This window comes from Uliginosibacterium gangwonense DSM 18521 (assembly GCF_000373965.1).
Taxonomy (GTDB): domain Bacteria; phylum Pseudomonadota; class Gammaproteobacteria; order Burkholderiales; family Rhodocyclaceae; genus Uliginosibacterium; species Uliginosibacterium gangwonense.
The window spans coordinates 1-230,686 of the sequence record NZ_KB892835.1 but is presented as its reverse complement, the minus strand read 5'-3'; the positions used below and the strand labels follow the sequence as shown (position 1 = coordinate 230,686).

Below are 230,686 nucleotides of genomic sequence, written 5' to 3'. Positions count from 1 at the left end.
TTCAGAGAGGTAAATATTTACAAACCAGCAGCACTCATCACCTCTTTGTTTTTTTAATTGCCAACATATGTGAAAAGCACCGCTCATTCCCCAATGGACAGCTTCAGTCTATTCCATTCATGCCGAAAAGAGCTTGTAATGCCTACTCGGCACAGAACCGGCACGGGGAACAAGGCAATGACTTCCGCATTGAACGATAAACCGTCGGCAAACCCCGCTACACAGAGCGTCCCAATCACGGGGGAACTGAGTATCTACACGGCACTGGAGCTGAAAACCACGCTGCTGGATGCTTTGCATGCAAACCCAGCCTTGAAGCTGAACCTCGCCAACGTCACCGTGATGGATGGCGCAGGCCTTCAGGTGCTCGTCATGCTCAAGCGTGAGGCGCTACAACTGAACAAAGAGCTGACCCTGACCCAACATAGCGAAGCCGTGCTGAGGGTGCTGGATCTTTCGAACATGACCGGATACTTCGGCGATCCGCTGGTGCTCTGCGCCGAAGCATCCAACTAAAAGGGACGATCATGGACGAACAGATGCTACAGGCGCGGCAAGCGTTCATTGAAGAAGCGCGGGATCTCCTCCAGGCCATGGAAACCATCCTCCTGCAAGCCGAGGAAGGCCAGTGCGATACCGAGGCCATCAACGCCCTATTCCGCAGCGCCCACACCATCAAGGGTTCGGCAGGCTTGTTTGGGCTGGATGCCATTGTGGCTTTCACCCACACCCTTGAGAACGTGCTTGAAAACGTGCGTGCCGGCACACAAACGCTGGATGCCTCACTTGCCAGCCTGCTCCTCAATTGTGCGGACCACTTGGGAAACCTCGTTGAATTGGCCACACAGCTCCGAGGGGAAGACACCGACATCACGGTGGATGCTGCCACCGCAGAAACCGGCAAGGCCCTGCAGGCCGAATTATCCCGATACCTGAACACGCCCAGCCCATCCACCCCTCCCCCATCGAGCAGGGTTGCAGAAGCCGCGCCGCCGGTTGAGAAAATCGCCAAAGATACTGTCGAGGCAGACACCTGGCATATCTCTCTGCGCTTTGGCACAGAAGTATTCCGGCATGGCATGGACCCCCTGTGCTTTGTCTCCTACCTGTCTGAAGTGGGGGAACTCAAGCAAGTCAGTACGCTGATTGATGCCATGCCCAGCGCTGCAGAGATGGACCCTGAATCCTGCTACCTGGGGTTCGAGATTGATCTGCACAGCACTGCCACCAAAGAAACCATTGAGTCGGTATTCGACTTTGTGCGTGAAGACTGTGCCATCCGGATCATCCCCCCTTATTCCGAACTACAGACCTATGTCCGTCTGATTGAAGAATTATCTGAAGATGCGCTCCAGATTGGGGAGATTCTCGTCCGTGGCGGCGCACTGACCCCAAACGAACTCGCCAATGCCCTCGCCGCCCAGGCACAGCAGGGGGAAGCGCGCCAATTGATTGGTGAATTGCTGGTCAATGAGGGGATCGCCGCCAAAGAAGTGGTTCAGGCCGCGCTGGAAAAACAGAAGGTCAACACCACCAAGAAGATTTCCGAAACAAAATTCCTCAAGGTGGCGGCCGATCGCCTGGACAGCCTGATCAATCTCGTCGGCGAATTGGTCATCGCGGGTGCTACTACCGCAGCCCTGGCCTCCAAGGACGGCAATGCGGCCTTGCAGGAGTCGACCAATGTTCTGTCGCGTCTAGTAGAGGAAATCCGCGACTCGGCCCTACGCATGCGCATGGTGCCCATTGGCGAGACGTTTTCCCGCTTCCCGCGCGTGGTACGCGATGTTTCACGCGAGCTGGGCAAAGACATCGAACTGAAGATTTCCGGCGGTGAAACCGAACTAGACAAATCCATGGTGGAACACATTGGTGACCCACTGATGCATCTGGTACGCAACGCCATCGATCACGGCATCGAACCTTCTGCCAAGCGCATCGCGGCAGGCAAACCCGCAACAGGCACGCTGCATCTGAATGCCTTCCATGATTCCGGCAGCGTGGTGCTGGAGGTACGCGACGATGGCGGCGGCCTGGATCGCAACCGCATCCGCACCAAGGCCATCGAACGCGGGCTGATCACCGACGATGTGGTATTGGCAGACAGAGATCTGCTGCGCCTGATCTTTGAACCCGGCTTCTCAACCGCCGCTGAAGTCACCAATCTCTCTGGTCGTGGCGTAGGCATGGATGTGGTCAAGCGCAACATTGAGGCCATGCGCGGCACCATCGAGCTGGAGAGCGCAGAAAACGTAGGCACCACCATCCGCCTGCGCCTGCCGCTCACCCTGGCCATCATTGATGGATTTGTCATTTCCGTAGGCAAGGCCTATTTCATCACCCCGCTGGAAATGGTCATGGAATGCCTGGAACTCAAGGGCGTGGCCAGCGACTCGCACTACCTGAATCTGCGCGGCGAGGTGCTGCCCTTTGTACGCCTGCGCGAGCTGTTTGAACTGGAAGGCGAACCCTCACGGCACGAGAACGTAGTGGTCGTGCGTTGTGGCGGGCAAAAAGCCGGTATCGTGGTTGATGTACTGCACGGCGAAGCACAAACCGTTATCAAGCCCCTGCCAAGCCTGTTCAGAAAACTGCGCGGCATTGGCGGCTCAACCATTCTGGGCAGTGGAGAAGTCGCCTTGATCCTGGATGTCATGGCCCTGATCGAGTTGGCCGTAACAACCGACACCCGAACACGACTCACCTGCAACGAATAGTCACACTGCATCGTTTAAGAAATCCGCCACGCGGATATCCATGTTACGTGAAGGAGGAAGGCACCATGTCTGTGTTTAAACGCCTGTACCTGTTAGTGGCGGTATCTGTACTCGGCCTGGTATTCATTGCCGGGTTTGGCTGGTCTCAGATGGAAAAGGTATATCAGACCACAAACTATGCCAATATCAACACCGTACCAAGTCTAATTGACTTGGGAGACGTCTTCACGCCTTTCAGCCTCTACCGCGTAGCGATCTGGCAACACATGGCAAGCAGCGACGAAAAGACCAAGACTGAACTGGACAGCAAGATGGCTGCACTGCGCACCAAAGTGGAGGAAGCCCTGAAACGCTACGAAGCCAACGATCTCTCCAATGACAAAGACCGGGAATTACTCAATAACGACAGAACCGGTCTGGCAGAATACTGGGCCATTGCAGACAAGGTTTTGTCTCTCTCCCGGCAAAACAAAAACAATGAAGCCCGTGACTACCTGTATGCCAATCAGGCCACCGTCGCGAAAATTACCAACGCATTTGAAGAGCACCAGAAATTCAACGTCGACCTTGCGAAATCGACCGCAGCCGAAGCAGCTCAGTCCAAGAGTACCGCCACGACGATACAGTTGGTCGTATCCTTGCTCGTTGCCATTGCCGTATTCGCCCTAGGGCTTTTCATTATCAAGGGGCTGCGCAAGGTGCTGGGCGGAGAACCCGCCTATGCAGCGGAGTGCGTGCAGCGTGTTGCCGCCGGTGAGCTGGCGACTGCGGTGCAGCTTGGCAAAGGCGACACCACGTCTCTGCTCGCCATGCTTGAAGCCATGCGCAACACCATCCGCAACCTGATCGGCGAACTCAATCACATGAGCACCGAACATGACAAGGGTGACATTGATGTCGTCATCCCAGCCAATAACTTCATGGGCGACTACAAGTTGATGGCCGAGGGCGTCAACAGCATGGTGCTGGGTCACATTTCAGTCAAAAAGAAAGCCATGGCCTGTATCGCAGAATTCGGGCGTGGCAACTTTGATGCGCCGCTTGAAAAGTTCCCTGGTAAGAAAGCCTTTATCAACGATACCACTGAACAAGTCCGCAGCAATCTCAAGGCGTTGATTGCAGACACCTCTGACCTGGTTGCCGGCGCCGTGCAACTCCAGTTGGACAAGCGTGCAGATGCCAGCAAACACCAAGGAGACTTCCGCAAGATCGTGGAAGGGATCAACGCTACGCTGGATGCAATTGTCGTTCCGGTCAACGCCCTGATCAGCGATGCCACCATGCTGAGCGAGGCAGCCATCGCAGGTAAATTCTCTACGCGTGCAGACGTAAATCGCCACAAAGCAGCCTTCAAGCAAGTGATTCAAGGCTTCAATGGCACGCTGGACACCGTGGTCGACAAGATGACCTGGTATCAATCAATCGTCGATTCCGTGCCCTTCCCGATCCATGTCATGGACATGGACATGAAATGGACCTTCCTGAACAAGGCGTTTGAAAAACTGATGGTCGGCCAAGGCTATATCAAGGATCGTGACTCCGCCTATGGCATGCCTTGCAGCACCGCCAACGCCAACATCTGCAATACCAAGGGCTGCGGCGTGCAGCAGTTGAAGGTCGGCGTGAAACAAAGCCACTTTGACTGGTGCGGCATGCGCTGCAAGCAGGATACCGCGCATGTCCATAACGCCAAGGGCGAACAGGTGGGCTATGTTGAAACCGTGACCGACCTGACGGCCCTGCTGCAAACGGGTGACTACACCAAGGTCGAAGTGGTGCGCCTGTCGAAGAACCTTGAAAAACTCGCTGGCGGTAATTTGAATCTGGATCTGACGGTAGCCGAAGGCGATCAGCATACCAAGGACGCGAAGGCCAGCTTTGCACAGATTAATACAGCGCTTGCAAAAGCGAAAGACGCTGTAGAGTCGCTGGTGGTAGACACCAAGACGCTCAGCCAATCTGCCGTCAAGGGTGAGTTGAAGAGCCGTGCCGATGTCGCCAGGCATCAAGGCGAATTCCGTGCCGTGGTACAAGGCGTAAATGACACACTTGATGCGGTGATCTCACCACTTGACATGGCTGCGGATTATATCAATCGCATTTCTCGTGGAGACATCCCGGCCAAGATCACCGATGCCTATAATGGCGACTTCAATGTATTGAAGAACAACCTCAATACATGTATCGACAACATCAATGCCCTGGTCACCGATACGGCCATGCTAGCCAAGGCAGCCGTTGATCTGAAGCTGGATACGCGGGCCGATGCCAGCAAGCACCAAGGCGATTTCCGGCGCATTGTGGAGGGCGTCAACAACACACTGGATGCCGTCATCGGGCCGCTGAACATCCTGATTACAGATGTGCAGACGTTGGCCAGTGCCGTGTTGCACGGACAATTGGCTGACCGTGGCGACACCAACAAGCATCGTGGTCAATTCAAGCAAGTTGTGGAAGGCTTGAATTCAGTGATGGATGCCATCAGCACCCCTGTTGCCGAGCTGCGCGCGGTAATGGGTGAAGTGGAGGCCGGCAACCTGACTATCTCCATGACAAAGCCTTATCAAGGCACCTTTGATGAACTGAAGTCGGCCGTCAATGGCACCATTGCCAAGCTGGCGGAAACCATCTCTCAAGTGACCGAAGCGGCCACGAACCTGGGCAACGCTTCCGAACAGGTTTCGTCCACGGCTCAATCGCTCTCACAAGCAACCTCGGAACAGGCTGCAAGCGTGGAGGAAACCTCGGCATCAATCGAACAGATGAGTTCTTCAATCACGCAGAATACCGAGAACTCCAAGGTGACCGATGGCATTGCCACGCAGGCGGCGAAGAACGCCGAACAGGGCGGCAAGGCGGTTTCCGATACGGCGCATGCCATGAAGTCGATTGCCGAAAAAATTGGCATCATCGATGACATTGCCTACCAGACGAATCTGCTGGCCCTGAATGCGGCCATCGAAGCCGCCCGTGCAGGCGAACATGGCAAGGGCTTTGCGGTAGTGGCGGCAGAAGTACGCAAGCTGGCTGAACGCTCGCAAGTAGCCGCGCGCGAAATCGGCGAAACAGCGTCTTCCAGCGTTCAGTTGGCCGAGCGCGCAGGCAAGCTGTTGGATGACATCGTACCCGCCATCCGCAAGACGGCTGATCTGGTACAGGAAATTACCGCAGCTTCGCAAGAGCAAACCACGGGTGCAACACAGATCAACCAGACCATGGATCAGCTCAACCGCACTACTCAGCAAAACGCGTCCAGCGCGGAGGAGCTTTCCGCTACCTCGGAAGAGATGAGCGCACAGGCCGAGCAGCTACAGGAGTTGATGGGGTTCTTCAAGGTCGAAACGGGTCATGCAAGTGATCGCAGCACGCGTGTTGCCAAGGCAGGCAAAGGGCAGAAGATGCGTGATATCCACACGGACAGCAAGAGCCATGCCGTCGGCTTTGAGAAATTCTAAGGAGGTTTGCCATGGTGCAGATTGCAGAAGCCAGCGCTCCCGCCAGTGGCAAACCACAGACTGCCCTGGTGCTGGCAGAGCTGGGGCAGACGCTTAACACCCAGTATCTGATTTTTACCCTGGGCGGCGAGAGTTTTGCTATTGGCATATTATCCATCAAGGAGATCATCGAATTCGGACAATTGACCGAGGTACCCATGATGCCCACCGTGGTGCGGGGCGTGATCAACCTACGCGGTGCCGTCGTGCCGGTCATTGATCTGGCCGTGCGTTTTGGCCGCCCCCCCACCAAGGTGGCCCGACGAACATGCATCGTCATCATCGAACTGATCAATGATGATGTTCGCATGGATGTCGGGATCGTGGTCGATTCCGTCAATGAGGTCATTGATATCCTCAAGAACGACATTGAAGCGCCACCCAGCTTTGGCGCCCGCATACGTACCGATTTCATCGCGGGCATGGGCAAGGTCAATGGCAACTTCGTGATCATCCTTGATGTCATCAAGGTGCTCTCTTTTGAGGAAATCGAATCGATGAGCAATTTTGGAGAAAACCCGAGCCCGATTCCCCGTGAGGCTGAACACTAAGGGTCTATGGCGAGCAGAATGAACAAGGGAGATGTTATGTCAGAAAAGGCTTGCAGACGCAGTGCACAATTGGCTGGCTATGCAATTGGCGTGGTGTCGGCAATCGGTGTTGTCTGGACCGGCGGTATGACGACCGGCGCCTGGGCGTGGGCGCTTATCCAGGCAGCATCGATAGGAGCCTTCACCTGGTGGATCAGCCGTCTCTTGCTGCGGGCTTCCCCCCACGCCCTAACCGCTTCACAGCAAACAACGGAAGCAGGCAGCGCGCCGACGACCGAAGAACTGCGTTCATTGCAGCAACTGACTGAAGTCGTGGCACCTCTGTGGGGCAAGCATCTGGATACTGCCAGAAGCCAGCTCGACCATTCCGGCAACGCACTGGCCGAGCGTTTTTCAACCATCAATGCGCGCCTGAACCTGGCCAACCAGGCTGCGCAGCAAGCGGGGGCAGGCATGTCCGGCCAGGGGCCGATCGCCACACTGGTGGAAAGCGCGCAAACCCGCCTGGAAGAAGTATCAACACTTTTATCTGATGCGCTCCAAAGTAAGCGCGAATTGTTAAGCCAGATGAGTGAGCTGGTGCACCACGCAGAAGACCTTAAGCATATGGCACAAAGCGTCTCCCGGATTGCCAAGCAGACCAATCTGCTGGCGCTGAATGCGGCCATTGAAGCGGCCCGTGCGGGTGAATTCGGGCGTGGCTTTGCAGTGGTGGCAGATGAGGTGCGCAAACTCTCGGTACAGTCCGATGATGCAGGCAGAAAAATGACGAGCATCGTGGCAGGCATCTCCACCGCCATTCTGCGCGCCAGCGAATTGGCGGAACAAACCAGAGACCAGGAGCAGGAAAACCTGCAAACCAGCAAACAGACGATTGCATGTGTGACAGGCGATTTCAAGCAGGCAGCCCAGGGGCTTGCAGGTGCCAGCAGCGACCTTTTTGCCGAAAGCAAGAAAGTGCAGACGGATGTTGACGAAGTGCTGGTAGAGATGCAATTCCATGACCGCGTCAGCCAAATCCTCGCGCATATCCAGTCAGACATCATGCGTTACAGCAAAATGCTAGGTGATTACAAAGAGGGGCGAATCTCCGCCCACGATATTGATGTCGACATGTGGTTGCAAGAGATGGAAAAAGGCTACACGACACTTGAACAGCACACAGTCCATTCTGGAAAACAAACCAGTGGCCAAGAAGAAGAAATTACTTTTTTCTGAGCACACCGGCAAAGGTATTGGATAAACGGGAATTCCTCACATGAGCAAAACTATCTTGATCGTCGATGATTCAGCCTCTCTCCGCCAAGTCGTGCGGATCGCACTCACCAATGCGGGCTATGCAGTCATCGAAGCAGAAGATGGCAAAGATGCCCTAGGCAAACTGGATGGCACCAAGATTCATCTGATCATCAGCGACGTCAACATGCCAATCATGGATGGCATTGAGTTTCTGAAAAATGTCAAAACTCATGCCAACTACAAATTCACGCCGGTCATCATGCTCACCACGGAAGGAGGGGAAGCCAAGAAACTTCAAGGGCAGCAAGCCGGTGCAAGGGCATGGGTGGTAAAACCTTTCAAACCGGAACAACTACTCAATGCGGTATCAAAACTGGTGATGGCTTAGACCTGTTGATGATCGCTGGCGCGTGGATCGCAGAGTCAGCATACATACCCGATACATAATTATATTGCACATTGCATAACCCTTCTTTGCTGCCAAGCAGCAGCATGGCACACAGATCACAGGCCGATTTTACAGTCATGGTCACATGCAATCTCACTGCAAGATTGCAGACTGGCTCCTGGAGGCGCCAATAAAAATGGCTGGTTCGAAAACCATGGAAACGACCGGTGGACAAATCAGCGATAAGGATTTCGCGCTATTCCAGCGTCTGATTTTCTCATTGACCGGCATTCACCTCGCATCAGCCAAAAAGCCCATGTTGTGTGGGCGCCTGGGTAAACGCCTGCGCGCCTTGGGGCTGAGTAGCTATCAAGACTATTACGAACTGATTTCCTCCGCCAAGGCAAGCGAGGAACGGGAAACTTGCATCAATCTCATTACAACCAATGAGACCTATTTCTTCAGGGAACCCCGGCATTTTGATTTTCTGCGCCAACATGTTCTGCCACAGTTTCGTACCAGCCCATTAAGGGTATGGAGTGCGGCCTGCTCGTCTGGCGAAGAAGTCTACACCCTCGCACTTGTACTGGCTGAAACCTTGGGGTTGGGCAAGAATTGGGAGGTTTTCGGCTCGGACATCAGCACACACGTACTGCAAAAGGCCGCGCAAGCCATCTATCCAATGGATCGCGGAGAAAAGATTCCCAAACACATTATGCATAAGTATTGCCTGAAAGGGAAAGGAGAGAACGCCGGCCTGTTCGCCATTGACCAGGCACTGCGCAAACACGTCCGCTTTGGGCAGATCAACCTGAACACCCCGCTTCCGGATATTGGCGATTTTGACGTGGTCTTTCTACGCAACGTCATGATTTATTTTCCGGTTGAAACCAAAGCCGCCGTGGTAGAGCGACTGGCGGAGCGGATCAAACCCGGCGGTTGGCTTTTCATCGGCCACTCCGAAACACTCAACGGCGTCACCGAAGTAGTCCGGCAGATTTCGCCAACGATCTACAGGAAAACGAGGGAATAGGCACCATGCCCACAAAAACCCTCGATACACCATTGGCATCGAATCAAGATGTCTGCGATGAAAACCAGATCATCGATGTTTTCCTTCAGCCCGGCGACCTCTATTTCGGCGATGCGGATACGCGCATTCGCACCATACTGGGGTCATGCATCGCCATCACGCTTTGGCACCCAGAAAAGAAAATTGGCGGGATGTGCCACTTTCTGTTGCCCACCCGAGGGCATTCACATCATCACCGGGACCTGGACGGGCGCTATTGTGACGAAGCCATTGCCTTATTTGCCAAAGCCATGGCGCGCCACCGTACTCCTCCGAATGAGTATGAAGCCAAGGTTTTCGGCGGTGGCAACATGTTCCCGGCCCATATACACCGAGGAGCCAGCAATATTGGCGCCCGTAACGCCGAGAGTGCCTTGCGCCATCTTGATACGCTGGGCATCAGGATATCCAAACACCACCTGTGTGGCGCAGGCCACAGACAGGTGATTTTTGAAGTCTGGACGGGTGACGTCTGGTTGCGCCATATGACAATATAGTACAGCCCCTTAACGCACAAAATATCACGATCATGCCAAACAAGATTTCTGTACTGATCATCGACGATTCAGCGGTGGTACGCCAGGTTACGGCAGCCATCCTGTCCAATGCGCCAGACATCCAAGTCTTGCCGCCCGCAGGAGACCCGCTGATCGCCCTGGAGCGCATGAATCAACACTGGCCGGATGTCATTGTTCTGGACGTGGAAATGCCACGTATGGACGGGATCACCTTTCTGCGCAAGATCATGGCAGAACATCCCACACCCGTGGTGATGTGCTCCTCGCTGACCGAAAAAGGCGCCCAGACCACCATGGATGCGCTCGAGGCTGGAGCTGTCGCAATTCTCACCAAACCCAAATTGGGAATCAAGGGTTTTCTTGAAGGGGCTGCGGATGATCTGATCACTGCAGTACGCGAAGCGGCTGCATCCAATGTGCGGCGCCTTAAAACCAACGCAGCCCTGATCGCCCAGCCCACGCGCCCCGTCGCCCCTGTACAAAGCTCGCACGCCATGGCACGCACAACCGAATCGGTTGTGGCCATTGGCACCTCAACCGGTGGCACACAAGCGCTGGAAATCCTGCTCCGAACCATGCCACGCGTGGCGCCGGGGATGGTAATCGTTCAACATATGCCAGAGAAATTCACCGCAGCCTTCTCAAAACGCCTCAACGATCTATGTGAAATCGAGGTCATCGAAGGCAAGGCCGGGGATCGTGTCATCCCTGGCCGCGCCATTATAGCCCCCGGAGGCAAGCACATGGCTTTGACGCGTAGCGGGGCACAATATCGTGTCGAGATTCTGGATGGCCCCCCGGTCAGCAGACATCGTCCATCGGTCGATGTGCTTTTCCGCTCCGTTGCTAAATATGCTGGCCGCAATGCACTAGGGGTCATTATGACGGGCATGGGTGACGATGGCGCCCACGGGATGGTGGAAATGCATAACGAGGGCGCATTCACCATCGCACAAGATGAGGAAACATGCGTGGTATATGGCATGCCCAAAGTTGCAGTCAGGCTCGGCGCGGTTGACCTGTCGCTCCCGCTGCAACGTATCGGAGCCGAAATCCTGGCGCGAACCTGAACAGCAATATCCTTATGCCTGTGGAGGCAGGATTGCGCGCATCCTCCCCACAACATAGCGTTCAAATATTACCGCCAGCACCTGTTGATAGGCCGCAAGATCAAATGCCATGGCATCTGCCCGCACTTGTTCCACGACGCCTCCGCATTCTGGAATCGCGGCCAACTTTCCCTCTTTGAACAACCCGGCTATCTTCTGGATGAACTGGAGCGCCAACGGGCTAACATCGTGTTCCAGCACTATGTCATTCAACTCACACAGCACATAGATCACTGCGCCCTCACGTAGCCATTTTTCATCAATCCCAAGGTTTGGTGCAACACGCACATCCAGAAAATCAAAACCATTGAAATCATCGGGGGCGACGTGCGCCGTAACCACATGGCCGAAGCCCCCCTCCTTCAGCAGGTGGTAATACAGCAAGAGCACCGATGCCATAGCGCGATTGCCGACCGAACTATTGGCAAGGTGGATCAGCATAGCCATTCCCCTGCAATACGCATCGCTCAGCACGCCGCCATGAAACAGTCACGCCCCCGATCACCGCCCGCGCACCTTTTACATGCCCAGGTCCCGGAGCAGGTCCTCATGCTCACTCGTGGGCGTTGGGACCGGCTCAGGCTCTTCGGTCGGCACGGCATTGGCTTGGGCAATCAAGGCATCAGGGTCAGGGGCTTCCTGAGGTTCAAAGTCATAGAGCTTAATGAACTCGGTACGGTCAATCGCCAGCTCCAGATAAAAAATGTTGTTGCGTGCGGTGTAAAAGGTCACCCGGCGCGACTCAGGTGCATCCATGTTGGTATCTACGCTGAGCATGACCTGCTTGTTGAGCACCAGCATCTTGGGCTGATTCTGCGTGATATGGGTTTGCAACTCGCGGGCGACCTTGCCGATAAATTCGCCCACGATCTGGTTCATCAATTCCCCCATCACGTTCCCAACATCGTCCGAGGTATGGGAATTGGCAAGGCTCTCGCGGGACATACCCATGCTCAACATGTAACTCTCATAGAGTTCCATGGCCGCCGGGGCCGAAAAATTGATCACAACCAAGCCCGAGAAGCCGCCGTCGAACAGGACAAAACAACCGATATCTGGCTTCAGGCAGGTTTTGGTAATGCGCTGAACCATGCCGGAGTAGCGAATCTGGCTTTGGCTGGCAACTGACAGTACCTTGCAGACCGAATTGCACAGGCTGGTCAAAATGTCTTCAGTACCGTATGTAACGGAGTAGTCCTTGACGCTCATGATTTTATAATCGTCCTAATTGGTAGATTCACTGCTTGTTAAGCATAGCCCCTAATCCGGGGATGGGCGTACAAAAGGACGCCACCAGCGGGGTAACGCTGATCCATAATCGAATCAACGGCAATCCTCGGATTTGCTGAAGACGTACAGGTGCGAAAAACCGATATTTCCCACCACATTGCCACCGTTGGCAGCACCTCTACCCCTGTGTGCATACCAACCACTTACCCTCCCGCTCAAGTTCTTGTCAGCTTCCGGGGGTAAAATCCCGGTTATTGATGACACAGCGCGTTTTTGAGGAGAAGTTTTTTGGCTGACTACGCAATCGGCGATCTGCAAGGCTGCCTGGACCCATTTCTGGCCTTGCTCAAACAGATCCATTTCCAGCCCGGCAAAGACCGGGTGTGGTTGGTTGGCGACCTCATCAATCGTGGCCCACAATCCCTGGAAACGCTTCGCTACGTGAAATCGCTGGGCGAATCCGCCCATGCAGTGCTGGGGAACCACGATCTGTTTTTTCTGGCCGTTGCGGCGGGCGCCTCGACCCGGCTATCGGCAGGCGACACGATATCTCCCATCCTCGAAGCCCCGGATGCAGAGGAACTCATCGACTGGCTTCGCCACCGCCCCCTGATGTACGTCAACCACCACTTTGCGATGGTGCACGCTGGCCTGCTGCCTGCCTGGACGGTGGAGACAGCACACAAACTCGCCCGGGAAGTGGAACATGAACTCCAGTCGCCAGACTGGAAAGTATTTCTGCGCCATCTGTTCGGCAACAAGCCAGATAACTGGCACGATGGCCTCTGTGGCTGGGATCGTTATCGGGTGGTGATCAACGCCATGACTCGGATGCGCTTTATCACCGAAGATGGCCGTATCGACCTCAAATCCAAAGGCCCGCTGGAAAATGCCCCCGTCGGCCTGAAAGCCTGGTTTGCCGCCAAGAACCCCGCCTGGGCCAGCCACACCATCATCTGTGGGCATTGGTCGGCACTGGGCTTCCGCGACATGGGCCAGGTCATCTCGCTGGATTCCGGCTGCGTGTGGGGACAATGCCTGACAGCCGTCCGCCTGCAAGACCGCCAGGTTTATCGCACCGCCTGCCCGCAAATCGCCTCACTGGGCGAAGACTGACCGCGCAGGCTTATTTCAGATTTTTGGCGCTACGGTTAACCAACTTGTCGGCAACGAAGTTCACTGACACCCCTGCCTGCTCGTCACCCCAGGTGCAGGTCTTCACCAGCAGTTGCTCTGAGCATGCGGCGGGCTTGCCAAGCACCGCCTTGACTTCGTCATAGCTCATACCGAGCTTGAGCTTCTCATAATTTTCCATGCTCAGTTGGCTGCAAGCGCCAAGCCCCAGCAGAGTCAGCCCGAGCAGCGCGTGGAAGAGAGGACGTATCATGCTTGTTCACCTTGAGAGCAGCCATTTGTCATCAGCGGCAAAAGGGACGGCCATTACGCACAGCCGTAAAAACCCGCCCCTGTTGCCACTGTACAATCAATACCCCAGTGCCTTGCCCAGCACTTCTGACAAATCGCTGGAAAGCCCCGCCTGATGATAGACCCGCTCCAACTGCTCTCGGGCATGGGCCTGACGTGTGGCATCAAATTTCTTCCACCGATCAAAACAACGGGCAATGCGTGAAGCCACCTGCGGGTTGAGCGGGTCAAGTTGCAGCATGACGTTGGCGGCCAGCCTGTAGCCACTGCCATCCGCCGCATGGAAGTGCTTCGGATTGGCTCCGCAGAACGCTCGCACCAAGGAGTACACCTTGTTCGGATTGCGAATATCAAAGGCTTCGTGCCCCATCAGCGCGCTGACATCTGCCGTGGTATGTGGCAGGCGGGAGGTGGCCTGCACCTGCAGCCACTTATCCACCACCAGTGCCTCATGCTTCCACTTGGCATAGAAGCTATCCAGAATCACGTGGCGCGCAGGTACATCCAGATTGGCAATGGCAGAGAGTGCTGCCATGGTGTCGGTCATATTGCCAGCCTGCTCAAAATGGCTGGAAACCATTTCCTCGGCATCCTTGGCGTCCAACTCGGCCAAGTAACCCAAACACGCATTGCGCAGTGCCCGCTTGCCTGCCTGCTCGCCTTCTGGTGAATAGGCTTCGGCACAGGCTAGATTATGGTACGCCTCTTCCAAAGGCTGGCGCAGGGCACGAGCCAGATGCTGGCGAAGCGCGAGGCGGGCGGCATGAATGGCATCGGGGTCGATCACCTCCATCTGCTCACCCAGGTAGGTTTCCGAAGGCAATTGCAGCGCTTCTGCCACCAGTGCGGGGTCGCCCCCCGGCACAAAGGCCGAAGCCAGCAGATGACGGATGGCTTCCACATACCCGGCAGGTATCCATTCATCATTGGATGCTTTTTGGATGATTTCCACTCCACGCAGCAAAATCGAGCAGGCCAGACGTTGCCCCGCCTCCCAGCGGTTGACGGCATCTGCGTCAAACGCCATCAGGTGGGTGAGTTCCTGCTCACTGTAGGGGTAGTCCAGCACCACGGGTGCGGAAAAGCCTCGCAAGAGCGAGGGCACAGGCTGGCTTGCAATATCTTCAAACACAAATTCCTGACGCGCTTCACGCAATTGCAGTGTACGTTGCGTGCCCTGTGCAGCAGATTCACCGACCAGACGCAATGGCAGTTCCTGCCCCTGCTCATTGAGCAGCGAAACCACCAGGGGCAAGTGGTAAGGGCCACGCGCTTGGGGAAGGCCATCGTTTGCCATGCGATCTTCATACGCGGTGGCAGGGAACACCTGCTCCACACCAAGGGTATAACGTTTGCTGGCAGAATCGTAGCGGCTGGAGACAACGAGCTTCGGTGTACCCGCTTGGTTATACCAGCGCTTGAACTGGGTGAGATCCATGCCGGAGGCATCCTGCATGGCAGCCACGAAGTCCTCACAGGTCACCGCCTGCCCATCGTGGCGCTGGAAGTACAGATCCATACCACGGCGGAAAGCCTGAGCACCGATCAGGGTATGGATCATGCGGATGATTTCCGCGCCCTTCTCATACACCGTCGCGGTGTAGAAGTTGTTGATTTCGGCATAGCTAGCCGGGCGGATCGGGTGCGCCATGGGGCCAGCGTCCTCCGGGAACTGCGCTGCGCGAAGCCCGCGCACCTCCTGGATGCGGGTCACGCCTGCCGAGTGCACATCCATGCCGAACTGCTGATCACGGAAGACCGTCAGCCCTTCCTTGAGTGAGAGCTGGAACCAGTCACGGCAAGTCACACGGTTCCCGGTCCAGTTGTGGAAGTATTCGTGGGCGACCACGCGGTCGATGTTCTGGTAATCGGTATCTGTGGCGGTATCCGGGCGGGCCAACACGTACTTGGTGTTGAAAATGTTCAAACCCTTGTTTTCCATGGCGCCCATGTTGAAGTCGCCTACGGCCACGATCATGTAATGATCCAGATCCATTTCCAGACCGAAGACATCTTCGTCCCACTTCATGGATTTTTTGATCGCGGCCATCGCATGGGCACACTGATCCAGCTTGCCCGGCTCCACATACACGGCACAACGTACACGGCGCCCGGAACGCGTGATGTAGTGGTCCTCCAACATATCGAGCTTGGCCGCTACGCAGGCAAACAGGTAAGCAGGCTTGGCGAAGGGGTCTTCCCAGGTTGCCCAGTGGCGCCCGCCTTCTTCCTCACCCTGCGCAATCGGATTGCCATTGGCCAGCAGCACCGGAAATTGCGTCTTGTCTGCCCGCACGGTGCAGACGAACTTGGCCATCACATCGGGGCGATCCGGGTAGAAGGTGATGCGGCGGAAACCTTCCGCCTCGCACTGCGTAAAGTAACCATCGGCGGAACGGTACAGACCGGAGAGCTGGGTGTTCTTGTCCGGCTCGATGTGCACACAAGTTTCCAGCACGAAGGATTGCGGCACCGCAGCAATAGTCAGCCGCTCATCCGCATATGTATACGCATCGCTGGCCAGCACCGCGCCATCAATGGCGATACGCTCCAGCGTAAGCTCCTCCCCATTGAGGACCAGCGGAGCGGCGGCCGAACTGCCCGCTGCAGGGTTGCGTCGAACTTCCAGGCGGGCCGTGACTTGGGCAAAGCCCGCGTGGATGGAAATATCCAGGGCTACCTTGTCGATCAGGTAAGCGGGGGCCGTATAGTCTTTAAGGTAGATTGTTGAATGCTTTGCGTAAGTCATGGCAGATGCAGGCTGTGATTTGGATGAATCGTAATGCAAAATCGATGCCATCGCACTATCTTGACCGCGAACATTGCCGAAAACACCACCCAGGGCGATCGCAACTTGTTTGACTTGCATCAAAACCAAGGACACGCTTGCATGTCTAGACTCAGTTACCGAGTCAGCACACCATCTTCCATAACGATTTAAAAATAGCGTGGTATAACCCGTGAGAAAACTCAGCATTCGCCTCAAGCACCTCGCCCAGGAACATCAGGCGGTGATGCACTTTATTTCCGCTATGCGGCAAGTGAACCCGGAATCGGAAAGCGACCTGCCGGAAATCGCCAAACGCGTGCGCCATGTGTTTGCCACCGACCTTGATCCGCACTTCATCGAGGAGGAGCGCTATGCCCTGCCGCTGTTGCGGGAAGCCGGGCACGACGCGCTGGCCGATGAAGTGTTCTCGCAGCACGAAATCATGCGCGGCATGGACAAGGCACTGGACACGCCGACCACGGCCTTGCTGGTCGACTTTGTGCACATGCTTGAAAAGCACATCGAGCTTGAGGAAAACGAAGTGTGGGATGTGTTGGATGCGTTGCTGGAGCAGCAGAATAACGAAGCCGCCACACAAGACTGATCGACCGATCACGCTTCTTTGAGCGCGCAAAAAAGGCCATCCCGAGGGATGGCCTTTTGACTGTCTGAAACCTGGATTACTTCAGGCTCAGCAGCGTGGTGGTGTGGTGGGCGATCATCCACTCTTCGTTGGTGGGGATCACGGCCAGCGCAACCTTGCTGTCTGCGGTGTGAACACAGTGGGCCTTGCCGCGCACCTTGTTCAGTTCCGGGTCCAGCTTGGCGCCCATCCAGGCGAGGTAGTCGACCACAGCGTTACGCACGAACTGGGAGTTTTCACCGATGCCGCCAGTGAACACAACTGCATCCAGGCCGCCAGCAGCCATCGCCAGCGAACCGATTTCACGTGCAGCACGGTAGCAGAACAGCTTGAGGGCTTCCTTGGCTTCCGGTGCATCGGAGGATTCCAGAGTGCGCATGTCCTGGCTGATGCCAGACACGCCCAGCAGGCCAGATTCCTTGTACAGGAAGCGGGACACATCAGCTGCCGAATAGCCGTGACGTTCCATCAGGTACAGAACGATAGCCGGGTCGATGGTGCCGCAACGGGTGCCCATCATCATGCCTTCTGCAGCGGTGAAGCCCATGGTGGTGGCCACGCACTTCAGGTCGCGCAGAGCAGACATGGATGCACCGTTACCCATGTGGGCAACGACCACAGCGCCGTGGGCCTTTTCCTTACCCAGCACACCTTCCAACTGACGGGAGATGTAGTCGTAGGAAGAGCCGTGGAAACCCCAACGGATCACGCCTTCCTTGGTGAACTTGCGGGGAATCGGGTAGGTGACGGCTTCCCACGGTTGGGTGCGGTGGAAAGCGGTGTCGAAACAGGCCACTTGCGGCAGGCTGGGGTATTTCTTGGCCAGCGCGCGGATCGGGCGCAGGTTGTGCGGCTGGTGCAGCGGGCCCAACGGAATGAAGGTTTCCAGTTTGGCCAGCACTTCGGGGGTAATCGCCACCGGTGCCACATAGTCTTCACCGCCGTGCAGCACACGGTGGCCGACAGCGGCCAATTGGATGTTCTGGGCTTCAATCCAGTTGAGCAGTGCGTCCAGCGCCAGTTGCTGTTGTTCTTCCAGCGGGGTGCCTTCGGGCGACTTGATGATGGTATCGAGCAACACCTTGCCATCCACATCTTTGGCCACGAATTGGGTGTTGGCACCAATGCCGTCAATCTGACCACGGTAGATCGAAGGAGCGTCCTGCGTCAGGGGCAGTGCGAAAACGGCGAACTTAAGGCTGGAAGAGCCTGCATTAATGATCAAGAGGGACTTCATTTTTTCTCCAACTTATTGAGCCGCAGTCTGGCGGTGAGCGACAAGGCGCTTGATGATCACACGCACTGCACAACGGGTCAGCACAATGGGCCAACAGGCCCCGGAAACAACCCCGGACCACAAGAGTCCGACCAGGTATTGGTATTCGGTTCGTCTGGCATACGCCTTCCCATGCTGCACCAGACAATTGGCTCAATGCCCATCGGGCAGATGCCACACATTGCTTGTGTGCAGGGGTAAAACAGGCGGCGCGAGAAAATACGGCAGAATTCGTCGCAACTTGCTCAGGGCATCTGCCAAGCCGGGCGCATTGTGACCGATCCCGCTACGTTCTGCCAGCCTTGTTTGCGCAGTGCACGATGGCGCTGGCGTGGCAAAACTTTGGGCACAACCCGTAGTGGGCGGCACTGCAATATCCATGACCTTGCTTCTGATTAGAGCGTGATCGATATTAGCTATCATGGAAAACCCTTCCAGTGACACATATCAAACAAAATCCAGTTGTTGTGGCATCGCAACAAAAATGACCCTGTTTTTATGGTGTTAAGATCCTCCCTTGTGCGTTTTGTCTGGCCCGCGTAATGGCAGACCTACCCCGAAAGTTTTAATCATGCAAATTGCGATTCTTGCTGCTGGTCAGGGCAAGCGAATGAACTCCCAACTGCCCAAAGTGCTGCAACCCATTGCCGGGCAGCCTTTGCTGGCCCATGTGCTGAATGCCTCCCGGGCCCTGTCCCCCCGCAAGCTTTGCGTGGTGTATGGGCATGGCGGCGATCAGGTGCGTGCAACGCTCGCCGCCCCCGACATCCTGTGGGCCGAGCAGGCCCAACAACTGGGCACAGGCCACGCCACACAACAAGCCATGTCAGTGTTCGATGACACGGGCAGCGTGCTGATCCTGTTTGGCGATGTACCCCTGATCCAGACTTCCACGCTCCAGGCCTTGCTCGATACTGCCGGAGACAGCCATGTGGGCCTGCTCACGGTGGACTTGGCCAATCCCAAGGGCTATGGCCGCATCGTGCGCGACACGCAGGGCAGTGTGATCCGGATTGTAGAAGACAAGGACGCCAGCGCTGCCGAACGGGCCATAAGGGAAATCAACACCGGCATTTTGTGCGCGCCAGCCCGCCTACTGCGGAGTTGGCTGTCCCGCCTATCCAACAACAACGCCCAGGGCGAATACTATCTGCCCGATATTATTGCCATGGCTGTGGCCGACGGCATTGAAGTGCGGGCCCAGCAACCCGCGCAGGAATGGGAAACCCTGGGGGTCAACAACAAGGTTCAACTGGCCGAGCTGGAGCGCATCTACCAACGCAACCGGGCCAACACCCTGATGGAAGCTGGCGTCACCATCCTGGACCCGGCCCGCATCGACATCCGGGGTGAGCTGATCTGTGGGCGCGACGTGGAAATCGACGTGGGCTGTGTATTTGAAGGCCGTGTCGAACTGGCCGATGGCGTCAAGCTTGGCGCCTATTCGGTGCTCAAGAATGTCAAGGTCGGCCCCCTCACCCGGATCGCCCCATTCTGCCATTTCGAAGGCGCAGAGATCGGCCCTGAAGGCGTACTCGGCCCCTTCGCACGCCTGCGCCCGGGTACGGTATTGGCTCAAGACGTACACGTCGGGAATTTCGTCGAGATCAAAAACAGCCAGATCGCAGCCCATACCAAGGCCAACCATCTGTCCTACCTGGGGGATGCCACCGTGGGCAGCCGGGTCAATGTCGGTGCCGGGGTGATCACCTGCAATTACGATGGCGCCAACAAGCACCGCACCATCATTGAAGACAATGTGTTCATCGGTTCGGACAGCCAACTGGTCGCCCCCGTCAAGATCGGGCGTGGCGCAACGATTGGCGCAGGCACCACCTTGACGCGTGATGCCCCCGAAGATGCACTGACCTTGGGCCGCGCCCGGCAGATCAGCCTGTCTGGCTGGGTGCGCCCGACCAAGCCCAAAAAAGGCGACTGACCCTGGAGGCGTGCGCCTGTGGCGATGTCAGGCCAGGACCGACTTTCTTGGCCTGACAATCCATCACAGCACTTTCAAAAGGGAAGTGCTATCTTGCCATCATACAGATCGCAGACAGGCTCTCACCGTCAGGCTTCACGTAGTCGGCTCCCATCAGGATTTGGAGACACGTTTTCGCTTCCTGCCCCTCACCTGCCATGCTCAAGCCCTCCTCGCCCCTCTCTTCGCGGCTGCCAAACCACATTCTGCCCCGTGGCTTACGAGGCGCCGTTGTTTACGCGGTGGCCTTCGGCCTGCTGATCCCCGCCCTGATCACCTTTGCGCTGGAGCAGAATCTAAGCGCCCAAACCGCCAGACGTGAGTTGGAGCAAGACCTGCAACGCACCACCCAAACATTGGCCCTGGTGATGCAGTCGCAGCTATGGGAGTTGGCGCACGAAAACGCCCGAAGCATTGCGGATGCCATCTCCAACAACCCACGCTTTGATTCGGTCATCGTCTATGACTCACATTCCTCCATACCATTTGTAGAGATTCACCGCCCCAGCACGGGACAGAGCCAGAAACTCACAGCCGAATCCCCCATCCTGCGCGATGGCGAGGTGATTGGTCGCGTTTCCGTCACCATGAATCTATCCCCCTATCTGGCAGCCAGCCAGAAAGCACAGGAATGGATGATGGTGCGCAGCGCCTTGATGCTCGCGGTCGCCCTGGTCTTGATCTTCCTGGTCTTGCGCAGACGCCTGCTCACCCCCATCGCCACCCTGACCGAAGGTGCCAATCACATCGCCCAGGAGGATTTCAGCCATGCCATCCTGCCCGATCATCATGATGAGTTGGGGCAGGTTGCCACCGCCATGGAACACATGCGCCTGACCCTGCTAAAGACTTTTGCCGAATTACGCAACAAGAATGAGGAACTCACCGAACACGCCTCTTTGCTGGAAAGGCGCGTGGCAGAACGTACCGAAGCACTCACCCACGCCAACGCAGAACTGGTTGAGGCGATGGATACGCTCAAGACGACCCAATCGGGCCTGATCGAATCCGAAAAACTCGCCTCACTGGGGCGCCTGGTGGCAGGCGTGGCCCACGAGCTGAATACTCCGCTTGGCAACGCCATGACCGTTGTCTCCACGCTGGATGAGCATTTCTGCAACCTTGCCCAGACGCTGGAAAACAATTCCCTGCGCCGCTCCGATCTGCTCTCGGTCATTGAGGCGACCCGTGAAGGACAAGCCTTGCTGCAGCGAAACATCCAGCGCGCCGCCGACCTCATCCGTGATTTCAAACAGCTGGCCATCGACCAGACCACCGATATGCGGCGCCGTTTTGATCTGGCCAAGGTCATCCATGAAGTTCTGGTCACCATCCACCCTAGCTTCAAAGGCACCCCATTCAAGGTCAATACCGAACTGGCCATGGATGTGGTAATGGATAGTTTCCCCGGCCCACTTGGTCAAGTGCTGACCAATCTGGTGCTCAATTCGTTGATTCATGGCTTTGAGGGACGCGACAGTGGTTACGTCAACATCGAAAGCCGGAAACTTGAAAACAACCATGTCATGATCATCTGTGCCGACAACGGTCTGGGGATGAGTCCCGAAGTCAAAAACCGGATCTTTGAACCTTTTTTCACCACCAAGCTCGGCCAGGGCGGCTCAGGGCTGGGGCTGCACATTGTCCACAACATCGTGGCCGGGCTGCTGGGCGGCAAGATTGAGGTTTTCAGCGCGCCTGGGGAAGGCACACGCTTTGAAATCACCCTGCCCTGTACGGCGCCCAAAATGGTCAAAGATCAGAGCGCAGCAAAGCCCTGAACGCCCACAACCAACTGCCCACCCTAAACCACAGGCGCATAAAAAAATCCCCTGGCAACTCCATGCCAGGGGATTTTTTAGAACTTTGCTGCATCCTTCTTACGCAGACATGCTCAGGTTCCCGCTATGCGGAATGCTGCTTATTTCTTGGCTTTTTCCACGCGGGCCAGGGCCTCTTCCAGCTTCGCCAGAGGCAGATAGCCGCCACCTGCACGGTTACCATCGGCAAGATAGATGGTCGGTGTGCCGTGGATATTGTAGCGGGAGGCCAAGTCCATGTTTTTGGCAATCGGGTCTTCACACTTGGCTGATGCAGGCGGTTCCTTGCCGTCGACCATCCAGTCGTTCCAGGCCTTGGCCTTGTCTGCCGAACACCAGATGTTACGAGCCTTGGTCTCGGAATCCGGTGCCAGGATGGCAATCATGAAAGTATAGATGGTGGCGTCCTTCAGGTCCTTCATGTCTTTTGCCAGCTTCTTGCAATAGCCGCAGTTGGCATCTTCAAAAGTCACCAGGGTCCGCTTGCCGTTGCCACGCACCTGCTTGATGGCTTGGTTCAGGGGCAATTCCGAGATGTTGATCTTGGAGCGGTCGTTCTCACGCCGGGCGGTTACGTCCTCTTTCTTGGCAATGTCAATCAGGTTGCCACTGAAGAAGAACTTGCCCGAAGCATCGACATACAAAATCTGCCCATTTTTGAGCAGCACTTCGTAGAAGTTGCCATAAGGAAGCTTGTTCAGCTCCTGGATTGCCCCGGGCATGGACATGATCGAATCCACACCTTTGCGGACTTCGGCTTCCCCTGCCTGGGCAGTCAGAGCACACAGCGACAAACACAGGGCAAGGCCCGCAGTAATCAAACGATTCAAGGCAAATCTCCAGTCAGGGCGGGCAGCGCCGCCAGTTTAGAATAATCCCGCAGCATAGCGTGTTGCCATACTGCGCAGCAAAGACATATTACCGAGCATATTCATGCCCATGTTGCGCAAAGCGGCAAGCGGCGCCAAACGGGGCCTGAACAACTCATGCAAAGCGTGAGTCAGCCCCTGTACAAGCAGGGTTTCCTCAGCCCTGGCCCGCGCATGGCGTTGCAGGATGACCAGCTCACCAATGTCGCACATCGTCGGCAGGTTCAACAACAATTCGCTGAGCGCCTGCGCATCCTGGAACCCCAGGTTGATACCATGCCCCGACAAAGGATGCACCCCATGGGCCGCATCCCCGATCAAAGCGACACGCGGCGCCACCACCTGCGGCACTTTCAGGAGCCGCAAGGGGAAGCCCTGCGCGGGGGTGATGACTTCCAAGTCCCCCAACACACGTTCCCCGGCTTGCGCCACCTGCTCGGCCAAGGCTTCAGCCGGTAGCGCCAGAAGCGACTGGGCATGCGGCTCTGGCGTTGACCACACAATCGAGATTTGGTTCTCCGGTAACGGCAGATAAGCCAGGATGCCATCTTCACGGAACCATTGATAGGCGGTACCACGGTGCGGCTTTGCAGCCTTGAAGTTGGCGACCACGCCCAACTCGCCATAGGGGCGGAAATCCGCCGCCAAGCCTGCCACAGCACGTAACCAGGATTGTGCCCCGTCAGCCCCAACCACCAACGCTGCACGAATGCTGCGCCCGTCTTCCAGCGTTACTGTCGCGGCATCGGCCTCGCATTTGAAGGAGACGGGGGTTGCGGGGCAAAAGAGCTGGATATTCGGCTGGCGCCTGGCGGTCTCCCATAGTTCATGCGCCATCTGGCAGCTCTCCACGATGCTGGCCAGCGAATCCAGGCCGCATTCGTAGGCAGAGAACTGTAGCCGCCCGCCCGCGTCCCCGCGCACATCCATGCGGGACACAGCCTGGATGCGTTGTGCGTCCAGGTGCGGCCAAGCCCCACAGCGCTCCAGAAACGTCACATTGGCCGGGCTGATGGCATAGATACGCGCATCCCACCCCGCCACCGGGGCAGGTGCCTGTCGCTCCACTAGCCCCACCCGGTAATGGCTGCCGCGCAAGGCACAGGCCAGACTTGCACCCGCAAGCCCGGCGCCCACAATCAAGATATCCAGATCAATATTTTGCGTCATGATGAGCATTCTGCCGGGGCGCTGCACCGGCAAGAGACAAAGCGCATTGCGCCACAGGCTCGACTATCGCATCACCACGGCAGGATGACCAGTGCCATCGCTCGGTTCAGGCGCCCATCATTGTTTGAGGGCCACCACAGCCTGCGCAATATCTTCCGCCACCGCAGCCAGATTCTGGTTGTGGGCCGCCACCAGCGCAGCCAATGAAACATTTGCAGGCACGGACTGATAGTTCTTGCGTCCAGACGCCAGGGGCTTGCCCTGACGGTCACGCACACTCCAACTGATTTCATCCATCGCCCCGACACCGGGTTGCGAATCAAAGCGGGCGACATCCAGATGGACGCTCAAGGCGGCGTCCGCCACCAGATTCTGCGGCCATGCTGCCACCTGCTCGGCCCCCAGCAGATGTGAAAGATTCAAGGCCACAGCATGGCCAATCTCTTCCCGCAAAGGGGCTACCCATTGCTCCAGCTCGGCAATCTTCACCTCGCCCACACCCAGCACCAGTTGCCTGCGATCCACACGCGGCGGAATGCCCACCTGGGCCACCACCACGCTGATCTCACTGTGCGCGTCGGCACGTGCAGGCGTCACCCCGTCAAGCGAGTAGAAACGGACCGGCGTCGAACTACACCCGGCCAAGCCGAAACAAACCGCCGCCAATAGTGCCCACCATGCTTTTGATCCGCTCACGCTCACTTCTCCTCGGTTTTGCCACGCAGCAGCGCTTCGGGATGGCGTTGCAGATAATCGGTCAGTTCCCGTACCGACTGCGCCGCGCGGGACACCTCTCGCAAGCTGCCCTGCAATTCCTGCTGCATGGGAGACTGGTTGGCCATGGTCTGCTCGGTGGTGTTCAGCGTCTGGCGCGCGCTGGCAAGGGTGGCCTTGATCTCGGGCGCCACCTCACCATCGAGCTTGGCAATCAGGGCGTCCGCATCCTTGAGCGCCTTGTCCAGCGATTGCAGGGATTGGTGCAGATCGGCACTGATCTGCTCGAAGGGTATCCGATCCAGCTTGCCTGCAATGCTGGCGAGCGTGGCCTGCAATTCATGCAGATCGCCATTGGTGGTAGGCAACACAGGGGGGACACGTGCCCAATCCACCGCCTGCCGAGCGGCCTTGGGGAAGAAATCCAGCGCCACGTAAAGCTGACCGGTCAACAGGTTGCCGGTACGCAACTGGGCGCGCAGCCCCGCAGCGATGAAATCATCCAGCAGTTTGCGGCGCCCGGCAGGGGTATCCCCCACCTTCTGCTCGATGTTCAGCGAGCGCATCCGATCCGGATAGATGCGGATGCGCACCGGTACCGTCAGACTGCGCTTGTCGCGTTCATAACTCATCCCCAGGCTGACCACTTCGCCGATCGCTATCCCCCGGAAATCCACCTCGGCACCGGGCTTGAGCCCACGCACAGTTTCGTTGAAGACCATGTCATATTCATCAAACACACTGTCGTCTGGCCGAAAGGCGTCTTCCCTGGATTCTGCCAACACAAAGCTGGTTTCTGCCGCCGCAGGCTCCTTGCCAATCGTGTCGTCCTGGGTAGAAAAGGCGATCCCCCCCAACACCACCGAAGCCAAGGATTGTGTGCGCAACCTCACCCCTGTTGCGTCCATCGACACGTCCAAGCCACTGGCATGCCAGAAATGAGTCTCCCTGGTCACGTATTTATCATACGGCGCATGGATAAAAACTTTGGCGGTAATCCCGGAGCCATCCCGATCCAGTTCATACGCCACCAGTTCCCCGACTTCGATGCGACGAAAGTACACTGGCGTGCCATAACTCAGGGAACCTAGATCACTGGCCTTGAGCCGGAACAGGCGCCCGGCCTGATGGGCGGTGACCATCGGGGGGGCTTCCAGGCCGACAAAATCTTGCCGATGCTGCGCACTGTCCCCGACATCCATGCCGATATAGGCCCCGGAGAGCACCGTATCCAGCCCACTGATCCCGCCGTTGGCAATGCGCGGGCGCACCACCCAGAAGCGGGTGTCTTCGAGCATGAGGTCCGCCACGCTGGGCGACATCTCGGCCTTGACGATGACGTGGCTGCGATCCGCTGCCAGGGTCACGCTTTTGACCATCCCGATATCCAGTTCCTTGTATTTGAGCTTGGTCTTGCCTGCCTCCAACCCCGCCGCCGATTCAAAACTGATGGTGATGGTGGGCCCTTGGTCACGAATTGCCTTGATCGCTAGCCAGCCGCCCACCAGCAAGGCAATCAGCGGCACCAGCCAGACGACGGGCAGGCGCTGCAAAAGGCTGGGGCGCTGCGAAATCGCGTGGGGGAAATCCTGCACGGGGGGTTCAGTCTGATCAACCATTGCTGCCTTCCGTCTTTTTTATGGGCTCACGCCAAATCAGATGCGGATCAAATGCTGACGCGGCCAACATGGTCAACACCACCACGGCACCAAATGCAATCGCCGCTGGCCCTGCCCGCACGGAGGCCAGGGGGCCAAAATCGACCAACGCGCTCAATAGGGCAATCACGAAGAGGTCTAGCATCGACCACTTGCCTACAAACTCCACCAGCGCAAAGAGCCTGCTCTGCTGTATGCGGGGAATCTGCCAACGCCATTTTACACAGGCTAACAACAAACCCAGGCAGAGGATTTTGAGCAAGGGGACTACAACGCTGGCCACAAACACGATCACGGCCAGATCGGGCGAACCGTTCTGCCAAAGGTAGACCACGCCACTGATGATGGTGTCCTCCTGCACATCGAATGCCGAGGTCGTCTCCATCATGGTGAGCAGATTGGCCGGGAAATACAGCAGCAGACTTGCCAGCAACAAGGCCAGACAGCGGCTCAAGCTCTGCGGCCTGCCTGCATGGAGCATCGTATTGCAACGCGGGCAGGCACAGTGTTCCCCATGGGCCGTACAGATCAGGCCGCATGTGCTGCAAACCAGGAGGGGCTGATCCGGCTGTGCTGCACTCTGGGAGGAGGACAACTGATCGCGCATCCGCCCGAAGCGCAGGATGTCATGCATCTGCCAGATACGGCGATGCTCAAACTCGACGCTCAAACCTGTTAGCAACAGCATCAGGGCGGCACAGAGCCCGGTGCCCACATCCGCATGCACCTCACCCACCTTGCCGAGCTTGACCAGGGACACCACCACGCCAAGCATGAAAACCTCGACCATGGCCCAGGATTGCAAAAACTGCATCCCCCGCATCACCCTGGCAAACCCGGGTGGCACGCGCCCCATACGCATGGGCAGCAATATATAGAGCATAGAGGCGATCACGGCCGCAGGCGCCACCAAGGCCGCCCAGCCCGTCAGCAAGGCCAGGGCAGACATGTTCTGGCGGTACAGAGCCATCATCGCCCCCGGCAAGGCCGTGCGGGCCTGCATCCCCTGCAGATCCAGATGCATCAAGGGGAAGGTGCACACGCACAGAAAAAGGATGGCCGCCGCCAAGGCCAAGGCCAAGGCCCGATCAAGCGAATGCACATGCGCCCCATGCAGACGCGAGCCACAGCGCGTGCAGCGGGCAAATTGCCCGTGGGGCAGCGCGGCCACAGGCCGATGAATCAGGTTGCAATGATCACAGGCAACCAGAGGCATGAGGGGCGCAGTCATGCCCGACTCAAGCCTCGTTCCCCACAGGCGGGCGGTCACAGCCTTGCATTTGTATCATTCAAGTCTCTCCAAAGTGGTTATTCCAGTCACGGTGCTTGGTATGCGCCCGCTAGAATACTTGTTCTAGCATATCAAATCCTGCCCGCGCAAAGACCCACTCACGCACCCAGACAGCCGCAGGCTTAAGCTTGATTACTATGCGCGCGCCCTGCTCACCCCCGGCACAGATATGCCGTTATATACCGAATAGGCAGATCGGCATTGGCTTGGCGCCGTGCTGGCACCTATGCAAACAACGTGCCGAAGAAAACCCATCGAACATCACACCTTAAGGCCAAGTGGTCATGCCACCGGCAAACCACCGTCAACTCCATGACGTATGATGGCGTTAACACAGCATGAGTCGCCGCACCATAGAAACTATGCCGGGTGTTGGCAGACTCCTAGAACCTGTTCTGTAATCAATGGCAGGTCAAAACAAACATAGCTTGAATCAGGGATCTCTGGCAAAGGGCCATAAGGATTCAGGTGGGGAACATCATGAAAAAGCTTGTATGGGCTGCTGCACTGCTTGCCAGTGGCTGCGTCGTGGAAACCACCCGCACGGTGTATTACGACGACCCGCAGAATTCCGATTATCAGTACTCGACTTCAAGCGGCTACCAATACGTGGAGCCTGCCCCAGCGGTCAGCGTATACGTCGACCCACCCCTCTACCAACCCGATCCCATCGCAGTGGCCTGGGCGCCACCACCATTGCTGGTGGAGGCTCCGCCCCCCTGCCCCTATGACGACGGGGTCTGGATCGGTGGCTATTGGGTCTGGGAGGGCGACTGGGTCTGGGCACATGGCCGCTGGTCTCGTCCGCCCCGGCGCGGCTACGTCTGGCATCAGCCTTATTACGAACACCGTCGTGACACGGTGATCTTCATTGATGGGCACTGGTCTGACCCGCATACCCGGTTCCGCCCGCCGCCTGAAGACATGCGCATCCCGGTGGCTCCGCCCGCTAGAGGAGTACGGCCCGGCCCACGCCCCATCGGCCCCTCAGGCGTCTTCATCCCGCCGCCTCCCGGCTCGCGTGAGGGCCTGATCATTCCTGCGCCGATTGGCACTCCACCGGCCACCATCATCAGCGCGCCGCCCGTGCTGCGCCAAGGCATGCGCGTCCACAACGATGATCGTGATCCCAACAATTACCGCATCACGGCCCCTGCGGATGTCACCTCGGCCCGCCGCCCTTACAACGGCAGCGCACCCGCCCAGGCTGACCGTGCCGCCAGCCAGCCCCCTGTGATCCGCAACCTTGCGCCAGAGGTTCGGTCCGGCCGCCCCATGTCCAGTTATGACGCGAACCGCCCGCCTATAAATCTGCCGCCGGCGCAGCCGGTCCGCACCGAGCAGCCGCCCGCATCCCCCCGCACGCCGCGCCAGGATCGTCAGGATCTCCAGCCCGGCTGGCAACAAGGAGGGAACCGGCAACAGCAGGATAACCACCAGACTGTGCCACAACCCATCCAGCAAGGCTCACCCGAACAAGACCGGCGGGTCACCCCCATACCGATGCTGCACAACGAGCCCAGCCCGATACGCCCGCAGCCGTTGCAACCCGACTCTCGCCGTACTGACACGCCGATGCCTATGCTGCACAACGAGCCCACTCCGGTACGCCAGCCAGACATACGTCCAATCAATACGCCACCTCAAACCACCCAGCCTGCACAGCCGCCGCGTACCATCAACATACCAACCCCTGTACCACGGCCAGAGATGGAGCGTCGCCAGGAGGCCCCCAGCCCGCCACGCCCGGTGCAGATTGAAGCACCGCGTCGGCCTGACCCGGTGCCACAACCCATCGTCGCACCACGCCCACAACCTGCGGCAGCCCCGGATAAGAAACCCGACCCAAACACTGCGCCTCAAACTCAAAACCAGCGTGATGACGATAAGCGCCGAAACAACCTGCGCCAGCAACCCTAAGCGATACGCAGCAGGCGTGCTGAACAGCCTGCTGCTCGCCTGCGGGCTTGCCATGCCTTCTGCGCAGGCGGTGCAGATTGTCGTGGATACAGGCCATACTCCGCTGACTCAGGGCGCAATCAGCGCTCATGGGCAGCCCGAGTATGGGTACAACCTCAAGTTGAGCAATGCAGTGGCGCAAACGCTGCAGCAGCATGGCTTTGAGGTGGCACAGGTCGCGGCGGATGGCGAGGAAATCGCCTTGCAGGAGCGAGCAGTGCGTTTCCCCAAGGCACAGCTTTTCGTCTCCCTGCATCACGACTCTATCCACCAGGAATGGATTGACGCGGGCAGGCGCGGGGAATTCTCGGGGTTTTCCGTGTTCGTCTCAAGCAAGAATCCCGACTACACCCAAAGTCTGGTCTGCGCCAAGGCAATCGGCGCTGGCCTGCTTGAAGCGGGGGAACATCCCTCGCTTTATCACGCAGATATTCGCCCCCTGCTTGATGAGCGTCTGGGCGTGCATCAGTTTGACGATCTGGTCGTCCTGAAAACCGCCCCGATCCCGGCCGTACTGGTGGAAGCGGGCGTTATTGCGAATCCGGACGAAGCCGTTCGGCTGGCCGACCCCGCAATTGTCGATAAACTGGCAAAAGCCATCGCCCAAGGCATCCGCAACTGCCAGCAGCCGTGAAGAGAGCAGCATGAAAAACAAAAAGCCCAACCAGACTGGTTGGGCTTTTTGTTTGAAACCGTGGTGGTGATGGGCAGAATTGAACTGCCGACCTATGGGTTATGAATCCATCGCTCTAACCAACTGAGCTACATCACCACAAGAGGGCAGGATTCTAACCACAGCTTCTGCCAAGGTCAATCACCTTGTACAAGTTTATTGGATACCCATTTTCAAAACACCGTTAATTCAATTACTTGGATCACTCAAGCCATGAGATGGGAATTGACTTTAGCGCCCGCATGGCTGACCATTCGACCCTTCCCCTTTGTACATTCCACGTTTGCCGCTCAATGCGTGAAAAGTGGAGCGATTTGTTGACCACGGCCAAGCTCTTCTTGGCCTGAGAGTAGAAACCGATTCCATGAAAAAGCTGTACATCCGTACCTTCGGCTGCCAGATGAATGAGTATGACTCGGACAAGATGGCCGACGTTTTGGGTATGACCGAAGAGCTGACGAAGACGGACAACCCCGAAGAAGCCGATGTGATCCTCTTCAACACCTGCTCGGTGCGTGAAAAAGCGCAGGAGAAGGTGTTCCACGATCTGGGCCGAGTCAAGCATCTGAAGCAGGCCAACCCGAACCTGATCATTGGTGTGGGCGGGTGTGTGGCCTCTCAGGAAGGGGAGGCCATCATTGCACGCGCACCGTATGTGGACGTGGTGTTTGGGCCGCAGACCTTGCACCGCCTGCCCGAACTCATCGCGCAACGACGCGACACGGGCAAATCCCAGGTCGACATCAGCTTCCCGGAAAATGAGAAGTTTGACGCTCTGCCGCCTGCCCGGGTCGAAGGGGCTTCGGCCTTTGTGTCGATCATGGAAGGCTGCTCCAAGTTCTGCACCTATTGCATCGTGCCCTATACACGGGGCGACGAAATCTACCGCCCGTTGGGTGACGTGCTGGCTGAAGTGGCGGGGCTGGCAGCACAGGGCGTAAAGGAAGTGACCTTGCTGGGCCAGAATGTGAATGCCTGGCGTGGCCCCATCGAACCCGGTTCGAGCGACATGGCTGACTTTGCCTTCCTGCTCGAATGTGTGCATGAGGTGCCAGGGATTGAGCGCATCCGCTACACCACCTCGCATCCGCGCGAGATGACTCCGCGCGTGTTCGAGGCCTATGCCAAGCTGCCCAAGCTGGTCTCCCACCTGCACCTGCCGGTGCAATCCGGCTCAGATCGCGTGCTCGCCGCCATGAAGCGCGGCTACACGGTGCTGGAATACAAGTCGGTGGTGCGCAAGCTGCGTGCAGCGCGGCCCGATCTGTCACTCTCCACCGATTTCATCGTTGGCTTCCCCGGCGAGACGGAAGCAGATTTTGAAGCCACCATGAAGCTCATCGAAGACCTGGGGTTTGATGCTTCCTTCAGCTTCGTCTACAGCCAGCGCCCCGGCACGCCTGCTGCGGAAATGGCCGATGACACGACGCAGGAAATCAAGCTGGCGCGGCTGGCGCGCCTGCAAAAGCGTATCGACGAGATGGCCTCAGCCGTCAGCCAGAGCATGGTCGGTAGCGTGCAGCGCGTGCTGGTGGAAGGGCCTTCGAAGAAAGACCCCTGGGAGCTGGCCGCCCGCACAGACAACAACCGGATTGTCAATTTCAAGGGCAATCCACGTCAGATCGGGCATTTCATCAACGTCAGAATTACCTCGGCGCTCCCTCACTCGCTACGCGGAGAAGTGGAAATTGCAGAATAACAAGCGTTGGAGTCTTGCCCTCCTGATGGTTGTATGTGGCTGGATCACAGCCTGCACCAATCAGCCATCAAAGAGCACTGAGCCCGCCGCAACGGGCTCTGCTCCAGCCACCAAGGCTGCCCCGGCGGCAAATGCCTCGGCGCCTGCGGCTGCAAACGCCAACAATCTGAAACCCTATGCCGAAGTCCTCAAGGATTTCAAACACGTTCCCGGCTATCTGAGCATCTACCAGAAGGAGGAACGTTTCCTTCTGGAACTCAAGCCGGAAGATTTCGACAAGCCCTTCCTCTTTACCAATACTTTTACCCACGGTATCGGGGAACGCGGCCTATGGGGCGGCACCACGCTGGAGTCAGGCATCGGTGTATTTGTCCAGCATGCTGAGCGCATCCAGTGGGTTGAACGTAACACCGGCTACGTGGCCCCGCACAACAAGCCCTTGCAATATGCGCTCCAGACCGGATTTTCTGACAGCCTGCGGGGCTCCGCCCCGATCCTGAGTCAACCTGACCCCAAAACCAAGGCTATTCTGGTCGACCTGAATGCGCTGGTGCTGACGGACTTTTCCGGCACGGCCAATGAGTTGCAGAAGACCTACCATCAGCCCTACCAGTTTGATCGCGCCAATTCACTGATAGAACGCGTCCAGAGCAATACTGCGCAGACCCACTTCAGCCTGCGCTCGCACTATGCCGCCAGTGCGCTGGCCGTTGCCAACCCGGGGCAACCCGTCCAGCCCAGCGTACCGGCTACCCTGCCCGACCCGCGCAGCATGCTCTTGGGCTTTTCCCTGGATTTCATGGCGCTGCCCAAAGAAGCTGACACACGGGCAGCCGACCCCAGGGTGGGTTATTTCCTCACCCGCCAGCAGAATTTTGATGATGACTTCAGCACCCACAACCAGCAGTACCTGATCCACCGCTGGCGGCTGGAGAAGCAAGACCCCGAAGCGGCCTTGTCTGCGCCCAAGAAGCCGATCACCTTCTGGCTGGATCGCAACATCCCAGAGCGTTACCGGGACACCGTGAAACGTGGCATCCTGGCCTGGAACGAAGCTTTCGAACGCGTCGGCTTCAAGGATGCCATCGTGGTCAAGCAGGATTCGGACGAGCCTAAAAAGCTCCATCTGCCCCACCGCGCCGTTGTGCAATGGTTCCTGGGGACGGATAACGCCCTGGCACGCGGCCAAACTGAAGTCGACCCACGCACAGGCGAAATCCTCGTCGCCAACATCATCATCTCGGATTTCTGGACACGCCTGCCCCGCGCCAACTTTGTGCGCGAAATTCCCCAGCGCGCCGCGCAGGGGCACGAAAGTGACGATGACTGCGATTTCGCCACCGATGCGGTGGTGGAGATGCAGCAGGCGCTGGATCTGCTCATTGCCCGTGGCGACATCAATCCTGACAGCCCGGAGGCAGAAGCTTTCGTGCAGGAAACGCTGTATTCGGTGGTGATGCACGAGGTGGGCCACACTCTGGGGCTGCGCCACAACTTCCACGCATCCAGCACCTATACGCTTGCCCAGTTGCGTGACCCGGAATTCGTGGCCAAGCATGGTATCTCCGCTTCCATCATGGACTACATGTCGGATAACGTACCTCCGCCTGGCGCCCCGGTCACGGCCTACAACCAGAAGGTGCTTGGCCCGTATGACTACTGGGCCATCGAGTACGGCTATACGCCTCTGCCCAAAGACAAAGAGGCCGAGGGACTGCGCAACATTGCTGAGCGCGCGTCCAGCAATGCCTTCCTCGCCTATGCCACCGACGAGGACGCGGGCGTCACCAACGGGCTGTTCACCGGCATTGACCCGGCGGTTGCCCGCTTCGACCTGGGCAATGACCCGGTCGCATGGTTCCGCCTGCGCCTGCAACTGAGCCAGGAATTGTGGAATTCTCTGGCCCAACGCCCACTTACCGGCAAGCCCTTTGAGGCGGCAGACATGCGCGCCAGCGTGGAGCACAGTCTGCGCCTGCTGGGAATTGCGGCCAACAATGCCACGCGCAACATCGGCGGGGTCAGCGTGATCCGCCACACCTCGGCCCTGCAGAGCGAAGCTTTCATCCCCACCCCTGCAGCCACCCAGCGCGCCACGCTGGCAGCACTGTCGCAAGGCCTGTTCCAGCCCGAGAGCTTCCAGCTTGACCCGGCTCTGCTGCGGCGTCTGGCCCCCAGCCCACTCGAGAACAGCAGCCTGGAGCCCCAGCTCCCCCTCATGGCGCTGGTGCTGCAAATGCAGGCGGGCGTGCTGGACCAGATCTTCTCCGACCGGGTGAGCAACCGGCTCCTGGAAATGGAACTCACCACCCCGGTCAATGCGCGCTTCAACTTGGCCGAACTCTACGCTGGCCTGCGCCAGAACATCTGGCAGGAATTGGGGAATAAATGGGGGAATAGCAAGGAGGGTCATGGCAAGGTAGAAATCCCCTTGCTGCGGCGCAATCTGCAACGCGCCTACCTGACCCGGCTGTGTGCCCAGATTCTGCGGGCCAATGGTTCCACGCCATCGGATGCGCGTGCCCTGGCCCGAAATGAAGCACAAACCTTGTCCACCGCCATCGGGCAGGCACTACGCAAGGGCGGCAGCACGGAAACCCAGGCACACTTGCGCGAAAGCCTTGCCACCCTGGACGAAGCACTGCGGGCGCCAGTGCTGCGCCAAACCCCATGAACGCAGGCGTTTGGCGCGGACTTCGGCCCGAAAATTGCTCGGTATCAAGCATCTGGCGGCATAGAAGCATCGTTCCCAGTTGCTCAGCGCCTGCAGGCAGAGGACAATCCCACCTTTGCCGAAACGCAGTACGGTCTCACGGCGCCTTATTTTGAAACCTTTCAACATCTGTTTGCATCTTTCAAATCACACCATGAATAAACTGACTGCACTTCTGGCAACTCTGCTGGCCGCAAGCCTTTTGCTTTCCGGCTGCAACAAGAAGGACGACACCACCCAAGCGGCGGCATCGGCCCCTGCTGCCTCGGCGAGCACCAAGATCGTGATCGGCCTGGACGACAACTTCCCGCCCATGGGCTTTCATGACGACAAGAACCAACTGGTTGGCTTCGATATCGACATGGCCAAGGAAGCGGCCAAACGCGTAGGTGCCGAAGTTGAATTCAAGCCCATCGACTGGAACGCCAAGGAAGCCGAACTCAACGGTAAGCGGGTGGATGCGCTGTGGAACGGGCTGACGATCACCGAGGATCGCAAGAAGAACATCGCCTTCACCTCGCCCTATCTGGAAAACCGCCAGATCATCATCGTTACCAGCAAATCCGCCATCAAGACCAAGGCTGATCTGGCTGGCAAGGTGGTGGGCGTGCAGGACGGCAGCAGCGCCGTCGACGCGGTCGGCAAAGATGAGGCTGCGGCCAAGTCGATCAAGGAACTCAAAAAGTTTGGCGACAACGTGACTGCGCTGATGGATTTGTCGGTAGGCCGCCTGGATGCCATCGTGGTCGACGAAGTCGTCGGCCGCTACTACACCACCAAGAAGCCCGGTGAATACGTGGTGCTGGAAGAGAACTTCGGCACCGAGGAATATGGTGTCGGCACCCGCAAGGACGACACCGAACTGCTGGGCAAGATTGAAAAAGCCCTGGTAGACATGAAGAAGGACGGCACGGCTGCCAAGATCTCCACCCAGTGGTTTGGCTCCAACATCGTCAAGTAACACGCGCTATGCAGCAAAACAAGCCACGCTCCTGACCGGGCGTGGCTTGGTTGTTTATCAAACCTCTGAATCAGCTCGCGGCCAGCTTGGCCGGTGCCACACAACGAATTCGACCGCATGGACTATCTACTCAGCACGCTTGGCCCGCTTTTGCAGGGCACGGCGGTCACCCTGCAAGTGTTTCTGGTCACCATTGTTCTGTCCGTCCCGCTGGGACTATGTCTGGCCTTGCTGCGCATTTCGCGCTATCGCATCGTTGGCCGTCTGGTCAATGCCTACATTTGGCTGATGCGTGGCACGCCGCTGATGCTGCAGATGCTCTTCATCTATTTCGCGCTGCCTTTCGTGCCAGTGATCGGCGTGCGCCTGCCGGATTTCCCCGCTGCCATTGTCGCGTTCGCGCTGAACTATGCGGCCTACTTTGCCGAGATTTTCCGCGCTGGCATCCAGTCCATCGACCGGGGCCAGTATGAAGGCGCCAAGGTACTGGGCTTTACCTACGGCCAGACCATGCGCCGCATCGTGCTGCCACAGGTGATCAAGCGCATCCTGCCACCGGTGAGCAACGAGACGATCACACTCGTCAAGGACACCTCGCTGATCTATGTGCTGGCCATGAATGACCTGCTGCGCGCCGCGCGTGGCATGGTGCAGCGCGATTTCACCACCACCCCGTTTATTGTTGCCGCTGCGTTCTACCTGCTGATGACGCTGGTGCTGACCTGGGGCTTCCAGCGCCTGGAAAAACGCTATGCTGTCTATGATGAATAAGCCATGCCAGCCTCTACGTTTCCAGCCAGTCCCTTCATCGCAGCCGGACCGCACGACATTGATATGAGTTCGACCATGATTCACGCCGACAACCTCCACAAACGCTTTGGTTCGGTGGAGGTGCTCAAGGGCGTTTCGCTGAGCATGCAAAAAGGCGAGGTGATCGCCATGATCGGCCCTTCCGGTTCGGGCAAGAGCACTTTTTTGCGCTGCCTGAACCACTTGGAGCTGATCAACAGAGGGCAGATTGCCATCGAAGGTGAAGTCATGGCCCGCACCGATGAGCAGGGTCATTGCCACTATATGCCAGACGCCGATGTTCGCCGTATTTGCCGCAAGATGGGCATGGTATTCCAGCAGTTCAACCTGTTCCCGCACCTGACCGTATTGCAGAACATCATCGAAGCGCCGATGACGGTCAAAGGCATCAAGCGTGACGAGATCATCCCCAAGGCCGAAGAGCTGCTCCACAAGGTGGGGCTCGCCGCCAAGCGCGACAGCTACCCCGCACGCCTCTCGGGCGGGCAGAAGCAGCGTGTGGCCATTGCCCGGGCCCTGGCCATGGAGCCGGATATCATGCTCTTCGACGAGCCGACCTCGGCCCTAGACCCTGAGCTGACCGGCGAAGTGTTACGCACCATGCGCCAGTTGGCCGAAGAGCACATGACCATGCTGGTGGTGACCCACGAAATGGCCTTTGCCCGCGAAGTAGCCAGCCGCGTGATCTTCATGGATCATGGCCTGATCCTGGAAGAACGCCCGGCTGAGGAACTCTTTGCCGATCCACAGCACCCGCGTACCCGGGAATTCCTCCGGAACATGCTATAGGACTTCAATCCCCACTATGCCCACAGACGCCCCGGCTGCACCGAGCAAACTCCGCTCGATCGATCTCACCCTGACTCCGCCGGACAACGCCCGGCTCGCCAACCTGTGTGGCGTGCTGGACGAAAATCTGCGCCAGATCGAGGCCGGATTTGACATCATTATCTCGCGGCGTGGCGAACACTTCAAACTGCGTGGGGATGCCGTGCAGGTACAGCGCGCCGCTCAGGCGCTGCGCAAGTTCTACGAGCAGGCCACCTCCGCACTGGATGTGGCACAGATCCAGCTGGGACTGATTGAGCAGAACAACGCCAATCAGGCGCTCAATCTGGCCACCGGGCTCCTCACCCGCAAGGGCGATCTGCATGGGCGCACGCCACGGCAGGTGGAATACATCCGCAACATCCAAGAACACGACATCACCTTCGGGATTGGCCCGGCAGGCACAGGGAAAACCTACCTCGCCGTGGCCTGTGCCGTGGATGCCTTTGAGCGCCAGCAGGTCGAGCGCATCATCCTCACCCGCCCTGCGGTGGAGGCCGGGGAGCGCCTGGGCTTTTTGCCCGGCGATCTGGCACAAAAGGTAGACCCCTACCTGCGCCCCCTGTATGACGCGCTCTACGACCTGATGGGTTTTGACCGCGTGGCCAAGCTCTTCGAGCGCCAGTGCATTGAGATCGCGCCCTTGGCCTTCATGCGGGGGCGTACCCTGAATCATTCCTTCATCATATTGGATGAAGCGCAGAACACAACGCCCGAGCAGATGAAGATGTTCCTCACCCGGATCGGCATCGGCGCCCGCGCCGTGGTGACCGGGGACGTGACTCAGGTTGACCTGCCACGCGGCCACCGCAGCGGCTTGGTCGACGCGGCAAAGATTCTCTCCGGTGTGCGTGGCATTGCCTTTACCCAGTTCCTCAAGGAAGATGTGGTACGCCACCCGCTGGTCGCCCGCATCGTTGACGCGTATGAGCACGCCCAGCAGCCTCGGGAGAATCCGCAATGAAGGCCATGATCCTTGCCGCCGGGCGCGGCGAACGCATGCGCCCGCTTACCGACCACACCCCCAAGCCCCTGCTGCGGGTGGGCAACAAGTCACTGATCGGCTGGCATATCGAGCGCTTGGCACGGGCTGGCATTACCGAGCTGGTCATCAACCACGCTCACCTGGGGCATCGCATTGAAACCGCCTTGGGCGATGGCTGCCGTTATGGCGTCCACATCCAGTATTCCGAAGAAGTGCTGGCCCTGGAAACTGCCGGGGGCGTTGCCAACGCCCTGCCGCTGCTGGGCGATGGCCCCTTCCTGGTTGTCAGTGGGGACGCGTACTGCGACATTGATTACGCCCCTTTCATTGCCCGCGCACTCACGCGTGTCACCCACGGCAAGCATGCACACCTCGTGCTGGTGCCCAATCCACCACACCACCCGGAAGGTGACTTCGTGCTCGACATGGGCGGACAGCTGACCGACGAGGAAGGCTCGCGTCTGACCTTCTCGGGCATCGGCATCTATCGCCCTGAATTTTTTGCCAAGGTGCAGCCAGGCGAAAAAGCCAAGCTCGTTTCTTTGCTCAGGGAAGCCATTCGTGCCGGACACGTCAGCGGTGAGCGCTTCACGGGCCGCTGGGAAGACGTGGGCACCCCGGAACGCCTCGCTTTGCTGGACAACGAACTCAGCCTTGCGTTACAACCTACTCCAGAACCTCCAACAACCCCTGCCGCAGAAGAATCATGAATAATCCGACCCGCCCGACTGCAATCACGCTTCTCGCCCCCCATTCAGCACGCCGTACCCGCCTTGCTGAGCGAGTCGGTTGTTGTGGCGGAGGGGTCGTGATCGTTCCGACTGCGCCAGAGCGCATGCGTAACCGTGACAACGATCACCCCTATCGTTTCGACAGTTATTTCCACTACCTGACCGGCTTTACCGAACCCGGCGCCGTGCTGGTGATGCTGGTGGGTGAGAGCACGCGCAGCATCCTGTTCTGCCTGCCCAAGAATCTGGAACGTGAGACTTGGGACGGTTTCCGTCACGGCCCCGAGGCTGCCTGCACCCTGGTGGGTGTGGATGAGGCCTATTCGATTGATGAATTTGATCAGCGCCTGCCGGAGCTACTCGGCAACCAGAACGCGCTTTGGTATGCCCTGGCCGAAGACAAGGAGTTTGACGACCGTATCTTCGCCGGTCTGAACACGGTACGGGCCAATGCCCGCAGCGGGGTGCGCGCCCCTGCGGACATCCGCAACGTGCACACCTTGCTGGATGAAATGCGGCTTTTCAAAGACGCGCATGAACTCGACATCATGCGCCGCTCGGCTGCCATCAACACCGGCGCTCATCGCCGCGCTATGCGCGCTACCCGCCCCGGCATGTTCGAGTATGAGATCGAAGCCGAACTGCTGCACGAATTCCGCCGTCATGGCAGCCAATCGGTGGCCTACAACTCCATCGTTGCCAGTGGCCCCAATGCCTGCGTACTGCATTACAACGCCAATTCGCGCCAGATGCAGGAGGGGGAACTCCTGCTGATCGACGCAGGCTGCGAACTCGATGGCTATGCTTCTGACATCACCCGCACCTTCCCCATCGGTGGACGTTTCAGCGGTGGCGCCAAAGCAGTCTATGAACTGGTGCTGGCCTCGCAAGACGCAGCCATCGCCGCCTGCCAGCCCAACGCTTCGTTCAGCGCGCCGCACGATGCTGCGGTCAAGGTGCTTGTACAAGGCATGCTGGACCTAGGCCTGCTGCAAGGCAGCCTGGATAGTGTGCTGGAGAGCGGCAGCTTCCGCCGCTTCTACATGCATCGAACCAGCCACTGGCTGGGCCTGGATGTGCATGACGCGGGCGAGTACAAGGTCAACAACCTGTGGCGCCCGCTGCGCCCAGGCATGGTACTGACCATTGAGCCGGGCTGCTACATCCGCGCCGCAGACGATGTGCCAGAGGCCTTCTGGAATGTAGGGGTGCGCATTGAAGACAATATCCTGATCACCAACGATGGGCATGAGAACCTGACTGCCGCCGTACCCAGCAAGGTAGCCGAAATCGAAGCGTTGATGGCCGAGGCCCGGGAACATGGCTGACATCGGCATCGTCGGGGCCGGGCCGCTGGGCCTTGCCACCGCATTGCTGCTTCATCGCCAGGGGCAGGCGGTGCGCATCTTTGATGCCCGCGCCGCAGACGCCCCCCTGACAGAATCGCGTGTACTGGCCTTGTCAGAAGGCAGCCGCCAGATCCTGCGTAGCATTGATGCCTGGCCGGAACGGCTGTGCACTCCGATCCGCCACATCCATGTCTCGCAACAAGGAGCGCCGGGCCGCACTTTGATGGATGCCGCCGAGCATGGCTTGGCTGCGCTAGGCTACGTGCTGCCCGCCCGTGATCTCATTGTCATGCTGCGGCGCAAGGTCGAAGCCGAAGGCATTCCTCTGCACTTTGCCTCGCCCGTCGAGACACTGCTGCCGGATGCACATGGCATTGTGCTGCGCATTGCAGGCGAAGACCGCCCACAGGAACATTACTGCAGCCTGGCACTGTGCTGCGAGGGCAGCGTGCGCAATGCCAAAGACATGCTCACGCATGATTACCGGCAACGCGCCCTGCTCTGCCGCGCCAGCATCGCAGCCCCCCACAACAATCTGGCCTACGAGCGCTTCACCCCCGCTGGCCCGGTCGCCCTGCTGCCCCTGGGGCAGGACTACGCCGTGGTCTGGACCCGTGCGCTGGACGAAGCCGATGCGCTGCTTGATGCCCCCGATGCAGATTGGCTCGCGGCTTTGCAGACCCATTTTGGCACGCGTGTACGTTTTACCGGCATCAGCGAGCGGGCCAGCTATCCCCTGGCGCTCAAGATGCGCGTCAACACAGTGGGGGAGCGCACCGTCTGGCTTGGCAACGCCGCGCAAACCCTGCACCCGGTGGCAGGCCAAGGGCTCAATCTGGCTTTGCGCGATGCCTGGGAACTCGCCGATGCCCTGCGGGAGGCTAGCGATCCTGGCGCGGCCTCCGTGCTGCGTGCCTATGGCCGTGGCCGCCAACTGGATCGCTTTGCAGCAGCGGGGTTTTCCGATGCGCTGATCCGCACCTTTGGCAGTTCGCTCCCCGGCCTGCCGTTTGTGCGCGGGCTGGGCTTGGCTGCGCTGGATGCGCTGCCCCCCTTGCGGCGTTTTCTCGCCCGCCGCATGATTTACGGCGCCCGCGCCCTGCCCTGATACTGCCATGAACCTGCACCTGCTCCGCATCTATGCCGCTGTCGTTGAACAGAAAAGCTTTTCCCGCGCTGCCGAAGTGCTGGGGGTAAGCCAGCCTGCGGTCTCCAAGGCGGTGCGGGAACTGGAATCCCAGCTTGACGTGATACTGCTGGAGCGCGGCGGGCGCAGCTTTCGCCCATCGGAAGCCGGGCAGATGCTCTACAAATACGCGCGCGGCATTTTCGCCATGGAGCGTGCCGCCGTTGAAGCCGTGCAGGCCTATTCCGAACTGGAACGCGGTGGATTAACCATCGGAGCGAGCAGTACCATTGCAGCCTATTGGCTCCCAAAATATATCGCAGATTTCTCGCAGCGCTACCCAGGCATTGCAGTACGCCTGCTCTCGGGCAACACGCAAAGAGTGGCGCAATGGCTGCTCGATTGCGATGTGGATGTAGCGCTGGTGGAAGGCCCGGTGGAGGACGAACGCCTGGAAGTGCGCCCCTGGCGGCGCGAGGCCCTGGTGGTGATTGCCGCCAAGGATTCCCATCTTGCCGGGCGCAAGCAGATTCGCGCGGTCGATCTGGCCGATGAACTGTGGTTGCTGCGCGAACCCGGCTCAGGCAGCCGCGACGTGGTGGAAAGCGAACTGAGCCGCCTAGGCATCGCCCCCAAGCGCACCCTGGAAGCGGGCAGCAACGAGATCATTGTGCAGATGGCGGTGGCCAACTTGGGCATTGCCATCGTCCCGCAGGTCGCAGCAGCCGATTCCCTTGCCTTGGGGCGGATTACCGCGCTGGAGCTGGAACAGGGCGCGCTCTCACGCGAACTGTACCGCCTGCGCCTGCCACGTCGCCCACAGAGCCAGAGCGCGCTGGCCTTTGAAGCGATGATCGGTTAATACCAACATTCATCCAGGCTCTGCGCCACGCTACAATCAGGGCATGACGCTGATCCATTCCCTGTACCGCCTGAGTCTGGCGGGCTTTGCCGCCATCTCGCTCTCTGCCCAGGCCGCCTTGCCTGATGCACTCAACCAACCCTTGCGTGACGCAGGCATATCCCCCGACGGGGTGGCCCTGTGGGTAGCGCCCGCCAGCGGCGGCGAGCCACTGATACAGCACAATGCCCAGCAGTTGATGAATCCGGCTTCGGTCATGAAGCTCATCACCAGCTATGCCGCACTGGATATGCTGGGCAGCGCCTACACCTGGAAAACGCGCGCCTGGCTGGGCGGCGAGCTGAACAATGGGCGCCTGACCGGGAACGTGCTGATCGCAGCCAGTGGCGACCCTGATATGTCCTGGGACCGCCTCGGCCAATGGCTGCGGGACTGGCGCGCCCGGGGGCTGCGTGACATCCAGGGTGACATTGTCATTGACCGCAGCCTGCTGCTGCCCTCCACACCCGCTTCGCAATTTGACGATGCGCCGCACCGTGCCTACAACGCCTTGCCCGACGCCTTCCTGACGAACTTTGGCGCCTTATCGGTACGCCTGAGTCCTGGGCTGGCCAATGGTGGCGTGGATGTCGTCAGCCTCAATCCGGCAGCCCCCCTGCGCATCCAGAACCGCATCCGGGCCAGCAACGGCCCCTGCGTAGACTGGCGCAGTGGGCTGCGCGGCAGCTTCCGGGCCGAGGGCAAAGGCTTCATGTTGAGTCTGGAGGGCAAGCTGCCTGCCAGCTGCGGGGAAAAGATCTTCAATCTGGCCGTGGGTGACAGCCTGCGCTGGACAGGCGCGGTCATCCGGGCCCAATGGCAAGAGCTGGGGGGCACCTGGAGTGGGGAGGTGCGTAGCGAAGCATTGCCCGCCGAGCTGCCCGAGCCCTTCTCGGTCTGGCAGTCACCCACGCTGCCTGAGGTCCTGCGCGACATGGACAAGTGGTCCAACAACGTCATGGCCCGCATGGTCTTTCTCTCCCTGGGCAACGATGACAGTGGCACCCCCCTAACGGCCGAGCGCAGTCTGGCCCGGCTGCTGCCCTGGATGACACAGCAGGGCCTGGACGCCACACAATGGGTCTTTGAAAATGGTTCAGGCCTCTCGCGTAGCGAACGTACTACCACGGCACAGCTTGGCGCCTTGTTGCAGGCTGCATGGCACAGCCCGCGCATGCCGGAGTTTGTTGCCGCGCAACCCGTGGTGGGGGCAGACGGCACCATGCGCTCTCGCCTGCCCAACACCCCGCTGGCCGGGCGTGGCTACGTGAAGACCGGCACACTGGATGGCGTCAAAAGTGCAGCCGGTTATCTGCTGGATGCCCAAGGCCAGTGGAAAGCATTCGCCCTGATCATCAACCACCCCAAGGCAGGGAACGGCGAACCGGCGGTGGAAGCCTTGCTGCAATGGCTCTACGCGGGCAGGTGATGGCACCTGCCTGATCCTCAAAAGCCTGCCCTGATGGTCCTTTGAGCCGATAAAGCCCTATTGGTCATTGCATGATAGGGCACAATGCTTTCTGTCCATGGCTACTGCCATGTGCTGCGAGGGATTCTCCATCATGAAGATCATGCATGCCATCCAATCGGGATCGCTCAAGGTTCGCCTCCTGCTGGTTCCCTTGGTATCCCTGCTGGGTTTTGCCCTGCTTGGCGGCATCGCCTTATGGATGCTGGAGAGCAACATCCGCCAGGACAAGGAAGCGCAGCTCATCACCGTGGTCGAGCTTGCCCACGGTGTTGTGGCAGGCTTCCAGCAGCGCGAGCAAGCTGGCACGCTCAGTCACGAAGCCGCGCAGGAAGCCGCCCGCCAAGCCATCAAAACCTTGCGCTACGCCGGCAATGAGTACATTTGGATCAACGACCTTGGGCGCCCTTACCCGAAGATGATCATGCACCCTACCGTACCGGCCCTGGACGGCAAAGTGCTCGACAGTCCGAACTTCAATCGTGCCACCGGCCAATACGATATCGCGCACAAAGAATCCATAAGCTATGAGGAGCACAACCTCTTTGCGAGTTTTGTTGACCTCGTGAGCGCCAGCGGCCAGGGCTTTGTCAGCTATGAATGGCCCAAGCCGCTCAAAGAGGGGGGCGTGAGCAAGACGCTCTATCCCAAGCTGTCGTTCGTCAAAAAATTCGAGCCCTGGGGCTGGGTCATCGGCTCTGGCGTCTATATTGATGACCTGCAAAGTACCTACCTCAAACTGGCAAGCATCATCCTCGTCACGGCTGCACTGGGGGTCGTACTCATCATGCTGTCGGCCACCTACATCCATCGCTGGGTGTTGCGTGCCCTGGGGGGTGAGATATCGACAGCGACCGAAGCCGTCCAACGGATTGCCAATGGCGATCTGGTCACCACATTCCACTACCTTGCGGGCCAGGAGAAAAGCTTGCTGGGCAATCTGGACGTCATGCGTCACCAGCTTGAACAACTGCTGGGCATTATTGTCGGTCATGCCAAACGACTGGCAATCGACATGAAGATTCTCAGTGCAGAGGCTTCCAACATGGGGGTTCAACTCTCGCTCCAGAAAACCTCCTCAGATGAAGTACTGACTTCTGTGCACACCATGCGCGACATCGTGCAGCAGATGGCCGAATTGGCCCGCCAGACAGAAGAAGGCGCCCATACCATTGAGCAAAGCTCCATCAGCGGCGCCGACATGATGGCCCACACCACCGAAAACATCCTGCTCATCTCACAGAACATCCACGATTCGGCAGGTGAGGTGCAAGACCTCGCCCATCAGGCGGAGAGCATCAATTCCATCGTGTCAGCCATCCGGGAGATTGCCGATCAGACCAACCTGCTGGCATTGAATGCCGCCATTGAGGCTGCCCGCGCGGGAGAGCAGGGGCGCGGTTTTGCCGTGGTCGCTGACGAAGTACGCAAGCTGGCGGTGCGCACCTCCTCGGCCACCGAAGAGATCACCCGCATGATCGACACCACCCGCAACAGTATCAACAAAGTGGTTACCACCATGAATGGTGCCAAGCCCATTGTCGAGCGTGGTGTTCAGAGTGTGGAGCAGATGGCAGCGCTGCTTCTGGAGTTCCGCGAGACCTCCGAGAAGGTCGTCTCGCAGATGAGTCGCCTCGCCAAAGTGGCTGTTGAACAGGCCAGCGCAGCCGATACCGTGGTGGAGACTGTCAACCAGACGCTTTCGATCACCAAACAGGCCGTGCAGATGGTCGACACCACCACCCAGATGGCAACCCGGGCGGACAAGACTTCAGCCGAGCTGGCACATATCTCGGAACGCTTCCAGACTCGTCACCCTTCCGATGAAGGAGAGATTTCCTCCCCCACGCTGGGAGCGAGTACCAATCTGGAATGGTCGCCACGTTTTGCAGTCGGCGTGGAATCCATCGACGCCCAACACCAGAAGCTGATCGCCATTTTCAATCAACTCCATGCTGCGCTGTACCACGTCAACGACAAAGCGGACATTGCAAAGGTGCTTGAGGAATTGCTTGCCTATACGCAATACCACTTCAAGCACGAGGGCGAGTTGATGGAGCGTGCCCATTACCCGGAACAACGCGACCATCTGGCCAAACACGCCGCCCTCATCGACAAGGCCGTGGAATACAAACGCCGCTTTGATGCAGGCGAGCAGATTGGCGCGGAGATGATGCAGTTCTTCCGCGAGTGGCTGGTCAATCACATCCTCAAGACGGACAAGACCTTGGGTAGCTATCTGTCCCAGCGTAGTGCCCCGGCACGGCATTCAAACCCGGTGCACTAGCCTCCCCCGTTAGAGCTTGGTGAATTTGTGCTCCACGGCAAATTTGACCAAGGCAGCAGAACCATCCAGCTCCAGCTTGCGTTTGATGTTCAGGCGATGCGTCTCGACAGTGCGCACTGACAGATCTAGGCGCTGGGCGATTTCCTTGCTAGAGAGTCCCTCGGCCAGCAAGGCCAGCACCTCCCGCTCGCGCTGAGTCACCTGCGGCTCGGCAGCACTGGCGATCGCCAGGGCGTCAGCCACCCCGGCAGAGTAGTAACGCTTGCCCGCCATCACCGCATGTACCGCAGCCACAATCTCCTGCGCCGGGCTGTCTTTGAGCACGTAACCCCGCGCACCATGGCGAAAGGCTTCCAGCACATATTGAGGCTGGTCATGCATGGTTAGCATGATGACCCTGACCTGCGGAAACCGTTCGTGGAACACCTTTGCCAACTCGATGCCATTCGTGCCGCGCATAGCAATGTCCATCAGCGCCACGTCGGGCACACAGTGCGGCACTGCCTCCAGCGCAGACGGCCCGTCTCCGGCCTCACCCACCACCTTGAAGCCCGGTACGGTCTCTAGGCGCACGCGCAAGCCGTCACGCACCAAGGGATGATCGTCAATCAGCATCAGGCGAACTTTGTCACTCATCTTTGCATCCCACTTCAGGCCCACAGCTTTTGAAACACGTATCCTGCCATGATACGCCACCTGAACAGGTTCTCAGGCTTTGAGCGCATTGGCGGGAAGCACGATTTCGATGCTCGTCCCCCCTGTGCCAGAGCGGATGGTGAGCAGCCCGCCCAGCGTTTCGATGCGCTCACGCATGCTTGACAGGCCCAGGCCACTGCGGGGTTGCTCCAGGATATCCGTTGGGTCGAAGCCCATGCCATTATCGGTAATGCTCAGGCGCAGGGCCTGCTGGCGATTCATGAGGGTGACGGTGACTTCGGTTGCCCCGGAGTGACGCTCGATATTGTTCAAAGCCTCCTGTACCACACGGAAGAGTGCGGTGGCAACCGCTTCGGGCATGCTGGGGTTGTCTTCCGCCTTCAGGCGCACCTGGAGGTGGCTGCGCAGTTCGAATTCTTCCAGCATCTGGGACAGGGCGGCGACCAGCCCCAGGTCATCCAGTGCCGTCGGACGCAGGCCGTGGGAGATGCGCCGGACTTCGCGCAACACCTCGTTGATGCGCTCCAGCCCCTGCTCCATGGTTTTGTCGATAGTCTGCCCTGCCTCACTACCCAACATGGCAACACGCGCCTGGGCAGACTCGAAGATAAATTTGACGGCGACCAGCAACTGGCTGACCCCATCATGCAATTCACTGGCGACCCGTGCCCGTTCGCGTTCCTGTGAGAGCACCACCTGATGCGCGAGGGCGCGCATCTTGGCGTCCGCCACCCGCTGCTCCGAGAAGTTGAGCGCCAAGCCGCACACCGCCACGATCAGCGCAGCGACCCCTGCAATCACCACAATGATGCCCATGGTGGTGCTGATTGCGCGTGAAGCCTCACGGTCAATGCGCCCCTTGGCTTCATCGAGTTCATCCAGATACAGCCCGGTGCCGATCACCCAGTTCCATTTGGGTTCGATGCCCACATACCCGAGCTTGCGGACGACCTTGCCCGTGGAGGGCCGCACCCATTTGAATTCAACGTAGTCGCCTCCCCTGCGGGCGGCATCAATGAGCTTCTGGATGACCAGTTCGCCATCCGGGTCACGCAGGTTCCACAGATTCTGCCCTACCAGTTCGGGCTGGCGCGGGTGCATCAGGCTGCGCCCCGAGAGGTCATAGACGAAGAAGTAGTTGTCTTCGCCAAAATCCATCCGTCGCAAAATGGAGAGCGCCTCGCTACGCGCGGCCTCGTCATCGCCCCGGCTATGCAGGTGCTCCACGGCCCCCAGCGCAAGATTGACGTAGTGCTGCAACTGCTCACGCTGGGATGCCACCAGCACCGGCTGCACAGCCGCCATCTCCGCTTCGGCCAAAGCCTGGGCCTCCAGCTGCACCACCGCCGCAATGGCTGCCACGGCGAGCAACAGCGGAAACACGGCAAGCAGAAACACCTTCATGCGCAGTTGCATGAACCCTCCACCCGCATATAAGAAACGCACCAGCGTACATGCTAACCGATTCCGAGAGCACCACGTAATTCTACGTAACAAATGTGCGTAGTCATCCTGATGCCTAACGCGCATGTCAGACCCATACTGACATTGGCCCGTTTTCCGGGCCCAACCAAGTTCACACACTACACACCTTGCGTCATGGCCTGCCTGGGCCAAGACGACATTAGGGGGAGACTTCATGAACAAAACTCTACCTCGCCTGGCCTGGGGGCTGGTGGCGCTGCTTGGCGCCTGCTCGCTGGCTTATGTGGCGCTCTCGCGCGGCGAAACCATCAATGCAATGTGGGTTGTGATTGCCGCAGTCTGCATCTATCTGGCGGGTTATCGCTACTATGCCTTGTACATCGCCGACAAGGTATTAGGAATTGATGCCAATCGCATGACGCCTTCGGTCAAGCACAACGATGGCCTGGACTACGTCCCTACCAACAAGTATGTGCTCTATGGTCACCACTTTGCGGCCATCGCCGGCGCAGGGCCGCTGGTCGGGCCCGTGCTGGCTGCGCAGATGGGCTATCTGCCCGGCCTGTTGTGGATCGTTGCCGGGGTGGTGCTGGCCGGTGCGGTGCAGGATTTCATCGTGCTCTTCATCTCCACGCGGCGTGATGGGCGCTCGCTGGGCGAGATGATCAAGTCCGAACTGGGCACACTCCCTGGCGTAATCGCGCTGGTGGGCACCTTCCTCATCATGATCATCCTGCTGGCCGTGTTGGCGCTGATCGTGGTCAAGGCCCTGGCTGATTCACCCTGGGGGACCTTCACCGTCTTCGCTACCATGCCGATTGCCATCTTCATGGGCCTGTACATGCGCTATATCCGCCCTGGGCGCATTGGGGAAATCTCCATCATCAGCTTTGCATTGCTGATCGGCGCCATCTTGTTGGGCGGGCAGATTGCCGCCAGCCCCACCTGGGCACCGATGTTTACCTTCACCGGCACGCAACTGACCTGGATGCTCATGGGCTACGGTTTTGTGGCTTCCGTGCTGCCGGTGTGGCTGCTGCTGGCCCCGCGTGACTATCTGTCGACCTTCCTGAAGATCGGCACCATCACCGCCTTGGCCCTGGGCATCCTCATCCTGGCCCCGACGATGCAGATGCCGCACGTCACCAAGTTCATTGATGGCTCCGGCCCGGTCTGGTCGGGGAACCTGTTCCCCTTCCTCTTCATCACCATTGCCTGCGGCTCGGTTTCCGGCTTCCATGCCCTGATTTCCTCGGGGACCACGCCCAAGCTGCTCGACAATGAGAAGAATGCCGCCTTCATCGGTTACGGTGGCATGCTGATGGAATCCTTCGTCGCCGTGATGGCCCTGGTGGCCGCCTCGGTGATCGACCCAGGCATCTACTTCGGCATGAACAGCCCGCTTGCCTTGCTGGGCAAGGATGCCGTCTCGGCTGCCGATGCCATCACCAAGATGGGCTTTGTGGTCACACCAGATGCGTTGACGCAGATCGCACAGGATGTGGGCGAGAAGACCATCATCGCCCGTGCGGGGGGGGCTCCGACGCTCGCTGTAGGGATGGCACATATCCTCGCCAACGCCTTGGGTTCCAAGGGCATGATGGCCTTCTGGTATCACTTCGCCATCCTGTTCGAAGCCCTCTTCATCCTCACCGCCGTGGATGCTGGCACACGGGTCTGCCGCTTCATGCTGCAAGACATGATCGGGGTGATCGTCCCCGGCTTCAAGCGCACAGAAAAGCTGGTGCCCAACCTCGTTGCCACCGCACTATGCGTGGCATGCTGGGGTTACTTCCTGTATCAGGGCGTAGTCGATCCGCTCGGTGGCATCAACACCTTGTGGCCGCTGTTCGGTGTCTCCAACCAGATGCTGGCAGCAGTCGCCCTGATCCTGTGTACCGTGGTGCTGTTCAAGATGAAGCGCGAGCGTTACGCTTGGGTCACCATCCTGCCCACCACTTGGCTGTTGATCTGCACGCTGACGGCTGGCTGGCAGAAGATCTTCCACACCAACCCGAAGATCGGCTTCCTGGCCAACGCGGCCCGCTTCAGCAATGCCGCCGAGCGGGGCGAAATCCTCGCTCCGGCCAAGAGCGCAGCGCAGATGCAACAGGTGATCCTCAACAACTACATCGATGCGGCCTTGTCTGCCATCTTTGTACTGGTGGTGCTGTCGGTACTCGTGTTTGGCATCCGCGCCTGCGCCAAGGCATATGCCGCCAACCATCCGACTACGCTGGAATCGCAACGCGAACAAATGCCTGAAGGTATCAGGGTGTAATGTTCAACAACCTTGCCAAAATGGGGCAGTACCTCGGGCAAGCCGCCAAAATGATGGTCGGCGTGCCCGATTACGATGCCTACGTACAGCACACGCGCCTGAAGCACCCGGACAGGACACCCATGACCTACGAGGAATTCTTCCGAGAACGTCAGGACGCACGCTACGCCTCAAGCGTTGGCAAATGTTGCTGAAGTCATAGAGGAAACAACCCGGTTCATACCGGGTTGTTTTTTTGATACAAAGACAGCACTGACAACTTATCCACGCTCAAGCGCCCATGTTCCAGCAAACCCCTGTCACGCTCCTCACCGGTTTTCTGGGTGCGGGCAAAACCACCCTGCTCAATGGCCTTCTGGCAGCAAGGCCCAACGAGCGCATCGCCATTGTTGAAAACGAGTTTGGCGCAGTGGGCATTGACGCCAGCCTGATCGCCCCGAGTGCCGCCAGCATCGTGGAACTCTCGAATGGCTGCATCTGTTGCAGCGTACGTGGCGAGCTGAGCGCTGCCCTGCTTGATCTGCTGGCACGCCGCGAGCGGGGGGAAATCGCCTTCGACCGCCTGGTCATCGAAACAACCGGGCTAGCCGATCCGGCCCCAGTGGTACAGACCTTTTTCTGGGAGGATGCCTTGCGTGAGGCTTTCCGCCTGGATGCGGTCATCACCCTGGTCGACATCTGCCACGCGGCCAGCCAGTTGGATCGTGAAGCCGTCGCCGCCTCACAGGTTGCCTTTGCAGACTGGCTGGTTCTGAGCAAGGCCGATCTGGCCGACCCCGGTGATCTACCCGAACGCCTGCGGGCCATCAATGCCCGTGCAGAAATGCTGGACTCACGCGATTTGGCCCAACACTGGCCGCGCCTGCTGGACACAGGCGGTTTCAGCCTGAATGAACGGGGTCTGCCCCACTCGATCTGGGCGCAGAAAACACCGGCGGCCGCCCCACTGGGCGGCAAAGCCAAACAATCTTGGGACGATGCAATTGAGTCCGTCGTGCTGGAATGCCCAGGTGCCGTGGATCTGGCTGCCATCTCGGCTTTTGTTGATCAACTGCTCGAACGTCACGCCAACGATCTATTGCGCTACAAGGGCATCCTGGCAATTGCCGGAGAAGAACGCCGCCTGATTTTCCAGGGTGTGCATCGCATTGCCGGGTTCGACTACGGTCGCCCCTGGACTGAAGATGAAGCCCGTGAAAGCCGGATCGTGCTGATCGGGCGCCTGCTCCCCACAGCGCAGATCATCCAGGACTTCCACGCCACACGCGCCCCCGGAGACTGAACAACACGCTCCGCTTGTCCAACAGGAATGGCGCTTTAGGGCGCCCACCCTTCAATTTGCTCGACGCTGTGAGTATCATCGTCCTTCATGGCTGTGCCCTGCGGGGCATGAGAGGCGGTATATCGTAGCCGTTCAGGTTACGAACGCCCTCAGAGCCATCATCCGGGAGGAAAGGTGACTGTCAAAGAAATCATTCTGGGGCTAATTGTAGTTCTGCTGGCCTACCTGTGCTGGCTGTGTCTGCAGTTCCTGGCAACACTGCGCAAGAAGAAAAAAACCTCGCTCAGTGAAATGCCGCGCTTGTCACCCAACACCCAGGCACCAGGCGACACGATCCAGTCGCGCATCGTTGGCGGAGAAGGCGATAGCTCCTCAAGCGACACCTTCCATAGCGACGGCTCGGCACAAGGAGAGTTCAAACCTATGCGGCTGGATGAATCGGATCGCCGTTTCCGCCCGCCCCCCGAACCTGATGCAAGCGGCTTCGGCTTCGACGCCCTGCTTGAAATGCGCCAGACGCGCCATATCGTGGATGATCTGCAACGCCAGTTGGCCGAGCTACGGACCGAACTCGATACCATGCGGCGGGATCTGGCAAATGTACGCTCATCCTCACGGGTATCGTCTTTCTACAGCGAGGCGGTCGAGCTTGCCCAACGCGGTTATGATGTGCAGGCAATCGCCGAGCGCTGTGGCATCTCGATTGCCGAAGCAGAGATGGTTCATTCTTTGAGTGCAACACCCAACCAGACACAAGGATAAGCGATGGCCGGAGAGGACAGGAACAGCAATCGCGCCGAATCACGTCGCCAACTGGTGATACGCGCTGCCGTAGTCGTGGGGTTGATCGTGGTGCTGGTGGCTGGGCTATTGATCTACGAAGAGCGCAAAGACACCCCTGCCGCCCCCATTGCACACGTCAGCTCGCCTATCGGCAACTCGATTATCACCGCCGCAGTCTCCACCCCGGCCCTGCCTGAAGAAATCAGCCGGGCCGTGCGCGAAGCACCGGATGCCACCCAGGCCACCGTGGCCAACATGTCGGCCCCCGTTGCCACTGCCACGGAAGAAACCAAGCCACAGCCGCATGAAGACGTACAGTCCGAGCCCGTCAAGCGCCCCGCCCCGGTCGCGGTAGTCACTCCGCCGCCCCCCCAGCCCGCCACAGCTCCAAAAGGTAATGACCGGCTGGTGGTCGACACCACCAAGCAGGCGCAGCCTCCAACCAAACCCGCCGCTCCCAACAAGAATCCGCCACCGGCGGCCGCACCACAACCCGTTGTAGTCGCTCCCCCGGTAGCCCCTGCCATCCCGCATGCCACGGGCTTCATGGTGCAGCTTGGCGTTTTCAACAATCAAAGCAATGCGGAAGAATTACGGACCAAACTCGCCCTGGCGGGGATTCCCACCCAGGTTGAGACGCGCGTGCAGCTCGGCCCCTTCAAAACCAGGGAGGAGGCCCTCAAAGCCCAGCAAACGCTACGCACCCTGGGAGTTGCCCAAGGCTTGCTGGTGCCCCCCCGCAATGCTGAACATGTGGGCAAATAACCTCTGGCACGCAGCCAGCCTTGGCACGAAGGGGCAAGCTCGCAGTAAGATCATGAATAGATTCTTGGAAACTGTTCAGAATCTGTAGCAAGAGACCGTCAGCGCAGGGTGAAGAGCAGCACATGAGCCCTGATCACGGCCTCGCAGTAAGATGATGAGCAGCTTCCTACAACAATACGCCTACCGCTGCAGAGCGGCACTGCATTCAGGAGGAAACCATGAAAGTCGATAGTCCGCATTTTGGCAGTCTGGAAGTAGCCAGCAACAAGATCATTGAGTTTCCCGCAGGCTTGCCGGGCTTTGAAGAATGCAAGCATTTCACCCTGGTGGAAGTCGACTCCAGCCAGCAGGTATTGGCGATTTTGCAAAGTGTGGATAAACCCGAAGTGGCCTTTTCAGTCACCACCCCGGACCTGCTTGGCCTGCACTATGAATTCACCCTAACCGAAGATGAGGCGAAAATCCTCAAGGCCACCCGTGCCGAAGACATTGCGGTGATGCTGATCCTGCGGGAAGACGATTCGCCCCATCGGCGAGAGGTCGACGCCCCGGTCAAGGCCAATCTGATGGCCCCATTGGTCATCAACGCACAAAGCTGGATCGGTTTGCAAAAGGTCATCGCCAAGCTTGGCTGCGAGGTTACCCTGCGCGCAGCCGACTAGCCCGGCCACACCCTGTTTTTGCCAGCGCCTGCGCATGCAGGCGCTTTTGTTTTGTATCGACGGAGAATGACAATGTCCTCAAAAACACCGGTTTCAACCCCCAAGGCGCCTGCTGCGATTGGCACCTACTCGCAGGCAGTACGCACCGGCGATACGGTGTACGTCTCCGGCCAGATCGGGCTGGACCCGGCCAGCGGGCAGTTGCAGGGCGGCTTTGAAGCGCAAGCGGTACAGGTATTCAAAAACCTTGCGGCCATTGCCGAAGCAGCCGGTGGCTCGCTGGCTGATGCCGTCAAGCTGACGATCTATCTGACCGATCTGGCCAACTTCCCCAAGGTCAATGAGATCATGGCCCAATACTGCCCGGAACCCTTCCCGGCCCGTGCAGCGGTGGGGGTTTCCGCACTCCCGAAGGGCGCCGTGGTGGAGGCCGATGCCATCCTCTACCTGGGCAAGTAAATCGCCACACTTTGCATAAACGGGGCAAATGCGGTCCAATGCTGGCATGCTTGGATCTGCCATGCAGCCTATGACTACGCCTGAAGCCCCGCCAAAGAAAAAGCCTTCTGCGCTGACCGGACGCCTGCACAAACTCGGCCTCTATTGTGATGCCGATATATTGTTGCATCTGCCACTGCGCTACGAGGACGAAACCCAGCTCACCCCGATCCGTGAAGCGGCCCCCGGCACGCCGGTACAGGTCGAGGGCGAGGTGGAACATGCCGAAATCGTACTGCGCCCGCGCCGCCAGTTGGTGGTAAAGCTGCGTGATGACTCCGGCATGCTCATCCTGCGCTTCCTGAATTTCTATCCTTCCATTCAGAAGGCACTGGAAAGCGGCAAGCGCGTGCGCGCCTTTGGTGAAGTGCGCAGCGGCTTCTGGGGGGAGGAGATGATCCACCCCCGCATCCAGGGCGTGACGGACAGTGCAGAGTTGCCCCAGGCACTTACGCCGGTCTACCCCACCACAGCCGGGCTGGTGCAATCCGCCCTGCGCAAACTGGTGGTGCGCGCGCTGGAGCGTGCCAACCTGAACGACCTGCTTCCCAAGGAATTGCGTGCCAGCCTGAAACTACCGGGTTGGGAACGCAGCCTGCGGTTTCTGCATCAACCCCCGCCCAATGCCAGCCTCATGGCGCTGGAAGATCGCAGCCACCCGGCATGGCGGCGGATCAAGTTTGAAGAATTGCTCGCCCAGCAGATTTCGTTGCGCAAGGCTTACATGGAGCGCCGCGCGCATGCCGCCTCGCCCCTGCTCGCCCAAGGCACGCTGTGCGGCCGCCTGCTTGAAGTGCTCCCCTTTGCCCTGACTGGCGCCCAGGCCCGCGCCGTGGATGAGATCGCCCGGGATCTGGCCCAGAACTACCCGATGCAGCGCCTGCTGCAAGGCGATGTAGGCAGCGGCAAAACCATCGTGGCGGCCTTGGCAATGTTGCAGGCGGCTGAAAACGGCATGCAGGCGGCATTGATGGCACCCACCGAGATCCTCGCCGAACAGCACTACCGCAAGCTCGATAGCTGGCTGCGCCCGCTAGGGCTAGAGGTGGTGTGGCTTTCCGGCTCGCAGAAAAAACGCGAGCGCAAGGTGATGCTGGAGAAACTCGATGCAGGAGACGCCCTGCTGATTGTTGGCACCCACGCACTGATTGAGGATTCCGTTGCACTCGACAAGCTGGGGCTGGCCGTCGTCGATGAGCAGCACCGCTTTGGTGTGCGGCAACGTCTGGCGCTCCGTGAAAAGGTCAACGGACGCCTGCCGCATATGCTGATGATGAGCGCCACCCCCATCCCACGCACCCTGGCGATGAGCTATATGGCCGACCTGGATGTGAGCGTACTCGACGAACTCCCCCCCGGGCGCACCCCCATCGTCACCAAACTGGTGGCCGATACCCGCCGTGATCAGGTGATCGAACGCATCCGTGATGCCTGCCGTGAAGGGCGTCAAGCCTATTGGGTTTGCCCGCTCATTGAGGAAAGCGAGGCGCTGCAATTGCAGACCGCCGTCGATACCTATGAGGTGCTCGCCACTGAGTTGGCGGAACTCAAAGTCGGGCTGGTGCATGGTCGCCTCAAACCCACTGAGAAGGCTGAGGTGATGGATGCCTTCATCCGCAATGAAACCCAGGTATTGGTGGCCACCACGGTGATCGAAGTGGGCGTGGATGTGCCCAACGCCAGCCTGATGGTGATTGAACATGCCGAGCGATTCGGGCTGGCGCAATTGCACCAGTTGCGCGGACGCGTAGGCAGGGGGGCTGCTGCCTCAAGCTGCGTACTGATCTACGCTTCGCCTTTGTCGGAAAACGGGCGCGCACGCCTGAAAGCCATCTACGAAACCAACGACGGCTTCGAAATCGCCCGCCGCGATCTGCATCTGCGCGGCCCCGGCGAATTCATCGGCGCCCGGCAAAGTGGCGTACCCCTGCTGCGTTATGCCGATCTGGAAATGGATATTGATCTGGTTGAATCAGCCCGTCAGGCAGCGGACGAAATGCTCGCCCGCTTCCCGGATGCAGCAGAAGCTTTGCACACCCGCTGGTATGGCGGGCGTTCGCAATTGCTGCGGGCATAAATCCCTTCGACCAGAATACGCAGGGGCAGACCCAAATTATTCCACTTGGAAGTGCCCGACCGCAGCCTGCAGTTCATCCGAGAGCTTGGCCAGCACCTGCGCCGTGGCGGAATTGGCGTTGGCCACGGCAATCGCCTCCTCGGTCATCTGCGCAACATGCTCTACGCTCTTGGCAATATCCTGCGCCGCCGTAGTCTGCTCATGAATAGCGGACGAGATATCCGTCACCATGGTCATGACCTGATCGGTGCCCTTGACGATCTCGCGGATAGATTCGCCCGCCGTCTCAGCCATCTTGGAGCCTTCCTGCACCTTGGTCACGCCTTCATCCATCTCATGGATGGCTGTGCTGGTCTCACGCAACACTTCATCAATCACCTTGGCAATCTGCTGCGTAGACTGCCCGGTACGTTCGGCCAGCTTACGTACTTCGTCAGCCACCACGGCAAACCCGCGCCCCTGTTCACCTGCGCGGGCAGCTTCAATGGCCGCATTCAACGCGAGCAGATTGGTCTGGTCGGCAATATCGCGGATCACATCCACAATCTGGCTGATCTGCTTGGATTTGGCCCCCATCCCCTGCAAGGTTTGGGAGGCCCGGTTCACCGTATCGGCCACACTGTGGATCTGTTCGGTGGTCTTCATGATGATGTCACCACCATCGCGTGCGCGCTGCCCGGACTGGGCCGTGGTCGAGTTCGCGTCACTGGCGTTGCCAGACAGCACATGGATCGACACCGTCAGTTCCTCAATCGCAGCGGCGGCCGAGTTCATGGCATCCCCCTGAGTGGAGGCCTGGGTATTCATTTCTTTGGCACCATGGGAAAGCTGGCCCGATTGCGTCCCCAACTGTTCGGAAACCCGACGCATGGTCTGGATGGATTCGCGCAGATTGGCCTGCATCGCATCCAGCGCGGAAAGCAGACGGTTGACCTCATCGCGCCCCTTGACCACGATCTTCTCGGTCAGATTCCCCTTGGCGACCTCACCCGCAATCCGCACCGCCCCTTGTAGGAGCAGCAACACCGGCCCCATGATCAGGCGGGCAGCAAAAATAGCCACCACTATGCTCAAGGCCACCATACCAAGGCTGACGATGAGTGAGCGGCGAAAATCCGTCTGCGCACTGGCAAAACTCTTCTGCGCCAACACGTCTTCCACCCCAAAGAGATCGCGGACGGCATTACGCGAATCGCGGAAGGCTTCCGTGGTCAGCTTGTTGCCCGCCACCTCCTTGGCCTTGTCAAAATCCCCTGCACGCAAGGCTCCCAGCCACGCATCACGCTGCTGAATGAATTTGCCCTGATTGGCCTCGTATTTCTCCACCAAGGCGCGTTCTTCTGGCGTGCTGGCCTTGCTCTTCACCTCGCCCCAGGCGGTATCGATATTGCCAACCAAGGTCGGGATCTGGCTCAATTCGCTCTTGGCTGCATCGGGCGTAGCCGCCAGGGTTGCCCGCAGCATCCGCACCCGGATCACATTGGCATCATCCAGCATGCTGCCAAGCTTCGCCAAAGTCTGGGTCTGCTGCTGATACATGGCCTGCATGTGCTCCTGCGCACGCGAGGAACTCCAATACCCCACCCCGGTCTGAAATAGTATCAACGCAATGAAGATACTGATCATGAGCTGGAACTTTTGCCGGATACTCATTTTGTTATCTCCCACGTCTTTATTTACTTAAAAATAGCCCCAAAGATATAGAAATGGGCTCTTTGCGTAAAAAAATCTGCAACGCCCAAGCCGCCCCTGCTTTAGAGCCTAACACCACATTGTGCAGCCCCCATGTCTCTCCCCCCGCGTGCCTCCGCTCTTTTGGGCAGAAAAGTGGCGGTCTGGCTGTACGCGCAACGGTTGAGGATTCGCGCTATCATCGCCACCGGATGCTTGGCCGATAGACCGGAGAAACTCGCTGTGCCCCCAAAACTCACGCAAAAACTTGATGCCTACGAAAAACTGATGCGTCTGGATAAACCCATCGGCATCCTCCTTCTGCTCTGGCCCACCTTATGGGCCTTGTGGATCGCAGGCTGGGGGCATCCCAACATGTGGGTAGCGTGGGTCTTCTTCCTGGGTACAGTATTGATGCGTTCAGCTGGATGCGTGATCAACGATTGGGCTGACCGCAATTTTGATGGAGAAGTTGAGCGCACCCGAGGACGCCCGCTGGTCACCGGCATCGTCACCCCACGAGAAGCACTATATCTGGCAGCAGGCTTGGCTTTTTGCGCCTTTCTACTTGTGCTCACACTCAACCGGATGGCAATCCTTTTAAGCATCCCCGCGCTGGCACTTGCCATCAGCTACCCATTCACCAAACGTTTCCTGGCGATTCCGCAAGCATATCTTGGCATTGCATTCGGCTTTGGCATCCCCATGGCATTTGCCGCACTGCTCGATGCTGTTCCTCCGATTGCCTGGATCATGCTGCTGGCAAATGTGTTCTGGGCCATCGCCTATGACACGGAGTATGCCATGGTAGATCGCAATGACGATTTGCGCATCGGCATCAAGACCTCTGCCATCACTTTCGGGCGCTTCGACGTAGCCGCCATCATGCTCTGCTATGCCGCGTTTCTCGCCCTGATGATGGTAGTGGGCATGAGCGTGGGGCGAGGGCTTTGCTACTACAGCGGGCTTGTGACTGCTGCGGGCATGGCCTGCTACCACTGGACGCTGATCCGCGAGCGTGGGCGCGAGAAGTGCTTCAAGGCATTCATGCACAACAATTGGCTCGGAGGCGTCATCTTCCTGGGGCTGATGCTGGACTATGTGGTGCAGACATACACCAAGGCAGGCAGCGCCATCTTGCACTAACGGCAAAGCAGAACGGCCCCATACAATATTGAACGTAGCGCGAGCCTTGCCTGCGTTGCGCCTTCGGAACGGGATGGTATGAAATACAAGGATTTGCGCGACTTTATCAGGCAACTGGAAGCACGTGGCGAACTCAAACGCATCACGCTCGCGGTCGACACTCATCTGGAGATGACCGAGATTGCCGACCGCGTCTTGCGGCAAGGCGGCCCGGCCCTGCTGTTTGAAAAACCGCATACCCGTGGTGTGCCACACAACATGCCGGTGCTGGCCAACCTATTTGGCACGCCGCAACGTGTGGCTTATGGCATGGGGGAGGAAGGCGATTGGCGCACGGTGTTGCGCGAAGTGGGCAAGCTGCTCGCCTATCTCAAAGAGCCTGAACCGCCCAAGGGGCTGAAGGATGCCTGGGACAAGCTCCCCATCCTCAAGCAGGTGATGAACATGTCACCCAAGGTTCTGGGTTCCGCCCCGTGCCAGGAAGTGGTGTGGGAAGGCCAGGATGTGGATCTCACCCGCCTACCCATTCAGCATTGCTGGCCGGGGGATGTGGCGCCATTGGTCACCTGGGGACTCGTCGTCACCCGTGGCCCTCACAAAAGCCGCCAGAACCTGGGCATCTACCGCCAGCAGGTGCTGGGGCCGAACAAGCTCATCATGCGCTGGCTGGCGCATCGCGGTGGTGCGCTGGATTTCCGCGAATTCCAGGCTGCCAATCCTGGCCAGCCTTTCCCGATCGCCGTAGTGCTAGGCTGTGACCCGGCCACGATTCTGGGCGCAGTCACCCCGGTACCGGATAGCCTATCGGAATATCAGTTTGCAGGACTGCTGCGGGGCGCCAAAACCGAACTGGTCAAATGCCTGGGGTCTGATCTGCAAGTGCCAGCCAGCGCCGAAATCGTGCTCGAAGGCGTGATCCACCCCAACGAAACCGCCACCGAAGGCCCTTACGGCGACCACACCGGCTATTACAACGAAACGGCGGAATTCCCGGTATTCACCGTCGAGCGCATCACCATGCGCCGCGAGCCAATCTACCACAGCACTTACACCGGCAAGCCGCCCGACGAACCTGCCATGCTCGGGCTGGCGCTTAACGAAGTCTTCGTGCCACTGCTGCAAAAGCAATTCACCGAAATCACCGATTTCTATCTGCCCCCGGAAGGCTGCAGCTACCGGCTCGCCGTGGTAAGCATCAAAAAGGCCTACCCAGGGCACGCCAAACGCGTGATGTTCGGCATCTGGAGTTTTCTGCGCCAGTTCATGTATACCAAGATCATCATCGTGGTGGATGATGACGTAGACATCCGCGACTGGAAAGAAGTGATCTGGGCCCTGACCACCCGGTTCGACGCCACCCGCGACACCACGATGGTCGACAACACCCCTATTGATTACCTTGACTTCGCCTCGCCCGTTGCCGGGCTGGGCAGCAAAATGGGGCTGGATGCCACCAACAAATGGCCCGGCGAAACCCAGCGCGAATGGGGCCGCCCGATTGTGATGGATCAGGCGGTCAAGCAGCGGGTAGATGCCATGTGGGATGAGCTGGGACTGTAATTAGCAGAAGTGCAGTCGGCACGAAACCCAAGGATTCTTTGCTCCGCGTATAACTTCAGCACTCCGTAGCTAGAATCCTTCCAGCACAACTTTTCCGTAACTGTGCCCACCTTCAATGATTTCATGCGCCGTCAGCATGTTTTTGGCATTGATGGTGCCAAGATGGCAACGTAAGGTGCTTTGCAACACATTCTGATCAAACAGACCCGCTATCCGCTTGAGGATACGCTGGTGCCTGTTGTATTCCGCCTCAGGCCCAAGTTTGGTGACCATGCCCATGTCCTGATAATGAACAGTGTGATTCTTGGGCATGAATAGACGCAGATCCATCGGGCCTGACGCATCAATCAAGCCGAAATGGCCGCGCGGTTTCAACACTTCGATTAGCTGCGCAAGGTTGCGATCGGTATGACTCAGGCTCGCCACATAATCAGCCTCCTTGATACCGAGTGCAGCCAACTGCGGCAACAAGGACTCTCTGTGATTTATGACATGATGCGCCCCCATCCGCCTGACCCAATCTGCAGTGTCTGGGCGCGAAGCAGTACCGATCACGGTCAGGTCGGTCAGCGCACGGACGAGTTGGATCAGCACGGAACCCACTCCACCTGCGGCCCCCGCAACAAGCAGCACCGCAGAGCCTGCGACACCCTTAGTGGCAAGCTCAAGACGCTCAAACAGCAACTCCCAGGCTGTGATGGCCGTCAGCGGGATTGCCGCCGCCTCGGCAAAACCGAGCCGATCAGGCATGTGCGCCGCCAGACGCGCATCAACCACACTTAATTCACTGCTGCAGCCTTGGCGCAGAAACGAGCCTGAATACCAGACCCGGTCCCCGGGTTTGAATCCCTCAACCCCTGTGCCAATCTCATGCACGATACCTGCCGCATCCATCCCCAGCACGTATGGCGCCCCGGTCTGTGGCCGCGAAGAGGCACGAATCCAGCAGTCCACAGGATTGACAGACACGGCCCGGACTTCCACAAGCAGGTCGTTCTGCAGTGGCTCAGGCGCTGGAAGTTCCAGATCCATCAGTGCTTCTGGATGACCGAGGGGTAATGACTGGAAGAACCCTACTGCTTTCATCGAACGCTCCATTATGACAATAGAAAACACATGTACATTCTGGAACGATTTGCTTATTGATAAAACGTGTATAAAATTGATAGATATTCAAGATATTTTTGAAAATGCTACACCTTGAGGATCTCAACGTCTTCATCCATACTGCCAAGGCAGGCAGCCTATCTGCGGCCGCCAAGATCCTGGGGTACTCCCCTGCCTCTGCCAGCGCAGCTTTGGTTCGGCTTGAGAAAACACTTGGTCAATGCCTGCTGTTGCGGACAACCCGGAACATGCGCCTCTCTCCCGCTGGTGAGCGCTATCTGCCGCACGCCCTTGAAGCACTTCGTGTCCTAGAAGCAGGCAGAGCCAGCCTGTCTGGTGAAAGCAGCACTTTGCGTGGCCAACTGCGCATCGGCGCACCATCAGACCTCGGGCGTAACACGCTACGCGAATGGCTGGATGAATTCACGACCGAGCATCCCGCATTGGAACTGCGGCTACAGGTTGGTGATCGGCTGAGCAATCTGTTCCGCGAACCGGTAGATGTGGCCCTGCGTTACGGTAAGGTGCGTGATGAGTCGCTGGTAGCCTCACCACTTCTGCCCGCCAATCGTCGCGTGCCTGTAGCCTCCCCCGCTTATCTGGGGCGCATGGGCAAGCCCGTGCGTCCCCATGATTTGGCTCAACACACCTGTGTGCTCTACACGGTGGAAGAGCGCGCAGACGACCGTTGGAAGTTCCTGCGGGGAGACGAAGCGCAAACCGTGCTTGTTCAGGGGCGCCGCATTGCGGATGATGGCGAAGTAGTGCGCCGTTGGGCGCTGGATGGACACGGCATAGCCTGCCTGTCGCAGATCGATGTCATACGAGACATTCTGGCTGGACGCCTTGTATGGCTGCTGCCAGACTGGCAAGGCGAGCGCACGCCCTTGCATTTTGTATGCCCCCACCGCAGCATACTCTCGCCATCTGTCATATCGCTCAAACAATGGCTCAGCGAACGATTGACGGCACTATCAAGCGAAACTGGCTCCGCTAGCACTTGAAGTGGGCAACAGTCTGCGTCAACGTATTGGCTAGTTCGTCCAGTTTTTCTGCGGCTTGGCGCCCTTCTTCAACAGCGGCAAGATTGTTTTTGCTGGTCACAGCCACACGCTCCACACTCTGGCTGATGTCGTTGGACATGCTACTTTGGTTGCGCGCCACTTCATTGAGTTCGCTCAGATTGAGCAGGGCCTGATGGGCGCTTTCATCCAGCGTTTTAAGTGGTTGGCATAATCCTTCCACGCCCGTAACCCCCACTTCAACCATGATTTTGGCCTCCCCCATCTCACGGGCCGCAACCCGTGCCTGCTGCTGGATCTGTTCAATCATCTTCTGGATCTGCGCGGTGGCCAGGGCAGTTTTTTCAGCCAGCTTGCGCACCTCGTCCGCCACCACGGCAAAGCCTCTGCCTTGCTCTCCGGCCCGGGCTGCCTCAATGGCGGCATTGAGTGCAAGCAGATTGGTCTGGTCTGCAATCTCGTGAATGACATTGGCAAACCCTGTGATTTCTTCTGCACTGGCCACCAAGGCGTTCATGGAGGCAACCGTGGCATCAACGGTGCCAACGATATTGCGCACACCCTTGGCAGACTCTACCACCATGTCATTACCATGAGTGGCGGTCTCGGACGTTTCGCGCACCATGCGCACCACGGCTTCGGTACGCTCGGCGGCACTGAATACGCTACTGACAAGACCATCAACCATCGATGAAATATGATCCAGTGTTTCGGTCTGCTGGATGACCCCGCCCGACATGCCGCCCACCACAGCACTCATGGAATGCGCCGCAGTGCCTACATTGTTAGATGAGGCCAAAACCTCGCCCACCAGACCTTTCAAGCCCATCTGCATACGCATCAAGGCACTCAGCAACTGGCCGATCTCGTCTTTGGAGCGCGGCGTAATCGTCTCGCTCAAATCCCCATCGGCCACACGCTCTGCAATACGCACGGCTTCGGCCACAGGACGGACAATGCTGCGTGTGGTGATGATCCCCACCACCAGGGCAAGTCCAAGAGATGCTAAAAGCATCACCACACTTCCCAGGATGGCTCGGCTCCAACTTGTGCGGGCATGCTGGTAACTGGCACGTGCGGCCTCGGTTTGCGCCACGACCGCCTGGGCGACAGCCTGTGAAACGTCCTTGAAGCGGTCATCCGCTGTCTGCATGCCGGAGCGCCCCATGGCCGGGTCTACCGTCGCCATATCCAAGGCGGTATTGGTCGCCTTCTGATACTGGGCGATCCCCTGGCCCACCTTGATCAGCATGGGCTTGTCTTCAGCGGCAATACCCGTTGCGTTGGCCAGCCCATCCACCTGTTTGCCAAGTTTATCGAGCGAAGCGTTGATGTGCGCCATCTGTACAGAAACCTTTTCGGCGCTTGCACCATCCATTTGCGTAAACAGCCTATAGGATTCGGCGTGCACGGAAAGCAAGCCTGTTTCCACATTCTTGACCTGCAGAACATGGTCGAAGCGCTGCTCAAACAGCTGGCGCAAAGCCTCCCCTACGGTACTCAGCCCTGAGTAGGCAACACCGCCCATCACCAGCATCAGCAATACGCATATCAACGGCGCGGCCAGCACCCGGTGAATAATCCGCATACGTCCCCCACTGAATTGCCGCAACAAGCCTGTGATCAGCCCTTAGCGCTTGTAGATGCCGGCACAGACCACCACATCGCCAGCCTTTTCACAGTAGGCCTGCTTGGGGAGCACCTTCTTGGTGATGGGATCGGTAAATTTGTAGTCCTGCCAGAACTTGCCTTTGCTGTTGGCAAGATCAATCCGTTCCTTGTAGAACGCTTTGCCATCCGGGTCTTTGAAATCGATGAGTTCCTTGCCCACCATTTTGGGATTCTGGCCGTGAGCCAGAATTTTCGCCGTCATATCCACCACAACGGGGTAAAGATCCCGGTTGATCCACTTGGCATCCTTGGCGGTAATCTCGCCCAGCGTGGCCTCCCGGTTGGTCTTGAGTGCGGCCACCGCCTTTTTGACCATAGCTTCGGCATCCTTGGCCGTAGCGAATTCATCCGCTGCAAAAACGGCTGTTGCGTTGAGCAGCAGGCAGGCGAAGAGCACGGTAAATGTTTTCATTTTTCCTCCGAACACGATTGGCCTTGTGGAAACCATCCATGGCAATACAGTGATCTTCGGAAGCGGTGGCACCATCCTGAACTGCCCAAGCGGGCAAGCGCAGCTTGACCGCCACGCTTGCACCGCCTGTTGCGTTCAGCGTTTCTGCACCTGCCCACGCAATGCTTCAAGCGCTTTGGGCAGACTGTCCTTGCCCATGGCATCGACAATCCAGCCCAGACCAACGGGCACGGGGCCGGGGTCTGAATAGACGTGATATTTGACCACCGTCTTGGCAGGGTCGGCTTCCCAGGGGGTGAGCAACCAGTACCCCGTGGTGTCGGCAATCGTCTCTTCCGGCGTGAGTTCCGGGCGGGGGAGCATCTTCCAGGCCAGCTTGCAGGATTGGGCGCTAAGCCGGGGCTCCATCTGCAAACGGTATTTCTTGATCTTGCCCAGCGGCAACTTGAGCGTCATATCAACCTGAGTGTCTCCACTCGCTGTTTTGACAAGCTCGGCCTTGTCGGTATTGGGCATAAACTTTGGATAGGCGGGGTAATTCTGAATCGTGGCACAGACCTTCTGCATGGGGGCGGCCATGAGGGTGGCCGCCAGATAGGTCTTGCCCGCCACACCGGGACGGCTCAGGTCGATGATGGAGATCTTGTCTTCCGACAGGCTCTTGGCATCAATATCCTGCACGGCGGAGGTCGTCTGGCATAAGCCGAAGCCTGCCAGCGCGATGGATACAAAGGCTGCTCGATTCATTGGCACTCTTCCTGTCAAATCAATGAGTAGCCTGAATATCTGACTCATCCGATGCTTGCACAGCCTGCCTGATGCGTTCCACATCCACATTCTTCAGGTACTTGGGGATGTTCTTCCAGATGGCATGATAGCCATAGCCACCATGTTCCAGCTCATCAAGCGCCTGTTCGCGGCTCCAACCCTGATAGACGATGCGGTACATTGCAGTGACCAGCCCGGTACGGTCGGCCCCATGCAGGCAGTGCAACAACACCGGGCCCTCGGCTTCGGCTTGATGGATGGCACGCAGTGCCGCTATCACGTCCTTGTCATCGATGTCCCAGGTATAGATGGGGATGCGCACCATGCGGATGCCACTCTTGTCGAGCACCTCGTTATCCGTATGGAATGCACGCAGACTCACTACAGTGCGAATACCCAGCTTGTGCAGGGTGGCGAGGCTTTCAGTGCTGAGTTTGGCGCTGCGATAAAAGCTCGGGGTGACCTGATACAGATTTTGCGTCGTCGCAATCGGCGTCGCCCACTCCGGCTTGCGTACAGGCTCTGCCGCCTGCACGCACAGGGAAGCGGCGGCCAACAGGCAAATGGCGAAGATACGGCCCGCGCGGCCCACAAACAAACTCAGGGATGAAACCATAGCTGCTCACGTTTCCTTTTATATGACAAAACCAATAACACGGCAGCGCAGAGCAGGAAGGTCCAATAATCCGTAGGCGCTCCAAGCAGCCAGTGTTTATGCCAGGGTACATTGGCAGGCACAAAGCGATCCACCCCATAGGCGGGGTTGCACACGAACCATAGGTAATCTTCCACAATCCAGAAAATCTGGATGCAGGCAATCACCCGGCATTCGGCACGCCACGACCACTGCCCATAGGCAGCCAAGGGGAAATGGAAGATCAGCGCCATAAAGGAGAATACCCAGGCGTGATACCCCGTCATGGCACGCCCGCCCCAGAAGATATCCAGCAGCCAGTGCTTTTCAATCCGCCACGTCGGCAAATTCCCCGCCCAACCAACGCCTCCCTCGATCTGGATTTCCACCTGAGCAAAGAAATAGCTCAGCAACACGACCCAGGCCAGCATCAATACGAGACGACCAAAACGAAAACCGGAATCCACTTCAGCTCCTTGCCAGAATGATCATGCCAATACCCGGGCCAGCACTTGGGCAGCCGCATCAGGACGCCCCAAGGCGCGGGCCTTGGCACGCATTTCAGCCAGCCGTGCCGGGTTGCCAAGCAGATAGAGGACACGGTATTCCAGGGTCACCGGGTCGCAAGCCTTCAGCGCCGCCCCCTGCTCAAGCAGGAAGTCTGCGTTGCGCTCTTCCTGCCCAGGAATGGGGGAATTGACAATCATCGGCAACCCCACGGCCAGACACTCCGATGCGGTCAGCCCGCCCGGCTTGGTAATCACCAGATCGGCACAGGCCATCAGGTGTTCGACCTTGTTGGTAAAACCTTGGGGGAAGAGACGGCCAGGATAGCGTGCGGTGAGCCCCTGTAAGGCTTCCAGCGCGGCCTTGTTCTTGCCGGCCAGTGCAATGAGCTGATAATCCCCTGCTACGCTCAACAGGCGTTCTGCCACGGCATCCAAGCTCCCCAAACCGGCGCCACCGCCCATCAGCAATACCGTGGGGCGCGCCGGGTCCAGCCCGTATTCGGCAGCACAGGCCTTGCGATCAAGCGCCTGGCCAAAGGCGGGCATGATTGGAATGCCGGTGACATGAATGTTTTCCGCCGGAATCCCTTGGGCGCGCATGCGGAAGGCCACTTCTTCATTGGCAGCAAAATACCCTGCTATATGATCCTGCACCCACATGCGATGTAGATCGAAGTCTGTTACCTGCACCCACACGGGGCAATCGATTTTGCCCTTGCGAATCATGCGCGAGAGCATTTCAGCAGGTAGAAAGTGGGTGCAGATAATGGCATCAGGCTCAAACGCCTTAATTTCCTTGCGCAGCTCCCGTGTGCTTAGGCGTTCGATCGCACGGCGCAGCTTCTGCATGGGGCTGTCAGGCATCGCGTCATTGGTGACCTGATAGAGATAACCCCATACGGCAGGCAACTTGTTAACCAGCGTGATGTAGTAATCCGCATAGAGCTTGCGAAAACCGCCAGAGACGTAATCCATTGCATCCAGATGGGTGACCACCAAGTCTTCACCATGCATGGCGGCGTGCGCACGGATCGCCTCAGCCGCCCGCATATGCCCTGCCCCGGCAGAGACGCTCAGCAACAGGATTCTTTTCTTTGTCATTAGCTACCCCAGAGAATGGTTTTTAGAGCCAGTCCCGGGATATTAGCCGACAATGCTCTGTCTGCCACCTGCCAAGTGTCAGTCAAGCATCACCCAGGCACCGTTGGCCGTGGCCGATTCCATCATGGCGGCCACAAATCGCACCCCGGCCAACCCATCTGTTGCATTCGGGAAGAACAAGGCCAAGGGGTCGGGCTTCACCTGGGCACGCCGGGCCGCAATCGCCTCGGCCGCATCGGAGTAAAGATTGGCAAAAGCTTCGGGGAAGCCCTCGGGATGCCCCTTCACGATGCGAGAGGATCGCGCCGCCAAGGGTAAAGTGCCCGGCCCATTGGGGGTGCGGATCTGCGCGGGGCCAGTCTGCGGCTTGAAATGGAGCACCTGGGGGTGCTCCTGTTCCCATTCTAGGCTGCCCAATGAGCCACTCACGCGGATGCGCAGGCAATTCTCTACCCCGGCAGCGGCCTGAGTCACCCAAAAATTGCCACGCGCCCCATTGCTCAAGCGCAGTAAGGCGCCTGCATAATCATGCACCATGCGCCCAGGCACAATGGCCCCGACCTCGGCAGCAAGCTCTGCAACTTCCAGCCCGGTCATGAAGCGCAACAGGTTATGGGCATGGGAGCCAATATCCCCCAGCACCAGCGATGGCCCGCCCTTGAGCGGGTCGTGCCGCCATGCACCGGGTTTGACGGGTACGCCTTCGGCATTACCGCCCTGCACATATTCCACCTGCACTAACCGGATCGTCCCCAGTTCGCCTGCCGCAATCATGGCCTTGGCCTGGCGCACCATGGGATAGCCGGTGTAGTTGTGGGTGAGGCAGAACACCTGCCCGGTGGCCTTCACCGTGGCCAGCAGATGCTCGGCTTCATCCAGGGTGTTGGTCATGGGCTTGTCGCAGATCACATCAAACCCGCGTTCAAGAGCCGCGCTGGCAAGCGCAAAATGGCTGTCGTTGGGCGTCATGATCGCAACGACATCCGCCCCCTGCGGGTGCAAATGCTCGCCATCCAGCAGGGCTTCACCAGAGCCATACACGCGGTCGGCCGCCAGACCAAGCTCCAGCCCTGCCGCAAGCGCCCTTTCCGGGTTGGAGGACAAAGCAGCGGCAACCAACTCATAGCGGTTATCCAGTTGCGCCGCCATCCTGTGCATGGCACCGATGAAGGAACCCGGCCCACCTCCGATAACCGCCAGCCGCAACCTGCGCCCAAGCAGGGCAATCACAGGGTTCATGCTCATATGCCAGCCCTCCAGAAAGAAAATTGCCCCACCCAGAATCTGTTCAGCATCTTACCGTGCGGACACGCATTGGCAAGCAAGGAACCCCCTGCCGGGTTTCAATACACGGCAAGATTACCGTCTGACTTACGCCCACCGCCGGGTAAGCTCGCTTGAGCAGGGTGAGGCACACCGTCTTCATCCATGTGTACCTCTTTCAGATCCCAAGCGACTACACCCTTTTTGTCGAGCCGTACCCGCAGTATCCAACCCACCTTGGCGGCGGGGAGTTCAAACCCGTCAAAAACGAAGTTGCCCAGGCTATAGATAATGGGCTTGCCGTGATAGATTTCAGTGCCTTGCGTGACGTGCGGATGCCCGCCTACCACCATGTCAGCCCCCTTGTCGATCATCAGGCGGGCAAGCTGGCGCTGGCGTGGGCTAGGCTCCGGCTCGCGCTCCCAGCCCCAATGCATAAAGGGGATCACCAGATCAGCGCCAGCTGCACGCGCAGCCTGGATATCCGCCACCACCTGGCTGTCTTCGCTCCAGGCCACGCCGGGCCAGTTGGCACCGGCTTCGAAACTGCGCGGTTTGAATTCGTTGTAACCAAGTACGGCGATTTTCAAACCATTCTTCCTGATCCACAAAGGCGCATGCGCCTCCTTCAGATTCAGCCCGCCGCCAAAACGGGCGATCCCATTAGCATCAAGCAGTTGCAGGGTTTCCACAAAGGCCGCATGGCCAAAATCGCCAGAATGGTTGTTGGCAACCGACACCGCATCAAAGCGCCCCTTCACAATCGAGAGTACCCTGGGTACGGCGCGGAAGGTGTAAATCTTATTGGCATTGGCCTCGCCCCTGGTCGCCACCGGGGTCTCCAGATTGGCAATGCGGAAATCAGCATCTGCAAGGATGGGGGCCACATCACTCAAGGGGTCCCCCCCTGCCGCCACAACCCTGCCAGGGCCGTCGTCAAGCATCAGATCCCCTGCGAAGATCAGGCGCACACTTTGCGCACCCGCCCACTGGCAACACAGCAGCGCAGCGATTGTGACTGCACCGCGCCAAAACGCCATTTTCATGATTTCACCATCTCGCACCAATACTGCAATTCACTGTCGCGCACCGGCTCATATACACTTTGCATCCCGGTGAATCCATATTGCCCTTTGCCCGAGGTGGCCGATGGATAGGGGTAGCTTGCCTGATGGATAAGCGCCGGACCGGTGGAAAGATCGACATAGGTGTAAATCTTGGCCGCCGCCAATTCCTTGGGCTGGCTTTCAAAAACCACCCGGAACAGGAAGTAGGAACCCACGGCCACGGGTGCCACTTCGTAGGGAGAGATGCCCGGCTTGGCGAATACGGTTTGCGTCTCGCCACCATAGGTGTAGTGGCAGGCAAGCTGTTCGCCCGCCTGGGCAAGCCCGGCGTGGATCAGCAGCAGGGCAAATAACCCATATTTCATAGGAAGCGATCCAACAGTTTGCGGGAGTGGCGATCAAGCGCCAACACATCACGTACCATGAACTGGATGCCATGCGCATCAGCAATCAACAAGATGCCACCGGGCAGGCGCCGAATATCTTCTTCACCCTTGAGGACAAAACGAGTGCTACCACGATTGGTGTGCACGTGCCAGGTACTGGGGGTAGCGAAGGTGGAAACACTTTCCAGGCGCTCGATCTCCGGCATGAATTCACGCGCCCCGAGTGCTTCTTCCAGCAGGCGGCGCAGCTCGGGCAGCAAGGTATCCAGATGCTCGATCCATATGAGTTCGTGCCCGTCCTGACTCAGGATGGACACCCCTTCAAGCGGCGCGGTGATCGGATGGGCACGCACCGGCAACACGTTTTCATGCTCCACGCCATCCGCATCAACCAGCATCAGGCGCCCAAAGCTGTTGCGATGCAGATTAAAAGACAAAGCCTCGCTCATCACTCCTGCCCCTCCTGTTGTCCGTTTTCGGCGTTGCGCAACTGCGCCTGATACAAGCGCCAATATGCACCCTCGCGGACCATGAGTTCGTCATGGTTGCCCACTTCGACAATCTGGCCCTTGTCCATCACCACCAAACGATCCGCCTTGCGCAAGGTTGACAGGCGGTGGGCGATGGCGATGGTAGTGCGGCCTTTCACAAGATTATCCAGCGCCCGCTGGATTTCCTTCTCGGTTTCGGTATCCACGGCGGAAGTCGCCTCATCCATGATCAGGATGCGCGGATCAATCAGCAAGGCCCGCGCAATCGAGATGCGCTGGCGCTCGCCACCGGAGAGGCCCTGCCCGCGCTCACCCACAATCGAGTCGTAGCCCTGCGGCAGGCGCAGGATGAATTCGTGCGCATGGGCAGCACGGGCGGCAGCCACGATCTCTTCACGGCTGGCATCCGGACGACCATAGGCGATGTTCTCGGCAATCGTGCCGAAGAACAGGAAGGGTTCCTGCAGCACCAGGCCGATGTTGCGGCGAAAATCGGCCACCGCCACCGAACGGATGTCCACGCCGTCAACCATGATGGCGCCTTCGGACACATCGTAGAAGCGGCAGATCAGATTGACGAGCGTACTCTTGCCTGAGCCGCTGTGGCCCACCAAACCGATCATCTCGCCCGGGCGAATATCCAGCGACAGCCCACGGATCACCGAACGGTTGCCATAGCGGAAACCGATGTCGCGCAACTGGATGCTGCCTTGCACAGTCGGCAGGGGCTGCGGATTGGTGGGTTCCGGCACGCTAGAGACGTGATCCAGAATGTCAAAGATGCGCTTGGCGCCGGCGGCGGCCTTCTGCGTCACCGAAACAATACGGCTCATCGAATCCAGCCGGGCGTAGAAGCGGCCGATATAGGCCAGGAAGGCCGTGAGCACCCCCACAGTAATGTCGCTGCGCGACACCTGCCACACGCCAAAGGCCCACACCACCAGCAGGCCGATTTCGGTCAGCAGGGTGACGGTGGGCGAGAACAGCGACCACGTGCGGTTGAGCTTGTCGTTGACCGCCAGATTGTGGCGGTTGGCCTCGCGGAAGCGCTGGGCCTCGCGCTTTTCCTGGGCAAAGGCCTTGACCACGCGGATGCCGGGGATGGTATCAGCCAGCACATTGGTGACTTCGCCCCACACCCGGTCGATCTTCTCGAAGCCGGTGCGCAGGCGGTCCCGCACGATGTGGATCATCCAGGCGATCACCGGCAGGGGCAGCAGCGTCACCAACGCCAGCCAGTGGTTGATGGAGAAGAGGATCACCGCCGTCATGGTGATCATGAGCACATCGGTGATGAAGTCCAGCGCATGCAGCGAGAGGAAGACGCTGATGCGGTCAGACTCCGAGCCGATTCGCGCCATCAGGTCGCCGGTACGCTTGCCGCCGAAGTATTCAAGCGAGAGCTGCAACAAATGTTCATAGGTCGTTGTGCGCAAGTCGGCACTGATCCGCTCAGACACCAGCGCCAGGATATAGGTCTTGGCCCAGCCCAGGCTCCATGACACCAGGGCTGCAGCAAACAGGGCACCCAGATAGGTCGCCACGGTCGTGGGCTCGATGTGCTTGCCGTTCTGGAAAGGGATCAGCACATTGTCCATCAGGGGCATGTAGAGGTAGGGCGACACCAGTGTGGCGGCAGTCGCTCCCATCATCAGCAGAAAACCGATCAAGAGGCGCCCCTGATAAGGTCTGGCAAAGCGCCAGAGGCGGAACAGCGTCCAGGTAGAAGGCGGGGTGTAGAGTTCGCGGTTGCAGATCGGGCACTCGTCCTCTCCCGGTGGCAGCGGGGCCTTGCAGGTGGCGCAGATGGCTTCAGTCTCACGCACGGGCGTCTGCCCATTTTTCAGAATATCGATCTGCTGCTCGAATTCGCTGATCAGGCGTAGTGCAGCCAGATTCTGCCCCAAGGTATAGCGCCAACAGGCAAGGCAGGATTGGGCATCCATCAGCTCAAGGGTGGCCACTCCGGCGTGGTCGAAATGCTCCAGGCTCAGCCCGGCATGCAGGGACCAAGACTGCCAGTCGGAGGCCCCGGCAGCACGGCTCAAGATGCGCTGGGTGGTCAACACCAAACCACTCGGGGCAAAATGCAGTTGGGCGTCGAGGTCAACTTCAACCCCTGCCAACACGTTTTCCTCTGCATGCAGCACCGCAGGCATTTCCAGGCCCAGACCTGCTGGCAGCAGGCTGACAGGCGAGGTTGGAAGCGGCTCTATCGTAGAAACATTCTTGCTCATTTATTGGATACCCAGACCCTGATGAAAGCCCCGCAAGCAGGACTCTGTATCAATCTTGCCCCGGAAAAGGGCTATTTACGGTATTCTCGGGCGGGCATTTTTGTGATGAATCCCGCACAACTTGTCAGGCAGTATACAGGATGGGATTTCAGAACCTGTTTATCATCTGTAGCAAGAGGATGATGAAGGGTCGGCTTCCAAGAGGCGGACTCTCCCACTGGGTGGACAGACCCAAGCAGTTGAAGATTGAAACATGGACAACAAACGAGACATCGAGTTTCGCCGGATCACCTACCTGCGTGGGCCCAATATCTGGACCTACCGCCCAGTCATTGAAGTCTGGGTGGACATCGGGGAGTTGGAAGAATACCCCTCCAACAAGCTACCCGGCCTGTACGAGCGGCTGACCACCTGGCTGCCCGGCCTGATCGAGCATCATTGCGGGGTTGGCGAACGGGGCGGCTTCATCCAGCGCCTGCAGGAAGGGACCTGGGCGGGTCACATCCTGGAACACATCGTCATCGAATTGCAGAACCTTGCAGGCATGCAGACTGGCTTTGGCCAGACGCGGCAGGCCCCGGGCGAACATTCTCTGTACAAGGTTGCCGTGCGTGCCCGCAACGAGCAGGTTTGCCGCGCCGCCTTTGAGTATGGTCGGCAACTGCTGATGGCCGCCATCAATGACACCAGTTTCGACGTTGCCAACGCCATCTACGTGCTGCGCGAGATGGTCGACGACCATCACCTCGGCCCCAGCACAGCGTGCATTGTGGATGCCGCCACCGCCCGCCGCATCCCCTCGATCCGCCTGACCAGCGGTAACCTCGTGCAGCTGGGTTACGGCAACACCCTGCGCCGGATCTGGACAGCCGAAACCGACCGCACCAGTGCGATTGCCGAAGGGATTGCCAGCGACAAGGACCTGACCAAGCAGCTCCTGGCAAGCTGCGGCATCCCGATCCCCGAAGGCCAGATCGTCACCACGCCTGATGAGGCTTGGGAAGCCGCGCAGGACATCGGCCTGCCCGTCGTGCTCAAACCCACCGACGCCAACCATGGCCGTGGCGTATCGCTGGACCTGAACACCCAGGCCGACATTGAAGCCGCGTTCCACATTGCCGCCGCAGAAGGCAGCGACGTGATGGTTGAACGCTTCATCCGTGGTACTGAACACCGCCTGCTGGTGGTGGGCTACAAGATGGTGGCCGCAGCCAAGGGCGAAGAAGCCTGGGTCAGCGGTAACGGCACAGCCACCGTGCGCGAACTCATTGATCAGCAGATCAACACAGACCCCCGCCGTGGTCTGACCGAGGATTTCCCGCTGAATAGAATCCTGATCGACGAAGATCAGGCCGTGGTGCTGGAACTCACCCGCCAGGGCATGCGCCCGGAGACGGTTCTGGCCGACGGACAACGTGCCCTGATCCAGCGCAATGGCAACGTGGCCATCGACGTTACGGACGAAGTCCACCCCGAGGTGGCAGAAGCCGTCAGCCTCGCCGCCCGTGTGATCGGCCTGGATATCGCAGGGATCGATCTGGTGGCCGAAGACATCTCCCGCCCGCTGGAAGAACAGCGTGGCGCGATTGTCGAAGTCAACGCCGGCCCGGGGCTGCTGATGCACCTGAAGCCTGCGGGCGGCAAACCCCGCCCCGTGGGTCAGGCCATCGTCAATCACTTATTCCCCGAAGGCGAATCCGGGCGCATCCCCATCGTGGGGGTGGCGGGTAGCCTGGGGACAACCGTGGCGGCCCGCCTGATCGCCCGCCTGATGAATCTCTCTGGCCTGCATGTGGGGCTGGCCTGCCGTGATGGCATGTTCCTGGACCGCCGCCGGGTGGAAAAGAACGATTGTGCCAACTGGACGGCGCAGCAACGCCTGCTCATGAACCGCAGCATTGGCGCCGCCGTGTTTGAGAATCGTGGCACCCAGATTCTGAGCGATGGGTTGGCCTATGACCGTTGCCAGATTGGTGTGGTCGCCGACATGGCGGATGCCGAAAGCCTGCATCCCTACTACATCCAGACCCCGGAGCAGTGCTACAACGTGCTGCGTACCCAGGTTGATGTGGTACTCGATAGCGGCGCAGCCGTATTGAATGCAGATGAACCACAAATTGCCAAGATGGCCGATTTGTGCGACGGTGAAACCGTGCTCTTCAGCCACCTGGGCGAAGGTGAGGCACTGGTTGAGCATTGCCGCCAAGGTGGTCGTGCCGTGCTGCTGCGCAATGACACAGTAGTGCTGACACAAGGTGGGCAGGAGGATGAGCTGATCGCACTGGCCAAATTGGCCCAGGTCAAGAAGGGGGCGCCTGAGCATTTTGCAACCAGCGTGCTGATTGCCGTGGCCGCAGCCTGGGCGCTGGGCATTGATGTGGACCTGATCCGCGCGGGTTTGGAAACCTTTGAACTGAGCCAGGCGGTATCCTCGCCCGATGCCCGGCTCTACAAGCAAACTGTACGCTGATGGCCCCCCTCGCACTTGTGCATTTACAGGAATCTGTTTGATGGAAGTCTCTCGCATCCGCGTCCTGCGTGGCCCGAACCTCTGGAGCCGCCATACCGCCATAGAGGCCATAGTTGCCTGCACTGAAGCAGAGCGTTCGATCCAATCCTTGCCAGGGTTTGAATCCCGCCTGCGCGCCTTGTTCCCCGAAATCGGGCTGATCCAGGCCGCCAGCCATGCCGAGCAGATCTCGCTGGCACATGCCCTGGAATACGCCACCCTGGGCCTGCAGGCCCAGGCAGGCTGCCCGGTGACCTTCAGCCGCACTTCGGCCACGTTTGAAGAAGGCACCTATCAGGTAGTGGTGGAATACAGCGAAGAGGAAGTTGGCCGTCTGGCGCTGACGCTGGCCCAGGAACTGCTCGCGGCAGCGCTGGAAGACAAGCCTTTTGATCTGGCCGCCGCGCAGGCCCGTCTGCGCGAATTGGACGAAGACGTGCGCCTGGGGCCCTCCACCGGCTCCATTGTGCAGGCCGCCGTGGTGCGTGGCCTGCCGTTCCGGCGCTTGACCACCGGCAGTCTGGTACAGCTGGGCTGGGGCAGCAAGCAGCGCCGCATCCAGGCCGCAGAAATGGATACCACCAGTGCGATTGCCGAATCCATCGCACAGGACAAGGAACTGACCAAGATTCTGCTCGAAGCCGCCGGAGTGCCAGTCCCGAAGGGACGCCCGGCTGACAGCGTAGAAGATGCCTGGCAGGCCGCTTGCGAAATTGGTCTGCCCGTTGTGGTCAAGCCGCAAGATGGCAACCAGGGCAAGGGGGTAACGGTCAACATCGAAACCCGTGAGCAACTGGAGGCAGGCTACAAGGCTGCCGAAGAGATCAGCTCCAACATCCTGGTCGAGCGTTATCTGCCCGGCCACGATTTCCGCCTGCTGGTGGTGGGTAACAAGGTCGTGGCAGCCGCCCGCCGTGACCCGCCCCTGGTGATTGGCGATGGGGTGCACACCGTGCGGCAACTGGTCGATCAGGTCAACAGCGATCCGCGCCGGGGCGTGGGCCATGCCACGTCGCTGACCAAGATCCGTTTTGACGATATCGCACTCGCCCGCCTGCACGCACAGGGCATGAATGCCGATAGCATTCCCCCGAAAGGCCAGCGCGTGGTGTTGCGCAACAACGCCAACCTGTCGACCGGCGGCACCGCCACGGACGTGACCGATGACGTGCACCCGGACGTTGCCATGCGGGCGGTGGCTGCCGCGCAAATGATCGGCTTGGATATCGCCGGGGTCGACGTGGTGTGTGACAGCGTGCTGCGTCCGCTGGAAGAACAGAACGGCGGCATCGTTGAAGTCAATGCCGCGCCGGGGCTGCGTATGCATTTGTCACCCTCCTTTGGCAAGGGTCGCAATGTGGGCGAAGCCATCATTTCCAGCATGTACCCCAATGCAGATGACGGACGCATTCCCGTGGTTGCCGTGACCGGTACCAATGGCAAGACGACCACGGTGCGCCTGATTGCCCACCTGATCGTCACTAGCGGTCTGCGCGTAGGCATGACCAATACCGATGGCGTCTACATCAACGGTAAGCGTACCGACTCGGGCGATTGCAGCGGCCCACGCAGTGCCCGCAATGTATTGATGCACCCGGAAGTAGACGCGGCGGTGTTTGAAACCGCCCGTGGGGGCCTGCTCCGTGAAGGCTTGGCCTTTGACCGCTGCAAGGTGGCCGTGGTCACCAATATCGGGATGGGCGACCACCTCGGCCTGAACTACATCACCACGCTGGAAGATCTGGCTGTGCTCAAGCGGGTGATCGTGCAGAACGTTACAGCGAGCGGGATGGCTGTTTTGAACGCGGCTGACCCCATCGTGGCCGGAATGGCTGAAAACTGCCCTGGCGAGATCACTTTCTTCACTGCAGACCGCCACCACCCGGTGATGGCGACCCATCGTGCCCAAGGCCAACGCGTGGTCTATGTCGAGAACGGGGAAATCGTCTGCGTGCAAGGCAATACGCGGTTCACGCTGCCGCTGGCCCAAGTGCCCTTGACCCGTAGTGGAACCATCAGCTTCCAGGTCGATAACGCCATGGCGTCGGTAGCCGCCGCCTGGGCGCTGGGTTTTGATCGGGACACGATCCTCAAGGGCCTTTCCAGTTTCCGCAACGATTCGGACAACGCCCCTGGGCGCTTCAACGTGATGGACTATCGTGGAGCCACCCTGATTGCTGACTACGGCCACAACCCGGATGCCATGCAGGCCCTGGTCCAGGCGGTGGAAGCCATGCCGGCCAAGCGTCGCTCGGTCGTCATCAGTGGCGCAGGCGACCGGCGCGATGAGGACATTCGTCAGCAGACGGAAATTCTGGGTAAAGCCTTTGACGAAGTCATTCTCTACCAGGATGCGTGTCAACGTGGCCGGGCCGATGGTGAAGTCATCGCCTTGCTGCGCGAAGGGCTGCAAAACGCTTCGCGTACACACCAGATTGAGGAAATTCGGGGCGAATTCGTCGCCATCGATACCGCACTGGGGCGCCTGCAGGCAGGGGACCTGTGCCTGATTCTGGTCGATCAGGTGGAAGAGGCGCTGGGCCACATTGCCCAACGTATTCAGGAAGGCTGAGCACCCCCTGTCGCACTGATTCCATAGGGCCTCGCATGGCAACATGCGAGGCCCTATGCTTGATGGGGTTTTGCGCGTTGCAAATCTGGCCCTTATGGGCACTGAAGCCATCAAACATCCCGTCCGTTATACACATTCGGGCGGCGATCCCTCATGCACTGCACCTGCATCCGACAATGCAGAGTACGCAGACACGTCTGTCTTGTCGCTTTTTCAATATAGCCAACCACGCAAATGGGTGAGGGGATCAACCCCACCACGACGACACCTGGGGAGCACATTCATGGCTCGTAAGATTCTTGCCGTTGACGATTCGCCCTCCATTCGCCAAATGGTTGCTTTCACGCTCAAAAGCGAAGGCCACACCGTTGTGGAGGCTGCCGATGGTGCAGAAGGTGTAGCCAAGGCGCGTGCCGAGAAATTCGACCTGATCCTCACTGATCAGAACATGCCCAAGATGGATGGCTTCACGCTCATCAAAACCCTGAGAGCACTGCCTGAATACCACAGCACCCCGATCCTGGTTCTCACTACCGAGAGCAGCGAAGCCATGAAAACACAGGGGCGCGCCGTAGGCGCAACAGGCTGGATGGTAAAACCCTTCAATCCCACCAAATTGCTAGAAGTCATTGGCAAGGTATTCCGGGAATGAAGGACATTGACCTCAGTCAGTTCCATCAAGCCTTTTTCGACGAGACTCAGGAGCACCTGGAAGAGATGGAACACATCCTGCTGTCGGCCGACCTAACGGCCCCCAGCAGCGATGACCTGAACGCCATCTTCCGTGCCGCACACTCCATCAAGGGAGGCGCGGGCACTTTTGGTTTCTCCGACATGGCCGATCTGACCCACGTACTGGAATCCCTGCTGGATCAGGTACGCAACCATGAGATCGCGCTCAACAACGAAATTGTCGAAGCCTGCCTGCACGCGGGAGACGTGATCGGCAAACAATTGCAAGGGCATCGTGATGGTGTGGAGGTTCCGACCGAAGATGCGCAAGCCATCAAGCTCACGCTTAGCGCCCTGCTCCAGAGCCGTGGCACATTCAGCGTCGAACCCAACCCTGTGCCGGATGACGCCTGCATTCAGGCTGACGGCACACGCAGTTGGCTGCTCCGCTGCGACTTCAAAGGTCTTTCCACGGAAGTGCAGGAGGCCCTGCGCAGCGAGTTGGAATATCTCGGAAGCATCAAAGATCTGGAGCCCGCAGGGGACGCACCCGCTACCGAACACTGCTTTGAGTTGCACGGCCATGCCACACGCCAAGAAATCGAGGGAATCTTCGCTTTCATCATGCAGCCGGAGCGTTATGACATTCGCGCAATCCAGCCCTCCGCTGAGCAATCGCTGTCCCCTGCCCCCGCAATCAGCTCACTACAAACAGCCAGTGCGCCTGAAGACGAAGGCTTTGGCTTCTTCACCGATCCAGCGCCTCCGGCCCCCAACAGTAGCGGTGACGAACAGGGCTATGGCTTTTTCACCTCACCGACCGCGCACACACCAACAGGCCTGGGAACCGATCCGGCCCCCTCACCCGCAACGCTCACACCTGCGGCCAAAGAGCCCCCCACCCGGCGCACTGCCGACAAGGACAATGAATCCTCCATCCGGGTGAATATTGAGAAGGTTGACCAGCTCATCAATCTGGTGGGCGAACTGGTGATCACGCAGGCCATGCTAGCCCAAACCGTGTCGGAACTGGACCCGGTGCAGAACGAAAAACTGTTCAACGGTATGGTTCAACTGGAGCGGGACAGCCGCAATCTGCAAGAGGCGGTGATGTCCATCCGGATGCTGCCGATCAGCTTCGTGTTCAGCCGTTTCCCCCGTATGGTACGTGACCTGGCCAACAAATTTGGCAAGCAGGTGGAGCTACGGCTCGTTGGCGAACATACGGAGCTGGACAAGGGCGTCATCGAAAAACTGGCCGACCCGCTGACCCATTTGGTACGCAACAGTCTGGATCACGGCATCGAAACACCCGAAGTACGCACCGCTGCAGGCAAGAATGCCAAAGGCACATTGACGTTGGAAGCCTCGCAACAGGGCGGCAACATCATCGTGGAAGTCATCGACGATGGTGCGGGGCTGGATCGCGCACGCATCATCGCCAAGGCACGTGAGCGAGGAATTGCCATTGCGGACGATGCGGCCGATCACGATGTCTGGCAACTCATCTTTGCCCCCGGTTTCTCGACAGCCGCCATCGTCACGGATATCTCTGGCCGTGGTGTAGGCATGGACGTGGTCAAGCGCAATATCGAAAGCATGGGCGGGCGCGTGGAGTTGAATTCAGCCCCCGGATTCGGAACCCGCATCACGATTCGCCTGCCACTCACACTCGCCATCCTGGATGGCATGTACATTGGTGTGGGCACACAGGTCTTCATCCTGCCGCTGAACCTGATCGTCGAATCGCTCCAGCCACAGGCCAGCGAGATTTCCACGATCTCCGGCAAGGGCCGCGTTATTCATGTGCGTGGCGAATACCTACCCCTGCTCGCACTCTATGAGATTTTCAAGATCCAGCCGCAAACAACGGACCCGACTCAGGGCATTGTCATCATTCTGGAACTGGAAGACGGGCGTGCGGCACTGTTTGTCGACCAGTTACTCGGCCAGCATCAGGTTGTGATCAAGAGCCTGGAAACCAACTACAGAAAGGTGCCCGGCGCGTCAGGCGCAACCATCATGGGGGATGGCCGGGTCGCCTTCATTTTGGACATCCCCAGTCTGATTCAACTGGGGCGCAGGTAACTGTGCAAGGAGCATTCCATGAACGACACTGCCGAAACCCGCAGCATCGCCGAAGCCAACGCAATCGTGGCGGGTGCAGCCCAGTACCTGACCTTTACGCTGGGGGCTGAAGAATATGCCGTTGATATATTAAAAGTACAGGAAATCCGTGGATACGATGCAGTTACCGCTATCGCAAACGCCCCGGAATTCATCAAAGGAGTGATCAATCTGCGCGGGGTCATCGTGCCAATTGTCGACATGCGCATCAAATTCAGCGTTGGGCAAGCCAGCTACGATCAATTCACCGTTGTCATTATCCTCAATGTGCTGGGGCGTGTCGTCGGCATCGTTGTAGACGGCGTCTCGGATGTGATCGCCCTGCCGCCGGAACAGATTCGTGACGCGCCGGAATTTGGTGCCGCACTCGACACGCGTTACATCATCGGGTTGGGCACCGTGGATCAACGCATGATTATTTTGATGGATATCGAAAAACTCATTAGTAGCCGCGATATGGAACTGATGGAAGAAACAACTGCTTGAGTCGGCGATTCTGCGCAAGCAATCAAACAGGAGGTACACCATGCATGCATCCAACATGAGACTTGCCGTCCGGCTTGGCCTGGGGTTTGGCTCAATTGTCATTCTCTTGCTGATTATTTCCAGCATCGGTATTTTGCGTCTGTCTTCGTTGCGTGGCGAAATCGATGGTCTGATCAACGACAAATTCCCGAAAGTGCTTTATGCGGGAGAGATCATTGACGGCAACAACAGGGTCGCCATTCTGGCACGTGACATCGCCTTGACACGCGATACCAATGCCATCAAGAAATCTTCGGACGAAATTACAGACGTCCGTACTCAAACCGCAAAATCGCTTGAGAAACTTGACACCATGGTCAAGTCCAACGAGGGGCGAATGCTGTTGTCCAAGCTCATGGACAATCGCAAAATCTATACCACCACAATGGATGATTTTTTGAAAATTGCCATTTCAGGTGATCGTGACAAGGCAGTCGAATTCCTGAACAGTAAAGTGGTTCCCGTGCGTGTCACCTACTTTGACTCCATCCAAAAACTCATTGATCATCAAACGGAACTCATGAAACAAACAGGGGCGGATACAGCCGTGGAAGTCAGCTCGACAACCACCCTGATTGTCACCGTCACGATTATCGCGGCATTGGCTGCCACCTTGCTGGCAGCGCTGATCATTCGCAACATCAGCAAGCAGCTGGGCGGGGAACCCACCTATGCCGCTAACGTCGTCAAGCGGATTGCTGAGGGAGATCTGTCGGAAAATATCCAGATCAAGCATAACGACAACACCAGCCTGCTCGCGTCAATGAAGAACATGCAAATCGCACTCAAGCATACGGTTGAAGAAATCCAGAACACCGTTAATGCTGCATTGGCCGGAGATTTCAGCAAAAAAATCCCCTTGACGGGTAAAACCGGATTCAATCAGGAGATCGGCTCGGGGCTGAACCAACTCTCCGATGTCACCGAAACCGGTCTGAAAGATGTGCTCCGCGTGGCCAACGCACTGGCCAAAGGAGACCTGACCCAATCCATTGAGCATGAATACCCTGGCACATTTGGTGAAGTGCGCAACGGCATCAACGCAACAGTAGCCAACCTCAAAGAGCTGGTGCAGCAGATCAAGGTGTCGGTCGACACCATCAACACGGCGGCCCAGGAAATCGCTGCAGGTAATGCGGATTTGTCACAGCGTACAGAGGAGCAGGCATCCAATCTTGAGGAAACCGCTTCAAGCATTGAAGAACTGACCGCCACCGTCAAACAGAATGCCGAAAATGCCAATCAGGCCAATCAACTGGCATTGGGCGCCTCCGAAATCGCTGGCAAGGGCGGCGATGTGGTGGGCAATGTCGTGCTCACCATGACGGGTATCAACGACGCTTCGCGCAAGATCGTGGAGATCATCTCGGTAATCGACGGCATCGCCTTCCAGACGAATATCCTGGCCCTGAACGCAGCCGTGGAAGCCGCACGTGCAGGCGAACAGGGGCGTGGCTTTGCCGTGGTGGCCGGAGAGGTCCGCAACCTGGCACAGCGCTCGGCAGCCGCCGCCAAAGAGATCAAATCGCTGATCAATGATTCGGTTGAAAAGGTCAGCAACGGCACCCGGCTGGTGGAAGAAGCCGGGCATACGATGGAAGATATCGTCGGCTCGGTTAAACGCGTCACCGGCATCATCAGTGAAATCTCGTCGGCCTCACTGGAACAAAGCGCGGGGATCGAGCAGGTCAACCAGGCCATCGCCCAGATGGATCAGGTCACCCAACAAAACGCCGCGCTGGTGGAGGAAGCCGCTGCGGCGGCAGATTCCCTCTCGGGGCAGGCCCGCAATCTGGCCGAAGCTGTTGCGGTATTCAAGATGGAACAAGGTGGCTTCCAAGGCTCAAGTGTCATTACACGCAGCGCAGCACACCCCGTTGCACGCAGCAAACCCGCTGCCCACAAAGCCACACCCAAACTACCCGCCAGGGTAAAACCCGCTGCGGATGAAGACGAATGGAATGAGTTCTAAAAACTTGTTCTGGACGGGGCGAATAGCCAAAGCCCCGTCCGCCACCGCGTGATGCAATCTGCATCCACGCGTGATGAAACAGCACGGAAGTCATCTCACCCATGCACACAAAAAAAGCGACAACGGGGGCCCAGTGGTGAGCAAACTGGATGAGGATGGCTATACCCCCCACATCTCTCCAACGATCTACTATGATCGTACACACGATATTGAGGCAGCCAAGATTCTGCCCGGTGAATACTATGTCACCCAGCGTGACATGGTCATCGTGACGGTACTGGGCTCCTGTGTATCTGCGTGCATCCGGGATCGCAAAGCCGGGGTGGGCGGCATGAACCACTTTATGCTGCCGGGTGATGAGGCGGCAGAAGGCGTGTCGCAATCCGCCCGGTATGGCGCATTCGCCATGGAACTCCTCATCAACAAGCTCATCGGCCTGGGCGCGGAACGCCCCAATCTGGAAGCCAAGGTCTTCGGTGGCGGCTTGGTGCTGCGCGGTTTCACCACCACCACGGTAGGTGAGCGCAATGCCGAATTCGTAATGCGTTACCTCAATACAGAGGGCATCCGGGTACTCGCCAGTGATCTGCTGGACATTTACCCACGCAAGGTATATTACTTCCCCAAAACAGGGCGTGTGCTACTTAAAAAATTGCGCTCTGTGCACAACAATACGATTGTCGATCGAGAACGAGAATATGAACATCGCCTACGCGTTACACGCATTGAAGGCGATGTGGAGCTGTTTTGATGAACCCGAAAATCCGCGTCCTGGTCATTGATGACTCTGCATTGATTCGGCATCTGCTCACGGAGATCATCAATCGTCAGCCCGATCTGGAAGTAGTGGGGGCAGCCCCCGATCCGCTGGTTGCGCGCGAGATGATCCGCAGCCTGAATCCAGACGTACTCACGCTGGATGTGGAAATGCCCAAGATGGATGGGTTGGATTTTCTCGGTCGCCTGATGCGGCTGCGCCCCATGCCCGTGGTGATGATCTCCACCATGACCGAGCGTGGCTCCGACACCACCTTGCGTGCGCTCGAACTGGGCGCGGTAGACTTCATCAGCAAGCCGCGCACCAACGTTGGCACCGGATTAGAAGAGTATGCACTCCTCATAGCCGAGAAAATCCGTACCGCCGCCGCTGCCAAGATCCGGCGTAACCTACCCTCGCCGACCGAGCGCTATACCGCCGATGCGATCCTGCCTGCAACGCCCCGCCCCATCGGCAATGGAGATCCGCTGATCTTCATCGGTGCTTCAACCGGTGGCACCGAAGCCATCAAGGCGGTTCTGCTGAATCTGCCCACCAGCCTGCCCGGCATACTTGTCACCCAGCACATGCCGGAAGGTTTCACCAAATCCTATGCCCAGCGCCTGGATTCGCTGTGCAAGATCTCGGTCAAGGAAGCAGAGGAAGGTGACCGCATCCAGCGTGGCCACGCATATATTGCGCCGGGCCATTCCCACATGATGGTCAAGCGGGTGGGCAACCACTATGTGGTGAGCCTGAATCAAGGCCTACCTGTCAATCGCCACCGTCCTTCCGTTGACGTGCTGTTCCGCTCCGCCGCCAATGTGGTGGGCAAAAGTGCCATCGGCATCATCCTCACCGGCATGGGGCGCGACGGAGCAACCGGTATGCGTGAGATGCACGAAGCCGGAGCTTTCACCATCTCCCAGAACAAGGATACCTGCATCGTGTATGGCATGCCCAAGGAGGCCGTGCTGGCCGGCGGCGTAGATGAAGAACTGCCACTGGAGCAGATTGGCCGCCGCCTGCTCTCACTTGCCTGAGCCATGCTCGACAAAACGCAAAAACCCGACTTTATTTTGCAAAAATCAACGATTTTTGCGCATATCAGTGCATATTTTGTGCGCAACATGGCAAACTTGCGCTCTTTTTAATCGGACGTTCTGGCATTTCCATGCAGATCGGACAAGAATATGACTCAATCCACACGTGACGGCTTTACCAGCAGCTTTGGCGTGCTGCTGGCAACCCTGGGCTCCGCCGTCGGCCTGGGCAATATCTGGAAGTTCCCGTCGCTGACCGGCAGCAACGGCGGCGCAGGTTTCCTGCTGGTCTACCTGCTGGCCACCCTATTGGTCGGGCTTCCTCTGATGATGGTGGAAACCATGCTGGGGCGGGCGGCACGCGCCAACGCTGTGACGGTATTTGACCGCGTCACCCAGCAAAAAGGCTGGAAGATCATCGGCTGGATGGGCTTTTGCGCCGCCTTGCTGATTACCGCCTTCTATTCGGAAGTAGCAGGCTGGGTATATGCCTATATTTTCAAGGCGGCCACCGGCTCAATTGCCACGACCGACCCCAAGGTCGCGCAGGAGGTGTTCGGCAAGCTGGTTTCCGACCCCATCTCCTCACTCGTATGGCAATGGGTGGTGTTGGGGCTGACCGGCTCCATCATCATGATGGGGGTCTCGAAGGGGATTGAAGCCGTGGCCCGCAAGCTCATGCCCCTGCTCTTCATCCTGCTGGTGATCCTGTGCATCCGCAGCCTCACCCTGCCGGGTGCCATGGCCGGGCTGGAATTCCTCTTCAAGCCGGATCTGTCCAAGATCACCCCCGCCGTCATCCTCACCGCCCTAGGGCTCGCCTTCTTCAAGCTCTCACTCGGGATGGGCACAATGATGACTTATGGCAGCTATTTCCGCGAAGATCAGAACATTCCCGCCACCACCACACGAGTGATGTTTGCCGACCTCTCGGTCTCGCTGCTCGCGGGGATGGCGATCTTCCCGGCCGTGTTCGCCTTCGGTTTTGCCCCGGCGGCAGGCCCCTCGCTGGTGTTCATGACCATTCCGGCGGTGTTTACCAGCATGCCCGGCGGCGTCATCTTCATGACCACCTTCTTCGTACTCACCGCAGTCGCCAGCGTCGGCGCCATCCTGTCCCTGCTGGAAGTGCCGGTCGCCATTCTCTCTGAACGCTACAGCATGGGGCGCAAGAAGGCCGCCGCCCTCACCGTGCTGGCAATCCTGCTGATGGGGATTCCCGCCGCGCTGTCGCAAAGCACGATGGCCGACGTCAAACTGTTTGGCATGAATGCCTTTGACCTGTTTGACTTCCTCAGCTCCAACATCCTGCTGCCGGTGGGCGGCATCCTGATCTGCCTGTTCGTAGGCTGGGTCTATGGCCTGCCCCAATTGCAAAAGCAGTTGAGCAATGATGGCGCGCTCAAGAACACAGCGCTGATCAAAATTGTGTTCTTCCTGGTGCGTTTCATTGCCCCGCTGTCGATTGCAATCATCTTGCTGCACGGCTTGAAAGTCATTTAAACCGCATCGCAGGGAAGTCTTAGTACCTGCTCAGAATCTGTAGCGCATAAGCCGCGATCACGGCCTTGCAGCAAGATTATGAGCAGGTTCTCACAAATGCTTCCCCGCTTCCCGTCGGGTCAATGCAGGTACAGCATCTCCATGTGCCTGCAACCATCGCCTTACCCAATCCGCATCAGTACGCGCATATTGGCGCAGCGCCCAGCCCATGGCCTTGCGGATGAAGAAATCCGGATGCGCGAGATTGGCTTCCAGTATCCTCGTCAGGCGTTCCAGGTCCGTCTGCTCTGCGTAATTGAGTTGGTAGAGGACCGCCACGCGCCGCAGCCACAGATTCTCGTGCTCGGCATACCCATCCAGTGTTTGCCGCACGGATTCTGAATCCTGCGCCAGCTTGCCGTACACGTGTGCAGCCAGCAGATCCACCGTATCCCACCAGGATTTTTTGCAGATCAATGCTGCCAACCTAGCCTCATACTGAGGTTCAAAACGCTTGGCGTGTTTGACGAGCATGTCCACGGCAGCGTACTGGCACTCCCGCTGCGCACATTTCCACAGAGATTCGGCAACCCCCAGCAGTTCCCCGGCCGCAGGCTCACGCCCGATTTCAGCCAGCCACGGGCGCATCAGCTCACGCCTTTGAGGCGTAGGGATACCGAAAAAAGGGAACAGTCCCTTCATGTATGCAGCCATGCCGATGGCACGTTCCGGGTCCGCAGCATCTGCAAAAAGCAGCTGCAAGGCGTGCGCCGTGGCGACTTGGGTTCGGGTGGGCATAGGCATATCCGTTGCACAGGGCAGTACGCAGCATTTTATTACAGCCCTCATTCCTATAGAATGGGGGCTGCCGGGAAACCGGCACAAGGAGTACGTCTTCAGGGCGGGGTGAAACTCCCCACCGGCGGTAAGGCAGCAACAGGCTGCCAAGCCCGCGAGCGCCTGCCATGTGTGGCAGGGTCAGCAGATTTGGTGAGAATCCAGAGCCGACGGTTAAAGTCCGGATGAGAGAAGATGTGCCAGCCAGCATGAACCTGCACGGGCGTGAGCCTGTCCGCAGGTATTTGTGCTCGGCTGTCCGCAGCCCTGAAACGTTTTTCGCCCACTTTTTTATGCGAGAGCGTTTCAACCATGAATCAAGCAGTCAACACCCTTCCAGCCATCACCGACCTCCCCTTCGCCCAACGCATCCAGCGTGCGTTAAGCGATATGCGGGCAGGCCGCCCGGTCATCCTGTGCGACGACTTTGACCGCGAAAACGAGGCGGACCTGATCCTTGCCGCTGAGAAAATCGATGTCGCCGCCATGGCGATGCTGATCCGTGATTGCAGTGGCATAGTCTGCCTGTGCCTCACGGATGAGCACCTGCATGCGTTGCAACTGGCGCCCATGGTGGCACAGAACGAGAGCCGCTTCGGCACAGCCTTCACCGTGAGCATCGAAGCCCGCGATGGCATCACCACCGGAGTCAGCGCCGCAGACCGCGTCACCACGATCCGTGCTGCATTGAGTGGAGACCCCGCCCAGATCGTCAGCCCCGGTCATGTATTCCCCTTGCGTGCGCGCCCCGGTGGCGTGCTCAGCCGCCGGGGGCATACCGAGGGGTCGGTGGATCTGGCAAGGCTGGCAGGCCTGCAACCGGCTGCCGTGCTGTGTGAATTGATGAACCCGGATGGCACCATGGCCCGTGGGGAGGACATCCGGCGCTACGCCCAGATGCACGATCTGGTCTGCCTAAGCATTGCTGAACTGGCGGAATATCGCCGCAGCCTGTAATCACAAGGGGGCCACGGCCCCCTTCTTTCACACGATCAATCAGCTTGCCACTTGCGGCAGCATCGACAGCGCCATGGCGAGTTCCTTTTCGTCATAATCCTGATCGACGAGCTTGCCATCAAAGTACGCCTGATATGCAGCCATATCCAGATGACCATGACCGGAGAGGCAGAACAGCAAAGTCTCGGCGCGCCCTTCACGCTTGCAGCGCAACGCTTCTTCCACCACACCCTTGATCGCATGGGTGGCTTCCGGTGCGGGAACGATGCCTTCGGTGCGGGCAAACAGCACACCCGCCTCAAAACACGGGCCTTGGTGATAGGCTTGCGCTTCAATCAGGCCCAGATTGGCGATATGGCTGAGCATCGGCGCCATGCCATGGTAGCGCAGGCCACCGGCATGAAAACCTGGCGGCGTAAAGGTGGAACCCAGGGTATGCATCTTCACCATCGGCGTAAGATGCGAGGTGTCGCCAAAATCGTAAGCGAACTTGCCACGCGTCAGGCTCGGGCAGGCAGCGGGTTCCACGGCCACAAAGCGGCGCTTGTTATGCTCTCCGCGTAGTTGCTGGCCAAGAAAGGGGAAGGCAATCCCCGCGAAGTTGGAGCCGCCACCCGTGCAACCGATGATGACATCCGGGTCATCGCCTGCCATCTCCATCTGTAGGATAGCTTCCTGGCCGACAATGGTCTGATGCAGCAATACGTGGTTGAGCACCGAACCCAAGGCGTATTTTGTATCGGGATTCTTGGCTGCCACTTCCACCGCTTCAGAAATCGCAATGCCCAGCGAACCCATGTGATCGGGATGCGCGGCCAGAATGGCCCGGCCTGCATCAGTCGTAGGCGATGGCGAGGGAATGCAGCGCGCCCCCCAGGTTTCCATCATGGCGCGGCGGTAGGGTTTTTGGTCGTAGGAGACACGTACCTGATACACCGTCACGTCCAGCCCGAACAGCCCACCGGCAAACGCCAGCGACGAGCCCCACTGCCCTGCCCCGGTTTCGGTGGCGAGTTTCTTCACCCCTTCCTGGGCGTTGTACCAGGCTTGCGGAATCGCGGAATTGGGTTTGTGGCTCCCTGCGGGCGACACGCCTTCATACTTGAAATAGATTTTGGCGGGGGTGTCGAGGGCTTTTTCGAGGCGGCGGGCACGGTAGAGGGGACTAGGGCGCCAGAGCTTGAAGACTTCCTGCACAGGTTCGGGGATGTCGATCCAACGTTCGGTGGAGACTTCCTGCGCAATGATGGCCTGCGGGAACAGTGGGGCCAGATCATCCGGGCCAATCGGCTGGCCGGTGGCCGGGTGCAGCGGGGGCGCCTGCGGAGTGGGCAGGTCTGCCGCGATGTTGTACCACTTGCCCGGCATCTGGGCTTCTTCAAGGAAGTAACGGTTACGATCTGGCATCTATTGTCTCCTAGGTAAGATTTTTTTATACATTAACACGGCTCATCGCTCTGGCGGCAGCCCCGGCTTCAACCCTCGCTCTGATGACCAGAAATCTCGGCCCCTGCATCTTTGGCAAGGCGGTTCAGCCAGAAGAGCGACGAGAGAGAAACCAAAGACACGAACAGGAAGGCTGGCGGGAAGTCCCCCGCCACGATCTGGGCATGGCCCTGAAACCAGTTGCTGCCCTGCAAAGCCAGCGCACCCACGGTAATCCCCATCCCGGCGGCCAGTTGCTGGACTACGCTGGCCATGCTGGTAGCTTGGCTCATCACGGGTTTGTCGATGTCGGCATATGACAGAGCATTCAGACTGGTAAATTGCAGCGAACGGAAACAGCCCCCCAGCAGCAAGATGCTGATGATGACCATGGCCGGGGTGGTGCGGGTGAACAGCCCGATCACCGCCAACGATGCCGTGACCAGCACCGTATTGGTCACCAGCACAGAACGGAAACCATAGCGCTGCAGGATTTTTGCGGCGATGGTTTTCATGAAGATGGCACCAATCGCCGAGGCACAGGTGAGCATGCCAGACTCGAAGGAGTTGAGGCCAAACCCCAGTTGCAGCATCAGGGGCAGCAGGAAAGGGATTGCCCCGATGCCAATGCGAAAGAAGAACCCGCCGGTCACCCCTGCGTTGAAGGAGGGAATCCGGAACAAATCGAGATTGAGCAGTGGGTGCTCGGTGCGTCGGGCCTGGAAGACATAGCCTGCAAGCAGGATGGCACCAATGACCACGCACAGCACCGATATTGGGGTCGGCAACAGATGCCGCCCAAAAGTTGCCAACCCCATCATGAGCAGTGAAAGGCTCACTGCCGACAGCATAAAGCCGGGGATATCCAGCGGAGGCGTCTGCGCCTCCTTCAGGTTTTCGATGTGGATGCCTGCCATCACGATGCCGATGATGCTGATCGGGATGTTGATGAAAAAGATCCAGCGCCAATGGAAATAGGTACTGATGAAGCCCCCAAGGGGCGGGCCGATCACCGGGCCGACCAGCGCGGGAATCGTCAGGTAGCTCAACGCCCGTACCAACTCTTCTTTGGTAGCGGAACGCAGCACCACCAGGCGCCCCACCGGCACCATCATCGCCCCGCCCATGCCCTGAACAAAGCGGGCTGCCACAAAACCGAGCAGGGAATTTGAAAATGCGCACAGCATGGAGCCGCCCATGAACACCCAGATGGCGGTACGGAACACCGTGCGGGCACCAAACCGATCCGCCATCCAGCCACTGATCGGTATGAAGATAGCCAGACTGAGCAAGTAGGACGTCAGCGCCAGTTTCAGCGCAATCGGATTCTCACCCAAGTCCCGCGCAATGGTGGGCAAGGAGGTGGCGATCACAGTGGAATCCATGTTCTCCATGAAGAGCGCACAGGCCACGATCATGGGGATCAGTACAAGTTTAGGAATGCGAAACACGCGGGGGAACCTCAAACAGGAACGGAGCCCCTGGCAACTCAGCCTGTCACACTACACAACAGGCTTGGCGCAAGGGAAATGCACAGACGTGCATGGGGCCTGCTGCACTTGAACACGCCCCACGACAGAAGCGATAGATTATCCGCCAATCAGGCCGTTCTTCCCAGCCCCGCCTTGGGCAAGCGCTGCGCCTGGAATTGATCCCACGCAAGCCAGACTGCCACAGCCCCCAAAACGGCGCCCGCCAAAATATCGGCACTCAGATGCTGGCGTAGCGCGATGGCAGACCAGCAGATCCACACAGCCCAAACCAGATAAACCATCCTCGCATAACGCCCGACGGCAGACCACAGCGCGCCCACACACAACACACTGATGGCCGCATGCAAGGACGGCAGACAGTTATAGGGGGTGTCCGTCGATTGCAAGACGTGACACGCCCACGCACTCAGGTTCTCCATCCCGCAGGGCTGGGCCACACCAATGCGGGTTGGATACAGCCAGAAAAAAATCGCCGCAAAAGCGGAAGTTGCCGGAATCAGCCAGGTCAGGCAACGGGCCACCGCCGCTGGTACGCGCAGAAAGGTCCAGCCGATCAACACAAAAAACGACATATATCCCCATATGGCGTGAGGGCTAAAACCAATCCACTCATCCAGCATAACAGGGGGCACGGCATGGATCGGATTCCCGGCAAAATAGCCCGTGCCGCCGTACAGGATGGTATTTCCCAGCAAAGCCAGCCACCAGCGCAGCACGCGCTCCCTTGCACTCACAACACTTTCTCCTGCAGATAGGGCACAGCCAGCTTGTGCAGCAATCCCGCCAAGCTGCGCAAGGCAGCACGCTGGGGCCTGGAAAGACGGGCAACATGGATGGCCGCAAATTCCACCGCGCTACATGCCCCACGCTGGCGTTTGAAATGCCCGGCACCACCGCTACAATGCAAAATCCCCCGGCCCTCCTCCACTTCTAGAAATGCCTTCAGCATCAGGCGCCGATAGAGCCCCTCCGCCGTGCTTGCGGTCAGGTCGTAACCCAATACCGGTGTGGCATACACCCCTTCACGTTCGATCACCCCCACCACGCCACATAAAGGCTTGCCCGGCTCGCGTAGCCCGTACAGGCGCAACCATCCGGATTGTACCCCTAGGCGAAAGAAAGCGTCCTGGTAATCCGGGTTATGAACCGGATAGCGGCCACGATACAATGCATTATAAAGGCTACAGGCACGGGAGAAATCTGCATCGCAAAACTGCGCCCCAGGCACCCACTCGGTAGTGGCCGCCTTGCGGTGCTCAAGTGCCAGATCCTTTTTAACGTCCGAATGGTGGCGCCAACCGCCCGTCTGGATTTCATGCTGCAACCAGACCTGCCGCGTAGGCAGAAAGACAAAATCGGCTTGCGCCAGCTCCGCCATCAGGCGTGCATGCAGTGGCGCCACCAGCGAACGCACCACAACGGGCACGTCAGGATATGTCTTTTCCAGTTCAGCACACGCATGCAAAATGGATGCGCAGTCAAACGCCTGCGAATACAGATTGGTTGCCAGCAACCAGTTGTTCAGAAACAAACCACCCTTCAAGCCCCCCATGCACAAAAGCCGCTCGGCAAATTGTGACGCCCCTTGGTACAAGGGCTTGAGCCAAGGGGACATACCCACCAGATCAGTCTCGGCACGTGCATAGGGGCCGTAACTGTTGCGCAAACTTGCTACCCAGCTGGTCATAGCCTGCCCATCCAGATTGAGTGTCACAGGCATATTCTGCCCTCCTGCCAATACCAGATGGGTATCCACGCTCAAGTTGCTCGCCAAGCGCCGGGGCAGCAGGGCCGTATGCAAAAAAGCCTGCCAGGGATCACATACCTCAGGCATCAAGAACATCAACCACTCCGTTCCATTCGATATCGCGCGTACAGGCAGCCAGCGGGTTGCACATCAAACGGCAGGCCCGGCCCAGCACCTCGACAGTGGAAACAACAGGTGCCCAACGCGGAACACCCGCTGCCCGCATGGCATCCTGGGCGCGCGCCAGATCCTCACGGACCTCATCTCGCCAAAGCTGGTGGCCGTGATACATCAAGAACGGCAGGCCGAGCACACTGGGTTGATGTGCCAGATGATCGGCGCAAGCGGATTCGCCCAGCAGGGCAGCGGCAAAAGCTTGCGGCTGCAGGGCTGCAAGATGAACCCCACTGGTGCCACGCGGATTGCATTCGAGTACCACCGGCCCACTATCGCCCTGAATCACATCAAAACTGATCTGCCCACTCAATTCCAGTGCGGAGATGATCTTTTCACACAGCACAAACAGTTTATCGTCATAAAACGGCTCAAAATAGATGCTCGCCCCCTGCCCGGCCCGATACCGGGGTAGGTAGGCGCGATGCAAGAGCAATCGCCCCTGCTTGGCAACATTATACAAACAGACCTCCTGCCCCTTGATGCGGGTTTGCGCGAGCCACGGACGCGAAAAATCCAGATTGAGTACCGTTGGCGGCAAAGGCTCGACATGCACAGACGTGCCAAAGCGCGAGTACACAGGTTTGAACACAAAATCCTGCGGGGCATGTTCATGCACAAAGGCACGCGCTTCGTCCTGCGAGCGCAGAACAAAATTCTGGGGTGCCCCGTAACCCATTCTTTGCGCAAAGTGAGCAAATTGCGCCTTGTTGTGGAGTGCATCCAGCACCTCAAAAGGTGGCGCAAACAACAAGGGCTGCAAGGCGGGCACCTGGGCCAGCCAGAACACCTCTTCCGAGGTGGGGATGATGCATTCAATGCCGTGTGCGGCCACCAGCTCGGCCATGGCCTGTGAAAAGGCCTCGAATTGACCGACAGGGGGTGGTGTTTGGCAAAAGCCCTGGATATGCGGCGAAAAACGGCCAATCGGCCAGCGCAGACTGTCCGTCAGCCAGATGCGCTGGCCCGCACCCGCCAGCACGCGGGCAAGATCGGCGCTGATCGGCGCACGTGCGCCGGTGATCAAGATGTTCAAGTAATGCTCCGTATGATGCGCCGACGTTTTGCACTGGGGTCAAACACCGGCAATTGTGGCGTCCAATCCCATTTGAGTAATGCAGTATTCACCCCCAGTTGTTCAAGCTCCCGCCCAAGGGCAGAAAACACCGCCGGAACCTGTGCCGATTCCAGCGGACATGCCAATCGCAAGGCACCTGGGGCTGTTTGCGTCAGGCGATAATCCAATTCAAGCGGCAAGACCCGCAGCAAAGCACGTGAAATGGCATCGGCAAACACCGCCATCTGCCCGCCCGCTTGCGCAGGAAGTTGCAATTGATCGTCACAGCGCCCCTCAATGTGCGCCAAGGTAAGCGTTGGATTGCCGCAGGGGCAAGGCTCCTTGCGCACCGCCAGCACATCATTGAGGCGATAACGGATGATGGGCTGGGTGGTACGCGTAAAATCGGTGATGATCGGCACCATGCGGGTCTTGTCCGCATCCAGCCATTCCGGCTCGATATGCAGATATTCTTCGTTCAGATGCAGATTGCCATGAGAACATGAACATCCCAGAAACCCCTCTGTTGCCTGATACACTTCTGAAGGTGGCACCCACAAGGATTCGATCAGCTGACGGTCCCCCGGTTCCAGCACCTCTGCCACCGATATAACACGCTTGGGCGCAATGGTCAGGCGCCCTTCCCGCTGGGCAAGCGCAAACGCACGCAAAACCTGGGCGGGCGCGACGATAATGCTGGGTTGGTATTGCGTCAGCGCTTCGAGTTGTGGCTCAAAAGCAGCGGTCAGATCGAAAAAGCGAAACCCGATCCATGGGGTCTGCACGCTTTTGTAGAGATTGCTATTGGCCCGCAAAAAGAAGGCAATCCGTTCGCGGCGGAAAAATCCATCGGGCAGCAGCTTTGCCAGTATCAGCCCCGCCCATTTGGCGCGCTCGGCAGGGCTTGCCACAAACACGCCACGCATGCCACTGGTGCCAGAAGACAGGCCAACGGTATATTTCCCGAGCGTCGGTGAAAAATCCCGCTCATGCTCGGCACGCAGGGCCGCAGCCTTGACGGCGGCCAGTTGCAATCCGGCGGTATTCATTGTATCGAAATGCGCCAGACACGCTGCCTTGTCCACCATAGGCCACTGCGCCAAAGGCAGCCCGGCATACGCTGCGTAATAAGGACTATGCGCGGAAAGCCAATTGAGATGGCGTGACAAGGCCTGTGCCTGATGCGCTTCCAGTGCAGCCCGATCCTTGAACCGCAGACGCCGGGCTGAGTAATAGTGATGCAACAAAGAGAGAACGCTGAACATCAAGTAATATCCTATTCCAGATCACCGGAAGCAGTTGCACATGGCATTACATCTCATGGCTCAGGTGAATCTTGATGCCATTGCCATCCAGCGCATGGAGCTTTGCCAGTGTCTTGTAGTATTCCTTGCGGCTATGCTGGATCAGGAAAGACAACTCTGCCGGGCCACGCAATTCACGGTAGGCTTCCGGCGCCCAGGCAGCGTCCGCAGCGAGCAGTTGCCAGCCTGATTCCGTTTGCACAAAAGCCCCCATGTGCCCTTCTGCGTGGCCGGGCAAAGCAACAGCCCAGAGTTCGCCACCCGCATCAATCGGCCACCCTTGCTTGAACGGATGCAAGGCGGCAGGCAGGTCTCGCGCCGGCGTGCTTTCAAACGCCTGGATGCGCTCTTCAAAATCCTTTGGCAATAGTGCAGGAATAAAGGCTCTACGCAGAGCGGCCAAGCCTTGCAGCTTGCGGATGGCGTCTAGCGCAAATCGGGATGCCATCATGGGCACCCCTGGATAATCACGCAGACCGGATACGTGATCAGCATGAAAATGAGAAATGAGGATAGCGCGGATATCACGCGGCCACACGCCAAAGCGGGCGAGCTGCGTTTCCAGGCAATCCGCATCATGCTGGTAATGAACGGGCGTCACCCAGCGGTACGGAGTATAGATGCCGCGTGCCTCTTCGCTGAAATGCTCGGAATAACCCGTGTCCCAAAGATAGGGGCCGGATTGCGTCATCAGCAGATAGGCACGCGAAGGAAAGGGACGCGGGCGCAAGCCTGCCCCCTTGACTGCCATGCAGGCGGGATGCGTACAATAACCAACCTTGAAGGCGTGAATTTCAGCCATGATGCTCCTGCAACCAGCGTGCGGTATGCGCAATGCCCTGCTCAAGCGACACAACCGGCACATACCCCAGCATGGATTTGGCCTCGGTGATATCCAACGTCATATCAAACGCCAGCGCACCCAGGCTATAACGCGTCAGGCGAGGTTCCACACCGGTCACACGGGCGGCCTGCTCCATTCCCCAGGCCACCGTTGCCAACAATGGATAGGGCAAACCATTGACATACAACGGCCGCTGAAGTTCCCGCACCAGCAATAGCTCCAGTGCATCCACCACGCGGATGGGCTCGCCATTGGTGATATTGAAGACTGATCCAGAGGGATAATCCGCCACCGTAGCCCGCCACATGGCGTGTACCACATTGGCCGCATAAGTCAGATCAAGCATGGTGCGCCCGGCACGCGGGAGGGTCAATTTACCTGTTGCCGGGTCAATCACCTTGAGCAGACGGGGGAAGAGCACCCGGTCATGCGGACCAAATATCGCACGGGGCCGCAGAATACACAGATGCGTGTCAGGAGCCCTGGCCGCGTAAGATTGCAGGCGCTGTTCTGCCAGGGCTTTGGTCGCCGCATAATGATTGACATGACGATCAGGCTTGAAATCTTCGCGGATATTCAGGCGATGATTGAAATCAAAGTACAAGGCGGGGGTCGATATGTGCACAAAGCGCCCAACCCCCTCTGCCGCACAGGCCTGAAACAAGGTTTCGCTGGCTTGCACATTGGCTTCGTAGAAGGCTTGGTATGCCCCCCAAGGAGAAGACAGTGCCGCGCAGTGCCAGACGGCATCCATGCCGCGCACCAGTGCACGCGCTTCTTCAAGCGTTACAGCAGCAAGATCCGCTTGGCATACCTTGATGCCGCGTTGGGCGATTGCATCCAGTACCGCACGATCACGCCCCAGTGCAATCGCCTCAATACCCCGCTGCAGCAAGGCTTCCACGGCGTTGCGCCCCAGGCCACTGGTCGCCCCCGTTACCAGAATTTTCATCATAGCGTCAGCACCGCAGCGCCAGCGGTAAAGCCCGCTGCGGTCCCCAGCAACAAGGCGGATTTTCCCGGCTTGGCCAACCCCTGATCATAGGCGTAGTGCAATGCCGTGGGAATAGATGCTGCCACCTGATTGCCATGGGTTGGATAGATGTTGACGACCCGTTCCTTGGACAAATCCAAGCGCTTGATCAGATGCGCCATGCCCAGATGGCTGGCTTGGTGTGGCACCACCACGTCAAGCTGTTGACGAGAGATGCCCGCTTCATACAGCACATCATCCAGCAACCTCGGCATGGTCTGGCTGGCCAACCTGAAAACGGCCTTGCCATCCATACGGAAGAGGAAATCCTTGGGCTCAACACCCACGCGTGGATTGCGGCGGGTGNCCCCGGCGCGGATTTCGCAGTAAGTGCGCCCTTCCGGATAGGTCTGGAGGCGAAAGGCGCGGATACCCTGTTCAGCGCCGCGTTCCAGAATCACGGCAGCGGCCCCGTCACCAAAAATGAATGAGGCCTCCGGGTCGTCCCAATCAACGCCACGGCTGGCCAAGTCTGAGGCCACCAGGGCGATGCGGTGATACATGCCGCTGGCCAGCATGGAGGCCGCGACCTGCAGCCCAGCGAGGAATCCCAGGCAACTGGCATTCAAGTCAAATGCAGCCAGCCCTTTCACACCGAGATGGTGGGCCACCATGTTGGCCATATTGGGCAAAGCCTGCTCCACCACGCCAGCCACCGAAATCAGCAGATCCAGATCCCCTACTTTCAGCCCCGCCCGGCTCAATGCACGGCGCACGGCCTGTGCCGCAAACTCACTTTGCAATTCCCCCGCCTGCGCAAAATGTCGGGAAACGATCCCGCTTTTTTTCTGTACTGCACCAGATGACAGTTTCAAACGGACATCCAGCTCGGCAGAGCTCACCACCTGCTCAGGCAACGCCATGCCGGTCGAAATAATACGCAAAGGAAGCATTCAACAGTTCTCCGCACCTTGCCGCCCCATTGCCCCTTGATTTTCCAGTAGCGCGCAGTGGCAGGCTTTACGGCACACAATCAGTGCCTGACGTCGCCAAGCATGCCTGCAAATCGCACAGAAATAAACTTTTTCTCACAAAGATACATATAGTAAGATCGAAAGTATCAAAATCTGATACTTCACTTCGGTATGAGCGAGATTGATCAGCTACTCACCACCCTCAGGCGCCATCTCAAGGCCCAGGGTTTGACTTACCGTGATCTGGCGGCCAGACTAGGCGTATCCGAGCAATGCGTGAAGCGGATGTTTGCCACCCAGCGCTTTACGCTGGATCGCCTCATGGAAATCAGCCGCATTCTAGGCTTCACCCTGGCGGAACTTACCCTGGAAGCCAGTGCCAGAGAAGCGCTGCTCCACACGCTCAGTGCAGAGCAGGAACGGCAGTTGATCGCCAACGACAAACTCCTGCTGGTGGCCGTCTGCATGTTGAATCAATGGGAGGTGGCAGACATCGTCAAAACCTATCAGATCAGCGAGTCGGAATGCATCGAAAACCTGCTCAAGCTTGACCGCCTGCGGCTCTTGAACCTGCTGCCGGGCAACCGCGTGCGCCTGAATGTGGCGCGTGACTTCGACTGGCTGCCGGGCGGGCCGATCCGCAGATTTTTCCAGAACGAGGGCTTGCCGGATTTTGTGGCAGACGATTTTTCACGGCCCACCGAGATGATGACTTTTACATATGCCATGCTGACAGACGCCGCCGTCGAAAAAATGCAGATCGAGATGCGGCGCCTGCGCCAGAAACTTGCAGAATTGCACGAAGAAAGCCAACAATCCCCCCGCTCCAAGCGCCACGGCACCGGCCTGCTGGTGGCGATGCGGGAGTGGGAGCTTGGCATTTTCTCCGCGCTACGCAGACAAGTCGAGGCCTGAGCGGCTATGCCAAACAAATTCACCACGATAACCATGCAGCGTGATGTGATGCGCTACGATGTGCTGATCGTCGGCGCGGGCCCGGCGGGGCTGGCGGCGGCCATCCGCCTGAAGCAGCAGGCGGTGCGGCAAGGGCGCGAAATCAGCGTCTGCGTACTGGAGAAAGCCGCCCGCATCGGGGGGCACATCCTGTCTGGCGCCATACTCGACCCCACTCCTCTAGATGAATTGCTACCTACTTGGCGCACACAAGGCGCCCCTATCCACACGCCCATCCGTGAAGAACATCTGGCTTTCTTGAGCAAGCGCTCATCCTGGCGCCTGCCTGGCGCACTCATCCCGCCGCTGACGCATCACCACAATTCATTTGTCATCAGCCTGGGGGATTTGTGCGTCTGGCTGGCACAACAAGCCGAAGCACTGGGGGTAGAGATCTACCCCGGCTTTGCCGCCACCGAACTGCTCCATGGCGGCGCGGGAGAAATTGTCGGGGTACTGACTGGCGATATGGGCCGCGACAGCCAAGGCCAACCCGGCCCACAATTTGCGCCGGGAATGGAATTGCGCGCGGCCTACACGCTGATCGCCGAAGGCGCACGGGGCTCCCTCACCCAGCAACTGGAAAAACACTTTGGTCTGCGCCAGCAGGCCTCGCCGCAGAAATACGCACTTGGCATCAAGGAAATCTGGCGCATCCCCTCAGACAAACATGTGGCGGGGCGTGTCCAGCACACTCTGGGCTGGCCCCTGGATGCACATACGGAAGGCGGCGGCTTTCTTTATCACTACGACAAAGACCTACTCGCGGTGGGTTTCGTCGTACATCTCGACTATGCCAACCCGCACCTGTCGCCTTTTGAAGAGTTTCAGCGCTTCAAGACCCACCCAGCCATCCGCCCTTTGCTGGAAGGCAGCCAGCGCCTGAGCTATGGCGCACGCAGCATCAGCGCAGGAGGGTTGCAATCCCTGCCGGAACTCGTCTTTCCAGGCGGGGCACTCTTGGGATGCAGTGCAGGTATGCTCAATGTGCCACGCATCCAGGGTATTCACAACGCGATGCGCTCAGGCATGCTGGCGGCAGAGAGCCTCTGCACCGCACTGGCACAAGGACGACAGCATGACAAGCCTGAGGAATACGCGCGTGCACTGCAGGCGTCGAATGTGTGGCGGGAACTGGATTCTGTGCGCAACGTCAAACCCTGGCTCGCTCGTCTGGGTCTCGTAGGTGGCTCGCTCATAGCGGGGTTGGAGATGTGGCTGGCCGCCCTGCACCTGCGTGCACCATGGACGCTCGGCCATCGCCAAGCCGATCACGCATGCCTGCAACCCGCCGATACAGCGCCCAAAATCGATTACCCCAAGCCAGATGGGCGCATCAGTTTTGATCGCCCCAGTTCAATCGCGTTGAGCAACATCACCCATGATGCGCACCAGCCATGCCACCTGCATCTGCACGATACGTCCATACCGATCAAGATCAACCTACCCCGCTATGCTCTACCTGAGCAGCGTTACTGCCCTGCTGGCGTCTACGAGATCGTCAGCGGAGAGGCGGGCGCCACGTTGCGGATCAACGCGCAAAACTGCCTGCATTGCAAGGCCTGCTCAATCAAAGACCCCAGCCAGAATATCGAATGGCAGCCCCCCGAAGGGGGGAGTGGCCCCAACCACAATGGCATGTAAATGAAAAGGCTCGCCACATCGCTGTGGTGAGCCTTTTGAGGCGGCGCAACAACACGCCACGCAAGATATCCGCGTTATTCAGTGCGGATACCCTGCGTGAGCGCGGAAATTACTTCTGGTACGAACACTTGTTTGGGTTGCCCTTCGGGTCGGAGCCAAACGCTGCAACCGTGCAGGCCACGCTCTTGCCCACACCCACGTACTTGCTGACCCAGTTGCCCTTACGCCCGAAAGCCACCCAGCCGCTGCCAGAGGGCACTACGCAGGTCTCACCCACGGAAGCACACTTGGAAAACCCGGTGGGATAATCCCCCGTGCCTGCCAGTGTCGGTGCAGTGGTGCTGGCCGAAGTGCCACCCGATGAGCTGGAACTGCTGCTGGAGGAGGACGAAGAACTGCTGGACGAAGACGAGCTGGAGGATGAGCTGCTGCTCGACGACCCGCTCGATGAGCTGGAAGCAGATGAACTGGAGGAGGACGAGCTGGACGAACTGCCGCAGCTGCTGGCCGTTTCAGCCAGGTTTGAACTCACCCCTGCCGTGGCCTGAACAATGCATTTGACCTGCGCCACAGCATCCGGCGTATAGGTATAGCCCAATGCAATCGGGAAGGTCTTGGTCGTCGTCCAGCTTGTGGCGTTGACAACCCCTGAACCGCTGCTCGACCACTGGGTACCTGTTTGATAGTTGTTACGCAGGTCCCAATAACCAATGGTCTTGCTATCGCGTGATGTCACCGGGTTGGCGGTATCTTCAAAATAGTTCGACTCAATCAGGGAATAACCCCCCATGCGCACATTGATGCCCGACACCGTAATCTTGTTGTAATAGTTGTTATAGATATGGGTGTAGCCAAAGCGTTGCAGCGGCGTGCGGGAGCTGACGTTGTAATACCAGTTGTGGTGGAAGGTGATATAGCGGTTGGTGCTATCCGTATCACTGGAGCCGTCCAGGCCCACCTTGTGGTGATCGTGGAAATAGTTGTAGGAGACGGTGATTTTGCTCGCCCCCTTCTTGATGTCGAGCAGGCCGTCGAACATGGTGTCGCCCGTGCCTGAGCAAGTCGTGTTCGAGGAAAACAGTTCGTTGTGGTCGATCCACACATTGGCGGAGTTTCCTTCAACGCCGATGGCATCACCGTTATTGTCGCCGCCTTGCAAGAGGCCGATCTTCATATTGCGGATGATGATGTTGTTGGCATTCACCAGGCGAATCCCGAAGTTTGCCGCTGAGCCATTCGCCCCAAGAATCGTGATGTTGCTCTTGTTCTTGATGCTGACTTCCTGCACCGCCTTGCTGTGTTGGGCGCAAACGTTGGTGATGGTGGAGTAATCAAAAGTACCAGTGTACTTGATCACCAACCCACCCGTGCCGCTATAGGCATTGATGGCAGACTGGATTTCGGACAGGGAACTGGCAGTAACCGGGGTCGCGCTACCGCCGCCTGTGGCGGCTGCGCCATAACCAACAGGGGCCGCCACGGCAGAGGTGGCATACATGGACATCGCAGCAAGGGCTGCAACAGTTGCGATTCTGAGCGTTTTTATCTGCATGATCTGGGGTTCTCTTGGTAAGTTACCGGTCGCATTGCTGCTTTTAATAATCCCCTTGAGGGGACAATAAAACAACAGGCGGAACATTAGGGGGAGCAAAAAAGCAAAACAAGTGCAGAACGATGAACGGTGCCAAAAACGTTAATTCCGTCACAGATTAACGAGTCTCTACAGTCAGATTGATTGACCAAAAAAATGGGCATTATTCCGCGCCCATAAATATGACAAAAAAGCAAAAACCCTGCGAAAAGACGAAAATTCTGTTGATTTAAATAGATTTTATCAAGATCACAGGTGCAGCCAACCCAGAATGAGTCACACGAGTACGTCACCGTTTTTTTGCAAAAAACACGAAAAAATCAGCCGACGGTCGGTTAGCTCAAAACAAGAGGTGTTACCGGTATCTTTCGCCATGTTAAAATCCTCGCTCAACAGGAATTTGAGGGGCGAAAAGCAGACAACCGCAGCAGACAACAGCGATTGGGAAGGCAAAAGATGTTAGCGTGTAGATTCGCTGAGGTCGTTGGTCTTGGAATCGATTTCACAACCGGCTTCCGAGCAAACCACACCATACACGAACACCCATTGTGCATAGCTCTTCTGGCCCTTGAAATGAAATACCTCGTCGGGAAAGTTGGCAACGCGGATGGGATGTTCGGTCGAGCGGCTGTGTACGCCCAGAATCCCCCGCCCGTCGGAGGCGCGGATCAGCACCCAATCCAGCTTGCCGGTCAGCGGGTCGGGATAAAGTTGGCGAATGTGGCGCTTGACGCCTGGGAAGCGGGGATCACGCAATAGGTCTTCCAGACGCGGGGGTGGGGTTGCCACAGCGCCAGAGGGTGTCGCTTCAAAATAGCTGCGAATGGCCTGCTTGTATTGCAGGCCGACAAACAATAATTGGTCTTCGGCCTGCCGTCGCTGGTAGATGGCGCCGAATTGCACGGAAGCGGTAGCCAGGAGACTGATGAGCGCAATCACGATCATCAGCCCCACATAGGTGAAGCCCACCGTGCGTGCAGGAGACTTGGGGGCTGGGCTTACCATCGGCGATACGGAATGCCGTTCAGCCCCACCAAAGGAGAACGACTATAGACATCGTAGACATCAGCGCCTTCATGCGGATCAGCCGCTTCGCTGGCATAGCTGCGGATATTCCAGGTCTGCTCGTCAGGCAGATCCGGGTCGTCGGCGAACGGATCACGTGGGATGCGGCGCAGAAAATAAACCTTCTGCCCCTTGGCATTACGTTGGTCGGTTATGCCTAGCACAAGATCGCTCAGGTTTTTTGGGTAACCCGAGGAATCCAATGCCCGCTGGATCACGCCCTGATCGGCCGCGAGCTTGTAGGCGTCCAGCGCAGAGCGGATTTCGCGCAGGGCCAGCCGGAGCTGTTGCTCCTTGGAGCGCTGGATCGAAACCTGGGCAATCGGCGCCACGATGGTGGCAAGCAAGGCCAGTATCGCCAACGTGACAAGCATCTCGATGAGCGTAAAGCCAAAGCGATGCGAACGTTTCAATGGAACATGCATGAACGGACTTTACAATGGATCGGCGCACAGATTAAATCCTGTTCGCCACTTTACTGCAAGGATTTATGCTGCCTTTTCAGGCTCCGATTATCGGGGCAGGATCAAAACACGTTTGAAAAAGTGCACGTACTGCACTAACGGCTGCTCATCTATGCGAACATTAGCGCTGCGTTTGCTGTGAGTATCCCACCCACAACCCAATCAGGATGCAAAAATGACTCAACACGTCGTGCGCAGACAAAACAAGACACCAAAAAGCGCAGGCTTTACCCTGCTGGAACTGCTGGTGGTGATGGCGATCATCGGGCTGCTCGCAGCCTATGTCGGCCCGAAATACTTTGCCCAACTGGGGAAATCCGAGCAAAAGGTTGCCAAAGCCCAGATTGAGTCCTTTGCCAAGGCACTGGATACCTTCCGTCTGGACGCCGGGCGCTACCCCACCACAGCCGAGGGTCTCAAGGCCTTGATGACCAAACCCGTGGATGCCCGAAACTGGAACGGCCCCTACCTGGCCAAGGAAATTCCGCTCGACCCCTGGGGCAAGGCCTATGTCTATAAGGCGCCGGGGACGCGCGGACGTGACTATGACATCATCTCCTATGGCAGTGATGGTCAGCCCGGCGGCACAGATACAGCCGCCGACATCATGAATTGAACCTTGGCATGCCATACAGGTAGCATGCGATGAAGTTCGAGATTCGCGCCCTAAGCCCCGACAACGCCGTGCAGACTTTGACCGTCGAAGCCGCAGATATGCCTGCTGCACGCAAGGCAGCCGAAGCCCAGCGCCTCAAGGTGGTCAGCATCAAGGCTCGCTCCGGGGGGCGCCTGCGGGCAAAACGCGGTGCGTTTTCACTGGTGATGTTCAGCCAGGAAATCGTGGCGCTGCTCGAAGCGGGCCTGTCCCTGGTCGAAGCCCTGGAGGGCTTGATCGAGAAGGAAAGCTCGCCGGTGGCGCGTTCGATCATGCAGGCGCTCATTTCCCGCGTGCGGGAAGGCTCGCGTCTGTCAGACGCCATCGCCATGCAGGAAGAATACTTCCCCCCACTGTTCGTGGGCATCGTCCGCGCCGCCGAACGTACCAGTGACTTGCCACAGGCATTGCGCCGCTACATTGACTACCAGACACGCCTGGATCAGGTGCGCAGCAAGATCATCAGTGCCACCATCTACCCTGGCGTGCTGCTGACGGTTGGCGGGCTGGTCTGCCTGTTCCTGATGACCTTTGTGGTGCCGCGTTTTTCAGCGGTCTATAAGGATAGCGGTCGTGACATGCCCTGGATGTCCAAGATTCTGATGTCCTGGGGGCAGCTCTTGGGGCAGCATACCGCGCTGGTGGCCGTTGTCGCCGTCTGCCTGCTGGCGCTAGTCGTGTGGTATATCCGCCGCAACAACCGTGAAGGCCGCTGGGCCATGCTGGCAAAAAAACTCCCCGGCATCGGTGAACGCGCCAAGATCATGGAACTCTCGCGCCTGTACCTCACGCTTGGCATGCTGCTTGAAGGCGGCATCCCGATTGTCATGTCTCTTGACATGCTATCCACATCGGTCTCCCCTGCCACCCGGCTACAACTGGCCGCAGCTCGCAGCGAGATCTCCAATGGCGAGATGGTGTCCTTTGCCTTTGAAAAACACGATCTGGCCACCCCCATTGCGCTACGCATGTTGCGGGTGGGTGAGCGCTCCGGCCAGCTTGGCACCATGTTGATGCGCTCGGCACAATTCTACGAAGGGGAAAGCGCACGTTGGATCGAGCGCTTCAGCAAAGTGTTTGAACCGGTGTTGATGGCCATGATCGGGGTGGTCATCGGCACCGTCATCGTGCTGCTTTACATGCCGATTTTTGATCTGGCGGGGTCCTTACAATGAAGAAGGAAGTATCGGGCCTGATTGAGCAGGAAACCATCATGATGGCCAGTCACTCTGCGCGCAAGTTTGGGCGTTCGGTGATGACTGAGCTTGAGGCCATGACCAAGCTGGATCAGCGTGAGGTTTTGCGGACGGTTGCCAAACGCTTCTCTTCCACGGTGATTGAAACAACCGAGATGCTGGACATGAAGCCAGCATTCGAAATTCTGCCGCTTGCCCGCGCCCAGCAGCGTGGCTGCGTCGTTCTACACGCCTTGAAGGATGGATCGAGCCGATTGGTGGCGGCAATCTCCGACCCTTTTGATACCGACCTTCAGGTCTGGCTGGATAACCTTGCAGGAACGGCACTGCAATACCGGCTGGCCCTGCAATCCGATATTCAGGCCTACCTGTCGCGCCAGGAAGAAACCATCCGCGCCATCGACAGCATGATCAGCACCGGCACGTCGAACAACCCGGAAGGCAAGACGCTGGAAAGCCTGAGCTACGCTTCAGTCAGCGATGCAGTCAGCCCGGCGGTGAAGTTGGTGAATTCCACCCTGTATGACGCGCTCAAACAAGGGGTGAGTGATATCCACCTGGAAAGCACGCCGACCGGTATGGTCTCCAAATACCGCATTGACGGCGTGCTCAACCTGGTCACGAATTTTACCGGTGTTGCCCTGGCTGAGCAGGTCATCTCCCGCATCAAGGTGCTGGCTGAGCTGGATATTGCCGAGCGCCGCGTGCCACAGGATGGCAGCTTCCGCGTGGAAGCCATGGGGCGGGAGATCGATTTGCGGGTATCCATCATGCCCAGCATCCATGGCGAGGATTCGGTGATCCGGATTCTCGACAAACAGGCCATGGTCGAAGCGCATGGCGGGCTGACACTGGACGCGGCCGGATTTGATCCGCATACCCTTTCGGTATTGCGCCGACTGGTGCAGGAACCGTATGGCATGGTCCTGGTCACCGGCCCCACCGGCTCGGGCAAGACCACCACACTGTATGCCGCGCTCACTGAAATCAACCAGGGGCGTGACAAGATCATCACCATCGAAGACCCGGTGGAATACCAGTTGCCCGGCATTTTGCAGATTCCGGTCAATGACAAAAAGGGGCTGACCTTCGCCCGGGGCCTGCGCTCGATTCTGCGTCATGACCCAGACAAGATCATGGTCGGCGAAATCCGCGACAAGGAAACTGCTGAAATCGCCGTGCAATCTGCGCTCACAGGGCACCTTGTGCTGACCACGGTGCACGCCAACAACGTGTATGACGTGTTTGGACGCTTCCATCATATCGGGGTGGATTTGTATTCCTTTGTCTCGGCCCTAAACGGGGTGATCGCCCAGCGCCTGGTGCGCCTGAATTGCACGCACTGCGCCGCACCTTATCAGCCCAGCGAGGCGGAACTGACCAATGCGGGTTTAAGCGCGGAAGCCGTCAAGGATTATCGCTTCATGAAGGGGCGCGGTTGTGGGGACTGCCGGGGTACGGGCTTCCGGGGGCGCCGTGCAGTAGCCGAGGTGCTGACCATGAACCCGGAAATTGCCGAATTGATCGTGGAGCGCCGCTCGGTGCGCCAGATCATGGAAGCGGCACGACGCAACGGTACGCGTAGCCTGTATGAAGACGCGCTGACCCTGGTGACCCGTGGCGAGACAACACTGGAGGAGGTACGGCGTGTCACGCTTGCGGCCTAAACACTTCTCCCTAGGGATCGGGGCAGACGACATCGCAATAGCCGACGTGGCCGAATCACGTCTGCTCACCACCCTGCCCATGCTGGATTACCTGACCGGTGCGAACTCCCCGGCCACCGCAGACTGGACGGCATTGATCGAAGCCGTGCTGGCCCAGACCGGCGAGGCGAAGGGGGGCGAACTCACCTGGACGGTGTCGGACGCCTGGGTGCGCTATTTCATGCTGTCGGTCCCCAGCGGCGTGAGCAGTCTGGCAGAACTCCAGGCGCTGGCCGCCGGGCGCTTTGAGAACCTATTTGGCGCGCCGCCCACTGGCTGGCAACTCGTGGCAGACTGGCAGGCCAGCGGCAACATCATGGTCTGCGCCCTGCCAGAACGCCTGATCGAAGTTGCTCACACCCTGGAGCAGACTGGCACGTGGCGAATCCGCTCAATCCAACCCTATGCAATGCGCCTGTTCAACCAATTCCAGGCGCAAATTCCGGCAGACTGCTGGCTGTGTGGATTTGCCCCGCATGGGGTGGTGGCAATCCTGCTTGAAGCGGGCGTGGTACGGCATGTACGGCGCTTCCTGTTTACCGAGGGTCTGGACGCTGAAACGGTACAAACCCGCTTGATCGGGGAAATGTTCCGGCTTGGCGTCACAGAGCCCCGCTGCATGTGCACGGTTGGCATGCTGCCGGAAATGCCCACCAATGGGCGAGTGGGCAAACTCAAACTGGTGATCCCCCAGCTCCCCAAGGCACTGCTCTTCCAGCCTGCCGAAACCGAGGCCGCCGCACTGGCCCAGCTAGGAGGGCTGGCATGAAGCCGCCGCGCATAGAATTTGCCCCCCACCGTAGCAAACAGGGGAATTTCATTTTCTGGCTCGTCCTGCTATTGGCGAGTGCCGGAGCGGTGCTAGGCGTGGTGATGGGTAACGTCTACGCCCACACCGCCAAAACCAATGAAGCTCAGGCCCAGGAACTGCTCGCCGAGCAGGACAGCCTGGATAACGCCGTCCGCCAACAGGAACAGATTCCTGCGGAAACCGTCGAATCCGTCAACGCGGCGGTACGCATGCTCAACTACCCCAGCATCGAACTGCTGGCCCAATTGGAGCGCCACGCCACCCCCAACGTGCAACTCATCTCGGTCGAACTCGGCCCGGTGCGCACCAACCTGCGTCTGGTCGTGCAGGCGGGTGCAGCAACCCAGGTGCTGGATTACATGGATGCACTCAAGCACGAACCCGGCTTTCATGACATTGCCCTGACGCGTCAGGAAGTGATGGAAGGCGCCAATCAGGGATCATGGCGCTTTACCCTGGAGGTGGCCCAGGCCGAAGCGGTTGCCCGCGCCACGGCCCCCACTCAGCGGAGGCGCGAAGAATGAAACCCATGCCCCGCCCCGATATGGGTCAGCTGCGTCTAAAGCTGGAGATCGCCTACTGGCGCCACGGCTGGCCCATGGTGGCCAGCGCCATTGCCGTTGTGCTGTGCCTTGCGGTCTGGCTGTTCTGGGCACCGGCCCAGATCAGCAGCGTTACCCGCAGCCAGGAACATCTGCAGGAGGCCTACAAGGTGGCTTCCAGCCAGAAAGGGAAAACCCGCCAGGAGCCCCCGCTGCAAGTCTTCAAGCGCCAGCTCCTGCGGCAAGAGGAAACAACAGCGCAACTGCGCCTGATCTTCCAGTTGGCCAGCAATGCCGGGCTGAGTGTCTCCCAGGTCGACATGCGGCGGCAGGTGGATTCTGCGGGTGTCTATTCCCAATTCCAGGTGGTATTGCCCGTCCGTGGCAGCTACCCGAACATCAAACGCTTCTGCTCCGACCTCATGCAAGGCATGCCCGCCTTGTCGATTGATCAACTCGTTATCCGGCGTGACCAGACGAGTGCCTCACAACTTGATGCCCAGCTTTCGCTGTCCATCTGGCAACGAGCGGCGGAGGGCAAGGCACCATGAGCAGCAAACAGCGCCTTCTGGTTCTTCTACCCATTATGCTGGTGGCCGCCTGGCTTGCCCTGTTTGGCGACAAGACGCCTTCGTCGGGGTCTGACGAAGGTGTTGTGACCCCCGTTCGCCACACACAGGCCGCAGAAAGCGAGCCCCAGCAAGCAGCAAGCACCACGAATGAAGTGGTCATCACCGGGCAGCTCGACAGCTCGCAAGTCATGCGCATGCGTGACCGCGCCTATCTGGCTGGCCTGGAAAACGCCGCCCAGGCAGACCTTTTCCCTGGCAGCGGAGCAGGGGAAGGGCAAGCCGCTCAGAGCGAAATCCCCCTGCCGACCCCGGAAGAAAGCGCGCCTGCCGTGGCCGCTTTTACCCTGATCGGCAGAATATATGACAATGGCCATTGGCAGTACTTCCTTGAGCACGATGGCAAAACCTATGTCGCACAAGTTGGCAGCGTAATGGATGGATTCAAGCTGCAAGCGGTGACCTCGACCGAAATCCGGCTGATACAGCTCTCGGACAAGACCAATATTGTCATCCCCTGGGATGGCGACAAGAAAGACTCTGCACATGACTAAGCGCCCGCATACGCATTCGATTGGACTCTGCCTGCTTGCCGCTTTCATGCTATGCGCATGCAGCATCACCCGCCCTCGCAACGACAAGGAAGCGCCAGCGGCTCAGACAACACCCGCGCAGACGGCTGAATCCTCAGCGATGGAATATCCCAACCTGGGTAACGAACCGAATACCACGGTAACGGGGCGCGACCGCTATGCCAAATACCTGAAAGAGCGTGCCGAAGCGGCCCTGGCGCAACGCCAGTATGACGAAGCGGGGCGTCTGTTCAAGCAGTTGGGGCGCATTCCCGGTTACGAGGCGCAGGGGCAGGAAGGCGTGCGCCGCCTGCCCGCCAACACCACCAGCACCACCAGCACCATTTGCCAACCGCCTGACCCGAAGAAACAGGTTGCAGTGTGCCAACCATATTCCAACAGCAGCGCCCAAGCAGGCAACCCTGGTGACATGGCACTCGGCAAGACCATTCTTGAAGACCTCACCCCGGCCCCGGTGGTAAACGATACAACCACCGCCCCCAGCGTGGCAGATTCCGCACCGGTTGCCGCCGCCCCTGCCAAGACCAAGTCTGCCACGCCTGCTCATGGCAAACAGAAAGGGGCCCCTGCCGCAGCCCAAACAGCGTCCGCCGAAGCGCCTCCCGAGGCGCCAGCTTCCAGCATCAAGGAAGACCCGCTGCAAAAACGCGTCACCCTGGAATTCAGGGACGCCTCCGTGCGTTCGCTCTTTGACGCCATCACCCGGGCTTCCGGCCTGAATGTGATCTTTGACCGCGACGTTTCCCCCGACATCAAAACCACGGTCTATCTGCGCAACACCACCATCAAGGCCGCTATCGACAAGATCGTACTGACCAGTGCCCTGGCTTGGCGCAAGCTGGATGAGAATACGCTCCTGGTCTATGCGGATGACACCAACAAGCAGCACGATTACCAGGCTCTGGTTATCAGAGGCTTCCAGCTTTTCAATGCCGATGCGAAATTCGTTGCCAGCAGCCTGAAAACGGTACTCAAGTTTAAAGATGTAGTCGTTGACGAAAAGCTCAACATGGTCGTGGTCCGTGATACCCCTGAAGCACTCGCCCTGGCCGAGAAGCTGATCGCGCTACACGACGTGCCGGAGCCCGAAGTGATGCTGGAAGTGGCCGTATTGCAGGTCGACAAGGGCAAGTTGAAGAGCCTTGGCGTGGATTGGCCCGGCGCCATGAGCCTGACCCCGCTGGCCCGCTCCCGCCCGACCGACACCGCGACCTCCAGTGATGGCAGCACTACAACTGGCAGGCTCACCCTACGTGATCTGTGGAACCTCACACCCGGCAGCCTGGGGATGGGATTGAGCAACGCAACGGTCAATTTCAGCGCCTCCAACAGCAATACCCAGATTCTGGCCAACCCCAGTATCCGTGTGCGCAACCGTGAGAAAGCCAAGATCCTGATCGGTGAGCGGGTTCCCAACATCAGCTCCAGCGTCACCTCCACCGGGGTCACCAGTGAGAGCATCACCTACGTGGACGTGGGGTTGAAGCTCGATGTCGAACCCCAGATCTATCCGGGCAACGAAATTGGCCTCAAGCTCGCGCTCGAAGTCAGCAGCATCAACAGCACGGTCAAGACCACCTCGGGCATCGTGGCCTACCGCATCGGCACACGTACTGCCGCCACAGTGCTGCGCTTGAACGATGGGGAAAACCAGATTCTGGGTGGGCTGATCCAGGATACCGACAAGAAGAGCACATCCAAGGTGCCCCTGCTTGGCGACATCCCCATTCTGGGCAGCCTGTTCAGCTCCGACAGCACGGAAAAGGACAAAACGGAAATCGTGCTTTCGATCACGCCACGGCTGGTACGTGGAAATCATCGCCTGTCACCAGAGGTTTCCGGCTTTGATGCGGGTACAATCAGCAGCGTGCGCGGGCGTCGCAATGATGCAGATGCCAGCAATGGCAACGCTTCGATGCCCGAAAGCAGCCCGGTACAGGCGCCTGTCAATCAGACCAACACTTCACAGCCTTTGCAAAACAACAATGCAGATGTGCCACGCTAGCCAACTTTCCAGTCACACACCTCAGGGTCAAGGCCGCAGGCATCGCGGCTTTACCCTGATTGAGATGCTGGTGGCGATGGCGATCCTGGCTATGCTGATGTCTTTGGTTGTTCCCAAATATTTTGAGAGCTTGGATCGGTCTAAAGACGCGGTGTTGATGGAAAACCTCAAGAACACGCGTGATGTGATCGACAAATTCTACGGTGACAATGGCCGCTACCCCGAATCCCTAGGGGAGCTGGTCGACAAGCGTTACCTGCGCAGCCTCCCTTATGACCCCGTCACCCAGAGCACCCGCACCTGGGTCATCACCCCGCCCGATCCCCCTGCCAAGGGGCAGGTCTACGATCTGCACAGTGGCGCACGGGGCAGTGCCAAAAGTGGTCGCCCATACGGCTCGCTGTAGGCGCTGCCGAATCGCCCCCGCATACACCCGTTCGCCGCACTGACCGCCTCCCGAAAGAGGGTGGCACTTATCACAAAGAACCCGACACTGGCGTGTGACCAACCCTAGCGCTTGAGTTTTCGCCACAAGGTGGTGCGGCTGATATTCAGGCTGCGTGCCGCTTCGGCAAGATTCCCCCCGCATGCCTGCAAAGTTGCTTCCAGATGGCAGCGTTCAGCTTGTTCGCGGGTTTGGCTGAGGCTTTGCACAGCACTTGAGGCTGGTTTTGCCGTACTGGAAGATAATTCTGGCAGGATCATCTCCAGCGTTTCCGGCAGCAGCCCTTCCTCCTGATCCTGCGACACCGCCAGCAGGCGCTCCAGCATGTTCTCCAGCTCCCGCACATTGCCAGGAAACGCGTAACCGGAAAGTGCCCGCAGGAATGCTTCCACCATTTCCCGGCCCGGCATCTTCAAGCGTTTGGATTGACACAACCCCTGCAACACGGCATAGGCCAGTCGCGAAATGTCCTCACGGCGCTCACGCAAGGCAGGGGTATTCAGACGCAGGCCGTTGAGGCGGAAGTACAGGTCTTCACGAAAACGCCCTGCGGCCACTTCCTGGGACAGATCGCGGTGCGTCGCAGCAATGATGCGGATATCAATGGGAATAGCCTCGCGCCCGCCAATACGTACCACCTCACGCTCCTGCAACACACGCAACAGGCGCACTTGCAACACCGCTGGCATATCGCCGACTTCATCCAAGAACACCGTGCCATGATGGGCCGTTTCCAATAACCCGGCACGTCCGCCTTTGGCCGCGCCGGTAAAGGCCCCCTCCTCGTAGCCGAATAACTCTGCTTCAAGCAGACTTTCCGGCATGGCGGCACAATTGATCGCCACAAAGGCCTCTGCATAGCGTGGGCTGGCGTTATGGATGCCCTGGGCCAGCAATTCCTTGCCGGTGCCGGATTCCCCCTGGATCAGTACCGTCAGATCGATTGCCGCAAAGCGTTGCGCCAAAGCACGCAGCACACAGATGGGGGGCGATTCACCGGACAAATCCGATAGCATATGCCGCGCCCGCAGGCTACCACTGCGTGAGGCCATGCGGAGCGTGCGCCCGGCACGCTCCACAGTAGAAGCCTCCTGCAAGGTCAGCACGGCAGCTACGTTCTCACCCTCCAGAGCCAAAGGCTGCCACTGCGCCAGCAGGCGCCGATCCCCGATGCTGACAACCTCCCTGGCATACGCCTTTGGCATATGCACGCCCGGCAGGGCACCATGCAAGGCGGCCCCTAGCAATTGCGGCTCCATCTGCCCCAGCAAATCGCAGGCGGCGCGGTTGACCTGGGTGATTGTGCCATCGGCATCCACCGTCAGCACCCCTTCAGCCAGACTCGCCAGGATGGCTGCCAGTTGAGCCCGCCGCGCGGCCTCCCCCACCCGCAGGCGGGCCACTTCGATGGCCTCTTCCAGCGCCTGACGGGCTGACTCCTGCGAATAGATCAGGATTGCGGGCATCCCCAACGCTTCGGCAGCCTCCACCACCAGGCTCGGGCCAATCACCACCATGGCGCCCGCCTCGCGCAGGGCCAGCACCTGCTGGCGCACTTCCCGCTCATCCCGGTAGCGCCGCAACAACAACTCAAGCTTGAGCAGACGGCTGAAATCTGCCAACTCAGTGCTGACCGCCTCGTAACTCACCATGCCGACGCGCCCACCGAACTCGGCTGCGCGCAGCAGGGCGCTCATCATGTCCTGCCCGGTCACGCCGACAAGTACTACGGGATAATCCAGGGCCCGTCGCAAGGCGGCACCGTTCGATCCCGCCCCGATGAACACATCCACCGCACCCCGATCAATCAAGGCTTGCGCCTGGGCCTGCGCATCGCTAAAGCGCCGGTTTTCCACCACCAGTTCAATGCGGTCTACAAAGTCCACCGCCACGGATTCGATAAGTTGTGCCAGGCGCGAAAAACCTAGCACACAGAGACGATACGGACGTGGAGGGGCCATGATGGGCTCCGTGCAATTGAAGTTTCAATATTGAAACATTAGTTTCTTTCTTGAAACTTGCAATTGCAACACTCACCTTCCTCCTTCAATAAAAACAATCACTTAAATCAAATCATGGTATTGGCATGGGGATTGCACCCTGGCAGACACCCACAGCAGAGGAAGCCAACATGTCCGCACCCAGCCCCGGCCAAAAATTCCGCGCCGCACTCGTCAACGAAAAACCCCTGCAGATTCCTGGCGCCATCAATGCCAACCATGCCCTGCTCGCGCAGCAGGCAGGTTATCGGGCCATCTATCTTTCTGGCGGCGGCGTGGCCGCTGGCTCGCTTGGCCTACCCGATCTGGGCATCAGCAATCTGGAAGACGTGCTCATCGATGTCCGCCGCATCACCGACGTCTGCGGCCTGCCACTACTCGTCGACGCTGATACGGGGTTCGGCGCCTCCGCCTTCAATGTGGCCCGCACCACCCGCAGCCTGATCAAGGCCGGGGCAGCCGCCATGCATATCGAAGACCAGGTCGGCGCCAAGCGTTGCGGGCATCGCCCGAACAAGGAAATCGTCAGCAAGCAGGAGATGGTTGATCGCATCAAAGCTGCCGTAGATGCGCGCAGCGATGAGAGCTTTTTCATCATGGCCCGTACCGACGCGCTGGCAGTCGAGGGCATGGAAGCTGCCATCGATCGTGCCATGGCTTGTGTGGAGGCGGGTGCCGATGGCATTTTCCCAGAGGCGATGACCGAGCTGGGGCAGTACCGCCGCTTCGTGGCTGCCGTCAAGGTGCCGGTGCTGGCCAACATCACCGAATTTGGCGCCACCCCGCTCTTTACCCGCGAAGAGTTGGGCGAAGCCGGTGTCGCCATTGCGCTCTACCCGCTATCGGCCTTCCGCGCCATGAACAAGGCTGCGCAAAACGTCTACACCGCATTACGCCGCGATGGCACGCAACAATATGTCATCGACACCATGCAGACCCGCAAGGAACTGTATGACGCCATTGGCTACTGGGATTACGAAGCCTATCTGGATACCCTTTTTGCCAAGCACAAAGTCAGCGCTGTGTAATCCATACCATTCAATCTGCAACATAGAGCAGGCCCACCTGCCCACACCAACAGGAGACCCAACATGGCCGAAGCTGCCGAAGTTGTCACCACCATCAAACCGAAAAAATCCGTTGCGCTGTCTGGCGTGCCCGCAGGCAACACCGCGCTGTGCACAGTCGGGCGCAGTGGCAACGACCTGCACTACCGTGGTTATGACATTCTTGATATCGCCGAAGCCACCGAGTTTGAAGAAATCGCCTTCCTCCTCATTCACGGCAAGCTGCCCACGGTGGCTGAGCTTGCCACCTACAAGCACAAGCTGCAGATGCTGCGCGGCCTGCCCAACTCGGTGCGTAGCGTGCTGGAGAACCTGCCCGCCTCCACCCACCCGATGGATGTGATGCGCACAGGGGTATCGATGCTGGGCTGCCTGCTGCCGGAAAAGGAAGATCACCACGCCTCCGGCGCCCGTGATCTGGCCGACCGCCTGATTGCCTCCATGGGCTCGATGCTGATCTACTGGTATCACTTCAGCCACAATGGCAAACGCATCGAAACCGAAACGGATGACGCCTCGATTGGGGGGCACTTCCTGCATCTGCTGCACGGCCACAAGCCCTCCAGCCTGTGGGTACGCGCCATGCATACCTCGCTGAACCTGTATGCCGAACACGAATTCAACGCATCCACCTTTGCGGCAAGGGTGATTGCAGGCACGGGCTCGGACATCTATTCGGCCATCACCGGTGCAATTGGCGCTCTGCGCGGCCCCAAGCATGGGGGCGCCAATGAGGTCGCCTTTGAAACGCAAAAACGTTATGACTCCCCCGATGAAGCCGAAGCCGACATCCGCCGCCGCGTCGCCAACAAGGAAGTGGTGATCGGCTTTGGGCACCCGGTCTACACCATTGCAGACCCGCGCAACAAGGTCATCAAGGAAGTGGCCCGGCGGCTCTCCATTGACGCACGGGACACCAAGATGTTCGCCATTGCCGACCGCCTGGAAGCGGTGATGATGGATGCCAAGAACATGTTCCCGAATCTGGACTGGTTCAGCGCGGTGAGCTATCACATGATGGGGGTGCCCACCAACATGTTCACCCCGCTCTTCGTGATTGCGCGCACCACGGGTTGGGCCGCACACATCATCGAGCAGCGTATCGACAACAAGATCATCCGCCCAAGCGCTAACTATGTAGGGCCGGAAGACCTGCGCTTCGTCCCCATCGAGGAAAGACGCTGAGCCTTACCCATATCAAATAACAACAACTTGTCTGCCAGGAAATCAACATGAGTGCCCACATCTCCAATACCCGCCCGGAACCTGATCAGGTCCTCGTCGATATCGTCGACTATGTGCTGAACTACCGCATCGACAGCAAACTGGCCTATCAAACCGCCCGCAACTGCCTCATCGACACCCTGGGCTGTGGCCTGGAAGCGCTGGAATACCCTGCCTGCACCAAGCTGCTTGGCCCGATTGTGCCCGGCACCGTCGTCCCCAACGGAGCCAAGGTACCCGGCACCCAGTTCCAGCTTGACCCGGTGCAGGCCGCTTTCAACATCGGGGCGATGATCCGCTGGCTGGATTTCAATGACACCTGGCTGGCCGCAGAATGGGGGCACCCTTCTGACAACCTAGGTGGCATACTCGCCACCGCCGACTGGGTCTCACGCAATGCCGTGGCGGCAGGCAAGAAACCGCTGACGATGCGCGACGTGCTTACCGGCATGATCAAGGCCCATGAAATCCAGGGCTGTATCGCGCTGGAAAACAGCTTCAACAAGGTGGGGCTGGATCACGTGCTGCTGGTCAAGGTCGCCTCAACGGCTGTCGTCGCCCAGATGCTCGGGCTGAGCCGTGATGAAATCATCAACGCCGTCTCACTGGCCTGGGTGGATGGGCAAAGCCTGCGCACCTATCGCCACGCACCCAATACCGGCTCGCGCAAAAGCTGGGCAGCCGGGGACGCCACCAGCCGCGCAGTACGTCTGGCCCTGATGGCCAAGACCGGGGAGATGGGTTATCCCTCCGTTCTCACTGCCAAGACCTGGGGCTTCTACGACGTGTCCTTCCGGGGCCAGCCTTTCCGCTTCCAGCGCCCATACGGCTCGTATGTGATGGAAAACGTGCTTTTCAAGATCAGCTTCCCCGCGGAATTCCACAGCCAGACCGCCGTGGAATGCGCGATGACGCTCCATCAGCAGCTCAAGGCAAGCGGCAAGAATGTCGATGACATTGCCAAAATCACCATCCGCACCCATGAAGCCTGCATCCGCATCATCGACAAGCAAGGCCCGCTCAACAATCCGGCTGACCGTGACCACTGCATACAATACATGATCGCCATCCCGATCATCTTTGGCCGCCTGACGGCTGCAGATTATGAAGACAACATCGCCAACGATCCCCGCATTGATGCCCTGCGTGCCAAGACCCACTGCGTGGAAGACCCGCAATTTACCGCCGATTACCACGACCCGGACAAGCGCAGCATTGCCAATGCACTGACCGTGGAATTTACCGATGGCAGCAAGCTTGACGAGGTGGTCTGCGAATACCCCATCGGCCACAAGCGCCGCCGTGGCGATGGCATCCCCTTGCTGGAAGCGAAGTTCCGCACCAACCTCGCCCGCCGCTTCCCCAAGAAGCAGCAGGACGCCATTCTCGCCGCCTCGCTTGATCAGGCCACACTCGAAGCGATGCCGGTCAATGAGTACGTTGATCTTTATGTCATATAGTCACTCATGATGGGACGCCAGCCCCACAGGCTGGCGCCGAACACAATTGAGACGGGTCGCAGAACCTGCCACACCAACGAGGAGAGACACCATGGAACCAGCGACCACGCTGCGCGAGTTTCACCAATGGTCCATCACTGACCGCGACGGCTTCTGGCGGGAACAGGCCAAGCTGATCTATTGGCATAAACCCTTCAAGCAGGTACTCGATTACAGCCACCCTCCGTTTACGCGCTGGTTTGTGGGGGGTGAGACCAACCTGTGCTACAACGCCATTGACCGCCACCTGGACACCCAGGCGGATAAGCCTGCACTGATCTTCGTGTCCACTGAGACAGGAGTCGAGCGCACCTACAGCTTTCGCCAGTTGCATCAGGAAGTCATGCGCATGGCGGCCATCTTCCAGCAGCTTGGCGTGGGGCGTGGTGACCGGGTGCTGCTCTATATGCCGATGATCCCCGAGGCCGTTTTTGCGATGTATGCCTGTGCGCGCATCGGCGCCATCCACTCGGTGGTGTTTGGCGGCTTTGCCTCCCACAGTCTTGCCAGCCGCATCGATGATGCGGGGCCCAAACTCATCGTCTCCGCCGATGGCGGCATGCGTGGCGGCAGGGTGATTCCCTACAAACCCGCGCTGGATGAAGCCATTGAACTCTCCTCCCATAAACCCACCCACTGCCTGCTGATTGACCGGGGGCTCGCGCCCATGGCCCGCACGCAGGGCCGCGATGTGGATTACGAGCCGCTACGCCAGAAGCATTTCGGTGCATCCGTGCCCGTCACCTGGCTGGAATCCAACGAAGTCAGCTACACCCTGTACACCTCCGGCACCACCGGCAAGCCGAAGGGCGTGCAGCGTGATGTGGGCGGATATGCGGTGGCGCTGGCTGCTTCCATGAAGCACATCTATTGTGGCAACGCAGGGGAAACCTATTTTTCCAGCAGCGATATCGGCTGGGTGGTCGGCCATTCCTACATCATATACGGCCCCTTGCTGGCAGGCATGGCCACGATCCTCTTCGAGGGCACCCCGATCTGCCCGGACGCGGGCATCCTGTGGCGGCTGGTGGAAAAGTATCGCGTCACGGTGATGTTCTCTGCACCCACAGCCATCCGCGTGCTCAAGAAACAGGATGCGGGCTGGCTCAAGAAATATGACACCTCCTCGCTCCGGGCGCTTTTCCTCGCGGGTGAGCCGCTGGATGAACCCACGGCGCGCTGGATCACCGAAGGACTGGGGCGGCCGGTGATCGACAATTACTGGCAGACCGAGACCGGCTGGCCGATTCTGACAGTCGCCCACGGCGTCGAGAAGACGCCACCCCGCCTGGGCAGCCCCGGCATGCCCATGTATGGTTATGACGTTCGCCTGCTCGACCTGGAAACAGGCGAAGAAGTCGGCCCCAACCAGAAAGGGGTGGTTGCCATCGTCCCGCCCCTGCCGCCGGGCTGCCTGCAGACTGTATGGCGGGATGACAAACGCTTTGTGAGCACCTACTTCTCAACCCTGCCCGGCAAGCAGGTCTATTCCACCTTTGACTGGGGCATTCGGGATAGCGACGGCTACACTTTCATCCTGGGCCGTACCGACGATGTGATCAATGTGGCCGGACATCGCCTGGGGACGCGGGAAATCGAGGAATCCATCACCAGCCATCCGGCCGTAGCTGATTGTGCCGTCGTGGGCGTGTCCGACCCGATCAAGGGCCAGGTGGCCATGGCATTTGCCGTGTTGCGTGACACCAAGCGGGGACAAAGCGCGGAAGATCGGGCCTTGCTGGAAAAGGAAATCATGACGCTGGTCGACAAGCAGCTTGGCGCTGTTGCCCGCCCAACCCGTGTCCACATCATCGATGGTCTGCCCAAAACCCGCTCGGGCAAGGTGCTGCGCCGCTCCATCCAGGCCATTTGTGAAGGCCGCGATCCAGGCGACCTGACCACCATCGAAGACCCCGGCGTACTCGAACAGATCCGCAAGGCAACCGCCATCAGCATTGCTGCCTGAGCGGATATGCCGCCCTCTGTGCATGTTGGGCCGCCTGACTGCCCAACATGCCAGGAGCAAGTCTGTGAGATCAACGGCTCCCGATCCTCGTCACCGTCACCGTCAGCGGCCAAACAGGGTTCCACGTTGAAAACCTTATCTGCCCGCAAATGCTTGGGGATCGCAACTACGGACGGTTGCGATACAGAACATCATCTCAGAAGCATCCCGCACAGGAGGGTATGTTTGCGTACCTGGCTATTTCCAGTTGTTAAGCTGCTCTAGGTTTTAGAGTCTTACTTCAGGAGTAAAAAAAATGAAAGCAAAGAGCGCAACAGTGGCCAAATCAAAGGCCCACAGCTCCGCCAAACCCGAAGGCGGAGTCGGCACCACGCAGGCGGAATCCCTCCCCAGCCCTTGCCAGCTTGAACAATTGATTGCGGAAGAAGCGTATTACCTTGCTGAACAGCGTGGTTTTGCGCCAGACAATGATCTGGCCGACTGGCTGCAGGCCGAGGCCAATGTAAAGGGCAGATTGGGCCTGATACATTGATGGATACCATGCCCAGACCACCTTACTGTTAGCCTGGGCATGGTTTGACCGCGTTTATTTGTTTTGCATTACAGCCACCAGATGCCCAGCAGGATGGTCAGCACTGTCAGCGGTGCGCCGACCTTGAAATAGACCCAGAAACTGATGCGGACGCCTGCCCCCTGGGCGCGTTGTGCCACAATCAGGTTGGCTACCGACCCCACCAGGGTAAAGTTGCCTGCAAGCGTAGAGGCCATGGCTACCACCAACCATGCGCGCTGGGGATCAGCCAGATTGGCCAGGAAAGGTTTGAGCACAAGCACGGCAGGCACATTGCTGACCAGATTCGAGAGAACCGCCGTCACCCCTGCCAGCACCCCCACCCGATCCAGATGCTGGTTGGCCACGGCTGCAATCATGCCGGGGGTGAGCGCCACCCGCTCAAACGCGGCAACCACCACAAAAAGCCCTGCAAACATCACCAGCAGGGGCCAGTCGATCTCCTGATAGACCTTGTGCGCCTTGATACGGCGGCTGAACAGCATCAGGGCGCCCCCGAGGATGGCAACCTTTGCGACAGGGTGGCCGGTCAGGAAGAGTGCCACCATGCCAGCAGTCACCAGCAGAGATTTGCTGGCCACGGCAAAGTTATAGCGCACGGCCTGATGCGCCCTCGGCGCAAAGGCTTCCCGGCTCAGGAATTCCTGACGATAGATCAGCGCGATCATGACGACCGTCAGCACCAAGCCAACCAGTGCAACCGGGGCCAGTTCCGCGACAAAATGCCCATAGGGAATACGCGACAGGCTGCCGATGATCATGTTCTGCGGGTTGCCAGTAATGGTGGCGGTGCTGCCCACGTTGGAGGCCATGGCGACAGCAAGCAGGTAAGGGATGGGGTTGCGCTTGAGCCGCAAAACCACGTCCAGCACCAAAGGCGTCATCACCAGGCAGATGGTGTCATTGACCAGGAAAGCCGAGAATATGCCAGAGACCAGCACGATGGCAGATAGCAATACAATGGGATAACGTGCGCGTGTCACCACCCATTCATTGACCAGCAGAAAGAACCCCGATAGGCGCAGGTTGGCAACAATGATCATCATGCCCAGAAGCAGCGCAAGGGTATCGAAATCAATGGCCGCATAGGCGTCTTCCAGCGACAGTACCCCCAGCCAGACCATCAGGCTTGCCCCCAACAGCGCCGCCCCGGCACGATCTAGGTGATAGCCGGGCAGCTTGCCTACGGCAATAAAGAGATAAGTCGCAATAAAAATGACATACGCACTGACGGTGACTGCATCGTGACTGAGCAGCTCGGCTGGCAGGAGGGACATCAATGACTCCGTTGCTCTACAAATTAGGGGCACAAGCGTGCTTGCCCGGATATTACACGCTGCGCCCCAGCCAAGTCTGCGCACAGTGGCAATGGAACCAATTTCGCGCTGGCTTGCCGAATGGCGGCGCATGGCATGCGGAAGCGCCTTGCTTGTTGCAGCTTGCAGCCGCCATGCAAACGCGTGTAGAAAGACACATTGCGTCTTGCGGGCCTCGCCCCGACGCCCGGAAAAGGATCAAGAATGTTGAGCCGTATCGCTCCCCAAGCCAGATGGAGCATACTCTGTGTGCTTTTTGCGTTACCAGGATGCGTCACCCTGGGGCCGGACTACAAGCGCCCGGTCTTGCCGGAATCGGATGTCCCCACCCAGTGGACATCCCCCGCCGACACGGCCAAGAACACTACAGCCCAGAAGGCGCAGTGGTGGTCCGAACTCTCGGACCCTGCGCTGAACCGCTTGGTGGCCGAAGCCTTTAACAATAGCCCCACCCTTGAGGCAGCGGTCGCCAAACTGAACCAGTCACGCTCGCTGCACGCCCAGGCCAAGGCGGATGGCGGCCCTACGGTAAAAGGCACTGGCGGTGCGGAGCGGCAGGTGGATGACTCCTCCGGCACGCCGTATAACGATTCATGGCTGTCGATGAACTCCTCGTGGGAGCTGGACCTGTTTGGCTCCGTCCGGCGCGGCAAGGAAGGCGCATTGGCGCGTGAAGAAGTGCAGCAGGCCTCCCTGGCCGATGCGCGGGTGAGCCTTGCTGCCGACGTGGCAGATGCCTACCTGAACCACCGCGCCTGCCAATCCCATCTGAGCCTGAGCGAGCAGGACGTGGCCTCACGCGAGGCAACCGAGAAGCTGACCGCCGCCAGTGTGGACTCCGGCTTTACCGCCCCCTACCTGGGTATCCGCAGCAAGGCGTCCGTTGCAGACGCCAAAACCAGCCTTGCCTCGACCCGGGCACAATGCCAGCAACTGGAAAACCTGCTCACCCGCCTGACCGGAATCACCCACCCCACCCTGATGACAGTTCTGGCAGAAAAGCCCACCGGGCTGGATCGCCTGCCCGAGCCAAAACACTTCACCGTGGCGATTCCCAGCCAAGCCCTGTTGCAGCGCCCGGATATCCGGGCGGCGGAGCGACGGCTTGCCGCCGCATCGGCAGACATCGGCGTGGCCGAGGCAGACCGCTACCCACGCATCTCGCTCAGTGGTGCGCTGGGCTATTCCGCCACGGGCACCAGCAGCGGGGGCATCTTGTCGTTTGGCACCTGGTCCTTCGGCCCTTCGGTGAGCCTGCCCATTTTTGATGGTGGCCGCCGCAAGGCCGAAGTTGAAATCGCCAAGGCCCGGTATGAGGAATCGCTGGCCAGCTTCAAGTCCAAGACCCGTAGCGCCATCCAGGAGGTTGAAGATGCGCTCACCAGCTACGCAGCCACCCACGAGCGGGCGCAAAACGCCCTCACTGCTGCTGACCAGTACAAGCAGTTTTTTGCTACCGTAGAGAATCGTTACCGTGAAGGTGCGAGCAACCTACTGGAACTGGAAGACGCCCGACGCTCGATGTTGGACGCCCAACAGACACTGCTCAGCGTCCAGAAGGAACGATTGCAGGCATGGATCGCCCTGAACCGCGCAACCGGTGGCGGGGCGCAATATGCCCCGGATACAGCGGCCAAACCCCAACTGTCCGCAACCACCACATCACCCCAGTAATCCGACACCCGCCATGCCAAGCATTCAAACCTTGCCACACCCCCAAAAAGGCATCGCCAAGCAGTTCGCCCTTGCCCTGTCTTGTATCGCCATACTCTGTATGGCGAACACCACGCCCGCGCAAACCCTGGCTGCAGCCACGCCGGCCACAGTCGGGGCCAAAGATGGCGTAGCACCTACCGTTTTGCGCAGCGTGTCGCTCATCACCCCGAAAATCGAAGCCTGGCCCGACCAGATCGACGCACATGGCAATATCATGCCCTGGCAGGAGGCACGGGTAGACTCCGAGATCGCCGGGCAGCGCCTGATCAGTGTATTGGCGAATGCGGGGGATATCGTCAAAAAAGGGCAAGCCCTTGCCAAACTTGACCCGGCGAGCGTAGAAGCCGAGCTGGATGCCGTCAACGCCCAACTGATGGAGGCACAGGCTGCCTACGCGCAAGCCCAGGCCACCCTAGAACGGGCCAAGCGCCTAGCGCCCTCCGGCGGGGTCAGCCAGCAGGAATTGACCCAATACGAAACTCAGAAGCAGACTGCCCAGGCGCGCCTGAACGCCATCCAGGCCCGCGTCAAGACGCAACAGCTCAAGCTGGATTCGCTGACGCTGCTCGCCCCGGACGATGGCGTGATTTCCTCCTGCACGGCGGTGGAAGGGACGATCGTTCAGGTGGGCACCGAATTATTCCGCCTGATCCGCAAGGGGCGGCTGGAATGGCGGGCAGAAATCAAGGGCGAGACGCTCATCAAGCTCTCCGCCGGGCAGGAGGTCACAGTGCAAAGCCCGCAAGGGCTGGAATTCACGGGCCGCGTGCGCCAGCTCTCCCCGACGATTGATCTGAAGACCCAGACGGGGCTGGCCTACATTGATCTGCCCACCGATACCAACTTTAAGGCCGGGCTGCACCTGTCGGGCACCCTGACCATCCAACGTAACGCCCTGGTACTACCAGCCGCCGCCGTGCAACACCGGGGTGACCGGGATCAGGTGTTCATTGTTGGCAGCAACAACAAGGTCAAAGCCATCCCGGTACGCATTGGCCGCGTGCAGGATGAACAGAAGGAGATCACGGCCGGACTCAACGTGTATACCAAAGTGATCGGCAGTGATGTAGATAGCCTCAAGCCTGGAGAAATCGTCACAGTACAGGAGGCGGTGGACAAATCGTCTGCTGCACAGAACACCACGCCAGCGGAGAAAAAACCACTCTGAGCTGTCCGTAAAAAAGCCGACCTGAGGGTCGGCTTTTTCATGTTGATCGGCAATCGAACGCTCAAAGTTTAGTCACCACATACCACACCACGGCTACCGCAACCGCCAGCACGGCAAGCCCGAGGAAGACAGAGCCGCCCTTGGCCTCTTCGGCCACCTGCCCGGCAGGGATAGCCTTGCTCCCGGTCAGCATGGGGGTGACCAGATCGTCCCGCTTCACAAAGCGATAAAACAGAATGGCGGCAAGGTGCAGGCCGATGAGCGTGAAAATGATCGCGGCGTTGGCTTCGTGCAGCTTGCCCAGCAGGCTTGCAGTGGATTCGCTGACGTACTTGAACAGCGGCCCTTCAAGCAGCACTTCATCGGTGATGAACAGGCCACTGACAGCCTGAAAGATCAGCGCAGCAAGGATCGCCAACACCGACAGGGCGCCCAGCGGGTTATGCCCCAGGGAAGGCTGGGGATTGGTTCTGGCTGTTTTCAAATAGGCCAGGATTGCAGCGGGCCCACGCACAAAGCTCGTAAAACGCGCGTGCGTGCCGCCGACAAATCCCCAGATCAGGCGGAAAATGAGCAGCGCCAGCACGGCAAAACCAAAACGTTTGTGCCACTCCATACCGTTGTCGATCTGCTCGGCAAGCTCCACGCAGATGATCGCCCCGCTCACACTGATCAAGAGCAGCCAGTGGAACAGGCGCAGGGGGATGTCCCATAAACGGATCTTGCGGCTTGGGGTATTGCTCATGAGGTGCTCTCCTTGTTGGGGTTATCTGCCTATGATTGCAGAAAGTCCCCCGAACAAGAATAGTCCTCAGAAATGAGCCGGATCAATGACCCTTCAGCGCATAGATGCCGGGAGCGTTGCGCCAGTAGCCCTTGTAATCCATACCGCAGCCGAAGAGGAAACGGTCGGCCACATCCAGGCCGGTGAAATCGGCACGCATGCCGGGGTAGGCCTTGCGGTCATGGAGCTTATGGACGAGTACGGCGGAGAGGACTTCGTCGGCACCTTCCTTCTTGAGGTGTTCCAGAATGGCTTGCAGCGTCCAGCCTTCGTCCAGAATATCGTCGAGTACCAGCACCGTCCGGCCACGCAGATCCTGGGTGGGGCGCACGCGCCAGTCCAGCAGGGCACCATTGAGCTTGTGACCATAGCGAGAGGCATGCAGATAGGCCACTTCCAGCGGGAAAGGGAGCTTGGGCAGCAGGCGCCCAGCCAGCACAAGGCCACCATTCATCACAGCGAACACCAAGGGGTCCTTGTCCTTGAGGCACTCCGTGATCTGTCCGGCCAGGACTTCAAGTGCACGCTCTACCTGACTGTCGTCGACCAGACAATCGGCCTCGTCCATGGCACGTTGGACTTCCTGAATGATTTCGTGCTTGCTGCTCATGGCAGTAGTGCTCCCAATTTGGAAAGCAAGCGATTCTAGCGCGGCTCACAACTAAGAAAATGATTTTGCGCAGGAAAATTCAACGAAACCCAAGTTTTCCCGATCCACACACTTCTTTCTGCCACTGCACTGGGCATAGAGCCTGCTCTTTGACTATAAACAGCAGTAGCCCTCCAAGCGGCCAGTCACTTGGAAGCATAAGTATGATAAAAAAGGAGGTTTTGGTCCTCAATAACACACCGTTCGCACCATCTTGCAAACCGTGCGGTAGGCGATTGGATATAATCCCGCAGTTCACACATTTCTTTACTATTTTTTGTCTCACACCATGACTCAACTGGAATCCTCTGCTGCACCTCTTGACCCCGCACTGGAACGCGAAGTGGCAGAAATGATCGTTTCTGCGCTCAATCTGGAAGTCAGCCCGGAAGCCATCGCGTCTGAAGCCCCCCTGTTCGGCGACGAAGGGCTGGGCCTGGACTCCATCGACATCCTTGAGGTGGCGCTGGTGATCTCCAAACGCTACGGCTTCCAACTCAAGGCAGACAGCGAAGACAACTTCCACATCTTCTCGTCCTTGCGCAGCCTGGCCCAGCACATCGCGACACATCGCACCAAGTAAAAATGCTGAAATCCCCCTGGCGTTTCGTGCTGCTGGCCATTGCGGGGGCCGCTTACCTCTGGCTGGGGCACCTGGGTTCCATCTCCAGGCACCCGCCTGCCATCAGCCTGCTCACCGGCATGGTGCCCTTGCTGGCCCTAGCAGGCATGCTGGCGTGGTCGTCCCACCCCCGCGTGCTGTGGCTGGGGTTGCTGGGTGCAGGGTGTCTGGCACTGTGGCTCAATCTTGAGTTGCTGCGCCAAAACACCGCCTGGGTCTTCTTCATCCAGCATGCAGGCATGCATGCCCTGCTCGGGGCAACGTTTGGTCGCACCCTGTTCTCTGGTTATGAGAACGCGCTGTGCGCACGCATTGCAGGTATTGCCCACAACGGGTTATCGCCGAAACTGGCCCGCTATGGCTGGCAGGTCACGCTAGTCTGGACGATCTATTTCTGGGCTATGACCACGGCATCCGTCTTGCTGTTTGCCTTTGGCACAATGACGCAATGGTCCGTGTTGGGTAATCTGCTGACCGCCCCGCTGTTGGGGCTGATGTTTGCCGGGGAGTACATGATCCGGCGCAGAGTTCTGCCCGAGGAAGAACACATCGGCATCATCGGCACGATCAAGGCCTATCAACGCTATGCGCGCAGCAAGTCGGATGAGCCCCGCTGAAGGCCTGCACCTTTATTCTGAATACACCGTCACCGTTTTTTCATGAATGCACTTCCCCTGCTCCCTGACGCCTCCTCCGACATCATTGTCGCAGTCCACAAAGGGCGCCTGATCACACGGGCTGAATTTCTTGGCGAAGCCCTGGCGTTGGCAGCACAGCTACCGGCACACACACCGGTACTCAACCTGTGCGCCGACCGCTATCACTTCGCCATCGGCCTGTTTGCCTGCATCGCCCGTGGCACGCTGAGCCTGCTGCCCAATGCGTTGACCCGCGAGATCATCGCCGGACTGCACCGTCAGCACCCCGCGCTCCATTGCTTGAGCGACCAGGGGGACAACCCCTTCGATCTGCCCATGATCATCGTACAGGCTCAAGGGGCACAGGTCCCCCCCTGCCTTGAAGCACCGTTGATTCCTGCCGAGCAACTGGTCGCCCAGGTGTTCACCTCGGGCTCCACCGGCACCCCGCAAGCGCATGCCAAGCGCTGGGGTTCGCTCACGATCAACTGCATCGCCGAAGCCCAGCGCCTGTGGGAAGGGGCCGGTGGCCCTTGCACGGTGGTGGGCACGGTGCCCTTCCAGCATATGTACGGCCTGGAATCCACGGTGCTGATGCCCTTGCTCGGTGGCGGGGTCTTGTGCGCCCAGCGTCCGTTCTACCCAGGGGACATTGCGGAAACCCTGGCCGAACTCCTTGAGCCACGCATGCTGGTCACCACGCCTGTGCACCTGCGCACCCTGCTGGACGCTGAGTTGCCCGTGCCACCCCTGGCGCTTGTACTCTCTGCCACCGCGCCCCTGGCCGATGCACTGGCCGAGCGCGCCGAACGCGAACTGGGCGCTCCGCTACATGAAATCTATGGTGCCACCGAGACCGGCCAACTGGCCTCACGACGCACCTGCAGCCGCGAGCCCTGGCGCACCCTGGGTACCATCCGCCTGCGTCAGGCCGATGGCGTCACGCTGGCCAGCGGGGGGCATATCGAGGTGGAATCCCCCCTGAACGACATCGTCGAGCTGGTCGACGCGCACAATTTCCGCCTGGTCGGACGCAACAGCGACATGATCAACATCGGCGGCAAGCGCAGCTCACTGGCCTTCCTCAACCATATCCTCACCTCGCTGCCCGGTGTGCGTGATGGGGTGTTCTGCCTGCCCGACCCGGATAGCGAAAAGGCCCGCCTCGCGGCTTTTGTGGTGGCCCCACAACTGGCAACAGAAGACATCCTGCAGGCCCTGCGCTCACACATCGACGCGGTGTTCCTGCCTCGCCCCATCATCTTTGTCGACAGCCTGCCACGCAACAGTACCGGCAAGATCACTCAGGACGCCTTGCAGACCCTGATCACTACCCACCTGCGTAACGCCCAACACTAAGATGCCCAGCCTCACCCTTGTTATCGCTGCTGACCACCCCGCCTTTGCCGGGCATTTTCCGGAGCAACCTATCGTCCCTGGTGTGGTCTTGCTGGATCAGGCCGTCTTGTTGGTCGAAGCGGCAGAGCATGTGCAGGTGGCAGGCGTGGCGATGGCCAAATTCCTCAGCCCGGCAGGCCCGGGCGAAGCCTTGTGGCTGGACTATGAACGCGCCGATCGTGCGGTGCGCTTTGAGGTCCGCGCCGCAGACCGCAAGGTCGCCAGCGGACGCCTGGATCTGGCATGACGCAGCCGCCCATCCGCTCCAAAGCCTCAACCCCAACTGAGCCGCCAGACTGGATGCGCCAGAAGGAACGTGGCAACCTGTTCTGGCTGAAGGTGATGCGCGCCCTGTCGCTCGCGCTGGGGCGCAGGCTGACCCGCCCGATCCTGTATGGCATCGCGCTGTATTTCCTGCTCACCGCTCATGCGGCACGGCGCGCCTCGCGCGACTACCTGAGCCACATCCAGGGCCGCCCGGCGAGCTGGTGGCAGATGTATGCCCATGTACTGGCATTTGCCAGCACCATTCACGACCGGATATTTCTGCTCAACGATTGTTTTGATGCCTTTGACTTTCAGGTCTCCGGGGTCGAGGAACTTCACGCCCTCCATCGCGCCCAGGGTGGAGTGTTTCTTTTTGGCGGGCATATCGGCAGCTTCGAGGCATTGCGTACCACCTCGCGCCATACGCCCGATGTGCCCCAACACATCTATCTGGCGATGTATGAGGAAAACGCCCGCCGGATCAGCGGCATTCTGGGCGCCATCAACCCGGCCAATGCGCCGGAGATCATCCCGTTGGGCAAGCTCGACTCCATGCTCAAGATCCGCGAACATCTGGAGCAGGGCGCCTTTGTTGGCATCCTGGCCGACCGCAGCCTCGCCTTCGACCAATGCGTGAGCGTGCCCTTCCTGGGGCGCACGGCACAGCTCCCCACAGGCCCCTTCCGCATGGCGGCCATGTTGCGGCGGCCGGTTGTGTGCATGGCGGGCTTGTATCGCGGGGGAAATCGCTATGATGTCCACTTCAAGCAGATTGCCGACTTCTCCCACGTTGACGCAGCCGGGCGCAATGCGGCCATTGCCGAAGCGATGGCGAACTATGCCCGCACGCTAGAGTCTTATTGCAGGGCTGCGCCCCTGAACTGGTTCAATTTCTACGATTTCTGGAACACGCCCACCCATGCGCAAAATTGACTGCTGCAAACTTGCCCTCTCCCTCCTGCTGTGCACGGCGCTGCCTGCCATGGCCGCCGAACTCCAGCTGGGAGAGCTGATGCAGATGCTGGCCCAGGCCAAATCGGCCAAGGCCACTTTCATCGAGAAGAAATACATCGGCATTGTGGACAAGCCCGTCGAGTCCTCTGGCGAACTCTCCTTCACGGCCCCCGACAAACTTGAAAAGCGCACGCTCAAACCCAAGGCAGAGTCCCTGGTGCTGGATGGAGACGCGCTGACCGTAGACATCCCCGGCAAACGCCGGACAACCATCAAGTTGCAGGACTACCCGGAAGTGGCCGCCTTCGTGGAAAGCATCCGGGGCACCCTAGCTGGCGACCGTAGCGCGCTGGAACGCGTCTACAAGCTCGAACTGAGCGGCCACCCCGAAAAATGGCTGCTCGTGCTCACCCCTACCCAGGCCAAGATGAGCAAGATCGTCACCCGCATCCGCATGCAAGGCTCACACTCCGAGATCAAATCCATCGATTTCGATCAGGCGGATGGAGACCGTTCCGAAATGCTCGTTACCAGTATCCAAGCCCAATGAAGCATCAACGCCTCGTCGCCGTCGCACTCTGGCTCGCCGGGCTGGCCGTCTGCGCCCTGCTGGTGGCCCGCACCCATTTCGTGGCCGACATGTCGGCCTTCCTGCCCAAGGCACCCAACGCCCGCCAGCAGATGCTGGTCGAGCAGTTGCGCGATGGCATCATCGCTCGCCTGATCATGGTCGGGATCGAAGCCGACAGCCCTGCCGAGCGTGCGCGCCTGTCTGAAGCGCTGGCCGCAGACTTGCGCAAGAACCCGACCTTTGTCGGCGTGCAGAACGGTTCGGCGGAAACCCTGGCGCATGATCAGGCGTATTTCTTCGACAACCGTTACCTGCTCAGCCCCAGCATCAATGCAGACCGCTTCTCAGCCAACGGCCTGCACGAGGCCATCCAGACTTCGATTGATGGGCTGTCCGGCAGTGCCGGGATGATGCTCAAGCACCTCCTGCCGCGTGACCCGACGGGCGAAACCCTGCAACTGATCGAGCAATTCAGTGGCTCCGAGCAGCCCAACAGCGTGGAGGGCGTATGGGCCTCGCGCGATGGTAAGCGGGCGCTGCTACTGGCCCAGACCAGCGGTGCGGGCTCCGACATCGACGCCCAGGCCCAGGCCCAGGCCGCTATCAAGAAAGCATTTGCCGAAATTCCCGGTCGCAAGGCAGACGCCCGCCTGCTGCTCAGTGGAGCAAGCGTTTTCTCGGTGTCTTCACGGCAGACGATTGAGAGCGAAGTCACCCGCCTTGCCACAGCCAGCACCTTGCTGGTCATCTGCCTGCTGCTGGCGATCTATCGTTCCCCCACCCTTTTGTTGCTGGGGCTGCTGCCGGTATTCTCTGGCGCCCTGGCGGGCATTGCGGCAGTAGGCTTGGGCTTTGGCCAGATCCACGGCCTGACCCTGGGCTTTGGCACCACCTTGATCGGAGAAGCGGTCGACTACTCCATCTATCTCTTCATCCAGCGTGCCGACACAGGTGATGCACGGGGTTTCTGGCGCACCATCCGGCTGGGAGTGCTGACTTCTATCGCGGGCTTCGTGGCACTGCTGTTCTCTGGCTTCCCCGGCTTGTCGCAGCTAGGGCTGTACTCGATCAGCGGTCTGGTCGCGGCCGCCCTGGTCACCCGTTTTGTGCTTCCCCAGCTTATCCCGGCCAAGGCCAAACTGCGCGACCTGAGCCGTTTCGGTCTCCTGCTCAATGGCGCTATCGCCCGTCTGCAAAGTGTACGCAGTGGGATCGTGATCCTGCTGCTTGCTGCCCTGGGCCTGCTGATCTGGCGAGGGGACGCCGTCTGGAACCGCGAACTGGGTGCCCTCAGCCCCGTATCCGCTGCCGAGCAAAAACTCGATACCGAGTTACGTGGTGACATGGGTGCGCCCGAGATGCGCTACATGCTCGTCCTCACCGCACCAGATGTGGAACATGCCTTGCAGGCCGCAGAGAACCTCTCAACCCCTTTGCGCGAACTGACCCAACAAGGGGTAATCGCCGGTTTCACCTCACCCGCAAACGTATTGCCCAGCCACGCCAGCCAACAACAGCGCCGCGCGGCCCTGCCGGAAGAATCTGCCTTGCGCACCAATCTGGGCCAAGCACTTCAGGATATGCCGATCAAGGCAGAGCGCCTGGAAGGCTTTGTGGCCGATATCGGCAAGGCACGCACAGCCCCCCAACTGACCCGCGCCAGCCTGAACGGCACCTCGTCGGCCCTGTTGGTGGATTCACTTGTGGTGCAACGCGCCCGCGATGTACTCGTGATGCTACCGCTACGTGCGCCTGCCAATGGCGAAATCAATGCGGCGAAAGTCGATCAGGCCCTGGGCGAAGCAGGCTTGCCCGTGACGACCTTCATCGATCTGAAAGCCGAATCCTTCGGCCTCTACGCCACTTACCTGCATGAGGCGGCGGTACTCGCAGGCCTGGGCTGCCTAGCCATTGTAGTGCTCCTACTCGTTTTCCTGCGCTCGTTGCCACGCACGCTGCGCATCTGTGCACCGCTGGCCTGCTCGGTACTGTGTGTGACGGCAGGGCTGGTCGCCACCGGGACTTCGCTCACGATCCTGCATCTGGTGGGCCTGTTGCTGGTAGTGGCCGTCGGCTCGAACTACGCCTTGTTCTTCGACCAAAGTACCTTGCAGGAAGACGAAGCCGCCCGCCGCCAGACCATCGTCTCCCTGTGTGTGGCCAACCTCACCACGGTGAGCAGTTTTGGCGTGCTGGCCGCCTCCAAGGTGCCGGTGCTCTCCGCCCTGGGGCTGACTGTAGGACCGGGGGCCTTCCTGGCGCTGCTGTTCTCCGCCGCACTGGCCCCCAAGGCAATCAAATCCTTACAAGGGAACAGAGCATGAAGCGCATTCAAGGCGATTTGCTGATTCTGGCAATGGCGGGAGAGAATCACACCTATGTCGAACTCATCCCTGATGGTGATGTGCAGCCCTGAGGACATGTCATCAACATGACCACGTCAGCCCGCCCATCCGTGATGCGCTGTCTGGAAGACCGCTGGAGCGATCACGAGCGTGCGCCCATGCTGCTAGTGTTTCTGCAAGGCGCCTACACCACGCCGGAGGATTTTCTGAGTCACGGCTTTGTGGCTCAACTCCGGCAAAGACGGATTGCAGCGGATGTCATCTTGGCTGACGTCAATCCGCTCTTCGTTTCCGAGCACATTATAGTGGAGCGTCTGCATCAGGACGTGATCGCACCCGCCATACAAAACGGGTATGACAGCATATGGCTGATGGGGGTGTCACTTGGTGCATTTTGTGCGCTGGCCTATGCCGCGCGCCATGCATACAGGCTCCAGGGACTCTGCTTGCTCTCGCCCTACCCCGGCACGCAGGATGTGCTTCGCCCGATTCGGGACGCGGGCGGGCTGAAGCCTTGGGCACAAACACCCGTGCAGCCGACAGAAGACGAAGAACATGCGGTATGGCGATGGCTGGCCGACTATGATAAAAAAATACAACAACCCCAACTATGGATGGGCACCGGCGACAAAGACCGCTTCCTGGCCGGGCAGAAAATGATGGCTGGGCAACTGCCCTCCTCGCAAGTCCACTACATTCCTGGCGACCACGGCTGGGCGGAGTGGGAGTCGCTATGGCAAATGTTCCTGAATCAAGGCCTGCTGAATGCCTCGCTTGAGGCAGCCGTACAACCAGGCCAAGGGGTCATCGCTTGAAGCAGGAACGCTGGCGCCCCCCTGCCCTGCTCTGGGCCTCGCTGGTCTGCCACCTTGGGGCGACAACGCTCTGGGCACTGATGCCACACCACTGGCCGCTAGCGCTGGGGATTCTGGTCATCAACCACCTAGCATTGGCCGTCACCGGGCTTTTGCCACGCAGCAAGGGGCTGGGGCCTAACCTGACCCGCCTGCCTGAATCCGCCGCTCGCCAAGGGTGGGTTGCCCTGACCATTGATGACGGCCCCGACCCGGAAGTCACGCCCAAGGTGCTGGAAATCCTCGCGGCATATCAAGCCAAGGCCACCTTTTTCTGCATCGGCAAAAAAGTAGAAGCCTTCCCGGAATTGGCTCAAGCCATCGTGGCCGCCGGGCATGCCATCGAAAACCACGGCCAGTGCCACCACACTTTCAATTCCCTGCAAGGCATGAGCGGCTGGACGCGCGAGATCGCCGACGCGCAGGCCAGCATCCACAAGGCCACAGGCCAGACCCCGCGCTTTTATCGGCCCACCGCCGGGCTGCGCAATCCATTCCTTGACCCGGTGTTGCACCGTCTGGATATGCATCTAGCAAGCTGGACCCGGCGTGGCTATGACACGCGTGTGCAGGATTCGGAACAGGTCTTCACCCGTTTGAGCCGTGGCTTGCGTGGCGGTGACATCCTGCTGCTGCATGACGGCAATGCCGCACGCACGACACACGCCACCCCTGTCATCATCGCCGTGTTGCCACGTCTGCTGGATACAATAGCCACCCTTGGGCTCCGCCCTGTTACTTTGCGTGCTGTCTTTGATGATCCCCGAACTCCACACACAGATTCTTGAGCGCGCCACAGCGCCCTATTTTGATACCGGGCGCTTCAACTACCACTGGGGCCGTGGCAAGCTGGGGCGAGACCCCATCTTCCCTGGCTTGATTGACCATGGCATATTCCCCAGCAATGCCAGGGTGCTGGATCTTGGCTGCGGGCGGGGGCTACTGGCCTCCTGGCTACTCGCGGCGGAGCAGATCGCCAATGAAGGCCGATGGCCCGCTGGCACCCCGCAGCCTCCACGCAATCTGCATTTTCATGGCGTAGAGCTGATGGGGTGCGAGGCGGACTGTGGCAATCATGCGCTCTCCGTCTTCGGGTCACGGGTGCGTCTGGCACAGGGAGACGTGCGTCATGTAGACATCGCGGAGGTGGATGTCGTCGCCATCCTGGATGTACTCCACTACATCAATTATGACGATCAGGAACGCGTGTTTGACCGCATCCACGCAGCACTCCCCCCAGGTGGCTTGTTCCTGACCCGCATTGGCGATGCAGCGGCGGGCCTGCCCTTTCGCTTTTCACAAGTCGTCGACAAAGCGATGTCTTTCGCACAGGGCCATCGCCTGCCGCGCATGTGGTGCCGCCCTCTGCACGATTGGGTTGAGGCGCTGGAGCGGCGTGGCTTCGTCGTCAAGACCCAGCCGATGAGCCAGGGCACACCCTTTGCAAACGTCATGATCGAAGCCAGAATCCAGAATGCTTAAGGCCCTTTCCACGCGCCTGCGCCAATTGTCCCGGGTAGAACGCCTGCAAGCGCTCATCGGGCTTGCCCTGGTGCTGGATACAGCCATTCTTACGGCATACAGCAACCTCAACATCGGTGTCGCCCTGCCCAGCTTCATGGGGCTCGGTCTGCTGGGGCTATTGTGGGCCAAACCATGCATCCAGCATTGGCGGGCCACTCGCCCCTGGTTTGCGCATTGTTGGCGGCTCGGCCAGATCGCCTGTGCACTCTGGCTGGCAAGCTTTGTCATGTTCGTGACCATGCTGCTCAATACCACATTGACGCCTCTGCAACAGGCACCCGATTACATCCTCGTGCTGGGGGCAGGGTTGCATGGCGACAAACCTTCGCTGATGCTCTACAACAGGCTGGATACTGCATTTGAACTGGCCCAACGCTATCCCAAGGCTCGCCTGATCGTCTCCGGGGGCCAGGGTAATCGTGAGATCACCAGCGAGGCGCTGGCCATGCGCAATGATCTGCTCGTGCGTGGCATGGCCGACACCCGTATCCTGCAAGAGAACCAATCGCACGACACCGTGGAGAATATCGCCTTCACCCGTGCGCTATTGGAACAACGCGGCGAATCAGTCACCACGCAGCAGATCGCCATCGTCACCAACGATTTCCACGCGCTACGCGCCTTGCGTCTGGCCCAGCACGCGGGTTACACGCACTGTCTGGTGGTACCGGCACCTACGCCCTATTCCATCATGCTGAATGTCTGGTTACGCGAATACCTGTCCTGGGCCAAGGCCAGTCTGGTAGGTGATATCTAGCCTGTTTGGCCCTGAAGCCGACCGTCTTTTTGATCTATCCTGCGGCACAGGGCACATCTCGCGTTATCATAGCCAGCCCTTTTCAACGGCCATGCAGCACTCTGGCCGAGTTTGCATCATGTCTTTGTACTCCCGCTTCTTCAAGGAAAGTCAGGCACTGACCCGGCTCTCCCTCCCAATCATTCTCTCCCAGGTAGCCTATGTGCTGCTTGGCTTTCTTGACACCATCATGTCCGGCCAAGCCGGGTCGGCAGATCAGGCAGCGGTCGCACTCGGGGTCGCCTTCTGGGTGCCGCTGTTCTTCACGCTGACCAGTGTATTGCAGGCCGTCAGCCCTCTGGTCGCTCACCATTTTGGCGCGGGCAACATGGCAGGCATCGTCCATGACACCCGTGAAGGCATGTGGCTGTCGGTCTTTGCGGGCGCGCTGTCGATTGTGCTCCTGCCCGCCGCCCGCCCCCTGATGGCCGCACTTGAGATTGACGCGGCCTTGATCGACAAGACGCATGTCTTTCTGCTCGGGATTGCCGTGGGCCTGCCTGCCGCCATGCTCTTCCGCGTACTGAGCTATTATTCAGCCAGCATCAACCAAACTCAGCCCATGATGATCCTGGCCTTCCTCGGCCTGGGCGTTAACGCACTCTTCAACTGGTTGCTGATCTGGGGACACTGGGGTCTGCCCGCACTAGGCGGCGCAGGCTGCGGCTGGGCCACCGCTATCGGGATGTGGGTGGCCTTGATTGCACTGGCAGCCTGGACGGCGTGGTCACCCGCCTACCGCACCTGCTACCTGTGGCATGGCTGGTCCTGGCCGCATTGGGAAACGATCAGGAAGCTCCTCAAGATCGGCATTCCGATGGGCATTGCGGCACTAGCCGAAGTAGGTGCCTTCTCCAGCGTGGCGCTGCTGGTCGGGCGTTTTGGCGCCGAGCAGATTGCCGCGCATCAGGTGGCTCTGAACTTCTCATCGGTGATTTTCATGATTCCCGTCGGACTCTCCACCGCCTTGAGCATTCGCGTCGGGCAAACGCTGGGCGCAGGGGACGCACGCGGGGCACGCTTCATCGCCTGGAGCGGCATTGCGCTGGGGCTGCTGATCGCGGTATGCGCCATCCCGCTGATCCTGTTCGGGCGTGAGGCCATTGTGAGCTTCTACAGCCCGGATCGGAATGTGCAGATCATTGCCGCCAATCTGATGCTCTTTACGGCAATCTGGCAGTTGGCGGACGCTGCCCAGGTCACGGCGATTGGGGCGCTGCGAGGCTACAAGGTGACCCTGCCGCCCATGTTGATGATGCTGGTTGCATTCTGGCTGATCGGCCTGCCTGTTGGCGCATGGTTGGGCTACAAGGGAATGGGCGGCCTCCCGCCACAGGGAATCTATGGCTTCTGGATCGGGCTGGTCACGGGGCTGATCCTGGTGTCCTGCGGGCTCACATTCACCTTGCGGAAGGTGTCCTGGGCCTGTCTTCACACGCCCAGGGTAGCAACTGGCGAAGGGCTTGCCTGAGAACCAGTTCAGAATCTGTAGCGAGAGGGCGTCAGCAGGATGAAGAGCAGCGCAGAAACCGGAGTTTATGCGTATAAATGAGGATTTCGAGCAGCGCATGAGCCCCGATCACGGCCTCGCCGTAAGATTATGAACAGGTTCTGATAGGCATCCGCAATGTTTTCCATAGCTTTAATGTCGTCCATCGATATATAGCCCGTTGGTAGAATGAAAACGTCAACCAACCCTTTTGGAGCTTTTCATGGAAATCGTCTGCCCCCACTGCCACGCCACCAATCGCGTCGCGGATGATCGTCTGGCAGATGCGCCGGTCTGCGGTGTCTGCAAGCAAGAGATCTTGCCCGCCACACCCATCGAACTCACAGACGAGAATTTTGCCAACTTCGTTGAGAAGACCGGTCTGCCCGTCGTCATCGATTTCTGGGCCAGCTGGTGCGGCCCCTGCCGGATGATGGCGCCCATGTATGCAGAAGCCGCCAAACAATTGCAGGGCCGGGCGATTCTGGCCAAGGTGGATACCGATGCCAACCCGCAGGTTGCCAACCGCTTTGGCATCCGCAGCATTCCCACCCTGGTGGTTCTGGAAAAAGGGCGGGAACTGAGCCGAGAAGCCGGTGCCCGTCCGGCCACCGAAATCGTGCGCTGGGTCGAAGACCAGACAACTTAAGGCGAATGGCACAAGGCCCACACAACGCACCGCAACGTGACACAAAAAACAACGTGTTACAAATGCATAATCGCTTGTCGAAAGCCTTGTGCCAGACTACAGCTACAGTATAAGCACCCCAAAACCTGACAGAGAGGATAAAGATCATGAAAACAGCGCTGATCACCGGCTTTATCCTCGTCGCGCAAGTGTTATATGTCACCTTCGGCATGCTGATCCTTACCCCGTCGCATGCCACCACCGTAGCGATTGGTGATGCACAAACCCGTGCAGCGCTTGCACTGAGCAAATGCGCCAACTCTACGCACAAGCGCGACACCGGCCTGAGCGACCCGTTCTCGATCAACTGAGAATCGGTTCTGAGACTTTCCGCCCGTGGGTGGTGTAACAACCCCCCCCAGGCTCTACAATGCGCCCCTGTACCATGTATAACCGGGGTTTGCCTGTGTCTGATCGCCTTGCCGTTTTGCCTCAATACCTGCTGCCCAAACAAGCGCTGACCGCCTTGGCCGGGCGCTTTGCCTCTGCCCGCAAAGGCAAGCTCACCACACGGGTCATCCGCTGGTTTGTGCGCCGCTATGGCGTGGACATGAACGAAGCGGCGGAGCCAAACATTGCCGCCTACGCCAGCTTCAATGACTTCTTCACCCGGGCGCTCAAACCCGGCGCCCGCCCGCTCGCCGCGAGCCGCCTGATCTGCCCTGTTGATGGCGCAATCAGCCAGTTTGGCCGCATTGAAGATGACCAGATCTTCCAGGCCAAGGGGCACCGCTATTCCACCACCGCATTGGTGGGCGGAGACGCAGAGCTGGCAGCCGAATTCAAGGATGGGAATTTCGCCACCCTCTACCTCAGCCCGCGCGACTACCACCGCATCCACATGCCCTGTGCCGGACGACTGCGCCGCATGATTCACGTGCCCGGCCCGCTGTTCTCGGTGAATCCGACCACGGCACGCGGCGTACCAGGACTCTTCGCCCGCAACGAACGCGTGGTATGCGTTTTCGATTCGGATGAAGGCCCGTTTGTACTGACCCTGGTGGGGGCCACCATCGTCGGCAGCATGGCCACCGTCTGGCACGGGCAGGTCAATCCGCCGCGCCGCCAGGAAATACGCGAATGGCATTACAAGGATGGCGAAGTCGTGCTCAAGCAAGGCGAAGAAATGGGCCGCTTCCTGCTCGGCTCCACTGTCGTCATGCTCTTCCCCCAAGGCAAGCGCCAGTTCAACCCAAGTTGGGCGCCTGCAAAACCCATCCGCATGGGGGAAGCGATGGTGGATTAACGAATACAGTCGCCGCAAACACTATTTGGATGGCATGAGTCTTTTGCGCGCCTCTTCCATGCCACCGTAATTGAGCACATGCTGGTAGCCCATCCCCTTGAGCGTCTCAAGGGCGATTGAGGCGCGGTGGCCGGAGCGGCAGTAGAGGATCACCTCATCGTCCTTGGCTACACCTGCACCATCAATGCCCTGGGCGATCACCTGATAGTCGATGTTCCGGGCACCATCCAGGTGCCCGGCAGCAAACTCCTCGGCGGTGCGCACGTCAATCAGCACCGTCTTGGCCGATGCACCGAGTGCACTCACGGCCAGCACGGCTGCCACAGCCAGCTTGTGCCACATCTTCATCTGCCGCCACCTTTCCATATGATTCATATCAATTTTCAAATCCTGCGCTTTCCATCATAATTGGCTTTTGCCAATAATCAAACCCATGGCCCGCCCGCCCAAACAGCGTTGTGTTGCTTGCACGCCCGTCTCGGACTTCTTCAAGCCGCGAGGCGTGCCCTTGCACGCCCTGGACGAGGTGGCACTGGAACTCGACGAGCTGGAGGCCCTGCGGCTGGCAGACCTGAACGGTCTGTATCAGGCCGAAGTCGCCGTACAGATGGGGGTTTCGCGCCAGACGGTTGGCAACATTCTCACCCGTGCCCACAGCAAGATTGCTGATGCCCTACTCAACGGCAAGGCGCTGCGGATTGCCCGGTCACCCAATGAAAACCCGCTCCCCACAAAGGATTCCGAATGAAACTCTGTATTCCCGTCGCCACTGCAGATGGCCTGAACGCTGCCCTTGAACCTGACTTTGGCGCAGCCCGCCACCTGCTGGTCCTCGATAGCGAAGGCCAAGGCTTCCACGCGCTGGACCGTGCCAACCCCGAATCCATCAGCCCGGAAGTTGTGGCAGGCATTGAAGGCATTTTCTGTGGCGAAATCCACCCACGCCTGCTGTTTGAACTGCAACAGAACGGCATCAAGGTATTCGCCTGTGAAGCAGGTTCTGCCGCCGATGCGCTGGCCCAGTTCCGCGCAGGGGAGCTGGAAGCAGCACCGCTGTTCTCCCTGCCGCCGGAAATGAGCGGGAGTTGTGGTTGCGGCCATAGCCACGGTGAGCACCAACACGCCCATGGCGAACACACAGGTGGGTGCTGTGGCGGTGGTAGCCACGGTGAAGATCACGAGTGCTGTGGCGGAAAAGGCCACGGCGGCGAAGGCTGCGGCTGTGGTGGCGAATACCAGCACGAACACAAACATGGCGGGTGTGGCGGAGAGGGTGGCGGCTGCGGTTGCCAGCACTAGGCAAGACGTCCCGATCAAGACCAGCTTGATCGGGACGACTACAGCTAGTCTTCCTCTTTCGTGTCTTTATCGGGTGCTTTGACTTGAACTGCTCGGGCCTCTGTAAGGCCAAGGCGAGCGAGGAAGCGACGTGCATCCTCGCGCCAGAGTTCAGGGGCGTGATAGACGAAGTGGCCGTCCGTATCTTTCAGTTGAGGGTACAGATGTAACTCGGCAATCCCGCCTGCTTCCGTGAAGGCTTTGTGGGCGGCGCGAATGGTTTCAGCGGTGTAGCGGCTATCATGCTCGGCGAATATCCACAGTGCGGGGATACGACTGGTCTTGCCGAGATAGCCGAAAATATTGACCATGCCTTCGTTATAGTGGTCGGCATGCTGCCCCTCCGGGACATCCGTACGCCCGCCGGAAAAATTGATGACTGCCTTGAGCCAATCGGGCGACGGATTATCGAGCCCGAGGCAGGATACGGCAAAGCCACCCGCAGATTGCCCGGCCATGATGACTCGGCTGGTATCCAGCGTAGGTATTGTATGCAGGAACTCAAGTGCAGCCAGCCCTTCCGCGAGTTGATCACGACCTTTCTGCAGCAACCCGGTTGGAGCGCCGATATAGACGCCGTTCACACCACTATAACGCTGGTATACGCCATCGGATCGCCCTACGCCTGGGCGGGCGGGCATAGCCACCGCGATGCCCATGGCGATGAATTCATTGACAATAGGCATGTCCCGATAACGTTGGTGGGCGGTGATATAAGAGCTGTTTGGGAGAATATCGCCGTGGTTGTATAGCAGCACAGGGAATGGCCCTTTGCCAGGCGGAGTGAAGACGCTCAATTCGATTTTATGACGACCGAATACGCCAACGCTAGCACTCGGGATCATGTAGACCTGTTCATCGTAGACCAGGGTCGCAGGCTGTTTGCCAAGTGCAGCCGGAGCTGCAGCGCCACTAATCCACGCCAGAAGCATTTCTACAAAAGCTTTGTCCTGCCCACGCAGTCCAGCGCGCGAGCTGGTGTTGCAAGTCGGCTTCGCATCGCTCTGACTGTCGCTTATAGACAGGTATTGCCAATGTGCAGCGGCGGCAACTTCCCGTGCTTCGGGCGTAGGGATCTCGTTACAATTATGGCTAATGGGCTGCACGATCAACCCGCGCGTATTAATCTTGTCGAGGCTGTCATCGCGGAGGCGTGTCAACACCCCACTCGTCAGCACATAGCCATCCACCCCGCCCGTCCGCGATTCAGCCAAGTTTAGCGCCGAGGTGGCTCCTGAAAAATAGCCGTGCACCACCAGCGGCACCCCGGGATAGCGGTTGTGGGCAGCTTTGATCAGGGTTTCCAGATCCGCACGGTGCTCCAAACCATGCCGCCAGTTAAAGTCCATCCCCCCAGGCTGGTCACTTGGCGTTCCGGGCGTAAGCACCACAATACCTTGTGCCGCCAAACTGGCGCGGTTACGTGTAATCAGCGTAGTGGGCTGCCCGTAGCTTGGAGTGTTCTTGCCGCTTTTGACAACATCTTTTCCGCTGCCAGTGTCCAGCGATAGCAGTAAGCCATGCACCGGAACATCAGGAACGGACTCTACCAGCACAGGCAAACGAGCATCCCCTCGTTGTGTCTCCAGTTGCCATAGATCCGTATTAGCCCACGCAGACAGGCTTACCAGGAATCCCAAGCCACACAACCACTTCCCCGCCACCCCCATAACACGCCTCTCCCTTTGTCATTGCATGAATGATGCACTACATTGGCAACTCTATCACCTATTCAGATGTCTTATTAACAGGGTAACTGCGATTACCAGTACTGATGCGAAAAAAAGGGGCCTGAACGGCCCCTTTTATATATGCACTAATTTTTACGCCAATATTTCCAATTGTACTTGAGTGAGCAACGCCTTGATGGTAGCTTCCGCCGGCGGCGTAGCCCCGGCAGCCAGGCAAGCCCCCGCTCCAGAGGCAATGGCAGCGCGCAGATGTTCGCCCCACCCGGCTTCCGGATGATGCATCAAATTACAGAGCATGCCTGCCAGACTGCAGTCCCCTGCCCCCACCGTATCCACAACCTGAATGACAGGCGGTTTGGCGCGCCAGACGTGTCCCTCTGCATACAGGCTCGCCCCCTCCGCCCCCCGCGTGTAGAGGAAGGCTGCAGCGGGATTCATGGCACGTAGCGTGGCAAACGCGGCGTCTTCATCCTGCGTGCGGAACAGCCCGCATAAATCTTCTTCCGACACCTTGATAAGATCGGCAATCGCCGCCATGCGTGCCAGGACAGGATCATACCGCTCGTCCATCGCCGCGCGGAAATTCGGGTCGTAACTGATCCGCACACCCTTGGCCTTGAGGTGCTCAGCCAGACTCACCAAACGCTCGGCCAGCGGCTGGCGGGCAAGGCTGATACCGCCAAAGTGCGCCCACTTGGCTTCATGCGCCCAACCTTGTGGCAAGACATTGGCATCAAAGTGCAGATCGGCGCTGTCGTCCCCCACAAAGAAGTATTTAGGCGGGTGGGTTTCATGCACAATCGCCAGCAGCGGGGATTTTGGCAAGCGCTGCATGAAGCGCATGTCCAGCTTGGCCGCTTCGCTGGCCTGCCAGAGTTCGGCGCCAAAGCAGTCCTGGCTCACTGCCCCGCCAAACGCGCTGGGCACCCCAAAACAGGCCATCACCCGGGCCACATTCCACGGCGCACCACCGGGGATGCTCGCCCAGCGGTCTGCCCCCAGGCGGATCATGTCAGTCAGCGCTTCGCCAAACGATACAAATTGCGGAAAAGAACTCATGCCTTGCTCTCCAGTTGGCCCATTGCACGCAACACGTCAAAACAGGCGCCGATGTCGTGATAATCCACCTTGCCAGCAGGGCTCTTGTCGCGCGTGTGATTAAGGTTTGCGCTATCCAGAATGCGGAACCACGCGCCCTGTTCGTGATCCACGAAATGCTGCCAGCAATAGCCCCAGATGCGTTCGTACCACGCCCAGTATTCCGCCTTGCCCGTGCGTGTGGCCAACAGCGCAGCCGCAGCGAAGCACTCAGCCTGCACCCAGTGGTATTTGTCTGCGTCACACACAGCATCATCCGGGCCAAATCCGTAATGCAGCCCGCCATGCGAACCATCCCATGCGCGTACTACAGCAGCATTGAAGAGTTCCTCAGCACGCGGCAGATGCCAATCGGCAGGGTGCAGCGCATCCAGTTGCAAGAGCAGCTTGGCCCATTCGGTAAAGTGGCCGGGCTGGTAGCCCCAGGGGCGGAAGATATTGGTCTTGTCATGGCGGTTGTAATCCCAGTCAATCGACCAATCCTGATGGTAGTGTTCCCAGATAAAGCCGCCCGCCAAGCCAGCCTGCCGCCTTGTGATTGAATTGGCCAGGGCCTCGGCACGCTCGATATAGCGCGCATCCCCTGTGGCGGTGTAGGCGTACAGCATAGCCTCACAGGAGTGCATATTGGCATTCTGGCCGCGATAGCTGGAAACCTTCCAGTCTGCACTGGCTTCGTCGGCGTAGAGCTGGAATGCGGATTCCCAAAAATGCTGCTCGGCCGTTGCAAAGGCTTCCGCCAGCCACACTTTGGCTTCGACCACCCCACATTTGAAAGCGTGGGCATAAGCCAGCATGACAAAAGCCATGCCATAACAGTGGCGGGTATTGTCCAGCACCGTGGCGCGGCCCTCGTGCCAATCAATCATCCAGGCGTAGCCGCCGCTCGCGGGGTCCAGAAACGCTGTACGCAAAAACTGCACACCATGGCGCAGCCCTTCCAGATAGCGTGCTTCCCCGGTCAATTGATAAAGCCAGGAATGCGTGACGACAAAGCGTGTGGCGCTGACCAGATGGCGGGTGCGTGCGTCATACACTGTGCCGTCATCAAGGTAGAAGTGGTACATGCCCCCGCTGGGGTCGATGGCACGACCATTGTAGAAATCCATAACCCAGCGGATGTGCTGGCGCAGGAAGGCGGGGGATTGAAAATCGGGGCGCGGCGGAATCGGCATGGCATTCTGCTCCAGAAGAAAGGAATGAGAGTCCATCAACCACTAGCTGATCAGGCAAAACTATACACGCGTACAAAAAATGTACAAGATCTGCTTTGGTGGGGCTTTCCCTAGCGCGTCTGGCTCCGTATACTCCATACTGTTCAATGGCTTTTATAATTTTCAAGAAAATCAACACGTGTCCTCAGATACCCCTGCCCCCTCTCCAAATACGGCTGTCACCATGCAGGACGTGGCTGACGCGGCCGGATTGTCACGTACCACCGTCTCGAAATACTTCAACGGCAGCACGAGCCTGAAGGCATCCACCCGTACCTTGATCGAGAGGACCTGCGCGGATCTGCACTATGTGCCCGATCTGCACGCCGTCAGTCTGGTCAAGGGGCGCTCCCAACTCATTGGCGTGGTGCTGCCGGTGATTGCGGATGCTTTTTATGGCGAGGTGCTGCGCCACATGGACGAGATGGCCCGCGCCGCAGGCCAGCAACTGGTGGTGCTATGCTCACACAATGATGCTGCAATCGAAGAGGCCGCCTTGCGCACCCTGCGTGCAATGAAGGTGCGTGGCGCCGTAGTTACCGCAGTGGCCTCGGACCGCAACCGGGCACTGTATGCCAGCCTGGAAGCGGAAATGCGCATCGTGTTTTTGGATAGCTATGTGCAAGCGGACTGCAATTTCGTGATGAACGACAATGTGCAGAGCATGACGCTTCTGGTCGACTACCTACTCGAACGCGGGCACGCCCCCGCCTACCTCAGCGCCCCAGCAGTTGCACGCCCCTCGCATGACGAACGACTATTAGGCTACACTCAGGCAATGCAGCGCGCCGGGCAACGCCCGCGCATCATTCCTGCCAACACCGGCACACTCAGTTGGGATTTCGAAGCCTATGCGCTGCAAACCGTCAGCCAATGGCTGGCGAGCGGAGAATGGCTGCATGACAAGATCGGCGCCCTGGTCTGCGCCACCGACCGGCTGGCACTGGGCGCCATGGCCGCATTTCGCCGCATCGGCAAAACCCCTGGCCAGGACATCCTGTTTGCCGGGCACGACGACGTACCGATGTGCGAATACATCCACCCCGCGCTCACCACCGCACGGCAAGACCTCGCCGCGATCGGCCAAGCCGCAATCGAATGCCTCCTGCAGCCTGACAAGCAAAAAACCCGTTACCAGCGCCGCTTTCCCGCCAGCCTGGTGATCAGGGACTCGGCCTGAAGTTGACTGAACCATGAATCCACCATCAAAACTAGATGAAGTCCTCCGCCATCTGAACGACAAAGGCATCACACTGCCTCCAGGCAAGATTCACATCACCGGGTATGGCGACGAAGCAGAACTCTCGAACGCTTTGCTCGCCCTGATTCGAAACGGCAAAAAACGGGCCGGAACAAGTCTTGTCTGGCAACATGAGTACGACAACGAAGCCTGGGCCGAGGTCGGGGATATCGAAATCGTGCTTGACCACTCGGGCAATCCATCGATTGTCACCCGAATCGCACACTGCGAGATTCTTCCGTTCAAGAGCGTGAATGCCGAATACGCTGCAATGGAAGGTGAAGGCGATGGATCACTCAATTACTGGCGACAGGCGCACTGGGATTACTTTTCCAGGGTTTGCACTGAAATTGGAAAGTCCCCCAGCGAAGACATGCTCGTCGTATGCAGCGTTTTTGAAGTCATTCACATTTTCCCCCGAACAGACTAACGCTTGCCCCAGGACGGGAACGTAAAAGCCTCCGATTTAGGGTTTGTAACGCGTTTTGAGGTCAATACAGATTTCATGAGCTGTTATGCGCTCCAACAGGTGGGTGGCGCACATCACACAGAATGGTGAATTCCAGCGGAGGATCTGGAATGGCTCAACGACAATATTGTGGGGCAGATCGAAGTCATCCACGAATTCCGGGCCTGAATTCCTGGCCTGATATCTGCACTCGGTTCGCCCGCACATCGCGGGCACGGGAATTCATACCTCAATGATATGGCTTTCCTTGGTTTCCTCCATCACCACATAGCTACGGGACTCGATTGCCCTGGGCAGCTTGAGGAGGATGCGGCCAAGCAGGTCGCGGTAATCGCGCATGTCGGGAATGCGGGCTTTGATGAGGTAGTCGAATTCCCCTGCCACGAGGTGGCACTCCAGCACCTCGGGCACCAGCGCCAATTCCCGTTTGACGGCGTCGAAAATCTCCGAGGATTTCTGCGACAGGCGCAATTCCACAAACACCAGCACACGCAGGCCGAGCAACTCGGGGTCCAGATGGGCGTGGTAGCCGGTGATCACCCGTTCGCGCTCCAGGCGCTTGACGCGCTCGCTCACCGGGGTGGCCGATAGCCCCACCCGAGCGGCCAGTTCACTTATGGTAATCCGTGCATCACGCTGAAGGATGGCGAGGATTTTGCGGTCCGTTTTGTCCAGTTCAAGCATTTCACTACCCTGGGGAGGATTTGCGCCCGATTATAGTGACATCCACTTCAAACTCAACAAATTGAAGTTACTTTCGCCATAAATCACTTCATATACTGGATTTACCTGCCGACCTCCCCAAAACCCCCGTCGGTTCCGTGTTCCCCTATTTTTGATTTGGAGCGTGCCATGTTTGTAGGAGTTCCCAAGGAGATCAAGAACCACGAATACCGGGTCGGCCTGACCCCGGCTTCGGTCCGTGAGTTGGTCAGTCAAGGCCATACCGTGCTGGTCGAGCATGGTGCCGGTAGCGGTATTGGCGCCTCAGACGAGGAGTACCGTGCCGCCGGGGCGACTGTGCTGCCCACAGCCAAGGAGGTGTTTGCGCAGTCCGAGATGATCGTCAAGGTCAAGGAGCCGCAAGCAGCCGAGCGTGCCATGCTGCGCCCGGGCCAGTTACTGTTCACCTATCTGCATCTGGCCCCTGATCCTGAGCAGGCGAAGGAGCTGCTCGCCAGCGGCGCCACCTGTATCGCGTATGAAACGGTAACGGCTGCCGATGGCTCGCTACCCCTACTGGCCCCGATGTCTGAAGTGGCAGGCCGAATGAGTATCCAGGCGGGGGCGCATTGCCTGGAAAAAGCAGCGGGTGGCCGTGGCGTACTGCTCAGCGGTGTGCCGGGCGTGGAGCCGGGCAAGGTCGTCATACTCGGCGGGGGGATTGTCGGCAGCAATGCCGCCCTGGTTGCTGCAGGCATGGGCGCAGATGTCACGGTACTGGACCGCAGCCCGGCTGTGCTACGCCGCTTGGCCGCTCAATTTGGCACCCGCGTGAAAACCGTGCATGCCAACAAGGATTCGGTTGAAGCGGCGGTATGTCAGGCGGATTTGGTGATCGGCGCCGTGCTGATCCCCGGTGCCGCCGCCCCCAAGCTGGTGACCCGCGCCATGCTGCCCAAGATGAAACCGGGCTCGGTCATCGTCGACGTGGCAATCGACCAGGGTGGGTGCTGCGAAACTTCCGAGGCCACCACCCACGATGCCCCAACCTATGTGATTGATGGCGTGGTGCATTACTGCGTGGCGAATATGCCGGGCGCGGTGGCGCGAACGTCCACCTACGCGCTCAATGCAGCCACCCTACCTTTCGCCCTGGCCCTGGCCAACAAGGGCTGGAAAGCCGCCGTGCGTGAGGACGCACATCTGCGGCGCGGCCTGAATATCAGTGGCGGCAAGCTGACCTGCAAGGAAGTGGCCGATGCGCTGAATCTGCCTTACACCGCACCGGAAACACTGATCTGATCTACGGCCAAAGGATGTGCTGCCAGCACGGCCAGCACATCCTCCTCGGTTCGGAGGTGTTGCGCTGGCAGCCCCAAGCCTTGCAAACGGGCTGCCAGTCGCGCCACAAAAGGCACCTCTAGCGAAGCCTGCTTCATGGCATTGGCATCAGACAGCACGGTCTGTGCATCCCCCTGCGCGATTACCCTGCCCTGTGCGAACAAAGCCACCTCATCGGCAAAGGCCAGCGCCAATCCGGCGTCATGCGTGGTAAAAACCAGCGTCGTCTCGGCCAACGCCCCAAGTGCCTCCAGGAGTTGGCGGGTTCCCAAATAGTCCAGTCCTGCGGTAGGTTCATCCAGCAGCAACACTTCAGGCTGCATCGCCAATGCGCCCGCAATGGCCACACGCTTCTTTTGCCCAAAAGAAAGCATATGCGGGGCTTTCTCTGCCAGCGCAGAAATTCCCATAGCATGCAGCGCCGCATCCACCCGGTCACGGACTTGATCAGGAGGCAATTCCAGATTCAACGGGCCGAACGATACATCTTCTGCTACGGAAGAAGCAAAAAGCTGGTCATCGGCATCCTGCAAAACCAGCCCAACACGCCGCCGCCATGCCGCCAGTGCAGTGCGCGAATAAGCGGCCTCCACCCCATCAAGCAAAACCCGCCCCTGCGCAGGCCGCAATGAGCCATTCAGGTGCAGCAGCAAAGTCGTCTTGCCTGCCCCGTTCGGGCCAAGAATTGCAAGCCTGCGCCCACGCTTCACCGTCAGACTCAATCCTGCCAATGCATCGCCACCGCCGGGGTAGGCGTAGTGTAAGGCTTCCGCCACAATCATGCTCACTGCATCACCCTTCCCGCCCACAGTACACAAATCCAGCCCCATACAATCGCGGCCACACGCCACCAGGACACGGGCACCGCAGACGCCTGCACCCGTAGCTCCCCATTCCAGTTACGGGCAGCCAAGCCGATCTCCATATGCCGTGCGCGTTCAAATGCTCGCGGCAACAAATTGGCAACGAGCATCCCCAGGCAGCGCAGACGGCGCATCGGCGTTACATGCCCCAGGCGGGCTGCTTGCGCCGCATGCATGGTGGCAGCCGTTTCTGCAATCTGGAACAAAAACCGGTAGGTAAGCAAGGCGATCTCCGCCACATCGCGCGGCAGGCCCACGCGACGCATACCACAGAGCAAATCTGTCGCAGGCGTAGTCAGGGCAAGGAAACACACGCAGACCGTTGCGGCAAAACTACGCCCTATCAGCGTAAAAGCTGCCGCCACACCGCTGGCCACAAAATGAATCCCATTAGCATCCACTGAGAACAGAAAGGTGAGCGCCCCCAACACAACAAACCCTGCTGGGATGCACAGCACTCGCAGCAGGAAGCCGAACGGAATTCTGGCGCCCCATACTGCCGCAGCCATCAATGCACAGGAAACCAAAGTCCCTGTTACCCACCCCGGTTGCCCTATCACCACGCCCAAACCACCCAATCCAAGGCAGATTTTTTCGATCAATGCGTGGTGGCGCCACGCATTGCCATGTGCAAGCTGATCAATGATCAACATTGCGGCGCTGGGCTTCGTGACGACGACCGATGACATAGCCCAGCAAGCCTGCCCCTAATGCAGCCTGCAAAGCAAAAAGAAGGCTCTCGATTTCCTTGCTGGGGGGCACCCACAGTGGCTCAAACCAGGGTTTATAGCCGGGTTTCAGGCTTGCAATGGCTTGGGTTGCACGATCATCCGTACCCGCAAACTCACCGCCAAAAGCGGGAATCACAAGCGGTATCACAATGATCAGGCAGGCCACGAGCAGCAGTATTACTGAGGAATACTTCTTCATGCCCGCTTCCTTTCCTCAACCATGCCAAACGAATCCAAATGCCCGATTCTGGCAGAGAGCGCATTGATTGCCACCACCGTCAGCAAACCTTCGGCAACCGCCAGAGGCAACTGCGTGATGGCAAAAATGCCGGCGAACTTGGCGAATGCACCACCAAAATGGCTCACCGGATCAGGATAGGCCCAGGCAAGCTGGGCAGAAGTCGTCAGATAAGTCGCCAAATCCCCTATGGCGGCCGCCAAGCACACTGCCACGGCCTGCGATAGCCCCAGTTTGCGCGAGCACTGCCACACCGCCCAACTCACCCAGGGGCCGACAATCGCCATGGAGAAAACATTGGCGCCCAAGGTCGTCAGCCCCCCATGCGCGAGCAATAAGGCCTGGAAAAGCAGCACGATCGTGCCAAGCAAAGCCATAACGGAAGGACCGAACATGACTGCCCCGAGCCCTGTACCCGTAGGATGGGAGCATGATCCGGTCACGCTCGGCATTTTCAGTGCGGAGAGTACAAACGTGAACGCCCCGGCAGCGGCAACGCTCAAGCGGGCTTCAGGATGCCGGGCCACGATCTTCCTGAATGACACGACACCTGCAGCCACAAAGGGGGCAGAAGCAGCAAACCAGCCCACCGCGTGCGCGACAGGCAGGTAACCTTCCATGATATGCATAATGAAACCACCTTGAAATGGGCACGCCATACAGGAACACCCACCGGGACACCCCGCCCGGCAATGCGTATAGCGCTCAAACGATGGCAGGTCTCCTGGCTTGCGGGTCCATGATCCAGGCCGAGCCTTCCCGGTCTCGCTGCCTTGCCCGGTGGAGAGCAAGACGACCAGTGGCATAGAGGAGCCAGAACCTCACCGCTTACAGTTGCGGGGGCAGCCACGGCACAACGCCTGAGCACGTCTGACCATGCCACATGATGCGTATCCCGTGTTCCCTTTTCACCCCTGCACACACCGAATATGCATGCAGAGGAACCATCTGGGGATGCACGATAGAGGGGTTCAGCCCCTGCGTCAAGCACCTTGAAATGCTCAAAACCCTGTTTGTGGACGGGTTTTCAAACGATAAAGAACGGTTTACTTCCCTTGCCGGTTTGGCATAGTATCCACCCCATTCGGGTGCTCAGTGCCATTGCCATGGCCTGGGTGAAACGGGAAGCCGGTGCGGAGAGACGCTCTCCCAGTCCGGCGCAGCCCCCGCTGCTGTAGGCCTGAGAAACAGCTCACCACGAGCAGTTTCTGATCGAACCACCAAACGCCACTGTGCTCACGCATGGGAAGGTAGGTGGGGATGAATGCAGGCAAGCCAGAAGACCGGCCCGGATGTACTTGGTTGTGGTGTTACCCCGGGGTGTGGGTCGCTTGGCCGCTGGATCACAGAAAGCACTTTTCCCGCCTTGGGGCGCGGACATTTAACAGGCTTATTGCGATCCGCGAATCCATTCGAGCATTGATACTTCCCGGGTTTATGCCATCGGCACAAACTGTTTCCGGGAGCCTTATGCGTTTTCATTTCGTCTTCGCCTCGCAGGCAATTCACTTGGCAGGCTCACACGTATGAGCGGCAAAGTGTGGTTTGTGGGTGCAGGCCCTGGCGACCCTGATCTGCTCACCGTCAAAGGCGTTCGCCTGCTGGAGTCCGCCGGAGCAATTTTGTATGCGGGCTCGCTCGTTGACCGTGCAGCCACCTACTATGCTCCGGCAGGCTGTGCGATCCGCGATTCGCGGGACATGACCCTGGAAGAAATCGTCGCCTGGCTCATTGATGCCGCCCACAAGCATGACAACATAGTACGTCTGCAAACCGGTGACCCAGGCCTGTACGGCGCCCTGGTCGAAATGACCCGCCCATTGGATGACCAAGGCATCGCCTGGGGCGTCGTGCCGGGGGTATCCTCTGCCTTTGCCTCGGCCGCCGCCGCCGGGGAAAGCCTGACCCTGCCGGAAGTCACGCAGACAGTCATCCTGACCCGCGTGGCGGGCCGCACCCCCATGCCCCCTGGCGAAGACCTGGAAGCCTTGGCGGCTCACCGCTGCACCTTATGCATTTTCCTGTCCATCACCCTGCTGCATGAGGTGCAAAAAGCGCTGCGCACAGCAGGCTGGCCGGAGGATGCGCCGATCGTGGTGGTGCAAAAGGCCAGTTGGCCCGGAGAGGAAAAGATTGTGCGTGGCACACTCGCCAACATCAAAAGTCTTTGCCAAGAGCAGAAGATCGCCTCACAAGCCATGATTATCGCCAGCCCGGCGTTGGGCGCACGAGACTGGGAGACGATTGCCCGCTCCAAACTCTATGACCCGGCCTTTACCCATCGCTTTCGTCGCGCCTCCAGCGCCTGAACCGGATACGACATATGGATAATACAACTCTACTTCTCGTTGGGCATGGTTCCCGTAACGTCGAAGGGAATCAGGAAATCATGCGTTTTGCCGAGCAGTGGCGGGCTCGTCACCCCGATTGGCGCATTGAAGTCTGCTTCATCGAGCATGCCGAAATCCTGCTCAACGGCGGACTCGACCATGCCGCGCAAGGCGCTCGCCGCGTCATGGTGATCCCTTTCATTCTCAATGCTGCAGGGCACGTGAAGATGGAGCTGCCCGCAGCCATGGAAGCGGCCCGCCAGCGCCACCCGCACGTGCATTTTGAATGCGTGCGCCACCTGGGCATGGGGCGGGAAATCTTTGCCGTACTCATCGCGCAGCTTGAGCACCTGATGCAGGAACTGGATATGCCAGACCCCCACAACACAGGGGTGATCCTGCTTGGGCGCGGATCTTCAGACGCCGGGGCAAACAGCGAACTGGCCAAGATGGCACGCTGGATTTTTGAAGAAACCGACCACGATCTGGTCGACATCGCCTTCACCAGCATCACCTGGCCGCGCCTAGAAACGGTGGTGCAGCGGCAGATCACCCTGGGGATGCGGCAAATTGCCATTATCCCGGTCTATCTTTTCACTGGCGTGCTGATAGACCGCATCCAGGCCCAGACAGCCCGATTGCGCCAGCAATACCCACAAACAGCCTTTGCTCTGAGCGCCCACTTCGGGTTTGACCCCGGGATATTCGATCTGCTTGATATGCGCGCCACTAACCAGGACAATTCACAGGCAAGCCTGCTAGAGTGCGATGGTTGCAAGTACCGGGCAGACGCCCAGGCCCACCACCTGCACGATCATACTCACACGGCAATCCACATTCATGCTCACGCCTGACCTGCTGACGAATGAAAAATGAATACTAACTCCTCCAAACCACTTGTCACCGAACAATTGACGCCAGTAGGTCAGGCCATCGAGTACGATTCCTTTGCCATTATTGATGCAGAGGTCGGCTCCCATCGCTATGACCTACACCAGTGGCCAATCGTGCGGAGGATGATCCATGCCAACGCGGATTTCGATTTCAATGGCCTGACCGAATTCCACCCGGATGCCGTCAGCGCTGGTGTCATGGCGCTACTGAGCCGCAACTCAAGCATTGTGGCTGACGTGGAGATGATTTGCGTGGGGCTCTCAACCACGCGCCTGAGCCATTTCAAAATCCGCCCGCACCAATTCATCTCCGACGTGGATGTCATCGCCCAGGCACGCGCAGAAAACACCACCCGTGCCACCCAGGCCATACGCAAGGCCCACAGCCTGGGCCTGCTAAATGGCGCCATCGTCTGCATTGGCAATGCCCCCACAGCGCTGATCGAACTCATCCGCCTGATCCGTGAAGAACATATCCGCCCGGCCTTGGTAGTCGGCATGCCGGTGGGATTTGTTTCGGCAGCAGAATCCAAAGACATGCTAGCCGAATTGGATAACATCCCCTGGATCATCGTGCGAGGCCGCAAAGGGGGCTCCACGCTGGTTGTCGCAGCCATCCACGCCCTGATGCAACTGGCCGAGCAGCACGAACGAGCGACTCGCAGGTAATGTCAGCCCAACCCACAGAGAACAGCGCGCCAGCAGAAAAAGTCCGCAAAGGCGATGCCAAGCGTGATCGGGGTAATCGCACGGGTTTCACCACCGGTGCAAATGCGGCTGCAGCAGCCGTTGCCGCCACGCTTGGGCTGGTGGAGGGCAAGGTGCCCGAGCGCGTCCTCTGCCAGCTGCCCAACGGGCAACAGACTGAATTTGCCATCCACGATGGCAGGATTGAAGACAACACGGCACATGCTGTCAGCATCAAAGATGCGGGCGACGACCCGGATGCCACCCAGGGCGCCCATCTCACGGTTGATGTGCGCCGCATTGCCGATGGGCTTGGTGCCATCATCCTCAAAGGTGGCGCTGGCATCGGCACAGTCACCAAGGATGGCCTGGGCTTGGAGGTAGGCGGGCCCGCCATCAACCCTGTGCCCCGGCGCAACATCACGGAAAATGTCAAACGCGTAGGTGAAACCATCCTTGCACAAGGAGATAGTCTCGAAGTCACCGTATCGGTTCCCGGCGGTGAAGAGATGGCCCGCAAAACCCTCAACGCACGCCTAGGCATTCTCGGTGGCATCTCGATCCTGGGTACCACCGGCATCGTGCGCCCCTACTCGACGGCAGCTTTCCGCGCCAGCGTCGTGCAGGCCATTGACGTAGCTGCCCGCCAGGGGCAGCGTAGCGTGGTGTTTACCACCGGGGGGCGCACCGAAAAATTCGCCATGCGCGAACTGCCGGAATTGGCTGAATCGTGCTTCGTACAGATGGGCGATTTTGTCAAAGCCGCCTTCCAGACTGCCATTAAGCGCAAGATGACAAACATATACATCGGCGCGATGGTGGGCAAACTCACAAAAATGGGCCAGGGCCTCGCTGTCACCCATGCCTGGAAAGAAGCGGTTGACCGCGATCTCCTCGCGGACTGCGCCCACCAGGTAGGTGCCCCTGCCGATCTGGTCGAAGAAATCCGCGCCGCAGAAACCGCCCGCTTCGCCGCTGAACGCCTGCAGGCACTCGGGCTGGCTATCGCCTTCCACCGCGAATTGGCAATCCGGGCCATTCGCAGCCTACGTCAGCAGCATGCAGGCCCCTATACTCTGACAGTTTTGGTCTGTGATTTTGAAGGCCAACTCATCGTGCGCGTAGAACAAGACGAAGCAAACCTCCCCGGCACACAATCATGACGCAATCCCCTACTGACACCCTTATTGGCATACTTGACAACGGTTGGGCCGGGCTCACTGAGCCTGCGCGCCAACGCATCTTCGGCGCCCAATTGATCATCGGCGCAGGCCGGACCTTGGAACTGATTCGCCCCCATATCCCTACGCATATCGAATGCCGGGACATGGATGGCCACGTTCGTGAAGTTGCAGACTGGGTTCTGCAAGCCCGCATGTCAGGCCAGAACGCCGTCATTCTCGCAACCGGAGATCCCTTGTGCCATGGGATTGGCAGCCTGCTCGGCAATCGATTGGAGAATCTAGAAATACTCCCCAATCTATCGTGCCTACAACTAGCCTTTGCCCATTTCGCCCGCCCCAGCCAAATCTACCGCATCGCCTCCTGCCACGGCCCGGATAGCGGTGAATGGGCGAATGACAACAGCAATACTCCAGCACATAGCCTCTACGACCTGATGCAGGCCATCAGCCGTAATCCTCACGTCGCCGCCTTCACCAGCCCGGAAAACACGCCTGCCCGCATTGCACGGGCTCTTCTGGCGGCAGGATATGACAGCTCGGACATCCGGATTTCCGTCGCTGCACGCCTGCACCTGCCTGACGAAGCGCTCTTTGAAAACCTCTCGCTGCAAGAAGCGGCACAAACAGAGTTTCCACAACCCAACGTGGTGCTCATTGAGCATCTATCCGTACCCAGGCAGGCGATCTTCGGTTTCGCAGACGCAGACTACATTCAGCGTCAGCCAGAAAAAGGCTTGATTACAAAACAGGAGGTGCGTGCAGTATCGCTTGCTCGCCTGGGAATTCATGAAGATAGCATCATCTGGGACATCGGCGCAGGCTCTGGCTCAGTGGGACTGGAAGCAGCCAGACTGGCCTGTCAAGGCCACGTCTATGCCATTGAAAAGAACGTGGATGATGCTGCCAATGCCCGCGTCAACGCCCGCCGCCTGCGTGCCACCAACTACACGCTGATTGAAGGCAAAGCCCCGGCAGGCCTGGAACAATGGCCCGCCCCAGATGCCGTTTTCATCGGTGGGTCAGGAGGAGAACTGGCGCAGTTGATTGCGCTGATTCTGGATCGCCTCAAACCCGGTGGGCATCTGGTGATGAATTTCGTGACCTTGGAGAACCTCGCGGTTGCAACCCAAACGCTTGCCACGCACAGGGCAAATTGGGACGTGGTACAACTCCAGGCCTCGCGTAGCCAACCCATTCTGGATATGCACAGAATGGCTGCACAAAACCCCGTATGGATTGTTTCTGCACAAAAACCATGACACCGACTCAAGACAAAGTCACATACGGACGCCTGATTGGTGCCTCGCTTGGCCCAGGCGATCCCGGCCTCATTACCCGGCGCGCCTGGGAGGCACTGCATTCGGGTGCCCGTTGGATTTATCCCGTCAAAAAGGCAGAAGAAAGGTCTTATGCTTTGGACATTGTCTGCCGGGCCGGTCTGGAATTACCTGCGGATATCGAGCCGCTTGTCTTCCCCATGACACGCGATGCGACCATTCTTGCCAAAGCCTGGGCACGGGCAGCGGCACGCACCTTGGAGTTGCTGGCAGAAGGGCGTGATCTGGTCTTTCTGGTAGAGGGTGACGCCTCCACTTTTGCGACCTTCAGCCATCTAGCACGTGCTGTGCGCGAAATCACGCCCGAAGTGGAAGTGGAAACCATCGCTGGCGTATCCTCATTTTCCGCTGCCGCAGCTTGTGTAGGCAAAGCACTGGCGGAAGAGGATGAAACCATCGCAGTGATCCCTGCGGCATACGGCATCTCAGTCATCGACCACCTGTTGGATGAGTTCGACACCCTGATCCTCATGAAGGTCAAACCGCTGGTCGACGAGATCATCGAATTGCTCGAACAGCGCGATCTACTTGCCACAAGCTGCTTCATTGAGCGTGTAGGCGCGCCGGATCAGCGCGTCGTGACTGATCTGGCCAGCCTGAAGGGGCAATGCGTCAATTATTTGTCATTGATGCTGGTACAAAACCCCAAGCGTGCCCGGGGCGAACTGCGCCGCGGTTGCCGCAAGCGCAAGGAGGCAGTAGCATGAGCACCCCGGTCATCGCCCGCTCCACGGCAGCCTCGCGTACTGCAGTGGTTTCCATCACGCGCCATGGCATTACTTGCGCAGGCAAGATCATTGCAGCACTGCCTGGTGCCCATCTCTATGCGCCGGAGAAGTTCGCCGCCGAAGCAGCGACAGCCTCTCCTGCCTCCCATACTTGCTATGCGGGCAAGCTTGGGGAACAGATTCCCATACTGTTTGCTCAATATGACGCTATCGTGGCTGTGGTTTCACTGGGCGCCCTGGTCCGCCTGATTGCGCCCTGCATCCTGGACAAGTCAAAAGACCCTGCGATTGTCGTAGTGGACGAAGGCAGCCGTTTCGTCATTCCAGTTCTCTCCGGGCATCTAGGTGGCGCCAACGAACTGGCCGGACATCTGGCGACAGCACTCGGCGCCACGCCAGTATTGACGACAGCCTCAGATTCACGCCAAACCCTGGCTGTTGATCTGCTGGGCCGCGAACTCGGTTGGCATTTTGAGGCCAGCCATGACGAGCTGGTTCGCGCCAGCGCCGCTGTGGTCAATGATGAGCCTATTGCCCTAGTACAGGAAGCTGGCTCGCCAGACTGGTGGCGGAACCACGCCAACGGACGCAGCAGCCAGCTTCCCAAGAATATCCATTGTTTTACCCGGCTCGAAGAGATTACGCCAGAAGCATTCTCTGCGATCCTGTGGATCAGTGATCGTGATCTGCCACAGACCTGGACGGATAGGCTGGCGGGCAAGCGCATCATCTACCGGGTCGGCACCAAATCATAACATGGCATACATTCGAATTGCATTGGGGGTCGGCTGTGACCGTGGCACACCTCAATCCACCATTGAAGCGGCAATTGGCGAAGCGCTGGCGCTTGCGGGCTTGAACTCTGAGCAAATTTCAGGGCTTGCCAGTATTACGCTCAAGGCTGACGAACAAGGATTGCTGGCCTGCGCCGCTGCACACCACTGGCCGCTGCAGTTCTATACGCCGGAAGAACTAGCCTCGGTCGAAGTACCTAATCCCTCTGCTACTGTATTGCGCCATACCGGCACGCCTTCTGTATCAGAGGCAGCTGCCTTGCTTGCCGCCCGTGCAGATATGTCCCAACTCATTCTTGAAAAACATCGTTTGCGTGGCCTTGATGGTCGCCATGCAACGGTTTCAATCGCCAAAGTGATTTTATGACAAATAACCCACCCTTCACCCCAGGAAAAATCATGCTCGTCGGCCTTGGCCCCGGCAGCGTGGATCACATGAGCCAACGCGCCCGCGCCGCACTGGCAGAGGCCGACACAGTAATCGGTTATGTCACCTACATTCGCTTGGTGGCCGATCTGCTGGAGGGCAAGGAAATCATCAAGAAATCCATGACCGAGGAACTGGATCGCGCCATCGAAGCACTGGAACGTGCACGTGCAGGCAAGAAGGTGGCGCTGATCTCCTCGGGCGACGCAGGCGTCTATGGCATGGCGGGCCCCACGTTTGAGGTGCTTTTTCAGGCAGGCTGGATTCCCGACTCCGGAGATGTGGAAGTAGAGATCATCCCCGGCGCGTCCGCGCTGAATACCTGCGCCGCATTGGTCGGCGCACCGCTGACGCATGACTTTTGCGCAATTTCACTCTCCGACCTGCTCACCCCCTGGCCAGTGATCGCCCGCCGAGTCAATGCCGTTGCCATGGCAGACTTCGTGGTAGCGCTCTACAACCCAAAAAGCGGGCGACGCACGCGCCACATCCAGGAAGCGCAACGCCTGTTCCTGGCCCATCGCGCACCAGATACGCCCGTTGCCATCGTCAAATCCGCCTACCGCCCCAAGCAGCGCATCGAATTCACCACGTTGGAGAAAATGGCGGACTGCGAAATCGGCATGCTTTCAACCGTGCTGATTGGCAACTCCAACACCTTCATCCGCCACGGCCTGATGGTGACCCCACGTGGCTATGCCAACAAATACGACCTGGAAAACGCGACACCCCATGCAGGAGAAAGTGCCGGACGTTCCCTGAGTACCGGGCTGAGTGGTTGGCTACAAACCCTGCGCACAAGCGGCCAAGGTGCGGAAGCCCTGGCGCAACAGTATCAACTTCCAACAGAATACATCCAGCATATTCTGGACGAGGATGCCATGCTTGATGACGACATGGGTCAAGAGGCAGAAGCAGAATCCTGACCCTGCCAGCACGCGCTGCTACTTGGCATACTCCAGGGGCAGCGCAGTGGTATACTTGATCTGCTCCATCGCAAAACTCGAACTCACATCCGCAATCCCTGGCACACGGATCAGGCGTTTGTACACCGAATCATACGCAGCAATGTCTGGCACCACCACACGCATCAGGTAATCTGACTCCCCAGCAATGCGATAGAGTTCCATCACTTCGGGGATTGCAGCTACGGTATCGTGGAACGACTGTATCCACTTGGCGTTATGCTGACTGGTTCGCACCGATACAAAGACCGTTACTCCCACATTCAAGGCTTTGCGATCCAGTACCGCCACCCGGCCACGGATCACCCCCGTCTCTTCCAGCTTCTGCACACGCCGCCAGCAAGCCGTTGGCCCCAGATTGGCGGCTGCAGCCAAATCGTTGAGTGATAGGGAGCAATCCTGCTGCAATTGGTCAAGAATTGCGATATCAAACTTGTCCATGAATAATTTTTCCTGATTTTCGTCATAACAAGGAAATAATTTTCATTTTAGAGCACTTCTGCTCAAATTTGGGAAAAACATTCACCCGCTGGGTGCCTACGATAACTCCATGTCCACCGCGCCAGGTCATGCCATGAATTCATTTGCCTCTCTTCAGCCAGAAACCTTGCTCACCAGCACCGGGCGCGACCCTGCGGCCTATGGCGGCTACGTCAATACCCCGGCGTTTCGTGGCTCCACCATCCTGGCCTCCAGCTACGAGGATTGGGAAGCCAGCAAACAGGGCGACAACCCTTATCGCAACTACGGTCGCTACGGCTCCCCCACCACACGGGCACTGGAAGCGGCTGTCGCGGAACTGGAAGGTGGCTATCGCGCCCAGGTGTTTCCTTCCGGCCTTTCCGCCTGCACCCACGCGCTGATGGCCTTTCTCTCCTGCGGCGACCATGTCTTGATTGCGGATAACGTTTATGGCCCTACGCGCAGCTTTGCCGACCACACACTGCGCCGCTTCGGGGTAGAGGTCAGCTACTTTGCGCCTGGCATCGGTGCTGAAATCCAGTCACTCATGCGCCCCAATACCCGCTTGGTATTTGTGGAATCCCCGGGTTCGCTCACTTTTGAAGTCTGCGACATTCCCGCTATCGCCCAAGTCACCCACGCCAACAACGCTGTCGTCATTGCAGATAACTCCTGGGCCTCACCACTTTATTTCAAGCCGTTCGCGCATGGTGTGGATGTCTCGATTCAGGCCGCAACCAAATACATCCTGGGTCATTCGGATGGCTTGCTGGGCATTGTGACCTGCAATCAGAATACCTGGGAACGCCTGCAGTCCAGTGCGCATGTATTTGGCGAAACAGCCGGGCCGGAGGAAGTCTATCTGGCATTGCGTGGCCTGCGCACACTGTCGGTACGCCTGAAACAACATTGGCAGAATGGCTTGATGCTGGCGCAACAATTGGCACTACACCCTGCGGTTGCCCAAGTGCTTCACCCGGCATTGCCGGGCGCCCCAGGGCACGAGATATGGCAAAGAGATTTTCTCGGTGCAACCGGCCTGTTTGCTATTGTGCTCAATAGTGCCGCACCTGAAATTCTCCCATGCTTCTTCCGCGAACTCAAACTCTTTGGGATTGGATTGTCATGGGGTGGTTTCGAGAGCCTTGCACTCCCTGTTGGCACACCAGTCCGTAGCGCAACGCCCTGGGCGCAACAAGGCCACCTGATCCGCATCCATGCCGGACTGGAAAACGTCGAGGACCTGATTTCCGACATGACCAGTGCCCTTGACCATATTCATACACCACAACACAAAACAAAAATGGCCTGTGCCGAAGCACAGGCCACCTCTGCGTAGACATCGCTAACCCCAAACGATGCCCACCAAGCATGGTCGCCGCTCCCCAGTGGCGACCAATTCTTTGTATGATTTAGAAACCGTACCCAAATGAAGTACAACGGTTCTGGCTAGGCGCGCCGACGCAGACAGTACAGCGAGTACGGCAAGGCAGCGCAACAACGCCATAGGCATTTTTTACGGTTTCTTACTTGCCGGTCACTACGGCCAGTGACTCCTCGATAATACTCAGTCCTTCGTCGAGTACCGCTTCCGGAATGGTCAACGGAATCATGATGCGTAGTACATTGCCATAACTACCGCAGTTCAGCAAGAGCAATCCACGTTTGGCCGCTTCGTTCTTGAGCGCCGTAGCAAGATCGCCAGCCGGATGATGCGGGTCCCCCTGATGGCAGAACTCCACGGCTGTCATGGCACCTAGGCCGCGCACATCAGCCACGCAATCAAAACGATCCTTGAGCTTGCCTAGTCGCAGACGCATGCGCTGGCCCAACATGGCAGCGCGATCGGCCAGCTTTTCTTCTTCCACCACATCCAGCACCGCCAGGGCAGAGGCCACGGCCAACGGATTGCCTGCGTAGGTGGAACCCAAACCTCCAGGCACAGCCGCATCCATGACGTGCGATTTGCCAATCACCGCAGAAATCACCAGACCACCGCCCAGCCCCTTTGCCATCGTCATGATATCGGGTTCCACGCCATGGTGCTCAATGGCAAACATTTTGCCGCAACGCGCAACACCGGTCTGGACTTCATCCACGATCAGCATGATGCCATGCTTGTCGCACAATTCGCGCAAGCCCTTGATGAAGCTCGTGGAGGCGGGGATGTAACCACCTTCACCTTGTACGGCCTCAACAACAATGGCTGCCACTTCAGTTGCTTCGATATCCCACTTGAACAGGCGGTTAATCGCAATAAAGGTTTCTTCCTCGGTCACGCCGTGAAGCGGATCGGGATAGGGCACATGATAAATATCCCCTGCAAACGGGCCGAACTTGATCTTGTAGGGATCGACCTTGCCGGTCAGCGCCATGGTGAACATGGTGCGCCCGTGGAAGCCACCGCCAAACGCAATCACGCCACGGCGGCCGGTATAGGCACGCGCCACCTTGACGGCATTTTCCACCGCTTCCGCACCGGAATTCATGAGAAAGGACTTCTTCGGTGTCGTGCCTGGGGCCAGCTTGTTCAGGCGCTCACACAGGGCGACGTAGCCTTCATAGGCAACAACCTGGAAGCAGGTATGCGTATAAGATTCCAATTGCTTCCGCACGGCTTCCACAATTTTGGGGTGGCGATGCCCGGTATTGACCACGGCAATCCCAGCGCAGAAATCGATCCAACGGCGCCCTTCCACATCCCAAATCTCCGCATTCTCGGCACGCGCAGCAAAGATCGGGTGCCCCTGCCCCACCCCGCGCGGCAGCGCAGCTTTACGACGTTCCATGAGATCGGCATTGGTCAAGACAGGGATGATGCTCGTAGGTGCGTTCATGTTTGCGTTCTCCAGATAAATCTGCGGGTCCAGAGCCTGCCGGACCAAAGCCGCAGGCGACGATATACTTCACAGCGTTTGCGCAAGCGCTTACGTCTACCCTGCCCGCATCACAGGGTGATGATTCAGTCTTGGTTCAGTTCAAAATTGGCCTCAGCGGATACCGCCAATGCAGACATATTTCATTTCCAGATAGTCATCCAGGCCATGACGGGAACCTTCACGCCCAAGTCCTGATGATTTCACGCCGCCAAACGGGGCAATTTCTGTGGAAATGATGCCAGTATTGACCCCCACCATGCCATATTCCAGGCTATCTGATACGCGGAAAATTCGCGCCACATCCCGCGCATAGAAATACGAAGCCAGTCCGAATTCTGTATCATTTGCCATCCGGATGGCATCCTCTTCTGTCTTGAAGCTGAACACGGGCGCAACGGGCCCGAAAATCTCTTCGCGTGCCACACGCATATCCTGGGTTACATCCGCCAGGATAGTCGGCTCAAAGAAGGTCTTGCCCAACTCATGCGGCTTGCCACCACACACCACCCGCGCGCCTTTTTCACGTGCATCAGCCACAAGTTCTTCAACCTTTTCCAGGGCACTGGTATCAATCAGAGGCCCTTGGGTCACACCAGCTTCCAGACCATTGCCAACTTTCAGCCCAGCGACCGCCTGCATCAGTTTTTCCACAAAAGCGCCATATACGCCTTCCTGCACCAACAAACGATTGGCACACACACAGGTCTGCCCTGCATTGCGATATTTGGAAGCCATGGCACCCACCACGGCTGCATCCAGATCGGCGTCGTCGAATACAATGAAGGGGGCATTTCCCCCCAGCTCCATCGACAGTTTTTTGACCGTTGGCGCACATTGCGCGATCAGCTTTGAACCCACTTCGGTTGAACCGGTAAAGGAGAGTTTGCGCACCACGGGATTGGCGCACAGCTCCCCGCCGATAGCGCGGGCCGAGCCCGTCAGCACGTTAAAAACCCCCCTGGGAATACCCGCGCGCTCTGCAAGCTCGGCCAGTGCAAGCGCGGAATAGGGCGTCTGGGTGGCGGGTTTAAGCACCATTGTGCATCCGGCCGCCAGCGCGGCCCCGGCCTTGCGGGTAATCATGGCAGAAGGGAAGTTCCACGGGGTAATCGCCGCACACACGCCTACGGGTTCGCGCGTGACGAGCAAACGACGATCATTGCCGTTCGGCGGTATGATTTCGCCATATGCACGCTTACCCTCTTCGGCAAACCATTCCAGGTAACTTGCAGCGTAGGAGATTTCGCCCTTGGCTTCGGCCAGCGGCTTGCCTTGCTCGCAAGTCATGATCATGCCCAGGTCATCCTGATGTGTGTGCATCAGTTCAAACCAGCGCCGCAGCAACTTGGCGCGTTCAGCAGCAGTTTTGGCACGCCAGCCCGGCAAGGCGACTTCGGCAGCGGCAATCGCCCGACGCGTTTCGCCCTCCCCCATATTCGGAATCGTTCCCAGTGCCTCGCCAGTAGCAGGGTTGTAGACTTCGATACTGGCTCTGGAGTCAGCAGCCACCCAAACTCCATCGATATAGCCAAGTTGGCGGAAGAGCGAGGCGTCTTTCAGGTTCAGCATGTTGGATGGTCCTTTATTCATGATGTCGGGGATATTCTTAGTGGGCCACACCGCGCATGCGCTCACTACGGCGACGCAACCACTCCAGCGTAATCAACATCAGTGTAGACAATATGGTCAGAATGGTGGCTACCGCAGCAATGGTCGGGCTGATGTTCTCTCGAATCCCTGCAAACATCTGGCGTGGCAGCGTGGTCTGCTCCGGCCCGGCTAAGAACAGCGTGACCACCACTTCATCAAAAGAAGTGCCAAAGGCAAACAGTCCACCCGAAATCACCCCGGGCGCCACCAGTGGCAAGGTGACACGGAAGAAGGTCGTCAATGGATTCGCCCCCAGGCTGGCGGCAGCGCGTACAAGGTTGAAATCAAAGCCTTGCAGCGTAGCCGAAACAGTCGTCACCACAAACGGCACGCCCAGCGCAGCATGTACCAGTATCAAACCGACATAACTGCCAGACAGGCCGATTGGCGCAAAGACCAGATAAGTTGCCACCCCGACGATCACCACCGGCACAACCATCGGGGAGATCAGAATGGAAGTCAGCAGCGCCTTGCCGGGGAAATCGATGCGTGTCAGCCCCACCGCAGCGGGCGTACCCAGCACCATGGCAAGCAAGGTAGCAAACGGGGAGACGATGCAGCTGTTCATGAAGGCCTGACGCCATGCAGGAGAAGTCAGAAATTCGTCATACCAGCGCAGCGAGAAGCCGGACATCGGGTAGAGCAGGAAGGAGTCCGAGTTGAACGACAAAGGTGCGATCACCAGAATCGGCAACATCAGAAACACCAGCACCAGCGCACAGATGATGCGAAAGGCGTAATACCAGACTCGTTCAGCAGGGGAAGCGTAGGATGCGATCATATCTTCTCTCCTCTTACCGCGCCTTAGACGCCACGTCCGGGCTGCCCACCAGTTTGGAATACACCATATAGAGCACCAAGGTAGCCACAAACAGGATGGCAGAGAGTGCCGCAGCCATGCCCCAGTTGATGGTTTGGTTGGTATAGAAGGCAACGAAATAGCTGGCCATCTGTTCCTTCGGGCTCCCCAGTAATGCCGGTGTAATGTAGTAGCCCATACACAGGATGAATACCAGCAAACCACCGGCCCCCACACCGGGCAGCGCCTGCGGGAAGTACACCTTCCAGAAACTGCGCAAGGGCGGGCACCCCAGGGACTGGGCGGCACGCACATAGGTAGGGGAGATGCCTTTCATCACGCTGTACAGGGGCAGAATCATGAAGGGCAACAAAATATGCACCATGGCAATATATACACCGACACGGTTGAATACCAGTTGCAGGGGTTCATGGATGATGCCCATCGCCATCAAGGCCTGATTCACTAACCCCTGCGATTGCAGCAACACAATCCAGGCAGCCACGCGAACCAGAATGGATGTCCAGAATGGCAGCAACACAAAGATCATGATGACGTTGGCAATCTTTGGCGGCTGGCTTGCCATCATGTAGGCCAACGGAAATCCCAGCAACAGACAGCACACGGTTACCACAAAGGACATCTCGAAGGTGCGCACCAGCACATCGACGTAGATGGCTTCATCTTCATCAGCAGCGACAATATTGCCCTGCTCGTCATATTTTCGATCCACCGAGGCCAGAAGATAGCGTGCCGTATAGGGGCTGGCGTTGCGGGCCAGGAATTGCCAGGTGGCAATCTCGCCCCAACGCGAATCAGCCGCAATCAGCGCATCCTTGGGGGAAGTCCCAGTCTCAGGTGGCATTGCACGGGCCGAATGCATCATCACGCTGCGAAAACCCGGTTGTTCCATATTGAGCCGCTTGGCTGCGGCGGCAAGGGGTGGTGTGCCCTTGGTCTTGCCCAGCTCATCGGCAAAAGCGACAAAAGTGGCTTCGTCCGGCAGCGCCTTGCCATTCCAGTTATGTAGAAGGCTGCTAGTGACGGGAAAAGCCCCCACGATCTCCGGGTTGTCCACGCTACGTTTGAGCAGCGCGGCAATAGGCCAGACGAAAGTCAGCAACAGGAACAGAGCCAGGGGCAGAATCAGTGCGCCATAGCGGAGCTTTTTCATTCGCTCGGCACGGCGTAGCTGATCCTTTAGGGAAGCACTGTTTTCTGTATGCATCTCGGTCAATATCGTTGCGGTCAGGCTGGACATGACGTTGTCTTTCTCCATCCGGCTGCTTTGGATTCATGCCCGGCCTCTGCTATCGCAAAAGCCGGGCCTGGATAAACGGTCTTACTTGGCGGCCCAGGCGTTGAAGCGTTGCTCCAGGTCTTCACCATGCTCGACCCAGAACGGGGTGTTGCTGGCCAATGCGCCCTTCATGTTTTGCGGGGCAGTAGGCAATTCGGCGGCAATCGCCTTGTCAACCAGCGCAGTGCCCTTCAGGTTGGTCGGGCCATACGGAATCTCGCTCGCAAACACCTTTTGATTTTCGGGCTTGCTGGCAAAGGCGATGAATTTGTAGGCATCGGTCTTGTTCGGTGCACCAACCGGAATCGCCCAGGAATCAAAATCGTAGATGTTGTTGGTCCATACGATCTTGAGCTGTTTCTTGCCTTCCTTCTGCGCAGTGGCGATGCGTCCATTATAGGCAGTTGTCATCACCACATCGCCTGCAGCCAACAGTTGCGGAGGCTGTGCACCGGCTTCCCACCACTGGATGCTGGGCTTGATCTGGTCGAGTTTCTTGAATGCGCGCTCCACACCGGCCTTCGTGCCAAGCACCTTGTAGACATCCTCGGGTGTCACGCCATCGGCCAGCAAAGCAAATTCAAGCGTGAATTTCGCCCCTTTACGCAGGCCACGCTTGCCGGGGAATTTCTTCAAATCCCAGAAGTCGGCCCAGGAAGTGGGGGCGGTCTTGAGTGCCTCACCGTTGTAAGCCAACACGGTCGACCACACGAAAAGGCCAATCCCACACTCCGATACGGCAGCCGGTACGAAATCTTTCTTGGCGCCGATCTTGCCCATATCAAGTTTCTCGTACAGGCCTTCTTCGCAACCACGCGCGAGTTCAGGGGATTCAACTTCGACCACGTCCCAGGAGACATTCTTGGCTTCAACCATGGCCTTGATCTTGGCCTGTTCTCCATTGTATTCACCGGTGACGAGTTTGGAGCCGGTAGTTTTCATGAAGGGTTCATAGTATGCCTTGACCTGGGCTTTCTGATTGGAGCCCCCAAACGAAATCACGGTCACGTCAGCCGATGCAGTGCCAGACATCAGGCAAAACGCTGCACAGGCAACAGAGAAGAGGCTCAACTTTGCAGGGGGAAGAAACATGGTTTTCTCCTGAATCAAGAAACAGTGGTTATGCCAAAATAATCAAGCGCCCAGACTCGGGTCCAGCGCCAGAAGGTGCTCGGGATTGATGCCAACGTGAATTGCATCGCCTTTGTCAAAACGGGTTTTGTGCTGGGCGGCAGGCGCCTTGACAGTGATTTCCTTGCGCCCGGCCAGTTCGACCCGCACGCGGATATGGTCGCCTAGATAGATAATGTCTTTGACATATCCACCAAGGCGGTTGGTACAACCCAGGGATTGCGCATTCAACTGCACGCACTCCGGGCGCACGGAAAGCATGGCCTTGCCGCCTTCGCTCAAGGGGTTGCGCATGGCCGCCTTGACCCGCGTGCCGTTGGCAAGCTTGACGCCGCAGACATCGCCTTCGACCGATTCCACGACCCCCTCCAGGGCATTGTTTTCACCGATGAAGCTCGCCACAAAGTTGTTCTCCGGCTTTTCATACAGCGCGGTGGGGCTGTCAATCTGCTGGATCACACCACGATTGAACACCGCAATGCGGTCCGACATGGTCAATGCCTCGCTCTGATCGTGGGTCACAAAAACCACGGTCACCCCGAGTTGCTGATGGATATTCTTGATTTCCAGCTGCATATGCTCGCGCAATTGCTTGTCGAGCGCGCCCAGCGGCTCATCCATCAAAATGAGTTCCGGGTCAAATACCAGGGCACGGGCCAAGGCAATGCGCTGCTGTTGCCCACCTGAGAGCTGCTGCGGGTAGCGGCTGCCAAAGGCGCCCAATTGCACCATATCCAACGCTTTCTCGACCTTCTTGTCGATTTCGGCAGCCGAGAGCTTGCGGATGGCTAGGGGAAAACGCAGGTTCTCACGTACCGTCATATGCGGAAATAGCGCATAATTCTGGAACACCATGCCGATGTTGCGCTTGTGCGGTGGCACGCTGTTGACCACCTGGGCATTCACGCGGATCTCGCCCGAGGTGGGCGTTTCAAACCCGGCCAGCATCATCAGACAGGTTGTCTTGCCTGAGCCGGACGGCCCCAGCAGCGTGAGGAATTCGCCGCGACGGATATCGAGGTTCAGATCCTTGACGATGAGCGTGCTGCCATCGTAGGTTTTCTGGACGCTGCGGAAGGTCACATGTGAGTCGGGGTGCTGAGTGTCTGGGTTGATCGTCACGGCCATCCTCTCCATCAGATTGCGAACCTGCATTTTCGAGCATTCGGCTCTTTGGCACTGTTCATGGTTTCATCCTAAGGCAATAATTGGCTCCAACGAGATCCACTTTTCAATAAAAAGAAGGAACCACTTTTTCTGGAGCCCTGCATTCATGGACAAAGAACTCATTTGTGAGCTTGTTCGCAACAATCTTGATCGGCTCGATCCTGCCCAGCTTTTGCACAACCGCCTCTACCTGGTGTTGCGGCAGGTCATTCTGGATGGGCAGCTACACGGTGGCGAGCAGCTCCCTTCTACCCGCCTGCTGTGCAAAGAGCTGAATCTGGGCCGCAACACGGTGGTGAGGGCGTATGAGCAATTACTGATCGAAGGTTACCTGGAAGGGCGCACGGGTTCGGGTTCTTATGTCTCTGAGGCACTGAGTGGACGCAAGAACTTTGCCAGTCCGAAGCGCCTCATTGGCACACGGCGAGAAGGGTTATCGCGGCGCGGCAACCAGATTGCGAGCCATGCCACCAGCAGCGCGATCCAACGTGGTGCATTTATTCCCGGCGTGCCCGATACCGAGCAATTCCCTTTCTCCACCTGGAAGCGGCTGTATACCAAGCACTTGAACAGGGAGAGCGGGCGATTTCTGGACTACTCCGGTGGCGGCTACGGGCCACTGAAATCCGCGATTGCCGAGTATCTGGGGGTGGCCCGCCTGATGAGCTGCCACCCTCAGCAGGTGTTGATCCTCAATGGCTCGCATCAGGCGCTGGACTTGTGCGCCCGCATGCTCTGCGACGTGGGCGACCGGGCCTGGATCGAGGAGCCCGGCTATTGGGGGGCACGTAATGTACTACGTGCTTCCGGGCTGACCACGGTGCCTATTCCGCTCGACGACAAGGGGATCGCCCCGGCGGCGCAGGACTGGGAGACGCCCCCAAGGTTGATCTACGTGTCCCCTTCCAGCCAGTATCCCACTGGCACGGTGCTTTCTCTGGAACGCCGCCTGGAGCTGCTGGAAGGCGCGGACAGGACGGGCGCCTGGATCATCGAAGATGATTATGACAACGAGCAGCGCTATGACAATCGTGCCGTCGCCTCCCTTTTTGGTCTGGCAAGCAGGCAACGGGTGATCTATCAAGGCACTTTCAGCAAGGTGCTGTTTCCCGGTTTGCGTCTGGCATATCTCGTATTGCCGGAAGATCTGGTGGAGGCCTTCCAGATCGGCAATTCGGAACTCTACCGTGGTGGGCGGCTCATTGAGCAGGCGGTACTCGCAGAATTCATCGCCGAGGGGCACTTCACCGCTTACATCAAGAAAATGCGCTCGGTCTACCGGGAGCGGCGTGATGTGATGCGCGCAGAAATGGAATCCCACCTGGGTGGGGCGCTGAGCCTGTCTGGCGGGCATGCGGGGTTGCAACTGTTATATTGCTTCACCGAAGAAGTCGATGATGCGATGGTGGCCTCTGATGCCCTCTCAAAAGGCCTGATCGTACGCCCACTCTCCATGTACTATCAGGACAAGGATCTGGTACGCAACGGCATGAACCTGGGCTACGGTGGGGTGCCCGTCGAGCGCATCCGCAGCGCCGTGCCGATGTTGGCGCAGGTGGTGGAAGAGCGCATCCAGGCTACGCGGCGGAGCCGCTTGGCCCGCTAAGAACCTGTTCATAGTCTTGCTGCGAGGCCATGATCGGGGCTCATGCGCTGCTCGAAATCCTCATTTATCCACATAAACTCCGGTTTCTGCGCTGCTCTTCACCCCGCTGACGGCCTCTCGCTACAGATTTTGAACAAGTGCTAAGCATTGCATGATTCTCGTCCAAGCAGGACAATCCCCGCCCCGCTTCGTAAAAGAAAACCAAGGTCTCTCACATGGAAACCGCTTCCACTCTGAACATCATCCTCCACTCGCTCTACAAGAATGAGCAAGGCCAAGCGGCAGCCGAACTGGCACAGGGCAAAATGCTCGCTTCCCCCGTGGCACAGCGCCTCGTGGAGCACCTTTCGGCGCTGTATGCGGCCAAGCAGAGCAAAGGCTATGGCCGGTTTGAGGAAGACGAGGCCCTCTACCCCCTGCCGCGCCTGCTGCGTGAGTACGCTCAAGAGAACACGCTAAGCTTCGTCGAACTGAGCCAGAAGATGATGGGGCAACTCACCGACTTACTGCGCGAAGAAAACATCTTTGACGTGGGCCATGTGCTGTTTGCCCGCGCCCAGCACAGCGAATCGGTAGATTTCCTGTTCGTAGCCATCATCGGCGAAGCGCAGAGCTTTACGCTGAACGACAGCGGTGAGCTGGTCGAGCAGGCTTACCTGGATCTGGACAAACTGCGCGTGGCCGGGCGTATTGATCTCGCCGCATGGCGCAATGATGACGGGCGCTACATCAGCTTCCTGAAGGGGCGCACCGATGTGGCGGCCTATTTCAAACGCTTCTTGGGCTGCAACGACGTGGTGGCCGCCCTCAAGGAAACCAAAAAGCTCATCAAGGGCATTGAGCAGTTCGCCGAAACCCAGCAACTGGAACCCCAGGCCCGTGATGAACTCTACGAAAACGCCCACCGCTACCTGGAAGATCTGGGAGAAAACAGCGTGCCCTGGGATGTGGATACCGTCGCCACCACCATCGCCCCGCAGCAGGCCGAAGCACTGCGCAGCACCTTGCGCGATGAGCAGTTGGGCTTGCGTGAAGGCTGCATTCCAGATCGCCGCGCCATCCGCCCGCTGCTGCGCCTGAAAGCGGCTGCGCAGAACTGGAAGCTGGAATTCAACCGCAGCGGCCTGCGCTCAGGAGACGTGGCTTACGACCGCGCCCATGACACCATTGTATTGGCCAACGTGCCGGAAGACATCAAACGCGAACTGCTCGCCGACCCCAACGGCATGAATCGATGACTTTTGCATACCACAGCGCAGCAATCAAAATTTCCTGTCAAAGGGGAACTTAGCTGACAATACCCACTCTATAACTGTGGTTTTTAACCAAACACTGCCGTCATGGAGACCGGAAACTCCTTTTCCGGAGAAGCTGCATCACAACTTTAGCGATTCAAGCGATAGGTATCGATCATGAAGAGAAGGATAGCGTTGTTGGGCCTTGCCCTTTTGCCGTTGGCAGCCATGGCTTCCGAGGGAAGCGTCAAGTGGGGCTATGAAGGTGAAAACGGGCCGGAAAACTGGGCCAAACTGTCGCCGGATTTTTTTGCCTGCAGCGGCAAAAATCAATCACCGATTGATCTGAGCGGATTCATCCAGGCCGAACTCAAGCCGCTGAAAATAAAGTATCAGGCAGGTGGGCAGAGCATTGTCAATAATGGTCATACGGTGCAGATCAACTATGCGCCGGGCAGTAGCTTGAGCCTGGATGGCAAGGTCTTTGAACTCAAGCAATTCCATTTTCATGCACCGAGCGAAAACCTGATCAAGGGGAAGTCTTATCCCCTCGAAGGGCATCTGGTACATGCCGACAAGGATGGCAACCTCACCGTGCTGGCCGTGATGTTCGTCAAGGGCAAAGCCAACAAGGCCCTGGCCCAAGCCTGGGCAGCCATGCCCCAGGAAGCAGGCGAACCACAAGCTCTGCCCACACAGGTGTCCGCGCTGGAATTGCTGCCCAAGAGTCGCGCCTATTACCGCTTCAATGGTTCGCTGACAACACCGCCTTGCTCCGAAGGCGTGCGCTGGTTGGTGCTCAAGCACCCGGTCACGGCTTCAGCCGAGCAGATTGCAGCGTTTGAAAAGGTCATGCATCACCCGAACAACCGCCCGGTGCAATCCGTCAATGCACGCCCGGTGCTCGACTAAGAAACTGTAACAAAATGGAGTGCAACGGTTCTGGCTAGGCGCGCCGGCGCAGACAGTACATCTAGTACGGCAAGGCGGCGTAACAACGCCAGAACCACTTTGTTATGGCTTCTAAACCGGCCTTGCCCTATCTGACCATGCCTGATGGATAGTGGATCAGGTCATGACAAACCGCTGGCTCAGCGTGCAGGTTACGGTAGCCATGCGGCTGGTCTGCAGAAAAACGCACGGCAGCCCCTTCCACAAGGGCTTGCCATGCGCCATCGATCCATACATCCATTTTCCCGCGCAATACAATGACATGCTCGGTCACGCCCGCTGCATGCGCTTCTGACTGGCGCACATAGCCCGGCTGGAGCGTCAGCTCCATCAATTCAAACGCAAAACGCGGGTCATATGGAAACAGCGTTGCCACCAGCATATCATCGGTAGCAGGCTTGCTCCGCAATTGGGCCGCGTCACGAAAAACCGCCTGCGCCATCGGTGCCACCGGCATGCCGAGAAAACTCGTGAGCGCGCAGCCGAAGCCCGTCGCAATCTTCCATAAGGTTGCCACGGTCGGGCTGGATTCCCCGCGCTCGATCTGCCCCAACATAGCCTTACTCACCCCAGTGGCCTGCGCCGCCTGATCCAGGCTCCACCCTCGCCCCAGGCGCAATTGCCGCAACTGCCCGGCCAGATGGAGGTTCACATCCTGTGGATTGGAGGGCGGCGTGGATTCGCTGGAACGATGCATGTGTTCTGGATTCAAACTTGTGCGTTATAACGCACATCTGTTAATCTGTTTGTGCGCTATAGCGCACGGCACGCATTACAGCAGAAATGGGGCGGCAGTGGGCAAGTTCTTTGGCAAATGGTTTGCGTTTTCACACGTTGCAGCGGGTTTTATTGCTGTGTTGGTCGGTTACAGCAGTTCGGCTGCCATCGTGTTCCAGGCCGCGCATGCAGCAGGCGCCTCGCCCGCCGAAATTGCCTCCTGGCTATGGGCCCTGGGTCTGGGGATGGGCGTCAGCTGTATCGGCTTGTCGCTGTGGTCGCGTAGCCCGATTCTGACGGCGTGGTCGACGCCCGGTGCCGCACTGCTGGCAACCAGTCTGGTTGGCGTTCCAATGGCCCAGGCATTGGGGGCATTCATGTTCGCTTCCCTGTTGATCGCCCTGGTCGGCTTCACCGGCTGGTTTGAGCGCCTGATGCAGTACGTGCCCAAAAGCCTTGCCGCAGCCATGCTCGGGGGCATCCTGCTGCGCTTCGGGCTGGAGTTGTTTGTGCAGCTCCCCAAGCAGCCGGTGCTTGTTGCATCAATGCTGATCGTCTTTCTGCTCACCCGCCGCCTGTTGCCCCGCTATGCGGTTGCCATTACCTTTGTTGCCGGGCTCTGTGTTGCAGGCATGCAGAACGTATTGCAGTTCGACACCCTGCATCTGGATCTGGCCCAGCCGATTTTCGTAATGCCGGTGTTCTCACTGCCCACCATGCTGGGGGTGGGCCTGCCGCTTTTCATTGTCACCATGACTTCGCAGAATGTCCCCGGCATGGCCGTGCTGCGTGCCAATGGCTATGCCACGCCCGCCTCTCCACTCGTGGGCAGCACCGGCTTGCTCGGGGTGATCCTCGCGCCCTTCGGCGGGTTCTCATTCAACCTTGCCGCCATCACCGCCGCCATCTGCATGAGCAAGGATGCAGATGCCGACCCCACCCAGCGCTACCATGCAGCTATCTGGGCGGGGGTGTTCTACCTCATCACCGGCTTGCTCGGTGGTGCGGTAGCCAGTCTGTTTGGCGCGATTCCGCATGCCCTGGTGCTTGCAATTGCCGGCTTGGCCCTGCTCGGCACCATTGGCAACAGCCTGGCAGGTGCACTCGCGCATGAAACCGAGCGCGACGCAGCACTGATCACCTTCCTCGTGACTGCATCGGGGCTTGTCTTGTTTGGCATCGGCAGTGCATTCTGGGGGCTTGTGTTTGGCCTTGTCACGGCCGGGATAGGAAGAAAGCAATAGCCATGTCGAATTGGGAATACCTGCAAGACGCAGGACGAAGCCGGGAATTCTGTGCCGGGGTGCAGGCTGAACTGCCCCTGCTGCTGGGCGTGGTGCCCTTCGGGCTGGTGTATGGTGTGCTAGGTTTGCAGGCGGGTCTGCCGATGTGGGCGGTGATTGCGATGTCTGCCGTGCTGTTCGGCGGCGCTTCGCAAGTAGTGTTTGCGCAATTGTGGGGCGCGCTGCTGCCCTCGCCTGTCATCATCGGCACGGTGGGCGTGGTCAATCTGCGCCACCTGCTCTACAGCGCCAGCATCACCCCGCTGCTGGGCACTCTCCCCCGGCGCTGGAAGCTGCTGCTGGCCTATCTACTGACCGATGAAGCCTACATGGCCGCTGTGGGGCGGCTTGCCAATGGGCCACAGGGCGCCTATCGCCATTGGTTCCTGCTCGGCACGGGATTCACCCTCTGGCTGGGCTGGCAGATCGCCAGTGTGTTGGGTGTATTGCTAGGCGCCACCATCCCCGCAGGCTGGTCGCTGGAATTTTCCATCGCGCTGACCTTTATCGCCCTGCTGGCCCCGAACCTGCGCCGGCGTAGTGAGCTGTTCGCGGCGTTTGCTGCGGGTACGACGGCACTGCTCACCCAAGCGCTGCCCTACAAGCTGTGGATCGTGCTCGCGGCCGTGGTCGGCATGGCTGTGGGCATGCTCACCAGCCGTTTCGACAAAAAGAAAGCCACCCCATGAACAAGGATCTGCTGCTCTTCCTCGCCATGCTGGCCGGGGGCCTGCTCACCTATGCGGCGCGGGCGCTGTTCATCGTCAGCGGGGAGCGCTTTGCGCTGGGCCCACGTTTTCGCCAGCTCCTCAGCTACGTGCCGCCTGCCGTACTGGCCGCGCTGATTGCGCCGGAGGTGTTGCTGCACAAAGGCCAACTGGTGCTCTCACCGGGTAACCCGCGTCTGTTGGCAACCGTGGTCGCGGTGCTGGCCGCACTCTACACTCGTAGCGTGCTGGCCACCATTACCCTGGGTATGTGCGCTTTGTGGTGCGTGCAGGCCATGCAATAAGCGGGATATTCACGCCATTCTCGCTGCATGCGCTACCATACGGGGTTAGCTCAAACTAGTTGGAAAGCCTCTCATGCGTAGCGATTGGGAAGTCGTCATCGGTCTGGAAACCCACGTCCAGCTCAACACTGCCTCCAAGATTTTCTCGGGTGCCAGCACCACGTTTGGCGCGGAGCCGAACGTTCAGGCCTGTGCGGTGGATATCGCCCTGCCCGGCGTGCTGCCCGTTCTCAATAAGGGCGCGGTCGAACGCGCCATCAAATTCGGGCTGGCGATTGGCGCCGAAGTCGCGCCGCGCTCGGTGTTTGCCCGCAAGAACTACTTCTACCCCGATCTGCCCAAGGGCTACCAGATCAGCCAGTTCGAACTGCCCGTTGTGGTCGGCGGCACCGTCACCATCCAGGTTGGCGAAGGCGACAAGGCCTATACCAAGGTGGTCCACCTGACCCGTGCCCACCTGGAAGAAGATGCGGGCAAGAGCCAGCACGAAGGTTCCTACTCCGGTATCGACCTGAACCGCGCAGGCACGCCGCTGCTGGAAATCGTGACTGAGCCGGACATGTGCAGCGCAGCTGAAGCCGTGGCCTACGCCAAGGCGCTGCATGCGCTGGTGCAATGGATCGACATCTGTGACGGCAACATGCAGGAAGGGTCCTTCCGCTGCGACGCCAACGTCTCGGTGCGCAAACCCGGGCAGCCGCTGGGCACGCGCCGCGAGATCAAGAACCTGAACAGTTTCCGCTTCCTGCAACAGGCGATTGAATACGAAATCGATGAGCAGATCCGCATCATCGAAGACGGTGACAAGGTGCAACAGGCCACGATGCTGTTCGACCCGGATACGGGGGAAACCCGCGTAATGCGCACCAAGGAAGACGCGCACGATTACCGCTACTTCCCTGACCCTGACCTGCTGCCGCTGGAAATTTCTGAAGACTGGAAGACTGAAGTTAAGGCATCAATGCCCGAACTTCCTCAACAAAAATATGAGCGTTACAAGCGTGACTATGCAATGGTTGAGCAAGATGCCAGCGAACTCACAAATACGCTTGATAAGGCTCGTTTTTTTGAAGCAACTCTCGCCGAACTGTGTTCAATCCCGGGGCTTCCTTACGGGACCCAGAGTCCTGAAGTAGCAAACGCAAAACATGCACAGAATTGGGTTATTAATACGGTAGGTGCAGCGCTGAACAGAGAACAACTGGAATTCAGCACTTCTCGTATTTCGCCTAAGCAACTGGCAGGCCTAGTTGCTCGCGTTATCGACAACACCATCTCCAACAACATCGCCAAGAAGGTCTTCGAGGCGCTGTGGAACGGGGAAGGCGCCAGTGCCGATGAGATCATCGAGAAGCAGGGGCTCAAGCAGGTGACGGACGCCTCAGCCATCGAACCGATCATCGACGAGGTGATCGCCAACAACGCCAAGAACGTTGAAGAGTACCGTGCGGGCAAGGAAAAAGCCTTCAACGCCCTGGTCGGCCAAGTCATGAAGGCCAGCAAGGGCAAGGCCAGCCCGGCGCAGGTCAATGAGTTGCTGAAGAAGAAGCTGGGCTAAGACCATATCGTGACTGAGCGTCCCGTCATCCTCCTCGTTGAAGACGAACCGGCGATTGCCGATACGCTGACGTGGACGCTCAAGAGCGAAGGCTTTTCCCCCTGCCATGTGGCCACTGGTCACGCTGCGCTGGAGCGCTTGCAGGCAGGTGATGTATCCGTGGTGGTACTGGATGTGGGGCTGCCGGACTTGTCCGGCTTCGAGGTCTGCCGCCGCATCCGTGCCCACGATACCAGTCTGCCGGTGATGTTCCTCACCGCCCGCAGCGAGGAGATTGACCGCGTGCTGGGCTTTGAGATCGGGGCGGACGATTATGTCGCCAAGCCTTTCAGCCCACGTGAAGTCGCCGCCCGCCTGCGGGTGATGCTGCGCCGCGCCAGCCCCCCAGCCCCGGCACCCAATGGTGCGAGCAGCGATGCCCTGATGCTGGATGAAGCAGCCGCGCAGATTCGCCACAACGGCATCGCCCTGCCATTAACGCGCTATGAGTATCTGCTGCTGTGCCACCTGCTGCTCTCGCCGGGCCGGGTGTTTTCACGCAACCAGTTGCTGGACGCGGTGTGGGGACATGATAGCGACAGCACCGACCGCACGGTGGATACCCACATCAAGACCCTGCGCGCCAAGCTGCGCGCGGTGTCACCCGAACTCGACCCAATCCAGACCCATCGCGGCATGGGCTACTCGCTCAGCCCATGAATCTGCCGCTGCGCGTACTGCTGGGATACTTCCTGGTGGTGGGGCTTGCCGCCTTCTTCGTGCTGCGCATCTTTGTGGGTGAAGTGCGCCCCAGCGTGCGCGAGAGCATTGAAGAGACCATGGTCGACACGGCCAACATCCTGGCCGTGCTAGCAACCGATGATCTACGCGAAGGGCATATTGCCAACGGGCGCTTTGCCCAGCAGATGGAAGCCTATCGCAAGGGCAGCGTAGATGCGCCGATCTGGCACTTCCGCAAAAGCACGCTGGATTTCCGCGTCACTATCACCGATGACAAAGGTATAGTCCGTTTCGACTCCGAACACAAGGCCGAAGGCGCAGACTATTCGCACTGGCGGGACGTCTCCCTCACCCTGCGTGGCGAATATGGCGCCCGTGCCACGCGCGAAGACCCCGAGGATGACAGCAGCTCGGTGTTCTACGTCGCAGCCCCGATTCGCAGTGACAATCGCATCATCGGCGTGCTGACCCTGGCCAAGCCAGCACGCACCGTGCAGCCCATCATCACCCGCAGCGAGCAGACCATCCTGCGCCACGGCATCTGGCTGCTCGGCGGCTCGGCCCTGATCGGCTTGGCGGTAACGCTGTGGCTCACCGGCTCTATCCGCCGCCTGCGCAACTATGCCCAGGCCGTGGCGGCGGGTGAGCCTGCCACCCCACCCACCGGCGGCGGACAGGAACTCTCCGATCTGGCCCGGGCCATGGCCGCGATGCGTGAAAAGCTCGAAGGCAAGCAGTACATCGAGCAGACGGTGCAGGCGCTCACCCACGAACTCAAAAGTCCGCTGGCGGCACTGCGCGGCGCGGGCGAAATCCTGGCTGAGCCCTCTCTGCCAGACACCGAGCGACGCCAATTCGCCCAGCATGTGCTGACGCAGAGCCAGCGCATGACGCATTGCGTGGACCGCATGCTGGAACTCTCCCGGCTGGAATCCGGCCGTGGGCTGGAAGCCTTCAAGCGTCTGGATGCCTGCGAACTCGTACAGGAGTTAAGCCTCGCCCGGCAGGGCCGTGCCGATGCACAGGGGATTGAACTTATCTGCGAGTTGCCCACCCGCAGCACTCCGCTCAAGGGGGACAAGGAACGCCTGATGCTGGCGCTGGGGAACCTGCTGGATAACGCCCTAGACCATGCCCCGACAGGCAGCACCATCGCCCTGAACGTGAGCCACGAACCCGGCTGGGTGAGCATCGGCATCCGCGACCATGGCGCTGGCATTCCCGACTATGCCCTACCCCATCTGTGTGAACGCTTCTACGGTCTGCCCCGCCCCGATGGCAGCAAGGGCTCCGGCCTGGGGCTGGCCATCGCCCACGAAGTCGCCCGCCTCCACCACGGTAGCCTGACCCTGGGCAATCACCCGGAAGGCGGAGCACTCGCCACCCTGCGCCTGCCCGCCCGATTCATTTAGGGTCTCACTTCACACTCCCTTCACAAAGCACTCATTTCCCCCTCACGCCCCGGTCGCATTCTCAAGGCATCTTGATTGCTGAGGAGATGCCCGATGTTTGGCTTTTTGCGCTCACCTGCCCCTGTCAGTTCCACACAGGAAATTCCCACGCATTCCGAATTCCCCAACCATATTGCCATCGTCATGGATGGCAATGGGCGCTGGGCTAGCAAACGCCTGATGCCACGGGTAGCCGGGCACAAGCGGGGGTTGGAAACCGTGCGCCGTATGGTGCAACTGTGCATTGAACGCGGGGTGCCGAATCTGACTCTGTTCGCGTTCAGTTCCGAAAACTGGCGTCGCCCTGCCGATGAAGTCAGCTTCCTGATGCAGCTTTTCATGCGCGCCTTGCGTGAAGAAGTGAAGCTGCTGCACAAGCACCACATCCGCCTGCGGGTGATAGGTGAGACCTCGCGCTTCGCGCCGGAACTCCAGGCTGCCATTGCGGAGGCCGAGGCGCTGACGGCTGGCAACACGGCGCTCAACCTGTCGATTGCCGCCAATTACGGCGGGCGCTGGGATTTGATGCAGGCCGTCAACCACATGGTTGCAACCGAGCCGGACAGGCACGGTGACTTCACCGAAGAGGATTTACGCCCCCATCTGTGTCTGGCGGACCTGCCCGAGCCGGATCTGTTCATCCGCACCGGCGGCGAGCAGCGCGTGAGCAACTTCCTGCTCTGGCAGTTGGCATACACCGAATTCTATTTCACCGATTGCCTGTGGCCTGAATTTGACGAGGCGGCTTTTGATCTGGCCATTGCCTCATTCCAACGGCGGGAACGGCGCTTTGGCCGCACTAGTGAGCAGATCAAGGAAAAACGCATGGTGGGCTGAGCCATGCACGTCACACTCTGTGTGAAAAGCAGCTTCACCCACACATCATTTTCTCCTCACACCCACGCAGCATGATGCTCCCACCTTTATATCAGGGAGTATTCAGATGCGTGGTTTTCTCTACAAGATGCTGGTCATCATCGTAGTGGTCGGGGTGTTGATGACGGCGGGGATTTTCGTGCGGGGCGTGGTCAGTGACCGCATTGCTAACCGCAATCAGGCCAGCCACTCGATTGCCGAGAGTCTGGCAGACAGCCAGACCATTGCAGGCTTGGCGCTCGTGGTCGATTACACCGAGCACTATGCCACACCAATCCTGCGCAATGACGGAAGCGTTTTACGGGAGGAGCAAAATACCATCCCCGGCCAGACGATCATATTGCCGGAGACAGCCCGACTCACCGGTACGCTGAACAATGACACACGCTACCGAGGCATCTTTCACGTCAATACCTATCTGCTTTCAGGCAAGCTCACCAGCACCCTGAAAATGCCGACGCTGGAAGAATTGCCACGCAGCAAAGCAGGGGCCACCGTTACGGTGGAGCATGCCCGCCTGATCCTCGCCGTCAGCGATCCGCGCGGCCTGCGCAAACTGGATTTGAAGCTCGGCGATCAGGCCCTGCGCATGGAGTCTGGAACGGGAACCAAACCGGATGGCAATGGCGCACAGGCGGAAATCCCCAACCCGACGCAGAAATTCGGGCAGACATTGAATGCAGTGCTGGATCTGCAACTGGCGGGAACGGATGACTTCAGCATAGTCCCGTTGGCGCGTGAAACCTATGCCAACCTCAATTCACACTGGCCACACCCTTCCTTCAATGGGCGCTTCCTGCCCGTGGCACGGCAGGTGAGCGCAAATGGTTTCGAGGCGGAATGGAACATCAACGCACTGGCTTCGAATGCACGCCAAACCTGGCGCGGCACACAGTCGGGGCAGATCAGCAGCGCAGTGGATAGCTTTGGCGTCACCATGATCGACCCGGTGGATATTTATTCGATGTCTGACCGCGCCAGCAAATATGCTGAATTGTTCATCACGCTCACGCTTGGCGCCTTCCTGCTCTTTGAACTGCTGCGCAATCTGCAACTGCACCCCATGAATTACCTGTTAATCGGGGCGGCACTGCTGATCTTCTTTGTCATGCTGTTGTCTTTATCTGAGCACATCGGTTTTGGCCCCGCCTATCTGGCTGCCGCCAGTGCCTGCGTGTTGCTGATCGGCTTCTATAGCGCAAATCTGTTGCGTAGTACGTGGCTGGCGGCGGGCTTTACCTTGGGCCTGGGCAGCCTGTATGGCGCCCTATATGTGATCCTGCTCTCGGAACAGAATGCCCTGCTCATGGGCAGCCTGCTGCTGTTCGGCCTACTGGCCTGCGTGATGGTCGGCACCCGCAAGGTCGACTGGCATGCCTTGCTGGCTGTACACAGTCAGACGCCATCCGATCAGTGATGTATGCTAGGGGCAACGCGCCAAACGGCGCTTGCCCCATTTGCCGGATGCCCCATGCAGCTTCCACCGCCCCGCGTCAGCCGCTGCCAACACGCCATGACATGGCTTGCGGGCGGCTTTGTGGCTGCGCTGGTCATTGCAGTCGTGGCGCTGGGTGTCTATCCCGCCTGGGGGCACATGCTCTATTATCACCCGGCAAACGATGCGCTATGGCGTGCATTGCCTGCGCAATGCGTTCATTTGAATACGCCTCACCTGCTCATGAATCTGGCGGCCTTGCTTGGCGCAGCCCTTATTGCCGGATACCTGCACAGCCTGAGCCGCCTGCCCGGCGCCCTGCTGACGAGTGCCGTAGCGGTAGGCCTTGGTCTGCAGATGGAAACCCCGCCCCTGAGCTGGTATGTGGGCATGTCTGGCGCCCTGTATGGCGTCTTTGTATGGCTGGCATTGGAAGCGGTTCGGCAAGCGGACTCCTGGCACCTCAAGCTAACGGCCTTCATCATCGGCGTTGGAACCGGCGCCAAGGCGCTATTGGGCATCGGGGGAGGCATGCTCCTGGCTAACGCCAGTGTGGCACAGGGCGCCCATCTGTATGGCTATCTGGGCGGGCTGTGCTTTGCCTGCTGCACAGCCCTATCCGCACACTATCAACGCCGGAGTGCTCGGCCACAATAAACCACGCCAGCCAGGGCCAGCAGGAGCAGCAAACTCCAGGCATCAATTGCGCCACCGCCACCACCCGAACTAGGTGCCTCTGCCACAGCAATGGTTGTGCTGGCGGTATCGGTTTTCCCGGCATCATCGGTAATCGTCAGGGTCACTGTCACCGTACCGGCAATGCTCGCGGCCAGCGTAGCGCTGGCCTGGGTCGCATTGGTGATCGAGCCTGCCGATGTGGTCCACAAATAGCTGGCAATCGTGTGCCCATCTGCCACGGTACTCCCTGTACTACTCAGGCTGAGGCTATCTCCCGCCGTGGCGCTGCTCGCGGCAGTGATCACCGCAACGGGGCGCAGTGCTGCGCTGACCGCGTTGGCGGCGTTGAGCATCCCCGCGCCACAGGTGCTCGTGGTACAGTTGCAATCGACCCGTGTGCCAGAAGCCACAGCCGAGCAACTCTGCAAGCCCGTCACGGTGGGGAAGGCCGAAGCGCTGGCCTTGAGTCGGGCTACCAGGAGCGCAGGCGTCAGCGAGGAATTGGCCGAACGCATCAAGGCCACCACCCCGGCTACCAGCGGTGTGGCAAAACTCGTTCCGCGCTCGGCGTCGCTGGCGACCGAGTAGTTGTCGGTTTGTGGTGAGGTTGTGCCACTATTCTTGGTGGAATAGATAGGATATTCGCATGTGGCCGAAGTGGTTGCGCTGCCGCAATCCCCGCCGGGTGCAGCAATCCCCGCAGCAGAGCCGAAATCGCTGTAGTAGGCTTTGGACCCCGTATTGTTGAGCGCCGACACCGCCACCACCCCTGGGCAGTTGGCAGGCACCCCCACACTGCCTGCGTCATTGCCTGCAGCGGCCAGAATCGTACTCCCAGCGACGATTACCTGTTTGACAACATCCGTATAGGCAGAATTGCAGGTACCCGTGCCGCCGATGCTCATGTTGATCACCTTGGCCGGGTAGATATTGGTACTCACCCCGCTCACGGATAAACCTGCCGCCCAGAGCATGCCTGCCAGAATGTCACTATCATAGCCGCCGCACTTGCCCATCACCCGCACCGGCAGAATCTTGGCGCCCCAGGCCACCCCGGCCACGCCTTGGGCGTTGTTGCTGGCGGCCCCGATGATACCTGCCACCATAGAACCGTGCCAGGTACTATCCGTCACTGTACAGCCAAAAAAAATGCCAGACGTCGTTGTAGATTCGGTCGTCGTCACCCAGTCACCGGGGTCGGAAGGATCGGCATCACGCCCATCTCCATCGTTGGCGACTTCTGCGTTTGAGACAAAATCGTAGCCATACAGCGTGCTGCCGTTATAGGTCAGCTTACTGGTCAGGTCCGGGTGGTTGGGTAGGATGCCGGTATCCAGCACTGCGACCACAACGCTGCTGCTCCCGGTGGTGCTGTCCCATGCGGACTGCGCGTTGATGGCCGAAGCCTTGGTCGATTGCAGATACCACTGTTGCGCATACACGGGGTCACTGGGCACGGCACGGATATATCGGCGCTCGTCGGGGACGGCATACTCCACATCAGCACGCGCGGCCAAGCGGGTGGCCAATTCACTGGAACTGATGCCATCCACCCGCATCGCGTGCATCCGCCCAATCAGATTATTGCTGGCCAACACCTTCAGGCCGGTTTGCGCGCTCATGGCCTGAATCCGGGCCGAATCGCTGCTCAAAACCTGAATCGTGGAACTGCTGCGGAACTTGACGATAACCCGCCCGGTCTCTGCATGTGCCGGTAGCGCCAAGAGCGCTGCCCCACTCAGACACACAGCCAGGGCTAGCTGGGCAAGATGCTGGTTTCTTATCATGACACGTCTCCTCCCACCACAATGGGTGCCAGTAAAGATTATTCTATAGTGTGTGATCATAGTGGCAGCGCATTTGCTTCTTCACCGTGTTGTGACGTAAAGGCAGGTAAAAGCAAACGTGGCAAAATCTAGGCTCTGGACAATGCAGTAACGGCTATTGGCATCGCCAAACGTATGCAGAGTGGAGAAAATGTAATCATCCCTTTCTGCCTTGGATGCGGCGGCAGTGGCCTGTTACACCTCTCCTCAACAGACTGCTGCCGCAGCTTTTTTGTACTCGATCATCGTTTGGATCTTCACGCAGCAAGCTCCTGTCCCCATGGACCAGCCTCCGCCGCCGAGGCCTGCTGAGCATATAACTGGACCGGCCCCATCACCCGGCATACCCCCTGATCATACCTGATACCCATGAGCCCAACCAACGATTCACCCAGCAGCATTCTCAAACCCAGCCTCATCGCCCTTGCCTGGCCGATCTTTGTCGAGCAGTTGCTGCACATCATGACCGGCACGGTGGATACCTTCATGGTCAGCCACATCTCGGACAACGCCGTTGCCGCGCTGGGCACGGCCAACCAGATCGTGGTGTTCTTCATCATTATCTTCAGCTTTGTATCGATTGGCGCCAGCGTGGTCATCACCCATCACCTGGGCGGAAAAGACCCGGCAGGCGCCGATCAGGTCGCCACTACCGCCATCGGCGTCAACACCTGGATCGGGCTCATCGCCAGCCTCCTGGTCTGGTACTTCGCCGAACCCATGCTGGGCATCATGCAGCTCTCGGAAGAGCTCAAGAGCTATGCGCTGCCTTTCCTGCACCTCATGGGGGGCACCCTGTTCCTGGAATCCATCAACTTCGCTCTCTCCGCCATCCTGCGCGCCCACACCCACACCCGCCCGGTAATGCTGGTCACCGTACTGCAAAATGTACTCAACGTCATTGGCAACTGCATCCTGCTCTTCGGCCTGTTTGGCGCCCCAAAACTCGGCGTTGTCGGGGTCGCCCTGTCGACGGTATTCAGCCGCTTCGTGGCCTGCATTGCCCTGTGGATACTGGTCGAGCACTACACCCACCTCAAGATCCGCGCCCGTGACTTCTTCTACCTCAAACGGGACCGCCTGGGCCGCATCCTGCACATCGGGTTGCCCGCAGCGGGTGAAAACATCAGTTGGTGGCTCGCCTTCATGTTCGTCACCGCCCTCACCGCCCGCATGGGGGACACACAACTGGCCACCCAATCCTATGCGTTCCAGATATCCATGATCATCATGCTGTGCGGGATTGCAATTGCCGTGGCTGGGGAAATCATCATCGGCCACATGATCGGCGCGGGCAAATTCGAAGATGCCTACCATCAAGCCATGAACAACCTCAAATTCGGGCTGGTCATCACCATCGGCACCGTAATCCTTGCTGCAATCCTGGCGCCTGTGCTGCTTGACCTGTTTACCGATGACCCTGTCATCATCGCCACCGGCGCCCTGCTGGTACGCCTATCGATCTGCCTGGAACCGGGCCGCACCTTCAATCTGGTCTTCGTCAACGCGCTGCGCGCCACAGGGGACGCTCGCTATCCGCTGCTGCTGGGAATCGCCTCGCAATGGACCATCATGGTGGGTGGCGCCTGGCTACTTGGCACCCATCTGGGTTGGGGGCTACCCGGCGTATGGATCGCCTTCGCTGCTGATGAATGGCTGCGCGGCATGCTCTTCCTGCGTCGCTGGCGTCAGCGCAAATGGCTGCCACATGCCAAACGCACGCATGCAACAGCACAAGCTACCGCCCCGGCAGTGGCGTGAGGCGGGCGCATCGGAATCAAGCAAAGACAGGGTAAAACGTATCGAAAATTTGGCCGTGTTGATGGCAAGAGCCTTCAAAACACGGCCAATTCCAAAAGCTGACACTTACTGGACAGTGGACTTCTTGCGGACAGGCTCATCCACAATCTTGACCTTCACATATTCTGGGTAGATTTCAACATTGATCAACGGATTACCATTGATGATGGCATAGGATGCATCGTTTGATATGCTCCCATTGCGCACAAAGCTTTCAAAAATCTCCCTGTTTTTCTTTTCGTCAAAGACACAATCCGTCTGATCTTCCGAATCTCTTTTGTTAAATACGTGGAAGTTGGCCCGATCCTGCCGCAAGATGGCGGCTACGGTAGCCACATCAGACCCGCTCTTCTTGAGGGGCTCGCCCGCACTGTTGTATTTATCCGCGTTGGATATTCTGGCCTGATACGTGCACAGATAATCCTTGGCAAAACCAGCCGCTGGCAGGCACATCAACAAGGCCAATACATACTTGGATACAGAACTCGACATAAAAACTCCCGCTTACTCAGATATACACGTTTGTTCAAACAGTTCCGGCCGGTATTCAAAATGGACCGAATCATAGTGATACCACTTGCCGCCCCAGACAAAGTGGTGTTTTTCAAAAATGGAAACCACATCCTGCAGGTCTTTGTTGTTCATCACCCCACTGGGATACTGACATTGTTTCCCCTTGGTGCATTTGTTCCATTTCCAGTATTTTCCCAAGCCGTCTGGCAGCGTAAAGTCAATTGCAATGCCATATGAGTGAGCACTCTTCTTGTCTTCGCCAGAAATCTTGCGGTAGTAAAAGGTTCCAGCTGTCTTGCTGACGAGCTTCATCAGGCGAGGATTGCCATCAATCTCCTTGGCAACAGCCGCCAGCGCCTGATCGGCGCCACCGACCGATGAAAAACTCACCGTTTCACCCGATGGCAACCATCTCACTTTGCTCAGGTTCTGCTCTACTTCGGCACGTGATGTGCCATAGAGCGCGTCAAAAAACTTTTCATGGCGCAGTCGGCCTGGGTCTTGATTCAACTGCGGCACAGTGAAATCAGCCGAGTATTTCTGGGAGACCTGATCAATCAGCCCGGCATCATTGAACAAGGTATCGAAATCGGTCGCCCCACTTGACTCGATCTTGAATTCCTTGCCGCTTACGCTGATCTTGTTAGCGTCCAGCCTTTTTACATTGTGCGGATAGGATTTTTCATAGCAATAGGAGAAATCCTTCGCCTGAACCTGTGTGGCGGCTAGCAGCAAGGCCACACCTAAAATCATTGAACTTTTCATGGATCGTTTTGACATCAGATGCAGAAGTGTAGCGAAGCGTTACAACTCTGCCTCATTGTAAAACAATCGACCAAAAACAGTGTGTTCAAAACCGCAGAGAATTCGCCAGGAACCACCCCTTGGCTCGCTTCGCCGGTAACGGACTGACAAGCGGCAGGCAGCGCATCTCTACGCCAACAGACATATCCTTTGCGCGTGTTGCAGCACCAAGCCATCTCCATGCGCCATCGGCACACGACAAAAAATGCCAAACACATCAAAATATCACCCCTACACGCGCAGCAAGGCGCTATTCCTGCCGCTCCTGCTTTATCCCATCCTCATACGCAGCCAGGCTCACGCCTGCATGCCCGAGGTATTCGCGCAGATGCTTGATCAGATCGCGCGAGCAGGTGCTGTTGTGGTGGGGGGCGCTGATAAAGCCTTCCTGGCGATTGAGCAGGATGCGAAAGCGCCCGCCGTGGGTGGGTTCGATTGCGGCCCCGAGGTGTTCGAGCAGAGATTCGACCTCCCGCCAGTGGATGTTGGTGTTGATGGGGTCCTGGAAGAGGGTGCGCAGCAAAGACAGGTGTTTGTGGCTCACGGCGGGCTCCTGGGCGACAAGTTCTATTTATCATAGAGCCGAATGGGTGTCCGCCGCCACTGTCCTGTGGGCAGGCCTGCGTAGTATGATTGCCAGCAGGTTCCTGGAGCAAGGATTGACACAATGAGCAGCTTTTACCAACTCACGGCGCGCAGCCTGCGTGGCGAGGAGATAGCCTTGTCCCGCTATGCCGGTCAGGTGGTCTTGGTCGTCAACACCGCCAGCCAATGCGGGCTGACGCCCCAGTATGCGGGCCTGGAGGCGCTCTATCAGCAGTACCGGGAGCAGGGTTTGGTCATTTTGGGCTTCCCCTGCAATCAGTTCGGTAGCCAGGAACCGGGAAGTGTGGCCGAAATTGAGCAGACCTGCCTGATCAATTACGGGGTGAATTTCCCGATGTTTGAGAAACTGGAGGTCAATGGCGCGGGCGCACATCCGCTTTTCCAGTGGCTGACCACGCAGCTCCCCGGCTTTTTCGGTCCGCGTATCCGCTGGAATTTCACCAAGTTCCTGATCGGGCGGGATGGCACACCGATCAAGCGCTTCGCCCCCATCACCAAGCCCAAGCGCCTTGCATCACACATCGATACAGCTCTGGGCCGCACGCGCTAAATACGGGGGTCAGCGCGCCAGCACGCGGCGGCGGGATTTCCGCGCATGGGGAATCCAGGCGAGGTAACGCCAGCGGGCAAACATGGCCAGCCCACGCACCCATTCATCCGCAGCAAAGCCGATCCATACGCCCAGCACGCCCAACCCCATCCAGACGCCCAGCAGATAGGCCACGCCACAGCCGACAATCAGCATCGAGAAGACGCCAAAGGCCACCGGGAAACGGGCATCGCCCGTGGCCCGCAGGCCGTTGATGACGACCATGTTGAACGTCCGCCCCGGCTCCAGGAACACTTCCACCCACAACACGGTGCTACCCATGCGAATGACATCCGGGTCGCGGGAAAACAGGCCGATGATCTGTGGCCCGAACAATGCCGCAATCAGCGCAAAGATGAAGCCGGTACTCAGACCATAGCGCAGGGCTTTCATCACCACCTGATTGGCCTCTTTCACCTTGCCTGCGCCAATGTGATGGCCCACCACGATCTCGGTGCCAAAGCCGATGGCTAATCCAGAGAGCAGGATAAAGTATGACACCTGCAACAAATAGGTATGCGTCGCCAGCGCAGCTGCGCCCATCGCCGAGACGAAGGCAAAATTGATCATGAAGCTCACACGGTAGGCCACGTTTTCGCCACCGCCCGGCAAGCCGATGTGCAGCACCTGCCGCAGCCGCTTCCACTGCGGCACCACCCAGTCACTCAGCTTTGGATGAATGCCCAGACGCCGCCAGAGCAGGAAGTTCAAGCCCATCAGCACCACACCCGCAAACAGGAAGGCCACCCCTGCACCAATCAGGCCCAGCGCAGGCAGGCCAAACCAGCCGCGCAGCAGTGGCAAGGCAACCACAATGGCGATTACGTTGGAACACAGAATCAGGCGCATCGCATCCCGGGTGCGGGTGTTGGCGCGCAACACGGCCGCAGCGGTAGCGTTGATCGAATCAGCCACCAGCGTCCAGGCAGCAAGCGTCAGGTAAGCGCTGGCCTGGGCACGGATTTCGTTGGGGGCTTTCATCAGATCCAGCAGCCAGCCGGAGCCCGCAATGATCACCAGGGCAGAGGCCATGCCCATCCAGATGGCAGCCCACAGGCTGGCCCGGGCAATCTGGTTGGCGCCTTCGCGGTCCCCACCGCCCAGATGCTGGGTAATCACCACACTGGTGCCCATGCTCACAATGCGGAACAGGACGAAGAAGAAACGGATGATCTGCGTGGACAGCCCATAGGTCGCCGCCGTGGAATCCGACATGCTGGCAAACAGCCACACGAAGAGCAGGTTGACACAGGCCTGGAGCAGATGCTCCGACAGAATCGGCCAAGTGATGGCAAAGAGCCCTGGACGGGCAGCGGGCGCTTGGGCAGACATGGCAGGCTAGGGATACGCCGCAGGCGCGGCATCAAGGGGAAAGCGAACAAGCGTGACACGAAATCGTTTTCATATCAAGCCGGAAAACACACACAAAACCGCCCGGATATCGCCCCAGGAGGGGCGATATCCGGGCGGCATAAGACACAGAAACGCTTTAGCCGAAGCGGCGCATCAGAAGGCTTGCGAATACTGCATGGCCAGCACCCATACGCTGCCCTTGAAGTAGCCGTCCACCAGACCACGGTTGGCCGTAGCAGTAGAAGACGTCTGGTCGTTGTGGACCTGGGTCTTGTGGATATAGAGGTAGGTCAGCCCCAGGTCCAGGCGCGAATCCTTGGCAAACGCCCACTGTGCCCCGGTTGAGAGCCAGACGCGGTCGTTGTCCGGCAGAGATACCAGACGCGTGCTGGCCCCCTTGACCGGGCTTTGGTCGTAGGCGATACCAAAACGGGCACGCCAGGCATCATTGACGCGATAGGTGCCTCCCAGGGCAACACGCCAGGTGTCACGGAAATCGGTATCCAGCACCTGGGCAACCTGCCCGGCTGCGGCACCACTGCTGCGGATGATGTCCACCTCGTGGATATCGCTCCAGGAGGTGTGGGAAATATCGCCCAGCATCTCCCAGCGCTCATCGAGTTGCTGCACCACACTCAGGATAAAGGTGCTGGGCAGCTTGACCTGGGCTTCCGCCTCACTCGTGCCTGCGGCATTCAGCGCAGCAACCGGGCCGGTCACGCTCAAATTACCCTTGACCTTGTACTTGATGGCAGAGCGGTAGGACACTCCCAGGCGCATGCTCTGCGAAGCTTGGTAGATGGCCCCAAGGTTCCAGCCCGTCGCGGTATCGTCCGCCTTGAATCGGGCCGTTGAAGCCGCCAGGGAAGGCGCCGCAACCGACACCGCGCGGGAATAATCGATATCAATCTTCTGTACGTTGATTCCGCCCCCCACAGAAAGCTTGTCATTGACGCGCCAAGCCAGTGAAGGATTAACGTTCTTGGTCTTGATATCAAACTTCAACGATTGGGCCGCTCCCACCCAAGGGTTGTCATATTCCGTACGCAAACCAAACGGAGCCCCCACGCCAACGCCCAGATACACATTCTTGCTGACGGCATAGCTGCCATAAGCATTGGGCAGCGCCGACACGCCACCCGCATCCCCACCATCGCCATTCAACACACCAGAGGTGGAATTGCCGTTGTTGTACTTGTAGCTCGGGCGGATCGCGGCCACCCCCAGCGAAATTTCCATGTCTTTGAGCCGGGTCATGCCAGCCGGGTTGTAATAGATTGTGCCCGCGTCTTCCGCCACAGCCGCCGAACCGGCATAGGCGTTGCCCAAGCCGCTGGCATCCTGCTCCAGCAACTGGAACCCGGAGGCGCCTGCATGCCCCATCGAAAACAGGCCTGCAACCAGCGCCACGGATTGTGCTACGACGGTCTTCTTCACTATTGCTACCCCTTTATTCAAATTCCGGCGGTGTATTGCCCGTGTTTTCTGCAGCATATACACCCGCACAGACGGGAGCCAGGCTGCGAAAATACATGGGAACCCGGCATGTTATACGTAATCGGCCTGCGGCAACCTATCCACAGCAGCCCCCTTTGCCAGACATGACAGCAAAAGAACAGGCCAAAGGCGGCGCATTATAGCGAACAGCGGGCCGGATATCCCCTTCATCACGCTCTGTAACCTCCTGACACAAAATCCATACTCATGTCGCTGTGCACCATCCAAACGTCTGCAACACCATCCCACCGGCCCCAAACACGCGCTATGATCTCCAATAGCCCATCCGCTTTTTGCGTATGCGCTTCTGCTAGGAGAACTGCATGAAAACCCTTGGCGTCAAAATCGTATTCGGTCTGATCCTGCTCGTCGTATTGCTGGTGCTGCTGCGAGGCACGATCCTAAGCTGGACCGTGATCAACCCCGGCTACACCGGCATCAAGATCAACCGGCTGATCGACCGGGGCATCAGCCGGGAAAACGTAGTCACCGGCTTCGTGTTCTACAACCCCATCCAGTCCGTGATCGTCGTCTACCCCACCTTTGTGCAGCGCGTCATCTGGACGCACGACATGCAGGAAGGCAGCCGCACCAACGAGGAGCTGACCTTCAACACCAAGGATTCCGTGCCCGTCACCCTGGATGTGGCCGTCTCCTACCTACTGGACGCCGCCAAGGTGCCCGAGTTCTACACCAAGTTCCGCGCCGACCACATCGAAAGCTTCACCCACGGTTACTTGCGCGACACCGCTCGCAACGTGGTGGTATCCGTCGGCTCGGAGTATTCCTTTGACGACGTGAATGGCGCCAAGAAAGAAGAGTTCCTCGACCGCATCACCCGCGAATTGAACGCCCGCGTCAACCCGCTGGGCATCACCATCCAGCAGTTCGGGCTGGTAGGCGCCCTGCGTCCGCCGCAAGCCCTGCTTGAAGCCGTCAACGCCAAGACCAAGGCCATCCAGGATTCCATCCGCACCGAAAACGAAGTCCGCGCCGCCCAGGCCGAGGCCAAGAAGCGTGTCGCCATTGCCGAAGGCGAAGCCGCTGCGAACCGGGCGCTGGCCTCCTCGCTCGACGACCGCCTGCTCGCCTGGGAACGCATCAAGCTACAACGCGAAGCTATCAACAAGTGGAACGGCCAGATGCCCTCTGTAATGAGTGGTGGCGAAGGCAATGGTATGCTCTTCAACATCCCCGCCCCCACCAGCGCCAACAAGTAGGCATGCGCAGCACACAAACAGTCTTCGTCTTCAGTCCAGACGCCGGGCAGCTCACTGTGTATCCCAACCCCGCGCAGGCCACCGCCGCCTGCGCGGTGGCTGATGTCCGGGCCCAGCGCTACCTGTTCTTCGCCGCAGACGGCGGCCCGCTACGCCCGGAATTTGAAGGGGAAGGCTACTTCCTGCGCCTGTGGGCTTCCTGTGCATCCTGCTCGCTGCCACAGATCCTGCATGAAGTGCGCGAACTACGGGGGGCGCCCCCTTTCGATTCGCTGGAAGCCATCCGCCAGCAGGTAGGCACACAGCTACGCTGAAGCTGTCATAACGGGGTAAAGTAATGCTTCGTCGATATAGCCCGTCTCTGATAAATGACAACGCTCTCCCTGCACTGCCACCCCACCACCCCCTGCGCCACCATCCAAGGCATCCAGGTACATATTGAGCCGCTGGCTGGAGGCCACCTGCGCCTGCACTACCGCATCGAACACGCACCAGATAGCCTGCTCATCCCCACCGCAACCGCACCTGCATTTGCCGACGGGCTATGGGAACACACCTGTCTGGAAGCCTTTGTTGCAGAACAAGGTAGCGCCGCCTACCGCGAATTCAATTTCTCCCCCTCCAGGCAATGGGCGGCATACGCCTTTCATGCCTACCGGGAACGCGATACTAACTATACCCCGAGCATTTCACCCAACATCCGGACGCAAACAAGCACCACCCATCTGGAATTGACTGCAGACATCCCCGCAGCCCTGCTACCGGCTGGTACGCCCCTGCAACTTGGCCTGACTGCAGTCATCGAACTTGCCGACGGCAGCCGCAGCTACTGGGCCTTGGCCCACCCCGGCACAAAACCGGATTTCCATCAACGCGACGCGTTTTGCGTGCCTTGGATGAAGTGGGAACAATAGGCTCGGCAATACACTTCAATATCATCCTGCACCAATGATGCGCTAGTATTTCCTCTTACGACTGAACACAGTGTTACCTGAAACCGTCTATGAATAATCGAACTTGCCCACACTGCAGTGCAACGATCCCGGTCAAAAAATTGTTACTCAAGGGGCGCAACATACGATGCGAAAAATGCGGAAAACTGTGTTCTAGGCGCTGGACAATCCCACTTTTCATCGCCTATCTTTCTGCAATGTGGCTGATGATGCTCACCTCGAGCATCAGGCCATTTCCCTATTTTTCCGGAATAAAAATATCCTTCTTTTCTATATTAATCGCTTGCATAATGTGGCACCTACCACTTGGCGACAACGCACCGCTTAATATACGAAAGAAGACGATTTACACGGCTATTTCTATTGGATATATAATTTTATGGGCATATCCTGGTTTGGCAATCATGCACTATCTTGAAGACCAGTTCCCCAGGCAGCTGCATCCTTCCGTCCAAAATGAATGCTGCGCTCCGAAATCAAAGTAACCGTGACGTATCATCGCGTAAAGTGCAATGCTTAGAGTGTTAGCAGCAAGATGGATTGGCTTGATCGACTCGACAACTTGCGGGGGCAATCGTTAGGTTCGCTTAGATTGCTTGACTAATACTCTATAGCGGTTGCATCCAAGGCTGTTCAGAAACCACGCCTGACTGCAGTCATCGAACTTGCTGACGGCAGCCGCAGCTACTGGGCTTTGGCCCATCCCCGCCTCAAGCCGGATTTTCATCAACGAGACGCGTTTTGTGCACCTTTAATGGTTTAAAAAAATCCCCCATAAAACCAAGATAACAATGAAGCAAGCTATAAAACACATACTGACGCTGTTAAAAATCGGGTACTGGATTGCAATCGCATATATACCGGTAGCGCTATATGAATCTCTGGCAGACTCTATGTTGTGGCCTATCGCACACCCAGAAACAGAATGTTCACGTGTGATCACGTCTACAGTCATGAACTCAACCATAGCAAGCTGGGGCATGTGTTTGCTGTTGTGGCCCCTTGCACTTTGGCATCTTGGCGGTGGCTGGCTCTGGCATCGCTATCTCATGCGGCGCAAACGCACAAGTAGCACACCTTCTTGACCCCGAACACTTTCATAATCAATTGCTCTTTGGATGCGGGCAATTCATGCAAAACAGGACTGAGCCTGATTAAAATAGCAGCCCTTGCCCCCGAACCACGCATCACAAAACAGTTTTCAAGGAATCCCCATGACCGCCCCCGTCCTCTTCGGCCTCGACCGTTTCATTGCTGACGCCAGCTTGCGCGCGCCGCTCGAAGGCCGTCGCGTTGCCCTGCTTGCCCACCCGGCCTCCGTGACGCGAGACCTTGAGCACGCGCTGGACGCGCTGGCCGCCTTGCCGGATGTACGCCTGAGCGCAGCGTTCGGCCCGCAACACGGCCTGCGCGGCGACAAGCAGGACAACATGGTCGAGTCGCCCGACTACCACGACCCGCGCCACGGCATCCCCATCTTCAGCCTGTACGGGCAAGTGCGCCGCCCCACCCCGGCGATGATGGAGAGCTTTGATGTGCTGCTCGTGGATCTGCAAGACCTGGGCTGCCGCATCTACACCTTCATCACCACGCTGCGCTACGTGCTGGAAGCCGCCGCCCAACACGGCAAGGCCGTATGGGTACTGGACCGCCCCAACCCCGCCGGGCGTCCGGTGGAAGGACTGCGCCTGCGCGAAGGCTGGGAGAGCTTTGTGGGCGCGGGGCCGCTACCCATGCGCCACGGCCTGACCATGGGCGAGCTGGGCCACTGGTTCATTGCACAACTTGGGCTGAAGCTGGAATACCGCGTGATCACCATGCAGGATTGGGCACCGGAACAGGCCCCCGGCTACGGCTGGCCGCTGACCGAGCGCAACTGGGTGAATCCCAGCCCAAACGCCGCCAGCCTCGCCATGGCGCGTGCCTATGCCGGTACCGTGATGCTGGAAGGCACCACACTCTCGGAAGGGCGCGGCACTACCCGGGCGCTGGAGATTTTCGGCGCCCCCGATATTGATGCCCACTCCCTGCTCGCCCGCATGCACAGCCTCGCCCCGCAATGGTTGCAAGGCTGCATCCTGCGCGAATGCTGGTTTGAGCCTACATTCCACAAGCATGCAGGCAAACTATGCAGCGGGGTGCAGATTCACGTGGAAGCCGGGGCCTACAATCACCCGGCCTTCCGCCCCTGGCGCCTGCAAAGCCTCGCCTTCAAGGCGCTGCGCGACATGCATCCGGAATACCCCCTGTGGCGCGACTTCCCCTACGAATACGAGCACGACCGGCTCGCCATCGACCTCATCAACGGCAGCCCCCTGCTGCGCGAGTGGGTGGACAACCCCAAGAGCACGCCCGCCGATCTGGATGCCATCACGCTGCCCGACGAGCAAAGCTGGCTCGCCGAGCGTGAAGAATTCCTGCTATATCGTTGAACCCTGGCGAAAAAGCCCCGGACAGGTATACTCCGGGGCTTTTCAGACCCGCCTTTGAAAGCGACACCATGTCCAATATCCCCGCCTGCCCCCAATGTACCCTGGAAAACACCTACCCGGACGGGGATAACTACGTCTGCGCCGATTGCGGCTACGAATGGCCCATCGCAGCAGCCAGCACCGAAGAAGAGGACAAAGCCATCGTCAAGGACGCCAACGGTACCGTGCTGCAGGATGGCGATGCCGTTGTCCTGATCAAGGACCTGAAAGTCAAAGGCTCCTCCATCACCCTCAAGCAAGGCACCAAGGTCAAGAGCATCCGCCTGGTCGGCGGCGATCACGAAGTCGACTGCAAGATGGATGCAGGCAACTTCATGCTGAAAGCGTGTTTCCTACGAAAAGCCTAATCACGTAACCGTTTATTCATCTAGTTCGATGTCGATGAATAAATATTTATTCTTTGATTGTTCTTTCGTAATTCGACGAGTCGCCCTTACGACCACGGGCCTATTAACCATAGGCCCAATCAGATCATCAACAGCATCACCAAGCCCTTCAACATGCACTGATTTTCCATCCACCAGAAGAAGGTCAAGCCAGTCGTCATCAAGATGTACAGCTCTTAATGTACCTTGCAAATTCAATATCTCAGGCGGAGAGTCTGGAACCAATAGAGTTAAATTCTCGTGCTGCCGAATCTGTTTGATAATATTCGTGCGGGACTCTGTTTGAAGCTCAACAGGCTTAACCCCATCACCTGAGGTACGTAGTTCAATACGCTCAAACGCTTTGCCTGTCGGTGCTAAATTCCTAGCCAATTTTAAGAAAGTAGTTCGATAGTCCTCTTCAGGAACAATCGCATTAAGCAATGCAGTATCGTCGCTTGCGGATGCTCTAATAATCTCAAGAAACCGGATTGCTATTTCTTCTGGATCGACTTCTTGCCTAAAAAAATCCGGCTGGGCGGGCTTTTGGATTGCAACTGAAAATTGATAGCTCCCTGGAGGCTGCTGAAACAGCCAAGGTCGACAACTAGCCTGCAACTCTTTAGAAGGAGGGCCTGATCTTCTGTGGGGGACTCCATTTAAGTGCTCAATCGTGCGGTAATACATAGACTGAATTGTTTGCACTTTATCAACAACCAAATCCAAAGGAGCTCCACCAGTTACAACCTCTCCCCCTTTAACCGAAACCAAAACATGCCCTCGCAGAAATGCAACCCTGGCCTCTCTTTTAGCCTCTTCAGTCGAAATGGTTTGAACTAGATTTTTCAAATCCCGACGTGCAAATTCAGGCATTTTGGAATCAGCCAGCATTAGATGAGCCAACTGTTCTGCTTTTGCAAATTCCCCTGCTTTAAACCATAACGCTACAGCACTTACAGCGGTAATTCCTCTAGTTCTGGCTTTTGCAATCTCTAAGCAATTTAGTGCGCTCTGCTCTGCCTCTGCTGCCGCTTTATATAGCAACAAAGCCTCTGGCATACGCCGCTCATTTATTTTCAATTGAGCTTCGATAGCAAGTCTTTCACTTTCAGAGTGAAAATCAACCCAACTCATTTTTCATCACTCACTTGCTCAATTGCAACGGTTAGCTCTTTAAACCCTACGACAGCGGCTATCGCGGGGAGATTACTGGCGCCACGCTTCGTCTGTTCAACTTTTTCTCTTAACTTAGTTTTAATTCTGGTCTGATCTCCGGCGCCAGTTCCAGACACTTCAAGCCTAAAGCAACTTTCAAGATCTACCGCAGTCGTACCTATTGGGGCGACATACCAATCGGCTCCTGTTAACGTTTCCGCACGCCTCACCGCAACAAGACGAGCCTCCGCTTCAACAGCAGCCAAGGAAACGCCATACGCCCCATTTTCTGTCGCATCAATATCATTTGCATACGCATTTAACATCAAATCATTAGGCTTACTAAAATCAACTGCATACGCCTTGCAACCACCTCCGTTGGTTACCAAAAACTCAACTGGAGATTCATGGTATTTACTTAAACAAACAACAGCCTGCTCAGTAAGTGAAGCTGCAAGAGCAGGAGTGAGCCCGACATGTCGATCATGTAAATCACTCAACAGCAATTTCAGTGCATCTACCCCTTGCATTTTTAGTATCCTTGTAATGCTGCAAAATACGGTCTTACTTATCTATTAAGACTCAAAATACATTAGCAAACAAGATACTCTTATATCATTAGCAATAGCAGCTTTTGACCTGCCCAATTGGGTAGGAACAAGGCCGCAAACGCGGCCTTGCTCCCCAAACTCAAAGAATCGGCGCCAGCCAGCGCTTGGCTTCTGCCTCGCTGAATCCGGCGCGCTGAGCCCAGTCTTGCAGTTGATCTTCTGCAATTTTGCTGATGGCAAAATAACGTGCTTCAGGGTGGGCGAGATAGAAGCCACTAATCGCCGAGGCCGGGAACATGGCGTAGGTTTCGGTCAATTGCAGGCCGATGGCTTCTTCGGGGTTGAGCAGCTTGAAGATTTCCCCCTTGGAGGTATGATCCGGGCATGCGGGGTAGCCCGGCGCGGGGCGGATGCCACGATATTCTTCCTTGACCAATTCCTCCAGGCTCAGCTTCTCATCCTTGGCATAGGCCCAGTAATCGCTGCGCACGCGCTGGTGCAGCCATTCTGCAGCCGCTTCGGCTAAGCGGTCAGCCAGGGATTTGAGCATGATGGCGTGATAATCGTCATGCACCGCTTCGTATTCGGCAAGCTTCTTTTCCAGCCCACGCCCAGCGTTGATGGCAAATGCGCCGATGTGATCCGGCACGCCACTACCTGCGTCGGCAATGAAATCGCTCAGGCAGTAATGCGGGCGTCCGGCGGGGCGTTCCTGCTGCTGACGCAGGCCGTGCCAACGGGCAATGATTTCGCGGCGCGAGTCATCCCGATAGATCAACACATCGTCATTTTCCGCTGCGGCGGGGAAGATGCCGAAAACAGCATGCACTTCGATCCAATGGTTCTCGATGGCTTGCCGCAGCATGATTTTCGCATCACGGAACACATTGCGGGCAGTCTCACCGACCGTTTCATCCTCAAGAATCTTGGGAAAGCTCCCTGCTAGGTCCCAGGTCTGGAAGAAGGGGCCCCAATCGATATAGGATTCGAGCAATTCCAGATCGATATTGCGCAGCAGCTTGACCCCGGTGCGCGAAGGCGTGGCAGGCACATAGGCCGCATCTTCGTTCCAGCGGAACCGGTTGGCGCGGGCAGCGGGCAGAGACACCAGTTGCACGCCCTTTTTCTGCGCATGCTGCTGGCGTACCCGTTCGTAGTCTGCTGCGACTTCCGCCGCGTAGGCATCGCGTTGGGTCTCGGAGAGCAGGCTCGTGACCACGCCCACGGCACGCGAAGCGTCCGGCACGTACACCACGGGGTGGGAGTAGTTGGGTGCAATCTTGATTGCAGTGTGCGCGCGGCTGGTCGTAGCGCCGCCAATCATCAAGGGTACGTCGAAGCCTTGGCGCTCCATTTCGGAGGCAACATAGGCCATTTCCTCCAATGACGGAGTAATCAGGCCAGACAAACCGATGGCCTGTGCGCCATGCTCACGGGCTGCAGCCAGAATCTTGTCGCAGGGCACCATCACGCCAAGGTCGATCACGTCGTAGCCATTACAACCAAGCACCACGCCAACGATATTCTTACCGATGTCATGCACATCGCCCTTCACCGTGGCCATGATGATCTTGCCCTTGGCGGCAGCACCGGTACGCTTTTTCTCTTCCTCGATATAGGGGATGAGGTGGCCCACCGCCTGCTTCATGACACGGGCAGATTTGACGACCTGGGGCAAGAACATCTTGCCCGCACCGAACAAGTCCCCCACCACGCTCATGCCTGCCATCAACGGGCCTTCAATCACCGACAAGGGCGGCTTGCCTTCAGCCGCGAGCTTGGCGCGCACTTCTTCGGTATCTTCCACCACGAACTGGGTGATACCCTTGACCAAGGCATGCGAGAGGCGCTCTTCCACGCTCCATTCGCGCCAGGCCAGATCTTGCGTGTTCTCTTTGGCTTGCCCCTTCACCGTCTGGGCAATTTCAACCAGGCGCTCACCAGCTTCAGGATGCCGATTGAGTACCACGTCCTCCACCTTTTCGCGCAGCACGGGGTCAAGGTTGTCATACACGCCAAGTTGCCCGGCGTTGACAATGCCCATCGTCAGCCCGGCCTTGATGGCGTGGTAGAGGAATACGGTGTGGATGGCTTCGCGCACCGGGTCGTTGCCCCGGAAGGAGAAGCTCACGTTGGACACCCCGCCGCTGGTTTTGGCATATGGCAGATTCTGGGTAATCCAGCGCACAGCTTCGATGAAGTCGACGGCGTAGTTGTTATGCTCTTCTATGCCGGTGGCAATGGCGAAAATGTTCGCGTCGAAGATGATGTCTTCGGGCGGGAAGCCGATGCTCATCAATAAATCGTAGGCGCGTTTGCAGATTTCGGTCTTGCGCTGATAGGTATCCGCCTGCCCTTTCTCGTCGAAGGCCATCACCACGGCAGCCGCGCCGTAGTGCATGCACAGACGGGCGTGATGCAGGAAGGCTTCCTCGCCCTCTTTCATCGAGATGGAATTGACAATGCCCTTACCCTGGATGCATTTGAGGCCCGCCTCGATCACCTCCCACTTGGAGGAATCGATCATGATGGGCACCTTGCTGATGTCCGGCTCGGCAGCGATGAGCTTGAGGAAGCGCTCCATCGCGGCCTTGGAATCCAGCATCGCCTCATCCATGTTGATGTCGATGATCTGCGCGCCGTTTTCCACCTGTTGGCGGGCTACGCCGAGGGCATCATCGAAGCGCCCTTCGATAATCATCTTGGCAAACAGCTTGGAGCCAGTGACGTTGTTGCGCTCGCCTACGTTTACAAACAGGCTGCCGGGGCCGATGCTGAATGGTTCCAGGCCGGAGAGGCGCTGTCGCACCTCAATAGCCGGAATCGCGCGTGGCTTGACGCCGGCCACCGCCGCCGCAATGGCGGCAATGTGTTCCGGCGTGGTGCCACAGCACCCGCCCACGATGTTGAGCAGGCCGCTCTTGGCCCATTCGCGGATGTCATCGGCCAGTTGGACGGGGGTTTCGTCATAGCCACCGAAAGCATTCGGCAAGCCTGCATTGGGGTGGGCGGAGATATGCGTATTGCAAACCCCGGAGAGTTCGGCCACGTACTGGCGCAACTCCTTGGCGCCCAGCGCACAGTTCAGGCCAAAGGATATGGGATTGGCATGGGCCAGCGAATGCCAGAAGGCGGTGGCCGTCTGCCCGGAGAGCGTGCGGCCCGAGGCATCAGTAATCGTTCCCGAAATCATCACCGGCCAGCGGCGCCCCAGATCGGCAAAGAGCTTTTCCACGGCAAACACGGCAACTTTGGCGTTGAGCGTATCGAATACGGTTTCGATCAGCAGAATGTCTGCGCCACCTTCGAGCAGCGCCTTGGCAGACTGGTAGTAGTCTTCAGCCAGCGCATCAAAACTGATGTTGCGATAGCCGGGGTCATTTACATCGGGTGAAATAGACAGGGTGCGCGAAGTCGGCCCGAGCACGCCTGCGCAAAGGCAAGGTTTGGCCGGGTTGCGGGCGGTGTATTCATCGCACAGTTCGCGCACGAGGCGGGCACCGGCTACGTTGAGTTCGTAGGCAACATCTTCGAGCCCGTATTCGGCCTGCGATACGCGGGTGGCATTGAAGGTACAGGTCTCGATGATGTCGGCGCCAGCATCCAGGTATTCCCGGTGGATGCCACGGATCACCTCTGGCTTCGTGAGCACCAGAAGATCGTTATTGCCTTTCAGGTCTTTGCCGTGCTGGGCAAAGCGGCTGCCCCGGTAGTCGGCCTCGCCCAGCTTGTGGCGCTGGATCATGGTGCCCATGCCGCCATCCAGGATCAGGATGCGCTGGGCCAACAGGGCTTTGATTTCGGTACTGCGGTCTGCTTGCATGGTGACTCTCCAAACGACGAAACACGTTGCCGTATGGGTGCAGGAGAAGGGGGAGTGTGAAAGCCTCTCACCCTTGTTCCGTGACCAACACGGTAATGGGTGAGCGCCGTTGAAGCGACCGCCACGCAGGTCTGCGGCGGGTTCCGAGCCTGGGACCTGGGGAAAGGCCTCGCAACGCTCCTCGGAAAGATGTGTGATTATAGATGGCATGTGGCCGCGAAGCCAGAGGGTGGCTCTGCTACCCTCTGCTACCATTAGGCGCTACATAGATTGATCCCAACCTTGCCATGCTCGAAATCCGCCGTTTCTTTATCGCCCTGGGCTACTTCACCCGCCTGCCGGTCCCCGCCTGGGTGGGCTGGTCGTCCAGCGAGCTGAACCACGCCACGCGTTACTTCCCCTTGGTGGGCCTACTTGTCGGCCTGCTCGTTGCGGGTGTTTTCTACCTCGCCAGCCTGTTCCTGCCCCTGCGGGTGGCGTTGTTGCTGTCGATGATTGCCAGCCTGCTCATCACCGGCGCGTTTCATGAGGACGGGCTGGCTGACAGCGCCGATGGTTTCGGCGGTGGCTGGGGCAAGGATCAGATCCTCACCATCATGAAGGATTCGCGCATCGGCACTTATGGCGCGATTGCACTGGTCACGGCGCTGCTGATGAAGTTTCTGGTGCTCGACGCGCTCGGGCTGTTCACCCTGATCGCCCTGCCGCTGGCGCATACGCTTTCCCGCACCATGGCCTTGCTGGTGATGGCGGCGATGAAGTACGTGCGGCAAGACGACAGCACCCGCGCCAAGCCTGTAGCCGAGGGGTTGAGCAAGACGGACTGGGTCCTCGGCCTGTGCCTCGGGCTGGCCCCCTTCATCGCGGTGCTGGCCTTTGACGTGCTGCCCCTGCGCGCCATGCTAGCCTGCTGGCTCAGCTGCATCATGGCAACCCTGCTCTGGGCGTTCTACATCTACCGCCGCATCGGGGGTTACACAGGGGATGCACTGGGCGCTAGCCAGCAGATTGCCGAGATTGCCACCTACCTCGCGCTATGCGCCAGCCTGATCGGGCAAGGATGAGCGGCCCGGTCTTCCTACTGCGCCACCCTGCCGTGGCGGTGGCGCCGGGCACCTGCTATGGGCACAGCGATGTGGCCCTGGCAGAGGAGGTGGCCCCCATCGCCGCCCGGCTGCGGCCTGCCCTGCCAGCAGACGTGCTGATCGTCAGCAGTCCGCTATCGCGCTGCCTGCTGCTGGCACAGGCGCTGGGGCCGGTGGAAACTGACCCGCGCCTCATGGAGATCAACTTTGGCGATTGGGAATTGCAGGCGTATGAGCACATCGAGCGCAGCCTGATCGACACCTGGGCCGCCAATCCGCTGCATTTTCGCCCCCCCAAGGGGGAGACCGCCGCCGAAATGACCACCCGCGCCCAAGCTGCTGCACAGCACTGGCACCAGCGAGCCGGGGGACGAGCGCTACTGATCGTCAGCCACGGTGGACCGCTACGGGCGATCCTCGGCCACTTCCGCCAGAAGGCGCCGGAAGAATGGCTGGCGCAGCATTTTGCTTATGCCGAGCTGCATGAAATTGCTGCATAGCGCCAATCAAGGATGCCAGACCATACGCCCGGCATCGCGTGCAGCCGCCATCACTTGTCGTTCAGGAAACCCTGTTTGACGCTGACGGGCCGGGTCAGCGGGAAGTACACCGTGCGGTAGCTCTGCGCGGTGTTGGCGCTCCAGGGCAGGCCATCGGCGCGGCCAATGCTTTGCCAATATCTCGGCAATTCTTTGTCATATTCTGCAATCGCTGGGGCAATCGCATCGGCATGGTAGAACTCGTCATGGCGGAAAGAGGCCATCGGCAGGCGGGGCTTTTGGTGGGCAGGCTTATCCACATGGCCGATTGCGATGCCCGCGATGGGGTAGGTCTGCGCGGGGAGCTGGAGCAGATCGATCAGGGCCTGCGGATCGCGCCGGATGCCACCAATCGGCACCACGCCCAGGCCCAGCGAGCGTGCGGCCACGAGCAGGTTGCCCAAGGCAATCCCGGCATCCACGGCCCCGGCGGCGAAGCCTTCTACGCTTTCGTGGATCACCTGTTGCTCGCCTGCGGCTTCCAGCCCAAGGCGGGTCTTGTTGAAATCCACCACTACGGTGATAAAGACCGGAGCCTTGGCAATCCAGGGCTGGCCGCCAGCAATCTGGGCGATCTGCGCCCGGCGGGCTGCGTCACGCACCACCACCAGTGAGACTTGCTGGCTATTGATCGAGGTGGGGGCACGGTAGGCGGCTTCGACGATGGCATCGAGCTGTCCATCACTAATAGGGGCGTCAGTGAAGGAACGGTCACTGCGATGGGTGTGTTGCAGCTTGAGAGTTTCGTTCATATCAATCTCCAGTGAATGATATTAGGGTTAACCTTCCTGAGCGCAGGCCAAATCAGGCACAATTGCCGCACTTTTTCAGGTGGCGGTTTGTGCCGTTGCCGCGTACAGGAGGCTGATGATGGCAAGTTTTACTCAGGTTGTTTTATATACCGATAGCGATGGCAAAGCGAAGTTTCGTGATGAAGTCCTGCCTTTGAGCGAAGGCACACCTGCCGTGGCGCTGTCTGCCATTCTGCCTGCCACGGGCGTGCAACTGCGTGAAAGCCCGGTCGGCTTCCGCAGCCCCGTGCATTGCACCGGTACGCCGCAATGGGTCTTTATCCTGCGTGGTGAGATGAAGATTGGTCTGGCAGACGGCGCCACCCGCATTTTCAAGGCGGGTGAGCATTTCTACTCTGCCGACGTGCTGCCGGAAGGCGCCACGTTTGACCCAGCCGTGCACGGGCACTGGAGCTGCCAAGTGGGGCATGAGCCCCTGGCCACCTTGTTCGTCAAAGAGTAAGCACGGCCTGCCGTGGCCAGCCTGATGAGGGGCTGGCCGCTTGATCAATGCGCAAGCAGGTTGTTGATGTCTTCCAGGTCTGGCACGCTCAAAGCACCCACTGCAGCCTTGAGCTTGAGCTGGGACAGGATGGCGTCATACCGCACGCGGGCGAGCTTCTGCTGGGTATCCGCCAATTGGGATTGGGCGTTGAGTACGTCGATATTAATGCGCATCCCCACCTGATAGCCCAACTTGTTTGAGTCCAGCGCACTCTGGCTGGAAATCAGCGCCGCCTCGTAGCCCTTGATCTGGGCAATACCATTGGTCACCCCCAGAAAGGATTGGCGCACAGTCTGTGCGGCGGTTCGCTTGGTCAGGTCAAGGTCGGAGCGTGCCTTGTCTTCTAGCGCAGCGCTTTCGCGCACCTTGGACTGGATGCCCCCCCCCTGATACAAGGGCATGGAAAAGTTCAGGCCCACCGACCAACCGTTGTAAAGCGAGGGGCTGGCACTGCTGATTGAACCCGTCGCGTGGCTGTTGTTGTAACCGGCGGTAACACTGACCGTGGGCAGATGACCCGCACGGGCACGCTCAGTTTCACGCGTGGCGTTCTCCACAGCGAGTTTCTGCGCCTGCACGTCCACATTGTCGCGCTCGGCGGCACTCACCCAGTCTTCCATGTTGGCTGGCAGCGGGGGGGCAATATTCAGGCCGGTGCGCAAGTGGGCCAGTTCCCCCGGTTCATGCCCGGTAATCAGGCGCAGTGCCTGACGCTTGACGCTAATGTCATTTTGCGCAGCAATCTCTTGCGCAGAGGCCAGATCAAAGCGGGATTGCGCCTCGTTGACGTCAGTGATGGTGACAGTGCCCACCTCGAAACTCTTCTTGGCCAGTTGCAATTGCTCATTGGCCGCCGTCTTGAGTGCCTGGACGGAAGACAAGGTGTCTTCGGCATACAACACATCAAAATAAGCTTGTGCAGTACGCTGCATGAGATCAATCAGGGCATTGGCATACTGGGCTTCGGCAATATTGACTGCAATATCCCCTTGCTTGGCCGCAATCACGCTCTGCATATTGAACAGCGGCTGGGTAAGCTGCACGCCGTAGGTATTGGTGTTGTAGTGCGCATCCCGCACAACGGGCTCGGTCATGGAGTAGCTGGAGTAGCTGCTGGATGCTGTCAGCGCCACACTGGGCAGCAGTGCGGCGCGCGCCTGCGGCGCCTTCTCGCGTCCGGCTTCGAGCTGCGAGCGTGCGCTGGCGAGCTTGGCGTCAGCCCCATAGGCCTCACGATAGGTATCCAGCAAATCCGCTGCCGTAGCGCTACTCACCACACCGGACAGCATCATCAACACCAGCAACTGCTTCATTGCATTCTCCTGAAACTCTTTCCGGTTAGTACCTTGGCATAGCAGGATCAACGTCCTGCGCCCAGGCTTCAACGCCGCCCTGCAAATTGAACACTTTGCCTTGACACTGCCGCACCAGGTAATGGGCCACCTGGAGGCTGCGCACCCCGTGGTGACAGATGCATACAATGTCCGCAGCATCGCCCAGCTCACCCATGCGCATAGGAATCTGCGCCATGGGCACATGCATCGCCCCCGCGAGATGGCAGTGCTCAAACTCCCACTCTTCCCGCACGTCCAGCAGCAAGGGGCGCGGGCGTTGTGCGTCCGCCAACCAGTCAGCCAGTTCGCGGGCCTGCAGTGGAACGGGGGGGCTTGCCATGCTCAAAGCACAAACTCCTTGCTTGAGGCCTTGATATGCAGCGGGGGCAGATTGGTTTCAAAAACCGTGGTGCCATGCCAACTGTCTTCGCTCACGCGCGTGACTAGGCGTGCCTGCATGACGGGGTCTGCGCCAACCACGGCAAACAGGCGCCCTCCCACCTTAAGCTGATCCAGCCATGCCTGCGGGATGCGGAGCACGGAACCGCTGGCCACGATCACGTCGTAGGGCGCGCGCTCAGCCCACCCCGTGCTGCCATCGGTTTCAACGGTAATCACGTTGAAGACGCCGTTTTTTTCCAGATTGGTATGGGCCAAACGAGCCAGATCGGGGTCGATTTCCAGCGTGCGTACCCATTCGGCCCGAGCCGCCAGCAAGGCGGCCATGTAGCCCGAGCCAGCACCAATCTCCAACACGCTTTCCGTGCCTTTGAGCGCCAAGGCCTGCAGGATGCGGCCCTCAATCTTGGGCTCCAACATGCTTTGACCGTTACCGATGGGCAGCAGGGCCTCTGCAAAGGCAAACGCACGGTTTTCTTCCGCCACAAAGCGTTCGCGTTTGACCAGGGCCAGAATCTCAAGCACCTGCGGGTCAATCACGCCAGCGGGGCGGATCTGTTGCTCAATCATCAGGTAACGGGCGCGTTCCATATCCATTATTGTCTATCCTCTGCCAAGGTACTGGGTGGGTACTGAATCCACCATTCTAGCCCTTTCGCCCTTCTGGTTGTTTTACACGATACCAGGCGGCGTAGAGTGCGGGCAGGAAAAGCAGCGTCAGCAGCGTGGCAAAGAACAGGCCGCCCATGATTGCCACGGCCATCGGCCCAAAAAATACGCTGCGCGAGAGCGGAATCATGGAGAGGATCGCCGCCAGCGCGGTCAGTATGATCGGGCGGAAACGCCGCACCGTGGAGCTGATGATGGCCTCCCAGGCGTGCAGCCCCGCCTTCTCATCCTGGTCGATCTGGTCGATCAGGATCACCGAATTGCGCATGATCATGCCCGACAAGGCAATCGTTCCCAGCATCGCCACAAAGCCAAAAGGCTGCCGGAACACCAGGAGCGCAAGCGTGACCCCCACCATGCCCAATGGCGCAGTCAGCACCACCATGGTCATGCGCGAAAAGTTCTGTAGCTGCAGCATCAGCACCGTGAGTACCACCAGGATGAACAGTGGCACACCCGTCGCCACCGAGGCGCCGCCCTTGGCGCTTTCTTCCACAGACCCGCCCAGCTCCAAGTGATAGCCCAATGGCAATTCCCGCTCAAGCTGGGCGATGGCCGGGCTCAAGGCCTTCACCACCTCCGCTGGCTGCACCTGCCCATACAGATTGGCCCGCACGGTAACGGTGGGCACCCGGTTACGGCGCCAGATCATGCCCGGCTCAAAGCTATAGCCGAGCTTGGCAATCTGCGTGAGTGGCACGCCACGACTGGTGCCGTTCGGAATCATCAATTCAGACAACCAGGCCATGCCCAGTTCCCGGCGCGAACCGCGCAAGGTGATATCGATGGTCTCGATGCCTTCACGGAACTGGCTTGCTGTGCTGCCATTGAGTGCCGTAGCCAGGAAAGTCTGCACATCCTGGCGAGACAAGCCAGCCAGACGCGCTTTTTCCGTGTCCACTTCCACGCGCACGGTCTTGGACGGCTCGTCCCAATCCTTCTGCACGTTCGCCAAGGCGGGCGCGGTGCTCATGACCACCGCCACCTTGTCGGCAATGCGCTGCACTTCCTCGTGATCCGGGCCACTGACCCGGTACTGCACCGGGAAACCCACCGGGGGGCCGGTTTCCAGACGGTTGATCGAGGCGCGCAGCTCGGTGAAATCCTGCGCAAACAGCTCAATCAGCTTTTTGCGCAAGGCTTCACGGGAGGCGTCCCCATCGGTCAGGATCACGAACTGGGCATAGTTGCTCTGCGGCAGTTGCTGATCGAGTGGCAGGTAAAAGCGCGGACTGCCCATCCCGACGTAAGACACATAATTTTCAATGCCCGGCTGCTTGGCGATGAAAGTTTCCAGACGCTTGACCGATTTTTCCACCGATTCGTAGGACGCCCCTTGTTGCAGGCGCAAATCCACCAGCAATTCCGGGCGGATCGAATCCGGAAAGAACTGCTGCGGCACCAGCGTAAAGCCCCACATCGCCAGTACGAAACTGGCCAGCGTGCTGCCGATCACAATCCAACGATGGCGCACGCACCACTCCACAAGCAGGCGGAAATGGCGGTAAAAGCCCGTGCTGTAGATGGCATTCTCATCGTGCGGGTGGTGCTCGCCGCGCTTGGCCATACTGTCTGCAAAGCGGGGCGAAAGCAGCCCGAGGAGACGGACAAACAAGCTGGGCTTGTGCGCCTGATTGCTGTAGTTGGGCAGGAGGTAATAGCCGATGAAGGGAACGAATAGCACCGCCGCAATCCAAGAGATCAACAACGCAATCACGGTAACCTGGAATATTGAACGCGTGTATTCCCCCGTTGAGGAAGCGGCCGTGGCGATCGGCAAGAAACCCGCCGCCGTCACCAGGGTGCCGGAGAGCATCGGCATGGCCGTGGAGGTATAGGCGAAACTGGCGGCCTTGGCGCGCTCCCAGCCCTGCTCCATCTTGGTGGCCATCATCTCCACCGCAATGATGGCGTCATCCACCAGCAAACCGAGCGCAAGAATCAGCGCGCCGAGCGAGATTTTATGCAGTCCGATGTCAAATTCATACATCACCAAAAAGGTGATCGCCAGCACCACCGGGATCGAGATCGCCACCACCACACCCGTGCGCAGCCCCAATGAGAGCAGGCTGACCGCCAGCACAATGACCACCGCTTCAATCAGTGAGTGCATGAAGTCATTCACCGATGCGCGCACCGCGCGAGGTTGGTCCGCCACCCGCTCCAGCGTTACCCCATGGGGTAGCTGCTGTTCGATATGGGCCACCGTAACATCCAGATGCTTGCCCAGCGCGACGATGTCGCCATTGCTGCGCATTGAAACGCCAATCCCCAACGCCTCGCGCCCCATGAAGCGCATCTTGCCCACCGGGGGATCAACGTAGCCACGCTTGATCTCTGCTACGTCACCCAGGCGGATCGTGCGCCCTGCGGCACGGATGGGCAGCTCGCGCATGTCCTCCAGGGTCTTGAATTCTCCACTCGGGCGCAGATAAACGCGTTCATCATGCAGCTCGAAATACCCGCTGGCACTCTTGCTGTTCTGTTCCGAGATGGCTGCCAGCAAAGTCTGCGGGGCAATCCCCAAGGAGGCCATCTTGATGGGCGAGAACTCTACATAGATGCGCTGGTCCTGCTCACCAAAAAAATCTACCTTGGCCACATCAGGCACGCGCAGCAGTTCCTGCCGGATGGCTTCGGCATACCGCTTGAGTTCGGTATAGCTCATGCCTTCGCCGCTCAGGGCAAAGATATTACCGAAGGTGTCGCCGAATTCATCGTTGAAATATGGGCCATTGACGCCGCTTGGCAGGGTCTGGCGGATGTCCCCCACCTTCTTGCGCACCTGATACCAGACATCCTTCATGGCGGATGAGGGCATCGAGTCTCGCGCCAGCACCAGGATCTGGGATTCACCCGGGCGGGAGTAACTCCGCAAGGTTTCCACCTCGCTCATCTCGCGCAGTTTCTTCTCGATCTTGTCGGTGACTTGCTCCTCCACCTCCCTGGCGCTGGCCCCCGGCCAATTGGTTTGCACCACCATCACCTTGAAGGTAAACGGCGGGTCTTCGCTCTGCCCCAGGCGGGTGTAAGCCCCCAGACCGATGAGAGTGCACACAATCATCAGGAACAGAACGAACTGGGGATGCCGCAGCCCCCACTCGGAAAGATTGAAGCCCTTCATCGCGTCACATCCAATGCTACAGGAGCCTTCTGCTCTACAGGGCGCACCTGCGTGCCTGCATTCAAGATGTGTGCTCCGACGGTCACGACCCGATCCCCCCGCACCAACCCGCTGCGGATGACAACAGATTCATCACGGTATTCCCCCACCTCAACCAGACGTGGCTGGATTGTGTTTTTGGCATCCACCACCCAGACCTGCGTCCCCTGGTCGCGCTTGATGACAGCGGCAAGCGGAATCTTGATTGCCCCTTCGCTGCTGGCGTTGGCAAAGGCAACCGCAGCGGTAGAGCCCAGGCTGATTTTCGCATCCGGGCTCAGCAGCTTGACGCGAACAGCATACGTACGGGTGGCGCTGTCGGCACTCGCCGCAATCTCGCGCACCTGGGCCGGCAAAGTCAGTTCCTGGGTATTCCAGGGGCGGACAAATGCAGGCATACCGGGTTTGAACGTATTGGCACGCGTCTCGGGAATCCAGATCTGCACCTCCAGTTCGGCGGGGTCGGCAATCCGCGCAACCAGTTGCCCGGCGGCCACCACCTGGCCGGATTCGGCGGAGAGCGCCGTCACCACGCCGTCCCGGTCGGCCATCAAGGTAGCATAACCCACCTGATTACCCGACACATTGGCCTGCGCCTTGGCCTGATTGAGCTTGGCTTCGGCTGCATCCATCTGGGTCTGGCGCGTATCGAGCACACTGGAGCTGATGAATTTTTGCGCGGCCAGATTCCGGGCGCGTTCATATTCCGCCTGGGCCAGCGCCAGATCAGCCTGTGCCGCCGCCACTTGGGCCTGAGAAGCGCTGGCGGAAAGCTTCGCGTCCTGCGGGTCCAGCCGGGCGATCTCCTGCCCCTTGCGCACCTTGTCTCCCAGATTGACCGAGCGCGAGATGATCTTGCCCGCAATACGGAAGCCCAGATCCACCTCATGACGGGCGCGAACCTCGCCGGAATACACCGACCATGCGGCGTCGGCGTGATCCCCCACCGTCATCACCACCGCCGGGCGCGGCCCGGCCTGGGGTGCATCCTTATGACCACAGGCCAACAAGGCCAGCGGCGCCAGCAAGGCCAAGTATTTGACATACTGGCGGATAAAGAGGAATGACTTCATCGGAAATGCTCCATGGGCAATGATGTTTTATGGGGCGCGGTCAGCAAGCCATTGAGCAGGATATCCATATGCGCACGCAGAAATTCTTCCGGGGTAATGTGGCGGGGGNCATACGCGGCAAAGCACTGTTGCCACATGGCATTAAACATCAAGGGCTTGATCGCCAGATCACAGACCAGCTCCGGGTCGCACGGGCGGAAGTATCCCTTCTCCACCCCGTCTGTCACCACAAGGCCAAACAAAGCACGCCCCCGCACCACCACGTTGTTGAAGAAATACTCTGCAACATCGGGAAAGTTGCCCGCTTCTGCAATCACCAACTTCGGAATGCCGCCCAACTTGGTAGAGCCCACCTTGTCCCACCACCGCTGCACCAACATGGCCAGCTTGACCGGGGGCGGCTCGCTGATCTGCCCGACTTCGGCCTCCGCTTCGGCAATCAGCGCCACGATGGATTCCTGCACCACGGCCTTGAGGAGCGCTTCCTTGCTGTCGTAGTACAGATACAGCGTCCCCTTTGAAACCCCAGCCTTCTGGGCGATTTCTTCCAGGCGGGTGGCAGCAAAACCCTTTTCTACAAAAACATCCAGCGCGGCGGTGAGCAATTCACCGGGGCGAGCTTCTTTGCGGCGTTGTCGGGGAGGCGTGATCATGGCTCAAGTTAGTTACTGACTGTTCAGTCATTATTGTACAGGCCACAGGAAAAGGCAATGGTTTGCTTCTCAACATTCTGGCAAGCCAGCGCCGCGCCTACCCAATTAGCTCATAAGTCGTCGTATGAACAAAACCAATAAAGGTCTCAACATTACAACCCACAAAAAAACAACGCTTCATATTCCAGGCGCAACATCAAGCTCCGCTGAAGCTCGCAATAAGGCCGCACCAAGACTAGAATCAGACGTCCGATGAGTGCAACTACACACGCATTGCATTTGGGGTCTATGGTGAAAAGGCTCAAGTGCTTGCCCCGGTTGAGTCGGATCGGAACAAAAACACATCACAGGAAGGTTGTTATGAGACATACATCCAAACGCATATCACCACTACGGGCAGCCATGTTCTGCATGGCACTGGCCCCGTTGCTGGCAACATCCGTGGCACAGGCCGAAAGTGGGGACACTGTAGACCGCCTTACCAAGACCCGCGTGATCAATCTCGGGGTACGCGACCTCTCGCCCCCCTTCTCCACGTTGGACAAAGCAGGCAAGGCCACCGGTTACTCAGTCGACATCTGCTACAAGATGGTCGATATGCTGCGCAAGGAACTCAAGCTGCCAGACCTGCGCGCCCAGGAAGTGCTGGTCACCGCATCGAACCGCCTCGACAAGATCAAGGACGGCTCCATCGACATCGAGTGCGGCTCCACCGTCAACACCAAGGCACGCCAAAAAGATGTCGACTTCAGCTACTCCGTGCTGTTCGGCGCACAGAGATTCCTGACCGACCCGAAATCCGGCATCAACAGCCAAAATGATCTGGCAGGCAAAACGGTCGCCGTCATCAAGGGCTCGGCAGGCGAAAAGATTGTCAATGCACTCAAGGCCCAGGGCATGACAGGCCTAACCGTATTGCAGGTTGGCAACAACGATGAAGCGCTTGCCGCGCTGGAATCAGGCAAGGCTCATGCAATATCACAGATGGATATCATCCTGGAATTTGTGCGCCTGAAGAGCAAAACCCCCGCTCGGTTTGTCGTGACCCAATGGCCCTTGACCGTCGAGCCGATAGGCTTCCCGCTACGCAAGAACGACGCCCGATTCAAGACAGCCGTCAACGACAGCCTGAAGACACTGTTCATGCAGAAAGAATTCCGCGAAATCTACGACAAATGGTTCAACAAGGAAGTACGCATCCCGCCTTCAGGCTTGATGATGGAAAACATGCACCGGCCCAATTCGGAAGCAGGCATGGCCCTGGTGATGGGGGTTGAACTCTAGGCCAAGCGTACGACCCTGAAAAACCTAGTCCCCGCAATGTGCCAACATAATCTCGGTGCCGTTATTATGATGTTTCATTGCGGGGCGCAGTGATCAGCAACAGTCGGCCATGAGCCGACCTTCGACGTTCAGGCTTCAAAGCTACCTTTGTAGGTTGGTGCAAGCCGAAGGCGCCGCCCAACGATTTTTTCGGGACAGTTTGTGACAACACGTTATTTATGCCGTCCGAAAATATGATCATCACATCTATAATTCTTTTTCGACGGATCGGTGATAAAAGCGTTGGGTGACACCTTCGGCTTACCCAACCTACCGCGCTGGTGATCGCCATCGTAATGTTCTTGGTCAATTTCATCAATGGCGTCGGTTCCGGATAAACTTTGACCTCTAGAGCTAGGACATAGGGACTATTGAACCGTGGTTTGATGTAATGTCTCCGTATAGTCGGTAGTGTGCGCAACAAGTTGCGCACACTACCGGGCTAATCTGGGCTACTTACTAACAAGTCAGGCCGCAATATCGCGCATCATGACGACTATCTTCTATGAGTATCCACTTGCGCTTGATTGCGAGCAGCAAGATATATCTGTAAATGATGATTTCCATCTGCGTGCGATTTCTGACGAAGATCGCCGTAGATTGCTTGGCATTCGCGACGTCACCCTCAATTCGGAAGGGAGGCTGGAAAGCTCTCGCGGCGGTATGTTTTTGAACGGGGCGGACGTCGGCAGACAATCCTATTTACTGTCAAGCAACTACCTACTTACCTGCGACAATAGCGATAAAGCGCGAGACTTCAATTTCGCATTGAAGCTCGTCGCTCGATCATGGTCGTCACTCTACATTGGATACGGAAGTGATGGGGGGCAAGTATTCAATTTACCTCCTTGCTATTACGGAAGAACGCGGCTGTCGATCAACAATGAAACTTTGACCGAGCTAAAGAGCCTCCTGTGCGCCATTCAGCAGCATTCGAACGATTCAAAGTTGAATCTTATGCGTGACATATGGATGCATGCGATGTCTGACGCGCCAAGACCTGAAACCCGATTTGTTGAAGTCACCACGCTCCTTGAAATGCTCTTATTGCCCACGCAAAGCAGTGAACTGACATTTCGATTTGCGCTCCGCATTGCAAAACTTGCAGAGCACTTTAGGTTCGGTGACGCTACCGCCACTTTTAAACAGGCAAAAACGCTGTACGGCATTCGTTCAAAATTGGTTCACTCTGGACGCGACGACCACCTTACTGCAAATGAGGAGGCTGCCTACGAGTATGCGCGGATTTTGATGGTGAATTACTTGCATTCACCAAATATGTTTGAGGATGCGGAACTGGATAAGCTTTGCGTTAGAACGTAATTTCACCGCGTAAGGCGGATTCTCGAAGCAATCCGCCATTTCCTCCGGCGCATCTTCGCACCGACTGGTCTGACGCATGATGGCGGATTGTCGCTGCGCTCCGAATCCGCCCTACAATGCCCCATCCAAGCCCTGACAATTCCGTCGAGAAGAGTGTCCGCTTTCCAGCAATCCGTCCGTCGCTTTGGGGTTACGAATTCAGCCAGTAAGGCGCATAAAAAAGGGGCCGCATATTGCGGCCCCTTCTGCTTGGTTCAGTGCCTGATCAGTTGTCGCCTAGGCGACGCAAGGCGCTGATGCCACGTGAGAATACGCCACGCAGCCCGCTGGGCTTGTCACCTGTGGCCTCAGGGCGTGGGCTGCCTTCGCGTCGCGCTTCCTGCCCATTACGGGGAGTCTGCTGGCGTGCCGGGCGGTTGCCTTCTGCGCCACTGCGGGCGGGGCGCTGCGGGCGGGCATTGGCTTCGCTGCGCGCGCCGGGGGCACGATCAGCCCCGGTGGCGGGAGCGCGGCGACCTTGCCCGGCTGGGCGTTCTGCACGGCCCTCACCCCGAGCTTGTTGAGCGGCGCCATTCGCGGCTTGGGGACGGCGCGACTCACCTGTGGTGTTGCCACCCTGACCACCTTGGCGCGGGCGGGGGGAGCGGCCACGCGGGGCTTCTCCGCCTTCACGCCGTTGTGCTTGCTGGCGGCCTCGTCCTTGTCCGTGTGGCTGACGCGGGGCACGTTCTTCCGTCTCCGTCGCGGCTCCGGCAGGGATTTCAAATACGGGCAGCGCTACACGTTCCAGCTTGCGGCGGGTCAGCTTTTCAATTGCTGCCAGATATTTCATCTCGTCCGAGGAAACAAGCGACAGGGCTTCGCCTGTAGCGCCTGCCCGCCCGGTACGGCCGATGCGGTGTACGTAGTCTTCCGGCACGTTGGGCAACTCGAAGTTCACCACGTGGGGCAGATCGACAATATCCAGGCCGCGTGCGGCGATGTCGGTCGCGACCAGCACTTGCAGATCGCCGCTCTTGAACTCGGCCAAGGCGCGGGTACGGGCGTTCTGGCTCTTGTTGCCGTGGATGGCCAGGGAGTTGATGCCACCCTTGGTGAGTTGCTCGGCCAAGCGGTTGGCGCCGTGTTTGGTGCGGGTGAAGACCAGCACCTGGAACCAGGCATGTTCGCGGATCAAGTGCGCCAACAGATGGCGCTTGACCTTCTGGTCGACGTGCATGGCGCGTTGCACCACTTGCTCGGTGGTGGCGTTGCGGGGGGCGACTTCGATCATCGCGGGCTTGTTGAGCAGGCCATCGGCCAACGCCTTGATTTCATCGGAGAACGTGGCGGAGAAGAGCAGGTTCTGGCGCTGGCGCGGCAGGAGTGCGAGCACCTTCTTGATGTCACGGATGAAGCCCATGTCGAGCATGCGGTCGGCTTCGTCCAGCACCAGGATTTCGACGTGGGACAAATCGATGGTCTTCTGCTGCACGTGGTCGAGCAGACGCCCTGGCGTAGCAACCAGGATGTCGACGCCACTGCGCAGTTCCTTGATCTGCGGGTTGATGCTCACCCCGCCGAACATCATCATGGATTTGAGGGGGAGATGCGCGCCGTAGTGGCGCACGCTTTCTTCCACCTGGGCGGCCAGCTCGCGGGTCGGGGTGAGGATCAGCGCACGGATCGCCCCTTTCTTGGGTGCGGACGTGGCAGACAGGCGTTGCAGGATCGGCAGGGTGAAACCGGCTGTTTTGCCAGTACCCGTTTGCGCGCCAGCCATGAGATCGCCACCGCCAAGTACGGCGGGGATGGCCTGGGCTTGAATTGGGGTCGGTTGGGTATAACCGCGCTCGGTCACGGCGCGGACGAGGGGCTCGATGAGCCCGAGAGATGCAAATGACATATCACTCCAAAAAGAGGGAGTGCTGCGTCGACCTGCCGTGGGCACAAGGCACCAGCGGCTCCAGTCGAGGAGGACGAAGCAGGTTCGTTGGATTTTGTAGAGGACGGATGCGGAAAAAGCAGACGCGCTACAGGCAGCGGCAAGGGACTGGTACATTCAGCCACTGAGCGCACAGTGTGCACGAATCTGCACACGGAGGGAAGCAATTTAATGTAAACGGCCTTTTATCCCGCCGCCCGGCTAGGCGAGCCTGACTGGCACCAGCCCCCGCAATGCGTTGCCCAGCCAGACTCTGCCCGCGTTGCGCAGATCCGGCTCCCGCAAGACCGCCTCCCGCGCCTGCCCTCTTGCCAGCAAGTGGGCACGCAGCACGCCGGGCAGTAGGCCGCTGGACAAAACAGGGGTGAGCAGCACGCCATCGCGTTCAATGAAGATGTTGCTCCGTGCTCCTTCACACAGCTCGCCCCGTGTATTGAAGAAGATCACATCGAAGTGGCTCGCAGCAGTCGCCTGCTGTAACGCGGCATCGTAGAACTTGCGGGCCGTAGTCTTGTAGCGCAGGCGTCTATCCGCAGGATCAAGGCGCACAGCAGAGATACAGACGCTTTGTTCGCCCTGCAAGGCTTCAAGCGGAAAGCCCTGGATCTGATGGCTGCCATCCCGCCATAGCAGGAGGCGGACCCTCAACGCCCGCTCGGCCTGCCCGGCCACATGCAGGTGCAAGGCGGATTCGATAGCGCCTTCGTCACAAACAAAGCCCAGCTCATGTGCCGAACGCACCAGCCTTGCCTTGTGCTCCGCCAGCAGGGGAAAACCTTCTTCTGCCGACCAGCGCAGGGTTTCAATCAGTTGGTACTCTTCTGCCAGACTGCGGGCAAAACGCGCCTTGATCAGACATTCCTGGTATTCCTCGGCAGGGCGGGAATCGGCCACGATGCCGCCGCCTGCGTTGAGCCGACATGCACCATCGTGGGCGACCAACAAGGTACGGATCGGCACACTGAAGCGGAAATCCCCATCGGGCGCCACCCACCCTAGCGCCCCACAGTACACGCCGCGTGGCGTGGTTTCGAGTTGATGGATGATCTCCATGGCCCGGATCTTGGGCGCCCCCGTAATCGATCCACAGGGAAAGATCGCCCGCAGGATTGTCTCCAATGAAGCCCGCACTGGAGATGCCTGCACAGTGGAAGTCAGTTGGTACACCGTGGCATAGGCTTCAAGCGTAAAGAGCGCGGTAGTGCGCACCCCGCCCGCCGCTACCAGGCGCCCCAGATCGTTACGGATCAGGTCAACAATCATAAGGTTTTCTGCGCGGTTCTTCTCCGAGGCCAGTAGCGCTGCGCCCTCGGCTTTGTCACGCACGGGGTCAAGATGCCGTGGCGCGGTTCCTTTCATGGGGCGGCAACTCAGCGTATCGCCCTGGCGCTCCACAAAGAGTTCTGGCGACAGGGACAGCACCCACTCATCCCCCGCCCGGATCAGCGTGGAATAGCGTACCGGCTGGCGCTCCCGCAACCGTGCGTACAGCGCCAGGGGATGCCCATAGACAACCCCGGTGAATGGCATGGTGAGGTTGACCTGATAGCAATCCCCCGCCGCAATCAGCTCAAGAATGTTGCGCGTGGCCTGGGCGTGCTCGGCCTCAACCCACTCAGGCTCCAGGCGCAGCAGCCCAGCCTCGCACGCTTGCGGACTCAGCCCAGCAAGTTGCTGTTGCCAGAACCCTGCCACGGCTTCTGCACCGAGCGTGGTCTTCTCGCGGAAAATCCATGCGCGCAGCAATCGGGTATCCGCAGGCAGCAGGGCTTGCAAGCGTGGCTCCAGCGCCAAGCCCAATTCATATTCTGCCGCCCAGGCCACCCAGTGCCCTTGCGCCTGAGCCTCTTCAATCTGCCTCAGGGCCGGGGCCAGTTCATCGGGGTGGCACACGCAGATCTGCGCCTGCAACCCGTGGAGCAGACACAGGCTGGGGGCTTCGGACAAGCTGTCTTCAAAAAGCGCGAAATACGGCAGGTCGTACAGCAAGGGGGCCAACAGAAACATCCCTATTCAAATAGAAAAAGCAGGCTCCAGCGGGCTGGAACCTGCTTTTTGACGTACAGATTCTTAACCTTTGCGACGACTCGACGAGTGCCCTGCTGCCACCTTTGCCCGTGGCTTGGCACTGGCCGTGCGCTTGCTCCGGGTATCCACATGGCGGGAGGCCACCCGCTCACTACGCCCTCTGGCTTTACGGGAATGGCGGGGAGTTGATTGCTCGGCAATTTCCACCGCATCCAGATTGGTATCCGCATCTTGCGGTATCAACAGCGTGTAGCCTGCTGCCAGACGTGCACGCGGGGCCAGACCATTGGCCGAACGCAGGGCGTCGACATCCAGATGCAGGCGTTGGGCAAGTTGGTCAATGCGCTCGATACGTGGCAAGGAATAGGTCTTCCAGTTCAGCAGGGGTTCCTTGTATTGGGCAAGGTTCTGCTCGAACTTGACGGCATTCTCCACCGGCAGCACCAGATTGGCTTCATGGTTGCCAGGGATCACCGGACGGTTATACGCCGGGTTGAGCGCCAAGAAATCTGCTTGCGACATCTCGGCAAGCTTGGCGGCCACGGCCACGTCCATGCCATTACGGCGTGGCACCGAGGTGAAGTAGGGCCTGTTCGGGATATTGGGCAACTGCACCGCGTAGAGTTCTGGGTGGGCGATGATCTGCTTGAGCGCCTGGAGCTTGGGCACGTACTGGCGGGTTTCCGCCGGCATATTCAGGCTGTTGAAGTCGGTTGGCCTGCCTGCATTGCGGTTGTTGGCAATGGCGCGTGCCACGGCCCCCTCACCCCAGTTGTAGGAGGCCAGCGCGAGTTGCCAGTCACCATGCATCTCGTAGATGGCTTGCAGGTATTGCAGGGCCGCATCGGTTGAAGCGATCACATCGCGGCGCTGATCCACCCACCAGTTTTGCGTGAGCTTGAAATCCTTGCCGGTCGAGGGGATGAACTGCCACAGCCCTGCAGCCTTGGCCGAGGACATAGCTTGCGGGTTATAGGCGCTCTCCACCAACGGCAGCAGGGCCAGTTCGGTCGGCATACCGCGTTTTTCCAGCTCCCCCACAATGTGGTACATGTATTTGCGGCCACGTTCAAGCATGGTGCGCAAGGCCTGGGGGCGGGCGGTGTAGTAGGCGATACGGTCATCCACCACCGGGCTGGCCAGATCAGGCATGCCAAAGCCCTTACGAATCCGACCCCAGATATCGCCGGAGCTGTTGGTCAGATCTACCGCAGAAATGTCGCTGGCCCCCTCTCCCGCAGAGGGATTGGAGCCTACAGATACCGGCGCCATTTCGGTCGTCAGGGTAAGCGAATCGCCCGCCGGGAGGGTGAGGCGTTGGCTGTCGACCATCGCCAGATTGATGGAGCCGGAGGAATAGCCCGACAAACCTTGGATTTTGGCGGAGGCACCCGTCGCTTGTGCCAGACAAAGGGAAGAGGCCAGGGTCAGGACGATGCCACCAAGCCCACATAACAGCCGTCGCGGTAGATTCATGAGCAAGGTACTCGCGGAGTTTCCAGAAGTGTCCGATTGTACGATGCTCAAACAGATCCGCACAGTGCCGCTGGCCGCCTGGGGTCGCCCTGCACTGCCAGCCTGACATCAGGAAAATGCATAACCCACACCAGTCATGGCGCTCTGGCCTATTCGCCATAAAAACAGCGAAACAGTGTTTTACAAAAAAGCATGGACTGAATCTGCAAAAACACTCATCACAAGCATGCGAAATCATGCCTCATTCGCTGTACACTCAATCGTTTAGCGTTTTACTCCTGCATCTGAATGAGCCTGCCTGCCCACCACCTTGAACTACTCGCCCCCGCCAAGACTGCCGAAATCGGCATCGAGGCTGTCCTCCACGGGGCAGACGCCGTCTATATCGGTGGCCCGTCTTTTGGCGCCCGGCTCAATGCCGACAACAGCGTGGCCGACATCGCCCGGCTGGTGGAGTTTGCCCATCCATACGGCACCCGGATTTTTGCCACGCTCAACACCATCCTCCACGATAGTGAGCTGGAAGCCGCGCGCAAACTGATCTACGAGTATTACGACGCCGGCGTGGACGCGCTGATCGTGCAGGACATGGGCCTGCTGGAACTTGATCTGCCCCCGATTGCGCTGCACGCCTCCACCCAATGCGACATCCGCACGGCGGACAAAGCTCACTTCCTGGCTGAAGCGGGTTTCTCTCAACTCGTGCTGGCCCGGGAACTGACGCTGCAAGAGATTACCGACGTGCGCGCCGCCGTGAATCCCGAGGTGGCGCTGGAATTCTTCATCCACGGTGCGCTGTGCGTGGCTTTCTCCGGCCAGTGCAACATCAGCCACGCGCAGACCGGGCGTAGCGCCAACCGGGGAGACTGCTCACAAGCCTGCCGCCTGCCCTATACCCTGCAAGACAAGGAAGGGCGCGTGGTGGCGTTTGAAAAACACCTGCTGTCGATGAAAGACAACAACCAGAGCGCCAATCTGGCCGCACTGGTTGAGGCAGGCATCCGCTCCTTCAAGATCGAAGGCCGCTACAAGGATATGGGCTATGTGAAGAACATCACCGCCCACTATCGCCAACTGCTTGATGATCTGCTCGAACAGCGCCCGGAACTGGCCTGCGCTTCCAGCGGCACTTGCCATTTCGGTTTCCGCCCCGCCCCGGACAAGACCTTCAACCGCAGTGCCACCGATTACTTTGTGAATGGCCGTCAGGCCGATATCGGCGCCTTCGATGCCCCCACCCATGTCGGCCAAGCCTTGGGGCAGGTGACCCGCATCGGGCCGGACTGGTTCGAACTGGAATCCTCGGAAACACTCGCCAATGGTGATGGCCTCACCTACATGCACAAGCGCGAGCTGCGCGGCATGCAGGCCAACACAGTGCGCGCAGCAGGCCCCGTATGGCGGGTGTATCCCAACCAGCGCATGGCCGAACTCACCGGGCTCGTTGCAGGCAGCCTGATCCACCGCAACCGCGACCATGCCTGGGAGCAAGCCCTTACGCATAAATCAGCCGAGCGCAAGATCGCCCTGGATCTGCGTCTCGCGGAAGTGCCGAATGGTTTCAGCCTCAGCGTGCAGGATGCGGATGGCAACACGGCTACAGCCCAGATGGCTGCAGCGCATGAGGCCGCGCAAAACCCCGAGCGTGCAACCAGTGGCGTGCGGGACAACCTCGCCAAGCTCGGCAACACCATTTTCACATTGCGCCAGATGGACATCGAATGGAGTCAGCCCTGGTTCATCCCCGCCTCTGCCCTCAACGCCCTGCGTCGGGATGCCATTGAACACCTGCTCGCCACCCGCCGTGCCGCATTTGCCCGTCCACAGCGCCGCGCCGAAACCCAGCCCCCCACGCCTTACCCGACGGAAACCCTGGATTACTTGGCCAATGTGTATAACGCGCAAGCACGGGCTTTCTACGCCCGCCACGGCATCAAGATCATCGAAGCCGCCTACGAGGCGCATGAGGAGCCGGGCGAAGCCAGCCTGATGATCACCAAGCATTGCCTGCGCTTTGCCTTCAATCTCTGCCCCAAGCAGGCCAAAGGCGTTCAGGGCGTGCAGGGGCAGGTTCGCGCAGAGCCGATGGTACTGGTCAATGGCAACGAGCGCCTGACCCTGCGTTTCGATTGCAAACCCTGTGAGATGCACGTGATCGGCAAGATCAAGAAGCACATCCTGCAAAGCCCGCCACCGGGGAGTGCGCCCGTGGTGTTCCACCCCAAACGCCCCGTCTGAATTCGGGCAAGGCATGCTGCGTACTCCACACAGAATGCCTTGCCTGCCTGCGGTTGTGGGAAAATAAAAACCTTTGCGTTTTGGATTTCCAATATGGGCACAGCAAGCATTCCGAATGTCGTCTCGATTGCCGGTATCGACCCATCAGGCGGCGCGGGCATTTATGCCGACCTGAAGGCTTTCTCGGCACTCGGCGCATACGGCTGCGGTGTGGTTGCGGCGCTGACTGCGCAAAACACCCAGGCCGTCACCGGGTTGCATACGCCCCCCACGGATTTCCTGCGCCTGCAGATCGATACCCTATTTGCCGATGTGCGCATCGATGCAGTCAAGCTCGGCATGCTGGGCACGGCTGAGATCGTCGCCACCGTAGCAGATCGGCTGAATCATTTTGCAGCAGAAAATGTGGTGCTTGACCCCGTCATGGTCGCCAAGAGCGGGGACCATCTGCTCGCCAAGAATGCAGTGGCCATGCTGCGTGAAGCACTGCTGCCCCGGTGCTTCATCCTGACCCCGAACCTGCCGGAAGCGGGCGTCATCACCGAATCACGCACGCCTGAAACCGTGCGCGAAATGTATCGCTGCATCGAACGCCTGCGCGACATGCTGCCCACCCACAGCCCCCGCTGGGTGCTGCTCAAAGGCGGACATCTGCCCGGCGATGAACTGGTCGACCTGCTCTTCGATGGCGACCGCATGATTGAGATGCGCGACGCGCGCATCCAGACCAAGAACACCCATGGCACAGGCTGCACACTATCGTCTGCCATTGCCGCACTGCTGCCCCGCTGTGCCGATCAGTTGCATCCGGTGGAAGCCGCCGTGCGCCAGGCACGCAGCTATCTGCGCCGGGCTATCGAAGAATCTGGCCGCTTGGCAGTTGGCAAAGGGCATGGGCCGGTGCATCATTTCCACGCTTGGTACTGATCGCACCCTATGCAGATCTCCCGTCTTCTTGAGTTTCTCGACGATACTGCGCTGTCGCAGCTATTCTCCAACGCCACCCTCAAGAAGGGGCAAAGCTATGTTGGGCGGGTCAAGCGCATAGAGGTTGCGGGCCCACAATTGGAAGCCTGGATTCAGGGTAGTGACCCCGAACCCTACCGCACCCGTGCCAAGCTGGTGCTGCGTGATTATGACGGCGAGCGGCAGCTAGACATCAGCAGTCACTGTAGCTGCCCGGTCGGCAGCCGCTGTAAACATGTCGTCGCCCTGCTGCTGGCTGCAAAGCGCCCTGGCGCCCTGGTCGACAGACCGCGTGAAGCCGTGCTGAACTGGGCGCGGAACCTGAAAACCCGCCTGGAACCTGCCCCCCCCACCCGACGCAAAACTCAGCCCCGCCAGAGCCATGCCCTCTACTACGCCTTTGAGCCACAAAGCTGGCTGGCCCGCTCCCGGCTGCATCTTTACAAAGTCCGGCTGGATCGGGAAGGCCAGCCGACCACGGATGTTGAGCGCTGGTACAACATCGATCAGGCTTTGATGAAGCCGCCGTCTTTTGTCACCGAAGACGATCTCCCCCTCTTGCGCGCTATCCGCACCGAAACACGCAAGGAAGGCGGTTACTGGGGGGGTACTCCCTTGCTTGGCGAGCCCGGATATGCCATTGTCCAGACCGTTCTGGCGACCGGCCGGGCCATGCTGCAACTGGATGATACGGACAACGCCAACCTGCATCCTCTGCATGCAGCAGCCAGCCGCAAAGGTAAAATGCAGTGGGAAACCGAGCACGACGGCCTGCGCGCCCGCCTGCGGACCGAGCCGGAAACCACCCATCTGCTCAGCACCGAACCCTTCTGTTACATTGATGCCACGCGTGGCGAAATCGGCCCGGTTGACATTGCCGCGCCTGCCGCCTGCCGTGCCGTACTGGAACTCCCCGCACTCACCCCCAAGGAAATCCCCCTGGTGGCAGCGGCCCTAGCAGAAACCGTACCGCAACTCCCGCCTCCCAATGCAGCAGGCGTAGATGAACTCGAATGGCTGGAAGCGTCATTCCAGCCGGTACTCAAGCTCGACACGCTCAGCAATGTGAATCTGCGCGAGCACCGAGATTATGTCGCCAGCGCGCATGCTACATATGACTACGCCATTCCCGTCTTCAAATACGGTCCAGCGGAGTTTTTCACCGCAGATGATGCAAGCATCGTCACGCTAGCAGATGGCCGTACCGTCCGCCTTCGTCGACAGACCGAAGCCGAAGCCAAGGCACTGAAAACGCTACGCAGTCTGGGTTTTCAGCCGATACTCTCACGTCATGTCTTCAGTTGGAACCGTCTGCCGGAAAACATGCTGGGGCTTGCCAGCCAGGCCGCCTGGCAAGCGTTCTGCAGCGAAGCTGTGCCAAAGCTGCGGGAAGAGGGTTGGCGCATCGAACCCAGTGCAGAATTCCGCCACTTCGCGCTTCAACCAGACCTCTGGTATGCCAATCTGGAAGAAAACCAGAACGGCTGGTTTGAATTGAGCCTGGGAATCGAGGTGGAAGGGCAGCGCATTGATCTGGCGCCCCTGTTATATGCCCTATTCCGCCGCGATGCGCGCTGGCTGGATCGCGAACAGCTCCAGGCCATTGCCGACAGCGAGGCGATTGATCTTTTCAGCGAAGCAGGCGAGCGCATCCGCGTCTATGCCGAACGGATCAAACCCCTGGCCACTACGCTGGTTGATCTATTCGATTCTCCGGCGGGCGGCCCTCTGCACCTGTCTCGCCAAGATGCCCCTCGCCTGCACGACGCACTGGAGCAAGGCGAATGGGAGCAGCGTGGCGAAGAATTGTTGCAGGCATGGCTGGATCGCATCCGTAGTGCCCAAACCGTAGAGGCAGTGCCCATACCGGAAGGGCTGGGGCTCACCCTTCGCCCCTATCAGCATGAAGGCCTGTCGTGGTTACAGCATCTGCGCAAACACGAATTGGGTGGCATTCTGGCCGATGACATGGGCTTGGGGAAGACCGCCCAGACGCTTGCCCACTTGCTGGTAGAAAAGCAATCCGGGCGCCTGGATCGCCCAGTATTGATCGTGCTTCCCACCTCGCTGATTTTCAACTGGGCCAACGAAGTCGCCCGCTTCGCCCCACAACTGAGCGTACTCAAACTGCAAGGCAAGGCTCGCGGCGAAGCCTTCGCGCAAATCCCCGCACATGACTTGTGCCTGACGACCTATCCACTGCTGTGGCGCGACCGCGAGCAACTGGCAGCCCACGCCTATCATTATGTCATCCTGGATGAAGCCCAGACTGTCAAAAATGCGGCGAGCCAAGCCGCCAAGGTGGTACGTGCACTGGATGCCCGTCATCGTTTATGCATAACAGGTACACCACTGGAAAACCACCTAGGCGAGCTGTGGGCACAGTTCGACTTCCTTCTGCCGGGCTTCCTGGGCGACGGCAAAGATTTCAATGCCCGCTGGCGCAACCCGATTGAAAAACAAGGCAATCTGTTGCGGCAAGAAGTTTTGGCGCGGCGCGTGGCGCCCTTTATCCTGCGGCGGCGCAAGGAAGATGTTGCCAAGGAGTTACCCCCCAAGACCATTGTCATTCGCAACGTCACGCTTGAGGGGCGACAACGCGACCTCTACGAAACCGTGCGCGCCAGCATGGATAAACGTGTGCGCGACGAAATCGCCAATCGTGGTTTCGCCCGCAGCCAGATCCTGATTCTGGATGCCCTGCTCAAATTGCGACAGGTCTGCTGCGATCCACGCCTGATCAAAAGCGACACTGCTGCCAAGGTCAAGGAACGCGCCAAACTGGACTTGCTTATGAATATGCTTCCTGAATTGATCGATGAAGGCCGACGTATCCTGGTTTTCTCTCAATTTACCGGCATGCTCGATTTGATCAAGGAAGAGTTGCAGGACAAAGACATTGGTTTCGCCATGCTCACTGGAGAGACAGAAGATCGTGAAACACAAATCCTGCGCTTCCAGGAAGGCGAAGTCCCCGTCTTCCTTATCAGCCTGAAAGCCGGAGGCGTTGGCCTCAATCTCACCCAGGCAGACACCGTGATCCATTACGACCCGTGGTGGAACCCTGCCGCCGAAACCCAGGCCAGCGACCGGGCGCATCGCATCGGCCAAACCAAGAATGTCTTCGTCTACAAACTGGTGGTGGCAGGCTCTATCGAAGAAAAGATTCTCGGCTTGCAAGAGCGCAAGGCCGATCTGGCCGCAGGTATTCTTGGGGAAAGTGTCGCCTCAACATCAAAATTCGACGAACAAGACATTCAGGCATTACTGGCGCCTCTACCGGACTAAACACACGCCTTGCATTGGAGCATAAATATGGCAAAACCATTTTCGATGATTAGAGAATTCCATCTGGCAGACTGGTTCACGCTGGGCAACGCAATCAGCGGCACCTCAGCCATGTTTTCACTGATCACCTATATCCAGACCAAAGATCCGCTTCACGCCTACTTTGCCTGCGCGCTTGTGCTGATTGCCCTGGTTTTTGACATCCTCGATGGGCGTATCGCGCGCTGGCGGCAAAAATCCTCTGCACTCGGGCGGGAACTGGATTCACTGGCCGACGTGATCTCCTTCGGCGTCACCCCGGCGATCTACGGCTATGCAATGGGAATGACGGGTTTATGGGATCGGGTCATTCTCGGCTACTTTGTCGCCTGCGGGGTCTCCCGCCTCGCACGTTATAACGTCACCGCCGAGCAACTTTCAGATGCCAGTGGAAAGGTGAGCCATTTCGAAGGCACCCCTATTCCAACGTCAATTCTCCTTGTCCTGCTTTTGTGCCTAGCGGCATCCTTGGGAGCGACTGGATCCGAGCTGTGGTTCGGCAAATACTATATCGCCAACCACGCTCTGCATCCCCTGGCCCTGCTCTACGCGCTCTCTGGCTCATTGATGATCAGCCGGATTCCAATCCCCAAACTGTGACGGGATCAGGAGACAAAATCTCTCAGCACAGCCTTTGCCTGCCCACAGATTTCAAGCTGGCGCTCCATCTGTTCATGCGCCTTGCGAACCACCTCGGCACGTATCGGCTGGCTGGCCTTGATTGAAGCCATGGCCGTATGTGCGGTAGAAATCAGTTGGGCGCCTTCTTCCGCGCTTTGGCTGGCGTCCTGCACATTCACAAAGGCCTCGTCTGCCGTAGTCTGCAAGCGTGCGGCGATTTGCCCGATTTCATTGCTCGAAACAGCAGATCGTTCCGCCAACTTGCGCACCTCATCGGCCACCACCGCAAACCCGCGCCCCAACTCCCCGGCACGTGCAGCCTCAATCGCCGCATTCAAGGCTAGGAGGTTGGTCTGTTTGGCAATTTCCTGAATGCTGATCACAATATGGCTGATCCGCTCCGACTGGCTGCGCAGATCCTCAAATACCTTTGTCATTTGCTCGGTGTAAGACACCAGTTGGCTCATAGAACTGGTAGCACTGCCCACGGCGCCGTCAGTAATCGCCACGTTCTGGGCGGCCTCACGCGCCAAGAGTGCCGCGTGATCTGTGAAAGAAATGATTTCGTGCAACGATGCTTCCAGCATTGACACATGCTCCACTGCCCCAGCGAGCGACTGGGATTGCTGACCGACCTCGGACTGCACCGCAGCATGCTGCGCACGCTCTGATGCGACACTTGCCTCCATGCGTGCAAGTTGCTGGCGCAGGGACGCCATCTCGGCAGACCAATCCAATGCACATCGGGCCAGACGTGCCTCAAGCGTTGCCCCACCCTGTTCGCCCACGCGGCTCAAGGCCGCCTCAGGCCGAGAATCCAGCTCTGTAAGTAGCGCCTGTAATGCGGACCCTGCGAATACACTGGATGACCGCACCAGTCGAAACGCTCCCCAAACAACAAAAGCGCCTGTTAACAACACCAATCCCACCCCTGCCCAAGCCCATGCGCTTGAAGCGCTGGCGGCCTGAACAATCGACACCACCAGCCACAGCACACACACAGCCGCAATCCCTGCCGCTATTCCATTTGGTCGCATCTTCGCCCCCTTGTGATCGATTCATGAGTTACGCCAAACGGCATACATAGAATAACGTCATCAACGCGAGGTCCTTGAACGTTGGCGTATGCGCAAGATCAAAACGGGCAGAGGTGAGACCTACAAAGAGGAAGCTGACGATTTTGTAGCCAAATCCTTGCGCCACGAATGCAGGGCAGGACATTCGTAAACCTGCGGGCTGGAACTATGTAGGGAGAGGGTTATAGGTTTTTCCTGCGTAGCAGGCGAACGCGTCACTGCGTGATTCTGCAAGCGAGGAATCGTGTGAGCGTGCGATGCTGTGCATCGTAGCTATAAAGCAAAAACCCCTCACAGGCGGTGTTCCTGGAGGGGTTTTTGGGTGTGGGGAGTCTGACGATGACCTACTTTCTCACGGAAGAACCGCAATATCATCGGCGCGGTTTCGTTTCACGGTCCTGTTCGGGATGGGAAGGGGTGGTTCCGAAACGCTATGGTCGTCAGACTTTAACTGGTCTGCCTGGTGGGGCGGATATGGGTGCGCCACCAGGACTGGCTTGGAAGACAGATGAATGCAAAGCGCTCGGGCTTTGTATGTATGAATGGGGGGGT

Annotated in this window: 204 protein-coding genes, 1 tRNA gene, 1 rRNA gene and 4 riboswitches; of the genes, 124 read left to right on the top strand and 82 right to left on the bottom strand. The window is 58.7% G+C overall.

Annotated elements, in window-relative coordinates; translation table 11 throughout:
* Positions 1 to 177: 177 nt before the first annotated feature.
* From B145_RS0103845 to B145_RS0103805, 9 genes are all read left to right on the top strand, one after another.
* The gene (locus tag B145_RS0103845) at positions 178 to 516 is read left to right on the top strand and encodes an STAS domain-containing protein (RefSeq protein WP_018605300.1); all 339 of its coding nucleotides are present in this window, start codon (positions 178 to 180) and stop codon (positions 514 to 516) included.
* Between the two features lie 11 nt (positions 517 to 527).
* Entirely contained in the window at positions 528 to 2,717 is a 2,190-nt protein-coding gene (locus tag B145_RS0103840) for a chemotaxis protein CheA (RefSeq protein WP_018605299.1), read from the top strand.
* Positions 2,718 to 2,782: 65 nt separating this feature from the next.
* Positions 2,783 to 6,172 carry a methyl-accepting chemotaxis protein gene (locus B145_RS27200; protein ID WP_018605298.1) on the top strand — a complete coding sequence of 1,130 codons (3,390 nt, stop codon included), beginning with the start codon at positions 2,783 to 2,785 and terminating at the stop codon, positions 6,170 to 6,172.
* 11 nt (positions 6,173 to 6,183) lie between these two features.
* Entirely contained in the window at positions 6,184 to 6,762 is a 579-nt protein-coding gene (locus B145_RS0103830; protein ID WP_018605297.1) for a chemotaxis protein CheW, read from the top strand.
* A 6-nt stretch (positions 6,763 to 6,768) separates the two neighbouring features.
* On the top strand, positions 6,769 to 7,980 hold the full coding sequence (locus B145_RS24330) for a methyl-accepting chemotaxis protein (RefSeq protein WP_083917601.1): 1,212 nt from the start codon (positions 6,769 to 6,771) through the stop codon (positions 7,978 to 7,980).
* Positions 7,981 to 8,020: 40 nt separating this feature from the next.
* The gene (locus B145_RS0103820; RefSeq protein WP_018605294.1) at positions 8,021 to 8,389 is read left to right on the top strand and encodes a response regulator; all 369 of its coding nucleotides are present in this window, start codon (positions 8,021 to 8,023) and stop codon (positions 8,387 to 8,389) included.
* 196 nt (positions 8,390 to 8,585) lie between these two features.
* Complete coding sequence (locus tag B145_RS0103815) at positions 8,586 to 9,422, top strand: CheR family methyltransferase (RefSeq protein ID WP_018605291.1); 837 nt, start codon at positions 8,586 to 8,588, stop codon at positions 9,420 to 9,422.
* A gap of 5 nt (positions 9,423 to 9,427) precedes the next feature.
* Positions 9,428 to 9,958, top strand: a complete 531-nt coding sequence (locus tag B145_RS0103810) for a chemotaxis protein CheD (protein ID WP_018605289.1) — start codon at positions 9,428 to 9,430, stop codon at positions 9,956 to 9,958.
* A gap of 32 nt (positions 9,959 to 9,990) precedes the next feature.
* Complete coding sequence (locus tag B145_RS0103805; protein ID WP_018605287.1) at positions 9,991 to 11,049, top strand: protein-glutamate methylesterase/protein-glutamine glutaminase; 1,059 nt, start codon at positions 9,991 to 9,993, stop codon at positions 11,047 to 11,049.
* Between the two features lie 12 nt (positions 11,050 to 11,061).
* On the opposite strand, the gene B145_RS0103800 is transcribed toward B145_RS0103805, so the two are convergent.
* Positions 11,062 to 11,529: a hypothetical protein gene (locus B145_RS0103800; RefSeq protein WP_018605285.1), complete on the bottom strand. Its 468-nt coding sequence runs from the start codon at positions 11,527 to 11,529 to the stop codon at positions 11,062 to 11,064.
* A gap of 78 nt (positions 11,530 to 11,607) precedes the next feature.
* The gene (locus B145_RS0103795; protein ID WP_018605283.1) at positions 11,608 to 12,297 is read right to left on the bottom strand and encodes a DUF3334 family protein; all 690 of its coding nucleotides are present in this window, start codon (positions 12,295 to 12,297) and stop codon (positions 11,608 to 11,610) included.
* Positions 12,298 to 12,606: 309 nt separating this feature from the next.
* On the opposite strand from B145_RS0103795, the gene B145_RS0103790 reads away from it, so the two are divergent.
* Positions 12,607 to 13,434, top strand: a complete 828-nt coding sequence (locus B145_RS0103790) for a symmetrical bis(5'-nucleosyl)-tetraphosphatase (protein ID WP_018605280.1) — start codon at positions 12,607 to 12,609, stop codon at positions 13,432 to 13,434.
* A gap of 10 nt (positions 13,435 to 13,444) precedes the next feature.
* Here the strand turns inward: B145_RS0103790 and B145_RS0103785 are convergent, their stop codons facing one another.
* Both B145_RS0103785 and pepN read right to left on the bottom strand, forming a co-directional pair.
* Complete coding sequence (locus tag B145_RS0103785) at positions 13,445 to 13,705, bottom strand: hypothetical protein (RefSeq protein WP_018605278.1); 261 nt, start codon at positions 13,703 to 13,705, stop codon at positions 13,445 to 13,447.
* A 96-nt stretch (positions 13,706 to 13,801) separates the two neighbouring features.
* Positions 13,802 to 16,492: an aminopeptidase N gene (gene pepN, locus B145_RS0103780; protein ID WP_026258802.1), complete on the bottom strand. Its 2,691-nt coding sequence runs from the start codon at positions 16,490 to 16,492 to the stop codon at positions 13,802 to 13,804.
* Between the two features lie 211 nt (positions 16,493 to 16,703).
* Here pepN and B145_RS0103775 point away from each other — a divergent pair, with 211 nt between their 5' ends.
* Positions 16,704 to 17,117: a hemerythrin domain-containing protein gene (locus B145_RS0103775; RefSeq protein WP_157288259.1), complete on the top strand. Its 414-nt coding sequence runs from the start codon at positions 16,704 to 16,706 to the stop codon at positions 17,115 to 17,117.
* A 76-nt stretch (positions 17,118 to 17,193) separates the two neighbouring features.
* On the opposite strand, the gene B145_RS0103770 is transcribed toward B145_RS0103775, so the two are convergent.
* Both B145_RS0103770 and B145_RS28510 read right to left on the bottom strand, forming a co-directional pair.
* On the bottom strand, positions 17,194 to 18,393 hold the full coding sequence (locus B145_RS0103770) for an acetate/propionate family kinase (protein WP_018605273.1): 1,200 nt from the start codon (positions 18,391 to 18,393) through the stop codon (positions 17,194 to 17,196).
* Between the two features lie 192 nt (positions 18,394 to 18,585).
* Entirely contained in the window at positions 18,586 to 18,813 is a 228-nt protein-coding gene (locus tag B145_RS28510; RefSeq protein ID WP_157288258.1) for a hypothetical protein, read from the bottom strand.
* A 190-nt stretch (positions 18,814 to 19,003) separates the two neighbouring features.
* On the opposite strand from B145_RS28510, the gene glmU reads away from it, so the two are divergent.
* Positions 19,004 to 20,371, top strand: coding sequence for a bifunctional UDP-N-acetylglucosamine diphosphorylase/glucosamine-1-phosphate N-acetyltransferase GlmU (glmU, locus tag B145_RS0103765; RefSeq protein WP_018605272.1), 1,368 nt, complete (start codon positions 19,004 to 19,006; stop codon positions 20,369 to 20,371).
* Positions 20,372 to 20,568: 197 nt separating this feature from the next.
* Entirely contained in the window at positions 20,569 to 22,191 is a 1,623-nt protein-coding gene (locus B145_RS27195) for an ATP-binding protein (protein ID WP_018605270.1), read from the top strand.
* Between the two features lie 140 nt (positions 22,192 to 22,331).
* On the opposite strand, the gene B145_RS0103750 is transcribed toward B145_RS27195, so the two are convergent.
* The 5 genes from B145_RS0103750 to B145_RS0103730 all read right to left on the bottom strand — a co-directional run bounded on the left by B145_RS0103750 (position 22,332) and on the right by B145_RS0103730 (position 27,872).
* The gene (locus tag B145_RS0103750; protein ID WP_018605269.1) at positions 22,332 to 23,060 is read right to left on the bottom strand and encodes a DsbC family protein; all 729 of its coding nucleotides are present in this window, start codon (positions 23,058 to 23,060) and stop codon (positions 22,332 to 22,334) included.
* A gap of 36 nt (positions 23,061 to 23,096) precedes the next feature.
* The gene (locus B145_RS0103745; RefSeq protein WP_018605268.1) at positions 23,097 to 24,278 is read right to left on the bottom strand and encodes a UbiH/UbiF family hydroxylase; all 1,182 of its coding nucleotides are present in this window, start codon (positions 24,276 to 24,278) and stop codon (positions 23,097 to 23,099) included.
* A 108-nt stretch (positions 24,279 to 24,386) separates the two neighbouring features.
* The gene (locus B145_RS0103740) at positions 24,387 to 24,965 is read right to left on the bottom strand and encodes a PqiC family protein (RefSeq protein WP_051082534.1); all 579 of its coding nucleotides are present in this window, start codon (positions 24,963 to 24,965) and stop codon (positions 24,387 to 24,389) included.
* Positions 24,966 to 24,967: 2 nt separating this feature from the next.
* Entirely contained in the window at positions 24,968 to 26,602 is a 1,635-nt protein-coding gene (locus B145_RS0103735; RefSeq protein WP_018605266.1) for a PqiB family protein, read from the bottom strand.
* Entirely contained in the window at positions 26,595 to 27,872 is a 1,278-nt protein-coding gene (locus B145_RS0103730) for a paraquat-inducible protein A (RefSeq protein ID WP_018605265.1), read from the bottom strand. Before B145_RS0103730 ends, B145_RS0103735 begins: the two co-directional genes overlap by 8 nt.
* A gap of 540 nt (positions 27,873 to 28,412) precedes the next feature.
* On the opposite strand from B145_RS0103730, the gene B145_RS0103725 reads away from it, so the two are divergent.
* Both B145_RS0103725 and B145_RS0103720 read left to right on the top strand, forming a co-directional pair.
* On the top strand, positions 28,413 to 29,852 hold the full coding sequence (locus tag B145_RS0103725) for a hypothetical protein (RefSeq protein ID WP_020585201.1): 1,440 nt from the start codon (positions 28,413 to 28,415) through the stop codon (positions 29,850 to 29,852).
* A 16-nt stretch (positions 29,853 to 29,868) separates the two neighbouring features.
* The gene (locus tag B145_RS0103720) at positions 29,869 to 30,525 is read left to right on the top strand and encodes an N-acetylmuramoyl-L-alanine amidase family protein (RefSeq protein ID WP_018605264.1); all 657 of its coding nucleotides are present in this window, start codon (positions 29,869 to 29,871) and stop codon (positions 30,523 to 30,525) included.
* Positions 30,526 to 30,586: 61 nt separating this feature from the next.
* On the opposite strand, the gene B145_RS0103715 is transcribed toward B145_RS0103720, so the two are convergent.
* A tRNA-Met gene (locus tag B145_RS0103715) sits at positions 30,587 to 30,663 on the bottom strand.
* A 265-nt stretch (positions 30,664 to 30,928) separates the two neighbouring features.
* Between B145_RS0103715 and miaB the strand changes: the two genes are divergently transcribed.
* The 12 genes from miaB (at position 30,929) to B145_RS27190 (ending at position 46,422) form a co-directional block, all read left to right on the top strand.
* Positions 30,929 to 32,263 (top strand): tRNA (N6-isopentenyl adenosine(37)-C2)-methylthiotransferase MiaB, encoded by a 1,335-nt coding sequence (gene miaB, locus B145_RS0103710; protein WP_018605263.1) that lies wholly within the window; start codon positions 30,929 to 30,931, stop codon positions 32,261 to 32,263.
* Positions 32,253 to 34,937, top strand: a complete 2,685-nt coding sequence (locus B145_RS24320; protein WP_157288257.1) for a zinc-dependent metalloprotease — start codon at positions 32,253 to 32,255, stop codon at positions 34,935 to 34,937. The genes miaB and B145_RS24320 overlap by 11 nt, the downstream gene beginning before the upstream one ends.
* A gap of 193 nt (positions 34,938 to 35,130) precedes the next feature.
* Positions 35,131 to 35,937 carry an amino acid ABC transporter substrate-binding protein gene (locus B145_RS0103700; RefSeq protein WP_018605261.1) on the top strand — a complete coding sequence of 269 codons (807 nt, stop codon included), beginning with the start codon at positions 35,131 to 35,133 and terminating at the stop codon, positions 35,935 to 35,937.
* 117 nt (positions 35,938 to 36,054) lie between these two features.
* Positions 36,055 to 36,708, top strand: coding sequence for an amino acid ABC transporter permease (locus B145_RS0103695; protein WP_026258799.1), 654 nt, complete (start codon positions 36,055 to 36,057; stop codon positions 36,706 to 36,708).
* Positions 36,709 to 36,783: 75 nt separating this feature from the next.
* Positions 36,784 to 37,536 (top strand): amino acid ABC transporter ATP-binding protein, encoded by a 753-nt coding sequence (locus B145_RS0103690; protein WP_026258798.1) that lies wholly within the window; start codon positions 36,784 to 36,786, stop codon positions 37,534 to 37,536.
* A 16-nt stretch (positions 37,537 to 37,552) separates the two neighbouring features.
* Entirely contained in the window at positions 37,553 to 38,539 is a 987-nt protein-coding gene (locus tag B145_RS0103685; RefSeq protein ID WP_018605255.1) for a PhoH family protein, read from the top strand.
* Positions 38,536 to 39,270 carry an N-acetylmuramate alpha-1-phosphate uridylyltransferase MurU gene (murU, locus tag B145_RS0103680; protein ID WP_018605253.1) on the top strand — a complete coding sequence of 245 codons (735 nt, stop codon included), beginning with the start codon at positions 38,536 to 38,538 and terminating at the stop codon, positions 39,268 to 39,270. The genes B145_RS0103685 and murU overlap by 4 nt, the downstream gene beginning before the upstream one ends.
* On the top strand, positions 39,267 to 40,619 hold the full coding sequence (locus B145_RS0103675; RefSeq protein ID WP_026258796.1) for an aminopeptidase P N-terminal domain-containing protein: 1,353 nt from the start codon (positions 39,267 to 39,269) through the stop codon (positions 40,617 to 40,619). Before murU ends, B145_RS0103675 begins: the two co-directional genes overlap by 4 nt.
* The gene (locus B145_RS0103670) at positions 40,612 to 41,748 is read left to right on the top strand and encodes an FAD-dependent monooxygenase (RefSeq protein ID WP_018605251.1); all 1,137 of its coding nucleotides are present in this window, start codon (positions 40,612 to 40,614) and stop codon (positions 41,746 to 41,748) included. Before B145_RS0103675 ends, B145_RS0103670 begins: the two co-directional genes overlap by 8 nt.
* Before the next feature lie 7 nt (positions 41,749 to 41,755).
* Complete coding sequence (locus B145_RS0103665; protein WP_018605250.1) at positions 41,756 to 42,628, top strand: LysR family transcriptional regulator; 873 nt, start codon at positions 41,756 to 41,758, stop codon at positions 42,626 to 42,628.
* 43 nt (positions 42,629 to 42,671) lie between these two features.
* A complete protein-coding gene (gene dacB, locus B145_RS0103660; protein ID WP_018605249.1) occupies positions 42,672 to 44,096 on the top strand; it encodes a D-alanyl-D-alanine carboxypeptidase/D-alanyl-D-alanine endopeptidase in 1,425 nt (474 codons plus the stop codon).
* Between the two features lie 133 nt (positions 44,097 to 44,229).
* Positions 44,230 to 46,422: a bacteriohemerythrin gene (locus tag B145_RS27190; protein ID WP_169558533.1), complete on the top strand. Its 2,193-nt coding sequence runs from the start codon at positions 44,230 to 44,232 to the stop codon at positions 46,420 to 46,422.
* A 9-nt stretch (positions 46,423 to 46,431) separates the two neighbouring features.
* On the opposite strand, the gene B145_RS0103650 is transcribed toward B145_RS27190, so the two are convergent.
* Both B145_RS0103650 and B145_RS0103645 read right to left on the bottom strand, forming a co-directional pair.
* On the bottom strand, positions 46,432 to 47,058 hold the full coding sequence (locus B145_RS0103650; protein ID WP_026258794.1) for a response regulator: 627 nt from the start codon (positions 47,056 to 47,058) through the stop codon (positions 46,432 to 46,434).
* A 72-nt stretch (positions 47,059 to 47,130) separates the two neighbouring features.
* The gene (locus B145_RS0103645; protein ID WP_018605246.1) at positions 47,131 to 48,495 is read right to left on the bottom strand and encodes a cache domain-containing protein; all 1,365 of its coding nucleotides are present in this window, start codon (positions 48,493 to 48,495) and stop codon (positions 47,131 to 47,133) included.
* Between the two features lie 223 nt (positions 48,496 to 48,718).
* On the opposite strand from B145_RS0103645, the gene B145_RS0103640 reads away from it, so the two are divergent.
* The 8 genes from B145_RS0103640 (at position 48,719) to recG (ending at position 56,852) form a co-directional block, all read left to right on the top strand.
* On the top strand, positions 48,719 to 50,785 hold the full coding sequence (locus B145_RS0103640; protein ID WP_018605245.1) for a carbon starvation CstA family protein: 2,067 nt from the start codon (positions 48,719 to 48,721) through the stop codon (positions 50,783 to 50,785).
* Positions 50,785 to 50,979: a YbdD/YjiX family protein gene (locus B145_RS0103635; protein ID WP_018605244.1), complete on the top strand. Its 195-nt coding sequence runs from the start codon at positions 50,785 to 50,787 to the stop codon at positions 50,977 to 50,979. The genes B145_RS0103640 and B145_RS0103635 overlap by 1 nt, the downstream gene beginning before the upstream one ends.
* Before the next feature lie 86 nt (positions 50,980 to 51,065).
* Positions 51,066 to 52,067 carry a CobW family GTP-binding protein gene (locus tag B145_RS0103630; protein WP_018605243.1) on the top strand — a complete coding sequence of 334 codons (1,002 nt, stop codon included), beginning with the start codon at positions 51,066 to 51,068 and terminating at the stop codon, positions 52,065 to 52,067.
* Positions 52,068 to 52,241: 174 nt separating this feature from the next.
* Positions 52,242 to 52,829 (top strand): DUF2802 domain-containing protein, encoded by a 588-nt coding sequence (locus B145_RS27185; RefSeq protein ID WP_018605242.1) that lies wholly within the window; start codon positions 52,242 to 52,244, stop codon positions 52,827 to 52,829.
* A gap of 3 nt (positions 52,830 to 52,832) precedes the next feature.
* Positions 52,833 to 53,615 carry an SPOR domain-containing protein gene (locus tag B145_RS27180; RefSeq protein WP_018605241.1) on the top strand — a complete coding sequence of 261 codons (783 nt, stop codon included), beginning with the start codon at positions 52,833 to 52,835 and terminating at the stop codon, positions 53,613 to 53,615.
* A gap of 218 nt (positions 53,616 to 53,833) precedes the next feature.
* The gene (gene fliW, locus B145_RS0103615) at positions 53,834 to 54,277 is read left to right on the top strand and encodes a flagellar assembly protein FliW (protein WP_018605240.1); all 444 of its coding nucleotides are present in this window, start codon (positions 53,834 to 53,836) and stop codon (positions 54,275 to 54,277) included.
* Positions 54,278 to 54,349: 72 nt separating this feature from the next.
* On the top strand, positions 54,350 to 54,736 hold the full coding sequence (locus B145_RS0103610; protein WP_018605239.1) for a RidA family protein: 387 nt from the start codon (positions 54,350 to 54,352) through the stop codon (positions 54,734 to 54,736).
* Positions 54,737 to 54,797: 61 nt separating this feature from the next.
* Entirely contained in the window at positions 54,798 to 56,852 is a 2,055-nt protein-coding gene (gene recG, locus B145_RS0103605; RefSeq protein ID WP_026258793.1) for an ATP-dependent DNA helicase RecG, read from the top strand.
* A gap of 36 nt (positions 56,853 to 56,888) precedes the next feature.
* Here recG and B145_RS24300 read toward each other — a convergent pair whose 3' ends face one another.
* Positions 56,889 to 58,505 carry a methyl-accepting chemotaxis protein gene (locus B145_RS24300; protein WP_018605237.1) on the bottom strand — a complete coding sequence of 539 codons (1,617 nt, stop codon included), beginning with the start codon at positions 58,503 to 58,505 and terminating at the stop codon, positions 56,889 to 56,891.
* Positions 58,506 to 58,766: 261 nt separating this feature from the next.
* On the opposite strand from B145_RS24300, the gene ubiA reads away from it, so the two are divergent.
* Positions 58,767 to 59,669, top strand: a complete 903-nt coding sequence (ubiA, locus tag B145_RS0103595; protein WP_018605236.1) for a 4-hydroxybenzoate octaprenyltransferase — start codon at positions 58,767 to 58,769, stop codon at positions 59,667 to 59,669.
* Positions 59,670 to 59,747: 78 nt separating this feature from the next.
* Positions 59,748 to 61,229 carry a 4-hydroxy-3-polyprenylbenzoate decarboxylase gene (gene ubiD / locus B145_RS0103590; RefSeq protein ID WP_018605235.1) on the top strand — a complete coding sequence of 494 codons (1,482 nt, stop codon included), beginning with the start codon at positions 59,748 to 59,750 and terminating at the stop codon, positions 61,227 to 61,229.
* Positions 61,230 to 61,298: 69 nt separating this feature from the next.
* Here the strand turns inward: ubiD and B145_RS0103585 are convergent, their stop codons facing one another.
* On the bottom strand, positions 61,299 to 62,315 hold the full coding sequence (locus B145_RS0103585) for a zinc-binding alcohol dehydrogenase family protein (protein ID WP_018605233.1): 1,017 nt from the start codon (positions 62,313 to 62,315) through the stop codon (positions 61,299 to 61,301).
* 104 nt (positions 62,316 to 62,419) lie between these two features.
* Here B145_RS0103585 and B145_RS0103580 point away from each other — a divergent pair, with 104 nt between their 5' ends.
* On the top strand, positions 62,420 to 63,340 hold the full coding sequence (locus tag B145_RS0103580; protein WP_018605231.1) for a LysR family transcriptional regulator: 921 nt from the start codon (positions 62,420 to 62,422) through the stop codon (positions 63,338 to 63,340).
* Here the strand turns inward: B145_RS0103580 and B145_RS0103575 are convergent.
* From B145_RS0103575 to B145_RS0103525, 11 genes are all read right to left on the bottom strand, one after another.
* The gene (locus B145_RS0103575; protein ID WP_018605229.1) at positions 63,330 to 64,946 is read right to left on the bottom strand and encodes a methyl-accepting chemotaxis protein; all 1,617 of its coding nucleotides are present in this window, start codon (positions 64,944 to 64,946) and stop codon (positions 63,330 to 63,332) included. The genes B145_RS0103580 and B145_RS0103575 overlap by 11 nt on opposite strands.
* Positions 64,947 to 64,988: 42 nt before the next feature.
* A complete protein-coding gene (locus B145_RS0103570) occupies positions 64,989 to 65,441 on the bottom strand; it encodes a cache domain-containing protein (RefSeq protein ID WP_018605227.1) in 453 nt (150 codons plus the stop codon).
* A 135-nt stretch (positions 65,442 to 65,576) separates the two neighbouring features.
* Entirely contained in the window at positions 65,577 to 66,188 is a 612-nt protein-coding gene (locus tag B145_RS0103565) for an SRPBCC family protein (protein ID WP_018605226.1), read from the bottom strand.
* 19 nt (positions 66,189 to 66,207) lie between these two features.
* Complete coding sequence (locus B145_RS24295) at positions 66,208 to 66,825, bottom strand: dual specificity protein phosphatase family protein (protein WP_018605224.1); 618 nt, start codon at positions 66,823 to 66,825, stop codon at positions 66,208 to 66,210.
* Positions 66,810 to 67,310, bottom strand: a complete 501-nt coding sequence (locus tag B145_RS0103555; RefSeq protein ID WP_018605222.1) for a hypothetical protein — start codon at positions 67,308 to 67,310, stop codon at positions 66,810 to 66,812. The genes B145_RS24295 and B145_RS0103555 overlap by 16 nt, the downstream gene beginning before the upstream one ends.
* A gap of 21 nt (positions 67,311 to 67,331) precedes the next feature.
* The gene (locus tag B145_RS0103550) at positions 67,332 to 68,453 is read right to left on the bottom strand and encodes an MGDG synthase family glycosyltransferase (RefSeq protein WP_018605220.1); all 1,122 of its coding nucleotides are present in this window, start codon (positions 68,451 to 68,453) and stop codon (positions 67,332 to 67,334) included.
* Between the two features lie 78 nt (positions 68,454 to 68,531).
* Positions 68,532 to 69,698: a Gfo/Idh/MocA family protein gene (locus B145_RS0103545; RefSeq protein ID WP_018605219.1), complete on the bottom strand. Its 1,167-nt coding sequence runs from the start codon at positions 69,696 to 69,698 to the stop codon at positions 68,532 to 68,534.
* 98 nt (positions 69,699 to 69,796) lie between these two features.
* Complete coding sequence (locus B145_RS24290) at positions 69,797 to 70,762, bottom strand: CapA family protein (protein WP_018605218.1); 966 nt, start codon at positions 70,760 to 70,762, stop codon at positions 69,797 to 69,799.
* The gene (locus B145_RS0103535) at positions 70,759 to 71,148 is read right to left on the bottom strand and encodes a hypothetical protein (protein ID WP_018605217.1); all 390 of its coding nucleotides are present in this window, start codon (positions 71,146 to 71,148) and stop codon (positions 70,759 to 70,761) included. Before B145_RS0103535 ends, B145_RS24290 begins: the two co-directional genes overlap by 4 nt.
* On the bottom strand, positions 71,145 to 71,618 hold the full coding sequence (locus tag B145_RS0103530) for a cyanophycin metabolism-associated DUF1854 family protein (RefSeq protein WP_018605216.1): 474 nt from the start codon (positions 71,616 to 71,618) through the stop codon (positions 71,145 to 71,147). Before B145_RS0103530 ends, B145_RS0103535 begins: the two co-directional genes overlap by 4 nt.
* On the bottom strand, positions 71,618 to 73,897 hold the full coding sequence (locus B145_RS0103525; protein WP_018605215.1) for a cyanophycin metabolism-associated ABC transporter: 2,280 nt from the start codon (positions 73,895 to 73,897) through the stop codon (positions 71,618 to 71,620). Before B145_RS0103525 ends, B145_RS0103530 begins: the two co-directional genes overlap by 1 nt.
* Before the next feature lie 253 nt (positions 73,898 to 74,150).
* Between B145_RS0103525 and B145_RS0103520 the strand changes: the two genes are divergently transcribed.
* From B145_RS0103520 to B145_RS0103475, 9 genes are all read left to right on the top strand, one after another.
* Positions 74,151 to 76,367, top strand: coding sequence for a cyanophycin synthetase (locus B145_RS0103520; RefSeq protein WP_018605214.1), 2,217 nt, complete (start codon positions 74,151 to 74,153; stop codon positions 76,365 to 76,367).
* A 40-nt stretch (positions 76,368 to 76,407) separates the two neighbouring features.
* A complete protein-coding gene (cphA, locus tag B145_RS0103515) occupies positions 76,408 to 78,978 on the top strand; it encodes a cyanophycin synthetase (RefSeq protein ID WP_018605213.1) in 2,571 nt (856 codons plus the stop codon).
* A 283-nt stretch (positions 78,979 to 79,261) separates the two neighbouring features.
* Entirely contained in the window at positions 79,262 to 79,630 is a 369-nt protein-coding gene (locus tag B145_RS0103510; RefSeq protein ID WP_018605212.1) for a response regulator, read from the top strand.
* Positions 79,627 to 81,738 carry a chemotaxis protein CheW gene (locus tag B145_RS0103505; RefSeq protein ID WP_018605211.1) on the top strand — a complete coding sequence of 704 codons (2,112 nt, stop codon included), beginning with the start codon at positions 79,627 to 79,629 and terminating at the stop codon, positions 81,736 to 81,738. Before B145_RS0103510 ends, B145_RS0103505 begins: the two co-directional genes overlap by 4 nt.
* A gap of 18 nt (positions 81,739 to 81,756) precedes the next feature.
* Positions 81,757 to 82,263, top strand: coding sequence for a chemotaxis protein CheW (locus tag B145_RS0103500; RefSeq protein ID WP_018605210.1), 507 nt, complete (start codon positions 81,757 to 81,759; stop codon positions 82,261 to 82,263).
* Positions 82,264 to 82,303: 40 nt separating this feature from the next.
* Positions 82,304 to 84,274 carry a methyl-accepting chemotaxis protein gene (locus tag B145_RS29440; RefSeq protein ID WP_018605209.1) on the top strand — a complete coding sequence of 657 codons (1,971 nt, stop codon included), beginning with the start codon at positions 82,304 to 82,306 and terminating at the stop codon, positions 84,272 to 84,274.
* A 136-nt stretch (positions 84,275 to 84,410) separates the two neighbouring features.
* Entirely contained in the window at positions 84,411 to 85,025 is a 615-nt protein-coding gene (gene cheD, locus B145_RS0103490) for a chemoreceptor glutamine deamidase CheD (RefSeq protein WP_033406252.1), read from the top strand.
* On the top strand, positions 85,025 to 86,074 hold the full coding sequence (locus tag B145_RS0103485; protein WP_018605207.1) for a protein-glutamate methylesterase/protein-glutamine glutaminase: 1,050 nt from the start codon (positions 85,025 to 85,027) through the stop codon (positions 86,072 to 86,074). Before cheD ends, B145_RS0103485 begins: the two co-directional genes overlap by 1 nt.
* A gap of 150 nt (positions 86,075 to 86,224) precedes the next feature.
* The gene (locus tag B145_RS0103475; RefSeq protein WP_018605204.1) at positions 86,225 to 87,577 is read left to right on the top strand and encodes a sodium-dependent transporter; all 1,353 of its coding nucleotides are present in this window, start codon (positions 86,225 to 86,227) and stop codon (positions 87,575 to 87,577) included.
* A 90-nt stretch (positions 87,578 to 87,667) separates the two neighbouring features.
* Here B145_RS0103475 and B145_RS0103470 read toward each other — a convergent pair whose 3' ends face one another.
* The gene (locus B145_RS0103470) at positions 87,668 to 88,354 is read right to left on the bottom strand and encodes a DNA alkylation repair protein (protein WP_018605202.1); all 687 of its coding nucleotides are present in this window, start codon (positions 88,352 to 88,354) and stop codon (positions 87,668 to 87,670) included.
* Positions 88,355 to 88,444: 90 nt separating this feature from the next.
* A riboswitch (FMN riboswitch) is annotated at positions 88,445 to 88,594 on the top strand.
* A 111-nt stretch (positions 88,595 to 88,705) separates the two neighbouring features.
* On the opposite strand from B145_RS0103470, the gene ribB reads away from it, so the two are divergent.
* On the top strand, positions 88,706 to 89,350 hold the full coding sequence (gene ribB / locus B145_RS0103465; protein ID WP_018605201.1) for a 3,4-dihydroxy-2-butanone-4-phosphate synthase: 645 nt from the start codon (positions 88,706 to 88,708) through the stop codon (positions 89,348 to 89,350).
* A 39-nt stretch (positions 89,351 to 89,389) separates the two neighbouring features.
* Here ribB and B145_RS0103460 read toward each other — a convergent pair whose 3' ends face one another.
* From B145_RS0103460 to B145_RS0103420, 9 genes are all read right to left on the bottom strand, one after another.
* The gene (locus B145_RS0103460; protein WP_018605200.1) at positions 89,390 to 90,757 is read right to left on the bottom strand and encodes a TrpB-like pyridoxal phosphate-dependent enzyme; all 1,368 of its coding nucleotides are present in this window, start codon (positions 90,755 to 90,757) and stop codon (positions 89,390 to 89,392) included.
* A 68-nt stretch (positions 90,758 to 90,825) separates the two neighbouring features.
* Positions 90,826 to 92,226 carry an MFS transporter gene (locus B145_RS0103455; protein ID WP_018605199.1) on the bottom strand — a complete coding sequence of 467 codons (1,401 nt, stop codon included), beginning with the start codon at positions 92,224 to 92,226 and terminating at the stop codon, positions 90,826 to 90,828.
* A 149-nt stretch (positions 92,227 to 92,375) separates the two neighbouring features.
* Positions 92,376 to 93,002: a phosphatase PAP2 family protein gene (locus B145_RS0103450; protein WP_018605198.1), complete on the bottom strand. Its 627-nt coding sequence runs from the start codon at positions 93,000 to 93,002 to the stop codon at positions 92,376 to 92,378.
* Positions 92,999 to 94,111, bottom strand: coding sequence for a GNAT family N-acetyltransferase (locus tag B145_RS0103445; protein WP_018605197.1), 1,113 nt, complete (start codon positions 94,109 to 94,111; stop codon positions 92,999 to 93,001). Before B145_RS0103445 ends, B145_RS0103450 begins: the two co-directional genes overlap by 4 nt.
* Positions 94,095 to 95,225, bottom strand: coding sequence for an ATP-grasp domain-containing protein (locus tag B145_RS0103440; RefSeq protein WP_018605196.1), 1,131 nt, complete (start codon positions 95,223 to 95,225; stop codon positions 94,095 to 94,097). Before B145_RS0103440 ends, B145_RS0103445 begins: the two co-directional genes overlap by 17 nt.
* Positions 95,222 to 96,511, bottom strand: coding sequence for a F390 synthetase-related protein (locus tag B145_RS0103435; protein ID WP_018605195.1), 1,290 nt, complete (start codon positions 96,509 to 96,511; stop codon positions 95,222 to 95,224). Before B145_RS0103435 ends, B145_RS0103440 begins: the two co-directional genes overlap by 4 nt.
* A gap of 46 nt (positions 96,512 to 96,557) precedes the next feature.
* Positions 96,558 to 97,352 (bottom strand): MBL fold metallo-hydrolase, encoded by a 795-nt coding sequence (locus B145_RS0103430; protein ID WP_018605194.1) that lies wholly within the window; start codon positions 97,350 to 97,352, stop codon positions 96,558 to 96,560.
* Positions 97,345 to 98,349: an NAD-dependent epimerase/dehydratase family protein gene (locus B145_RS0103425; protein WP_211209748.1), complete on the bottom strand. Its 1,005-nt coding sequence runs from the start codon at positions 98,347 to 98,349 to the stop codon at positions 97,345 to 97,347. The genes B145_RS0103430 and B145_RS0103425 overlap by 8 nt, the downstream gene beginning before the upstream one ends.
* A complete protein-coding gene (locus B145_RS0103420) occupies positions 98,346 to 99,320 on the bottom strand; it encodes a 3-oxoacyl-ACP synthase III family protein (RefSeq protein ID WP_018605192.1) in 975 nt (324 codons plus the stop codon). The genes B145_RS0103425 and B145_RS0103420 overlap by 4 nt, the downstream gene beginning before the upstream one ends.
* Positions 99,321 to 99,512: 192 nt before the next feature.
* Between B145_RS0103420 and B145_RS0103415 the strand changes: the two genes are divergently transcribed.
* The gene (locus B145_RS0103415) at positions 99,513 to 100,256 is read left to right on the top strand and encodes a helix-turn-helix domain-containing protein (protein ID WP_018605191.1); all 744 of its coding nucleotides are present in this window, start codon (positions 99,513 to 99,515) and stop codon (positions 100,254 to 100,256) included.
* A gap of 6 nt (positions 100,257 to 100,262) precedes the next feature.
* Positions 100,263 to 101,939 carry an electron transfer flavoprotein-ubiquinone oxidoreductase gene (locus B145_RS0103410; RefSeq protein WP_018605190.1) on the top strand — a complete coding sequence of 559 codons (1,677 nt, stop codon included), beginning with the start codon at positions 100,263 to 100,265 and terminating at the stop codon, positions 101,937 to 101,939.
* Between the two features lie 109 nt (positions 101,940 to 102,048).
* Here the strand turns inward: B145_RS0103410 and B145_RS24285 are convergent, their stop codons facing one another.
* From B145_RS24285 to B145_RS0103395, 3 genes are all read right to left on the bottom strand, one after another.
* Positions 102,049 to 103,491, bottom strand: a complete 1,443-nt coding sequence (locus B145_RS24285) for a pectate lyase family protein (RefSeq protein WP_018605189.1) — start codon at positions 103,489 to 103,491, stop codon at positions 102,049 to 102,051.
* Between the two features lie 498 nt (positions 103,492 to 103,989).
* Complete coding sequence (locus B145_RS0103400; RefSeq protein ID WP_018605188.1) at positions 103,990 to 104,535, bottom strand: type II secretion system protein; 546 nt, start codon at positions 104,533 to 104,535, stop codon at positions 103,990 to 103,992.
* A complete protein-coding gene (locus B145_RS0103395) occupies positions 104,529 to 105,008 on the bottom strand; it encodes a type II secretion system protein (protein WP_245541821.1) in 480 nt (159 codons plus the stop codon). The genes B145_RS0103400 and B145_RS0103395 overlap by 7 nt, the downstream gene beginning before the upstream one ends.
* A 226-nt stretch (positions 105,009 to 105,234) precedes the next feature.
* Here B145_RS0103395 and gspG point away from each other — a divergent pair, with 226 nt between their 5' ends.
* Genes gspG through B145_RS24275 form a run of 9 tightly spaced genes read left to right on the top strand, consistent with a single transcriptional unit; the run spans position 105,235 to position 113,542 of the window.
* Positions 105,235 to 105,675 (top strand): type II secretion system major pseudopilin GspG, encoded by a 441-nt coding sequence (gspG, locus tag B145_RS0103390; RefSeq protein ID WP_018605186.1) that lies wholly within the window; start codon positions 105,235 to 105,237, stop codon positions 105,673 to 105,675.
* A 29-nt stretch (positions 105,676 to 105,704) separates the two neighbouring features.
* On the top strand, positions 105,705 to 106,889 hold the full coding sequence (locus B145_RS0103385; protein ID WP_018605184.1) for a type II secretion system F family protein: 1,185 nt from the start codon (positions 105,705 to 105,707) through the stop codon (positions 106,887 to 106,889).
* The gene (locus tag B145_RS0103380; RefSeq protein WP_018605183.1) at positions 106,886 to 108,577 is read left to right on the top strand and encodes a GspE/PulE family protein; all 1,692 of its coding nucleotides are present in this window, start codon (positions 106,886 to 106,888) and stop codon (positions 108,575 to 108,577) included. Before B145_RS0103385 ends, B145_RS0103380 begins: the two co-directional genes overlap by 4 nt.
* Positions 108,558 to 109,385: a hypothetical protein gene (locus tag B145_RS0103375; protein ID WP_018605182.1), complete on the top strand. Its 828-nt coding sequence runs from the start codon at positions 108,558 to 108,560 to the stop codon at positions 109,383 to 109,385. The genes B145_RS0103380 and B145_RS0103375 overlap by 20 nt, the downstream gene beginning before the upstream one ends.
* Positions 109,382 to 109,951: a PilN domain-containing protein gene (locus B145_RS0103370; protein WP_018605181.1), complete on the top strand. Its 570-nt coding sequence runs from the start codon at positions 109,382 to 109,384 to the stop codon at positions 109,949 to 109,951. Before B145_RS0103375 ends, B145_RS0103370 begins: the two co-directional genes overlap by 4 nt.
* Positions 109,948 to 110,520, top strand: a complete 573-nt coding sequence (gene pilO / locus B145_RS0103365) for a type 4a pilus biogenesis protein PilO (protein ID WP_018605180.1) — start codon at positions 109,948 to 109,950, stop codon at positions 110,518 to 110,520. Before B145_RS0103370 ends, pilO begins: the two co-directional genes overlap by 4 nt.
* Positions 110,517 to 111,092 carry a hypothetical protein gene (locus B145_RS0103360; RefSeq protein ID WP_018605179.1) on the top strand — a complete coding sequence of 192 codons (576 nt, stop codon included), beginning with the start codon at positions 110,517 to 110,519 and terminating at the stop codon, positions 111,090 to 111,092. Before pilO ends, B145_RS0103360 begins: the two co-directional genes overlap by 4 nt.
* Positions 111,085 to 113,136, top strand: coding sequence for a type II secretion system protein GspD (locus B145_RS27175; protein ID WP_018605178.1), 2,052 nt, complete (start codon positions 111,085 to 111,087; stop codon positions 113,134 to 113,136). The genes B145_RS0103360 and B145_RS27175 overlap by 8 nt, the downstream gene beginning before the upstream one ends.
* The gene (locus B145_RS24275; RefSeq protein WP_018605177.1) at positions 113,117 to 113,542 is read left to right on the top strand and encodes a type II secretion system protein; all 426 of its coding nucleotides are present in this window, start codon (positions 113,117 to 113,119) and stop codon (positions 113,540 to 113,542) included. The genes B145_RS27175 and B145_RS24275 overlap by 20 nt, the downstream gene beginning before the upstream one ends.
* Positions 113,543 to 113,646: 104 nt before the next feature.
* Here B145_RS24275 and prpR read toward each other — a convergent pair whose 3' ends face one another.
* Complete coding sequence (gene prpR, locus B145_RS0103345; RefSeq protein ID WP_018605176.1) at positions 113,647 to 115,542, bottom strand: propionate catabolism operon regulatory protein PrpR; 1,896 nt, start codon at positions 115,540 to 115,542, stop codon at positions 113,647 to 113,649.
* 170 nt (positions 115,543 to 115,712) lie between these two features.
* On the opposite strand from prpR, the gene prpB reads away from it, so the two are divergent.
* From prpB to B145_RS24270, 5 genes are all read left to right on the top strand, one after another.
* A complete protein-coding gene (gene prpB / locus B145_RS0103340) occupies positions 115,713 to 116,609 on the top strand; it encodes a methylisocitrate lyase (RefSeq protein ID WP_026258788.1) in 897 nt (298 codons plus the stop codon).
* A gap of 63 nt (positions 116,610 to 116,672) precedes the next feature.
* Positions 116,673 to 117,833, top strand: a complete 1,161-nt coding sequence (gene prpC / locus B145_RS0103335) for a bifunctional 2-methylcitrate synthase/citrate synthase (protein WP_018605174.1) — start codon at positions 116,673 to 116,675, stop codon at positions 117,831 to 117,833.
* Between the two features lie 47 nt (positions 117,834 to 117,880).
* On the top strand, positions 117,881 to 119,332 hold the full coding sequence (locus B145_RS0103330) for a bifunctional 2-methylcitrate dehydratase/aconitate hydratase (RefSeq protein WP_018605173.1): 1,452 nt from the start codon (positions 117,881 to 117,883) through the stop codon (positions 119,330 to 119,332).
* 46 nt (positions 119,333 to 119,378) lie between these two features.
* Complete coding sequence (locus tag B145_RS0103325; RefSeq protein ID WP_281167652.1) at positions 119,379 to 121,337, top strand: propionate--CoA ligase; 1,959 nt, start codon at positions 119,379 to 119,381, stop codon at positions 121,335 to 121,337.
* 295 nt (positions 121,338 to 121,632) lie between these two features.
* Positions 121,633 to 121,869 (top strand): DUF2934 domain-containing protein, encoded by a 237-nt coding sequence (locus B145_RS24270; protein WP_018605171.1) that lies wholly within the window; start codon positions 121,633 to 121,635, stop codon positions 121,867 to 121,869.
* 68 nt (positions 121,870 to 121,937) lie between these two features.
* Here B145_RS24270 and B145_RS0103315 read toward each other — a convergent pair whose 3' ends face one another.
* The gene (locus B145_RS0103315; protein ID WP_018605170.1) at positions 121,938 to 123,185 is read right to left on the bottom strand and encodes an anion transporter; all 1,248 of its coding nucleotides are present in this window, start codon (positions 123,183 to 123,185) and stop codon (positions 121,938 to 121,940) included.
* A 288-nt stretch (positions 123,186 to 123,473) separates the two neighbouring features.
* Here B145_RS0103315 and B145_RS24265 point away from each other — a divergent pair, with 288 nt between their 5' ends.
* The gene (locus tag B145_RS24265; protein ID WP_018605169.1) at positions 123,474 to 124,898 is read left to right on the top strand and encodes an efflux transporter outer membrane subunit; all 1,425 of its coding nucleotides are present in this window, start codon (positions 123,474 to 123,476) and stop codon (positions 124,896 to 124,898) included.
* A gap of 13 nt (positions 124,899 to 124,911) precedes the next feature.
* Positions 124,912 to 126,108, top strand: coding sequence for an efflux RND transporter periplasmic adaptor subunit (locus B145_RS24260; RefSeq protein ID WP_018605168.1), 1,197 nt, complete (start codon positions 124,912 to 124,914; stop codon positions 126,106 to 126,108).
* A 61-nt stretch (positions 126,109 to 126,169) separates the two neighbouring features.
* Here B145_RS24260 and B145_RS0103300 read toward each other — a convergent pair whose 3' ends face one another.
* Together B145_RS0103300 and B145_RS0103295 are read right to left on the bottom strand one after the other, a co-directional pair.
* Positions 126,170 to 126,853, bottom strand: a complete 684-nt coding sequence (locus tag B145_RS0103300) for a cytochrome b/b6 domain-containing protein (protein ID WP_018605167.1) — start codon at positions 126,851 to 126,853, stop codon at positions 126,170 to 126,172.
* Positions 126,854 to 126,935: 82 nt separating this feature from the next.
* Complete coding sequence (locus tag B145_RS0103295; protein WP_018605165.1) at positions 126,936 to 127,502, bottom strand: hypoxanthine-guanine phosphoribosyltransferase; 567 nt, start codon at positions 127,500 to 127,502, stop codon at positions 126,936 to 126,938.
* Between the two features lie 328 nt (positions 127,503 to 127,830).
* Here B145_RS0103295 and B145_RS0103290 point away from each other — a divergent pair, with 328 nt between their 5' ends.
* The 15 genes from B145_RS0103290 to asd all read left to right on the top strand — a co-directional run bounded on the left by B145_RS0103290 (position 127,831) and on the right by asd (position 140,933).
* Entirely contained in the window at positions 127,831 to 128,124 is a 294-nt protein-coding gene (locus tag B145_RS0103290) for a phosphopantetheine-binding protein (protein WP_018605164.1), read from the top strand.
* A gap of 2 nt (positions 128,125 to 128,126) precedes the next feature.
* On the top strand, positions 128,127 to 128,780 hold the full coding sequence (locus B145_RS24255) for a COG4648 family protein (RefSeq protein ID WP_018605163.1): 654 nt from the start codon (positions 128,127 to 128,129) through the stop codon (positions 128,778 to 128,780).
* 42 nt (positions 128,781 to 128,822) lie between these two features.
* Positions 128,823 to 130,160, top strand: a complete 1,338-nt coding sequence (locus tag B145_RS0103280) for an AMP-binding protein (RefSeq protein WP_018605162.1) — start codon at positions 128,823 to 128,825, stop codon at positions 130,158 to 130,160.
* Between the two features lies 1 nt (position 130,161).
* The gene (locus tag B145_RS0103275) at positions 130,162 to 130,446 is read left to right on the top strand and encodes an ApeI family dehydratase (protein WP_018605161.1); all 285 of its coding nucleotides are present in this window, start codon (positions 130,162 to 130,164) and stop codon (positions 130,444 to 130,446) included.
* Positions 130,443 to 131,399, top strand: coding sequence for a lysophospholipid acyltransferase family protein (locus B145_RS0103270; RefSeq protein ID WP_018605160.1), 957 nt, complete (start codon positions 130,443 to 130,445; stop codon positions 131,397 to 131,399). Before B145_RS0103275 ends, B145_RS0103270 begins: the two co-directional genes overlap by 4 nt.
* Positions 131,386 to 131,970 carry a LolA-related protein gene (locus B145_RS0103265; protein ID WP_018605159.1) on the top strand — a complete coding sequence of 195 codons (585 nt, stop codon included), beginning with the start codon at positions 131,386 to 131,388 and terminating at the stop codon, positions 131,968 to 131,970. The genes B145_RS0103270 and B145_RS0103265 overlap by 14 nt, the downstream gene beginning before the upstream one ends.
* Positions 131,967 to 134,315 (top strand): MMPL family transporter, encoded by a 2,349-nt coding sequence (locus B145_RS0103260; protein ID WP_018605158.1) that lies wholly within the window; start codon positions 131,967 to 131,969, stop codon positions 134,313 to 134,315. The genes B145_RS0103265 and B145_RS0103260 overlap by 4 nt, the downstream gene beginning before the upstream one ends.
* Before the next feature lie 107 nt (positions 134,316 to 134,422).
* Entirely contained in the window at positions 134,423 to 135,151 is a 729-nt protein-coding gene (locus tag B145_RS0103250) for an alpha/beta hydrolase (protein WP_018605156.1), read from the top strand.
* Positions 135,148 to 135,978 carry a polysaccharide deacetylase family protein gene (locus B145_RS0103245; protein WP_018605155.1) on the top strand — a complete coding sequence of 277 codons (831 nt, stop codon included), beginning with the start codon at positions 135,148 to 135,150 and terminating at the stop codon, positions 135,976 to 135,978. Before B145_RS0103250 ends, B145_RS0103245 begins: the two co-directional genes overlap by 4 nt.
* Positions 135,947 to 136,672 carry a class I SAM-dependent methyltransferase gene (locus B145_RS0103240; protein WP_018605154.1) on the top strand — a complete coding sequence of 242 codons (726 nt, stop codon included), beginning with the start codon at positions 135,947 to 135,949 and terminating at the stop codon, positions 136,670 to 136,672. The genes B145_RS0103245 and B145_RS0103240 overlap by 32 nt, the downstream gene beginning before the upstream one ends.
* Entirely contained in the window at positions 136,665 to 137,471 is an 807-nt protein-coding gene (locus B145_RS24250) for a YdcF family protein (protein ID WP_018605153.1), read from the top strand. Before B145_RS0103240 ends, B145_RS24250 begins: the two co-directional genes overlap by 8 nt.
* Before the next feature lie 118 nt (positions 137,472 to 137,589).
* Entirely contained in the window at positions 137,590 to 138,981 is a 1,392-nt protein-coding gene (locus B145_RS0103230) for an MATE family efflux transporter (RefSeq protein WP_018605152.1), read from the top strand.
* Between the two features lie 241 nt (positions 138,982 to 139,222).
* Entirely contained in the window at positions 139,223 to 139,648 is a 426-nt protein-coding gene (gene trxC, locus B145_RS0103225; protein WP_018605151.1) for a thioredoxin TrxC, read from the top strand.
* Positions 139,649 to 139,794: 146 nt separating this feature from the next.
* Entirely contained in the window at positions 139,795 to 139,998 is a 204-nt protein-coding gene (locus tag B145_RS0103220) for a hypothetical protein (protein WP_018605150.1), read from the top strand.
* 95 nt (positions 139,999 to 140,093) lie between these two features.
* Entirely contained in the window at positions 140,094 to 140,933 is an 840-nt protein-coding gene (gene asd, locus B145_RS0103215) for an archaetidylserine decarboxylase (protein WP_026258783.1), read from the top strand.
* A gap of 21 nt (positions 140,934 to 140,954) precedes the next feature.
* Here the strand turns inward: asd and B145_RS0103210 are convergent, their stop codons facing one another.
* Positions 140,955 to 141,281, bottom strand: coding sequence for a rhodanese-like domain-containing protein (locus B145_RS0103210; protein ID WP_018605146.1), 327 nt, complete (start codon positions 141,279 to 141,281; stop codon positions 140,955 to 140,957).
* A gap of 85 nt (positions 141,282 to 141,366) precedes the next feature.
* Here B145_RS0103210 and B145_RS0103205 point away from each other — a divergent pair, with 85 nt between their 5' ends.
* Complete coding sequence (locus B145_RS0103205; protein ID WP_018605144.1) at positions 141,367 to 141,681, top strand: DUF134 domain-containing protein; 315 nt, start codon at positions 141,367 to 141,369, stop codon at positions 141,679 to 141,681.
* Positions 141,678 to 142,232 (top strand): NifB/NifX family molybdenum-iron cluster-binding protein, encoded by a 555-nt coding sequence (locus B145_RS28995; protein ID WP_018605142.1) that lies wholly within the window; start codon positions 141,678 to 141,680, stop codon positions 142,230 to 142,232. Before B145_RS0103205 ends, B145_RS28995 begins: the two co-directional genes overlap by 4 nt.
* Positions 142,233 to 142,276: 44 nt before the next feature.
* Here B145_RS28995 and B145_RS0103195 read toward each other — a convergent pair whose 3' ends face one another.
* The 3 genes from B145_RS0103195 to B145_RS0103185 form a co-directional block, all read right to left on the bottom strand.
* A complete protein-coding gene (locus B145_RS0103195) occupies positions 142,277 to 143,911 on the bottom strand; it encodes an alpha/beta hydrolase family protein (protein ID WP_157288256.1) in 1,635 nt (544 codons plus the stop codon).
* Positions 143,912 to 144,094: 183 nt separating this feature from the next.
* Positions 144,095 to 145,021: a carbohydrate kinase family protein gene (locus B145_RS0103190; RefSeq protein ID WP_018605138.1), complete on the bottom strand. Its 927-nt coding sequence runs from the start codon at positions 145,019 to 145,021 to the stop codon at positions 144,095 to 144,097.
* On the bottom strand, positions 145,018 to 146,235 hold the full coding sequence (locus B145_RS0103185; protein ID WP_018605137.1) for an AGE family epimerase/isomerase: 1,218 nt from the start codon (positions 146,233 to 146,235) through the stop codon (positions 145,018 to 145,020). The genes B145_RS0103190 and B145_RS0103185 overlap by 4 nt, the downstream gene beginning before the upstream one ends.
* 178 nt (positions 146,236 to 146,413) lie before the next feature.
* On the opposite strand from B145_RS0103185, the gene B145_RS0103180 reads away from it, so the two are divergent.
* A complete protein-coding gene (locus B145_RS0103180) occupies positions 146,414 to 147,454 on the top strand; it encodes a LacI family DNA-binding transcriptional regulator (RefSeq protein WP_169558532.1) in 1,041 nt (346 codons plus the stop codon).
* A 13-nt stretch (positions 147,455 to 147,467) separates the two neighbouring features.
* A complete protein-coding gene (locus B145_RS24245; RefSeq protein WP_018605135.1) occupies positions 147,468 to 147,944 on the top strand; it encodes an ASCH domain-containing protein in 477 nt (158 codons plus the stop codon).
* A 261-nt stretch (positions 147,945 to 148,205) separates the two neighbouring features.
* Here B145_RS24245 and B145_RS0103170 read toward each other — a convergent pair whose 3' ends face one another.
* Positions 148,206 to 148,667, bottom strand: coding sequence for a winged helix-turn-helix transcriptional regulator (locus B145_RS0103170; protein WP_018605134.1), 462 nt, complete (start codon positions 148,665 to 148,667; stop codon positions 148,206 to 148,208).
* 168 nt (positions 148,668 to 148,835) lie between these two features.
* On the opposite strand from B145_RS0103170, the gene ald reads away from it, so the two are divergent.
* Complete coding sequence (ald, locus tag B145_RS0103165) at positions 148,836 to 149,948, top strand: alanine dehydrogenase (RefSeq protein WP_018605133.1); 1,113 nt, start codon at positions 148,836 to 148,838, stop codon at positions 149,946 to 149,948.
* On the opposite strand, the gene B145_RS24240 is transcribed toward ald, so the two are convergent.
* Genes B145_RS24240 through B145_RS0103145 form a run of 4 tightly spaced genes read right to left on the bottom strand, consistent with a single transcriptional unit; the run spans position 149,921 to position 152,448 of the window.
* Entirely contained in the window at positions 149,921 to 150,769 is an 849-nt protein-coding gene (locus B145_RS24240) for an energy-coupling factor ABC transporter ATP-binding protein (RefSeq protein WP_018605132.1), read from the bottom strand. The genes ald and B145_RS24240 overlap by 28 nt on opposite strands.
* A gap of 2 nt (positions 150,770 to 150,771) precedes the next feature.
* Positions 150,772 to 151,503, bottom strand: coding sequence for a cobalt ECF transporter T component CbiQ (gene cbiQ / locus B145_RS0103155; RefSeq protein ID WP_026258782.1), 732 nt, complete (start codon positions 151,501 to 151,503; stop codon positions 150,772 to 150,774).
* On the bottom strand, positions 151,490 to 151,780 hold the full coding sequence (locus B145_RS0103150) for an energy-coupling factor ABC transporter substrate-binding protein (protein ID WP_018605130.1): 291 nt from the start codon (positions 151,778 to 151,780) through the stop codon (positions 151,490 to 151,492). The genes cbiQ and B145_RS0103150 overlap by 14 nt, the downstream gene beginning before the upstream one ends.
* Entirely contained in the window at positions 151,777 to 152,448 is a 672-nt protein-coding gene (locus tag B145_RS0103145; protein WP_018605129.1) for an energy-coupling factor ABC transporter permease, read from the bottom strand. The genes B145_RS0103150 and B145_RS0103145 overlap by 4 nt, the downstream gene beginning before the upstream one ends.
* A 68-nt stretch (positions 152,449 to 152,516) precedes the next feature.
* Positions 152,517 to 152,783: riboswitch (cobalamin riboswitch) on the bottom strand.
* Positions 152,784 to 152,888: 105 nt separating this feature from the next.
* A riboswitch (cobalamin riboswitch) is annotated at positions 152,889 to 153,125 on the top strand.
* A 220-nt stretch (positions 153,126 to 153,345) separates the two neighbouring features.
* Between B145_RS0103145 and cobM the strand changes: the two genes are divergently transcribed.
* Genes cobM through cobJ form a run of 9 tightly spaced genes read left to right on the top strand, consistent with a single transcriptional unit; the run spans position 153,346 to position 161,125 of the window.
* Positions 153,346 to 154,128 carry a precorrin-4 C(11)-methyltransferase gene (cobM, locus tag B145_RS0103140; RefSeq protein WP_018605128.1) on the top strand — a complete coding sequence of 261 codons (783 nt, stop codon included), beginning with the start codon at positions 153,346 to 153,348 and terminating at the stop codon, positions 154,126 to 154,128.
* A 14-nt stretch (positions 154,129 to 154,142) separates the two neighbouring features.
* Entirely contained in the window at positions 154,143 to 155,003 is an 861-nt protein-coding gene (locus B145_RS0103135; RefSeq protein WP_026258781.1) for a sirohydrochlorin chelatase, read from the top strand.
* Positions 155,004 to 155,021: 18 nt separating this feature from the next.
* Positions 155,022 to 155,711: a precorrin-8X methylmutase gene (locus B145_RS0103130; RefSeq protein WP_018605126.1), complete on the top strand. Its 690-nt coding sequence runs from the start codon at positions 155,022 to 155,024 to the stop codon at positions 155,709 to 155,711.
* Complete coding sequence (locus tag B145_RS0103125; protein WP_018605125.1) at positions 155,711 to 156,892, top strand: cobalt-precorrin-5B (C(1))-methyltransferase; 1,182 nt, start codon at positions 155,711 to 155,713, stop codon at positions 156,890 to 156,892. Before B145_RS0103130 ends, B145_RS0103125 begins: the two co-directional genes overlap by 1 nt.
* Positions 156,889 to 158,172, top strand: coding sequence for a precorrin-6y C5,15-methyltransferase (decarboxylating) subunit CbiE (gene cbiE, locus B145_RS0103120; RefSeq protein WP_018605124.1), 1,284 nt, complete (start codon positions 156,889 to 156,891; stop codon positions 158,170 to 158,172). The genes B145_RS0103125 and cbiE overlap by 4 nt, the downstream gene beginning before the upstream one ends.
* A complete protein-coding gene (gene cobI, locus B145_RS0103115) occupies positions 158,169 to 158,957 on the top strand; it encodes a precorrin-2 C(20)-methyltransferase (protein ID WP_018605123.1) in 789 nt (262 codons plus the stop codon). Before cbiE ends, cobI begins: the two co-directional genes overlap by 4 nt.
* A complete protein-coding gene (locus tag B145_RS0103110; RefSeq protein ID WP_018605122.1) occupies positions 158,954 to 159,733 on the top strand; it encodes a cobalamin biosynthesis central domain-containing protein in 780 nt (259 codons plus the stop codon). The genes cobI and B145_RS0103110 overlap by 4 nt, the downstream gene beginning before the upstream one ends.
* A gap of 1 nt (position 159,734) precedes the next feature.
* Positions 159,735 to 160,139, top strand: a complete 405-nt coding sequence (locus tag B145_RS0103105; RefSeq protein WP_018605121.1) for a cobalamin biosynthesis protein — start codon at positions 159,735 to 159,737, stop codon at positions 160,137 to 160,139.
* A gap of 32 nt (positions 160,140 to 160,171) precedes the next feature.
* Positions 160,172 to 161,125 (top strand): precorrin-3B C(17)-methyltransferase, encoded by a 954-nt coding sequence (gene cobJ / locus B145_RS24235; protein ID WP_018605120.1) that lies wholly within the window; start codon positions 160,172 to 160,174, stop codon positions 161,123 to 161,125.
* A gap of 18 nt (positions 161,126 to 161,143) precedes the next feature.
* On the opposite strand, the gene B145_RS0103095 is transcribed toward cobJ, so the two are convergent.
* On the bottom strand, positions 161,144 to 161,605 hold the full coding sequence (locus tag B145_RS0103095) for an Lrp/AsnC family transcriptional regulator (RefSeq protein WP_018605119.1): 462 nt from the start codon (positions 161,603 to 161,605) through the stop codon (positions 161,144 to 161,146).
* Positions 161,606 to 161,738: 133 nt separating this feature from the next.
* Between B145_RS0103095 and metC the strand changes: the two genes are divergently transcribed.
* A complete protein-coding gene (metC, locus tag B145_RS0103090; RefSeq protein WP_051082541.1) occupies positions 161,739 to 162,965 on the top strand; it encodes a cystathionine beta-lyase in 1,227 nt (408 codons plus the stop codon).
* Positions 162,966 to 163,152: 187 nt separating this feature from the next.
* On the opposite strand, the gene gabT is transcribed toward metC, so the two are convergent.
* The 6 genes from gabT to B145_RS0103060 all read right to left on the bottom strand — a co-directional run bounded on the left by gabT (position 163,153) and on the right by B145_RS0103060 (position 170,513).
* Complete coding sequence (gene gabT / locus B145_RS0103085) at positions 163,153 to 164,463, bottom strand: 4-aminobutyrate--2-oxoglutarate transaminase (protein WP_018605115.1); 1,311 nt, start codon at positions 164,461 to 164,463, stop codon at positions 163,153 to 163,155.
* 153 nt (positions 164,464 to 164,616) lie between these two features.
* Positions 164,617 to 166,074: an NADP-dependent succinate-semialdehyde dehydrogenase gene (gene gabD / locus B145_RS0103080; protein WP_018605114.1), complete on the bottom strand. Its 1,458-nt coding sequence runs from the start codon at positions 166,072 to 166,074 to the stop codon at positions 164,617 to 164,619.
* A 37-nt stretch (positions 166,075 to 166,111) separates the two neighbouring features.
* Entirely contained in the window at positions 166,112 to 166,936 is an 825-nt protein-coding gene (locus B145_RS0103075) for an ABC transporter permease (RefSeq protein WP_018605111.1), read from the bottom strand.
* A 13-nt stretch (positions 166,937 to 166,949) separates the two neighbouring features.
* Positions 166,950 to 168,215, bottom strand: coding sequence for an ABC transporter permease (locus B145_RS0103070; protein ID WP_051082540.1), 1,266 nt, complete (start codon positions 168,213 to 168,215; stop codon positions 166,950 to 166,952).
* An 81-nt stretch (positions 168,216 to 168,296) separates the two neighbouring features.
* On the bottom strand, positions 168,297 to 169,346 hold the full coding sequence (locus B145_RS0103065; RefSeq protein WP_018605107.1) for an ABC transporter substrate-binding protein: 1,050 nt from the start codon (positions 169,344 to 169,346) through the stop codon (positions 168,297 to 168,299).
* A 42-nt stretch (positions 169,347 to 169,388) separates the two neighbouring features.
* Positions 169,389 to 170,513 (bottom strand): ABC transporter ATP-binding protein, encoded by a 1,125-nt coding sequence (locus tag B145_RS0103060; protein WP_033406220.1) that lies wholly within the window; start codon positions 170,511 to 170,513, stop codon positions 169,389 to 169,391.
* A gap of 145 nt (positions 170,514 to 170,658) precedes the next feature.
* On the opposite strand from B145_RS0103060, the gene pdxR reads away from it, so the two are divergent.
* The 3 genes from pdxR to B145_RS0103040 all read left to right on the top strand — a co-directional run bounded on the left by pdxR (position 170,659) and on the right by B145_RS0103040 (position 174,305).
* Positions 170,659 to 172,158, top strand: a complete 1,500-nt coding sequence (gene pdxR, locus B145_RS0103050) for a MocR-like pyridoxine biosynthesis transcription factor PdxR (RefSeq protein WP_018605105.1) — start codon at positions 170,659 to 170,661, stop codon at positions 172,156 to 172,158.
* A gap of 215 nt (positions 172,159 to 172,373) precedes the next feature.
* A complete protein-coding gene (locus B145_RS0103045; protein ID WP_018605103.1) occupies positions 172,374 to 173,396 on the top strand; it encodes a nucleoid-associated protein in 1,023 nt (340 codons plus the stop codon).
* A gap of 174 nt (positions 173,397 to 173,570) precedes the next feature.
* Positions 173,571 to 174,305, top strand: a complete 735-nt coding sequence (locus tag B145_RS0103040) for a carbonic anhydrase (RefSeq protein ID WP_026258776.1) — start codon at positions 173,571 to 173,573, stop codon at positions 174,303 to 174,305.
* 127 nt (positions 174,306 to 174,432) lie between these two features.
* On the opposite strand, the gene B145_RS0103035 is transcribed toward B145_RS0103040, so the two are convergent.
* Positions 174,433 to 175,041: a helix-turn-helix domain-containing protein gene (locus B145_RS0103035; protein ID WP_018605101.1), complete on the bottom strand. Its 609-nt coding sequence runs from the start codon at positions 175,039 to 175,041 to the stop codon at positions 174,433 to 174,435.
* A gap of 97 nt (positions 175,042 to 175,138) precedes the next feature.
* Here B145_RS0103035 and B145_RS0103030 point away from each other — a divergent pair, with 97 nt between their 5' ends.
* The 9 genes from B145_RS0103030 to B145_RS27170 all read left to right on the top strand — a co-directional run bounded on the left by B145_RS0103030 (position 175,139) and on the right by B145_RS27170 (position 184,053).
* The gene (locus tag B145_RS0103030) at positions 175,139 to 176,305 is read left to right on the top strand and encodes a benzoate/H(+) symporter BenE family transporter (protein WP_026258774.1); all 1,167 of its coding nucleotides are present in this window, start codon (positions 175,139 to 175,141) and stop codon (positions 176,303 to 176,305) included.
* Between the two features lie 2 nt (positions 176,306 to 176,307).
* A complete protein-coding gene (locus B145_RS0103025; protein WP_018605099.1) occupies positions 176,308 to 177,033 on the top strand; it encodes an AzlC family ABC transporter permease in 726 nt (241 codons plus the stop codon).
* Positions 177,030 to 177,356, top strand: a complete 327-nt coding sequence (locus tag B145_RS0103020; protein ID WP_018605098.1) for an AzlD domain-containing protein — start codon at positions 177,030 to 177,032, stop codon at positions 177,354 to 177,356. The genes B145_RS0103025 and B145_RS0103020 overlap by 4 nt, the downstream gene beginning before the upstream one ends.
* Positions 177,357 to 177,429: 73 nt before the next feature.
* Positions 177,430 to 178,914 (top strand): Asp-tRNA(Asn)/Glu-tRNA(Gln) amidotransferase subunit GatB, encoded by a 1,485-nt coding sequence (gene gatB / locus B145_RS0103015; RefSeq protein ID WP_018605097.1) that lies wholly within the window; start codon positions 177,430 to 177,432, stop codon positions 178,912 to 178,914.
* A 9-nt stretch (positions 178,915 to 178,923) separates the two neighbouring features.
* Positions 178,924 to 179,613, top strand: a complete 690-nt coding sequence (creB, locus tag B145_RS0103010; RefSeq protein WP_018605096.1) for a two-component system response regulator CreB — start codon at positions 178,924 to 178,926, stop codon at positions 179,611 to 179,613.
* Positions 179,610 to 181,046 carry a two-component system sensor histidine kinase CreC gene (gene creC / locus B145_RS0103005; RefSeq protein ID WP_018605095.1) on the top strand — a complete coding sequence of 479 codons (1,437 nt, stop codon included), beginning with the start codon at positions 179,610 to 179,612 and terminating at the stop codon, positions 181,044 to 181,046. The genes creB and creC overlap by 4 nt, the downstream gene beginning before the upstream one ends.
* 93 nt (positions 181,047 to 181,139) lie before the next feature.
* Positions 181,140 to 181,922 carry a polyprenyl diphosphate synthase gene (uppS, locus tag B145_RS0103000; protein ID WP_018605094.1) on the top strand — a complete coding sequence of 261 codons (783 nt, stop codon included), beginning with the start codon at positions 181,140 to 181,142 and terminating at the stop codon, positions 181,920 to 181,922.
* Between the two features lie 106 nt (positions 181,923 to 182,028).
* Complete coding sequence (creD, locus tag B145_RS24230; protein WP_018605093.1) at positions 182,029 to 183,378, top strand: cell envelope integrity protein CreD; 1,350 nt, start codon at positions 182,029 to 182,031, stop codon at positions 183,376 to 183,378.
* Positions 183,379 to 183,432: 54 nt separating this feature from the next.
* On the top strand, positions 183,433 to 184,053 hold the full coding sequence (locus B145_RS27170; protein ID WP_157288254.1) for a rhomboid family intramembrane serine protease: 621 nt from the start codon (positions 183,433 to 183,435) through the stop codon (positions 184,051 to 184,053).
* On the opposite strand, the gene B145_RS24220 is transcribed toward B145_RS27170, so the two are convergent.
* Positions 184,026 to 185,861 (bottom strand): S8 family serine peptidase, encoded by a 1,836-nt coding sequence (locus tag B145_RS24220; protein WP_018605091.1) that lies wholly within the window; start codon positions 185,859 to 185,861, stop codon positions 184,026 to 184,028. The genes B145_RS27170 and B145_RS24220 overlap by 28 nt on opposite strands.
* A 408-nt stretch (positions 185,862 to 186,269) precedes the next feature.
* On the opposite strand from B145_RS24220, the gene B145_RS24215 reads away from it, so the two are divergent.
* On the top strand, positions 186,270 to 187,661 hold the full coding sequence (locus B145_RS24215; protein WP_018605089.1) for an MATE family efflux transporter: 1,392 nt from the start codon (positions 186,270 to 186,272) through the stop codon (positions 187,659 to 187,661).
* A 105-nt stretch (positions 187,662 to 187,766) separates the two neighbouring features.
* Here B145_RS24215 and B145_RS24210 read toward each other — a convergent pair whose 3' ends face one another.
* From B145_RS24210 to B145_RS0102960, 3 genes are all read right to left on the bottom strand, one after another.
* Positions 187,767 to 188,192, bottom strand: coding sequence for a hypothetical protein (locus B145_RS24210; RefSeq protein WP_018605088.1), 426 nt, complete (start codon positions 188,190 to 188,192; stop codon positions 187,767 to 187,769).
* Positions 188,193 to 188,204: 12 nt separating this feature from the next.
* A complete protein-coding gene (locus B145_RS0102965) occupies positions 188,205 to 188,966 on the bottom strand; it encodes a M15 family metallopeptidase (RefSeq protein WP_018605087.1) in 762 nt (253 codons plus the stop codon).
* Between the two features lie 301 nt (positions 188,967 to 189,267).
* On the bottom strand, positions 189,268 to 189,561 hold the full coding sequence (locus B145_RS0102960) for a hypothetical protein (RefSeq protein WP_018605086.1): 294 nt from the start codon (positions 189,559 to 189,561) through the stop codon (positions 189,268 to 189,270).
* Positions 189,562 to 189,684: 123 nt separating this feature from the next.
* Here B145_RS0102960 and B145_RS0102955 point away from each other — a divergent pair, with 123 nt between their 5' ends.
* Positions 189,685 to 190,173 carry a glutathione peroxidase gene (locus tag B145_RS0102955; RefSeq protein WP_018605085.1) on the top strand — a complete coding sequence of 163 codons (489 nt, stop codon included), beginning with the start codon at positions 189,685 to 189,687 and terminating at the stop codon, positions 190,171 to 190,173.
* Positions 190,174 to 190,182: 9 nt separating this feature from the next.
* Here B145_RS0102955 and B145_RS0102950 read toward each other — a convergent pair whose 3' ends face one another.
* Together B145_RS0102950 and B145_RS0102945 are read right to left on the bottom strand one after the other, a co-directional pair.
* Positions 190,183 to 191,544: an MATE family efflux transporter gene (locus B145_RS0102950; RefSeq protein ID WP_018605084.1), complete on the bottom strand. Its 1,362-nt coding sequence runs from the start codon at positions 191,542 to 191,544 to the stop codon at positions 190,183 to 190,185.
* Positions 191,545 to 191,718: 174 nt separating this feature from the next.
* Complete coding sequence (locus B145_RS0102945; protein ID WP_018605083.1) at positions 191,719 to 193,002, bottom strand: OmpP1/FadL family transporter; 1,284 nt, start codon at positions 193,000 to 193,002, stop codon at positions 191,719 to 191,721.
* 383 nt (positions 193,003 to 193,385) lie between these two features.
* Here B145_RS0102945 and B145_RS0102940 point away from each other — a divergent pair, with 383 nt between their 5' ends.
* The 5 genes from B145_RS0102940 to B145_RS0102915 all read left to right on the top strand — a co-directional run bounded on the left by B145_RS0102940 (position 193,386) and on the right by B145_RS0102915 (position 198,074).
* Positions 193,386 to 194,282, top strand: a complete 897-nt coding sequence (locus B145_RS0102940) for a prohibitin family protein (protein ID WP_018605082.1) — start codon at positions 193,386 to 193,388, stop codon at positions 194,280 to 194,282.
* Between the two features lie 2 nt (positions 194,283 to 194,284).
* Entirely contained in the window at positions 194,285 to 194,596 is a 312-nt protein-coding gene (locus B145_RS0102935; protein WP_018605081.1) for a hypothetical protein, read from the top strand.
* Positions 194,597 to 194,650: 54 nt separating this feature from the next.
* A complete protein-coding gene (locus B145_RS0102930; RefSeq protein ID WP_018605080.1) occupies positions 194,651 to 195,196 on the top strand; it encodes a DOMON-like domain-containing protein in 546 nt (181 codons plus the stop codon).
* A 1,253-nt stretch (positions 195,197 to 196,449) separates the two neighbouring features.
* The gene (locus B145_RS0102920) at positions 196,450 to 197,667 is read left to right on the top strand and encodes an exo-beta-N-acetylmuramidase NamZ family protein (RefSeq protein ID WP_018605078.1); all 1,218 of its coding nucleotides are present in this window, start codon (positions 196,450 to 196,452) and stop codon (positions 197,665 to 197,667) included.
* Positions 197,668 to 197,735: 68 nt separating this feature from the next.
* Positions 197,736 to 198,074 (top strand): zinc ribbon domain-containing protein YjdM, encoded by a 339-nt coding sequence (locus B145_RS0102915; RefSeq protein ID WP_018605076.1) that lies wholly within the window; start codon positions 197,736 to 197,738, stop codon positions 198,072 to 198,074.
* A 12-nt stretch (positions 198,075 to 198,086) separates the two neighbouring features.
* On the opposite strand, the gene B145_RS0102910 is transcribed toward B145_RS0102915, so the two are convergent.
* The 3 genes from B145_RS0102910 to metH form a co-directional block, all read right to left on the bottom strand.
* Entirely contained in the window at positions 198,087 to 199,226 is a 1,140-nt protein-coding gene (locus tag B145_RS0102910; protein ID WP_018605075.1) for a hypothetical protein, read from the bottom strand.
* On the bottom strand, positions 199,223 to 199,777 hold the full coding sequence (locus tag B145_RS0102905; protein ID WP_018605074.1) for a hypothetical protein: 555 nt from the start codon (positions 199,775 to 199,777) through the stop codon (positions 199,223 to 199,225). The genes B145_RS0102910 and B145_RS0102905 overlap by 4 nt, the downstream gene beginning before the upstream one ends.
* 160 nt (positions 199,778 to 199,937) lie before the next feature.
* Positions 199,938 to 203,621 (bottom strand): methionine synthase, encoded by a 3,684-nt coding sequence (gene metH / locus B145_RS0102900; RefSeq protein ID WP_018605073.1) that lies wholly within the window; start codon positions 203,619 to 203,621, stop codon positions 199,938 to 199,940.
* Between the two features lie 94 nt (positions 203,622 to 203,715).
* Positions 203,716 to 203,810: riboswitch (S-adenosyl-L-homocysteine riboswitch) on the bottom strand.
* Between the two features lie 98 nt (positions 203,811 to 203,908).
* Between metH and B145_RS0102895 the strand changes: the two genes are divergently transcribed.
* Together B145_RS0102895 and B145_RS24205 are read left to right on the top strand one after the other, a co-directional pair.
* Positions 203,909 to 204,685 carry an adenosylcobinamide-GDP ribazoletransferase gene (locus B145_RS0102895; protein WP_018605072.1) on the top strand — a complete coding sequence of 259 codons (777 nt, stop codon included), beginning with the start codon at positions 203,909 to 203,911 and terminating at the stop codon, positions 204,683 to 204,685.
* Positions 204,682 to 205,206, top strand: a complete 525-nt coding sequence (locus B145_RS24205) for a histidine phosphatase family protein (protein ID WP_018605071.1) — start codon at positions 204,682 to 204,684, stop codon at positions 205,204 to 205,206. Before B145_RS0102895 ends, B145_RS24205 begins: the two co-directional genes overlap by 4 nt.
* 50 nt (positions 205,207 to 205,256) lie before the next feature.
* On the opposite strand, the gene B145_RS0102885 is transcribed toward B145_RS24205, so the two are convergent.
* A complete protein-coding gene (locus B145_RS0102885; protein WP_018605070.1) occupies positions 205,257 to 205,997 on the bottom strand; it encodes an NADPH-dependent oxidoreductase in 741 nt (246 codons plus the stop codon).
* A gap of 118 nt (positions 205,998 to 206,115) precedes the next feature.
* On the opposite strand from B145_RS0102885, the gene B145_RS0102880 reads away from it, so the two are divergent.
* Positions 206,116 to 206,499 (top strand): cupin domain-containing protein, encoded by a 384-nt coding sequence (locus B145_RS0102880; protein ID WP_018605069.1) that lies wholly within the window; start codon positions 206,116 to 206,118, stop codon positions 206,497 to 206,499.
* A 44-nt stretch (positions 206,500 to 206,543) separates the two neighbouring features.
* Here the strand turns inward: B145_RS0102880 and B145_RS0102875 are convergent, their stop codons facing one another.
* From B145_RS0102875 to B145_RS24200, 6 genes are read right to left on the bottom strand one after another with little or no spacing between them, the layout of a single operon-like run.
* Positions 206,544 to 207,854, bottom strand: coding sequence for a TolC family outer membrane protein (locus B145_RS0102875; protein ID WP_018605068.1), 1,311 nt, complete (start codon positions 207,852 to 207,854; stop codon positions 206,544 to 206,546).
* A gap of 25 nt (positions 207,855 to 207,879) precedes the next feature.
* Complete coding sequence (locus B145_RS0102870; protein ID WP_018605067.1) at positions 207,880 to 208,215, bottom strand: rhodanese-like domain-containing protein; 336 nt, start codon at positions 208,213 to 208,215, stop codon at positions 207,880 to 207,882.
* 2 nt (positions 208,216 to 208,217) lie between these two features.
* Positions 208,218 to 208,871: a protein-L-isoaspartate O-methyltransferase family protein gene (locus B145_RS0102865; protein ID WP_018605066.1), complete on the bottom strand. Its 654-nt coding sequence runs from the start codon at positions 208,869 to 208,871 to the stop codon at positions 208,218 to 208,220.
* 49 nt (positions 208,872 to 208,920) lie between these two features.
* Positions 208,921 to 212,067, bottom strand: a complete 3,147-nt coding sequence (locus B145_RS0102860; RefSeq protein ID WP_018605065.1) for an efflux RND transporter permease subunit — start codon at positions 212,065 to 212,067, stop codon at positions 208,921 to 208,923.
* Complete coding sequence (locus tag B145_RS0102855; RefSeq protein ID WP_018605064.1) at positions 212,064 to 213,179, bottom strand: efflux RND transporter periplasmic adaptor subunit; 1,116 nt, start codon at positions 213,177 to 213,179, stop codon at positions 212,064 to 212,066. The genes B145_RS0102860 and B145_RS0102855 overlap by 4 nt, the downstream gene beginning before the upstream one ends.
* On the bottom strand, positions 213,176 to 213,832 hold the full coding sequence (locus B145_RS24200) for a TetR/AcrR family transcriptional regulator (protein WP_018605063.1): 657 nt from the start codon (positions 213,830 to 213,832) through the stop codon (positions 213,176 to 213,178). The genes B145_RS0102855 and B145_RS24200 overlap by 4 nt, the downstream gene beginning before the upstream one ends.
* A 360-nt stretch (positions 213,833 to 214,192) precedes the next feature.
* Here B145_RS24200 and B145_RS0102845 point away from each other — a divergent pair, with 360 nt between their 5' ends.
* Both B145_RS0102845 and B145_RS0102840 read left to right on the top strand, forming a co-directional pair.
* Positions 214,193 to 215,116, top strand: coding sequence for an amino acid ABC transporter substrate-binding protein (locus B145_RS0102845; protein ID WP_157288252.1), 924 nt, complete (start codon positions 214,193 to 214,195; stop codon positions 215,114 to 215,116).
* Between the two features lie 528 nt (positions 215,117 to 215,644).
* Positions 215,645 to 216,478: a HEPN domain-containing protein gene (locus tag B145_RS0102840; RefSeq protein WP_018605061.1), complete on the top strand. Its 834-nt coding sequence runs from the start codon at positions 215,645 to 215,647 to the stop codon at positions 216,476 to 216,478.
* A gap of 265 nt (positions 216,479 to 216,743) precedes the next feature.
* Here the strand turns inward: B145_RS0102840 and B145_RS24195 are convergent, their stop codons facing one another.
* The 3 genes from B145_RS24195 to B145_RS24190 form a co-directional block, all read right to left on the bottom strand.
* The gene (locus tag B145_RS24195) at positions 216,744 to 218,363 is read right to left on the bottom strand and encodes a DEAD/DEAH box helicase (RefSeq protein ID WP_018605060.1); all 1,620 of its coding nucleotides are present in this window, start codon (positions 218,361 to 218,363) and stop codon (positions 216,744 to 216,746) included.
* Between the two features lie 240 nt (positions 218,364 to 218,603).
* The gene (gene pabB, locus B145_RS0102830) at positions 218,604 to 220,409 is read right to left on the bottom strand and encodes an aminodeoxychorismate synthase component I (protein ID WP_018605059.1); all 1,806 of its coding nucleotides are present in this window, start codon (positions 220,407 to 220,409) and stop codon (positions 218,604 to 218,606) included.
* A gap of 63 nt (positions 220,410 to 220,472) precedes the next feature.
* On the bottom strand, positions 220,473 to 221,906 hold the full coding sequence (locus B145_RS24190) for a transglycosylase SLT domain-containing protein (protein WP_018605058.1): 1,434 nt from the start codon (positions 221,904 to 221,906) through the stop codon (positions 220,473 to 220,475).
* Positions 221,907 to 222,194: 288 nt separating this feature from the next.
* Here B145_RS24190 and B145_RS0102815 point away from each other — a divergent pair, with 288 nt between their 5' ends.
* The 4 genes from B145_RS0102815 to pssA all read left to right on the top strand — a co-directional run bounded on the left by B145_RS0102815 (position 222,195) and on the right by pssA (position 229,037).
* Positions 222,195 to 224,144, top strand: a complete 1,950-nt coding sequence (locus B145_RS0102815) for a peptidase U32 family protein (protein ID WP_018605056.1) — start codon at positions 222,195 to 222,197, stop codon at positions 224,142 to 224,144.
* Positions 224,145 to 224,237: 93 nt separating this feature from the next.
* Positions 224,238 to 225,071 (top strand): bifunctional hydroxymethylpyrimidine kinase/phosphomethylpyrimidine kinase, encoded by an 834-nt coding sequence (gene thiD / locus B145_RS0102810; RefSeq protein ID WP_018605055.1) that lies wholly within the window; start codon positions 224,238 to 224,240, stop codon positions 225,069 to 225,071.
* Positions 225,072 to 225,080: 9 nt separating this feature from the next.
* A complete protein-coding gene (locus B145_RS0102805; RefSeq protein ID WP_018605053.1) occupies positions 225,081 to 228,398 on the top strand; it encodes a DEAD/DEAH box helicase in 3,318 nt (1,105 codons plus the stop codon).
* Positions 228,399 to 228,425: 27 nt separating this feature from the next.
* Positions 228,426 to 229,037: a CDP-diacylglycerol--serine O-phosphatidyltransferase gene (gene pssA / locus B145_RS0102800; protein WP_018605051.1), complete on the top strand. Its 612-nt coding sequence runs from the start codon at positions 228,426 to 228,428 to the stop codon at positions 229,035 to 229,037.
* Positions 229,038 to 229,042: 5 nt separating this feature from the next.
* On the opposite strand, the gene B145_RS29435 is transcribed toward pssA, so the two are convergent.
* Complete coding sequence (locus B145_RS29435; protein WP_083917587.1) at positions 229,043 to 230,095, bottom strand: methyl-accepting chemotaxis protein; 1,053 nt, start codon at positions 230,093 to 230,095, stop codon at positions 229,043 to 229,045.
* A gap of 370 nt (positions 230,096 to 230,465) precedes the next feature.
* A 5S ribosomal RNA gene (gene rrf / locus B145_RS0102785) occupies positions 230,466 to 230,579 on the bottom strand.
* Between the last annotated feature and the right edge of the window lie 107 nt (positions 230,580 to 230,686).

Excerpts from the sequence above, each read along its gene's own strand:
- B145_RS0103845 (WP_018605300.1), top strand. The coding sequence starts at position 178 with ATGACTTCCGCATTGAACGATAAACCGTCGGCAAACCCCGCTACACAG.
- B145_RS0103840 (WP_018605299.1), top strand. The coding sequence starts at position 528 with ATGGACGAACAGATGCTACAGGCGCGGCAAGCGTTCATTGAAGAAGCG.
- B145_RS27200 (WP_018605298.1), top strand. The coding sequence starts at position 2,783 with ATGTCTGTGTTTAAACGCCTGTACCTGTTAGTGGCGGTATCTGTACTC.
- B145_RS0103830 (WP_018605297.1), top strand. The coding sequence starts at position 6,184 with ATGGTGCAGATTGCAGAAGCCAGCGCTCCCGCCAGTGGCAAACCACAG.
- B145_RS24330 (WP_083917601.1), top strand. The coding sequence starts at position 6,769 with ATGGCGAGCAGAATGAACAAGGGAGATGTTATGTCAGAAAAGGCTTGC.
- B145_RS0103820 (WP_018605294.1), top strand. The coding sequence starts at position 8,021 with ATGAGCAAAACTATCTTGATCGTCGATGATTCAGCCTCTCTCCGCCAA.
- B145_RS0103815 (WP_018605291.1), top strand. The coding sequence starts at position 8,586 with ATGGCTGGTTCGAAAACCATGGAAACGACCGGTGGACAAATCAGCGAT.
- B145_RS0103810 (WP_018605289.1), top strand. The coding sequence starts at position 9,428 with ATGCCCACAAAAACCCTCGATACACCATTGGCATCGAATCAAGATGTC.
- B145_RS0103805 (WP_018605287.1), top strand. The coding sequence starts at position 9,991 with ATGCCAAACAAGATTTCTGTACTGATCATCGACGATTCAGCGGTGGTA.
- B145_RS0103800 (WP_018605285.1), bottom strand. The coding sequence starts at position 11,529 with ATGCTGATCCACCTTGCCAATAGTTCGGTCGGCAATCGCGCTATGGCA.
- B145_RS0103795 (WP_018605283.1), bottom strand. The coding sequence starts at position 12,297 with ATGAGCGTCAAGGACTACTCCGTTACATACGGTACTGAAGACATTTTG.
- B145_RS0103785 (WP_018605278.1), bottom strand. The coding sequence starts at position 13,705 with ATGATACGTCCTCTCTTCCACGCGCTGCTCGGGCTGACTCTGCTGGGG.
- pepN (WP_026258802.1), bottom strand. The coding sequence starts at position 16,492 with ATGACTTACGCAAAGCATTCAACAATCTACCTTAAAGACTATACGGCC.
- B145_RS0103770 (WP_018605273.1), bottom strand. The coding sequence starts at position 18,393 with ATGAAGTCCCTCTTGATCATTAATGCAGGCTCTTCCAGCCTTAAGTTC.
- B145_RS28510 (WP_157288258.1), bottom strand. The coding sequence starts at position 18,813 with ATGGATATTGCAGTGCCGCCCACTACGGGTTGTGCCCAAAGTTTTGCC.
- glmU (WP_018605272.1), top strand. The coding sequence starts at position 19,004 with ATGCAAATTGCGATTCTTGCTGCTGGTCAGGGCAAGCGAATGAACTCC.
- B145_RS27195 (WP_018605270.1), top strand. The coding sequence starts at position 20,569 with ATGCTCAAGCCCTCCTCGCCCCTCTCTTCGCGGCTGCCAAACCACATT.
- B145_RS0103745 (WP_018605268.1), bottom strand. The coding sequence starts at position 24,278 with ATGCTCATCATGACGCAAAATATTGATCTGGATATCTTGATTGTGGGC.
- B145_RS0103735 (WP_018605266.1), bottom strand. The coding sequence starts at position 26,602 with ATGGTTGATCAGACTGAACCCCCCGTGCAGGATTTCCCCCACGCGATT.
- B145_RS0103730 (WP_018605265.1), bottom strand. The coding sequence starts at position 27,872 with ATGACTGCGCCCCTCATGCCTCTGGTTGCCTGTGATCATTGCAACCTG.
- B145_RS0103725 (WP_020585201.1), top strand. The coding sequence starts at position 28,413 with ATGAAAAAGCTTGTATGGGCTGCTGCACTGCTTGCCAGTGGCTGCGTC.
- miaB (WP_018605263.1), top strand. The coding sequence starts at position 30,929 with ATGAAAAAGCTGTACATCCGTACCTTCGGCTGCCAGATGAATGAGTAT.
- B145_RS0103700 (WP_018605261.1), top strand. The coding sequence starts at position 35,131 with ATGAATAAACTGACTGCACTTCTGGCAACTCTGCTGGCCGCAAGCCTT.
- B145_RS0103695 (WP_026258799.1), top strand. The coding sequence starts at position 36,055 with ATGGACTATCTACTCAGCACGCTTGGCCCGCTTTTGCAGGGCACGGCG.
- B145_RS0103690 (WP_026258798.1), top strand. The coding sequence starts at position 36,784 with ATGATTCACGCCGACAACCTCCACAAACGCTTTGGTTCGGTGGAGGTG.
- B145_RS0103685 (WP_018605255.1), top strand. The coding sequence starts at position 37,553 with ATGCCCACAGACGCCCCGGCTGCACCGAGCAAACTCCGCTCGATCGAT.
- murU (WP_018605253.1), top strand. The coding sequence starts at position 38,536 with ATGAAGGCCATGATCCTTGCCGCCGGGCGCGGCGAACGCATGCGCCCG.
- B145_RS0103675 (WP_026258796.1), top strand. The coding sequence starts at position 39,267 with ATGAATAATCCGACCCGCCCGACTGCAATCACGCTTCTCGCCCCCCAT.
- B145_RS0103670 (WP_018605251.1), top strand. The coding sequence starts at position 40,612 with ATGGCTGACATCGGCATCGTCGGGGCCGGGCCGCTGGGCCTTGCCACC.
- B145_RS0103665 (WP_018605250.1), top strand. The coding sequence starts at position 41,756 with ATGAACCTGCACCTGCTCCGCATCTATGCCGCTGTCGTTGAACAGAAA.
- dacB (WP_018605249.1), top strand. The coding sequence starts at position 42,672 with ATGACGCTGATCCATTCCCTGTACCGCCTGAGTCTGGCGGGCTTTGCC.
- B145_RS27190 (WP_169558533.1), top strand. The coding sequence starts at position 44,230 with ATGAAGATCATGCATGCCATCCAATCGGGATCGCTCAAGGTTCGCCTC.
- B145_RS0103650 (WP_026258794.1), bottom strand. The coding sequence starts at position 47,058 with ATGAGTGACAAAGTTCGCCTGATGCTGATTGACGATCATCCCTTGGTG.
- B145_RS0103645 (WP_018605246.1), bottom strand. The coding sequence starts at position 48,495 with ATGCAACTGCGCATGAAGGTGTTTCTGCTTGCCGTGTTTCCGCTGTTG.
- B145_RS0103640 (WP_018605245.1), top strand. The coding sequence starts at position 48,719 with ATGAACAAAACTCTACCTCGCCTGGCCTGGGGGCTGGTGGCGCTGCTT.
- B145_RS0103635 (WP_018605244.1), top strand. The coding sequence starts at position 50,785 with ATGTTCAACAACCTTGCCAAAATGGGGCAGTACCTCGGGCAAGCCGCC.
- B145_RS0103630 (WP_018605243.1), top strand. The coding sequence starts at position 51,066 with ATGTTCCAGCAAACCCCTGTCACGCTCCTCACCGGTTTTCTGGGTGCG.
- B145_RS27180 (WP_018605241.1), top strand. The coding sequence starts at position 52,833 with ATGGCCGGAGAGGACAGGAACAGCAATCGCGCCGAATCACGTCGCCAA.
- fliW (WP_018605240.1), top strand. The coding sequence starts at position 53,834 with ATGAAAGTCGATAGTCCGCATTTTGGCAGTCTGGAAGTAGCCAGCAAC.
- B145_RS0103610 (WP_018605239.1), top strand. The coding sequence starts at position 54,350 with ATGTCCTCAAAAACACCGGTTTCAACCCCCAAGGCGCCTGCTGCGATT.
- recG (WP_026258793.1), top strand. The coding sequence starts at position 54,798 with ATGCAGCCTATGACTACGCCTGAAGCCCCGCCAAAGAAAAAGCCTTCT.
- B145_RS24300 (WP_018605237.1), bottom strand. The coding sequence starts at position 58,505 with ATGAGTATCCGGCAAAAGTTCCAGCTCATGATCAGTATCTTCATTGCG.
- ubiD (WP_018605235.1), top strand. The coding sequence starts at position 59,748 with ATGAAATACAAGGATTTGCGCGACTTTATCAGGCAACTGGAAGCACGT.
- B145_RS0103585 (WP_018605233.1), bottom strand. The coding sequence starts at position 62,315 with ATGAAAGCAGTAGGGTTCTTCCAGTCATTACCCCTCGGTCATCCAGAA.
- B145_RS0103580 (WP_018605231.1), top strand. The coding sequence starts at position 62,420 with ATGCTACACCTTGAGGATCTCAACGTCTTCATCCATACTGCCAAGGCA.
- B145_RS0103575 (WP_018605229.1), bottom strand. The coding sequence starts at position 64,946 with ATGCGGATTATTCACCGGGTGCTGGCCGCGCCGTTGATATGCGTATTG.
- B145_RS0103570 (WP_018605227.1), bottom strand. The coding sequence starts at position 65,441 with ATGAAAACATTTACCGTGCTCTTCGCCTGCCTGCTGCTCAACGCAACA.
- B145_RS0103565 (WP_018605226.1), bottom strand. The coding sequence starts at position 66,188 with ATGAATCGAGCAGCCTTTGTATCCATCGCGCTGGCAGGCTTCGGCTTA.
- B145_RS24295 (WP_018605224.1), bottom strand. The coding sequence starts at position 66,825 with ATGGTTTCATCCCTGAGTTTGTTTGTGGGCCGCGCGGGCCGTATCTTC.
- B145_RS0103550 (WP_018605220.1), bottom strand. The coding sequence starts at position 68,453 with ATGACAAAGAAAAGAATCCTGTTGCTGAGCGTCTCTGCCGGGGCAGGG.
- B145_RS0103545 (WP_018605219.1), bottom strand. The coding sequence starts at position 69,698 with ATGAGCATGAACCCTGTGATTGCCCTGCTTGGGCGCAGGTTGCGGCTG.
- B145_RS24290 (WP_018605218.1), bottom strand. The coding sequence starts at position 70,762 with ATGAAAATGGCGTTTTGGCGCGGTGCAGTCACAATCGCTGCGCTGCTG.
- B145_RS0103535 (WP_018605217.1), bottom strand. The coding sequence starts at position 71,148 with ATGAAATATGGGTTATTTGCCCTGCTGCTGATCCACGCCGGGCTTGCC.
- B145_RS0103530 (WP_018605216.1), bottom strand. The coding sequence starts at position 71,618 with ATGAGCGAGGCTTTGTCTTTTAATCTGCATCGCAACAGCTTTGGGCGC.
- B145_RS0103525 (WP_018605215.1), bottom strand. The coding sequence starts at position 73,897 with ATGAGCAAGAATGTTTCTACGATAGAGCCGCTTCCAACCTCGCCTGTC.
- B145_RS0103520 (WP_018605214.1), top strand. The coding sequence starts at position 74,151 with ATGGACAACAAACGAGACATCGAGTTTCGCCGGATCACCTACCTGCGT.
- cphA (WP_018605213.1), top strand. The coding sequence starts at position 76,408 with ATGGAAGTCTCTCGCATCCGCGTCCTGCGTGGCCCGAACCTCTGGAGC.
- B145_RS0103510 (WP_018605212.1), top strand. The coding sequence starts at position 79,262 with ATGGCTCGTAAGATTCTTGCCGTTGACGATTCGCCCTCCATTCGCCAA.
- B145_RS0103505 (WP_018605211.1), top strand. The coding sequence starts at position 79,627 with ATGAAGGACATTGACCTCAGTCAGTTCCATCAAGCCTTTTTCGACGAG.
- B145_RS0103500 (WP_018605210.1), top strand. The coding sequence starts at position 81,757 with ATGAACGACACTGCCGAAACCCGCAGCATCGCCGAAGCCAACGCAATC.
- B145_RS29440 (WP_018605209.1), top strand. The coding sequence starts at position 82,304 with ATGCATGCATCCAACATGAGACTTGCCGTCCGGCTTGGCCTGGGGTTT.
- B145_RS0103485 (WP_018605207.1), top strand. The coding sequence starts at position 85,025 with ATGAACCCGAAAATCCGCGTCCTGGTCATTGATGACTCTGCATTGATT.
- B145_RS0103475 (WP_018605204.1), top strand. The coding sequence starts at position 86,225 with ATGACTCAATCCACACGTGACGGCTTTACCAGCAGCTTTGGCGTGCTG.
- B145_RS0103470 (WP_018605202.1), bottom strand. The coding sequence starts at position 88,354 with ATGCCCACCCGAACCCAAGTCGCCACGGCGCACGCCTTGCAGCTGCTT.
- ribB (WP_018605201.1), top strand. The coding sequence starts at position 88,706 with ATGAATCAAGCAGTCAACACCCTTCCAGCCATCACCGACCTCCCCTTC.
- B145_RS0103460 (WP_018605200.1), bottom strand. The coding sequence starts at position 90,757 with ATGCCAGATCGTAACCGTTACTTCCTTGAAGAAGCCCAGATGCCGGGC.
- B145_RS0103445 (WP_018605197.1), bottom strand. The coding sequence starts at position 94,111 with ATGTTCTTGATGCCTGAGGTATGTGATCCCTGGCAGGCTTTTTTGCAT.
- B145_RS0103435 (WP_018605195.1), bottom strand. The coding sequence starts at position 96,511 with ATGTTCAGCGTTCTCTCTTTGTTGCATCACTATTACTCAGCCCGGCGT.
- B145_RS0103430 (WP_018605194.1), bottom strand. The coding sequence starts at position 97,352 with ATGGCTGAAATTCACGCCTTCAAGGTTGGTTATTGTACGCATCCCGCC.
- B145_RS0103425 (WP_211209748.1), bottom strand. The coding sequence starts at position 98,349 with ATGATGAAAATTCTGGTAACGGGGGCGACCAGTGGCCTGGGGCGCAAC.
- B145_RS0103415 (WP_018605191.1), top strand. The coding sequence starts at position 99,513 with ATGAGCGAGATTGATCAGCTACTCACCACCCTCAGGCGCCATCTCAAG.
- B145_RS0103410 (WP_018605190.1), top strand. The coding sequence starts at position 100,263 with ATGCCAAACAAATTCACCACGATAACCATGCAGCGTGATGTGATGCGC.
- B145_RS24285 (WP_018605189.1), bottom strand. The coding sequence starts at position 103,491 with ATGCAGATAAAAACGCTCAGAATCGCAACTGTTGCAGCCCTTGCTGCG.
- B145_RS0103400 (WP_018605188.1), bottom strand. The coding sequence starts at position 104,535 with ATGGTAAGCCCAGCCCCCAAGTCTCCTGCACGCACGGTGGGCTTCACC.
- gspG (WP_018605186.1), top strand. The coding sequence starts at position 105,235 with ATGACTCAACACGTCGTGCGCAGACAAAACAAGACACCAAAAAGCGCA.
- B145_RS0103385 (WP_018605184.1), top strand. The coding sequence starts at position 105,705 with ATGAAGTTCGAGATTCGCGCCCTAAGCCCCGACAACGCCGTGCAGACT.
- B145_RS0103380 (WP_018605183.1), top strand. The coding sequence starts at position 106,886 with ATGAAGAAGGAAGTATCGGGCCTGATTGAGCAGGAAACCATCATGATG.
- B145_RS0103370 (WP_018605181.1), top strand. The coding sequence starts at position 109,382 with ATGAAGCCGCCGCGCATAGAATTTGCCCCCCACCGTAGCAAACAGGGG.
- pilO (WP_018605180.1), top strand. The coding sequence starts at position 109,948 with ATGAAACCCATGCCCCGCCCCGATATGGGTCAGCTGCGTCTAAAGCTG.
- B145_RS0103360 (WP_018605179.1), top strand. The coding sequence starts at position 110,517 with ATGAGCAGCAAACAGCGCCTTCTGGTTCTTCTACCCATTATGCTGGTG.
- B145_RS27175 (WP_018605178.1), top strand. The coding sequence starts at position 111,085 with ATGACTAAGCGCCCGCATACGCATTCGATTGGACTCTGCCTGCTTGCC.
- B145_RS24275 (WP_018605177.1), top strand. The coding sequence starts at position 113,117 with ATGCAGATGTGCCACGCTAGCCAACTTTCCAGTCACACACCTCAGGGT.
- prpR (WP_018605176.1), bottom strand. The coding sequence starts at position 115,542 with ATGGCCCCTCCACGTCCGTATCGTCTCTGTGTGCTAGGTTTTTCGCGC.
- prpB (WP_026258788.1), top strand. The coding sequence starts at position 115,713 with ATGTCCGCACCCAGCCCCGGCCAAAAATTCCGCGCCGCACTCGTCAAC.
- prpC (WP_018605174.1), top strand. The coding sequence starts at position 116,673 with ATGGCCGAAGCTGCCGAAGTTGTCACCACCATCAAACCGAAAAAATCC.
- B145_RS0103330 (WP_018605173.1), top strand. The coding sequence starts at position 117,881 with ATGAGTGCCCACATCTCCAATACCCGCCCGGAACCTGATCAGGTCCTC.
- B145_RS24270 (WP_018605171.1), top strand. The coding sequence starts at position 121,633 with ATGAAAGCAAAGAGCGCAACAGTGGCCAAATCAAAGGCCCACAGCTCC.
- B145_RS0103315 (WP_018605170.1), bottom strand. The coding sequence starts at position 123,185 with ATGTCCCTCCTGCCAGCCGAGCTGCTCAGTCACGATGCAGTCACCGTC.
- B145_RS24260 (WP_018605168.1), top strand. The coding sequence starts at position 124,912 with ATGCCAAGCATTCAAACCTTGCCACACCCCCAAAAAGGCATCGCCAAG.
- B145_RS0103300 (WP_018605167.1), bottom strand. The coding sequence starts at position 126,853 with ATGAGCAATACCCCAAGCCGCAAGATCCGTTTATGGGACATCCCCCTG.
- B145_RS0103295 (WP_018605165.1), bottom strand. The coding sequence starts at position 127,502 with ATGAGCAGCAAGCACGAAATCATTCAGGAAGTCCAACGTGCCATGGAC.
- B145_RS0103290 (WP_018605164.1), top strand. The coding sequence starts at position 127,831 with ATGACTCAACTGGAATCCTCTGCTGCACCTCTTGACCCCGCACTGGAA.
- B145_RS24255 (WP_018605163.1), top strand. The coding sequence starts at position 128,127 with ATGCTGAAATCCCCCTGGCGTTTCGTGCTGCTGGCCATTGCGGGGGCC.
- B145_RS0103280 (WP_018605162.1), top strand. The coding sequence starts at position 128,823 with ATGAATGCACTTCCCCTGCTCCCTGACGCCTCCTCCGACATCATTGTC.
- B145_RS0103275 (WP_018605161.1), top strand. The coding sequence starts at position 130,162 with ATGCCCAGCCTCACCCTTGTTATCGCTGCTGACCACCCCGCCTTTGCC.
- B145_RS0103270 (WP_018605160.1), top strand. The coding sequence starts at position 130,443 with ATGACGCAGCCGCCCATCCGCTCCAAAGCCTCAACCCCAACTGAGCCG.
- B145_RS0103265 (WP_018605159.1), top strand. The coding sequence starts at position 131,386 with ATGCGCAAAATTGACTGCTGCAAACTTGCCCTCTCCCTCCTGCTGTGC.
- B145_RS0103260 (WP_018605158.1), top strand. The coding sequence starts at position 131,967 with ATGAAGCATCAACGCCTCGTCGCCGTCGCACTCTGGCTCGCCGGGCTG.
- B145_RS0103250 (WP_018605156.1), top strand. The coding sequence starts at position 134,423 with ATGACCACGTCAGCCCGCCCATCCGTGATGCGCTGTCTGGAAGACCGC.
- B145_RS0103240 (WP_018605154.1), top strand. The coding sequence starts at position 135,947 with ATGATCCCCGAACTCCACACACAGATTCTTGAGCGCGCCACAGCGCCC.
- B145_RS24250 (WP_018605153.1), top strand. The coding sequence starts at position 136,665 with ATGCTTAAGGCCCTTTCCACGCGCCTGCGCCAATTGTCCCGGGTAGAA.
- B145_RS0103230 (WP_018605152.1), top strand. The coding sequence starts at position 137,590 with ATGTCTTTGTACTCCCGCTTCTTCAAGGAAAGTCAGGCACTGACCCGG.
- trxC (WP_018605151.1), top strand. The coding sequence starts at position 139,223 with ATGGAAATCGTCTGCCCCCACTGCCACGCCACCAATCGCGTCGCGGAT.
- B145_RS0103220 (WP_018605150.1), top strand. The coding sequence starts at position 139,795 with ATGAAAACAGCGCTGATCACCGGCTTTATCCTCGTCGCGCAAGTGTTA.
- B145_RS0103210 (WP_018605146.1), bottom strand. The coding sequence starts at position 141,281 with ATGAAGATGTGGCACAAGCTGGCTGTGGCAGCCGTGCTGGCCGTGAGT.
- B145_RS0103205 (WP_018605144.1), top strand. The coding sequence starts at position 141,367 with ATGGCCCGCCCGCCCAAACAGCGTTGTGTTGCTTGCACGCCCGTCTCG.
- B145_RS28995 (WP_018605142.1), top strand. The coding sequence starts at position 141,678 with ATGAAACTCTGTATTCCCGTCGCCACTGCAGATGGCCTGAACGCTGCC.
- B145_RS0103190 (WP_018605138.1), bottom strand. The coding sequence starts at position 145,021 with ATGAGTTCTTTTCCGCAATTTGTATCGTTTGGCGAAGCGCTGACTGAC.
- B145_RS0103185 (WP_018605137.1), bottom strand. The coding sequence starts at position 146,235 with ATGCCGATTCCGCCGCGCCCCGATTTTCAATCCCCCGCCTTCCTGCGC.
- B145_RS24245 (WP_018605135.1), top strand. The coding sequence starts at position 147,468 with ATGAATCCACCATCAAAACTAGATGAAGTCCTCCGCCATCTGAACGAC.
- B145_RS0103170 (WP_018605134.1), bottom strand. The coding sequence starts at position 148,667 with ATGCTTGAACTGGACAAAACGGACCGCAAAATCCTCGCCATCCTTCAG.
- ald (WP_018605133.1), top strand. The coding sequence starts at position 148,836 with ATGTTTGTAGGAGTTCCCAAGGAGATCAAGAACCACGAATACCGGGTC.
- B145_RS24240 (WP_018605132.1), bottom strand. The coding sequence starts at position 150,769 with ATGATTGTGGCGGAAGCCTTACACTACGCCTACCCCGGCGGTGGCGAT.
- cbiQ (WP_026258782.1), bottom strand. The coding sequence starts at position 151,503 with ATGTTGATCATTGATCAGCTTGCACATGGCAATGCGTGGCGCCACCAC.
- B145_RS0103150 (WP_018605130.1), bottom strand. The coding sequence starts at position 151,780 with ATGAAGAAGTATTCCTCAGTAATACTGCTGCTCGTGGCCTGCCTGATC.
- B145_RS0103145 (WP_018605129.1), bottom strand. The coding sequence starts at position 152,448 with ATGCATATCATGGAAGGTTACCTGCCTGTCGCGCACGCGGTGGGCTGG.
- cobM (WP_018605128.1), top strand. The coding sequence starts at position 153,346 with ATGAGCGGCAAAGTGTGGTTTGTGGGTGCAGGCCCTGGCGACCCTGAT.
- B145_RS0103135 (WP_026258781.1), top strand. The coding sequence starts at position 154,143 with ATGGATAATACAACTCTACTTCTCGTTGGGCATGGTTCCCGTAACGTC.
- B145_RS0103130 (WP_018605126.1), top strand. The coding sequence starts at position 155,022 with ATGAATACTAACTCCTCCAAACCACTTGTCACCGAACAATTGACGCCA.
- B145_RS0103125 (WP_018605125.1), top strand. The coding sequence starts at position 155,711 with ATGTCAGCCCAACCCACAGAGAACAGCGCGCCAGCAGAAAAAGTCCGC.
- cbiE (WP_018605124.1), top strand. The coding sequence starts at position 156,889 with ATGACGCAATCCCCTACTGACACCCTTATTGGCATACTTGACAACGGT.
- cobI (WP_018605123.1), top strand. The coding sequence starts at position 158,169 with ATGACACCGACTCAAGACAAAGTCACATACGGACGCCTGATTGGTGCC.
- B145_RS0103110 (WP_018605122.1), top strand. The coding sequence starts at position 158,954 with ATGAGCACCCCGGTCATCGCCCGCTCCACGGCAGCCTCGCGTACTGCA.
- B145_RS0103105 (WP_018605121.1), top strand. The coding sequence starts at position 159,735 with ATGGCATACATTCGAATTGCATTGGGGGTCGGCTGTGACCGTGGCACA.
- cobJ (WP_018605120.1), top strand. The coding sequence starts at position 160,172 with ATGCTCGTCGGCCTTGGCCCCGGCAGCGTGGATCACATGAGCCAACGC.
- B145_RS0103095 (WP_018605119.1), bottom strand. The coding sequence starts at position 161,605 with ATGGACAAGTTTGATATCGCAATTCTTGACCAATTGCAGCAGGATTGC.
- metC (WP_051082541.1), top strand. The coding sequence starts at position 161,739 with ATGAATTCATTTGCCTCTCTTCAGCCAGAAACCTTGCTCACCAGCACC.
- gabT (WP_018605115.1), bottom strand. The coding sequence starts at position 164,463 with ATGAACGCACCTACGAGCATCATCCCTGTCTTGACCAATGCCGATCTC.
- gabD (WP_018605114.1), bottom strand. The coding sequence starts at position 166,074 with ATGCTGAACCTGAAAGACGCCTCGCTCTTCCGCCAACTTGGCTATATC.
- B145_RS0103075 (WP_018605111.1), bottom strand. The coding sequence starts at position 166,936 with ATGATCGCATCCTACGCTTCCCCTGCTGAACGAGTCTGGTATTACGCC.
- B145_RS0103070 (WP_051082540.1), bottom strand. The coding sequence starts at position 168,215 with ATGTCCAGCCTGACCGCAACGATATTGACCGAGATGCATACAGAAAAC.
- B145_RS0103065 (WP_018605107.1), bottom strand. The coding sequence starts at position 169,346 with ATGTTTCTTCCCCCTGCAAAGTTGAGCCTCTTCTCTGTTGCCTGTGCA.
- B145_RS0103060 (WP_033406220.1), bottom strand. The coding sequence starts at position 170,513 with ATGGCCGTGACGATCAACCCAGACACTCAGCACCCCGACTCACATGTG.
- pdxR (WP_018605105.1), top strand. The coding sequence starts at position 170,659 with ATGGACAAAGAACTCATTTGTGAGCTTGTTCGCAACAATCTTGATCGG.
- B145_RS0103045 (WP_018605103.1), top strand. The coding sequence starts at position 172,374 with ATGGAAACCGCTTCCACTCTGAACATCATCCTCCACTCGCTCTACAAG.
- B145_RS0103040 (WP_026258776.1), top strand. The coding sequence starts at position 173,571 with ATGAAGAGAAGGATAGCGTTGTTGGGCCTTGCCCTTTTGCCGTTGGCA.
- B145_RS0103035 (WP_018605101.1), bottom strand. The coding sequence starts at position 175,041 with ATGCATCGTTCCAGCGAATCCACGCCGCCCTCCAATCCACAGGATGTG.
- B145_RS0103025 (WP_018605099.1), top strand. The coding sequence starts at position 176,308 with ATGTCGAATTGGGAATACCTGCAAGACGCAGGACGAAGCCGGGAATTC.
- B145_RS0103020 (WP_018605098.1), top strand. The coding sequence starts at position 177,030 with ATGAACAAGGATCTGCTGCTCTTCCTCGCCATGCTGGCCGGGGGCCTG.
- gatB (WP_018605097.1), top strand. The coding sequence starts at position 177,430 with ATGCGTAGCGATTGGGAAGTCGTCATCGGTCTGGAAACCCACGTCCAG.
- creC (WP_018605095.1), top strand. The coding sequence starts at position 179,610 with ATGAATCTGCCGCTGCGCGTACTGCTGGGATACTTCCTGGTGGTGGGG.
- uppS (WP_018605094.1), top strand. The coding sequence starts at position 181,140 with ATGTTTGGCTTTTTGCGCTCACCTGCCCCTGTCAGTTCCACACAGGAA.
- creD (WP_018605093.1), top strand. The coding sequence starts at position 182,029 with ATGCGTGGTTTTCTCTACAAGATGCTGGTCATCATCGTAGTGGTCGGG.
- B145_RS27170 (WP_157288254.1), top strand. The coding sequence starts at position 183,433 with ATGCAGCTTCCACCGCCCCGCGTCAGCCGCTGCCAACACGCCATGACA.
- B145_RS24220 (WP_018605091.1), bottom strand. The coding sequence starts at position 185,861 with ATGATAAGAAACCAGCATCTTGCCCAGCTAGCCCTGGCTGTGTGTCTG.
- B145_RS24215 (WP_018605089.1), top strand. The coding sequence starts at position 186,270 with ATGAGCCCAACCAACGATTCACCCAGCAGCATTCTCAAACCCAGCCTC.
- B145_RS24210 (WP_018605088.1), bottom strand. The coding sequence starts at position 188,192 with ATGTCGAGTTCTGTATCCAAGTATGTATTGGCCTTGTTGATGTGCCTG.
- B145_RS0102965 (WP_018605087.1), bottom strand. The coding sequence starts at position 188,966 with ATGATTTTAGGTGTGGCCTTGCTGCTAGCCGCCACACAGGTTCAGGCG.
- B145_RS0102955 (WP_018605085.1), top strand. The coding sequence starts at position 189,685 with ATGAGCAGCTTTTACCAACTCACGGCGCGCAGCCTGCGTGGCGAGGAG.
- B145_RS0102950 (WP_018605084.1), bottom strand. The coding sequence starts at position 191,544 with ATGTCTGCCCAAGCGCCCGCTGCCCGTCCAGGGCTCTTTGCCATCACT.
- B145_RS0102940 (WP_018605082.1), top strand. The coding sequence starts at position 193,386 with ATGAAAACCCTTGGCGTCAAAATCGTATTCGGTCTGATCCTGCTCGTC.
- B145_RS0102935 (WP_018605081.1), top strand. The coding sequence starts at position 194,285 with ATGCGCAGCACACAAACAGTCTTCGTCTTCAGTCCAGACGCCGGGCAG.
- B145_RS0102930 (WP_018605080.1), top strand. The coding sequence starts at position 194,651 with ATGACAACGCTCTCCCTGCACTGCCACCCCACCACCCCCTGCGCCACC.
- B145_RS0102920 (WP_018605078.1), top strand. The coding sequence starts at position 196,450 with ATGACCGCCCCCGTCCTCTTCGGCCTCGACCGTTTCATTGCTGACGCC.
- B145_RS0102915 (WP_018605076.1), top strand. The coding sequence starts at position 197,736 with ATGTCCAATATCCCCGCCTGCCCCCAATGTACCCTGGAAAACACCTAC.
- B145_RS0102910 (WP_018605075.1), bottom strand. The coding sequence starts at position 199,226 with ATGAGTTGGGTTGATTTTCACTCTGAAAGTGAAAGACTTGCTATCGAA.
- B145_RS0102905 (WP_018605074.1), bottom strand. The coding sequence starts at position 199,777 with ATGCAAGGGGTAGATGCACTGAAATTGCTGTTGAGTGATTTACATGAT.
- metH (WP_018605073.1), bottom strand. The coding sequence starts at position 203,621 with ATGCAAGCAGACCGCAGTACCGAAATCAAAGCCCTGTTGGCCCAGCGC.
- B145_RS0102895 (WP_018605072.1), top strand. The coding sequence starts at position 203,909 with ATGCTCGAAATCCGCCGTTTCTTTATCGCCCTGGGCTACTTCACCCGC.
- B145_RS24205 (WP_018605071.1), top strand. The coding sequence starts at position 204,682 with ATGAGCGGCCCGGTCTTCCTACTGCGCCACCCTGCCGTGGCGGTGGCG.
- B145_RS0102885 (WP_018605070.1), bottom strand. The coding sequence starts at position 205,997 with ATGAACGAAACTCTCAAGCTGCAACACACCCATCGCAGTGACCGTTCC.
- B145_RS0102880 (WP_018605069.1), top strand. The coding sequence starts at position 206,116 with ATGGCAAGTTTTACTCAGGTTGTTTTATATACCGATAGCGATGGCAAA.
- B145_RS0102875 (WP_018605068.1), bottom strand. The coding sequence starts at position 207,854 with ATGAAGCAGTTGCTGGTGTTGATGATGCTGTCCGGTGTGGTGAGTAGC.
- B145_RS0102870 (WP_018605067.1), bottom strand. The coding sequence starts at position 208,215 with ATGGCAAGCCCCCCCGTTCCACTGCAGGCCCGCGAACTGGCTGACTGG.
- B145_RS0102865 (WP_018605066.1), bottom strand. The coding sequence starts at position 208,871 with ATGGATATGGAACGCGCCCGTTACCTGATGATTGAGCAACAGATCCGC.
- B145_RS0102860 (WP_018605065.1), bottom strand. The coding sequence starts at position 212,067 with ATGAAGGGCTTCAATCTTTCCGAGTGGGGGCTGCGGCATCCCCAGTTC.
- B145_RS0102855 (WP_018605064.1), bottom strand. The coding sequence starts at position 213,179 with ATGAAGTCATTCCTCTTTATCCGCCAGTATGTCAAATACTTGGCCTTG.
- B145_RS0102845 (WP_157288252.1), top strand. The coding sequence starts at position 214,193 with ATGAGACATACATCCAAACGCATATCACCACTACGGGCAGCCATGTTC.
- B145_RS0102840 (WP_018605061.1), top strand. The coding sequence starts at position 215,645 with ATGACGACTATCTTCTATGAGTATCCACTTGCGCTTGATTGCGAGCAG.
- B145_RS24195 (WP_018605060.1), bottom strand. The coding sequence starts at position 218,363 with ATGTCATTTGCATCTCTCGGGCTCATCGAGCCCCTCGTCCGCGCCGTG.
- pabB (WP_018605059.1), bottom strand. The coding sequence starts at position 220,409 with ATGTTTCTGTTGGCCCCCTTGCTGTACGACCTGCCGTATTTCGCGCTT.
- B145_RS24190 (WP_018605058.1), bottom strand. The coding sequence starts at position 221,906 with ATGAATCTACCGCGACGGCTGTTATGTGGGCTTGGTGGCATCGTCCTG.
- B145_RS0102815 (WP_018605056.1), top strand. The coding sequence starts at position 222,195 with ATGAGCCTGCCTGCCCACCACCTTGAACTACTCGCCCCCGCCAAGACT.
- thiD (WP_018605055.1), top strand. The coding sequence starts at position 224,238 with ATGGGCACAGCAAGCATTCCGAATGTCGTCTCGATTGCCGGTATCGAC.
- B145_RS0102805 (WP_018605053.1), top strand. The coding sequence starts at position 225,081 with ATGCAGATCTCCCGTCTTCTTGAGTTTCTCGACGATACTGCGCTGTCG.
- pssA (WP_018605051.1), top strand. The coding sequence starts at position 228,426 with ATGGCAAAACCATTTTCGATGATTAGAGAATTCCATCTGGCAGACTGG.
- B145_RS29435 (WP_083917587.1), bottom strand. The coding sequence starts at position 230,095 with ATGCGACCAAATGGAATAGCGGCAGGGATTGCGGCTGTGTGTGTGCTG.